Source organism: Paraburkholderia sp. BGA-UO-ETr-F12 (assembly GCF_059567945.1).
On the sequence record NZ_JCAQOZ010000057.1, the window covers coordinates 1 to 230686 of the forward strand.

Annotated in this window: 195 protein-coding genes and 1 pseudogene (1 of these 196 cut by a window edge); 101 read left to right on the top strand and 95 right to left on the bottom strand. The window is 62.6% G+C overall.

All coding sequences use genetic code 11. From position 1 onward, the window contains the following. Positions 1-352 precede the first annotated feature (352 nt). Complete coding sequence (locus tag AC57B6_RS26775; protein ID WP_046570927.1) at positions 353-1354, bottom strand: LysR family transcriptional regulator; 1002 nt, start codon at positions 1352-1354, stop codon at positions 353-355. A gap of 200 nt (positions 1355-1554) precedes the next feature. On the opposite strand from AC57B6_RS26775, the gene AC57B6_RS26780 reads away from it, so the two are divergent. The 3 genes from AC57B6_RS26780 to scpC all read left to right on the top strand — a co-directional run bounded on the left by AC57B6_RS26780 (position 1555) and on the right by scpC (position 5821). Beyond that, on the top strand, positions 1555-3720 hold the full coding sequence (locus AC57B6_RS26780; RefSeq protein ID WP_496422453.1) for an FUSC family protein: 2166 nt from the start codon (positions 1555-1557) through the stop codon (positions 3718-3720). Positions 3721-3898: 178 nt separating this feature from the next. Continuing rightward, a complete protein-coding gene (locus AC57B6_RS26785) occupies positions 3899-4114 on the top strand; it encodes a hypothetical protein (protein WP_030100892.1) in 216 nt (71 codons plus the stop codon). 192 nt (positions 4115-4306) lie between these two features. Further along, positions 4307-5821 (top strand): succinyl-CoA:acetate CoA-transferase ScpC, encoded by a 1515-nt coding sequence (scpC, locus tag AC57B6_RS26790; RefSeq protein ID WP_106353331.1) that lies wholly within the window; start codon positions 4307-4309, stop codon positions 5819-5821. Between the two features lie 62 nt (positions 5822-5883). Here scpC and AC57B6_RS26795 read toward each other — a convergent pair whose 3' ends face one another. Both AC57B6_RS26795 and AC57B6_RS26800 read right to left on the bottom strand, forming a co-directional pair. Beyond that, complete coding sequence (locus AC57B6_RS26795; RefSeq protein WP_028197420.1) at positions 5884-6138, bottom strand: GlsB/YeaQ/YmgE family stress response membrane protein; 255 nt, start codon at positions 6136-6138, stop codon at positions 5884-5886. A 162-nt stretch (positions 6139-6300) separates the two neighbouring features. Continuing rightward, on the bottom strand, positions 6301-7008 hold the full coding sequence (locus AC57B6_RS26800; protein WP_028197419.1) for an MgtC/SapB family protein: 708 nt from the start codon (positions 7006-7008) through the stop codon (positions 6301-6303). Between the two features lie 653 nt (positions 7009-7661). On the opposite strand from AC57B6_RS26800, the gene AC57B6_RS26805 reads away from it, so the two are divergent. Continuing rightward, positions 7662-8186 (top strand): hypothetical protein, encoded by a 525-nt coding sequence (locus AC57B6_RS26805; RefSeq protein ID WP_030100889.1) that lies wholly within the window; start codon positions 7662-7664, stop codon positions 8184-8186. Positions 8187-8322: 136 nt separating this feature from the next. Here AC57B6_RS26805 and AC57B6_RS26810 read toward each other — a convergent pair whose 3' ends face one another. Next, positions 8323-9486: a metallophosphoesterase gene (locus tag AC57B6_RS26810; protein WP_496422454.1), complete on the bottom strand. Its 1164-nt coding sequence runs from the start codon at positions 9484-9486 to the stop codon at positions 8323-8325. A gap of 386 nt (positions 9487-9872) precedes the next feature. Here AC57B6_RS26810 and AC57B6_RS26815 point away from each other — a divergent pair, with 386 nt between their 5' ends. Further along, positions 9873-10202 carry a hypothetical protein gene (locus AC57B6_RS26815; protein ID WP_028197416.1) on the top strand — a complete coding sequence of 110 codons (330 nt, stop codon included), beginning with the start codon at positions 9873-9875 and terminating at the stop codon, positions 10200-10202. 52 nt (positions 10203-10254) lie between these two features. On the opposite strand, the gene AC57B6_RS26820 is transcribed toward AC57B6_RS26815, so the two are convergent. Then, positions 10255-10839 (bottom strand): malonic semialdehyde reductase, encoded by a 585-nt coding sequence (locus AC57B6_RS26820; RefSeq protein ID WP_028197415.1) that lies wholly within the window; start codon positions 10837-10839, stop codon positions 10255-10257. A gap of 157 nt (positions 10840-10996) precedes the next feature. Between AC57B6_RS26820 and AC57B6_RS26825 the strand changes: the two genes are divergently transcribed. The 5 genes from AC57B6_RS26825 (at position 10997) to yjfF (ending at position 16901) form a co-directional block, all read left to right on the top strand. Continuing rightward, the gene (locus AC57B6_RS26825) at positions 10997-11596 is read left to right on the top strand and encodes an alpha-ketoglutarate-dependent dioxygenase AlkB (protein WP_491564658.1); all 600 of its coding nucleotides are present in this window, start codon (positions 10997-10999) and stop codon (positions 11594-11596) included. Between the two features lie 336 nt (positions 11597-11932). Further along, positions 11933-12919: an ABC transporter substrate-binding protein gene (locus AC57B6_RS26830; RefSeq protein WP_030100885.1), complete on the top strand. Its 987-nt coding sequence runs from the start codon at positions 11933-11935 to the stop codon at positions 12917-12919. Between the two features lie 225 nt (positions 12920-13144). Then, positions 13145-14770, top strand: coding sequence for a sugar ABC transporter ATP-binding protein (locus AC57B6_RS26835; RefSeq protein ID WP_496422455.1), 1626 nt, complete (start codon positions 13145-13147; stop codon positions 14768-14770). Continuing rightward, positions 14767-15798, top strand: coding sequence for an ABC transporter permease (locus AC57B6_RS26840; protein WP_496422456.1), 1032 nt, complete (start codon positions 14767-14769; stop codon positions 15796-15798). The genes AC57B6_RS26835 and AC57B6_RS26840 overlap by 4 nt, the downstream gene beginning before the upstream one ends. After that, on the top strand, positions 15798-16901 hold the full coding sequence (gene yjfF / locus AC57B6_RS26845) for a galactofuranose ABC transporter, permease protein YjfF (RefSeq protein ID WP_496422531.1): 1104 nt from the start codon (positions 15798-15800) through the stop codon (positions 16899-16901). The genes AC57B6_RS26840 and yjfF overlap by 1 nt, the downstream gene beginning before the upstream one ends. 22 nt (positions 16902-16923) lie before the next feature. On the opposite strand, the gene AC57B6_RS26850 is transcribed toward yjfF, so the two are convergent. Both AC57B6_RS26850 and AC57B6_RS26855 read right to left on the bottom strand, forming a co-directional pair. Continuing rightward, positions 16924-18228 carry an MFS transporter gene (locus AC57B6_RS26850; RefSeq protein ID WP_216751669.1) on the bottom strand — a complete coding sequence of 435 codons (1305 nt, stop codon included), beginning with the start codon at positions 18226-18228 and terminating at the stop codon, positions 16924-16926. Positions 18229-18305: 77 nt separating this feature from the next. Next, positions 18306-19085 (bottom strand): putative hydro-lyase, encoded by a 780-nt coding sequence (locus tag AC57B6_RS26855; protein WP_028197408.1) that lies wholly within the window; start codon positions 19083-19085, stop codon positions 18306-18308. Between the two features lie 173 nt (positions 19086-19258). Here AC57B6_RS26855 and AC57B6_RS26860 point away from each other — a divergent pair, with 173 nt between their 5' ends. Next, a complete protein-coding gene (locus tag AC57B6_RS26860) occupies positions 19259-20197 on the top strand; it encodes a LysR family transcriptional regulator (protein WP_496422457.1) in 939 nt (312 codons plus the stop codon). Between the two features lie 79 nt (positions 20198-20276). Here the strand turns inward: AC57B6_RS26860 and mdcH are convergent, their stop codons facing one another. The 8 genes from mdcH to AC57B6_RS26900 are packed head-to-tail and all read right to left on the bottom strand — an operon-like array spanning position 20277 to position 27352. Beyond that, entirely contained in the window at positions 20277-21206 is a 930-nt protein-coding gene (gene mdcH, locus AC57B6_RS26865) for a malonate decarboxylase subunit epsilon (protein ID WP_496422532.1), read from the bottom strand. Then, on the bottom strand, positions 21206-21907 hold the full coding sequence (locus tag AC57B6_RS26870) for a malonate decarboxylase holo-ACP synthase (RefSeq protein WP_496422533.1): 702 nt from the start codon (positions 21905-21907) through the stop codon (positions 21206-21208). Before AC57B6_RS26870 ends, mdcH begins: the two co-directional genes overlap by 1 nt. Next, positions 21907-22722, bottom strand: coding sequence for a biotin-independent malonate decarboxylase subunit gamma (gene mdcE / locus AC57B6_RS26875; RefSeq protein WP_106353322.1), 816 nt, complete (start codon positions 22720-22722; stop codon positions 21907-21909). Before mdcE ends, AC57B6_RS26870 begins: the two co-directional genes overlap by 1 nt. Beyond that, complete coding sequence (locus tag AC57B6_RS26880) at positions 22719-23606, bottom strand: biotin-independent malonate decarboxylase subunit beta (protein WP_252890064.1); 888 nt, start codon at positions 23604-23606, stop codon at positions 22719-22721. Before AC57B6_RS26880 ends, mdcE begins: the two co-directional genes overlap by 4 nt. Further along, positions 23603-23917, bottom strand: coding sequence for a malonate decarboxylase subunit delta (locus AC57B6_RS26885; RefSeq protein WP_028197402.1), 315 nt, complete (start codon positions 23915-23917; stop codon positions 23603-23605). Before AC57B6_RS26885 ends, AC57B6_RS26880 begins: the two co-directional genes overlap by 4 nt. Beyond that, complete coding sequence (locus AC57B6_RS26890) at positions 23905-24897, bottom strand: triphosphoribosyl-dephospho-CoA synthase (RefSeq protein WP_496422458.1); 993 nt, start codon at positions 24895-24897, stop codon at positions 23905-23907. The genes AC57B6_RS26885 and AC57B6_RS26890 overlap by 13 nt, the downstream gene beginning before the upstream one ends. A 2-nt stretch (positions 24898-24899) precedes the next feature. Further along, positions 24900-26570, bottom strand: a complete 1671-nt coding sequence (gene mdcA / locus AC57B6_RS26895) for a malonate decarboxylase subunit alpha (protein ID WP_491564667.1) — start codon at positions 26568-26570, stop codon at positions 24900-24902. 8 nt (positions 26571-26578) lie between these two features. Then, positions 26579-27352, bottom strand: coding sequence for a GntR family transcriptional regulator (locus tag AC57B6_RS26900; RefSeq protein WP_106353317.1), 774 nt, complete (start codon positions 27350-27352; stop codon positions 26579-26581). Positions 27353-27553: 201 nt separating this feature from the next. On the opposite strand from AC57B6_RS26900, the gene AC57B6_RS26905 reads away from it, so the two are divergent. Beyond that, positions 27554-28852, top strand: a complete 1299-nt coding sequence (locus AC57B6_RS26905) for an MFS transporter (protein ID WP_028197398.1) — start codon at positions 27554-27556, stop codon at positions 28850-28852. A gap of 66 nt (positions 28853-28918) precedes the next feature. Here the strand turns inward: AC57B6_RS26905 and AC57B6_RS26910 are convergent, their stop codons facing one another. Continuing rightward, positions 28919-31057 carry a TonB-dependent receptor gene (locus tag AC57B6_RS26910; protein ID WP_030100874.1) on the bottom strand — a complete coding sequence of 713 codons (2139 nt, stop codon included), beginning with the start codon at positions 31055-31057 and terminating at the stop codon, positions 28919-28921. Positions 31058-31558: 501 nt separating this feature from the next. Beyond that, on the bottom strand, positions 31559-32479 hold the full coding sequence (locus tag AC57B6_RS26915) for a DMT family transporter (protein WP_178370145.1): 921 nt from the start codon (positions 32477-32479) through the stop codon (positions 31559-31561). 127 nt (positions 32480-32606) lie between these two features. Here AC57B6_RS26915 and AC57B6_RS26920 point away from each other — a divergent pair, with 127 nt between their 5' ends. Next, positions 32607-33494 carry a LysR family transcriptional regulator gene (locus tag AC57B6_RS26920; protein WP_496422459.1) on the top strand — a complete coding sequence of 296 codons (888 nt, stop codon included), beginning with the start codon at positions 32607-32609 and terminating at the stop codon, positions 33492-33494. Positions 33495-33516: 22 nt separating this feature from the next. On the opposite strand, the gene AC57B6_RS26925 is transcribed toward AC57B6_RS26920, so the two are convergent. The 6 genes from AC57B6_RS26925 to AC57B6_RS26950 all read right to left on the bottom strand — a co-directional run bounded on the left by AC57B6_RS26925 (position 33517) and on the right by AC57B6_RS26950 (position 41601). Then, positions 33517-34575: an ABC transporter ATP-binding protein gene (locus AC57B6_RS26925; RefSeq protein WP_496422460.1), complete on the bottom strand. Its 1059-nt coding sequence runs from the start codon at positions 34573-34575 to the stop codon at positions 33517-33519. A 39-nt stretch (positions 34576-34614) separates the two neighbouring features. After that, positions 34615-36219, bottom strand: coding sequence for an ABC transporter permease (locus AC57B6_RS26930; protein WP_496422461.1), 1605 nt, complete (start codon positions 36217-36219; stop codon positions 34615-34617). Next, positions 36220-37251 (bottom strand): iron ABC transporter substrate-binding protein, encoded by a 1032-nt coding sequence (locus AC57B6_RS26935; protein ID WP_028197392.1) that lies wholly within the window; start codon positions 37249-37251, stop codon positions 36220-36222. A gap of 82 nt (positions 37252-37333) precedes the next feature. Further along, entirely contained in the window at positions 37334-38746 is a 1413-nt protein-coding gene (locus tag AC57B6_RS26940; protein ID WP_496422462.1) for a Dyp-type peroxidase, read from the bottom strand. Positions 38747-38825: 79 nt separating this feature from the next. Next, entirely contained in the window at positions 38826-39977 is a 1152-nt protein-coding gene (locus AC57B6_RS26945) for an NHL repeat-containing protein (protein WP_030100868.1), read from the bottom strand. A gap of 112 nt (positions 39978-40089) precedes the next feature. Beyond that, positions 40090-41601: a carbohydrate porin gene (locus AC57B6_RS26950; RefSeq protein WP_028197389.1), complete on the bottom strand. Its 1512-nt coding sequence runs from the start codon at positions 41599-41601 to the stop codon at positions 40090-40092. A gap of 494 nt (positions 41602-42095) precedes the next feature. On the opposite strand from AC57B6_RS26950, the gene AC57B6_RS26955 reads away from it, so the two are divergent. The 8 genes from AC57B6_RS26955 (at position 42096) to hutC (AC57B6_RS26990) (ending at position 50013) form a co-directional block, all read left to right on the top strand. Then, positions 42096-42857 carry an arylamine N-acetyltransferase family protein gene (locus AC57B6_RS26955; RefSeq protein ID WP_496422463.1) on the top strand — a complete coding sequence of 254 codons (762 nt, stop codon included), beginning with the start codon at positions 42096-42098 and terminating at the stop codon, positions 42855-42857. Positions 42858-43011: 154 nt separating this feature from the next. Beyond that, positions 43012-43692, top strand: a complete 681-nt coding sequence (locus AC57B6_RS26960; protein ID WP_474632922.1) for a methyltransferase family protein — start codon at positions 43012-43014, stop codon at positions 43690-43692. A gap of 326 nt (positions 43693-44018) precedes the next feature. Further along, on the top strand, positions 44019-44843 hold the full coding sequence (locus AC57B6_RS26965; protein ID WP_221306593.1) for a transporter substrate-binding domain-containing protein: 825 nt from the start codon (positions 44019-44021) through the stop codon (positions 44841-44843). 107 nt (positions 44844-44950) lie between these two features. Next, positions 44951-45673, top strand: a complete 723-nt coding sequence (locus tag AC57B6_RS26970; protein WP_028197385.1) for an ABC transporter permease — start codon at positions 44951-44953, stop codon at positions 45671-45673. A 15-nt stretch (positions 45674-45688) separates the two neighbouring features. Continuing rightward, a complete protein-coding gene (locus AC57B6_RS26975; protein WP_028197384.1) occupies positions 45689-46444 on the top strand; it encodes an ABC transporter permease in 756 nt (251 codons plus the stop codon). A 34-nt stretch (positions 46445-46478) separates the two neighbouring features. Then, entirely contained in the window at positions 46479-47270 is a 792-nt protein-coding gene (locus tag AC57B6_RS26980) for an ABC transporter ATP-binding protein (protein WP_030100864.1), read from the top strand. A 64-nt stretch (positions 47271-47334) separates the two neighbouring features. After that, positions 47335-48978, top strand: coding sequence for an HAL/PAL/TAL family ammonia-lyase (locus AC57B6_RS26985; protein WP_496422464.1), 1644 nt, complete (start codon positions 47335-47337; stop codon positions 48976-48978). Positions 48979-49329: 351 nt separating this feature from the next. Next, positions 49330-50013, top strand: a complete 684-nt coding sequence (gene hutC, locus AC57B6_RS26990) for a histidine utilization transcriptional repressor HutC (protein ID WP_496422534.1) — start codon at positions 49330-49332, stop codon at positions 50011-50013. Between the two features lie 87 nt (positions 50014-50100). Here hutC (AC57B6_RS26990) and hutC (AC57B6_RS26995) read toward each other — a convergent pair whose 3' ends face one another. Genes hutC (AC57B6_RS26995) through AC57B6_RS27015 form a run of 5 tightly spaced genes read right to left on the bottom strand, consistent with a single transcriptional unit; the run spans position 50101 to position 53932 of the window. Continuing rightward, complete coding sequence (hutC, locus tag AC57B6_RS26995) at positions 50101-50850, bottom strand: histidine utilization transcriptional repressor HutC (protein WP_028197380.1); 750 nt, start codon at positions 50848-50850, stop codon at positions 50101-50103. Beyond that, positions 50847-51716 carry an ATP-binding cassette domain-containing protein gene (locus AC57B6_RS27000; protein WP_491565541.1) on the bottom strand — a complete coding sequence of 290 codons (870 nt, stop codon included), beginning with the start codon at positions 51714-51716 and terminating at the stop codon, positions 50847-50849. Before AC57B6_RS27000 ends, hutC (AC57B6_RS26995) begins: the two co-directional genes overlap by 4 nt. 19 nt (positions 51717-51735) lie before the next feature. Further along, the gene (locus AC57B6_RS27005) at positions 51736-52398 is read right to left on the bottom strand and encodes an amino acid ABC transporter permease (protein WP_496422465.1); all 663 of its coding nucleotides are present in this window, start codon (positions 52396-52398) and stop codon (positions 51736-51738) included. Between the two features lie 29 nt (positions 52399-52427). Further along, positions 52428-53078: an amino acid ABC transporter permease gene (locus AC57B6_RS27010; protein WP_046570866.1), complete on the bottom strand. Its 651-nt coding sequence runs from the start codon at positions 53076-53078 to the stop codon at positions 52428-52430. Positions 53079-53104: 26 nt separating this feature from the next. Further along, positions 53105-53932 (bottom strand): transporter substrate-binding domain-containing protein, encoded by an 828-nt coding sequence (locus tag AC57B6_RS27015; RefSeq protein WP_028197376.1) that lies wholly within the window; start codon positions 53930-53932, stop codon positions 53105-53107. Between the two features lie 355 nt (positions 53933-54287). Between AC57B6_RS27015 and AC57B6_RS27020 the strand changes: the two genes are divergently transcribed. Together AC57B6_RS27020 and AC57B6_RS27025 are read left to right on the top strand one after the other, a co-directional pair. Then, entirely contained in the window at positions 54288-55286 is a 999-nt protein-coding gene (locus AC57B6_RS27020) for an isopenicillin N synthase family dioxygenase (RefSeq protein ID WP_496422466.1), read from the top strand. Then, positions 55283-56719, top strand: a complete 1437-nt coding sequence (locus AC57B6_RS27025; RefSeq protein WP_496422467.1) for an FAD-binding oxidoreductase — start codon at positions 55283-55285, stop codon at positions 56717-56719. The genes AC57B6_RS27020 and AC57B6_RS27025 overlap by 4 nt, the downstream gene beginning before the upstream one ends. 20 nt (positions 56720-56739) lie before the next feature. Here AC57B6_RS27025 and AC57B6_RS27030 read toward each other — a convergent pair whose 3' ends face one another. The 4 genes from AC57B6_RS27030 to AC57B6_RS27045 form a co-directional block, all read right to left on the bottom strand. Next, positions 56740-57516: a hypothetical protein gene (locus AC57B6_RS27030; RefSeq protein WP_106353308.1), complete on the bottom strand. Its 777-nt coding sequence runs from the start codon at positions 57514-57516 to the stop codon at positions 56740-56742. Positions 57517-57651: 135 nt separating this feature from the next. Continuing rightward, positions 57652-58434, bottom strand: a complete 783-nt coding sequence (locus AC57B6_RS27035; protein ID WP_496422468.1) for a substrate-binding domain-containing protein — start codon at positions 58432-58434, stop codon at positions 57652-57654. Positions 58435-58630: 196 nt separating this feature from the next. Beyond that, positions 58631-62041: an alpha/beta fold hydrolase gene (locus AC57B6_RS27040; RefSeq protein ID WP_496422469.1), complete on the bottom strand. Its 3411-nt coding sequence runs from the start codon at positions 62039-62041 to the stop codon at positions 58631-58633. A 207-nt stretch (positions 62042-62248) separates the two neighbouring features. Next, a complete protein-coding gene (locus tag AC57B6_RS27045) occupies positions 62249-63040 on the bottom strand; it encodes a hypothetical protein (protein WP_028197370.1) in 792 nt (263 codons plus the stop codon). Positions 63041-63408: 368 nt separating this feature from the next. On the opposite strand from AC57B6_RS27045, the gene AC57B6_RS27050 reads away from it, so the two are divergent. Continuing rightward, on the top strand, positions 63409-65190 hold the full coding sequence (locus AC57B6_RS27050) for an ATP-binding response regulator (protein ID WP_028197369.1): 1782 nt from the start codon (positions 63409-63411) through the stop codon (positions 65188-65190). 68 nt (positions 65191-65258) lie between these two features. On the opposite strand, the gene AC57B6_RS27055 is transcribed toward AC57B6_RS27050, so the two are convergent. From AC57B6_RS27055 to AC57B6_RS27070, 4 genes are all read right to left on the bottom strand, one after another. Further along, positions 65259-66017, bottom strand: coding sequence for a response regulator transcription factor (locus AC57B6_RS27055; RefSeq protein WP_496422470.1), 759 nt, complete (start codon positions 66015-66017; stop codon positions 65259-65261). A gap of 341 nt (positions 66018-66358) precedes the next feature. Continuing rightward, a complete protein-coding gene (locus AC57B6_RS27060; protein ID WP_030100851.1) occupies positions 66359-66553 on the bottom strand; it encodes a hypothetical protein in 195 nt (64 codons plus the stop codon). Continuing rightward, positions 66528-67532, bottom strand: coding sequence for a cytochrome d ubiquinol oxidase subunit II (gene cydB, locus AC57B6_RS27065; RefSeq protein ID WP_178370133.1), 1005 nt, complete (start codon positions 67530-67532; stop codon positions 66528-66530). The genes AC57B6_RS27060 and cydB overlap by 26 nt, the downstream gene beginning before the upstream one ends. Before the next feature lie 26 nt (positions 67533-67558). After that, the gene (locus AC57B6_RS27070; RefSeq protein ID WP_496422471.1) at positions 67559-68971 is read right to left on the bottom strand and encodes a cytochrome ubiquinol oxidase subunit I; all 1413 of its coding nucleotides are present in this window, start codon (positions 68969-68971) and stop codon (positions 67559-67561) included. Between the two features lie 422 nt (positions 68972-69393). Between AC57B6_RS27070 and AC57B6_RS27075 the strand changes: the two genes are divergently transcribed. The 4 genes from AC57B6_RS27075 to AC57B6_RS27090 all read left to right on the top strand — a co-directional run bounded on the left by AC57B6_RS27075 (position 69394) and on the right by AC57B6_RS27090 (position 74052). Continuing rightward, complete coding sequence (locus tag AC57B6_RS27075) at positions 69394-70539, top strand: CaiB/BaiF CoA transferase family protein (RefSeq protein WP_496422472.1); 1146 nt, start codon at positions 69394-69396, stop codon at positions 70537-70539. A 178-nt stretch (positions 70540-70717) separates the two neighbouring features. Then, on the top strand, positions 70718-72019 hold the full coding sequence (locus tag AC57B6_RS27080; RefSeq protein WP_028197363.1) for a CitMHS family transporter: 1302 nt from the start codon (positions 70718-70720) through the stop codon (positions 72017-72019). Between the two features lie 86 nt (positions 72020-72105). Then, positions 72106-73272 (top strand): acyl-CoA dehydrogenase family protein, encoded by a 1167-nt coding sequence (locus AC57B6_RS27085; RefSeq protein ID WP_030100847.1) that lies wholly within the window; start codon positions 72106-72108, stop codon positions 73270-73272. An 18-nt stretch (positions 73273-73290) separates the two neighbouring features. Further along, positions 73291-74052: an IclR family transcriptional regulator gene (locus tag AC57B6_RS27090; RefSeq protein WP_028197361.1), complete on the top strand. Its 762-nt coding sequence runs from the start codon at positions 73291-73293 to the stop codon at positions 74050-74052. Between the two features lie 8 nt (positions 74053-74060). Here AC57B6_RS27090 and AC57B6_RS27095 read toward each other — a convergent pair whose 3' ends face one another. Beyond that, the gene (locus tag AC57B6_RS27095; protein ID WP_496422473.1) at positions 74061-74732 is read right to left on the bottom strand and encodes a DUF2867 domain-containing protein; all 672 of its coding nucleotides are present in this window, start codon (positions 74730-74732) and stop codon (positions 74061-74063) included. Between the two features lie 284 nt (positions 74733-75016). On the opposite strand from AC57B6_RS27095, the gene AC57B6_RS27100 reads away from it, so the two are divergent. Beyond that, positions 75017-75835: an NAD-dependent epimerase/dehydratase family protein gene (locus tag AC57B6_RS27100; protein WP_496422474.1), complete on the top strand. Its 819-nt coding sequence runs from the start codon at positions 75017-75019 to the stop codon at positions 75833-75835. Positions 75836-75864: 29 nt separating this feature from the next. Then, positions 75865-77157: an MFS transporter gene (locus AC57B6_RS27105; protein ID WP_496422475.1), complete on the top strand. Its 1293-nt coding sequence runs from the start codon at positions 75865-75867 to the stop codon at positions 77155-77157. 105 nt (positions 77158-77262) lie between these two features. On the opposite strand, the pseudogene AC57B6_RS27110 reads toward AC57B6_RS27105, so the two are convergent. From AC57B6_RS27110 to garL, 3 genes and pseudogenes are all read right to left on the bottom strand, one after another. Further along, positions 77263-77628: pseudogene (locus tag AC57B6_RS27110) on the bottom strand (endopolygalacturonase); the annotation flags it as partial. Positions 77629-77700: 72 nt separating this feature from the next. Next, positions 77701-78615 carry a 2-hydroxy-3-oxopropionate reductase gene (locus AC57B6_RS27115; RefSeq protein ID WP_281665201.1) on the bottom strand — a complete coding sequence of 305 codons (915 nt, stop codon included), beginning with the start codon at positions 78613-78615 and terminating at the stop codon, positions 77701-77703. Positions 78616-78626: 11 nt separating this feature from the next. Next, positions 78627-79427, bottom strand: a complete 801-nt coding sequence (gene garL / locus AC57B6_RS27120; RefSeq protein WP_030100842.1) for a 2-dehydro-3-deoxyglucarate aldolase — start codon at positions 79425-79427, stop codon at positions 78627-78629. A gap of 227 nt (positions 79428-79654) precedes the next feature. Between garL and AC57B6_RS27125 the strand changes: the two genes are divergently transcribed. Beyond that, a complete protein-coding gene (locus AC57B6_RS27125; RefSeq protein ID WP_496422476.1) occupies positions 79655-81238 on the top strand; it encodes an aldehyde dehydrogenase (NADP(+)) in 1584 nt (527 codons plus the stop codon). Between the two features lie 112 nt (positions 81239-81350). Here AC57B6_RS27125 and AC57B6_RS27130 read toward each other — a convergent pair whose 3' ends face one another. The 3 genes from AC57B6_RS27130 to kdgD form a co-directional block, all read right to left on the bottom strand. Beyond that, positions 81351-82094, bottom strand: a complete 744-nt coding sequence (locus AC57B6_RS27130; RefSeq protein WP_028197353.1) for a FadR/GntR family transcriptional regulator — start codon at positions 82092-82094, stop codon at positions 81351-81353. 198 nt (positions 82095-82292) lie between these two features. Continuing rightward, positions 82293-83645 (bottom strand): MFS transporter, encoded by a 1353-nt coding sequence (locus AC57B6_RS27135; protein ID WP_496422477.1) that lies wholly within the window; start codon positions 83643-83645, stop codon positions 82293-82295. 214 nt (positions 83646-83859) lie between these two features. Continuing rightward, the gene (gene kdgD / locus AC57B6_RS27140; RefSeq protein WP_030100840.1) at positions 83860-84777 is read right to left on the bottom strand and encodes a 5-dehydro-4-deoxyglucarate dehydratase; all 918 of its coding nucleotides are present in this window, start codon (positions 84775-84777) and stop codon (positions 83860-83862) included. A 237-nt stretch (positions 84778-85014) separates the two neighbouring features. On the opposite strand from kdgD, the gene garD reads away from it, so the two are divergent. The 7 genes from garD (at position 85015) to AC57B6_RS27175 (ending at position 93316) form a co-directional block, all read left to right on the top strand. Then, positions 85015-86604: a galactarate dehydratase gene (garD, locus tag AC57B6_RS27145; protein WP_496422478.1), complete on the top strand. Its 1590-nt coding sequence runs from the start codon at positions 85015-85017 to the stop codon at positions 86602-86604. Positions 86605-86656: 52 nt separating this feature from the next. After that, positions 86657-87499: an NAD-dependent epimerase/dehydratase family protein gene (locus AC57B6_RS27150; RefSeq protein ID WP_028197349.1), complete on the top strand. Its 843-nt coding sequence runs from the start codon at positions 86657-86659 to the stop codon at positions 87497-87499. Further along, on the top strand, positions 87496-88425 hold the full coding sequence (locus tag AC57B6_RS27155) for an SMP-30/gluconolactonase/LRE family protein (RefSeq protein WP_046570835.1): 930 nt from the start codon (positions 87496-87498) through the stop codon (positions 88423-88425). Before AC57B6_RS27150 ends, AC57B6_RS27155 begins: the two co-directional genes overlap by 4 nt. Positions 88426-89055: 630 nt before the next feature. Beyond that, positions 89056-90048 carry a TRAP transporter substrate-binding protein gene (locus tag AC57B6_RS27160; RefSeq protein ID WP_028197347.1) on the top strand — a complete coding sequence of 331 codons (993 nt, stop codon included), beginning with the start codon at positions 89056-89058 and terminating at the stop codon, positions 90046-90048. Between the two features lie 143 nt (positions 90049-90191). After that, a complete protein-coding gene (locus AC57B6_RS27165; protein ID WP_030100837.1) occupies positions 90192-90671 on the top strand; it encodes a TRAP transporter small permease in 480 nt (159 codons plus the stop codon). A 7-nt stretch (positions 90672-90678) separates the two neighbouring features. Continuing rightward, on the top strand, positions 90679-92031 hold the full coding sequence (locus AC57B6_RS27170; protein ID WP_496422479.1) for a TRAP transporter large permease: 1353 nt from the start codon (positions 90679-90681) through the stop codon (positions 92029-92031). 73 nt (positions 92032-92104) lie between these two features. Further along, the gene (locus tag AC57B6_RS27175) at positions 92105-93316 is read left to right on the top strand and encodes a porin (protein WP_028197344.1); all 1212 of its coding nucleotides are present in this window, start codon (positions 92105-92107) and stop codon (positions 93314-93316) included. 112 nt (positions 93317-93428) lie between these two features. On the opposite strand, the gene AC57B6_RS27180 is transcribed toward AC57B6_RS27175, so the two are convergent. Genes AC57B6_RS27180 through AC57B6_RS27190 form a run of 3 tightly spaced genes read right to left on the bottom strand, consistent with a single transcriptional unit; the run spans position 93429 to position 95450 of the window. Next, positions 93429-93662, bottom strand: a complete 234-nt coding sequence (locus AC57B6_RS27180) for a 4-oxalocrotonate tautomerase (RefSeq protein ID WP_255246789.1) — start codon at positions 93660-93662, stop codon at positions 93429-93431. Beyond that, the gene (locus AC57B6_RS27185; RefSeq protein ID WP_496422480.1) at positions 93663-94439 is read right to left on the bottom strand and encodes a class II aldolase/adducin family protein; all 777 of its coding nucleotides are present in this window, start codon (positions 94437-94439) and stop codon (positions 93663-93665) included. Positions 94440-94484: 45 nt separating this feature from the next. Further along, the gene (locus AC57B6_RS27190; RefSeq protein ID WP_496422481.1) at positions 94485-95450 is read right to left on the bottom strand and encodes an urea transporter; all 966 of its coding nucleotides are present in this window, start codon (positions 95448-95450) and stop codon (positions 94485-94487) included. Between the two features lie 277 nt (positions 95451-95727). On the opposite strand from AC57B6_RS27190, the gene AC57B6_RS27195 reads away from it, so the two are divergent. Beyond that, on the top strand, positions 95728-96282 hold the full coding sequence (locus tag AC57B6_RS27195; protein ID WP_178370123.1) for a putative glycolipid-binding domain-containing protein: 555 nt from the start codon (positions 95728-95730) through the stop codon (positions 96280-96282). On the opposite strand, the gene AC57B6_RS27200 is transcribed toward AC57B6_RS27195, so the two are convergent. The 12 genes from AC57B6_RS27200 to AC57B6_RS27255 form a co-directional block, all read right to left on the bottom strand. After that, the gene (locus AC57B6_RS27200) at positions 96257-97240 is read right to left on the bottom strand and encodes an alpha/beta fold hydrolase (RefSeq protein ID WP_106353290.1); all 984 of its coding nucleotides are present in this window, start codon (positions 97238-97240) and stop codon (positions 96257-96259) included. The two genes, AC57B6_RS27195 and AC57B6_RS27200, sit on opposite strands and share 26 nt — an antisense overlap. Further along, complete coding sequence (locus tag AC57B6_RS27205; RefSeq protein ID WP_028197339.1) at positions 97237-98118, bottom strand: metal-dependent hydrolase; 882 nt, start codon at positions 98116-98118, stop codon at positions 97237-97239. The genes AC57B6_RS27200 and AC57B6_RS27205 overlap by 4 nt, the downstream gene beginning before the upstream one ends. An 82-nt stretch (positions 98119-98200) precedes the next feature. Next, a complete protein-coding gene (locus tag AC57B6_RS27210) occupies positions 98201-99109 on the bottom strand; it encodes an SDR family NAD(P)-dependent oxidoreductase (RefSeq protein ID WP_496422482.1) in 909 nt (302 codons plus the stop codon). A gap of 48 nt (positions 99110-99157) precedes the next feature. Further along, the gene (locus AC57B6_RS27215; RefSeq protein WP_496422483.1) at positions 99158-100762 is read right to left on the bottom strand and encodes a flavin-containing monooxygenase; all 1605 of its coding nucleotides are present in this window, start codon (positions 100760-100762) and stop codon (positions 99158-99160) included. 165 nt (positions 100763-100927) lie between these two features. Then, positions 100928-101926 carry a sulfonate ABC transporter substrate-binding protein gene (locus AC57B6_RS27220; RefSeq protein ID WP_046570824.1) on the bottom strand — a complete coding sequence of 333 codons (999 nt, stop codon included), beginning with the start codon at positions 101924-101926 and terminating at the stop codon, positions 100928-100930. A 110-nt stretch (positions 101927-102036) separates the two neighbouring features. Beyond that, on the bottom strand, positions 102037-102888 hold the full coding sequence (locus AC57B6_RS27225; protein ID WP_028197335.1) for a MerR family transcriptional regulator: 852 nt from the start codon (positions 102886-102888) through the stop codon (positions 102037-102039). Positions 102889-103139: 251 nt separating this feature from the next. After that, entirely contained in the window at positions 103140-103718 is a 579-nt protein-coding gene (locus AC57B6_RS27230; protein WP_144193721.1) for a GNAT family N-acetyltransferase, read from the bottom strand. A 246-nt stretch (positions 103719-103964) separates the two neighbouring features. Beyond that, positions 103965-104270, bottom strand: coding sequence for a hypothetical protein (locus AC57B6_RS27235; RefSeq protein WP_144193722.1), 306 nt, complete (start codon positions 104268-104270; stop codon positions 103965-103967). Between the two features lie 112 nt (positions 104271-104382). Further along, entirely contained in the window at positions 104383-104997 is a 615-nt protein-coding gene (locus AC57B6_RS27240; RefSeq protein WP_496422484.1) for a peroxidase-related enzyme, read from the bottom strand. Beyond that, entirely contained in the window at positions 104994-105554 is a 561-nt protein-coding gene (locus tag AC57B6_RS27245) for a CMD domain protein (RefSeq protein WP_496422485.1), read from the bottom strand. Before AC57B6_RS27245 ends, AC57B6_RS27240 begins: the two co-directional genes overlap by 4 nt. Positions 105555-105569: 15 nt before the next feature. Further along, a complete protein-coding gene (locus AC57B6_RS27250; RefSeq protein ID WP_496422486.1) occupies positions 105570-107069 on the bottom strand; it encodes an NAD(P)-binding domain-containing protein in 1500 nt (499 codons plus the stop codon). Next, complete coding sequence (locus AC57B6_RS27255; RefSeq protein ID WP_046570817.1) at positions 107066-108052, bottom strand: LysR family transcriptional regulator; 987 nt, start codon at positions 108050-108052, stop codon at positions 107066-107068. The genes AC57B6_RS27250 and AC57B6_RS27255 overlap by 4 nt, the downstream gene beginning before the upstream one ends. Positions 108053-108402: 350 nt before the next feature. Here AC57B6_RS27255 and AC57B6_RS27260 point away from each other — a divergent pair, with 350 nt between their 5' ends. The 4 genes from AC57B6_RS27260 to AC57B6_RS27275 all read left to right on the top strand — a co-directional run bounded on the left by AC57B6_RS27260 (position 108403) and on the right by AC57B6_RS27275 (position 113141). Continuing rightward, complete coding sequence (locus AC57B6_RS27260; protein ID WP_496422487.1) at positions 108403-109599, top strand: ABC transporter substrate-binding protein; 1197 nt, start codon at positions 108403-108405, stop codon at positions 109597-109599. Between the two features lie 103 nt (positions 109600-109702). After that, positions 109703-111526, top strand: coding sequence for an ABC transporter permease (locus AC57B6_RS27265; RefSeq protein WP_028197328.1), 1824 nt, complete (start codon positions 109703-109705; stop codon positions 111524-111526). Positions 111527-111536: 10 nt separating this feature from the next. Then, positions 111537-112379 (top strand): ABC transporter ATP-binding protein, encoded by an 843-nt coding sequence (locus AC57B6_RS27270; protein WP_183800209.1) that lies wholly within the window; start codon positions 111537-111539, stop codon positions 112377-112379. A 21-nt stretch (positions 112380-112400) separates the two neighbouring features. Next, complete coding sequence (locus tag AC57B6_RS27275) at positions 112401-113141, top strand: ABC transporter ATP-binding protein (protein WP_028197326.1); 741 nt, start codon at positions 112401-112403, stop codon at positions 113139-113141. 18 nt (positions 113142-113159) lie between these two features. On the opposite strand, the gene sapR is transcribed toward AC57B6_RS27275, so the two are convergent. Both sapR and AC57B6_RS27285 read right to left on the bottom strand, forming a co-directional pair. After that, positions 113160-114065, bottom strand: coding sequence for a sap1 transcriptional regulator SapR (gene sapR / locus AC57B6_RS27280; protein ID WP_028197325.1), 906 nt, complete (start codon positions 114063-114065; stop codon positions 113160-113162). 137 nt (positions 114066-114202) lie between these two features. Next, the gene (locus AC57B6_RS27285; protein ID WP_030100821.1) at positions 114203-115090 is read right to left on the bottom strand and encodes a DMT family transporter; all 888 of its coding nucleotides are present in this window, start codon (positions 115088-115090) and stop codon (positions 114203-114205) included. Between the two features lie 116 nt (positions 115091-115206). Here AC57B6_RS27285 and AC57B6_RS27290 point away from each other — a divergent pair, with 116 nt between their 5' ends. Next, complete coding sequence (locus AC57B6_RS27290) at positions 115207-116646, top strand: aminotransferase-like domain-containing protein (RefSeq protein WP_496422488.1); 1440 nt, start codon at positions 115207-115209, stop codon at positions 116644-116646. 30 nt (positions 116647-116676) lie between these two features. Here AC57B6_RS27290 and AC57B6_RS27295 read toward each other — a convergent pair whose 3' ends face one another. The 3 genes from AC57B6_RS27295 to AC57B6_RS27305 all read right to left on the bottom strand — a co-directional run bounded on the left by AC57B6_RS27295 (position 116677) and on the right by AC57B6_RS27305 (position 120994). Then, positions 116677-117750, bottom strand: a complete 1074-nt coding sequence (locus AC57B6_RS27295) for a TAXI family TRAP transporter solute-binding subunit (RefSeq protein ID WP_030100819.1) — start codon at positions 117748-117750, stop codon at positions 116677-116679. Positions 117751-117933: 183 nt separating this feature from the next. Further along, entirely contained in the window at positions 117934-119019 is a 1086-nt protein-coding gene (locus AC57B6_RS27300) for a hypothetical protein (protein WP_496422489.1), read from the bottom strand. A 427-nt stretch (positions 119020-119446) separates the two neighbouring features. Further along, positions 119447-120994 carry an MDR family MFS transporter gene (locus AC57B6_RS27305; RefSeq protein ID WP_178370110.1) on the bottom strand — a complete coding sequence of 516 codons (1548 nt, stop codon included), beginning with the start codon at positions 120992-120994 and terminating at the stop codon, positions 119447-119449. A 75-nt stretch (positions 120995-121069) separates the two neighbouring features. Between AC57B6_RS27305 and AC57B6_RS27310 the strand changes: the two genes are divergently transcribed. Then, positions 121070-121849, top strand: coding sequence for a TetR/AcrR family transcriptional regulator (locus tag AC57B6_RS27310; RefSeq protein WP_178370109.1), 780 nt, complete (start codon positions 121070-121072; stop codon positions 121847-121849). Between the two features lie 440 nt (positions 121850-122289). Then, a complete protein-coding gene (locus AC57B6_RS27315) occupies positions 122290-122802 on the top strand; it encodes a response regulator (RefSeq protein WP_030100815.1) in 513 nt (170 codons plus the stop codon). Between the two features lie 96 nt (positions 122803-122898). On the opposite strand, the gene AC57B6_RS27320 is transcribed toward AC57B6_RS27315, so the two are convergent. From AC57B6_RS27320 to AC57B6_RS27330, 3 genes are all read right to left on the bottom strand, one after another. Further along, positions 122899-123477, bottom strand: coding sequence for a Fur family transcriptional regulator (locus tag AC57B6_RS27320; protein ID WP_030100814.1), 579 nt, complete (start codon positions 123475-123477; stop codon positions 122899-122901). Positions 123478-123609: 132 nt separating this feature from the next. Continuing rightward, a complete protein-coding gene (locus AC57B6_RS27325) occupies positions 123610-124236 on the bottom strand; it encodes a glutathione S-transferase family protein (protein WP_106353278.1) in 627 nt (208 codons plus the stop codon). Positions 124237-124258: 22 nt separating this feature from the next. Further along, entirely contained in the window at positions 124259-124885 is a 627-nt protein-coding gene (locus tag AC57B6_RS27330) for a glutathione S-transferase family protein (RefSeq protein ID WP_030100812.1), read from the bottom strand. A 151-nt stretch (positions 124886-125036) separates the two neighbouring features. Between AC57B6_RS27330 and AC57B6_RS27335 the strand changes: the two genes are divergently transcribed. Next, complete coding sequence (locus AC57B6_RS27335) at positions 125037-126722, top strand: ATP-binding domain-containing protein (protein WP_496422490.1); 1686 nt, start codon at positions 125037-125039, stop codon at positions 126720-126722. Between the two features lie 17 nt (positions 126723-126739). Here the strand turns inward: AC57B6_RS27335 and AC57B6_RS27340 are convergent, their stop codons facing one another. Further along, positions 126740-127687, bottom strand: a complete 948-nt coding sequence (locus tag AC57B6_RS27340) for a phosphoribosyltransferase (RefSeq protein WP_030100810.1) — start codon at positions 127685-127687, stop codon at positions 126740-126742. Positions 127688-127886: 199 nt separating this feature from the next. Here AC57B6_RS27340 and AC57B6_RS27345 point away from each other — a divergent pair, with 199 nt between their 5' ends. Beyond that, the gene (locus AC57B6_RS27345; protein WP_030100809.1) at positions 127887-128423 is read left to right on the top strand and encodes a putative pterin-binding protein; all 537 of its coding nucleotides are present in this window, start codon (positions 127887-127889) and stop codon (positions 128421-128423) included. Beyond that, entirely contained in the window at positions 128393-130279 is a 1887-nt protein-coding gene (locus tag AC57B6_RS27350) for an ATP-binding response regulator (RefSeq protein WP_028197312.1), read from the top strand. The genes AC57B6_RS27345 and AC57B6_RS27350 overlap by 31 nt, the downstream gene beginning before the upstream one ends. 94 nt (positions 130280-130373) lie before the next feature. Here AC57B6_RS27350 and AC57B6_RS27355 read toward each other — a convergent pair whose 3' ends face one another. From AC57B6_RS27355 to AC57B6_RS27365, 3 genes are all read right to left on the bottom strand, one after another. Then, positions 130374-131228 carry a helix-turn-helix domain-containing protein gene (locus tag AC57B6_RS27355; RefSeq protein ID WP_028197311.1) on the bottom strand — a complete coding sequence of 285 codons (855 nt, stop codon included), beginning with the start codon at positions 131226-131228 and terminating at the stop codon, positions 130374-130376. 364 nt (positions 131229-131592) lie between these two features. Beyond that, positions 131593-132933: a type II toxin-antitoxin system HipA family toxin gene (locus AC57B6_RS27360; RefSeq protein ID WP_046570792.1), complete on the bottom strand. Its 1341-nt coding sequence runs from the start codon at positions 132931-132933 to the stop codon at positions 131593-131595. Between the two features lie 2 nt (positions 132934-132935). Beyond that, positions 132936-133190: a helix-turn-helix domain-containing protein gene (locus AC57B6_RS27365; RefSeq protein ID WP_496422491.1), complete on the bottom strand. Its 255-nt coding sequence runs from the start codon at positions 133188-133190 to the stop codon at positions 132936-132938. A 205-nt stretch (positions 133191-133395) separates the two neighbouring features. On the opposite strand from AC57B6_RS27365, the gene AC57B6_RS27370 reads away from it, so the two are divergent. The 6 genes from AC57B6_RS27370 (at position 133396) to zwf (ending at position 139574) form a co-directional block, all read left to right on the top strand. Further along, entirely contained in the window at positions 133396-134082 is a 687-nt protein-coding gene (locus AC57B6_RS27370; protein WP_454807556.1) for a cysteine peptidase family C39 domain-containing protein, read from the top strand. A 58-nt stretch (positions 134083-134140) separates the two neighbouring features. Beyond that, on the top strand, positions 134141-134398 hold the full coding sequence (locus tag AC57B6_RS27375; protein WP_028197308.1) for a hypothetical protein: 258 nt from the start codon (positions 134141-134143) through the stop codon (positions 134396-134398). Between the two features lie 172 nt (positions 134399-134570). Then, complete coding sequence (locus AC57B6_RS27380) at positions 134571-135677, top strand: potassium channel family protein (protein ID WP_046570786.1); 1107 nt, start codon at positions 134571-134573, stop codon at positions 135675-135677. Between the two features lie 204 nt (positions 135678-135881). Then, positions 135882-136889, top strand: a complete 1008-nt coding sequence (gene lhpH / locus AC57B6_RS27385) for a trans-3-hydroxy-L-proline dehydratase (protein WP_496422492.1) — start codon at positions 135882-135884, stop codon at positions 136887-136889. Positions 136890-136929: 40 nt separating this feature from the next. After that, the gene (gene lhpI, locus AC57B6_RS27390; RefSeq protein WP_496422493.1) at positions 136930-137883 is read left to right on the top strand and encodes a bifunctional Delta(1)-pyrroline-2-carboxylate/Delta(1)-piperideine-2-carboxylate reductase; all 954 of its coding nucleotides are present in this window, start codon (positions 136930-136932) and stop codon (positions 137881-137883) included. A 203-nt stretch (positions 137884-138086) separates the two neighbouring features. Continuing rightward, a complete protein-coding gene (gene zwf / locus AC57B6_RS27395; protein WP_028197304.1) occupies positions 138087-139574 on the top strand; it encodes a glucose-6-phosphate dehydrogenase in 1488 nt (495 codons plus the stop codon). A gap of 25 nt (positions 139575-139599) precedes the next feature. Here the strand turns inward: zwf and AC57B6_RS27400 are convergent, their stop codons facing one another. Both AC57B6_RS27400 and AC57B6_RS27405 read right to left on the bottom strand, forming a co-directional pair. Further along, on the bottom strand, positions 139600-140655 hold the full coding sequence (locus tag AC57B6_RS27400; RefSeq protein WP_028197303.1) for a response regulator transcription factor: 1056 nt from the start codon (positions 140653-140655) through the stop codon (positions 139600-139602). After that, entirely contained in the window at positions 140648-144109 is a 3462-nt protein-coding gene (locus AC57B6_RS27405; RefSeq protein ID WP_496422494.1) for a hybrid sensor histidine kinase/response regulator, read from the bottom strand. Before AC57B6_RS27405 ends, AC57B6_RS27400 begins: the two co-directional genes overlap by 8 nt. Positions 144110-144382: 273 nt before the next feature. On the opposite strand from AC57B6_RS27405, the gene urtA reads away from it, so the two are divergent. The 7 genes from urtA to AC57B6_RS27440 all read left to right on the top strand — a co-directional run bounded on the left by urtA (position 144383) and on the right by AC57B6_RS27440 (position 151094). After that, positions 144383-145648, top strand: coding sequence for an urea ABC transporter substrate-binding protein (gene urtA, locus AC57B6_RS27410; protein WP_496422495.1), 1266 nt, complete (start codon positions 144383-144385; stop codon positions 145646-145648). 69 nt (positions 145649-145717) lie between these two features. Next, positions 145718-146635 (top strand): urea ABC transporter permease subunit UrtB, encoded by a 918-nt coding sequence (urtB, locus tag AC57B6_RS27415; RefSeq protein WP_030100800.1) that lies wholly within the window; start codon positions 145718-145720, stop codon positions 146633-146635. 96 nt (positions 146636-146731) lie between these two features. Further along, the gene (gene urtC / locus AC57B6_RS27420; RefSeq protein ID WP_030100799.1) at positions 146732-147895 is read left to right on the top strand and encodes an urea ABC transporter permease subunit UrtC; all 1164 of its coding nucleotides are present in this window, start codon (positions 146732-146734) and stop codon (positions 147893-147895) included. After that, positions 147892-148635 carry an urea ABC transporter ATP-binding protein UrtD gene (gene urtD / locus AC57B6_RS27425; protein WP_028197298.1) on the top strand — a complete coding sequence of 248 codons (744 nt, stop codon included), beginning with the start codon at positions 147892-147894 and terminating at the stop codon, positions 148633-148635. The genes urtC and urtD overlap by 4 nt, the downstream gene beginning before the upstream one ends. A gap of 22 nt (positions 148636-148657) precedes the next feature. Further along, positions 148658-149347, top strand: a complete 690-nt coding sequence (gene urtE / locus AC57B6_RS27430) for an urea ABC transporter ATP-binding subunit UrtE (RefSeq protein WP_028197297.1) — start codon at positions 148658-148660, stop codon at positions 149345-149347. A gap of 36 nt (positions 149348-149383) precedes the next feature. Then, a complete protein-coding gene (fmdA, locus tag AC57B6_RS27435; RefSeq protein WP_496422496.1) occupies positions 149384-150616 on the top strand; it encodes a formamidase in 1233 nt (410 codons plus the stop codon). Positions 150617-150764: 148 nt separating this feature from the next. Continuing rightward, complete coding sequence (locus AC57B6_RS27440) at positions 150765-151094, top strand: FmdB family zinc ribbon protein (protein WP_496422497.1); 330 nt, start codon at positions 150765-150767, stop codon at positions 151092-151094. Positions 151095-151179: 85 nt separating this feature from the next. On the opposite strand, the gene icmH is transcribed toward AC57B6_RS27440, so the two are convergent. The 3 genes from icmH to tssJ form a co-directional block, all read right to left on the bottom strand. Then, positions 151180-151959, bottom strand: a complete 780-nt coding sequence (icmH, locus tag AC57B6_RS27445; protein WP_028197294.1) for a type IVB secretion system protein IcmH/DotU — start codon at positions 151957-151959, stop codon at positions 151180-151182. Further along, complete coding sequence (gene tssK, locus AC57B6_RS27450) at positions 151956-153302, bottom strand: type VI secretion system baseplate subunit TssK (protein WP_252890111.1); 1347 nt, start codon at positions 153300-153302, stop codon at positions 151956-151958. Before tssK ends, icmH begins: the two co-directional genes overlap by 4 nt. 108 nt (positions 153303-153410) lie before the next feature. Further along, positions 153411-154037, bottom strand: coding sequence for a type VI secretion system lipoprotein TssJ (gene tssJ / locus AC57B6_RS27455; protein ID WP_444514934.1), 627 nt, complete (start codon positions 154035-154037; stop codon positions 153411-153413). Positions 154038-154399: 362 nt separating this feature from the next. Between tssJ and AC57B6_RS27460 the strand changes: the two genes are divergently transcribed. The 9 genes from AC57B6_RS27460 (at position 154400) to tssA (ending at position 165242) form a co-directional block, all read left to right on the top strand. After that, on the top strand, positions 154400-155086 hold the full coding sequence (locus AC57B6_RS27460) for a tetratricopeptide repeat protein (RefSeq protein WP_028197291.1): 687 nt from the start codon (positions 154400-154402) through the stop codon (positions 155084-155086). A 37-nt stretch (positions 155087-155123) separates the two neighbouring features. Further along, positions 155124-155672 carry a type VI secretion system contractile sheath small subunit gene (tssB, locus tag AC57B6_RS27465; RefSeq protein ID WP_028197290.1) on the top strand — a complete coding sequence of 183 codons (549 nt, stop codon included), beginning with the start codon at positions 155124-155126 and terminating at the stop codon, positions 155670-155672. 18 nt (positions 155673-155690) lie between these two features. Further along, positions 155691-157181 carry a type VI secretion system contractile sheath large subunit gene (tssC, locus tag AC57B6_RS27470; RefSeq protein ID WP_028197289.1) on the top strand — a complete coding sequence of 497 codons (1491 nt, stop codon included), beginning with the start codon at positions 155691-155693 and terminating at the stop codon, positions 157179-157181. Between the two features lie 72 nt (positions 157182-157253). Continuing rightward, positions 157254-157757: an Hcp family type VI secretion system effector gene (locus AC57B6_RS27475; protein ID WP_020070381.1), complete on the top strand. Its 504-nt coding sequence runs from the start codon at positions 157254-157256 to the stop codon at positions 157755-157757. 83 nt (positions 157758-157840) lie between these two features. Beyond that, entirely contained in the window at positions 157841-158320 is a 480-nt protein-coding gene (gene tssE / locus AC57B6_RS27480) for a type VI secretion system baseplate subunit TssE (protein ID WP_028197288.1), read from the top strand. A gap of 126 nt (positions 158321-158446) precedes the next feature. Continuing rightward, positions 158447-160285, top strand: coding sequence for a type VI secretion system baseplate subunit TssF (tssF, locus tag AC57B6_RS27485; RefSeq protein WP_030100793.1), 1839 nt, complete (start codon positions 158447-158449; stop codon positions 160283-160285). Then, positions 160249-161343: a type VI secretion system baseplate subunit TssG gene (tssG, locus tag AC57B6_RS27490; protein WP_028197286.1), complete on the top strand. Its 1095-nt coding sequence runs from the start codon at positions 160249-160251 to the stop codon at positions 161341-161343. Before tssF ends, tssG begins: the two co-directional genes overlap by 37 nt. Positions 161344-161378: 35 nt before the next feature. After that, entirely contained in the window at positions 161379-164054 is a 2676-nt protein-coding gene (gene tssH, locus AC57B6_RS27495; protein WP_491563910.1) for a type VI secretion system ATPase TssH, read from the top strand. 66 nt (positions 164055-164120) lie between these two features. Next, a complete protein-coding gene (tssA, locus tag AC57B6_RS27500) occupies positions 164121-165242 on the top strand; it encodes a type VI secretion system protein TssA (protein ID WP_496422498.1) in 1122 nt (373 codons plus the stop codon). Positions 165243-165336: 94 nt separating this feature from the next. Here the strand turns inward: tssA and AC57B6_RS27505 are convergent, their stop codons facing one another. The 4 genes from AC57B6_RS27505 to AC57B6_RS27520 all read right to left on the bottom strand — a co-directional run bounded on the left by AC57B6_RS27505 (position 165337) and on the right by AC57B6_RS27520 (position 172290). Next, on the bottom strand, positions 165337-166293 hold the full coding sequence (locus tag AC57B6_RS27505) for an OmpA family protein (RefSeq protein ID WP_030100789.1): 957 nt from the start codon (positions 166291-166293) through the stop codon (positions 165337-165339). A gap of 4 nt (positions 166294-166297) precedes the next feature. Further along, the gene (gene tagF, locus AC57B6_RS27510) at positions 166298-167290 is read right to left on the bottom strand and encodes a type VI secretion system-associated protein TagF (protein ID WP_030100788.1); all 993 of its coding nucleotides are present in this window, start codon (positions 167288-167290) and stop codon (positions 166298-166300) included. Further along, the gene (tssM, locus tag AC57B6_RS27515; protein ID WP_144195586.1) at positions 167287-171177 is read right to left on the bottom strand and encodes a type VI secretion system membrane subunit TssM; all 3891 of its coding nucleotides are present in this window, start codon (positions 171175-171177) and stop codon (positions 167287-167289) included. The genes tagF and tssM overlap by 4 nt, the downstream gene beginning before the upstream one ends. Positions 171178-171444: 267 nt before the next feature. Beyond that, on the bottom strand, positions 171445-172290 hold the full coding sequence (locus AC57B6_RS27520) for a M15 family metallopeptidase (RefSeq protein ID WP_046570760.1): 846 nt from the start codon (positions 172288-172290) through the stop codon (positions 171445-171447). Positions 172291-172415: 125 nt separating this feature from the next. Here AC57B6_RS27520 and AC57B6_RS27525 point away from each other — a divergent pair, with 125 nt between their 5' ends. The 9 genes from AC57B6_RS27525 (at position 172416) to narI (ending at position 185854) form a co-directional block, all read left to right on the top strand. Further along, positions 172416-173360: a hypothetical protein gene (locus AC57B6_RS27525; RefSeq protein ID WP_496422499.1), complete on the top strand. Its 945-nt coding sequence runs from the start codon at positions 172416-172418 to the stop codon at positions 173358-173360. 110 nt (positions 173361-173470) lie between these two features. Further along, positions 173471-175387, top strand: coding sequence for a type IV pili methyl-accepting chemotaxis transducer N-terminal domain-containing protein (locus tag AC57B6_RS27530; RefSeq protein ID WP_496422500.1), 1917 nt, complete (start codon positions 173471-173473; stop codon positions 175385-175387). 25 nt (positions 175388-175412) lie between these two features. Continuing rightward, positions 175413-176138 (top strand): response regulator, encoded by a 726-nt coding sequence (locus tag AC57B6_RS27535; protein WP_028197278.1) that lies wholly within the window; start codon positions 175413-175415, stop codon positions 176136-176138. Between the two features lie 140 nt (positions 176139-176278). Then, positions 176279-177631, top strand: a complete 1353-nt coding sequence (locus AC57B6_RS27540; RefSeq protein WP_081833100.1) for an MFS transporter — start codon at positions 176279-176281, stop codon at positions 177629-177631. Continuing rightward, positions 177628-179061 carry a NarK family nitrate/nitrite MFS transporter gene (locus AC57B6_RS27545; RefSeq protein ID WP_496422501.1) on the top strand — a complete coding sequence of 478 codons (1434 nt, stop codon included), beginning with the start codon at positions 177628-177630 and terminating at the stop codon, positions 179059-179061. The genes AC57B6_RS27540 and AC57B6_RS27545 overlap by 4 nt, the downstream gene beginning before the upstream one ends. 37 nt (positions 179062-179098) lie before the next feature. Beyond that, positions 179099-182881, top strand: a complete 3783-nt coding sequence (locus tag AC57B6_RS27550) for a nitrate reductase subunit alpha (protein WP_496422502.1) — start codon at positions 179099-179101, stop codon at positions 182879-182881. Continuing rightward, on the top strand, positions 182878-184401 hold the full coding sequence (gene narH, locus AC57B6_RS27555) for a nitrate reductase subunit beta (protein WP_496422503.1): 1524 nt from the start codon (positions 182878-182880) through the stop codon (positions 184399-184401). Before AC57B6_RS27550 ends, narH begins: the two co-directional genes overlap by 4 nt. Positions 184402-184412: 11 nt before the next feature. Next, positions 184413-185132 (top strand): nitrate reductase molybdenum cofactor assembly chaperone, encoded by a 720-nt coding sequence (gene narJ / locus AC57B6_RS27560; protein ID WP_496422535.1) that lies wholly within the window; start codon positions 184413-184415, stop codon positions 185130-185132. Continuing rightward, positions 185129-185854 (top strand): respiratory nitrate reductase subunit gamma, encoded by a 726-nt coding sequence (gene narI, locus AC57B6_RS27565; protein WP_496422504.1) that lies wholly within the window; start codon positions 185129-185131, stop codon positions 185852-185854. The genes narJ and narI overlap by 4 nt, the downstream gene beginning before the upstream one ends. 30 nt (positions 185855-185884) lie before the next feature. Here narI and AC57B6_RS27570 read toward each other — a convergent pair whose 3' ends face one another. Then, on the bottom strand, positions 185885-186793 hold the full coding sequence (locus AC57B6_RS27570; protein WP_030100776.1) for a LysR family transcriptional regulator: 909 nt from the start codon (positions 186791-186793) through the stop codon (positions 185885-185887). A gap of 123 nt (positions 186794-186916) precedes the next feature. On the opposite strand from AC57B6_RS27570, the gene AC57B6_RS27575 reads away from it, so the two are divergent. Both AC57B6_RS27575 and AC57B6_RS27580 read left to right on the top strand, forming a co-directional pair. Then, a complete protein-coding gene (locus tag AC57B6_RS27575) occupies positions 186917-187975 on the top strand; it encodes an SDR family oxidoreductase (RefSeq protein WP_496422505.1) in 1059 nt (352 codons plus the stop codon). A 97-nt stretch (positions 187976-188072) separates the two neighbouring features. Continuing rightward, on the top strand, positions 188073-189218 hold the full coding sequence (locus AC57B6_RS27580; protein ID WP_183800114.1) for a nucleoside hydrolase: 1146 nt from the start codon (positions 188073-188075) through the stop codon (positions 189216-189218). 37 nt (positions 189219-189255) lie between these two features. Here AC57B6_RS27580 and AC57B6_RS27585 read toward each other — a convergent pair whose 3' ends face one another. Both AC57B6_RS27585 and AC57B6_RS27590 read right to left on the bottom strand, forming a co-directional pair. After that, a complete protein-coding gene (locus tag AC57B6_RS27585; RefSeq protein WP_030100773.1) occupies positions 189256-190212 on the bottom strand; it encodes a LysR family transcriptional regulator in 957 nt (318 codons plus the stop codon). A 916-nt stretch (positions 190213-191128) separates the two neighbouring features. Further along, positions 191129-192181 (bottom strand): NAD(P)-dependent alcohol dehydrogenase, encoded by a 1053-nt coding sequence (locus tag AC57B6_RS27590; protein WP_216751602.1) that lies wholly within the window; start codon positions 192179-192181, stop codon positions 191129-191131. A 320-nt stretch (positions 192182-192501) separates the two neighbouring features. Here AC57B6_RS27590 and AC57B6_RS27595 point away from each other — a divergent pair, with 320 nt between their 5' ends. Then, positions 192502-193500: an AraC family transcriptional regulator gene (locus AC57B6_RS27595; RefSeq protein WP_496422506.1), complete on the top strand. Its 999-nt coding sequence runs from the start codon at positions 192502-192504 to the stop codon at positions 193498-193500. Positions 193501-193520: 20 nt separating this feature from the next. On the opposite strand, the gene AC57B6_RS27600 is transcribed toward AC57B6_RS27595, so the two are convergent. From AC57B6_RS27600 to AC57B6_RS27610, 3 genes are all read right to left on the bottom strand, one after another. Beyond that, the gene (locus AC57B6_RS27600) at positions 193521-194294 is read right to left on the bottom strand and encodes a molybdopterin-dependent oxidoreductase (RefSeq protein ID WP_144194412.1); all 774 of its coding nucleotides are present in this window, start codon (positions 194292-194294) and stop codon (positions 193521-193523) included. Further along, the gene (locus tag AC57B6_RS27605) at positions 194291-194923 is read right to left on the bottom strand and encodes a cytochrome b/b6 domain-containing protein (protein ID WP_183800091.1); all 633 of its coding nucleotides are present in this window, start codon (positions 194921-194923) and stop codon (positions 194291-194293) included. The genes AC57B6_RS27600 and AC57B6_RS27605 overlap by 4 nt, the downstream gene beginning before the upstream one ends. Positions 194924-195032: 109 nt before the next feature. After that, a complete protein-coding gene (locus AC57B6_RS27610; RefSeq protein ID WP_028197264.1) occupies positions 195033-195665 on the bottom strand; it encodes a hypothetical protein in 633 nt (210 codons plus the stop codon). Positions 195666-195847: 182 nt separating this feature from the next. On the opposite strand from AC57B6_RS27610, the gene AC57B6_RS27615 reads away from it, so the two are divergent. Both AC57B6_RS27615 and AC57B6_RS27620 read left to right on the top strand, forming a co-directional pair. Beyond that, entirely contained in the window at positions 195848-196519 is a 672-nt protein-coding gene (locus tag AC57B6_RS27615) for a heavy metal response regulator transcription factor (RefSeq protein ID WP_028197263.1), read from the top strand. Continuing rightward, on the top strand, positions 196516-197916 hold the full coding sequence (locus AC57B6_RS27620; RefSeq protein ID WP_496422507.1) for a heavy metal sensor histidine kinase: 1401 nt from the start codon (positions 196516-196518) through the stop codon (positions 197914-197916). The genes AC57B6_RS27615 and AC57B6_RS27620 overlap by 4 nt, the downstream gene beginning before the upstream one ends. On the opposite strand, the gene AC57B6_RS27625 is transcribed toward AC57B6_RS27620, so the two are convergent. Beyond that, positions 197913-198332, bottom strand: a complete 420-nt coding sequence (locus AC57B6_RS27625; protein WP_406868568.1) for a VOC family protein — start codon at positions 198330-198332, stop codon at positions 197913-197915. The two genes, AC57B6_RS27620 and AC57B6_RS27625, sit on opposite strands and share 4 nt — an antisense overlap. 217 nt (positions 198333-198549) lie before the next feature. Here AC57B6_RS27625 and AC57B6_RS27630 point away from each other — a divergent pair, with 217 nt between their 5' ends. After that, on the top strand, positions 198550-198873 hold the full coding sequence (locus AC57B6_RS27630; protein WP_028197260.1) for a VOC family protein: 324 nt from the start codon (positions 198550-198552) through the stop codon (positions 198871-198873). 121 nt (positions 198874-198994) lie between these two features. On the opposite strand, the gene AC57B6_RS27635 is transcribed toward AC57B6_RS27630, so the two are convergent. Continuing rightward, complete coding sequence (locus AC57B6_RS27635) at positions 198995-200527, bottom strand: sensor domain-containing diguanylate cyclase (RefSeq protein WP_028197259.1); 1533 nt, start codon at positions 200525-200527, stop codon at positions 198995-198997. 325 nt (positions 200528-200852) lie between these two features. Here AC57B6_RS27635 and AC57B6_RS27640 point away from each other — a divergent pair, with 325 nt between their 5' ends. The 4 genes from AC57B6_RS27640 to AC57B6_RS27655 all read left to right on the top strand — a co-directional run bounded on the left by AC57B6_RS27640 (position 200853) and on the right by AC57B6_RS27655 (position 206649). Then, positions 200853-201785 carry a 2-hydroxyacid dehydrogenase gene (locus AC57B6_RS27640; protein ID WP_474634170.1) on the top strand — a complete coding sequence of 311 codons (933 nt, stop codon included), beginning with the start codon at positions 200853-200855 and terminating at the stop codon, positions 201783-201785. A 175-nt stretch (positions 201786-201960) separates the two neighbouring features. Further along, positions 201961-204882, top strand: a complete 2922-nt coding sequence (locus AC57B6_RS27645; protein WP_496422508.1) for a molybdopterin-dependent oxidoreductase — start codon at positions 201961-201963, stop codon at positions 204880-204882. A 49-nt stretch (positions 204883-204931) separates the two neighbouring features. Continuing rightward, a complete protein-coding gene (locus AC57B6_RS27650; protein ID WP_496422509.1) occupies positions 204932-205687 on the top strand; it encodes a 4Fe-4S dicluster domain-containing protein in 756 nt (251 codons plus the stop codon). 11 nt (positions 205688-205698) lie between these two features. Next, complete coding sequence (locus AC57B6_RS27655; RefSeq protein ID WP_144194408.1) at positions 205699-206649, top strand: dimethyl sulfoxide reductase anchor subunit family protein; 951 nt, start codon at positions 205699-205701, stop codon at positions 206647-206649. Between the two features lie 89 nt (positions 206650-206738). Here AC57B6_RS27655 and AC57B6_RS27660 read toward each other — a convergent pair whose 3' ends face one another. Then, positions 206739-209303 (bottom strand): adenosylcobalamin-dependent ribonucleoside-diphosphate reductase, encoded by a 2565-nt coding sequence (locus AC57B6_RS27660; protein ID WP_496422510.1) that lies wholly within the window; start codon positions 209301-209303, stop codon positions 206739-206741. Between the two features lie 384 nt (positions 209304-209687). After that, a complete protein-coding gene (locus AC57B6_RS27665) occupies positions 209688-209972 on the bottom strand; it encodes a DUF3331 domain-containing protein (protein WP_028197253.1) in 285 nt (94 codons plus the stop codon). Between the two features lie 345 nt (positions 209973-210317). Here AC57B6_RS27665 and AC57B6_RS27670 point away from each other — a divergent pair, with 345 nt between their 5' ends. Continuing rightward, the gene (locus AC57B6_RS27670; protein ID WP_106353244.1) at positions 210318-211388 is read left to right on the top strand and encodes an AI-2E family transporter; all 1071 of its coding nucleotides are present in this window, start codon (positions 210318-210320) and stop codon (positions 211386-211388) included. A 59-nt stretch (positions 211389-211447) separates the two neighbouring features. Here the strand turns inward: AC57B6_RS27670 and AC57B6_RS27675 are convergent, their stop codons facing one another. Together AC57B6_RS27675 and AC57B6_RS27680 are read right to left on the bottom strand one after the other, a co-directional pair. Then, on the bottom strand, positions 211448-212308 hold the full coding sequence (locus AC57B6_RS27675; RefSeq protein WP_144194407.1) for an alpha/beta hydrolase: 861 nt from the start codon (positions 212306-212308) through the stop codon (positions 211448-211450). A gap of 103 nt (positions 212309-212411) precedes the next feature. After that, positions 212412-213521: an OpgC domain-containing protein gene (locus tag AC57B6_RS27680; protein ID WP_030100761.1), complete on the bottom strand. Its 1110-nt coding sequence runs from the start codon at positions 213519-213521 to the stop codon at positions 212412-212414. A gap of 534 nt (positions 213522-214055) precedes the next feature. On the opposite strand from AC57B6_RS27680, the gene AC57B6_RS27685 reads away from it, so the two are divergent. After that, complete coding sequence (locus tag AC57B6_RS27685; RefSeq protein ID WP_496422511.1) at positions 214056-215228, top strand: porin; 1173 nt, start codon at positions 214056-214058, stop codon at positions 215226-215228. 106 nt (positions 215229-215334) lie between these two features. Here AC57B6_RS27685 and AC57B6_RS27690 read toward each other — a convergent pair whose 3' ends face one another. Together AC57B6_RS27690 and AC57B6_RS27695 are read right to left on the bottom strand one after the other, a co-directional pair. Next, complete coding sequence (locus tag AC57B6_RS27690; RefSeq protein WP_235430071.1) at positions 215335-215634, bottom strand: hypothetical protein; 300 nt, start codon at positions 215632-215634, stop codon at positions 215335-215337. 364 nt (positions 215635-215998) lie between these two features. Then, positions 215999-216586 (bottom strand): NUDIX domain-containing protein, encoded by a 588-nt coding sequence (locus tag AC57B6_RS27695; protein WP_028197246.1) that lies wholly within the window; start codon positions 216584-216586, stop codon positions 215999-216001. A gap of 133 nt (positions 216587-216719) precedes the next feature. Here AC57B6_RS27695 and AC57B6_RS27700 point away from each other — a divergent pair, with 133 nt between their 5' ends. From AC57B6_RS27700 to AC57B6_RS27725, 6 genes are all read left to right on the top strand, one after another. Next, positions 216720-217475: a DeoR/GlpR family DNA-binding transcription regulator gene (locus AC57B6_RS27700; protein WP_046570708.1), complete on the top strand. Its 756-nt coding sequence runs from the start codon at positions 216720-216722 to the stop codon at positions 217473-217475. Positions 217476-217855: 380 nt separating this feature from the next. After that, positions 217856-220684: a xanthine dehydrogenase family protein molybdopterin-binding subunit gene (locus AC57B6_RS27705; RefSeq protein WP_496422512.1), complete on the top strand. Its 2829-nt coding sequence runs from the start codon at positions 217856-217858 to the stop codon at positions 220682-220684. Then, positions 220681-221454 (top strand): (2Fe-2S)-binding protein, encoded by a 774-nt coding sequence (locus AC57B6_RS27710; protein ID WP_081922969.1) that lies wholly within the window; start codon positions 220681-220683, stop codon positions 221452-221454. The genes AC57B6_RS27705 and AC57B6_RS27710 overlap by 4 nt, the downstream gene beginning before the upstream one ends. After that, positions 221451-222713 (top strand): c-type cytochrome, encoded by a 1263-nt coding sequence (locus AC57B6_RS27715; RefSeq protein ID WP_028197242.1) that lies wholly within the window; start codon positions 221451-221453, stop codon positions 222711-222713. The genes AC57B6_RS27710 and AC57B6_RS27715 overlap by 4 nt, the downstream gene beginning before the upstream one ends. A gap of 168 nt (positions 222714-222881) precedes the next feature. Beyond that, a complete protein-coding gene (locus AC57B6_RS27720) occupies positions 222882-223295 on the top strand; it encodes a hypothetical protein (RefSeq protein WP_028197241.1) in 414 nt (137 codons plus the stop codon). 543 nt (positions 223296-223838) lie between these two features. After that, positions 223839-224801: a peptidoglycan DD-metalloendopeptidase family protein gene (locus AC57B6_RS27725; protein WP_030100753.1), complete on the top strand. Its 963-nt coding sequence runs from the start codon at positions 223839-223841 to the stop codon at positions 224799-224801. Between the two features lie 13 nt (positions 224802-224814). Here the strand turns inward: AC57B6_RS27725 and AC57B6_RS27730 are convergent, their stop codons facing one another. Together AC57B6_RS27730 and AC57B6_RS27735 are read right to left on the bottom strand one after the other, a co-directional pair. Continuing rightward, positions 224815-225633: an alpha/beta fold hydrolase gene (locus AC57B6_RS27730; protein WP_496422513.1), complete on the bottom strand. Its 819-nt coding sequence runs from the start codon at positions 225631-225633 to the stop codon at positions 224815-224817. Between the two features lie 460 nt (positions 225634-226093). Beyond that, the gene (locus AC57B6_RS27735; RefSeq protein ID WP_028197238.1) at positions 226094-226492 is read right to left on the bottom strand and encodes a hypothetical protein; all 399 of its coding nucleotides are present in this window, start codon (positions 226490-226492) and stop codon (positions 226094-226096) included. A gap of 399 nt (positions 226493-226891) precedes the next feature. On the opposite strand from AC57B6_RS27735, the gene AC57B6_RS27740 reads away from it, so the two are divergent. The 3 genes in view from AC57B6_RS27740 to AC57B6_RS27750 are tightly spaced (at most 16 nt apart) and all read left to right on the top strand, a layout consistent with a single transcriptional unit that may run on beyond the window. After that, complete coding sequence (locus tag AC57B6_RS27740; RefSeq protein ID WP_028197237.1) at positions 226892-227347, top strand: (2Fe-2S)-binding protein; 456 nt, start codon at positions 226892-226894, stop codon at positions 227345-227347. 1 nt (position 227348) lies between these two features. Continuing rightward, the gene (locus AC57B6_RS27745; RefSeq protein WP_028197236.1) at positions 227349-229592 is read left to right on the top strand and encodes a xanthine dehydrogenase family protein molybdopterin-binding subunit; all 2244 of its coding nucleotides are present in this window, start codon (positions 227349-227351) and stop codon (positions 229590-229592) included. 16 nt (positions 229593-229608) lie between these two features. Next, a protein-coding gene (locus AC57B6_RS27750) for a c-type cytochrome (protein WP_046570696.1) crosses the window boundary here: on the top strand, positions 229609-230686 show its 5' portion. The gene runs 203 nt beyond the window's last position; the window shows 1078 of its 1281 coding nt (coding positions 1-1078); it begins with the start codon at positions 229609-229611; the stop codon falls past the right edge of the window.

A 230686-nucleotide genomic window follows, 5' to 3' on the forward strand; every position in this document is an offset into this window, starting at 1 on the left:
CCGTGAAACGACTCCACGCCGATGATAGTGCGGATTCCCGTGTGAAAGTAGGTAATCGTCAGGCTCCCCTGCAGCATCAGAAACCCCACCCCGAAAAGGTGGGGTTTCTGCGTTTACGCACACCGGAAACACAGTACAAGATTCTGTGTCGTCGCGACCGCAAGGGGGCGCTTGACTCCCGTTCCCAGCCTCCGCGTGACAACGCGCCTCCATGCCGGGAGGCGCGTCGTGAAAACGAAGCTATCCGGCAGGCCATGTACTTCATCACAAATGGTCCGCCACTTCGTTATCCCCGCTACTGCCTTGCTCAGATGCGGCAGTTTCTCAGCCAAAAATCAGCCGAAAATCAGCATCAGTGTGCCGCGGCGTCTCCGTCCCCAATGCTGGCCGTTCTCGCAGGTACCCCGCCATCAACTGCATCCATCTGGCCGATTTCTGCAAGCAATGCCTCGTCGCGTGCAATTACCTTCGGCAGATGCGCGCGTAAGAACTCAACCCAAGTCCGCGTCTTCGCATCGATGAACTTGCGTGACGGGTACAGCGCATAAACGTTCATCTTCTGCAGCGTATATTCCGGCAATACGCGGACTAGCGTCCCGTCACGCAAGCCCGTGATCGCTGCATAAAGGGGCACCATACCAATGCCCATTCCCTCGTGAATCGCAACGATCAGCGATTCCGCGATATTCACCTGCACGGGTCCGTTTACTTCCATCGTCTCGCTGCCGTTGGGGCCGTCGAGCACCCATTCGTGGGGTGGAAATGCGGGCGTGTGCAAAATCAGGCACTCATGGTGCGCCAGGTCACCCGGCTGCTGCGGTGCGCCATGAGCGCGCACGTAAGCAGGCGATGCGCACAGGATGCTGAAAGTTGTACCCAGCGGGAGTGACACGAGGTCAGAATTCGGCAGCGTCGAGGCACCGACCACAGCGACGTCGGCGCTACCTTCGAACAGATCGGGCATGCGCTGCGATAACGTCAGCTCGACGGTCACTTCGGGATAGAGCGCGCGATAGCGCGAGATGGCCGGCAACACATAATGCTGGCCGATGCTGGCAAAGCTGTGCATGCGCAACGCGCCGCTCGGGCGTTCGTGCGCGCAACTTGCTTCTTCTTCCGCCGTATCGACATCTGCAAGGATCTGTTGAGACCGCTTCAGGTAACGCTCGCCCGCCGTGGTGAGCGCGAGTCGCCGCGTCGACCGGTTCAGCAGGCGTGTACGCAGATGCGCTTCGAGTTCCGAGACGGCGCGGGACATCGCGCCGGTCGTTGAATTGAGTGACTGCGCGGCGGCGGTAAAACTACCGGCTTCGACCACGCGCACGAACACTCGCATATTTTGTAACGTATCCATCGATCCTTCTATTTCACGGCAGAAGCCGTATTGTCCCCCTGTCCTGCAAGTCCATTGTTGTTCGTTCTGGAAGGGAGGTTCCGCGCCCGTCCCATTAATACGCGCAGCACATGCTCCTACAATCGGCGCCTTGCCTGGCCGGTGCACGCAGCGTTCACCGGCGCCTCTTCCAGTGACAAACCGGGACGCGTTGCTCTCTGATGAAACGCCAACATGCGATCAAACCGACGGTGGACGCCCGCCGCCAGTGGAGCGTCATGTTGCCAGCGCTCAGTCCAGCCATTCGAGACTGGGCGAATAGCGACGGTTTGATCTGGCTGCATCTGGTGAAAACGGTCACCGCAGGTTTGCTGGCGCTCGGCATTGCCATGCTGCTGGATCTCCAGCAGCCGCGGATCGCGATGACGACGGTGTTTGTGCTGATGCAGCCGTTTAGCGGCATGGTGCTCGCCAAGAGTTTCTATCGGATTCTCGGCACCGCGGTGGGAACGATCGCCGCGTTGGTGCTCGGCGCGCTGTTCGTCCAGCAGCCCGAACTGTACATGTTCGGCATGATCGGCTGGGTGAGCGCGTGTATCGCGGCGGCGGTCCGGTATCGGCATTTCAGATGGTACGGCTTTGTGCTGGCTGGTTACACGGCCGCTCTGATCGGCATTCCGAATGTCACCATGCCTCACGAGCTCTTTCTGGCGGCGCTCACGCGAGCGGCCGAGGTGGCGGTCGGGATCGTGTGTTCGAGCGCGGTGAGCGCGCTGATCGTGCCGCAGCGCTCCAGCCTTGCCTTGCGGCATGCGCTCCAGATTCGATACACGAATTTTACTGCGTTCGCGGCCGACGTGCTGAGTCGTGGAATCGAGCGCGGCCAGTTTGAACGGCGCTTTGCGGATCTCGTCGACGAGATCGTCGGATTCGAGGCGACGCGCACGTTTGCCGCCTTCGAGGACCCTGCGATGCGCTCACGCAACCAGCATCTCGGCCGTTTGAACGGCGAGTTCATGGACGCATGCGCGCGGCTGCACGCGCTGCGCCAGTTGCTCAAACGCCTGCGCGACGGCGGCCCGAGCCGGATCGTCGACGCCATCACGCCATATTTCCACGAGCTCTCGATACTGCTGGCGTCCACCCGCGACGCGGACGTCGATGCATCGAGCCTCGCTGCCCGTATGCGGCTTTTCCAGGCGAGCTTGCCAAGGCGCGTACGCGAAACGAGGCGGCCGCTGGAAGCCAGCCCCGCTGAATCGCTGGCGGACTTCGATACGGCCGCGGAATTGCTATATCGGTTCGTCGACGAATGGATCCGTTACTCCGAGACTTACGCGTCGTTGGCGCGGCGCAAGTCGGCAGCAGGGCAGCGCACCGCCGGCCGCTACGTGAGTAAAACCAACGGCTATGTGGTCGCGTTTACCTTTGCGAGATCGGCCGCGGTCATGGCGATTGCCGGCTGGTTCTGGATCGCCACCGACTGGCCGAGCGGCGGTCTTGCCGTGATCGGCGCGGCGCTGGTCTGTGCATTGACGTCGACCGCGCCGAACGCATCGAAAATGGCCGTGCAGATGGCCATTGGTGCTGTGCTGGCGACCATGACGGGCTATCTTTTCATGTGCCACGTGTATCCCCGCATCGACGGTTTTCCGTTGCTTTGTGCGACGCTTGCGCCGGTGCTGGCACTCGGCGCATTCATCGCGTCGCGTAAGCTCGCGGCAGGCTATGGCATCGGTTTTTCGGTGTTCTTCTGCCTGCTCGCCGGCCCGGACAACGTCGTCACCTATGCTCCCGATCTGCTGATCAATAACGGCATGGCGATCACCGTGTCGCTATTGCTTGCCGCGATCGTTTTTGCCGTGGTGTTTCCCGCGGATATGCCGTGGCTCACCGAGAGAATCAAGGGCGACTTGCGCACCCAGGTGGTGTCCGCTTGCAAGGACGAATTACCCGGACTCAATCAACGTTTTCAGTCGAGCACGCACGATCTGACGTCGCAGCTACGCATGCTGCTGACACGCCGCTCGCGCCGCCGCCGAGACGCGCTGCGATGGATGCTCGTCACGCTCGAAGTAGGGCATGCCGTGATCGATCTGCGTAACGAAGCGGCGCATGCCAGCTATTTGCAAGGACTTCATCCGCGCTGGCGTGACAGTCTCGAGCGTACTTGTGACGACCTTGCACGGCTCTTCGCGCGACCTGATGCGCCTGCACTCGCACAGTCGCTCGTCTCCGTGCGCTCGGCCACATGGATCGCGCAGGACGTACTGGAAACCGTTCATGCCGATCGCGACAAGCGGCACGACCTGCAGCGCATTCTGAGTTGTCTGCATTTCATCCGCACAGCGTTGCTCGACAAAGATGCACCGTTTCATGCGCGTTGAGCCCGGTATTCATGTACGCCGGACCGGGTGCACGCTGCGATCCTTCTGCCAGATGGAAAGATCACTTCCGCTTAGCCCCGTTTATCCGCGTAGGTACCGGCCATATAGTTTCACCACTGCTTTGCAGTCCCCACAAGGGACGTCCTACTGGCGGTAACCGTAAGTACTGGAGAACGAAATGAATGTGTTGAAGATTGCCCTGATTGCCTGCTCTTTGTCCGCTGTTGTCGCCCATGCGCAAACGGCGCCGGCCGCTCCGGAACAACAGGTTGCGCAAGCGAATGCGCCGCGCGCCAACAGCGTTGCCGCGCAAGGCCGCGCCGTTGCACCGGCGGCTAAAGTGGACGAGTGTGTCGGGCCTGTGAGCTTCTGCAATATCTACTTCGGCAGCTAGGCAACGCCACGAGTAACACCTGCGGTACCCGCTGGACCTGTCGCGGAAGTGCTGCATGCGATGAAATGCCTGGTCGCGACGCCGTCTCATCAAGACGCCGCGGCCGGTGCGGCAATCTGGCTACTGAGCGAAGCACACCGCAGACGTGCGCACCGGTAGACTGGACGGTTGACTATGGAGAGACCCAGTTTCATGTATCAAGACCGGATTCGTTGCTCCGCACTGCGCGGAAAAATCACGTCGGCCGCTGAGGCGGCGCTTCTCATTCAGGATGGCATGCGTGTCGGCGCCAGCGGTTTTACGCGCGCGGGCGATGCCAAAGCGGTTCCCGTCGCGCTCGCCGAGCGGGTCTGTCAGGAAGGCAAGCCGCTGCAAATTACGTTGATGACCGGCGCATCGCTTGGTCATGACGTAGATCGCATGCTTACCGAGGCGCATGTGTTAGCGCGCCGCTTGCCGTTTCAGGTCGACAAGACTCTGCGCGACGCGATCAATCGCGGCGAAGTGATGTTCGTCGATCAGCACCTGTCCGAAACAGTCGAGATGCTGCGCGCAAATCAGCTCGGCAAACTCGATATTGCGATTATCGAAGCCGTTGCGATCACCGAAACCGGCGGTATTGTGCCGACCACGTCGGTGGGCAACTCGGCCAGCTTCGCGATTCTCGCCGACAAGGTGATCGTCGAAATCAATCTTGCTCAGCCCCTCGCCCTCGAAGGGCTGCACGACATCTGGATTCCGGGCCGCAGACCGAATCGCGAACCGCTGCCGATCGTGCGTCCGCAAGACCGGGTCGGCACGCGGGCCATTGAAATCCCGCCGGAAAAAATCGCGGCAATCGTGATCACCGATAAGGCGGACAGCCCGTCAACGGTGCTGCCCGCCGATGTGGAGACCGAACTGATTGCCGGCCATCTGATCGAGTTCTTCCGGCACGAGGTTTCGCATGGGCGCATGCCGCGGAACTTGCCGCCTTTGCAGGCGGGCATCGGCACGATTGCCAATGCGGTGCTGGCCGGTTTTGTCGATTCGCCCTTCGAAGCTTTCGAAATTTACTCGGAAGTTCTGCAGGACTCGACCTTCGATCTGATGGACGCCGGCAAGGTGACGTTCGCCTCGGGAGCGTCCATCACGCTGTCGTCCGCGCGCCAGGCGCAGGTGTTCGGCGAACTCGAGCGCTATCGCGATCGTCTGGTGCTGCGCCCGCAGGAGGTCAGCAACCATCCTGAAGTGATTCGCAGGCTCGGTTTGATCGCATTGAATACTGCGTTGGAATTCGACATCTACGGCAATGTGAACTCCACGCACGTCGGCGGTACGCACATGATGAACGGCATTGGCGGTTCGGGAGATTTCGCGCGCAATGCGTCGTGCGCGATCTTTGCGACGAAGTCGATGGCGAAGGCAGGGCGGATTTCGAGCGTCGTGCCGATGGTGCCGCACTGCGATCACAACGAACACGATGTGGACGTGGTCGTGACGGAGCAGGGCTTGGCCGACCTACGCGGACTGGCGCCGCGCGAACGCGCTACGCTAATCATCGAGAACTGTGCGCATCCGCTCTATCGCGATCTGCTGCGCGACTACTATCGGGACGCCTTGCAATGGGGTGGGCAAACGCCGCATCAGTTGGATCAGGCTTTCGCGTGGCATACGCGCCTGCGTGACACCGGCTCGATGTTGCCGGCAGTGGAGGCCGTGCTCTAATTAAGTGAAAGCGGCGTCAGGGGGCATTCGCCCCCAACGCCGTAAGACATCAGGTGCTACGCTCAGGTGCCGCGCCGGACAAGCCGGATAAGAAACAGCAGAATGACGGCGCCAATCACAGCGGTAATGATCGAACCGATCCAGCCGCCGCCCAGTGAAATGTGCAGCACACCGGCAAGCCAGCCGCCGATGAACGCGCCGACAATCCCGACGATGATGTCGACGATCAGGCCGAAGCCGCCGCCCTTGACGAGCACGCCAGCCAGCCAGCCGGCGATTGCGCCGATGATGAGCCATGCAATGATGCCGTGTTCCATAATCGAGACTCCATGGTTGAGTGTGAAAAATTCACGGTGACAGAGCTTAGTCGAAGGTTATGGGACAGTCCATATTCAGGACGCGGAATTAACATTGTCTAAATCTATTGCAAGCTAAGTGTAGACGATGCGCGCGAATATGGGGAGCTTACACGTGGCGACTCATTCCGGCGTCGGTTCCGCTTCTTTCGCGATCCAGCTAACGCTCGAGACGCTCTTTTCCATGCTGATGCGGCTCGCCATCTGTTCGAGCTTCGATTGATCTTTCGGATGCAGCTTCAAGGTTGCCGTAACGCGAATGCGTCCCGACTCGTCTTCGATGTCTTCGCTCGTCAGGCTCTGGAAAGACAGCGGCGACGAATACATCGAGTTGGATACCGCGGTACGAATGTGAATCTCGTCGGCCTCCCGGCAAACGATCGTCAGCACATACTCGCGCACGAGATCGGCGTCTGAAACGGGCGCTGCGTTGATGGCACGGCTGACTTCACGCAGCACGGTATTGGTCAACAGCACGACTGCGGTGCCGGCGAGCGCCGGACCGTAATGCCCCGCACCGCACAATACGCCGACCGCCGCCGAACACCATAGTGTGGCGGCCGTATTGATCCCCTGAATGGAACCCTTGTCGCGCATGATCACACCGCCGCCAAGAAAGCCGACGCCCGATACCACATACGCGGCAATCTGCGTGATGCCGGCGGTCCCGTTGCCCGTCAGCACGCCCAGCGTGACGAACAGGCACGCGCCGCTCGCCACCAGCGTGATGGTGCGCAGGCCGGCGTTGCGCTGGCGCATCTGCCGTTCGAGGCCGATCGCAACGCCACAGCTGAAGGCGGCAAGGAGCCGCAAGACGAATTCAATTGTCATCGATCAGAAAGGTTGAGATGCGTTGTTCGCACAGTGTGAATCTTGCACGTGACAACAGCACGTAAGCACGCGGCTGCGGTTAGGCGTGACGACGCCAGCGAGCCAACACTGGCGCGCAAAAAAATCATGGAGCGTCGGCCGGGCGTTGAGCCATGCGGCGCTTCACTGGCAGTGCGAGGGGATATACGACGTGCACCGTCGGCCCGAAGGCAAGACGGCGACAGATAAAGGCTGGCGCGGAAATCTTGCCGATCAGGCGATCGGGCGAATCGAAGCTCGACTGGTACTACTGCTACTGTCCAAGATCGTGATTCCGGTTAAATGAACTGGCCGAATTTTAGGCAGCTCTGCAAAGTTAAGTCAAGCTGGGATGAGGCGGGTGGCGCAATAAGTTGTCGGGTGTCCGCGGACTCTTCCACGACGAGCGCAGAATTTTCCGTGCATAAATACGGACTCCGAATATTGACGACGTCCATCCCGGAAAACACACTGTTTGCACACTTCGAAACATGTCGTGCGGTTCTGGTGCCCAATCCGCGTTTCACTTCTCTCGGTTTTGCCCAGACATCTTTCGGTCGCCCTGGTGTCATGCCAGACGTATCCGATCCGCACAACGTCGCCCCTGTTCGCTGTTTACCCAATTTGAGGAATGTATGAAAGATAAAGCTCTTGGCATCATCGCCGGTGCATTGATTGCCGCTGCTCCGCTCGTGTCGTTTGCCGCCGGTTTGCCCGCGCCGTTTGAAGGCAGCAGTACGCTGCAGGCAGATGGTGTGGTTAAGTCGGTCGATCAGGCTAAACATTCGGTGACCGTGCTCGACGCGCAGGGCGCCGAAGCGTCGTTCACCATCACCGATACGAGCAACCTGGCGCAGATCAAACAGGGCGGCAAGATCCATATCCGTATGATGCGTAACGCCACGGTCAGCGTTACGCACGGTGCCGGCGGCCATGGTTCGGCGGCTCAACCGGCGCCGCAAAACACGGCCCAGAACGTAAGCGCTGAAGTTCAGGCCATCGATCACGCCACCGGCATCATGGCGCTCAAGAGCCCGAATGGCGAGGTGTTTCATATTCAGGGGCGCGAACCGGCAAAGCTCGCTGGCGTGACGCCGGGCATGCAAGTGTTGGTGGCGTATGCACCGCAAGTTAGCGTGGCCGTGGCGCCCGCGCAGTAACTCGTAGTAACAGGCATTAGCTGAGGGGCGCATTAGCGCTGGAGCGCGGACGGTCTTTGCAGACATCCGCGCTTTTTTGTGCCACCTAATCCCGTATGACTTCGGCGCGGGGATGTTGGACGGCTGGTCCGGCGCTTCAGTCGGGCTCGCCAGGCACGAGGCGCAATCGCGTAATCTCCGAGGGAGCTCCCAGGCGCTTCGGCGGCCCCCAGTAGCCGGTGCCGCGACTCGTGTAGACCCACAGGCCATTCAGTCGCGCGAGACCGGCCGTGAACGGCTGCTGAAAACGCACGAAGAAGTTCCACGGGAAGAACTGGCCGCCGTGCGTATGGCCGGACAGTTGCAGCGTAAAGCCTGCTGCCGCGGCTGCTTCCGCGGAGCGCGGCTGGTGCGCGAGCAGTACTTTGATCAGCACGTCGCCTGGCGCGCCGGCGAGGGCCGCAACCGGGTCGCTGCGATGCAACGGGTCATGATGACCCGCCGAGTAATCCGTCACCCCGGCAATCACGGCCCGCGCGCCGTCGTGTTCCACGATCACATGCTCGTTAAGCAGAACGTTTAGCCCCAGGCGCCGGAATTCGTCGATCCAGGCGTTCGCGCCGGCGTAATACTCGTGGTTGCCGGTCACGAGAAACGCGCCGTGACGCGCGCTGAGTCGCGACAGAGGCTGCGTGTGTTTCGTCAGTTGCGGCACGCTGCCGTCCACCACGTCGCCAGTGACGGCAATCAGATCCGGCTTCAGGCGATTCACCGTGTCGACGATCGCATCCACGTAGCGGCCTTTAATGGTCGGGCCGACATGGATATCGCTGATCTGCACGATCGTGAAACCGTCGAGTGCTGCCGGTAAATCGTCGATCGGCACCTCGATCGTCACTACTCTTGCGCGGCGCCGTGCATTGAACAGGCCGACGAGTGTTGACAGCAATGCAAGCAACGGTACCGCCGCCGCCGAACCGATGCGCCAGTGCGCGATCGTCAACGAGTTCGGCCAGATTGCATCGACGGTGAGCAGCGAGGCGAGCGCCAGGTCGCGCACGAACGTCAGCACCAGCAGCGACGAGAAGAAGCCCATTGCCAGCAAGCCGACCCATGCGAGGCGGTCGCTGAGCGGTTGCTGTTGGATGGTGCGCGCCAGCATGCCGAGCGGTATCAGAAAGATCGACAGCACCAGCCACAGCGCGCACAGCCAGCGGCCGACGGCACTCACTGGCATGTCCGGAATCAGACGAAGGCCGACGTAGATATGTAGCAGGATGCCAATCAGGATGATGCGAACAAGAAACGATGAGCGGCGCATAGAGAGGATAGAGGCGGGAAGGGGCCGACGCGCGGAGCAGCGGCAGCGGCTCGCCAGGCGCGATCGTGAAATGGCGGGCGAGCCGGATCATTCTACCGAGATGTGCCGCCCCTTGCCGACGGCGCCAGATTTGCCTCCAGCCGCTGCCGAGCAGGTCCGTGCCGGACGCCGCAACGGGTATCGCATTGCAGCAATTCCGCTTGCCGCATCCGGGCCGGCTGGATCGGCGAAACACTCCGGACACTCTAATTAAATGGGCTTTGAATTGCCTGTCGCGTGGAGTATTCTCAAATACAAGCAGCTTGCAGAAGCGGCAGCCTCAGGCCATCGCGGCCGAGGGGCGGTTGGTTCGGTTGTCAGTTGAGGGCGAGGCAGGAGGGCGCATCATGAAACTGCTTGGATCAGGTAGTCACGTACGCCACGTACTTCACGGGCATCACGTCGGACGAGAGGGCAGTCACGTCATGCTGCCGCTGGTGGGTATATGCCTGATGGCGCTCGCCTTGTACTTCGGCGTGCGCGGCATCGACTTCTCCGAATTGGGCAAAAGCGCGTTATTCGACGTCGTGATGGTATGCGTTGCGCTTGGCATCGCAGGGCTGTTCGGCGTCGTCGGCGCGTGGTTGCGCTCCAGTGGCGACGACGCCGACGAAGGCTTCTGCTTCGTCGGCGCGGTGATCGGCGCGGTGGTGTTCTACGTGGCGCTGTTCGGATAAATACACCGGCGGCACGTTAGCATCGGCGGCGGCATAGGCGGCCGACAGCCTGTCAGACGATCCGGGCGGCTTCGTCGAAGGCGAAGCGCGGGCTGCGCGGGAACAGCTTCGACGGGTCGCCATAGCCCAGGTTGATCAGAAAGTTCGACTTGACGGTCGTGCCGGAGAAGAAGGCTTGGTCGACCTTGGCGGCGTCGAATCCCGACATCGCGCCCGTGTCCAGACCGAGCGCGCGGGCGGCGAGAATCAGATAGCCGCCTTGCAGCGTCGAATTCCGAAAGGCCGTATCCGCGATCGCCTTATCGTTGCCTGCGAACCAGCTGCGTGCGTCGGCGTGCGGAAACAGCTTCGGCAGATGCTCGTAAAACGCCATATCCATCCCTACGATCACCGTGACCGGTGCTGCCATCGTCTTCTCGAGATTGCCCGGCGACAAGGCCGGACGCAGCTTTTCCTTGCCTTCGGGCGTTTTCACGTAGACGAAGCGGCCGGGGCTCGAATTGGCCGAGGTCGGCCCGAGCAATACGAGCTCGGTAAGTTGCCTGAGCACGGCGTCGTCGACCGGTTTGTCCTGCCAGCCGTTGTGCGTGCGCGCCTCGCGAAAGAGTTGGTCGAGAGCCTGATCGGAGAGAATCATGATGGAAGTCCGTCGAAGTAAAAGAACGAGAGAAATGAATGATTGTGGCGAATGACAGCGCAAGCCGCGGGCGTGAGAGTCGTCGCCGTTGCCGCCATAATAGCCAGGGTTTCTAGTCGCGCACGAATCGCGTGCGCAATCGCATTCAGGTAATCTCATGGCGGACCTTTTCGATAACTTCCCAACGCCCGACGTGGACTGGTTCCCGGAGTGGCTCACGCCCGAGGCCGCGGCGCACGCGCTAACCCAACTCATCGACGAAGTGGAGTGGCGTCAGGACATGATGGGCACACCGGCCGGCCGTGTGCCGCTGCCGCGGCTGACTGCCTGGCAGGGCGAGCCGGACGCGGTCTACGTCTACTCCGGGATTCGCAACGTACCGCAACCGTGGACGCCGGCCGTCGCCGAACTGAGGATCGCGGCGCAAGCAAGCTGCCAGGCGCGCTTTAACAGCGTGCTGATCAACCGTTATCGCACTGGTACCGACAGCATGGGGTGGCACGCGGACCGCGAGCCGGAACTCGGCGTGCAGCCGGTGATTGCGTCGATCAGCCTCGGCGTGGCGCGCACCTTCGACCTGCGGCATAACAAGACCGGCGTCGTGCAGTCGTTCTCGCTGAAGGGCGGTAGCTTGCTGGTGATGAAAGGCAACACGCAGGCCGAATGGCGGCATCGTGTGCCGAAGGAGCCGCGTGTGGCCGGCGAGCGCATCAATCTGACGTTTCGCTGGGTGACGCCGCGTGGAGCGGCCCGTTAGATCGAGGGCCGGCCGCCAGTCGTCCAATCCGGCGCCCACCCGGCACTGGCCAATGGCCGGAGACCCTGAGGTCGGGCACTTAAACGTATAAAAGAGCATCGCCCAAGTCCCCGTTCCGTCCGCGCGAGCGAGCGTCATCCCCGCGGAACCGTCCCGTCCCACGTCATGACTGAACCCGCCCGTCATACCAAAATTGATATCGCCGACGCGAATCATATGATTGGACGGTTAACGCCCCAGACACTACGCTACATCACGATCCACACACCCTGAGGGCCGCAAACGCTGGGCGGGTTCGTTATGGATCGCTGACACAACAACGAACAGGAGACAGTCATGGCGAATACACGACGCGCCGCATGTCGTGCGTTGGGCGCGCTCGCGCTTTGCTCGAGCATCGGCGCGCTGGCGCTGGCAACACCGGGCGCTTACGCGCAGGACAAACAGATCACGCTCGGTTTCGCGCAGGTCGGCGCCGAAAGCGCATGGCGAACCGCCAACACCGAGTCGGTGAAGTCCGCGGCGGCGGATGCGAAGATCAAGCTCAAGTTCTCCGACGCCCAGCAAAAGCAGGAAAACCAGATCAAGGCGATCCGCTCCTACATTGCGCAGAAAGTCGACGTGATCGCGTTTTCGCCCGTCGTCGAATCGGGCTGGGAACCGGTGCTACGCGAAGCTAAAGCCGCAAACATTCCGGTGATCCTGACCGACCGCAACATCGACGTGAAGGACACATCTTTGTACGTGACGATGATCGGCTCGGACTTCCTGGAAGAAGGACGGCGTGGCGGTCATTGGCTCGAGGATCACTATAAAAACGATCAAGGCCCCATCAACATCGCCGAGTTGCAAGGAACGGTTGGCTCAGCTCCCGCGAACGACCGGCATGCCGGCTTGATCGAAGTGATCAAGAGCGATCCAAAATTTAAGATCATCGCGTCGCAAAGCGGCGACTTCACGCTTGCTGGCGGCAAGCAGGTGATGGAAGCATTTATAAAAACTTATGGAAATAAAATAAATGTAGTTTATGCGCATAACGACGATATGGCGCTCGGCGCGATCCAGGCGATGGAAGAGGCCGGCATGCATCCGGGCAAGGACATCACCGTCGTTTCATTCGATGCGACCAAGGGCGGCTTCCAGGCGATGGCCGCGGGCAAGATGAACGTCGATGTGGAATGCAGCCCGTTGCTGGGCCCGCAACTGATGTCAGCGGTCAAGGACGTGGTGGCCGGCAAGCCACTGCCCAAGCGGATCCTGACGCAGGAGACGGTCTTCCCGATGAGCGTCGCGGCGCAGACTTTGCCGACACGCAAGTACTGACACGAACGGTATGGGGCAGGGTATGGCGGCCAACTGGTTAGCTATCCATACGATAGGTGCAGGATAAAAAACGAACTGAAGACAGATCATCAGAGTTTCTCCAGCGGTGCCTGACCGCCCGGCTGCTTTTGGCATCGGGCGGTCTCTTTTCCGCCGGATCAGCTTGTGCCCGACTCGATCTGCCTGAGCCCACCCGAGCAACGCAACGCCCATCGAGCGAGGTCTATGACGCATCCCGCATCGGAACCCAATCCGCCAGCCACTCAGGCCACCCCGGCCAGACCAGGGCACGCCCGCGCAAGCGCGGCCTCGCATCCACTCGAGCCGATTCTTGCGACGGCCGGTGTCAGCAAGACTTTCCCGGGCGTGAAAGCGCTGCAGCGAGTCGATTTTCGCCTGTTTCCCGGTGAGATTCATACGTTGATGGGGCAGAACGGCGCCGGCAAGTCCACCCTGATCAACGTCCTGACCGGCGTACTCGCGCCTGATGCCGGCACGATCCGCCTCGGCGGCGAAGTCGTGGCGTTTGCTTCGCCGCAGGAGGCCGAGGCCGCCGGCGTGCGCACGCTGTATCAGGAAGTGAACCTGTGCCCGAACCTGTCAGTGGCGGAGAACATCTTTGCGGGCCGGCAGCCGAAGCGGTTCGGCGCGATCGACTGGCCCGACATCAAGCGCCGTGCGCAGGCCGCGCTCGCACGTCTTGACGTCACGCTCGACGTCACCCGGTCGCTGGATGCTTATCCGATCGCCGTGCAGCAGATGGTGGCGATCGCCAGAGCGTTATCGGTCGATGCACGCGTGCTGATCCTCGACGAGCCGACCTCCAGCCTCGACGACGGCGAAGTCACGCAGCTTTTCAAAATACTTCGGCATCTCAAGCAATCGGGAATCGCCATCCTGTTCGTCACGCATTTCATCGAGCAGACCTATGCCGTCTCCGATCGCATCACGGTGATGCGCAACGGCGAACGCGAAGGCGAATATCTGGCGCGCGACCTGCCCGCCGACCTACTGGTCGCGAAGATGGTCGGTCACGAGCGCATGAGCGCGCGCTTGCGCGAAGCGGCGCAGTTCGGCCATGCTGCCCATGAAGGGGAAGGGCCGCAGGGCAACGCGGCGCTTCAGCCATTCGTCGAACTGCGCGGCGTTGGACGGCGCGGCACCTTGCAGCCGCTCGACCTCGACGTGCAACCGGGTCAGATACTCGGGCTGGCCGGCCTGCTCGGTTCGGGCCGCACGGAAACCGCGCGGCTATTGTTCGGGGCGGACCGCGCCGACAGCGGCACGATTCTGATCGAAGGCCGTCCGGTGCGGCTGCGTTCGCCCCACGACGCCGTGCGGCACGGCATCGGCTACTGCGCGGAAGACCGCAAGAAAGAGGGCATCGTCGCCGAACTGTCGATCCGCGAGAACATTCTGCTGGCGTTGCAGGCGCGACGCGGCTGGTGGCGCAAGATCAAACGGCAGCGCGCCCATGAAATTGCCGACATGTGGATCGAGCGTCTCGGCATCAAGGCGACGGATGCCGAACAGCCGATCGGGTTGCTCTCCGGCGGCAACCAGCAGAAAGCACTGCTTGCGCGCTGGCTGGCTACCGATCCCAAGCTGCTGATTCTCGACGAACCCACTCGCGGCATCGACGTCGCCGCGAAGTTCGACATCATGGACCGCTTGCTGGCGCTATGCGCGAACGGTCTGAGCATCCTGTTCATTTCATCGGAGATCAGCGAGGTGCTGCGCGTGAGCCATCGTGTGGCGGTGCTGCGCGACCGCCGCAAGATCGCTGAAGTGGCCGGCAACGCGTCGAACGAAGACAACATCTATCGACTCATCGCGGGGAGCGGCGAATGAAGCTATCGAACTGGTTCATGCGCGATGGTGCGGAGCGGCCGTTGATCTGGCCTTGCGTCACGCTGGTGCTGTTGTGCGCGCTGAATCTGTGGGTGAATCCGCATTTTCTGTCGCTACGGATCCTCGACGGCCACCTGTTCGGCGCGCCGATCGACGTCCTGAATCGCGCGGCGCCGCTGGTGCTGGTCGCCACCGGCATGACGCTCGTGATCGCCACGCGTGGCATCGATATTTCAGTCGGCGCGGTCGTGGCGATTGCCGGCGCCGCTGCGGCCACGATACTCGCGACGCAGCCCGAGCCGAGTGGCGGATTGATCGCCCAAGCGTTAATCGCAGCGCTGATCGTCGGCGTATTGAGCGGCATGTGGAACGGACTGCTGGTGTCGTTCGTCGGCATGCAGCCGATCATCGCCACGTTGATCCTGATGGTGGCCGGGCGTGGCATCGCCCAGTTGCTGACGGCGGGGCAGATCATACCGATCGGCGCACCCGGCTATCTGCTGGTCGGCGGCGGGTACTGGCTTGGCGTGCCGTGCTCGGTGTGGATCGCAAGCGCGGCTGTGCTGGCCACCGCAGCGCTCGTTGAAGGCACGGCGCTCGGGCTTTTCATTCGCGCGATCGGCGTCAATCCGGTGGCGACGCGCCTCGTCGGCTTGCGCTCGAAAGCGCTGGTATTCGTGGTGTACGGTTTCTCGGGCTTGACCGCCGCGATGGCGGGCATCCTCATCAGTTCGAACGTGCGCAGCGCCGATGGCAATAACGCGGGCCTGCTGCTCGAACTCGACGCGATTCTGGCGGTGACGCTCGGCGGCACCTCGCTGCTCGGGGGCCGCTTCAGTTTGACGGGCACGGTGCTGGGCGCACTGATTATCCAGACGCTCACTTACACGACCTACTCGATCGGCGTGCCGCCGGAGGCGACGCTCGTCGTCAAGGCGGCCGTGGTGCTCGCGGTGAGCGTGATCCAGTCGCCCTCGGCGCGCGCGCTTGCCATGTCGCTCTTCACGCAGCGCGGGGTGGCGCGATGATGAAACGACTTTTCGACGTCTGGGCCCATATCGTCGATCCGCGCACGCTGCCGATCGCCGTGACCATCCTGCTGTTCTGCGCGCTGTTCGGTTTCGGCTCCGTGATGTACACCGGCTTTCTCTCGTGGCAGGTGCTGCTGGACCTGCTGGTCGATAACGCCTTCCTGCTGATTGTCGCAATCGGCATGACATTCGTGATCGTGTCCGGTGGGATCGATCTGTCGGTGGGCTCGGTGGTGGCGCTGACCACCATCGTCGAAGCGGTACTTTCCGAACACATGTATTGGCCGGTCTGGCTGATCGTGCCGATCGTACTGCTGATGGGCACGGTGTTCGGCGCGGTGCAGGGCGCACTCATTCACTTTTTCCGCTTGCAGGCGTTCATTGTCACGTTGGCCGGCATGTTCTTCGCGCGTGGCTTGTGCTTCCTGATCACGACGCAGTCGATCACCATCAACGATCCGACGTTCCAGAAAATTTCCGCGTTTCGCCTCAATATCGGTGTCGGTTCGGTTTCAGCCAATGTGTTGATCGCGCTTGTCACGCTGGCCGCTGCGATCTACGTCGCGCATTTCACGCGCTTGGGCCGCAACGTGTATGCGGTGGGCGGCAATCCGCGCTCGGCCTTGCTGATGGGCTTGCCGGTCGCGCGTACGCGGATCGGCGTGTACGCGCTGAGCGGGTTCTGCTCGGCGCTCGGCGGCGCGGTATTCACGTTCTATGTGCTGTCGGGCTATGGGCTGCAGGGGCAGGGCATGGAACTCGATGCGATCGCGGCGACGGTGATCGGCGGCACCTTGTTGACGGGCGGGGTCGGCTATGTGATCGGCTCGCTATTCGGCGTCGGCATTCTGGGCACGATCCAGACGCTGATTACCTTCGACGGCACCCTCAGTTCGTGGTGGACCCGCATCGTGATCGGCGCGTTGCTATGCGCGTTCTGTCTGCTGCAGCGATTGATCGAGCGGCACGCAAAGTCGACGCGGCGTCCCGGTGGCACCGGTGCGGTCGCAACCCCCGGCCGCGAGCATGAGCGGGGGCCGGGCGGCACCACGGCGCCCGATTCGCACGTGATCGGACGCGCGCCGGAGCAGGCGCTATAGCAGGAATGCTCAGCGGCCTGCCTCAGGAGGCGTCGAGCTCACGTCCTTTGGTTTCAGGCAACGTCAACGCGGCGAGAATCACGACGCCATATGCCGCGGCGGCGAATACGCCGATCGCATGGCCGAGCGGCATGGTCTGCGAAACGTAGCCGATCAGGAAAGGAAATGTTGCGCCGACCGCCCGCCCGAAGTTGTAGCAGAACCCCTGACCGGAGCCGCGAATCCGGGTCGGGAACAGTTCGGTGAGGAACGCGCCCATGCCCGAAAAAATGCCGGACGCGCAGAAGCCGAGCGGGAAGCCAAGCACGAGCATGGTGAGGTTATCGAGCGGCAGTTGCGTATAGACCAGCGCGATCGCACACGAAGCCAGCGCGAATGCGATGAACGCGCGCTTGCGGCCGATTTTGTCGCTGACGTAAGCGCCCGTCAGATAGCCGCAGTACGAACCGACGATGACCACGCCCAGATAGCTGCCGGTGCCGATTACGCTCAGATGCCGCTCGGTTTTCAGATACGTCGGCAACCATGTGGTGACGGCGTAATAGCCGCCTTGCACGCCGGTCGCGAGAATGGATGCGCGCAAGGTCGTCCAGACGATATCGCCGCGGAAGATGTCGATCAGCGAAGGGCGCGTCTGTGCGGCGGCTTGCGCTTCTTTCTGCTGCCGATGCACCTCCGGCTCGTCGACGAAGCGGCGGATCCAGATCACGAACGGCGCCGGGGCGATGCCGATCGCGAACAGCACGCGCCAAGCGTATTCGGCCGGTATCCATGAAAACACCGCCATAAACAGCAGCGTCGACAAGCCCCAGCCGATCGCCCAGCCTGCCTGTACCAGGCCGACCGCCTTGCCGCGGTCACGCGGACGGATCACTTCGCCGATCAGTACCGCGCCCGCCGTCCATTCACCGCCGAAGCCGAGCCCCATCAATCCGCGCGCCCATAGCAACTGCGAGAAGTTCTGCGCCAGCGCGCACGCCAGCGTGAACACCGCGAACCAGAGAATCGTGATCTGCAAGGTTTTCACCCGGCCGATGCGATCGGACAGCACGCCGGCCGCCCAGCCGCCGACGGCCGAACTCAACAGCGTGACCGTTCCGATGAGCCCGGCATCGCCGCGTGTGATGCCCCACGTCGCAATCAGCGTCGGGATCACGAAGCTCAGGAATTGCGTGTCCATGGCGTCGAGCACGTAGCCGATCTTGCAGCTCCAGAACGCACGCTTTTCGCCGGCGGAAATCTGCCGATACCATGCGAACGGTCCTTTCCCTGTACCGGGCGCGTCGTAGCGTTCGGCGTCTGCGGTCAATTGCGCTTCGGTTTTCATGCTGGGACTCCGGTCGTGGTCGGTGGCCGCGTCTTGCCGTGCAGCTTGTGGTTAGGACAACTCGAATAACGCCGCGGTTAAAGTATCGCCAGCGTGGTGTTGGGAATGTCGGTGACGAGCATGTGTCCCGGTTTGTGCGCGATCGCAAACGGCAAACGCGCACTTTCTATTGCGGCTTGCGGCGTGACGCCACAGGCCCAGAACACGGGTAGCTCGTCGCTGCGCACTTCGACTGCGTCGCCGAAATCGGGCCGCGCGATGTCACGAATACCGAGCAGCGCAGGATCGCCGATATGCACCGGCGCGCCATGTACCGCGGGAAAGCGGCTGGTGATCTGAATGGCGCGGATCGCGTCGGCGGCTTTCATCGGCCGCATCGAAACCACGCGGTTACCGCCGAACACGCCCGCGGCCACGTTGCGCTCGCGGGTTCGATACATCGGCACATTCACCTGCTGTTCGATATGGCGCAGCGGAATGCCTTCGCGCCGCAGCATTTCCTCGAACGAAAACGAACAGCCGATCGCGAACACCACCAGGTCGTCCCGCCAAAGCTCGTCGAGGCTATGCACTTCCTCGCTGCGCTCGCCGTGGCGATACACATAAAACGCGGGGACGTCGTTGCGTATGTCGAGATCGTCGCCTAGCGACGGTACGCGCCATTGGCCCGGTTCACCGATGCCGAGCAATGGGCAGGCTTTGGGATTGAGCGTGCAGAAGCGCAGGAAATCGTCGGCGTATTGCCTCGGCAGGATGGCGAGGTTGGCTTGTGCATAGTCGCCACAGTAGCCCGCAGTCGGGCCGGACAGGCGGCGATTGCGAATCTGTTGACGAAACTCGGAAGGCGTGTAGGACATGAAAGGCTCGACTCCAGCTAGGTCCGGTTGACTTATGGAATCCAGATTAGTAACGCCAAAAATATCCATCCAGCGAGTTATTCTTGTGTTTTGTTAAATTAAACTTAACAGCACAGGCAGGATTCAGCCGCGATGATCGCGTGCATCAGATCGCTGTTGGGAGAGCTAATGCAATGAATACGCGCTTTGTCGAAACGTTTTTGACGCTCGCCCGTCTAGGCAGCTTTCGCGCGACCGCGGCTGCAATGCATGCGACGCCCGCTGCAATTTCGCTGCGTATCAAAACGCTTGAAGCCGAGTTGGGCGTGGAGCTGATCGAACGCGACGCTGCGGAGTTTCAACTCACGGCGCATGGCGAGCGGTTGCTCGCGCATGCGCGCTCGGTCGTGCAGGCCACGCGTTCGCTGCAACTGGCTGCGCAGGACGAGACCCAGGTGACAAAGCGGCTGCGGCTCGGCGTGGTCGAAACGGTGGTGCACAGCTGGCTGCCGGACTACATCCGGATGCTGAGTGTCGAGTACAACCGCATCGTCGTCGACCTGAGTGTCGACACGAGCGCCGTGCTTGGACCCCGGTTGCGCGCGGGTGAACTGGATCTCGTCATTCAGGTGGAGGAAACCGGTGTGCAGGAAGCGTCGATTGTCTCGACCTTGCTGGCGAGCTATCCCGTGCGCTGGATCGCGCGCAACGATCTGATTCCGGCGAGCCGCGCGAAACATGTGCAGACGATCTTGCAGAAACCCGTACTGACGTTCGGCCGGGGCACCGCGCCGCAAATCGCCGTGGAGGCGATCGTCGAGATGCTGGCGAAGCGCGCCGGCGTGCCGGCAGCGGATACGCAGGTGACCTGCATGCCGTCGGTTGCGGTGATCGTGAAACTGTTGCGCGACGGCTATGGAATCGCGGCGGTGCCGGCTCTGTTTGTCGAGCCTTTCCTGGGCAGCGGCGAACTGGGGCAACTACAGGTGCGTCCGTTGCCGCCGCCGATCGACATTGCGATGTACTACCGCGACGACGCCGACGTCGGTGTGCTGGCGGCGTCGCGTGTTGCGCGCAGCGCATGTGATCAGTATGCGAAGGCGATGGGACGGCAGTTGATCGAGCGGCGGTAATGTGCCGCGAGGCCGAGGCCTGTTCCGCCATGGAAGGTGGCGCTCAAAGCGCGGCGGTGAGGCCGCGTCCTGACGCCGGTTATTGCGCGAGGCGCCGACGCGCCGTAGCGACCAGATTGTCGAACGTGAAGCTGTTCGCGGCAAGCGCGGCGGCGTCGAGAAAATTCTCACGCGTAATGTCCGTCAATACCTGACCCGGCGGCGCTTCGATCAGCACGCGGGCACCCATTTCCTGCATGACGGTGAGCGCGTCGAACCAGCGGACGGTATGGCGCATATTGGTCGCAAGATCGTCGCGAATGGCCTCTGCCGTGTACAGCGGGCGGCCACCGCGATTGCCGATATAGATGCTTTGTGGCGTGTGGAAAGGGACATGTTGTGCGTATGCGACCAGCTCGTCCGTCGCATGCGCGAGCAGTTCGCAATGCGACGGTACGCTTACCGCAAGACGGACGGCTTTGCGAGCGCCCGCGCATAGCGCGCGTTCGATGAAGGCGTCCAGCGCGGCATTCGCGCCGGCCATGACGATCTGACGCGGCGCATTCACGTTGCCGATATAGACCCGTTGATAGCCCGCGTCCACGTGTTGCACGGCGAGTGTTTCGAGTTGGTGCTCGGTCAGACCCGACACCGCTGCGAGGCCGTAGCCGGTCGGGTACGCCGTCTCCATCAATTCGGCGCGTTTTCGTACCATGCGTAACGCGTCATCGAAGCGAATCGCGCCGCAACTGACCGCCGCTGCATAGGCACCCACCGACAAACCGGCGCTGATCTCCGGCGTGAGTTGTGCATCGGCTAGTGCACGCGTGATCGCCACGCCCGCAACGGTCAAGCCGATCTGAACGGCTACGGTTGAGCGCAGTGCGTCCGGTGTGTCGAGAGTGAGTACGTCGGTACCGAGCACCTGCGACGCTTCATCGAGCGTATCGGTCACGGCGTGGTGCTGCGGCAGACGATGCAGAAATCCGTCCGCTTGCGCCCCCTGGCCGGGAAACAGAAGGGCGAGCATCACGCGGCGACGTGAGCGGGCGCCCACGGATCGCTAACCAGTTGAGGGCCGCGCGCATGGCGTGCCATCACACGAGCTTTGCCCGCTGCCCACTCTGTCAGGGCAACGCCGCCCGCGGGCGTTTCAAGTTGCGCGTCCACGCGAATGCCGGCGCATTGTGCGATGGCTTGCAACTGATGCAGCAACTGAATAGCCATGTCGTGCGAGAGTTTCTCCGGCGTGCGGATCAGCAGATCGAGATCGCTCGATAACGTAACGGTGGGTATCTGGGTGGCCAGTTCGAAGCCCGTGCTGCCGGTTGGTCCCCAGACGAATTCAGACAATGCGCCACCGGCCGCCTCGCGTTGCACGACGGCAAGGGCAAGGGCCGTAAAAGCGGGCAACGCATTGCGCGCCGCAAGAGGATTGCGCACGGCTAACGCCTCTGGCACTACGACAGTTTCGATATCGTCCAGATGCACCCACGTGCCGTAACGCTGCGAGCGCTCCATACCGCGCATGCCGATCGCCACGAAGCCGTCCGCGGCCAGCGCGCGTCTCACGACCGCATACGGCGCGCGCTCGAAAGACTCGCGCACCCATGCCGGTTCGTTATCGAAGCGCGGTAAGCGGTGCAGGCGCAGCAGATCATGCGGCCGCCAACGCGCATCGCACGACAGCGCGTCAGCGACTGCAAACGGTGGCCCGGCACAGGCCTGCATTACACAGCGTCCCATTGTTCGGCGAGACGCCGTCGCACTTCGATCGACGCCGCGCGGTTCTTGCGCGCCGCTGCCGATTCGAGCCGGTGCGAAAGATCGCGCTGCCCTTCGCGGGCGCTGCGAATCTGCCCGACGAGCACCTGACGCACCCGTTCGATCTGCGCGGCATCCGGTGCATCGGCGTCGACGTTTTCGATCAGTTGATCGAGCAGGCCAAGTTTGGCAAACGACGTCATCGAGTACGACATCGGCACAATCGTTTCGCCGAGCGCGTCGAGGGCTTCGACGGTGCGCCGCGTGACCCGGGCGGCGGCTTCCTTGCCCATCGCATGGACCATCGTGCCCGGCGCGTCGAGCGCGACGATCCGGTTGGCCTGATAGCCGTGCGCGAGGAACGCGCCGGACATGGCGGGCCCGACGATTAGCGCGATCACCGGATGCCCGGCATCGCGCGCCGTCGCGTACGCATCGACCGCGGCCGCGCATGCGAGGTGAATGCCGAGCATCTCTTCGCGGTAGCCATACGCCTGACTTTTGACATCGACGATCGCGACGATCGGGCGGCGCGTGCCGCTCGTTTCGTCCAGCGCGATGGCCTCGCGTACCGCGCGCGCGAGCTGCCAGCCTTGTTCGAGACCGACGACGTTGTCGGTGGCGCGCGCAAAGCGATTGTCGGGATCGGGAACCACCGCAATGAAGCGCGCGGTCTCGCCGCCGAGCGATGCATCGCTGCTCCATACGGGCGCCTTGCTGGACGGTTCGCCGGCCAGCGCATGGAACCAGCGCGCGCCGCGGCTGAGGGAGGTATCGCTCATGCCTGCTCCTTGCGCGCGTTGTGTTGCGCGGAAGATGGGTTGTACACGTCACGCATCGTTTCGGGTGTCACGCTGGCCGGGTCGGTCCGCGCTAGGCGTTCGAGGAAAATGTCGACCTGTTCGCTGCGGTGCGCGGCTGGCAGGCCGAGCTTGAACGCGGCGTGAACGGCTGCGCGCACGGCGTCAGTAGCGTCGTCGACCAGTTGATCGGCGAGCGCGGTCGCGGCCCTTTGTTCGCCGCCGATCAATTGCCACACGCGGCGCCGGTCGCTCGAGTCGAGTTCTTCGATACCGGCTTCCTGTTCGATGACTTCGGGGCCGTTCATGCCGAGCCGTCCTTGCTTCGTCACGACCAGATACGAGCACAAGGCCGCTGCCAGCGACATGCCGCCAAAGCAACCGACCATCCCCGCGATCACACCGACGACCGGCACATGCCGGCGCAACGCGACGATCGCGGCCTGAATCTCGGCGATTACCGCGAGGCCGAGATTGGCTTCCTGAAGCCGCACACCACCGGTCTCGAACAGCACGACGGGGCGGACGATCTTGCCGCGTTCGCAGTCGCGCAAGGCCATGGTGAGCGCAGCGGCGATCTTGCTGCCTGAGACTTCGCCGATACTGCCGCCCTGGAACGCGGACTCGATCGCGGCGACCACGGCCGGCTCGCCGTCGATGGTGCCGCGCGCAATCACGCAGCCGTCATCCGCCTGGCAGACGACACCTTGCAGCGGCAGCCACGGCGATTCGATCTTGTCGAACGGTCCGAGCAGTTCGCGGAACGTGCCCGCGTCGAGCAGCGCGCGAGCCCGTTCGCGCGCGGGCAGCTCAATGAAGCTGTCGAGCAGCATGGGTGCGGAACGCGCGGTGGCGATTGTGTTCATGCGCCGTCCCCCTGTTCCGCCGCTTCGATGGCTTCGGCGAGCCGCAGTGCTACCACGCCGGGCGTCGCGCCGAAGTCGTTGATTTCGATTTGCGCGGCGCCGTCGTAACGGCTGAAGAAGCGGTCGAGCACGCTCTTCCAGATGTGGCTGTAACCGTCGACGCTGGTGCGCACGACCACATGCGCGCTCAGGGCGGCACCGGTTTCGGCGGGCGACAGCAGGACTTCCAGATCGCCCGAGCCGACTACGCCGACATGCGCGCGGGTCGTGACGGCGCGTTGCGCCGGATAGTCGAAGGTTAGATGTTCCATGCGGTTGAGCTCCCAGCGGCGTCGTGATGCGCCAGCATGTCGAGAAAGAGGGTGGCGGCGAGCAGATCGGCTGCGCCGCCAGGGGACGCGTTGAGCGACAGTAATGCGTGTTCCAACGCCACGAAGGCGGCCTGGCCGTGCGGCGTCGAACTTCCGCCGGCCTCCAGCACACGGTGAGCGCCGTGCTGCGCGGCGTGCAAACCAGGCAAACCCGCGCGATGCAGCAGGCAGGTATCGTCGAGTGAGGCCATGATCGAGAGCAGGGCGTCAATGCGCGCGCCGTTTTCGTCGACACCGTTGGCTCGCGCCGTGTGCAACGCGGGCAAGCCGATCTCGATGACGTGCGGGAAACCGTCTTGTGCCTCGCGGCGCGCACCGCCCACCTGATAGCGCTGCCGCGCCCGTTCGCCGTGACTATCGGTGGGGGCGGCGAAGCGGTCCGGGAAGCACGCAATCTGCGCGGCGAGCGTGCAGATCTTGGGAGCACTCACACGCGTGGCAGTGCTTGACATCGATGCGCCCGCCACCAGCAAGCCGACTATCCAGATTGCGCCGCGATGGGCATTGCTGCCGCGAGTGGCGTCCAACATGTCCCGCTCGCCGGCGCGGCCGATTTGCGCGAGTTCGGCGCGCAACAGCGCCGAAGGTTCGCCCCGCTGGCGAGCTGTGCGTGCCAGCGCCGCGAATGTCGGTTCGAGCGTACGGGCCGAGCGCAGCATGGTAGGCAGATCGAGGTCGCGATGCGCGCCGCTGCCGCGCCGGTCGACCAGTGCGGGCTTCGGCGTAAGCTGCGCTTCTTCGATCAGCGCGGTGACGGCGTAGTGCGCAAGTTGCGTATCGAGTTGGGTATCGGAGCGTGCCGTGCGTGTCTTGACGCCACCGGTCTGTCGGTCAGTCAATGCAGCAGAAAGAGGCATGCATTCAGCTTGCGCTGCCGGCATCGCGCCGGCCTCGCGTTCGAGCAAAGCGGCAGGCGCCATGGTTACCAGCTCCTGAAGCGGGCCGGCGGCGCGTACAGGCCACCCGACCACGTCACCAGATCGTCGATGCTGCGTGCCGCCAGCAGCGAACGCTTCGCTTCGCCGCGCCGAATGCCGAGGTCCTCCGGATACGCGACGATGCCGCGCCGCCGCAACTCCGCCGTTTTTTCCGGTTTCGCGCGCAACCCGATCGGCGTCACACCGGCCACCGCGGCCAGCGCCGCACGCCGCTCGTCGATGCCTTCGGCCTTGTGCAGATACGCGATGCCTTCCTCCGTGACGACATGGCTCACGTCGTCGCCGTAGATCATCACGGGTGCAATCGGCATGCCGCTTTTCGCGCCGACAGCGACCGCGTCGAGTTCATCGACGAAAGTCGGCTCGCCGCCTTTCTTGTACGTTTCGGCCATCTGCACGACCAGCTTCTGCCCGCGCGAGACCGGACCCTGGTTCTTCAGCAGCTTGAGCCAGGCTTCACTCGAATGACGCCGGCCGCGCGGATCGTGGCCCATGTTCGGCGCACCGCCGAAACCGGCAAGACGTCCGCGCGTGACTGTCGATGAATTCGCGTCCGCGTCGATCTGCAAGGTCGAGCCGATAAACAGATCGACGCCGTATTGGCCGGCCAGTTGGCACAGCACGCGGTTCGAGCGCAGGCTGCCGTCGTTGCCCGTGAAAAATACGTCGGGACGCGCCTCGATATACGCCTCCATGCCGACTTCGCTGCCGAAGCAATGAATGCTGTCGACCCAGCCCGATTCGATCGCGGGGATCATGGTGGGATGCGGATTAAGGGTCCAGTTGCGGCAGATTTTGCCCTTCAGACCGAGCGATTCGCCATACGTGGGCAGCAACAGTTCGATCGCCGCGGTATCGAAGCCGATGCCGTGATTCAACGAGCTCACACCGTACGGTTCGTAGATGCCGCGAATCACCATCATCGCGGTGAGCACCTGCAGATCGCCGATATGTCGCGGGTCGCGCGTGAACAGCGGCTCGACCGCGAAGGGCCGATCCGCCTGCACAACCACATCGACCCACGAACCCGGAATATCGACGCGCGGCAGTTCGTCGACGATCTCATTGACCTGCACGATCACGATGCCATGCCGGAACGCGGCGGCTTCGGCAATGGTCGGCGTGTCTTCGGTGTTCGGACCGGTGTACAGGTTGCCGTGACGGTCGGCCTTCTCTGCGCACAGCAAGGCGACGTGCGGCGTGAGGTCGACGAACATGCGTGCGTACAACTCGACGTACGTATAGATCGCGCCGATTTCCAGTTGGCCGTCTTCGAGCAACTGCGCGACGCGCAAACTCTGCGGCCCGGCAAACGAGAAATCGACCTTGTGCGTGATACCGCGTTCGAACAGTGTCAGATGCTCAGGACGACTGATGCTCGAAATCAGCAGATGCACGTCGTGGATCTTTTGCGGATCGACCTTGGCAAACGAGCGGGACAGGAAGTCGGCCTGTTTCTGGTTGTCGCCTTCGAGTGCGACGCGGTCGCCAGGTTGAATCAGTGTTTCGAGTGCATCGACGATGCGGTTGGTCGGCAAGATGCCGTCTTCCAGCCACGGTGCAATGGCCGCGAGGCGACGGTTCTTTTCGTCGCGGCGGGTCGTCCAGGAGCGCGCGGCGACGGACGCTTCAGTGGCTTCGGCGGGGTGGTTCATCGGCGGATTCAGCTCCCGGTGACGGTGCGCGTGCGTCTGGCGCGCGGCTTGGGTTGATTCGCAAGCGCGGCTTCCGCTTGCGCGCGTTCGGTCAGAAAACGATGGAGCAGCTCGCCGGTGCCTAGCAGATGCGCGACAACCAGCGACTGTGCTGCAGGGATATCGCGGCGCTGAACCGCATCGAGCAGGGCGGCGTGTTCATGGTCCGATTCGCCCTTGTACGACGGCAAGCCGAACTTCAGGCGCAAATACCTTTCGCCGCGCCGATGCAGGGTGCCGATCATATCCTCGAGTTGCGGACGGGTGGCGGGCGCATACAGGCTCATATGAAAGGCCACATTACGCGCGACATACAGCGACGGGTCCGGCTCGCGCTCAGCGGCGCGGCACAGCGTGGCGGATTCGCGCAGCGTGGCGGCGGTGTGATTCGGAATCGCGAGACCAATCGCGAGGCTCTCCAGCGCGGAACGGATCTCATAGATTTCGCGTGCTTCGTCCGCCGATAAAGGGGCGACGCTCGCGCCTTTGTGCACCGCGGTTCTCGCCCAGCCTTCGCTTTCGAGCTGGCGCAGGGCTTCGCGCACGGGAATTGCGCTGACTGAGAAGTGCCGGGCGATGGCGTCCTGGCGCAATGGCGCACCAGGCGCCAGTGTGCCGTCGACAATCGCCGCGCGCAGCGCCTCCGCGATCACGTGGGACATGCTCTCGCGGGGCGCCGCCACAGGCAGAAGCGGGCTGCGCGCCGGGCCGTCCAGGGGAAAACCATCTGTTGCGTCGTTCATGATATCAAATATTATATATGAAATTGAGCTTGTAACAGGTGGGCAAACCCGGAAAGTTTTTGAGCGCCAAAGGACTGCGATGCGCTTCGCGCGTTGTGCCTCTCAACGTTATACGAGGCGCATCGAGTGACCGGCAAGCATGCCATCCGTCGTTTCCTTTATGTCAGACACGTACGTCAACCGCAGGGCTGGAGGAGCATGATGAATTCACTCACCGACCGCACGTCGGTCGCGCGGCGCCGTACGCCGCTCAATCGTTCGCAGATCGCGGGGTTTTGGGGGGCGTGGGCCGGCTGGACGCTCGACGGGATGGATTCGTTCATCTACGCACTTGTGTTGACGCCGGCGCTGACCGAACTGCTGCCGCGCTCGGGCTATGCGGCAACGCCCGCGAATGTCGGCCTCGCCGGTTCGATTCTGTTCGCGCTGTTTCTGGTCGGCTGGGGGCTGTCTTTTATCTGGGGGCCGCTGGCGGACCGCTTCGGCCGGACCAAGGTGCTGGCGGCCACCATCTTCACCTTCGCCATTTTCACGGGTCTTGCCGCGACGTCGCACAACGTCTGGGAACTCGCCATCTATCGCTTCATTGCCGGAGTCGGGATCGGCGGCGAGTGGGCGCTGGCCGGTACGTATGTGGCCGAGGCGTGGCCGGAAGATCGCCGCAAGATGGGCGCCGGGTATCTGCAAACGGGCTACTACGCGGGGTTCTTTCTGGCGGCTGCGCTCAACTACACGATCGGCGTGCATTTCGGCTGGCGCGCGATGTTCCTGACCGGCGCGGTGCCGGTCGTGGTCGCGATTCTGGTGCTGCTGCGGGTGAAGGAATCGGAGAAGTGGCAGAAGGCCGAGGAGCGCGTCGTGCGTGCCAAGCCGCTGCGCGAAATCCTCGGGCCGACGTATCGGCGCCGCACTTGGGTTGCATGCATTCTGTTGACGATCGCGATCGTCGGTTTGTGGGCGGGTGCGGTCTACGAGCCATCGGCCGTGATTCAACTGGCCACCAAGGCCGGTATGACGAAGAACGATGCAATCAGGACAGCCTCGCTGGCAACCGGCTTGTTGTCGATTGCGACGATTCTCGGTTGTCTCGCGTTGCCGCCGCTCGCGGAACGGATTGGGCGCAAGAAGACGCTGGCGGTTTACTTCGCCGGCATGGCGGTGGCGATTGCCGGCAGTTTCGGCTGGGCATTCTATCTGCCGAATGGACTTGCGCCGTTTATCGCGTGGCTCTTTGTACTGGGCTTCTTCGGCGGCAATTTTGCGCTGTTCAGCCTGTGGTTGCCGGAGCAGTTCGAGACCCGCGTCCGGGCCACCGCGTTCGCGTTCTGCACTTCGTTCGGCCGGTTTATCGGGGCGGGCGTCAACTTTCTGCTCGGCGCAGCGGTGCTGCACATGCATACGCTCGGTGTGCCGGTCGCGCTCACGGCGCTGGCGTTTATTGCTGGTCTGTTCGTGATTCCGTTTGCGCCGGAGACTAAAGGCGAGGTACTGCCGCAGTGATGCTGGACGAAAAAAACCGGGCGCGCTGCCCGGTTTTTCGTTTAACCCATCAGCGCATCGCAGCGCTCACATATGCCACCTTGCCGACACCGTCAGCGTGCGCGGCGCACCCGGCATGTTGTACATATCCGCGTTACCGTGCGCCGCGATGAAGTACTTGCGGTCGAACAGGTTATCCAGCGTCAACGCCACGTCGACGTTCTTGCCGTGATATCCCGCGCCGAGATCGAAGGTCACGAAAGAAGGCAACGTGACAGCGTCGCTGGCCGACGTATAGCGCGCCGACTGGAATTGCGCACCGCCGGCCGCGTAGAACCCGTACTTCAGATCGCGCTTGATCCACACGCTCGCGCTATGACGCGGCATCAGGCCCGGCGTATTGTTGTGCAGCACCAGCCCGGCTGAACTCGCTTGCGGCGAGCCGTCGACGTTGCCGTTCAGATACGCATAGCCCGCGTACACCGACCACTTCGGCGCGATCTCACCGGTGGTGGACAGTTCCAGTCCGCGCACGTGTTGCGTGCCGATCGGCAGAGCGTAAGTCGGGTTGGACGGATCGGCGATCTGCTGATTGGTCTGCTTCATATCGAACAGCGCGATGCTCGCGCTCGCGCGGCCCAGATCGAACTTCGAGCCGACTTCGAAGCTGGTGGTCTTCTGCGGCGCCAGCGCGGAGCCGTTCGCGAACGCGCCGCTGCTGATCAACGTATCGGCAAGCGGAGAGAACGACTGACTATACGACGCGTACAGCGACACCCAATCGAGCGGCTCGTAAATCAGACCGACACGCGGGCTCCACGCCCGATCCGTGCGATCCAGATTCACGTGCGCCGACGTGTAGTCGTTGCGGGTTTGCGTCAGATAGTCGAAGCGCAGGCCGGCAAGAATCTTCCAATGCTCCGTCAGCGAGATCAGATCTTGCGCGTAGACGCCGGCGAGTCCCAGCACGGTGGCCGCATTCGTCTTTGCCGCCGTGCCCGGCTTAACGCCCGGCAAGTCGATGAGTTGCGGATCGTACAGGTTGTAGGTGGCGACCTTATTGGTCGAGTAGATGGTGTCGAATTTTTGCTGTTGCGACAGCTCGACGCCGTACAGCAGTTCGTGTTTCATGCCGAACAGCGTGGTTTTTTGCGTCAACTCGAAGAGTCCGTCCACGCCATGGTCCTGGCGAAAGCGGGTACTTTGATCGAGTGTGACGACCGGGTTCTGCGCAGTCTTGATCGGCTCATACGTCACGTAGTTTTTGCGTTCGAGCGAGAAGTCGTACGCGCGCACGGCCGTGTGCAGCGACAGCGAATCGTTGAAGCGGTGATCGAGCGACACGGTCGCGCTCTTCGCATCCACGTCGTTATAAGACGTGTTCGCCGCGTTGGCCGAGCCGTAGTACGTGTTGATCGGCACATTGACCGGGCGGCCGAGATAGGCGGGCAGACCTTGATCCGAAGTGCGGCGGTCGTGCAGATAATCGGCTTCGATATTGACGATAGTGTCCTTATCGATGCGCAATTGCGCGGACGGCGCCACCGCCTGGCGATTCAACTGGAACTGGTCGCGAAAGCTATTCGAGTTTTCGGCGGCGCCGGTAATGCGAAAACGCGCGGCGTCGTTCGCATTCCAGCCGAGATCGAATTCGCCGCGCCGTTCGCCTTCGGTGCCGAGCGTTACGCCTACCGCCTGCTGGGGATTGGCCGTCGGTTTTTTCAGCACGCGGTTGATCAGGCCGCCGGCCGAGCCGCGTCCATAGAGCACGGCTGCGGGACCCTTCAGCACGTCGACCCGTTCGACGTTCGACAGATCGCGATAGTAGAGCGCGTCGTCGCGAATACCGTCGACGTACTGATCGGTGATGTTGTTGAAGCCGCGCAAGGTAACCTGGTCGCGCTGACCGTCGCCGACCGAAAAGCCGATGCCCGGCACGTTGCGCAACGCGTCCTGCAGCGAAGTCGCGTTCTGTTCGTCGAGCAGCGCGCGCGGCACGACGTTGACCGTTTGCGGCACGTCCATCAGCGACATGTTCATCTTCGTCGCGGTGTTCGAGGTGCTCGAGTCGTAAGAGCGATCGGCCGCGGCCTGGACGGCGATGGCGGGCAGCGTGTTGTCGGGCGCGCCGGTGCCGGGTGTGGCTTGCTGCGCCAGCAAAGGTTTGGCGCTGGCGAGAGAAGTGGCGAGCAGTAGTGCGCGATACGTATTCTTTTTGACGTTCATGGCAACGTTGTTCGAGCGTGGATCGGTGGTGTTATTGGTTTTCGGGTGCAGCAAAAGCGGTCATGCAAAAGCGCCAGGCGGGTGCGAGGAGGATGCAAGCTGGCGCGCACGATCAGGCAGAAATTGTGTGGTCGGTCAGGCGGGACGAAGTGATGAATTCCCCTGTTGGCTTCGAACGAGTCCGAAATTGAAACGGCCGGGGCGCCGTGCGTCAGTGCGCGAAATGCACGGACGTGACATCGGCTGCCTCGGAATGGCATGTCGATGTGGGGAACGGGAGGTACAGCGAAAACCGGATCAATGCCCGGCCTGTAATATTCAGAAATTATAAACGAGAACTATTCGCGATTGTGCGAATTGAATGGAGAATGCGGGTTTTTTGCAGGGATCTTTTCGACGAAATGAAAGCTGAGGTGATGCGCGAGCCGCCGCCGTGGCGGCGAGGCGGCAAGCGGCGGGCGACTACTCAGTAAGCACCGTCCGCCGCTCAACGATCCACCGTCAATCCGCGTGATGCCGCATACGTCCGCCGGGCCGCAGCATCGACAGCAGCGGCCAGCCCAGATTCACGCCGAGGCTGGCGATCACGATCAAGGCCATGCCCGCGAGTTGCGGCAGCGAGAGCGCCCGCCCATACACAACGGCATCGACCACGATCGCGGTCAGTGGATAGACGAACAGCAGCACGGCGATGATGGGCGTGGTCAGCTTCGGCAGCGCGCCGTAGATCAGCACGTACGAGAGCCCCGTATGCAGCACGCCCATGCCGACCAGCCAGAACCATTGCATCGGCCCGATATGCACGGCAGTGAGGGGCGCAATGAACGGCAGGCACACCACGCCCACCGCGCATTGCGCGAGCGTCAGCAGATGCGGGCGCAGATTGCCGAGCCCTTTGGCGATCAGCGTGACGCTCGCGTACAGCACCGAGCCCACCAATGCCTCGCCGATGCCGATCAGATAGCTGGCGTGTCCCTGCAGATTCCCGCTCGCCGCAACGCCCGAGGCCAGCACTAGCCCGACGAAGGCCGTCGCGATCCAGCCGAGCCGGTCGGCGCCGAGGCGTTCATGGAACAGTGCCGCGCCCATCAACACGACCCAGAACGGCTGCACGTGAAACACCACCGTCGCCACCGCAATGCCGGTGCGATGAATCGCGTCGAAGAAACCGACCCATTGCGTGACCATCAGGACGCCGGAGATCAGTGCGAGCGCGACGGTGCGCCGGGTGAAATGCGCACGCGTGAAGAAGCCTTTCCACGCGCAATACGCGGCGAGCGAGAGGAAGCCGAACAGGCAGCGAAAGAACACCAGCGTCAGCGCGCCGAGCCGCGCTTCCTCGACGAAAATGCCGAGCGTGCCCATCAGAAGGCCGCCACTGGCCAGCGTAATGGCGCCTTGCTGACGTTGGGTGAGGGACATGCGAAACCGCTCCTTAAGGTGGGGTCGCGTAGGTGGAGTCACATAAGGGAGTCCAAGTATTGCGCGGCTTGCCTTGCGTCGACAAACGAATTAAATTGAGAAATTCCATAAGCTGGATTGATAAATCATGCACCCCGAATTCGACGTCGATTTGCTGCGCACCTTCGTCGCGGTGGTGGAAACGGGCAGCTTCACGAAGGCATCGACCACCGTGCACCGTTCGCAGGCGGCGGTCAGTATGCAGATCAAGCGGCTCGAAACCATGCTGGGCACCACGCTGTTCGCCCGCAACACGCGCAATCTCTCACTCACCCGGCCGGGCAATACCTTGCTCGAATACGCCCGGCGTGTGCTGGCGTTGCACGAGGAGGCGTGGTCGGCAATCGTGCGGCCCGAAGTGACCGGGCGCGTGGTGCTCGGCGCGCCGGACGATTACGTGTCGTCACTGCTCTCGCCGGTGTTGCGGCGCTTTTCGAATCTGTATCCGCATGTGGAGATCGAGATCGTCTGCGCGCAGAGCACATCGCTCGCGCCGATGCTGGCCGATAACAAGATCGATCTCGCGTTCGTCACGCGCGACCGCAAACTGCGCGGCGAATTCGTGCGCAGCGAGCCGATGGTATGGGTGGGGGCGTCGCTCGATACGCCGGTGCTGGCGGCGTCGCCGTTGCCGGTCGGGCTTTATGAGCCGGGCTGTGTGGCGCGCCAGCATACGCTGGCGGCGCTCGACGGTGCGCGGATCCGCTATCGGGCGGCGTTTAGCAGTGCAAGCTTGATGGGTTTGGTGGCGACCGTGGATGCGGGGCTGTCGGTGATCGCGCTTACGCGTTGCAGCGTGCCGTCGCGGCTCGCGATACTCGGTGAAGCGCAAGGCTTGCCGAAGATTGCGCCGCTGGAAATCGTGGTGGCGCGCAGCGCCAAATCGGATCGGCCGACGTGCGATTATCTGGCCGCGCAGATGGTGCAGGATTTGTCGCTGCGTCCGCAAGCGGCAATGCGGGGAGCGGCTGCATGAGCGACTGACCCGCTCGCGCCGCTCAAACCCGCGGATAAGCGGTCACCGCGCCATCCACGGCAAGCCGCACGTTTTCGCCTGGCTGCGGCGACAGATACCCCGGCACACGAGCGCGCACCATCGTCTGCGCGCCGGACCGCAATTGCAGCGCGACGCCCGCGTCCTGCCCCTGAAAAATCACCTCGCGCACCACGGCGGCATACGACGGCGCGCCATCCGGCATGGTTTCTTCGGCACGCAACAGACGAATCTGTTCAGGCCGGACCATGACGTCGACCGCGCCGTTGCCCATCGGCTCGCACAACGGCAAATCGCCAAGTTCGCAGTTGACGCGATCCTGCCTGACCGTGCCCGGCAACAGCACCGCTTCACCGACGAAGGAAGCAAGCTCGCGCGTCACCGGCCTGCGGTACAGCGTCTCCGGCGTCGCGGTCTGGATCAGCCGGCCGTTCCACAGCACCGCGACCTCGTGGCCGAGCGACAACGCCTCCGATTGATCGTGCGTGACGAGCACGGCGGTCGCACCGGCTGCGGCCAACGCGCTGGCCACCGCCTGGCGCGTTTCGAGCCGCAAAGCCGCATCGAGCGATGAAAATGGCTCGTCGAGCATCACCAGGGTCGGCGACGGCGCCAGCGCGCGGGCCAGCGCGACACGCTGTTGCTGGCCGCCTGACAACTGCTGCGGCGCGCGTTCGGCGAAGTTCGCCGGCAAGCCGACCAGTTCCAGCAACTCGGCCACACGATGCCGCGCGCGGCGCTGCGTGCGCGGCAGGCCGAAGACGATGTTGTCCGCTACGGAAAGATGCGGAAACAGCGCGCCCTCCTGCGGCACATAGCCGATGCGGCGCTGTTCGGAAGGCACATGCAGGTTGTCGCCGACGACGCGGCGGCCGTCGATTTCGACGCTGCCGCCATCCGCGCGTTCGAAGCCGCACAGAAGGCGCAGCAAGGTGGTCTTGCCGCTGCCGGACGGTCCGAGCAGCGCGAGCAGCGTGCCGCGCTCGACGGAGAGATCGATGCCGTGCAGCACCGCATGGCCGTCGAACGATTTTTGCAGTCCGCGGATACGAAGTTCGCTCATGAAAATCCGATGGAAAAAGCGGGCGAGAGCGCGCGAAGTTTAGCTACGTTCGCCGAGCAGCGCCGATTTGCCGAGCAACGCGAACAGGAGGCCGGAGGCGAACAGCGAAATGCCGGTGAGCAGCGCCGCATAGGGCGCCGCGGCGGCGAACGCCATGGTCGAGGTGTCGGCCCAGACCTGAGTCGCGAGGGTTTGCGTGTCGATCGGCGAGAGCAGCAGGGTGGCATTCAATTCGGTGACGACGGAGATGAACACCATTGCCGCTGCCGCGCCGAGTCCGGGACCCGCCAGCGGCAACACCACGCGCAACAGCGTCTGCGTCCAGCTCAAGCCGAGCGCGCGAGCGGTTTCCTCAAGGCGCGGCTGCGCCTGCATGAAGGCGGCCCGCACGCTCACCAGCGCGATCGGCATGAACAGCATCGCGTAGGCGATCACCAGCAGCGTCGCGCTTTGATAAAGCGGTTGCAGCGCATGCACCGCGAGCGACACGATCGCCAGTGCGATCACCAGTCCCGGGATGCCTTGCGCGAGAAACACGGTGCGTTCGAACAGCGTCGCGAAGCGGGTCGGATAACGCACCAGCAGGAAGGCGAGCGGCACGACCAGCAGCGTGGTCAGCAGGGCGGCAGCGAGTCCGAAGCCGAGCGAGGAGATCGTTGCGTTGAATAGCAGTTCGGGCGACACGTCGGCCGGTGTGACGGCAGCCGCGCCTGGTTGCGTGAGCCAGTAACCGATCATGCCGAGCGGCACGCCGAGCGTGGTGATCGCCAGCGCGGCGAAGCCGGCGACGACGATCCAGCGCCATGCGCCGAGGTCGTAGCGCAAGACCGCGCGACGTGTACCGCGATCGACGCGTTCATAACGCGCCGCGCCGCGTACCCGAAACTCGAATGCCAGCACGACGAGGCAGATCACGATCAGCAGGCACGCGAGCAGCGAAGCGCCGCCGCCGTCGAAACTGGTGCGGAATTCCGCGTAGATTTGCGTCGTGAAAGTGTGAAAGCGCAGCAGCGTGAACGCACCGAATTCAGACAGCACGCCGAGCGCGACCAGCAGCATGCCGCCGAGCAGCGCCGGACGCAGTTGCGGCAGCACGACGCGCAGGAATGTGGTCCAGCGATTGCAGCCGAGCGCTCGCGCACTTTCTTCCAGCGCTGGATCCATGCTGCGCAACGCGGCGGCCACGGGCAGGTAGACGAGCGGGAAATAGGCCGAGCTCAGCACCAGCAGCGCGCCGTTGAAGTCCTGCAAATCCTGACTCAGCGACACCCATGCATAGCTCGAAATGAAGGCGGGCATGGCGAGCGGCGCGGCGGCGAGCACGGCCCAGATGCGCCGCCCCGGCAGATGCGTGCGTTCGACAAACCACGCGGCCGCCGTGCCGACGACGGCGCAGACGAGTGTGGCCGACACGGTGATCAGCAGTGTGTTGATCAGCAGTTCGCCGACCAGCGGCCGGAAGATCAGATCGACCGCTTCAGCGAGACCGAAGCTCGCCGCGCGCCAGAAGGTAAACGCAATCGGCAGCAGCACCAGCAAAGCGCTGAGTGCCGCCGCCGCGAACAACCCGCGCGGCGCGCGCAAACGGGCGCGCGCCGGGGCGGGGGTGACAGCCGGAGGGCCGGCTGATACGGCATCGCTCATTTACAGCAAACCTGCCTGGCGCAGCAGCTTGCCGGCCTGGCTGTCGTCGCCGAGTTGCTGGATGGTCAGCGCCGGCGGGTTCAGTTCAGCGAACGGCTTGAGGATCGGGTCCGACGCCACGCCTGCGCGCAGCGGATACTCGAACATGACGTGGCTGTTCGCCATCAACTGCTGGGCGCGCTCGCTAACCAGGTAGGCCAGAAACTTCTGTGCGCCGTCGGCGTTGTGAGCCGACTTCAGTACCGCCGCGCCCGACACGTTCACCGTCGCGCCGGCATCGCCGTTGCCGAAGTGATAGATCGCGCTGCGGGTCTTCGCATCGCCGATTTCGGCGTGCAGACGCGCCCAGTAGTAGTTGTTGATCAGACCGGTTGCAACGCCGCCGCGATTGACGGCGGCCACCACGCCTTCGTCGTCGTCGAAAATCTGCGCGTTGGCTTTCAGACCCTTCAGCCATGCGACGGTTTGCGCTTCGCCCTTCAGGGCAAGTACCGCGCTCACCAGCGGCAGGAAGTCGCCGTCGCTAGGCGCAATGCCGACTTTGCCTTTCCATTCCGGCTTGGCCAGATCGAACAGCGACTGCGGCAGTTGCGACGGTTGCAGCTTGGTGGTGTTGTAGGCCAGCACGTTTTCGCGCGCGGTCACGCCCACCCATGCACCGGTCGGCGAGCTGAAGCGCGCCGGCACGGTGGCGAGCGTCGAGCTGTCCACCTTGCTCAGCAGGCCTTTCTCTTCGAGCAGCATCAACTCGGGCGAGTTTTCCGTGAAATACACGTCGGCGGGCGTCGCTGCGCCTTCCGCGACGATTTGCGCCGCCATTGCGGGGCCTTCGCCATTACGGATCTTCACCGAAATGCCGGACTGCTTTTCGAAGTCCTTGGCGAGCAGATTGACGACCTGTTCGTGCTGCGCGTTGTACAGCGTGATCGACGCGGCGTGGGCCGCCGAGGGTACGGTTGCGAACGCGGCCAGCGTGAGGGCGGCAGCGCTGCTGAGGAGGCGCAGGCGGGTGCCAAACCAGGAATGAGCCATGATCCTAAAATCCGTTAGTGATGTTGTTGGTCTTCAAAGTGCCGCCATGCCTCATGGCCGGCGGCTTGCTGCTCAGCTTGCATTACGTCTCGAACAGCCCCGCGCCGATATACGAACCTGGTTTCGCGCCCGGCGGCACCGCGAATATCGCGCTGCCTACGTGCGTCGTGAACTGGTTCATCATGTCGAACTTCGAGAGCTTTTCGTTGATCGGAATGAAGCCGGTACGCGGGTCGCTCTGGTGAGCGAGGAAAATCAGTCCCGCGTCGTACTCGGTTTCCTGACGCCATGGCGGCCAGCGCTCGATATAGAAGTTCGTGCTGTCGTTGTACGAATAGGAACGGCGCAGAATCTGCGCGCCGTTGTTGCTGGCCTGATTCGACAGACGCACGTGCGAGTTCTCCGGGATCACCGGATTACCGTCCTTGTCTTCTTCCTTCAGGTCGACCGGGTCGAACTCGTTCTTCTTGCCGATCGGCGCGCCGCTGTATTTGTGACGGCCGAACACCTGTTCCTGGAAGTCGACTTCGGTGTTGTCCCAATGCTCGAGCGTGATGCGGATGCGGCGCACCACGGTGTAGGTACCGCCTTCCATCCACGGTGCGTCGGCCGTGGCGCCGGCCCACACGAACTCGTTCATCAACTGCGGCTTCGCGGTCGACGGATTGTTGGTGCCGTCCTTGAAACCCATCAGATTACGCGGCGTCTGACCGCGCGGACCGGACAGGAAACCGGATTGGCCCCAGCGCATCGCGGCGGTGCCGTAAGCGAGGCGCGCCAATTGCCGGACCGCGTGAAACGCCACCTGCTGGTCGTTCGCGCAGGCCTGGATGAACAGGTCGCCGCCGGTCTTCTGCTCGATCAGCTGATCGCCGTTGAAACGTGGCAGATCGACGAGCGCGGCGGGGCGGCGCGCGGCGAGGCCGTAGCGGTCCTTGCCGTCCTTTGTGAACAGACCGGGGCCGAAACCGAACGTGATCGTCAGGCCGCACGGGCCGAGACCGAGCACGTCGCCGGAATCGGGCGCGGCTTTGGCTTTGGTCGGGCTGTAGGCCGCGTTGTTGGCGGTCGTGTGGGCGGCGCTACCGGTTTGCGCGTCGACCTTCGTGCTGACCGGCGTATCGGCCCTGGTGTCGGTCAGCTCGGTTCTGGCCGCGGCGCCGGTCGGCAGCGGCGCGGCCGTGTGGCCTTGCGTCAAGCGCGCGGCGGCGTCGGTCCACGCACGCAGCAGCGCGATCACGTCGGCGCGGTTCGCGGTTGTCAGATCGAGCGCGGCGACATACGTGTGGCTCTGCTGCGGCGTGACAATGCCGCCTTGATGCAAACCGTAGAACGGCTCGACTGCCTGGGTCGGATCGGCGGCGTGTGCCGGCGTCTTGCCAAGCGCGGCCTGGGCGACGCCGGTCGCACCGAGGCTCGCGCCTGCTGCGACCGCCGCACTGCCGGCCTTCAGAAAACCGCGCCGTGAGGGCCGCGGGGGTTGATCGTTTGCCATGGTTACTTCGCCTTCAGTTGGCGGTGGGGGTGTGCCGCAAGCGCGTCTGGCTCGCCGGCCGGATTCGCGCCTGGCTGGTTTACTTCGCGAGGACCAGCGCGTTCACGTCGTCCTGCACGTAATAGAAACCGTCGCCTTCGGGCGTCAGGGCGAGACCGAACAGGTCGCCGTTGCCGGGGGGCGACTGGGCCTTGTCAGTGTCGATCCAGCGCGCGTAGAGCTGTTTGCCGCTGGCCGGGTCGATTTCGACGATCTGCCCGTTCAACGCGTTGGTGACGAGCAGGTGACCGTTCGGCGCGGTGACCATGGCAAGCGGGCGATGCAGCAGACCGTCGGCGGTCAGTTGGCGACCCACGCCGGCGCTGGTGTCGCGCGTCATCGGTTCGTCGATTTCGGTGATGCGGTTGCCGATTGCATCGGAGACGTACAGCAGTTTCTGATCGCCCGACAGCGCGAGGCCGGTCGGACCGACGAGGAACACGCCCTTGTCCGCCTGCGCGCCGAAGCCGCTGCCGATCACGGTTTCCTTCTTCACGACCGGCGCCTTGCCGGCCGGCACGTCGAGGTCCAGACGCAGGATGGTGGCCTGCTTGAACACCGGCGGATTGCCTTGCGCTCCGCCCACGCCGAAGCCGGCATTGCTGACGAACAGCGTCGCGCTCGTGCCGTTGTCGACGACCGCCATGTTGCCCCACGGATCGTTGATGTTCGGGCTGGTGATGGTCGATGCGACCTTGCCGTTCGGATCGATCACGATCAGGCAGCCGGCGCCCTTGGTGCCGGTGGTGCCGTCATTGCTCGGCGTGCTGCCAACGATCACGTAGCCCGATTTGAGCATCGTCATCGCGGTCGACAGACCGATGCCGCCCGGACATTCCTTGAGATCGCGCGGCACTGTTGCGAACACCGTCATCTGTTTGGTGTCCGGATGATAGTTGACGATCGTGCTGCCGGTGCCTTGCAGATTGGTCGAGTTATTGAAGTTCCCGACCAGCACGTCGCCTTGCTTGACGGTGCCTGCCGTGACCGGCGCGACCACGACCGCATACGGATTCTGGTCGCCGTTCTCCGGCACCGTGTTGATCAGCGTGGAGTGGTGCTTGATGGTTTCGAGGAACCCTTGCGGCTCGGCCTGGGCAACGCCGGCCGTCACGAATGCAGCGGCGCTGACGGTTGCGGCAATCAGGGCCCGCGCGGTGCGCGGCAAAAATTTGCGCGTGGGATGGTTCATGAGTGTGCCTCCGTGCCTGAGCACAAAGCGGTAGTTACGGTCATGATCGACAGCATGGCGTTCGATTTAATCGGGTTATGCGAATCTGCGTGGGTAGTCATGGCGAACGGCATCAGAACGTGATGTTGGTCCGCAGACCGACGACGAACGTATTGCGCAGCGGTTGCGTCGGCGCGCTCGGGTTCTGGCCGGCGCCGGCATTGAACGTGTATTGCGCATCGGCTTGCAATTGCCACCACGGGGTGACCTGGTACTGGTAGGTCGCTTCAAGCGTGGTTTCGCTGGTGCGTACGCCATAGGGTCCGCCGCTGAATACCTGGTTATCCTGATCGAGGCCGTTCGCGTGGTTGCCGACCTTGATATAGGTGAGCGCAATACCGGCGCTGTCGTTGTCGCGGCCGGCGAACGGCGCTTTCAGCACTATGCCGAGGTTGGCGGACAGACTCACCAGATTGCGGTCGCCCGGTGCGCCCATCACCCGCCCGAAAACGCTGAGGCTGCGCGGCTCGTCCGGATCGGGGCGCCAGATCATCTGGTCGGCTACCGCGTAGATGCTGTAGTCGCCATGATGGTTCTGCGCGACGCCGGTGCTCGCCGGGTTCGCAAGCGAAAGACCGGTGTTGTCGAAGCGCTGATCGGCGAAGCTGCCGTTGTTGTACCAGAGGCCGAGCTTGTAGGTGCCCGGCAGACCGCCGCCGCCCGTGCCGACCATTTCACCGTCGGCCGGTTGATTGATCGCGTACTGCAACTCGCCGATGTACAACGCGCCGTTATGCAGGTTGAAGTTGGTGCCGCTCTTGTTGTTCGGATTGTTGCCGAGCGGATCGCCGTCAAACACGCCGACGAGCGCTGTCAACGAAGGGGTGATCTGGCCGCGCACGCGCACGCCGAGATCGGCCAGCGGATAGGCGGGACCGCCGGAAGGCATGTCGTACGAGGGCAGCGCGGGCCAGCCGAACATCGTGTTGACGAACAGTGCCGCGTTCGAACTGGTGATGAACTCCTGATCGATACTCTGCTGACCGATCTTGATGTCGACACGCTTGTTCAGGAACGACTGCTGATACCACAATTCCCACAGGCGGGTAGCGTCATCGGCTTCGATACCGCTTGCCGTGTTCAGCGTACCCAGCTTGTTGGCGCTGAGGTTGGCGCCGTGGATCTGCAACGCGCTGACGTTGAACAGGCCGCCCGGCAAACCGAACGCCTTTTGCGTATCCATCTGCAAGGTCGCGGTCGTGAGGCCGTCGTAATCCGCGCCGCGCGCAAGGCCGCCGCGCAGGTTGTCGAGCACTTCACTGGTTTCGGTGAGCGCGAACGTCACGCCATATTTGCCGAGCCAAGGGCGCAGGCCGCCGATGTCGCCGAGCAACGTCGCGCGATTCCACACGCCGGTCCATTGATTCGTTTGAGTCGCCTTGATGTTCAGGTCGGCTTCGGGCGCTTCCGGTGCGGCATCGGGATTGGCGTCGGCCATGGCTACGCCGGCGGTCAACGAGGCCCAGGCGAAAGCGGTGCAGAGCGCAAGGCGCCGCATCGAAGGCAAACGCGAACGGCGCGCGGTGCCGGCGTCGCGAAGCCAACGCGCCAGGCCGGCGCGTTCAGTTGATTGGGCGAACTTCATCGAAATCCTTATTTGTGTTGTATCGACTGATCTAACCATCGCGGCATTACGTTGCCGTAAAGCGTGCGAGTTGCCGCATCGGTTCGCGACGCCTCATGCAGCAGATGGCGAGATCGTACGCATGCGGAATAAGTGCGTCAACACAAATGAGAACGATTCGCATCAATATTACTGGTGTGTAATTTTGAGCTTTACGGACTGCTACTAAAGGCTGTTTGTGCGTAAGTCAAAGTGAATAAATATGTAATGTTTTGGTATGAATCTGGCCATGTCGAATCGCTGCCGGGCGGAGCGGGGGCGAAAAGCGGGCGTAACTCGAAAGCTCAATGTCAGGAGCCGGATATGAGCAGGCAGGCGGCGAGTCGTGGATTCGTGTTCCGTCGAGCGGGTAACAAAAGAAGCTATGATCATCTTCCGATGCCGCGCGATGGCGCGAAGCACTTCTCAAGCGCATACCAGGCGCACAATTTCCAAACCCTACCGGGACGACACCGATGTCACATACCGTGAATCTGGAAAATTACTTCACCCGCATAGGCTACCAGGGGCCTCGCGCGGCGACGTTGGAAGTGCTTCAGGAACTCCATAAGCTGCACCCCAGATCGATTCCTTTCGAGAATCTGAACCCGCTCACGCATCGCGCGGTGAAACTCGATCTCGAAACAATCGAACACAAGCTGATTACGCAAAAACGCGGCGGCTATTGCTTCGAGCAGAACGCATTGTTCGCGAATGTCCTGATGCAGTTGGGCTTCGACGTAACGCCTTTACTCGGCCGGGTTCTTTGGGGCCGCGAATCCGGCACGATTCCGCCGCGCACGCACATGGTCCTGCGGGTCGACATCGGGAACGAAGCGTGGATCGCCGACGTCGGTTTCGGCAGCGTGACGCTGACCGCTCCGCTGCGGCTCGTCGCCGGCAGCGCGCAGCCTACCGAGCTAGGCACGTTCCGTCTGGCCGATGCGGCGCGCGGTGCGCTCTATCTCGAAGTGCAGTCTCGCGATGAATCCTGGGCTCGCGTCTACCGTTTCGACCTGCACCCGGTCGAATGGATCGACTACGAGACATCGAACTGGTACACCTCGACCGCGCCGGAATCCGTGTTCCTGAACCACCTGATCGTTTGCCTCGTCCTGCCGGAATCGCGCCTGACCTTGCTCGACAACCAGTTGAACGAACGCGCGGCGGATGGCCAGATCATCAGCGAGCGGCAATTGAAGAGTGCGGACGAACTTGCGGCTTGCCTGCACGATTAATTCGGCCTGAACACGGGGGACATCGACATGGCGGACGTGTTCGGGCGCGTCAGTTCGGCTCCGGCTCTGGCCTGAGGCAGGGCATCGCGGGCATAACGAGCGCCCAGGCGGCGCTCCTTCGCCCATAACCACTCACAAGCGCCACGACCCAGCCATGATCACGCGCCTTATCCTCCAAACGTCGCTCTGGCTGGCATGCATGGGCGCGCTGCTGTTTGGCGCCGCGGGCACGTTCGCCTGGCCTGCGGGGTGGTGGTATCTGATCGAGACAGGCGGCCTGAGTCTGTGGGTCGGTTTGTGGCTGGCGCGCCACGACCCTGGTCTGCTTGCCGAGCGTCTCGCGCCGATCGTGCAGGCGCAACAAAGCCGCTGGGACCGAATTTTCATGGTGGCGGTGACGGTGGTCTGGAGCGCCTGGCTCGTCCTGATGGGACTCGACGCCGTACGTTATCGCTGGTCGGCGCCGTTTCCGGTTTGGCTGGTGAGTGTCGGCTCGCTGTGCATTCTCGTTTGCCTGCTCCTGTGCATGATCGTTTTCCGGGCCAATAGCTATGCCGCGCCGGTTGTGAAGATTCAGACAGGCCGCGGCCATAAAGTCATCGACACCGGCCCGTATGCCCATGTCCGTCATCCCATGTACTCGGCCGCGCTGTTGCTGTTCATCGGCACGCCGTTGCTGCTGGGTTCATGGTGGGGGCTTGCCTACGTGCCGGTGATGGTGATCGGTATCGGCTGGCGCGCGGTACGCGAGGAGCGCGTACTGGCAGAACAACTCGACGGTTATACCGGCTACGTCTCACGCGTGCGTTACCGCTTCGTACCGTTCATCTGGTAGGGCGCGCAGCGCGCCGATTCGAACTGCGCCAGCATTCAGACACCAACCTGTCTAGACAAAAGAAATCGAACTGGTGCATCCGGCTTCGCTCGGTGCGCCATGTTCGTGCGTTCGAAGCTCCCTTTAGAGCCTTGTCACACGGCATCTTATAGGGGCTTACCCGATGATCTGCGTGATTTCAAACAAATCCTCTTGCGATGGCTTTTTGACTCATGCAGACTTGTCTATACAAATTAAGGCGCAGTTAAAAAGTCCAGTTCGGCGGTTTCCCCAATCCAAGGAGTTTCGACGTGAAAGTGAAGCGCACGACGTTAGCAAAAGCATTGATGGGTGCCATTCTCGGCGCCGCGACGATTTTCGCGGCACCCGTGCAGGCCAAAGACTGGAAGACGGTGACGATCGCCCTCGAAGGCGGTTACGCACCATGGAACCTGACGTTGCCGGGTGGCAAGCTGGGCGGCTTCGAACCCGAACTGGTCGCCAATCTGTGCGAGCGCATCAAGCTGCAGTGCAACCTCGTGGCGCAAGACTGGGACGGCATGATTCCCGGTCTGCAGGCGGGCAAATTCGACGTATTGATGGACGCGATTTCGATCACGCCGGAACGTGAAAAGATCATCGCGTTCTCGAGGCCTTACGCCGCTACGCCGGCCACGTTCGCCGTGACCGACGCGAAGGTGTTGCCCAAGGCGGCGCCTGGCGCGCCGGTCGTCAAGCTGTCGGGCGATCCGAAGACCGATCAGCCCACCGTCGACGCTTTGCGCAAGCAGCTGAAGGGCAAGACCATCGGCATTCAGTCGGGCACGGTCTACACCAAATTCATCAACGACGGCTTCAAGGACGTGTCCACGATCCGTGTCTACAAGACCTCGCCTGAGCGCGACCTCGATCTGGCCAATGGCCGTATCGACGCCTCGTTCGACGACGTGACCTACTACGCCGCCAACATGGACAAGAAGGACAACGCGTCGATCATCATGGCCGGCCCGAAGATCGGCGGCCCGATCTGGGGTCCGGGTGAAGGCCTCGCGTTCCGCAAGCAGGATGCCGACCTGAAAGCGAAGTTCGACACCGCGATTAGCGCCGCGCTCGCAGACGGCACCGTCAAGAAACTATCCACCAAGTGGTTCAAGACCGACGTCACGCCTTGATTCGCTGCCTGATCTGCTTGAGGGTTTGGAAGTAACGGCCTGCGCGGTGTGAAGAAAACCGGGCAGGCCCACGGGTTCGATCCGTCGCAATGGATGAGGGGTAGGGAATGGCTCTGATAGGGATGCTCGGCTTCGGGCCGGAGGGCTGGGGCGGCGTGTTGCTGCTCGCGGCATTGATGACGGTCGCGCTCACGCTGGCAGCGCTCGCGGTCGGCGCGGTGTTCGGCGCGCTGGTCGCGGCAGCCAAGCTGTCGCGGTTTCGCACGCTGCGCGTGATTGGCGATACGTACACCACGGTGTTTCGTGGCGTCCCTGAATTGCTCGTCATCTATCTGTTCTATTTCGGCGGCTCGACGCTCGTCACCACGGTGGGTCAATGGTTCGGCGCGGACGGCTTTGTCGGGGTGCCGCCGTTCGTGGTCGGCGCGCTCGCTGTCGGCATGATTTCCGGCGCGTATCAGGCCGAGGTGTACCGCTCGGCGGTGCTCGCGGTATCGCGCGGCGAGCTCGAAGCAGCGCGTTCGATCGGCATGCCCACCATGACCATGGCGCGCCGCATTCTGATTCCGCAAGTGCTGCGTTTCGCGTTGCCGGGCATCGGCAATGTCTGGCAATTGAGCCTGAAAGACTCGGCGCTGATTTCCGTCACGGGGCTCGCCGAACTGCTGCGCGTGAGCCAGGTGGCGGCGGGTTCGACACACCAGTACTTCACGTTCTTCGTGGTGGGCGGCGCGTTGTATCTGCTGATGACCAGCATCTCGAACCGGATCTTCAACCGCGCGGAAGCGCGCGTGGGCCGATCCTTCAAGCGCAACTTCGCGCGCAACTGACGAGGACCGGACATCATGCACTTCGACTTCGATTTCCTGCTCGATACGCTGCGGCAACTGATCGCGGCCGTGCCGACCACGCTCGGGCTATTCTTCTGCTCGCTGATTCTGGGTGGCTTGCTTTCGCTCGTGATCGTCACGATGCGCGTGTCGCCGCACTGGCTGCCGAACCGCTTCGCGCGTGCTTATATTCTTGTGTTCCGCGGCTCGCCGCTGCTGATCCAGATGTTCCTGGTGTACTACGGCATGGGCCAGTTCGGCGTGATTCGCGAGAGCTTTCTGTGGCCGGTGTTACGCGAGCCGTACATGTGCGCGGTTTTGTCGTTGGCGCTGTGCACCGCTGGATATACCGCCGAGATTATTCGCGGTGGTTTGATGGCCGTGCCGGTCGGCCAGATCGAAGCGGGTTATTCGATCGGCTTGTCGGGTTTCGCGCTGCTGCGCCGTGTGATCGGTCCGATTGCGTTGCGTCAGTGTCTGCCCGCGTACTCCACCGAGGCCGTGCTGCTCGTCAAATCCACCGCGCTCGCAAGTCTCGTCACCGTGTGGGAAGTGACCGGTGTCGCGCAGCAGATCATTCAGCAAACATACCGCACGACGGAAGTATTCATCTGCGCCGCGTTGATCTATCTGTTCCTGAATTTCGTCATTGTGCGGTTGCTCGGTTTGCTCGAGACGCGCCTGTCGCGCCATCTGCGTGCGGCGCCCGCGCAAAGCGCGCCGAACCGGCCCGTTTCGACCACGACCGAAGCACGCCGCGCTACGCCCTGAACGATCGCACTTCTTGCAGAATCTGGAGAACCCTATGAACGCTACGGCACCTGTTGCACTGTCGGTCAAGAACATCCATAAGTCGTTCGGCGACCACCATGTGCTCAAAGGCATTTCGCTGGACGCCCATCAAGGCGACGTGATTTCGATTCTCGGCGCGAGCGGTTCCGGCAAGAGCACCTTCCTGCGCTGCCTGAATCTGCTCGAAACGCCGGATGACGGCTCGGTCGCGCTCGGCGGCGAAGAGCTGAAAATGAAGCGGCGCGGCGACGGCAAGCTGCAGCCGAGCGACCGCCGTCAGGTGGACCGGGTGCGCTCGCAACTCGGCATGGTGTTTCAGAACTTCAATCTGTGGTCGCATATGACCGTGCTGGAGAACCTGATCGAAGGGCCGATGCGCGTACAGAAGCGCAGCCGCGCCGAATCGGTTGAGGAGGCGGAAGCGTTGCTCGCGAAAGTCGGCCTTGCGGAAAAGCGCGGCCACTATCCGGCGCATCTGTCCGGCGGTCAGCAGCAACGGGTGGCGATTGCGCGTGCTTTGGCGATGCATCCGAAGGTGATGCTGTTCGATGAACCGACCTCGGCGCTCGACCCCGAACTGGTCGGTGAAGTACTGCGCGTGATGCGCTCGCTCGCCGAAGAAGGCCGCACCATGCTGGTCGTCACGCACGAGATGGGCTTCGCGCGGCACGTGTCGAATCGCGTGATGTTCCTGCATCAAGGTCAGGTCGAAGCCGATGGTACGCCGGACGAAGTGTTCGTCGAGTGCAAGTCGGAGCGGTTCCGCCAGTTCGTGTCGAGTCACCAGGATCGCACGACTAACTGATTCATCGGCATTCGCGGGTTATCCCGTCGTCATTTCACTTCACTTCACTGCACCGGGCACTACCATGGCCGTGATCCGTTCCGATCGTCCTCTCGACTGGGTTCAGGTGGCGGCGATCGCCGCCGGCGAACCGCTCGAACTTTCCGCTGAAGCCCGTTCGCGTATCGCGGCGGCGCGCGTGCTTGTTGAACAGATCGTCGAGCGCGGGATTCGCGCGTATGGCGTGAATACCGGCGTCGGCGCGTTGTGCGATGTGATCGTGTCGCCGTCCGAACAACGCACGCTGTCGCGCAACATTCTGATGAGCCACGCGGTAGGCGTGGGCGCGCCACTCGGTGTCGCAGAAACGCGCGCGATCATGGCGGCCGCCGTCAACAACTTTGCGCATGGGCATTCGGGGATTCGCCTCGAAGTTGCGGATCGACTGGTCGCATTGCTCAATGCCGATTGCCTGCCGGAAGTGCCGGCGTTCGGCTCGGTCGGTTATCTGAGCCATATGGCGCACATCGCGCTGGTGTGCATTGGCGAGGGCCATGTGCGCTATCGCGGCGAACGCCTCAAAGGGCGTGATGCGTTGCAACTGCTCGGCCTCGAACCGCTGGTGCTCGACGCGAAGGAGGGGCTATGCCTCGTCAACGGCACGCCGTGCGTGACGGGCCTCGCCGCGTTGGCGCTGGCGCGTGCCGCGCGCCTGCTCGACTGGACCGATGTGGTCGCCGCGATGAGCTTCGAGAACCTGCGTGGCCAGATCGCGGCTTTCGATGAAGACTCGTTGGCGTTGCGCATTTCGCCGGGCCTGAACCTGGTTGGAGAGCGGATGCGCACCGCGCTGGCGGACAGCGGCATTCTCGCCGCGGTGATCGGCCAGCGCACGCAAGACCCGTTGAGCATGCGGACCATTCCGCATGTGCATGGCGCCGCGCGCGACGTGCTCGCCGCGACCGCCGACGTGGTCAATCGCGAACTCGCATCGATTACCGATAACCCGATCGTCGCCGGCACGCCGGAAGCGCCACGCGTCTATTCGCAGGCGCACGCGGTAGGGGCGTCGATCGCACTGGCGATGGACAGCCTTGCCACCGCGATCGCGCAAGTCGCGGCGATGGCCGAGCGGCGCCTCGATCGCCTCGTCAATCCGCTCGTGAGCGGCTTGCCGGCGTTTCTTGCGGAGCCGGGCGGCACCTGTTCCGGCTTCATGATCGCGCAGTACACGGCGGCTTCGCTGGTGGCGCAGAACCGGCGCCTCGCGATGCCGGCGAGTCTCGACGGTGGTATCACGTCCGGTTTGCAGGAGGACCACCTGTGCCATGCCACGCCTGCCGCGCTCAAGGCGCTGGAGATTCTCGACAATGCCGGACGCATTGTCGCTATCGAGTTGCTGGCGGCGGCACAAGCTTACGATCTGCAGAGCGTCGACGCATCGCGCGCGCCGCACACGGACGCGCTCTGGCATCGCGTGCGCGGCGTCGTACCGACTTACCGCGACGACCGGCCGCTCGCGGACGACATGGCGATTGCGTTTCGCATGATCGCCGACGGAATGCCACCGTCGCTGCCAAACCCGGGTAACATTCGCCCCGGGTCGGGTGCTTTGAGCGGCGGCGCGAGTCTTGCTGCGTTGGCGAGCGTGACGAGTGTGGCCGCCGCGAACAGGCTCGGCGCCGATCCGGCGGCCAATGACGGCAACGCGGCCGCCTATGCAGGTTGAAGGGCCGCTTGCCGGGCCCGGGTCGTTGGGCCTGCGATTGACAGACCCGACTGGCAGACCTGATTGACGGATTGCATGAACGGATTGCATGAACGGATTGCATGAACGGATTGCATGAACGGATTGCATGAACGGATTGCATGAACGGATTGCATGAACGGATTGCATGAACGGATTGCATGAACGGAGACAAAGCCGGTGAGCGGGCTACCCGCCGGTGAGCCGGCCAAAAATGTGTACCACCCGCGTACCACCCACGAGGTCGACGTGAACACTATTACAAACACACACCCGCAAGCCGCAGAGACGCAGGACCCGCCTGGCCGCACCCAGGAGATACCCGCGAGAGCGATGCCCGCCTACGAGCAGATCAAACGCTATGTACTCAGGCGCATTAGCGAAGGGGACTGGAAGCCGGGCGGCTTGATCCCATCCGAAACGGAACTGGTCAAGGAATTCGGTGTCGCGCGCATGACCGTGTCGCGCGCTTTGCGCGAGCTCACCACCGAACGGGTGCTGACGCGCGTGCAAGGTTCCGGCACGTTCGTCGCGCCGCAGCGTTACGAATCGACGGTACTGGAAATCCGCAATATTGCCGACGAAATCGCCGCGCGCGGTCATCGTCATTCAGCGCGCGTGCTGATGCTCGAACCCAGCGACGATCCACACGCGCTCGAAGCGCTCGGCCTCGCCAGCGGCCCTGCGTTTCACTCGTGCATCGTGCATAGCGAGGAGGGCGAACCGATTCAGTACGAAGATCGCTACGTCAATCCGAAGGTGTTTCCCGACTACCTGCGACAGGACTTCACCGTCGAGACGCCGAATCATTACATGGTGCGGCTCGCGCCGATCCAGCGCGCGGAGTTTCGCATCTATGCGCAGAAGCCCGACGCGTATGTGCGGCGACATCTGATGATGGATATCGGCGAGCCTTGCTTGCAGCTATGGCGCCGCACCTGGGTCGGCGAGGATGTGGCGACGTCGGTGCAGTTGTGGCATCCGGCATCGCGTTTTCATCTGGCGGGCAACGTATAAGCAGCCAGCAGGCAATCTTCAGGCGGCGTCCTCGCGAGGCGGGCGAGGGCCACAGGGCGAGGGCGACGGTGCGCGGCGTGGGCGCCGCTAGCCCTGGCGCTGCGACAGGTCCGGCGTAAACCGGCAACCCAGCCGGTAGCGCGAACCCGGATGCACGAAGCGTGCGAACGTGACCGCAACGCCGCTCGTCCAGGTGCGGCGCATCAGCGTCAGGCACGGTTCGTCGGCGTGAATTTCCAGCAATTCGGCCTCGGTGCGCGTCGGCAGGCCCGCGTCGACGACATGCTCGACGTCGTGCGCCGGCACCGTCAGGAACAGATACTCGGACGGCCTCGTCGTGGCAAAGTCCTGCTTCAGGAAGTCGGGCGCGGTTACCGGATTGACGTAACGGTCTTCGAGCTGCACCGGCAAGCCGTTCTCGCGATGCACGCAAATCACATGAAACACGGACGCTCCGGGTGCCAGCCCCAGCGCGTTCGACACGGTCACCGGCGCGGTTTCGCGTTGCGCGAGAACCGTGTCGTAGCTGTACTCGTGACCCCGCGAGCGGATTTCGTCGCCGATATGGGCGATCATCAGCAGCGTGGATTGCGGCTTGGTTTGCGCGACGAAGGTGCCGACGCCGGACACGCGGGTGACGAGACCTTCATCGGCGAGTTCGCGCAGCGCGCGATTCGCCGTCATGCGCGACACGCCGAGTGTCGTGACCAGCTCCTGCTCGGACGGCAGCCGTTCGCCCGCTTGCCGGCCGCCCGATTCGATGATCTGGCGGATATGGTTCTTGACCTGTTCGTAGCGGGCGGCGGGCGGCTCAATCGCCGCGTGCGTGGTTTTCATTGCGCTTCCACGTCATCAGGGCCGCGCGTCCAGAACGCATTACGGTCGAAATAGTTTTGCAGGAACTGCCGCAAACGCGGCTGCCCCGCATCGTGAAAGACTTCGCGCGGCTTGCCTTGCACGGCGATACGTCCCTGGTCGATGAACATGACCTTATCGGCCACCTGCGCGGCAAACCCCATTTCGTGCGTGACCACGGCCATCGTCATGCCGTCGCGCGCAAGCTGCTTCATCACCTGCAACACTTCGCCGACCAGCTCGGGATCGAGCGCCGAGGTCGGTTCGTCGAACAGCATGATGTGCGGCTCCATCGCCAGCGCGCGTGCAATCGCAACGCGTTGCTGCTGGCCGCCCGAGAGTTTCGCGGGATAGGCGTCGCCCTTATGCGCGAGGCCGACGGTTTCCAGCATCGCATTGGCGCGGCGGCGCGCTTCGTCATGCGACAGATGGCGCACGCGCAGCAAGGCTTCCATCACATTGCCGAGCGCTGTCATGTGCGGCCACAGATTGAATTGCTGAAACACCATGCCGACGTTGCGCCGCACGCGATTGATCTCGTTCTGCGACGCTCGCACGCGTTTTCCATTGCGCTCGCTATAGCCCAGTAGCTCGCCTTCAATGCGCACGTCGCCCTGATCGTAGGTTTCGAGCGCGGCCAGGCAACGCAGCAGTGTGCTTTTACCCGAACCGGACGGCCCGATGATGCAGACCACTTCGGAACGGGCGATCTCGAGGTCGACGCCGCGTAGCACCTCGACTTCGCCGAAGCGTTTTTTCAGGTCGCGCACTTCGATGAGCGGCGCGCCTGGCGGCGTATCGAAGGCGGCGTTAGACGCGGAGGAGGGCATGTCGGCGATGGCGTTCATAGGGAGGTCCGGATTGCGTTCATGCCATGAAGCGCGCGATGCGGGTTTCTGCCCACATACCCACGCGCGAGGTCAATTCAACCAGCGCGAGATAGCACACGCATAGCACCAGCAGCGTCTCGACGAAAGCGAAGGTGGCCGAGCCGATGCCGGTCAGCACGAAGGTGAGTTCGGGGACGGTGACGATCGACAGCACGGCGGTTTCCTTGCTCAGCACAATGATCAGGTTGGTGAGCGCGGGCACGATCAGCACCAGCATTTGCGGCACCTGAATACGCAGGACGGCTTGCCAGCGAGTGAGCCCGAGACAGGAGGCTGCTTCGAGATGGCCCGGTGGCACCGATTGAAAGCCGGAGCGAAACGCCTCGGCGAAATACGCGCTGCCGTAGAGACCCAGGCCGAGTACGCCGGCTGTCATCGGTTCGAGCGTGAGGCCGAAGGAAGGGCCGCCGTAGTACAGCAAAAACAGTTGCACCAGGAATGGCGTGCCGCGGAATAGCTCGATATAGAAGCGCAACAGGGCGCGCACCCAGCGTCCGCAAAAGAGTTGCAGCACGGCGATCAGAAAGCCGATCAGGATGCCGATCGCCACGCCGGCAGCCCAGGTGCCGAGCGTGGTGGCGAGGCCGGCGGCAATCGGCTGCAGATTGTGCGTGATGACGGTGGGGTCGAGCGTTTGCATGACTTATCCGATCTCGGGCTCAGGGGCGTTCAGGCATGCTGCAAACGGTATTCGGCGGCGTGCGCAACGAGAGCGAGGCTGCCGCAGATCACGAAGTAAATCAGCCCGGCGGCGACGTAGGCTTCGAGCGGCCGATAGGTGCTGGCCGCAATGTTCTGCGCGGTGCGCGTCAGTTCGGCCACGCCGACCACCGAGATCAGCGACGAAGCCTTGATCAGCAGCACCATTTCATTGACAAGCGAGGGCAGCGTCAGGCGAAACGCCTGCGGTACGAGAATGCGCCGCAGCATATCGAACGGTGAAAGACCGAGCATGCGCGCGGCCTCAAGATGACCCGGCGGAATACTCAGAAAACCGCCGCGCAGAATTTCGGCGATATATGAAGCGGAGCATAACGACACGGCGCTGATCGCCGCGACGATGGGCGAGACATTGATCCCGGCGAACGGCAGCAGGTAGTACACCAGCAGCAGTTGCACCAGCATCGGCACGCCGCGGAAGAAAAACACATAAGCGCCGCCGAACATGCGCGCGGCGCGCCTCGCCGAGAGGCGCGCGGCACATACGCCGATCGCGACGAAAAAGCCGATCAGCAGACCTGTCAGCGAAATGCCGATGGTGGCGAGTGCCGCATGCAATAGCAGCGGCAAACCCTGGAGGAAGACGGTCGTGCTGAACATAAGCGGTCCCTCCAAACATCAAACCGTCAATAGTTCGGCGCCGGCATCGTGGTCGGCGCGTCCATCGCGACACCGAACCACTTCTTCTGCAGGGCCGCGAGGCGTCCGTCGTTGTGCATCTTCACGAGCGCCGCGTTGAAGGCGTCGGCGAGCGGCTTGCTATCCGCGTCTTTACGCAGGCAATAGGCGAAGTACACTTTCGCGCCGAACGGCGGCTGTACCACGGCGAAGGTCTCGGGACGCTGTTTGGCGACATACGCGATATTGGTCATCGAGTTCGCGACCGCCGCGATGCGGCCGGCGGCGAGGTCGGCGTAGGCCTGATTGTTGTCGACGTATTCGCGGATTTCAGGCGGCTTCGGCAAGGTGGCGACGTAGGCCTTCAACTGGTCGAGCTGGGCCGAGCCTTTGCCCGCGCCGACAGTCTTGCCGGCAATATCCGACGACTGCTTGAGCGCGCTGTCGTTGGCGCGCTTGAGCAGCGCGTCGGTGGCGTCCGCGATCGGCAGCGTGTACGTGTAGCGTTCCATGCGCGCCTTGGTGACCGTCAGCGGCCCGCCCACCATGTCGAACTTGCCGGCTTCGAGACCCGGCAGCACGCTCGGCCAAGGCAAATCGATGAAGCGTACCTTTACGCCCAGTTCCTTGCCCACTTCGGCGAACAGATCCTTGTTGAAACCCGCCTGCTGGCCGTTTTCGAGGAAGTCGAAAGGCGCGAACTGCATTTCGGTGCCGACCACCAGCTCGCCGGCTTTTTTCACTTTGGCGAGTTGATCGTCTGCGTGGGCGGTGATGCTTGCCGCGCACAACGCCAGCATGACCAAACGACACTTCCATCCTGCAAGGATGCTCATGGGATTCTCCGGTTGGCAAAATCGCGTCGCGCGAAAGCGGTTCGTCAGCAGACTCTGCGCGAATCATTCGAGGCAGTATATACCGCAGTTTTGGCGCGAAATAAATAAACGCGCGAGTAGAGAAAAGCCCTTATGTGAAGCTGCGCGAAGCAACTTGCGGGTGCGCTTTTGGCGGTATATACAACGAAGAAGCAACGAAGAAGCAACGAGCCGGCAACGCACACACAACGAACAGGCACGCGGACGCGCGAAGCGCGCCTGCGTGTCGCGAGGTGTCGCGAGTGGCGCGATTCGCAAGCCGACTCACACGTCTCTTTTATCAGTTGAATCGACCGGCCTTCCAGGGAGCAGCGCAATGCCCGTGACCCGTATTCCGATCATCGATCTTGCCGGCGTGCGCGCGGGCGACCCGCAGGCCTTGACCCGCGTGGCGCATGAAATCCGCGAAGCGTGCACCACGATCGGCTTCTTCTATATCGTCAATCACGGCGTGCCGCAAACGGCAATCGATGCAGCCGCCCAGGCGGCACGTACGTTCTTTGCGTTTCCTGTCGAGACGAAGCGGCGCGTGGCGGTCAATCAACGGCATCGAGGTTTCAACGCGCTCGGCGACGCTACCATGTATCAGGCGAAGCGCCCCGACTACAAGGAGTTCTTCAGCATCGGCCTCGAATTGCCGGAGGACGATCCCGATGTGCGCGCGGGTCAGGCTTTGCGGGGGCCGAACAACTGGCCGGATTTCATGCCTGAGTTGCAACCCGCGCTTTATGGTTATTACGAAGCGGTGGCCGCGTGCGGCGCCGATCTGCTGCGGGCGGTGGCGGTGAGCCTCGGCGTCGACGAGCATTTCTTCACGCCGCGCTATACGAAGCGGATGCAGCGCACGCAGATGGTCTACTATCCGCCGCAGCCGCCCCAATCGGACGCGGATCAGTTCGGCGTCGCACCGCATACCGACTACGGCTGCATTACCCTGCTGTGGCAGGACCAGGTAGGGGGCTTGCAGGTGCGCGAGATCGCCAACGACACGTGGGTCGACGCGCCGCCGATCGCGGGCAGCTTCGTGGTGAATGTTGGCGATCTGCTGGCGCGCTGGACCAACGATCGCTTCCGCTCCACCTTGCATCGTGTGATCAATGCATCGGGGCGCGAGCGCTATTCGATCGCGACGTTTTATGATCCTACTTACGGTGCGACGGTCGATCCGCGTGAACTCGGCACGAGCGACGCCGACCTCAAGTATCAGCCGGTCGCCGCGGGCGATTACATTCTCGGGCGGATCAACGATTCGATGGGTTATCGGAAGAAAGCGGCCGCTCAAGGAACGCAAGGAACGCAAGGAACCACTGCATGACAGATACGAGTTTGGCAAACGGCGCAGCGGGCAGCGCAACCCATAGCGTCGCACCGCTTTCGGCGACGCTCGACGCGCTACGTGCCGCGCTCGGCGCCGACGCGGTGCGCACCGGCGAGCAGATCGGCGAACATGCACTGACCGACTGGACACGTCACGATCCAACGCGTCCCGCCGCGCTGCTTTTGCCTCGCAGCACGGAAGAAGTCTCGCGTGCGCTGGCAATCTGTCATGCTGCACATCAACCCGTGGTGCCGCAGGGCGGCATGACCGGCCTCGCGGGCGGCGCGATTGCCCGCGCGACCGATATTGCGTTGTCGCTCGAGCGGCTCACCGGGGTCGAAGAAATCGATGCCGCCTCGGCCACGCTCACCGTGCGCGCCGGCACGACCTTGCAAACCGCACAGGAAGCCGCCGCCGAAGCCGGCTTTGAACTTGCCCTCGATCTGGGCGCACGCGGCTCGTGCCAGATCGGCGGCAACCTCGCGACCAACGCGGGCGGCAATCGCGTGATCCAGTCAGGCACCGCGCGCGACCAGGTGCTCGGCCTCGAAGTGGTGCTCGCCAACGGCGACGTGCTGACGTCGCTCGGCAAGATGGTCAAGAACAATACCGGCTACGACCTGAAACACTGGTTCATCGGTTCGGAAGGCACGCTCGGCGTGATTACGCGCGCGGTGCTGCGGCTTCATCCGCCGCGCGCGGCGCGTCACACGGCGCTCGTCGCACTCGACGGTTACGACGCGGCCGTCAGCCTGCTGCGCCGACTGTCGACGCGTTTTGGCAACGACATTGGCGCGTTCGAGATCATGTGGCCGGATTTTTACGATTTCGGCGTGAAACTGACGGGCACGCGTTCGCCGTTCGCCGACCCGCACCCGCTTTACGCACTGATCGAACACGCGAGCTTCGACGCGGGCGACGACGGCGAACGCTTCTCCGCCGCGCTCACTGAAGCGCTCGACGCCGAAGCGATCCGCGACGCGGTAATTGCCCAATCGGTGGCCGACGTGCGCGCGTTATGGGCAATTCGCGAATGCACCGCCGAGTTTCCGGTGCGGCTCGATGCGATCAACTTCGACGTGAGCTTGCCGATCGGCGAGATCGGCGCTTTCGTCGACCGGTGCCGCGCGGCGCTCGATCAACGCTGGCCGGGCAACGCGTCGTATTTCTTCGGCCATATCGGCGATTCGAATCTGCATGTCACCGTGGACGGCCATTCGATCCCCGGTGTCGATCACCGTACGATGTATGCCTTCGTCTATGAGATGCTGGGGCCGCTGCACGGCTCGGTGTCGGCGGAACACGGGATCGGCTTGCTCAAGCGCGAGTTCTTGCCGATCTCGCGCTCGCCGGCTGAATTGGCCGCAATGGCCGCGATCAAACACGCTTTGGACCCGCATGGGATTCTGAATCCCGGCAAGCTGTTCTGAGTTACGGCGTACCGCGCGATTTAGCGCGGTGCGGCTTCGGCGTGCGTCAGCAGTTCGTTGGCGTAGCGGCGGTACAGCCATGAAAGCGAGGCTGCGGCGAACACGACGAAAACAGCATTGAGCAGCGCCTGAATAATCGCGAAGACGGCGAGGCCCTGGGTCTGGTGCGCGGCCATCATCTTCGGGCCGACCAGCATGAATATCAGGGCGGTGACCACAAAGAGCGGCACATAAGTCACGAAGCCCACGCCGATGATGCTCCATACGTGTCCACGGCTGTCCCGCCACGCTGCCCGCAGCGCAACCCGGCTGCCGAGCGCGATGGACGGATAAAGCAGGCTCAGACGGATAAGCACGAACAGATAGATGAGCAGCAGCGGCACATAGATCAGGAACCCCATCTTCAGCGCGCGCATGGCGAAAAAGGTGAATCCTGTAATCGCCAGCGCGATCAGCATGATGGCGAGCCATACCAGCGCATAGCGCAAGAGCGGCTTGCCGTTGAGCGGCACGAGCGGCTGCGTGCCTTCGCCAAGCAGCACGAAACGATGGACCTTGATGGTCAGCGTGCCGGATACCGCCAGTTGCAGAAAGAACCAGACCAGCGAGAGCAGGCCGTGGCCCGCACGCGTCGTCGCATCCATCGTGTCAGTGACGGCGGGGCGTTCTTCTGTCAGTAGCGAGGTGCAAGCCAAGACGATGCAGACGCCGAGGAACAACCAGGGCATCTGTGTGACGGCTTGCCACGAACTGATCCAGCCTTTTTTGACGCAAGCCCCGAAGGTCAACTGTTCCATGGTTTTCTTTGAAATGTTCTGAAGTGTGAAGGCTACAGCCCGGCTTCCATCGACCGTGAGGGGCTGCTTATGTCCGGCCATGCAAAGTAGACGGGCGGGCCGGACACGTTTGCCGGCCAGCCCGAGGCCGCTGCGTCAATGCGTTGCGACAGAATCCAGGCCGGTCGACGTTACCACGGGCTGTACAGCGGGCGAGGCGAGGTAGTCGAGCAACGCCTTTGCTTCCTGCGGATGTTCGGCGCCCACCGGGATGCCGGCGGCATAGCGCGTAACCGATTGCACCGACTCCGGAATCTTTCCGACGAAGCTGGCGCCCGGCACCGGCAGCAACTCGCTGACCTGCTGGAATCCCAGTTCGTAATCGCCGTTGGCAACCACCGATGCGACCGGAATCTTCGGAATCATCTTCGCCTTGTTCTTCACCTGAGCTTCGATGCCAAGCTTGCTGAAGAGCTCGCGCTCGATATAGACACCGCTCGCGCTGTCCGAGTAGGCGATCGATCTGGCATGGAGCAAGGTCTCCTTTAGCGCATCGACCGAGCTGATATCCGGTTTCGGCGCGCCGTTGCGCACCACCATGCCAATGCGGGAATCGGCAAGCTCGACGCGCGATCCGGGAATCACCTTGCCTTGCTTGATCAGATCGTCGAGCGCGTAGCCGACCATGATGACCACGTCCGCGTGTTCACCCCGCTCGAGCCGGTTCGGAATGGCTTCCGGCGATTTACCCATCGACGGCCCGAGGATCGTGTCGAGCGTGTTGCCGGTTGCGGCCGTGAACTTGGGGCCGAGCAGTTTATAGGCGGCGGTGAAGCCGCCCGAGGTCATCACGTGGAGCTCGGCGGCCTGTACGTTTGCTGTCGCAACGGTGCTGGCCAGCAGTCCTGCGGCCAACGTAGTCAGAAAAAAGGTTTTCATCCGGATAAGCGTGGCAGTTTGATGTGGATAAGCGCGTGACGGACTCACCGCGCCAGGTGCGCTGGCCGCAATCGCGGCGACCCGCCCCTTATACATACCATACCTGAACAGCAGCCCGAACGGCGCGCGGCTTGCGACCCGGGTACGCTGCCGCCGGACTCCCCGATCCTGTAGCGGCGCCGCGTTCCGGCCTTCGTCAATGCGCGTTCAGATACCGTGCAATCACCGGATACACGTCCACGGCCGCGTTCTTGCCGAAGATACAGTCGATATGCCCGTAGCCGGGAATCAGATGGCGCTCATATGGCTGCTCGGGGAAGTGCCTGACCAGCAGGTCGAACGTGAGCTCGGTACTCTGCGGCAGATAGGTTTCATTCTTTTCGCCGTGGATGAAGCCGATCGGCAGACGCATGCCCTCCAGACCTTTCATGCCGCCCGTCCCGGTGAGGTAAACGTCTTTGCCGGCCGCATCGACAACCTTGCCCGCTCGCACCATGGCGGCCAGATGCCTGAATACCTCGATGTCGTGCACGCCGAACAATTCCTGCAGGTTCGAGTGAAGCGTCTCGCTCAATTTTTCATGCTCATAGAGCAGGCCGTAAAGGAAGGTGGCCCGGTGGCAGATCGCGCTGCCGCAGCCCTGCTTGTGATTGAGCGGGTAAAGCCGCAACGCTTCATCGAGCAGATTTTGAGGCCATGTCCCGCGTTCCGTGAAGGCCGTCAGGTCGTGCACGCCGAGATGCGCCATGATGTCCGGGATATGCAACCCGCACTTGATCTTTTCCAAGGTGCCCGGCACCGGATGCGCCGAGACCTGAGAGATGACCGCCGAGCGCACGCCCGCGAGGCCACTTAGCAGCGACATGGTCAACGCCATGCCGCCCATGCAGTGGCCCAGCACCTGAATCTCCGGCAGGCCGGTCAACGCGCGCACTTTGGCGACCGCGGCCGGAATGTCCTCGCGAGCGACCTTGTCGACATTGGTCGGCGCGAGCACGCTCGGCATTTCGATGCTGACGCGCAGATCGACGAGCCACACATCGTAGCCCGCCGCGCAGAGATATTCGACCAGATTGGTGCCTGTCAGATCGGTGGAAAAGATCCGGCTCGACACGCCCGAACCGTGAATCAGCAGCACGGGACGCAGAGGAGCATTGGCCGGCCCGGCGTAGCGCGTGAGCCGCAGTGTGGTGCCGTCGGGCGTGTCGAAAAAGACCACTTGCGGCACGGGTGCGCGCAGCGCGCGCTTCAGGCGCGGCGACGCTTGCGGATCATAAAACTGCAAGGGCGCGGCCACGCCGCCATATTCGGTGAACAGCACGCCCGCGAAAAACTTGCCGAACTTCAGGGTCCATTCAAGCCGCGTTTCCAGATCGGGTGCGTTGGTGACTTCGAGCGTGCGTTGCTGCTTGAGGAAATTCTCGGGTGTGATGATCAGCGTTGCCGTACCGATCGGCGGTGCGTCCGCTTGCGCCGACTCGCGGATTTCCGCGTAGAGCGTGTTGGTTTGTTCCCACAGATTGATCGGCGAGGTCCGGGTGATGATCTTCTGTCCGCTCAGGTAGTACGTCTTGCCTTCAGTGGCGTTGAGCGTCATGTGGTAATTCATGTTGCGCTCGTCTACATCCGATTGATTGACCACGAACAGGTTGAAGGTGCCGTCGGCGATCGTCGTGGGTTGCGCGCTGAGCGCGGGGCAAGTCAGCGTGCCGGTGGTGTGGGCGAGATGCTGTGGATTGCTCAGCATATCGGCCAGATTGTCCGATTCGACCGTCAGCGTGAATTCGATCGGACTGGCGGTGGCATCGCCCACGACAGTCGGCGTGTAGGTGCCGATCATCGTTTCGGTGAAGCGCAGGCCAATCTGCTGAGGCGCCGGGGCGGGGGCCGCACCCTTGGCCTCGTAGTCGATGTTCCAGCCTCGCGCACGGGCGAGCAGCGCGCAATTGCGTTCCGCCAGCGCTGAAATCGTCAGCAGCGGATTGACGCCGAGCGACATCGGCATCACAGCGCCATCCATTACATACAGGCCATCGTGCACCGCATTGCCTGCGGTGCCGCTGAAAACCCGGCCCTGGTGGTCGACGACACCGCGCGTTGCGTCCTCACCCATCCCGCAGCCGCCGAGCGGATGCACGGTGACGGTGCGGTTATCGAGCAGGCTGGTGGAGATCGGGTTGCGCAGGTATTTACCGCCGAGCGGTGCCTGGGCTTTCTTGAGAGCTTCTTCGACGGTCTGGAAGATCGGCTGCTTGCCGGCGTTCGGCCAGTCGATGCGCGGCCTGCCTTTATCGTCTACGGTAATCTGGCCGCTTTCGTCGTCATGCGCCATCACCAGGTAGGTTTGCGTGTGGTTGAGCGCGCCGTGATAGGGACCGCGCAGAACGCTCTCGATCACGCGCGCATCGTAGCCGAGCGGCTCGCCAGCGGCGCGCGGCGCGGGAATGTCGACGCCTTCGAGCGGCGCGGCGCCGCCGAGCAAGGCGACCATCGCGGCGCCGACCGCCCCGGCGAGCGAGCCTTCTTCGATCACGAAGCCGTCTTTCACGTCAGGCGTATTGCGGTGGTCGATGATGCCGGTAATGGTTGGTCCGACCGCAGGAATCTCGCCTTGCTCGTGCGCGCCCCAGCCGATGCCGTTGATCGCTTCCTCGGTGTTGTACGCGAAGGCGAGGACGTCGCCGTTGCCGGTGAAGTGCTGGCCGAGCCTGCCCGAAACGCTCAGACCCGCCTCGCGCGAGCGCAGCAGCAGGGCGGTCGAACCGAGCGTGCCGGCCGATACGATGACGATATCGGCACTCACGAACAGATCGGGCGCGTCATAGCTCTCGCGGCCCAGCGAGACCTCCTGAAAGCGCACGGTCCACTTTTGCGTAGCGGTGTCGCGCAGCACCGAATGCACCGCCGTGCCCGTGAAAATATGGGCGCCGTGCGCGACCGCATCGGGCAGATAGTTCATGTGCGTGGAATTCTTCGCGTCGTAATTGCAACCCGAGTTGCAATCGCCGCAACCGACGCAGGCCTTCTGTTCGACGCCCGCCGCGTTCACGCGGTCCTCGAAGGTGACGGTGATCTCCGGCGGGTAAAAGCGATCTGCCATGCCGAGCGCCTGCGCGGACAGTTTGAGCGCCTGCAGTTTCGGCAACTGCAAAAAATCGCCGGACACCGCCGACGGCTGCAACATCGCGTGGGCGAGTTCGTAGCCTTTGTCGCGTCCCGCCTGGTCGGCGCGCAGCGCCTCGGGCCAGCGTTCGTCATCCCATAGGCGCGGGTCGGCTTTGAGCGCGACGTTCGCATTGATCAGCGAGGTGCCGCCCAAGCCGCAGCCGACCACCGCATTCACGTCGTCATTCACGTGGACTTCGAGCAGCGCGAGCGGCGAGCCGATTTGCGCGAGGGCGGTGTTGTATTGAATCTGCGCGGCGCCTTCGATCGGCGTGCGCGGATACTCGCCGGCCATGAATTCGCGCCCGCGCTCCAGTACGCACACGCTTCTGCCGGCGCGCGCCATACGGCTCGCGGCGATCGCACCGCCATAACCCGAACCCACCACCACGACATCGTAATGCGGCTGCATGGCTGTCAGGACGCTCGATAAGCGGTTCATCAGGACCACCTCGTCAGGAAGGAGATGCCGGGTAGGGGAACCCGGACTTCGGAAGGAAGACGGCATGCGGCAGCGGCTTTTTTATCGCAGGCGGTGCGCGATGTCAAAAAAAGGCGCATCGTACGGGGCGCGTACGTGGAGCCGGTCGCGATTTCCACAAGGAAGAAGAAACCCGCTGCCGCTCCACGCCGGTCCTTGAAGAGGCTATTAGGCGGCTACTTCATTCATTTCGCTGTCGCTCGATTCGGCGGCGAGCAGGTTCAGGGCGAGCAGAATCACGGCGCGATTGTCGACGTCGATTTCGATGCCGAGCGCGTCGGTCAGCCAGCGGCCGATCTTGGTGTTGGAAAATTCGGCGGCGCCGGCCGTCTTTTTCATGGTGACGCCAAGTTTGACGGCGCGATAGTGATATGAGGGCACCCGATGCTGAGCTGCGACTGCCGACAAGCCACCTTTGCCTTCCGAGCACCAGCCGAGACTGCCGGCCAGCACGATGCGCTCCGGCTCGTCGAGGCTGTCGATGAAGGCGCGCGCCGCGAGCCGCACGCCGGCTTCGTCGAGACCGTATTGCAGCAATACGCTTTCGACCGGGTCTTCCAGTGCCTGCGCGTGCAGATCGATTTCCTGCGCCATGCCTTCGTTTTCCATCGACACATTGCGTTGATGGCCGGCGCTGCGCAGGCAGTCGATCAGGTAGCGGCGAAAATACGCGCACAGTGCGTAGCCGTTGGACGGCGCGCTGTCGGCGCAGGCGTTGGTCTCCGTGTGGCCGGGTGCGAGGCGCAGTACTTTCGCGTAGATGAACTGTGCGACCAGTTCTTCCTTGTCCTCGCCGAGGGCCTGGAGTTCAAGCGGGTGATAGGTACGCAGCGCCCGCTTGACCAGATCGACCATCGACACCATTTCGTCGCCGGACAACTGGGTGCGGCGGCGCCACAGGTCGGGCAGGATCGCATCGTCGAGATTGCGGACGAACGCGTGGCTCGGAACTGCGCCCATGAAAACCTCCATAAGGGGAAAGACAGGGAGCGCGGGGAGCCTCGACTGCAGGCAAGGAAGGCAAGCTGGAATTGTTAAACCGCGCTTGAAAGTGACGTCAGTATGGTTTCCGGCGGCGGCTTCGCCTATATGGATTAAGTGGTAGCTGATGGGTAAACTGTCGGGTAAACCATTCGTGCGTCCGGCTGGTTTTCCCTGTTTGCCTTCTGAAAGCCGTGGGTTGCACCGCAAGGCCGCAACGGCGCGGTCGAGTACCGCAATACCTGATGCCGTACCTCCCGCGCGCCGGGCCTGCACGATGTCCGCGTCGCTGAACCTCCGTCCAACGCCATCGAATCTGCCGTGCCCGACCAAGAGGAGACCGCATGATGCGGGCCGCACCCATCCAGCGTGCAATCGACGAAGACCTGGTGCGCGTGCTTTACGCGCAAGATCCGATCGCTTTCTTTTCCCACTGGTTCTCGATCGCGGTGCTGGTGGCGATCTACTGGCCGAATATTCCGTCGCCGCGGCTGTTCGTGGCGTGCTTCGGGTTTTATGCGGTGGCCAATTGCGCCGGACTCGCGTTGTGGATCTGTCATCGCCGCTACCCGCAGCTCGTCACACCGCGCGGCTGGATCAACCTGCATGCGGTGCGCGGTGTGTTGCTGTATAGCGGGCCGGGGCTCGCGGTGTGGTTCGCGTTCCAGAGCCCGCAAACCGACTTGCCGCTGCTTCATACGGTGATGCTCGTCACGCTGGCCGCCGGCGTGTTCATGTCGAACGGCTTCGATCTCCTGAACTTTTCGACCTCGATTCCGTTCCTGCTGCTGCCGTCGATCGTGCTGCACTTCGGCACGCATACGTTCGACCGCACGATTCTCGCCATCGTCCTCGCGTTCTTCTTTTGCGCGATCAACGTCTACGCGCTGAGCTATCGCAAGCTGTTCCACCAGGTGGTGCAGGCGCGTGTCGATCAGCAATATCTGGCCGAGTCGCTGGCGGCGCAAAAGCGTGTCGCCGAAGAGGCGAGTCTTGCCAAAACGCGATTTTTTGCGGCCGCGAGCCATGATTTGCGGCAGCCGCTGCATGCGATCGGCCTGCTGGCGGCTTCGCTCAACGACACGGCGGCGACGCCTGTGCAGCATGCGAAGACGGCCCAGCACATCGTCTACAACGTCGAAGCGTTGAACCAGTTGTTCAACCAGGTGCTCGATCTTGCCAGGCTCGAAAGCGGCGTGACCCAGGTGATCCGTTTGCATTTCCGGCTTGCGGAACTGTTCGAACGGGTTGGCAGCCAGTACCGCCCGCAGGCCGCGGCCAAGGGCCTCGCGTTGCGGATCGCGCCAACCTCGATGGTCCTGCACGACGATCCGGTGCTGATCGAACGCGTGCTGAGCAATCTGCTCTCGAACGCGGTGCGCTATACCGACGAAGGCGCGATCTGGGTGGGGTTCCGCCGCGCCGGGCGGCCTACGGGCGGCTATATCGAGGTGCGCGACTCCGGCGTCGGCATTCCGGCCGAGGAACACGAACGCATCTTCGAGGAGTTCTACCAGGTCGCCAATCCGCAGCGCGACGCGCGCCAGGGGCACGGTTTGGGTTTGCCGACGGTGAAGCGCCTGGTCGAGATGCTCGAAGGCGAGTTGCAGTTCCGCTCGGCGCCGGGGCGTGGTTCGACATTCCGCTTTCCGGTACGCACGGGCGACGCCAGGGCGATTATCGCGAGCCTGAACGAGACCGTGGGGAGCGGGCCGTCGGCGCAAGGGCGGCGCGTGCTATGTATCGACGACGAACCGTCGATACTCGAAGGTCTCGCGAGTCTGCTGGGGCGCTGGGGGTGTATCGTGCGTGGCGCACGCGACGAGGTCGACGCGCTGGTCGCGCTCGAGGACGGTTTCGTGCCGGATGCCGTGCTATGCGACTACCAGCTGGCCAATCACCGAACCGGCGCGCAAGCGCTCGCGGCCGTGCGCAATGTACTCGCACGGGCGGGGCATGAGGGCGTGGTGACCCTGCTGATCACGGGCGACATGGCGTCGGCGGAACTGGCGGCGCTGGCCTTGCAGGGCATTCCGGTACTGCACAAACCGGTCACGCCGGCGCGCCTGCGGCGCACGCTGGAAATGCTGTGGCAGCAGGCGGAACTGGACAAGGGGCGAGCGGCTTAAGGTGCGGCATGCAAGGCGGCACGAGCGCCGCCCGTCGAGCCGCGCTTACACGGTTGCAGGTCGCAGGATTACAGGGTTTTCCCAGCCTCGAGCCAGCCGTTGATCACGGCGATCGCCATGGACCGGTTGTGCACGCCGAGCGCCCGGAAGATGACCGACAGGTGGACTTTGACTGTCCCCTCCGCCACGCCCAGTTCGCGTGCAATCATCTTGTTGGTCCAGCCGCGGTGCACGAGCCGCATGATGTCCTGTTGCCTGGGCGACAGGTTCTCCAGCAAATGTTGCTGGTGCGGTTGCAGCGCCTGGAGTTGCGCGATCGGTTCGGTGACTGTGGCGCCGCCTTGCGCCGGGGCAGGGGCGGCTCCCGGAGCGGCCAGCTCGGCCGCCGCGTCGGCATGCACCGGGGCGGCTTGCGTCTCGCGCGAGCCCAGCAGGCTGAGCGCTTCCATCGGCACATAGGCGCCGCCTGACAGAACCAGTTCGATCGCCTTGAGCATGACGCTGGCGGGTTGCCGCTTGGGCACGAAACCGAGCGCGCCGGCGGCCAGCACCGCGCGCATTTCGTCGGGCGATTCTTCAGCGGAGAGGACCACGACCGGCAGCGCGGGGTTCGCCTTCAACAGCATCTCCAGTGACGAAGCGCCGCCCATGCCGGGCATGTGCAGATCGACGATGGCGAGGTCGTGGTCGGCGTCGGGCCGCGCGGCGGCGGCAAGGGTTTCCCAGCTGTCGGCTTCGTCGAATTGCGCGTCGGGATCGAGACCGCGCAACAATCCTTTGACGCCTTGCCGGATCAGTTCATGGTCGTCGGCCACAAGAAACTTCATAATGTCTCCGCGAGTCGGACCTGCGCGTTGTGGACTACCACCGCCGTGCTTCTGGCTGCTCTTGCCGTTTTACTTCTATTTTCGTCTGGCGTCATTGCCCGTTACCCCGCGATCATATGCCGATCGATGGCGCGGCGGGCATTGCGGCCCGCCGCATAATTTGACAGTCTATTTATATGATCGCCGGCTGGTTCGATGCACCAGCTTATTGTGTAAGGCAGGTCTCCCGCGCATAGGTTCCGGCTTGGTAGGAAGACGAGCCGAATGACACAATTTTGAAGCGTTCTACGCGGGAAGCCGCAGGTTATGCGCGCCGGATTGGATCACGCCAATACATCATTTCATTTGACCGCGAATAACGTCGCGTTCATCAGCAGCTTGAACGCGAAACCGAGCGACACCGCCGAACCCACGCCGAAGCACCACAGCGCGATGAACCAGAGCCAGCCGGGCAGCCGGCGCGCGGGCGGGTGAGGCGCGTTGTTGCGGGCGGCGTCGGCGCCCGTGTCCTTAGTGATAGTGATGTTGGTCGCCATGACGCACCTTGCCACGAAATACCCAATAACCCATCGTCGTATAAGCGATGATGATCGGCAGAATGACCGCCGCGCCGACTAGTGTGAACATCTGGCTCGAGCGTGGCGCGGCGGCTTCCCAGAGCGTCATGCTCGATGGGATCGCATACGGCCACAAGCTCACCAGCAGCCCGGCATAACCGAGCAGCACCAGCATGAGCGCCAGCACGAACGGCGTGTTGTGATGCCGTGCACGTACCGCGCGATGCATGAAGAACGCGCAGATCGCGACAAGGAACGGCACCGGCAGCAGACGGTAGAACAGATTGTCGTGGAACCAGCGTTGCGCGATATTCGGATCTTGCAGCGGTGTCCACAGGCTGACCATCGCGATGAACCCCAGCAGCACGAGCGTCAGCGGCCACACCACGCGATGCAGGCGGCGTTGCAGATCGCCTTCGGTTTTCGCAACCAGCCAGCAGCAACCGAGCAAGGCGTAGGTGATCACCAGACCGAGGCCCGTCAGCAGACTGAACGGCGTGAGCCAGCCGAAGGCGTCGCCCGCGTAGCCGCCGTCGATCACCGGAATGCCCTGCAAAAATGCGCCCAGCACGATGCCCTGAAAGAAGGTGGCGCCCGCTGACCCGCCAATGAAGGCCAGGTCCCACAGATGTTTCGTGCGCTTGGCCTTGGCGCGAATCTCGAACGACACGCCGCGGAAAATCAGGCACACCAGCATGAAAATCAGCGGCAGATACAGCGCGGACAGCACGGTCGAGTAGACCACCGGAAACACCGCGAACAACGCCGCGCCACCGAGCACCAGCCAGGTTTCGTTGCCGTCCCACACCGGGGCGACGGTGTTCATCATCAGGTCGCGTTCCTTCTCATCGGGGAAGAACGGGAAGACGATGCCGATGCCCAGATCGAAGCCGTCGAGCACCACGTACATGAATAGGCCCAGTGCGATGATCGCGGCCCACGCTACGGTTACGTCCATTTTCTTTCTCTTTCCGGCAAGTGAAGTCAGGTGGCGTCGATCATCTGATCGGCGGCGGACAGCGGGCGGCGCGCGGTCTGATCCGGCGCGTGTTCAGGTACGCCGTGCGGGGTGTGTCCCGGCAGTGCAGGACCCGCGCGCATCAGCTTGAGCATGTAGTAGATGCCGGTGCCGAACACGAGGAAATAGACCACCACGAACGCCATCAGCGAGATACCGACCTGCTGCGTGGTGAGCGGCGACACCGCCTGCGAGGTGCGCATCACGCCGTACACCACCCACGGCTGACGGCCTGCTTCAGTGGTGACCCAACCCGCCAGCAACGTGATGAAACCGCTCGGGCCCATTACGACGGCCACGCGCTGGAACCATTTCGCTTCGAACAGGCGTTGGCGGCGGCGCAGCACCCATGCGGCCACCGACATCACGATCATCAGCACGCCGAGACCGGCCATGATGCGGAAGCTCCAGAACACCACCGTCGAGTTCGGCCGGTCTTCCGGCGGGAATTCCTTCAGACCGCGAATCTCGCCGTCCCAGCTGTGCGTGAGGATCAGGCTGCCCAGGTGCGGGATCGACACGGCATAACGCGTGGTCTCCGCCTGCATGTCAGGAATGCCGAACAGATTCAGCGGCGTGCCGCCTTTCTCGGTTTCCCACAGACCTTCGATCGCGGCGATCTTGGCCGGCTGATACTTGCGCGTGTTCAGACCATGCTGATCGCCCACGAAGGCCTGAATCGGCGTGAGGATCAGGAGCAGCCAGAGCGCCATCGAGAACATCTTCCTGACGGCCGGATCGCGCCGGCCGCGCAGCAGATGCCACGCGCCGACCGCGGCCACCACCAGCGCCGCGACGATGAACGCCGCCAGCGCCATATGGGCGAGACGGTACGGGAACGACGGATTGAAAATGATCTTGAACCAGTCGAGCGGCACCACATGGCCGTTCACGACTTCAAAACCTTGCGGCGTTTGCATCCAGCTATTGGACGCGAGAATCCAGAAGGTCGAGATCAGGGTGCCGATCGCTACCATCAAGGTGGCGCCGAAGTGGGCGCGTGGACTCACGCGCTGCCAGCCGAACAGCATGATGCCGAGGAAACCCGCTTCGAGGAAGAACGCGGTCATCACTTCGTACGTCAGCAGCGGTCCGGTGACAGGTCCGGCGAAACTGGAAAAGCCCGACCAGTTGGTGCCGAACTGATAGCTCATCACGACGCCGGAGACGACGCCCATACCGAAGGCGACTGCGAAGATCTTCGACCAGAACAGGCAAAGATCTTTGTAGTACGCCTTGCCGGTTTTCAGCCAGCGCCATTCAAGGACGGCGATGAAGCTGGCGAGGCCGATGCTGAGCGCTGGAAAAACAATGTGGAACGAAACGGTGAACGCAAACTGAATGCGGGCGAGATCGAATGCCGAGATTGCGGAGTTCATGAGCGTGAAGTGGCTTAGGTGCGTCGTGCCCGAAGGCGGACTACGCGCGTCGACCGTTGTCGGTGCGCACTGCGCTGGGCAGATGGCGCAAGAGTAGGGGAAGGCGAAGTTTTTTGCTGCGACGCGACGTGCGTCAAAAAACCACGTTGTTTCACGCGAATTTTCGATTTTGAGACGGCAAATCATTGATAGGTATCAAGTTTTCCTAATCGCGTGCTTGGTCACTTTTTGCTGGGGCGTCACGAGACTGCGGCAATAGACCGCGCTGCAACAATGGGCGCGGCGTCTTCCTGATCGGTCGCAGCGACATGGTCTGTCGAGCAAGCCGCTTGACTTCAATATTTTCTGAGCATAAAGTTTTATTCATGCACAGGAATAAACGGCCGGAGCATATCCGCCTTCGGCCACTCAGGAGACAAGCCTTGCTCAATCTCACACCCGGTTCGCTCGCGGGGCTCCGCATCGTCGATCTGTCACGCGTGCTGGGTGGTCCTTACTGCACGCAAATCCTCGCCGATCACGGCGCCGAAGTCGTCAAGGTCGAACCGCCTAACGGCGACGAAACCCGCACCTGGGGGCCGCCGTTCGACGGCGATACGGCCTCGTATTTCGTCGGCGTGAATCGCAACAAGCTCGGCGTCGCGCTCGATCTGACGCAGGAGCCGGAGCGTCGGAAACTGCTCACGCTGCTCGAGACGGCCGACGTGCTCGTCGAAAACTTCAAGATCGGCACCCTGGAACGCTGGGGGCTTGGCTATGACACGTTGCAGACGCGTTTTCCGCGGCTCGTGCATTGCCGCGTGTCCGGCTTCGGCGCGGATGGCCCGCTCGGCGCGTTGCCGGGCTACGACGCCGCGGTCCAGGCGCTCACCGGCTTGATGAGCGTGAACGGCGAGGCGGGCGGCGCGCCGTTGCGCGTCGGCGTGCCGATCGTCGATCTGGTCACCGGACTGAACGCGGCGCTCGGCATCCTGATGGCGCTGCGCGAACGCGAGACGAGCGGGCGCGGTCAGTTCGTCGAGTCGACCTTGTTCGACAGTGCGCTGTCGATTCTGCATCCGCATACGCCGAACTGGTTTTACTCCGGCAAAGAGCCGCAACGCAGTGGCAACGCGCATCCCAACATCACGCCGTACGACATGTTTCATACCGGCAGCGTCGATATTTTTCTCGCCGTGGGCAACAACGCGCAGTTCGCGGGACTGTGCGCCGTGATCGGTGCGCAGGCGCTCGTCGACGATCCGCGTTTTGCCAGCAACAAGGAGCGCAGCGCGCATCGCCGTGAATTGCGCGCGGAGCTTGAGAAACACTTTGCGTCATGGGAAGGCGAATTGCTCGCAGACACGCTGATTCGCCGTGGCGTGCCGTGCGCGCCGGTGCTCGGATTGGGTGCGGCGCTGGAGCATCCGCATACGGCGCATCGCGGCATGCGCGTGGAGATGGGCACGTACAGAGGCATCGCGTCGCCGATCAAGCTGAGCCGCACGCCGGCCAGTTACCGCAGCACGCCTCCGGCGCTCAATGAGCACGCCGAGCAGGTCTTCGGCAAGCCGGGTGCGAACGACTGACGTTTTCGCAGCACCTCGCTCAATCTGGATTCACCCCGTCGATACAACAAAGAGCGGCCGCGTGCCGCCAAGGAGACAGTATGTGCATTGATCGCGCAGGACGACGCTCGCCGTCGGGTTTTACGTCGGATTTCATCGCGCCCGTTGAGTGGACGCACAGCACGCAAGGAGCCACGCAATGCTCGCGCTGATCGGCACGGTTGCCATAGTCGCGTTGTTCGGGCTGATCATCACGAAGCGCCTTTCGCCGCTGGTCGCACTGATCGTCGTGCCGATCGTGGCGGCGCTCGTCGCCGGCTTTGGGCTGTCCACAGGCAAGTACATCGTGCACGGCGTGCAGAACATCGGGCCGGTAGCGGGTATGTTCGTGTTTGCGATTTTATTCTTCGGCATCCTGACAGATGCGGGCATGCTCGATCCGATCATCAACGGCGTACTCCGCGTGGTCGGCTGCCATCCGACGCGCATTGTGATGGGTTCGGCTTTGCTCGCGCTGCTGATTCACCTGGACGGTTCCGGTGCGGTGACGTTCCTTGTCACGCTGCCCGCGATGCTGCCTTTGTACACACGGCTCGGCATCGACAAGCGGATTCTCGCGTGTGTGGCCTCGATGGCGGCGGGTGTCAATTTTCTGCCGTGGGTCGGGCCGATGCTGCGCGCCTCGGCCGCCTTGCATATTCCCGGCACGGTGATTTTCTATCCGATGATTCCGGTGCAGATCGTCGGCCTGATTTTCGTGTTCGGCACTGCCTATGTGCTCGGCAAACGCGAAGAGAAGCGTCTCGGTCTCGATCGTGCGAGTGCGGCAACGGTTTCGGTCACGCCTCGCGAACTCTCGCCTGAGGAACTGGCGTTGCGCCGCCCCGGCCGCTTCTGGATCAACCTTGCGTTGACGCTGATCGTGCTGGTCACGCTGGTGTCGGGCATTGTCGACCCGATGGTGATGTTCATGCTGGGCACGGTTGCCGCGTTGATCGTCAACTATCCGGACGTCAGGCAGCAGCGCGAGCGTATCGACGCGCACGCCAAAGCCGCGCTGATGATGGCGAGCGTTCTGCTCGCGGCGGGCGCGTTCACCGGCATCATGTCCGGCACCGGTATGCTCACGGCGATGGCGCAGGTCGTGGTGCAGCACGTGCCGGTCGACCATGCGCGCCATATGCCGTTCGTGCTCGGGCTCGTCTCGATGCCGTTGAGTCTGTTGTTCGATCCGGATTCGTTTTACTTCGGCATTCTGCCGGTGCTGGCGGAGAGCGCAAAGATACTCGGTGTGCCGCCGGTGCAGATGGCGCAGGCCGCCCTGCTTGGTCAGATGACGACCGGTTTCCCGGTTAGCCCGTTGACGCCCGCGACGTTTCTGATCGTCGGTCTGACCGGCGTCGAACTCGCCGAGCACCAGAAATTCACGATTCCCTTTCTGTTCGCCGCCACCCTCATCATGGTGTTGACCGCGGTGCTGGTTGGCGTGTTTCCGCTTTGAATGGCTTTGAGCGCGTCGCGCAGATGGTGGGCGAGGCGCAGGTACTGAACAGTTTTGATCCAGCAGTAACGACCCAGGACGTAGATATGAATTTCGACCTCACCGAAGACCAGCAATCGATCCAGGCCGCGATCGAAAAGATCTGCGAAAAATACGACGACGAGTACTGGCTCGCCCGCGATCGCGACGGCGGTTTCCCGCATGACTTTCATCGCACGCTGGCCGATGCCGGCTGGCTCGGGATCGCAATGTCGCCGGAATATGGCGGCTCCGGTCTCGGCATGACCGAGGCCGCGCTGATGATGCGCACGATCAGTGGCTCGGGCGCGGGCTTGTCGGGAGCCTCGGCGGTGCATATGAATATTTTCGGGCTGAATCCGGTGCAGGTGTTCGGCAACGACGAGCAAAAGCGCCGTTTCTTGCCGCCGCTGATCGAGGGCCGGGACAAAGCGTGCTTCGCGGTAACCGAACCGGACGCCGGGCTCGATACCACGCATCTGAAAACCCAGGCTGTGCGCGACGGCGACCACTATGTGCTGACCGGCCGCAAGATCTGGATCTCCACGGCGCAGGTTGCGAGCAAGATGCTGATCATCGCGCGGACCACGCCGCTCGAGCAGGCCGCCAAGCCGACCGACGGCCTCACCCTGTTCTATACCGACCTCGACCGTGAGCACGTGGAGGTGCGCGAGATCGAGAAGATGGGCCGCAAGGCAGTCGATTCGAACATGCTGTTCATCGACAACCTGCGCGTGCCGGTGCAGGATCGTATCGGCGACGAGGGCGCGGGTTTCCGCTATCTGCTGCACGGGCTGAACCCCGAGCGCATCCTGATTGCCGCCGAGGCCATCGGTCTCGGCCAGGCGGCTTTGAGGCGCGCGACGCAGTACGCGAAGGAGCGGGTGGTATTCGGCAGGCCCATCGGCCAGAACCAGGCTATTCAGCATCCACTGGCTCAAGCCTGGATGCAACTCGAAGCGGCCAACCTGATGGTGTTCAAAGCCGCTTCGCTGTACGACGCCGGCCAGCCCTGCGGCGCCGAAGCCAACGCCGCCAAGTACCTCGCCGCGGAAGCCGCCTTCCAGTCATGCCAGACGGCGATCGCCACGCTTGGCGGGATGGGCTACGCGAAGGAATATCACGTCGAACGTTATCTGCGGGAGTGTATGATTCCGAGGCTCGCGCCCGTGAGCCCGCAGATGATCATGTGTTTCATCGCGGAGAAAGTGCTGGGCCTGCCGAAGTCGTACTGAGCATTTCACCTCGCCGCCATGGATGTCAAACTCGTTGCCCGCACCTTAGACCTGTTCGAACTGTTCGCCGCCGAACAACGGCCGCTGCCGCTCACCGAACTCGCGCGTTTGCTGAACGTGCCGGTGTCGAGTTGTCTCGCGCTCGCCCGCACGCTGGTGAGCCGCGGTTATCTGTACGAGGTCAGAAAACGCGGCGGCTACTATCCGACGCGTCGCTTGCAGTTGCTCGCAAGCGCGATCAATGCGGTCGATCCGATTGTCGAGATGGTGCATCCGCGTCTCGTCGAATTGCGCGACGTGAGCGGCGAGACCGCGGTGCTCGGCAAGATTCACGGTACCGCCGTGGTGTATCTCGATGTGGTCGAGTCGACCAAGGCGATTCGCTATACGCGCGCGCCGGGCGAGTTGCGTCCGTTGCATGCGAACTCGATCGGCAAGGCGATTTTTGGTGAACTCGATGCCGCCGCGCAGCAGTCACTCGGCACTCAACTGTCGTTCGAACGCTTCACGGCGGCGACCGTTGCCGATCTGCCCGCGCTGGTCGCGCAAGCGGCGGCGGCAAAGGCGCTAGGCTGGTGCGCCAATCTCGGCGAGAGCGCGCCGGAGTTGTCGGCGATCGCGGTTGCCGTGACGATAGGGGGAGAGCTGTACGGCCTTTCGGTGGTGGGCCCAACCGAGCGCATCCAGAAAGATCAGCAAGCCCATGCGGCCGAATTGCTGCGCGTGAAGCGGGCGATCGAGCTTCAGGAGCAGCACGAGCCGCAGCAGCCGCACGAATAAGACGCCGCTCAGGCCGTCGGCCAGCCGATGCGCGCCGCGCGGCGCAACGATGCGCGAACCACCAGGCGGTGGAACGGGGCGATGGCGATGATATAGAAACGACCGAGCCCGTTGTGGCAATGCACGACGGTAGACAGGATCAGATAGCGCGTGCTGCCCTCGTGCGTATCGCGCGTTTGCTGCAACAGCGAAAGCCGGAAGTCGAGATGGCTGTCGTTCTCGCCGAGGATGATCTCGCGCGCGCTACGCGTGTAGATTCTGAAGATGTCGACGCGTTCTCTCGTGCTGGGCGAACCAGCCGCGCGCAGCTCCTTTGCCGTCTTGATTCCGAAACGGGCGACCAGCGCATCGCGCAGGCTCAGGAGTTTCGCCACCCATCGCGGCTGGTGCGCAAACAGAAAACGCGCGAGTAATTCCGGGTCGTCAATGGTGTCGTCCGGCAGGTGGACGGCGTACGCATCCGCGAGGTCCGGGGCATCGTAAAGGCGGGCGACGCCGGATTCGGCCGGCACAGCGACGCAAAGCACGGAACGGCTGGTATCTGGCATGGGAAGCGGCGGAGCTGAAGATAGGTCGTGGTGAAAGGGGCGGCGTCGCTGCGGGCTCGCCACGCTTCGATCGCGCGAATACGCGTCAAGTCTACGCGCGTCGGCCGGCGCGCGCTCGAGCACCGCTGTCATTCAACCTACCGGGCGTGTTGACCAGGTGGTGTATGAGTTGCGTCAGTTCACGTGCAATGTTATATGACGTCATATAAATATAACGAGCATCATGCCTTTGATTGCTAAGAACAATTTGCCCAACAGTGCGAATTACTAGGGGTAAATGCCTGGTTGAAATCCATCTGCAGATCGTAAATAGTACGTTATCGTACAACCAAGGGGCCAATCCGGTCCCGTGCCGCCGCGGCTCCTCTGCATGCCGTCACCCGGCTCGATCGCGCCCAGCGCTGTAAAGGAAACTTATGAAGAAAATTGCCCTGAGTGGCGCCGGCGGCCAACTCGGCTCCGTAGTGCGCGCGGCATTGATCGCACGCGGGATCCCCTTGCGTTCGGCCGCGGGTTCAAAGGCTTTAGTGCCATTGGTGGAAGGCGAGGACGTCATGCATGGCGACCTGCGCGATCCCGCCGTCGTCGATCGCCTGCTGGCCGGCGTCGATGTGCTGATTCATTTCGCGGGTACGAGCGTGGAGCGCCCGCTCCCGGAAATCATCGACAACAATCTGCGCGCGCTGGTCGAAGTGTACGAAGGCGCGCGCCGGCAGGGCGTTCGCCGTGTGGTGTTCGCCAGCTCGAATCACGCGATCGGCATGTATCCGGTCACCGAACATCTCAGTCTCGACTGCGCGCTGCGCCCGGACGGTTTCTACGGTCTGAGCAAGGTGTGGGGCGAAGCGCTTGCGCGCATGTATTGGGACAAGCACGGCATCGAGAGTATTTGCGTGCGCATCGGTAGTTGTCTCGAACGGCCGACCGAGCCGCGGCATCTGAGCACCTGGTTCGGTCATGACGACCTGCTGCATTTTCTCGACCGCTGTGTCGAAGCAGAGGACGTCGGTTTCATCACCGTATGGGGTGTGTCAGCCAACCAGCGTAGCTGGTGGGACAACAGCGGCGCCGAGCGTTTGGGTTATCGGCCGACGCAGGACGCCGAGGTCTACGCCGAGGCAATCCTGGCGCAGCCGAACCCGCTCGATGCATTGGGTCAGCGTTACCAGGGCGGCAGCTTCGTCGGCATCGATTACTCGCGCGACGACGCCGTCGCCGCGGGCCGGCCGTCCTGATTGGTTAGGCAATACGAGGAGACGCAGTCATGAAAATCAAGGGCATTCGCTGGTGGATGGTCAGCCTGGTCGCGGCCGGCCTGATCATCAATTACCTCGCGCGCAATACGTTGTCGGTGGCCGCGCCGACGTTGATGAAGGACCTCAACATCACGACCGCGCAGTATTCGCACGTGGTGGTGGCGTGGCAGCTTTGCTATGCATTCATGCAGCCGGTCGCGGGCTATGTGCTCGACACGGTCGGCACCAAGCTCGGCTTTGCGGCGTTCGCGCTGGCGTGGTCGCTCGCCTGCGCGGCGGCCGCCTGGTCGACGGGCTGGCGCAGCCTGGCGTTCTTTCGCGGCGTGCTTGGCATCGCCGAAGCGGCCGGTATCCCGGCCGGCGTCAAGGCGACGAGCGAGTGGTTCCCGGCGAAGGAGCGCTCCGTCGCGATCGGCTGGTTCAATATCGGCTCGTCCGTGGGGGCGCTGCTGGCGCCGCCGCTGGTTGTCTGGGCGTTGCTGCACGGCCAATGGCAATGGGCGTTTCTGATCGTCGGCGTGGCGGGGATTGTCTGGAGCGCGCTGTGGATGCTGCTGTACAGGCATCCGCAGAAACAGAAGCTGTTGAGCGACGCCGAGCGCGAATACATCCTCAGCGGGCAGGAGGCGAAGCACAGCGAACTCGGCTCGGTCAAACGCAGTTGGACTGCCATGCTCGGCAGCCGCGATTTCTGGGCAATCGGTATTCCGCGGATTCTTTCCGAGCCGGCGTGGCAAACCTTCAACGCGTGGATTCCGCTCTACATGATGACCGAGCGGCACATGAACCTGAAGGAAGTCGCGCTGTACGCGTGGATGCCTTTTCTGGCGGCGGATATCGGCTGCGTACTCGGCGGCTACCTGAGCCCGCTGTTTCATAAGTATGCGAAGGTCTCGCTGTTCACGTCGCGCAAGCTGGTTTTCGTGGTTGGCGCGCTCTGCATGATCGGGCCGGCCTGCGTCGGGGTGGTGGCGAGTCCTTATGCTGCCGTTGCGTTGCTGTGTGTCGGCGGCTTTGCTCACCAGACCCTGTCGGGTGCGCTGTACGCGATCACCTCCGACATGTTCGGCAAGAACGAAGTCGCTACCGCCACCGGCATGGGCGGCATGGCGGGTTACCTGGGCGCGGCGGCATTCACGGCGCTGTTCGGCGTGCTGGTCACGCAGATCGGCTACAGCCCGTTGTTTGTGGTGCTGGCGGTGTTCGACATCATCGCGGCGGGTGTGGTGTGTCTGTTGGCCCGAAGCAGCGACAAGACACCCGAGCCGCGCTGGACGGCAGTGAGTGCGGTGGCCAAGTGAGTGGCAAAGTGAATAACGTTTAACGCCGGCTCGCGAAGCACTCCGGATAATGAAAAATGGCGGCGCCCGAGGGCGCCGCCATTTGTTTTGCCTCCCGCTTATCCGTCAGCCCACCAGCGAACTGTTATACGTGATGCCGCCAATCACCACGTTGCTGAGCGTGATGGCTTTTACGTTGTTCACGAAGACCGGTCCGGGCGTGGTCGTGGTTGCCGGTCCCGTGCAGATCGGCGTCCCCAGGTTGCAGTTCGAGATCGTCACGCCGGTGATCGGCTGGATCGCCGGCACCGGCAGCGGGCCGTTGTAGTCCGCTGCCACGGGACCCTGCGCGACGATCGCCTGGAAGCATGAAGCCGACGTCGCGGAGAAGCCCGCGGGCATCGCGTAGCTCACCGAACCCGAGGTGTTGGTCGCGTTCACATTCGAAATGTTCACGTTGTTGATCGTTGCCGGGAACCGAGCCCGGAACGCTCGCGCCTAGCACCGCGCCCACTTTCTATTTGCATGGAAAGTGGGGCGGCGCTGGGAGCCGGGCTGGCGGCTTCAGGCGGTTTGCTGGCCGATTTCGTGATTGGCGAGTATTTCGAGCGCGCGAACCATGGCCGAGTGATCCCATGCTTTGCCGCCATGCGCCACGCAGGCGTTGAAGAGCGCCTGGCAGGTGGCCGTATTCGGCAAGGAGACGCCAAGTGCCTGAGCGGTCGAGAGCGCGAGATTCAGGTCCTTCTGGTGAAGCTCGATGCGAAAGCCCGGGTCGAAGGTGCGCTTTGTCATCCGTTCGCCGTGTACTTCGAGAATGCGCGAGGACGCAAAGCCGCCCATCAACGCTTCGCGCACGCGCGCTGGATCGACGCCGGCCTTGGAGGCGAGCAGCAACGCTTCGCCGACGGCTTCGATCGTCGCGGCGACGATCACCTGATTGGCCACCTTGCACACCTGGCCCGCGCCGACGCCGCCGATCAGCGTGACATTCTTGCCCATCATGTCGAAGAGCGGCTTGACGCTCTCGAAGGTGGCGGTTTCGCCGCCTACCATAATGGTCAGCGAGCCGGCCTTGGCACCGACCTCGCCACCGGAAACCGGTGCGTCGAGATAGTCCGCGCCGCGCTCACGCACGCGGGCCGCGAAGTCGCGCGTGGCCATCGGCGAAATCGAGCTCATGTCGACCACGATCTGTCCGGGGCGCAACGCATCCGCGAGTCCCTGTTCGCCAAACAGCACGCGTTCGACGTCCGGCGTGTCCGGCACCATGACGAAGATCACGTCGGCATGAGCAGCCACGGCGGCCGGGCTGTCGCATGCGGTAGCGCCGGTCTGGGTGAGTTCATCGGGCACGCCGCTGCGCGTGAACGCGGCAAGGGCGACGCCGTTCTTGAGAAGGTTGGCAGCCATGGGCTTGCCCATGATGCCGAGTCCAATAAAGCCTGCTTTTTGCATGGAATGCTCCGTGGATGTCATGGCGGCCGTGGTTACTTCCGGTCCGCCTGTTTCTGCATGAAGTGTTGTTGAACCGTCTGTGCGGCGGTTTTCAGCAGTCCCATATCCGCACAGACCGCGACGACGCGGCAACCCATCGAAAGATAGCGCTCCGCATCGGCCTGCACGGGGGCGAGGATGCCGCTCGGCTTGCCGGCCGCCTCAGCGCGTTCGAAGACTTGCGCGATCGCCTGCTGCACGTCGGGGTGGTTCGGGTTGCCGATATGGCCGTAGGCGACCGCGAGATCCGATGGTCCGACGAAAACGGCATCGACGCCGTCCACGGCGAGAATCTCGTCAATGTTGTCGATGGCTTTGCGGCTTTCGATCTGAACGATCACGCAGACGTTGTCGTTGGCGACGTCGAAGTAGTTGGCGACCGTTCCATAGCGGTTGCCGCGGTGACTCACCGAGACGCCGCGGATACCTTGAGGCGGGTAACGCGTTGCGGCGACGGCGCGTTGTGCGTCTTCGGCGCTGTCGACGAACGGCACCAGAAAATTCGAAAAGCCGCTATCCAGCAGCCGTTTGATGAATACGCTGTCGTTGGCGGGCGGGCGTACCACCGGTGCGCTCGGGCTGTCCTTGAGCGCCATTAGCTGAGGAATCAAAGTGAGAACGTCGTTCGGCGCGTGTTCCGCATCGAGCAGCATCCAGTCGAAGCCGATCACGCCGAGCAATTCCGTGACAATCGGGCTGGCAAGCGAGGCCCAGCAGCCGATCAGGGTTTCGCCGCCGCGCACGGCGTGGCGAAAGCTATTGGGTAAGGGCTGATAAGGCGTGGCGGCTGTCATGGGGATGATGTCTCCTTGAACTGCGAGTAAGCGGGGCAAGCACCGGCCGTTGCTGAAGCGGATGTTATAAGTTGTCGTACGTCTTGGCAAAGATTAGCATTGGCCTGTGGGCTTGTAACTGCCACGTAAACCCGAATTCCGCATTCGACAAGGGTTTCCGGTTGCGCGAGGGGTGTCCGATGTTGTAGGATGACCTATATCTGAGACGTCCATCCAAGGAAAGCGAAATGTCTATTACCGGCGAAATGCTGATAGGCCGCAAAGCAGTGCGCGGCGAGGAAAAACCCTTGCGCGCGTTCAATCCCGCCACGGGCGCCGAGATCGCCGAGCCGGTTTTCGGCAGCGGCTCGGTCGCGAATGTCGAACTCGCCTGCGAACTCGCGCAGCAAGCGTTCGACGCCTACCGGCATCTGCCGCTCACGGTGCGTGCCGAGTTTCTCGAGCGTATCGCGGATGGCATCACGGCGCTCGGCGACGCGCTGATCCAGCGCGCGCACGAAGAGTCGGGCCTGCCGAAAGCGCGTCTTGAAGGCGAGCGTGGCCGCACGACGGGCCAGCTCAAACTGTTCGCGCAAGTCGTGCGCGCCGGCCAATGGCTTGCAGCCACACTCGATTCGCCATTGCCCGAGCGCAAGCCTTTGCCGCGCTCCGATCTGCGGATGCAGAAGATTCCGCTGGGTCCGGTCGCAGTGTTCGGCGCCAGCAACTTCCCACTCGCGTTTTCGGTGGCGGGCGGCGATACCGCAGCGGCGCTCGCGGCGGGTTGTCCGGTGGTGGTGAAGGCGCACCGTGCGCACCTCGGCACTTCGGAGATGGTCGGCCGAGTGATTCAACAGGTCGCGATGGATATGGACTTGCCGGAAGGCGTGTTCTCGCTGATCGTCGGCGCGGGCAATTCGGTGGGCGAAGCGCTGGTCGCGCATCCGGCCATCAAGGCGGTGGGCTTCACGGGTTCGCGCGCGGGCGGTACGTCGCTGATGCGCGTCGCGGCGGCCAGAGCCGAGCCGATTCCGGTTTACGCGGAAATGAGCAGCATCAACCCGGTGTTTCTTCTTTCGAATGCATTGTCGCAACGCGGCGATGCCATCGCGCGTGGCTTTGTCGATTCGCTGGTGTTGGGCGCAGGGCAGTTCTGTACCAACCCGGGGCTCGCGATTGCCGTGGATAGCGACGCACTCAAAGGCTTCATTGCCACGGCGTCCGAAGCACTGAGCGGCAAGCCGGCGCAGACCATGCTCACGGCCGGCATTCACGCCGCCTATGAAGAGGGCGAGGGCAAACTGGCGGCAACCCGCGGTGTCGAAACGGTTGCGCAAGGCGTCGATGCAACGGGTCCCACGCAGGCGCGCGCGGCGTTGTTCGTGACCGATGCGCTGACGTTCCTCTCTACACCGGCGCTGGAGGACGAGGTTTTCGGACCGGCGTCGACCATCGTGCGTTGCAAGGACGAGCAGGAATTGCTCGCGGTGGCCGAGCATTTTGCCGGTCAGTTGACCGCCACGGTGCAGATGGATAGCGCGGATCTGCCGGCGGCGAAGAAGCTGGTGCCGATTCTCGAGCGCAAGGCGGGCCGGATTCTGGTCAATGGTTTCCCGACCGGCGTCGAGGTTTCGCACGCGATGGTGCACGGCGGGCCGTTCCCGGCCACCTCCGATAGCCGTGCGACGTCGGTGGGGACGACCTCGATCGAGCGCTTCCTGCGGCCGGTGTGCTATCAGGATTTCCCGGCCGATCTGTTGCCGGTGGCGCTCGCCGACAGCAATCCGCTGGATTTGTGGCGCCGTCGCGATGGCGAGATTACGCGCAGTTAAGTGGCATAGCTAAGTGATGTGTGAGCGGTGCCTGAGCAGTGGGCGCCGCCGCGCAAGATAAAAAAATGGACGGGATATCCCGTCCATTTTCTTTTACGTGCAGCGCGACGTTTCAGCTATTTGCTTCCGCGTTTTCATTGGCGCGCCGCAGCCGCTCGCGGCTATTGGACAGATGCATGCGCATCGCGGCACGCGCGCCTTCGGCGTCATGGCGCGTGATCGCTTCGAGAATGCTCTCGTGCTCCAGATTGACGAGCGACAGATACGCATCGGGTTCGGCCCGCGCGATTCCCGCCGAATCGAGCCGGTTGCGCGGGATCAGCGCGCTGCCCATTTGCGTGAGGATGTCGACGAAATACCGGTTGCCGGTGGCGCGCGCCACGGAGATATGGAACTGCAGGTCGGCGTCGACGCTATCCAGCCCGTTGTGGCGGGTGGCTTCGATCGCGTCGAGCGCGGTACGCATGCGCGCGAGGTCGTCCGGCTTGGCGCGTTGGGCGGCAAGGCCGGCGCATTCCGTTTCGAGGCTGATGCGCAGTTCCAGGATCGACAGCACGTCGCGCAAGGTGGTGGCCGGCACCATGTCGATGCCCAGCTTTTCGCGCTGCGGCTCCAGCACGAAACTGCCGATGCCGTGACGCGTCTCAATGATCTTGCCCGCCTGCAGGCGTGAAATTGCCTCGCGGATGACGGTGCGGCTCACGCTCAGCGTGACCATCAGTTGCGACTCGGTCGGCAGCTTGTCGCCGGGCTTCAAGGCGTTGGACGCGATTTGCTCGGTGACGTAGCTGACGACAAACTCGGCAAGATTGCGCGCGCGTCGTGGCGGTGCCGCGGATGCCAGTGGTGTAGCCATCGAAAACGCCCCTCGAATCAGATAGTTGCAGATACTTCCTGCGATTCATTATACCGTCGTCTGACGACTGATTATATAAATGCCGGATCATTTTCGGCGTCGGCGTCAGACGCGTTGCCGATGCCCGGTTTCAGACGCCAGGCGGCCAAGCCGATTTGTTCGGGCGGCGGGCCGGGAAGTACGATAACAGCCTGAGCGCTAGCTCAGGCGGAGTTCGACCCGTTTGATGTCTTTCACGATCACGAGGTAGCTGAACACCGTCAGCAACGCATTTAGGCCGACGAAAACCAGCGCGCCGTTGAACGAGCCGGTCTTCGCGACGAGGTAGCCGATCACGATCGGCGTCACGATGCCGGCGACGTTGCCGAACATATTGAAGATGGCGCCCGACAGACCGAGCGCTTCCTTCGGTGAGGTATCCGCCACGACGGCCCAGCCGAGCGCGCCGATGCCCTTGCCGAAAAACGCCAGCGACATGAGCGCGACGACGATCCAGTCGGTCGACACGTAGTTGCAGCCGATCATGCACACCGACAGCAGCATGCCGCCGACAATCGGCACCTTGCGTGCGACGGTGAGCGAGTGCCCGCGCCGGATCAGCCCGTCGGACAGGATGCCGCCGAGCACGCCGCCGGAGAATCCGCAGATCGCGGGCAGCGACGCGACGAGACCCGCTTGCAGAATCGTCATGCCGCGCGCCTGAACGAGGTAGATCGGAAACCACGTCAGGAAAAAGTAGGTCAGCACGTTGATGCAGTACTGCGCGAGATAGACCCCGAGCAGCATGCGGTTGCCCAGCAGTTGACGCACCAGCGACCAGCCGCCGGCGCCGGCGATGTCCTCGGTCTGAACTGCTTTTTTGTGCCCGTTCACCACGCCGCCGCCCTGTTCGATGTAGTCGAGTTCGGCGCGTGACACGCGTGGGTGGTCGGCGGGGTTCTTCATCACCTTCAGCCAGGCGAGGGCGAGCAACAGGCCGGCCGCGCCCATCACGAGATAGACCGTATGCCAGCCGAACGCGTGGGTCAGCCATGCCATCAGCGGCGTGAAGATAACCGCCGCGAAGTATTGCGCCGAATTGAAAATGGCCGAGGCGGTGCCGCGTTCGTTGGTCGGAAACCAGCTCGCCACGACCTTGGCATTGGCCGGGAAGGCCGGCGATTCAGCGGCTCCCATTGCGAAGCGCAGCACGAACAGCGCGATGATGGCCGCCGCCGCGCTGCCCAGCAAACCGATCGAGCCTTGCAGCAGCGTAAACAGCGACCACAGGAAAATGCTCGCCGCGTAGACGCGCCGTGCGCCGAAGCGGTCGAGCAGCCAGCCTGCCGGCAGTTGCGACAGCACGTAGGCCCAGCTGAATGCGGAGAAGATGTAGCCCATCCGGATCGCGTCGAGCCCAAACTCGGCGCGCATCGCGGACCCGGTGACCGAGAGCGTGGCGCGGTCCGCGTAATTGAATGTCGTGATCAGAAAGATCAGCAGCAGAATCGCGTAGCGGACTTTGGTGCGCTTTGCGACGTGCGCAGCGCTCGCGGTGCGGCTTATTTCCATCGCCATCTCCAGAATTTTTATCAGTGAAAAAGCGCCCGGCGACGTTGCCGTCCCGGGCGCTCTTTGCGGTGCCTTGTGCGCGATCCGGCTTCACAATGCCGGGCGCCTTGGTGCGTCATTGCCTTGCGCTGCTGCATGCCTTACTGCATGCGTGGCTTCACGTGCGAGCTCATATGCGCCCCATCATTTGCAAGGCCACGCGCAGCTTCACACGTTATTGCGCGCCGAGCTTCCTGATCAGCACGTCGAGTTGCGCCATTTCTTCTTCGGTCAGATCGGTCAGCGGCGCACGCACCGGACCCGCGCTGTGACCGACGAGTTTCGCGCCGGCCTTTACGATGCTGACCGCGTAGCCCTGGCGGCGGTTGCGGATCTTCAGATACGGCAGGAAGAATTCGTCGATCAGCTTGCCGACGGTAGCGTGGTCGTCCGCGGCGATCGCGCGGTAGAAGTCCATCGCGGTCTTCGGGATGAAGTTGAACACGGCCGACGAGTACACCGGCACGCCCAGCGCCTTGTAGGCCGCAGCGTAGACTTCAGCGGTCGGCAGGCCGCCGAGGTACGAGAAACGGTCGCCGAGGCGGCGGCGGATCGACACCATGTTCTCGATCTCGCCCACGCCGTCCTTGAAGCCGATCAGGTTGGGGCAGCGCTCGGCCAACCCTTCGAGCATGTCGGCGTTAAGCTTGGAGTTGGCGCGGTTGTAGATGATCACGCCCATGTTCGGCACCGACTTGCAGACTTCTTCCGCGTGCGCCGCGATGCCTTCCTGGCAAGCTTCGGTCAGGTAGTGCGGCATCAGCAGAATGCCGTTTGCACCGTGGCGTTCCGCTTCCTGGGCGTAGGCGATCGCCACACGGGTCGGGCCGCCGGCGCCGGCGAGAATCGGCACCTTGCCTTTGCAGACTTCAGTGGCAGTGCGCACGACGTTCGAGTAGTCGTTATGCGTGAGCGAGAAGAATTCACCCGTGCCGCCGGCAACGAACAGTGCCGAAGCGCCGTACGGTGCGAGCCATTCGAGGCGCTCGGCATAGGTGTCGGCGCGAAAATCGCCTTGTTCGTCGAAGTCGGTAACGGGGAAGGACAGAAGGCCTTCGGAAACGATCTGCTTGAGTTCCTGCGGTGTCGTCATGATGAATATCCAGGGCGTCGAATAGGGGCCGTGAGCGAGGGCCGTAAAAGGTTGTATTTGGAAATCGAGAATTCTTATACGTCATCGTACAACAACGAATCGACTAACTCAACGGTGTTTTCGCGGCATAATGCTCGTCATAGGGTAAATACGGAACTCTGGGTAATCTTTCATGTTGTAGGATGACGTATGAATGATTGCCGTAGCAGGCGTGAAATCGCCACAAGGATCGATGTAATGGAACAAACCCCGCTCTACATTCGCGTTCACCCCAATGACAATGTCGCGATCGTCGTCAACGACGGCGGTCTGGGAGAGGGCGCCGTGTTTCGCGATGGCCTCGCACTGCGCGAGCGTGTTCCGCAAGGGCACAAAGTCGCGCTGGCCGATCTCGCGGAAGGCGACGAGGTCATCCGCTATAACGTGGTGATCGGTTACGCGCTGAAGGCGCTGCCGAAGGGCAGCTGGATCAACGAACACGTGATCCGTATGCCGAGTCCGCCCGGGCTGGAAGATCTGCCGATCGCCACCATCAAGGCGCCGGACATGCCGCCGCTGGAAGGCTTCACCTTCGAGGGTTATCGCAATGCCGACGGCTCGGTCGGGTCGCGCAACATTCTGGCGATCACGACCACGGTGCAATGCGTGGCCGACGTGGTTCAGCATGCGGTCACGCGTATCAAGGCCGAACTGCTGCCGCTCTATCCGAATGTCGACGATGTCGTGAGCCTCGGGCACACCTATGGCTGCGGCGTCGCGATCGACGCGCCGGACGCGATGGTGCCGATCCGTACCGTGCGCAACATCAGCCTGAATCCGAACTTTGGCGGCGAGGTGATGATGGTCAGCCTCGGTTGCGAGAAGCTGCAGCCCGAACGCCTGATGCCGCCGGGTACGATTCCGATTGCCGCGGCGGCGAATGTCGCCGAAGTGGCCGACATCGGCGACGTCGAGGCCGATCTGAACGGCGGCGTGGTCGTGCTTCAGGACGACGCGCACGTCGGCTTCCAGTCGATGATCGAGTCGATCATGAGAATGGCCGACGGCCATCTGAAGCGGCTCAACAATCGCCGCCGCGAAACCTGCCCGGCCGCCGATCTGGTGGTTGGCGTGCAATGTGGCGGCAGCGACGCATTTTCCGGGCTGACCGCGAATCCCGCGGTGGGTTTCGCCACCGATCTGCTGGTACGCGCCGGCGCCACGGTGATGTTCTCCGAAGTGACCGAAGTGCGCGACGGGGTCGATCAACTGACGGCGCGCGCGGCCAACCCGGAGGTGGCTGCCGCGATCATCCGCGAGATGCAGTGGTACGACGATTATCTGAAGCGCGGCGGCGCGGACCGCAGCGCCAACACCACGCCGGGCAACAAGAAGGGTGGGTTGTCGAACATCGTCGAAAAGGCGATGGGCTCGATCATCAAGTCGGGCAACTCGGCCATTTCCGGCGTGTTGTCGCCCGGTGAAAAGGTCCGGCAGAAGGGCCTGATTTATGCCGCCACGCCGGCTAGCGATTTCATCTGCGGCACGCTGCAGGTCGCCGCGGGCATCAACCTGCATGTGTTCACGACTGGCCGCGGCACGCCGTACAGCCTCGCGGAAGTGCCCGTCATCAAGGTCGCGACGCGCTCCGATCTCGCGCGCCGCTGGCACGATCTGATGGATATCAACGCCGGTACCATTGCAACCGGCGCAGCGACAATTGAGGACGTGGGTTGGGAGTTGTTCCGCCTGATGCTCGACGTCGCAAGCGGACGTAAAGAGACCTGCGCGGAGAAGCTCAAGCTCCACAATGCGTTGACGCTGTTCAATCCGGCGCCGGTGACCTGACAGCTCCGCCAGAGCTCATCGTACTGCTGGCAATCACGACAAAGACTGAGATATGACTGACTCGAACCCTGACCGCACGGCGGCGCAAAAGCCTTTCCGCCGTCTTCTGCTCACCGGCGCTGCTGGCAATCTCGGCCAGCAAGTGCGCGGCGCGCTCGCCGCGTGGGCCGATATCGTGCGCGTTACCGATATCGCGCCGCTGGGAGACGTGGCGGCGCATGAAGAAGCCTCGATTGTCGACCTCGCCGATGAAGCCGCGGTTCACGCGCTGCTCGAAGGTGTGGACGCAGTCGTTCATCTCGGCGGCATTTCCGTCGAGGCGCCGTTCGAAGACCTGCTCGAAGCGAATATCCGCGGCCTGTACAACCTCTATTCGGCCGCGCAGAAGCAGGGCGTGAAGCGCATCGTGTATGCGAGCTCGAATCATGCGGTGGGGTTTCATCCCACCACGTCGGTACTCGATATCGATGCGCCGCTGCGTCCCGACAGCCTGTATGGCGTGACGAAGTGCTTCGGCGAGTCGTTGTCGCGCTATTACTTCGACCGCTTCGGTCTCGAGACAGTGTGCTTGCGGATCGGCTCGTCGTTCGAGCAGCCAAAAAATCCGCGCATGCTCGTCACCTATCTGAGCTTTCGCGACCTTATCGAACTGGTGCGTTGCTCACTGTTTACCAACCGGGTCGGGCACGCAATCGTTTATGGCGTTTCCGACAACCGGACCAAATGGGTCGACAACACCAAGGCGGCGTTTCTCGGTTTTCGCCCGCAGGACAGTTCGATCGAATTTGAGCATCTCTTCCCGGTCGCGGCGCCCACCGCCGAGCTCGACGATCCGACCCAGCGTTTCCAGGGCGGCCCGTTTGTGCTGGCGGGTCCGATGGAGCCGAAGCGATGAGCGGCGCGGCAAACCCGCGTGTGGAGCGTGTCGAAGCGGTAAACCAGGCGCCCGCGTCGGTCGGCGAGAGTCCGGTGTGGCGTGCGGCGGAGCAGGCGCTCTACTGGGTGGATATTCCGGCGCAGAAGATTGTGCGGCTGCGGCCCGATTCGGCGGAGCGCTCCGAATGGCAATTGCCGGAGAAGGTGGCCTGTCTGGCGTTCGATCGCCACGGCACGGTGCTGGCGGGCTGCGAGACGGCGCTGTTCTCGGTCACGCTGACCAAGGGTACGTCCGGTACCGAACCGCTGGCCGTGACGCCACGGAGGCTTGCCGCACCGGTCTTCCCGTTCGCCGATATGCGTTTCAACGACGGCCGGTGTGATCGGCAAGGGCGCTTCTGGTCCGGCACGATGGTTCAGGACATGGCAGCGGCAAATCCCGCCGGCGCGCTTTATCGCTTCGATGAGCGCGGCGTGTTGTCGGAGCCTGTTGTCGACGCCTTGATCACGCAAAACGGTCTGGCGTGGTCGCCCGATGGGGCCACGATGTATCTGTCGGATTCGCATCCCCTGCGCCGGCAGATCTGGGCATTCGACTACGACGTCGAGACGGGCGAGCCGCGCAACCGGCGCGTATTCGCCGACCTGCACGATTACGCCGGACGTCCCGACGGCGCGGCGGTGGACGCGGATGGCTGCTACTGGATCTGCGCGAACGACGCGGGTCTGCTGCTTCGCTTTACCCCGCAAGGCAAGCTCGATCGGCAGATTGCCGTGCCGGCCATCAAGCCGTCGATGTGCGCATTCGGCGGCAACAACCTCGATACGTTGTTCGTGACGTCGATTCGCCCCGCCACCGGCGCGAGCGAACACGACGGCCATCTGTTCGCCGTCCGCCCCGGTGTGACGGGGTTACCCGAGCCTGAGTACGCAGGCGAACTGTGAAGAAATGACGTCCATGTGACTGGGCGCCGGGGTATTAGCACGTCGGCGCCCAACAGTAGTCGTCATTTATTCATCGCTCGTCGTACAACATAGTGGCGAAAATGCCACTTTCAGGTCATCTTCCTCTCTACGAAAAATATAAACCCACAAGATAGGGACTCGACGAATAGCCTTGTATATATTGGCTTTTATCCGAATTTAAACTCGGAAACTCTTACGTTCAACTTGCCTTCGTGCGGGTAAATACCGGCTGTACAACTTAGCTTACGTTTTATAGACTTCATATGTCGTCGTACAACATGTGAGACCAAACAGATTTATTTCGAGACACGTTTGGCCGCTGCACAAGGAGAGCGGCGTTCTCCGCGCGCGATCGACGCGCGCGAGGTTCAGCCGATGCAGTTGAAGCAAGGAAGTCTGATTGTCAGAGAGGAGTGCTGAGCATCTGTGCCGGGGAAAAAACGCACAGATCCGCACGTTATCACTCTCTCCCCGAAAGTGGGGTGATCGTACGGCAGAGAAAAAGCGCGGCATTTTTTGAAGCCGGGAGACGCATTAAAACCATGTCGCAACATCCGCACGCGGCCCGCCGCAATCGATTGGATGATCTATTTTTCAAGGAATGTCACGATGAACAAGAAGTTTGCCTCTTCCCGTGTCTCGATGATTGTCGCGGCCTCCGTGCTGGCGTTCAGCACCGTGTCGGCACACGCTCGCGTGTTCCGCGTGTCGGACGTGCATGGCGACACCTATCCGACCAATATGGCCGTGAAGTACATGGGCGAAGAAATCAGCAAGGCAACCGGTGGCAAGGATTCCGTGAAGGTCTTCGGCAACAGCGCGCTGGGCTCCGAAAACGACACGATCGATCAGGTGCGTATTGGCGCACTGGATATGGCGCGCGCCAACGGCGCGGCATTCAACGAGATCGTGCCTGAATCAATGATCCCGTCGCTGCCGTTCCTGTTTCGCGACATCGACCATTTCCGCAAAGTGATGTACGGCCCGGAAGGCCAGAAGATTCTCGACGCCTTCTCGGCGAAGGGCATGATCGCGCTGACGTTCTATGAGAGCGGCGCGCGCTCGATGTACGCGAAGAAGGCGATCCATTCGCCTGCCGACATGAAGGGCCTCAAGGTGCGCGTGCAGCCTTCGGACCTGATGGTCGACGAAATCAAGGCGATGGGCGGCACGCCGACACCGATGCCGTTCGCCGAAGTCTATACCGGCCTGAAGACGGGTCTCGTGGATGGCGCTGAGAACAACCTGCCGTCGTACGAAGAAACCAAGCACTTCGAGGTCGCGCAGGTCTATTCCGAAACCCAGCATTCGATGACCCCGGAAGTTCTGGTGTTCTCCAAGAAGGTATGGGACACGCTGACGCCGCAGGAGCAGGCCATCATCAAGAAGGCAGCGGCCGACTCGGTGCCGTACTACGAGAAGCTGTGGACTGCGCGCGAAGCTGACGCGGCCAAGACAGTCGCCAAGGGCGGCGCGACGCTCATCCCCGCGTCGCAGATCGACCGTCCGGCTTTCGTGAAGGCGATGCAGCCGGTCTGGGCGAAGTATGAAAAGACTCCGCAAATGAAGCAGCTCGTCGACGAAATCCAGGCAATCAAATAAGTTCGGAAGTAACTCGGTGGAGAAAGACCTGGCGGCACCTGCTGCGGGTCTTTCGTGCCGTGCGGGTTCCTGATCTGTCCGGTGACGGGCGGCAGGATTCCTGAATATTAAAACCAGGTCCGATGTAGGCAAGGATGGGGTCAATGAGTTTCATGAAGCGCCCAAATGATGTTCTCTTTCGCGTGCTGGTTGTCGTGGCGTCGGCGAGTCTCGCCACGCTGTGCCTGCTGGTGATCTATAGCGTGGTGATGCGCTATGTTTTCAGCGATGCACCGGATTTCGTCGAACCCATTGCGCTGCTGCTGGTGATCGTGATCGCCATGTTCGGCGCCGCGCTCAAGGTTCGCGAAGGCGGTCATATCGGGCTTGACTCGCTAGTCAAGAAATTGCCGCCGAAAGGCCAGGTGGTCGCGCATGCGTTCCAGCATCTTTGTCTGATCGTGCTGGCCGTGGCGATTTTCTTCGGCTGCCTGCAGATGGCCGAGACGACGATGGACGACAAGATTCCAATTCTCGGTCTTCCGGAAGCGCTTCGTTATGTGATCCCGGTTATCGCCAGCGCCTGCATCGCTCTGTTCTCGCTAGAGAATCTGCTGGGGCTTTTCGCACAGAAACACAAATAGAAGAATCATGGAACTTGCCATCCTCTCAGTTAGTTTCCTCGTTTTCCTCGTATTCGGGGTTCCTGTTTCGTTTGCGCTGGGACTTTCGTGCGTCCTGACTTATCTGTATGAAGGCTTGCCGGCGGCCACCGCCATGCAGTCGATGATTTCGGGGATGAATGCGTTTTCGTTTCTCGCCGTCCCATTCTTCATTTTCTCGGGCGAGTTGATGTTGCACGGCGGTATCGCCGACCGCATCCTGCGTTTCGCGCAGGCCACCGTGGGCCATTTCCGCGGCGGCCTAGGCATGGCGAACGTGGTTGCGTGCACGTTGTTCGGCGGCGTGTCCGGCTCGCCGACGGCAGACACGTCCGCGATGGGCGGCGTGGTCATTCCGCTGATGAAGCGTGAAGGCTACAGCGCGGCCTACGCGGTCAACGTGACGACCCATTCGTCGCTCGCAGGCGCGTTGATGCCCACCTCGACGAACATGATCATTTACGCGTTCGCGGCTCAAGGCATTACTGGCACGTTGAACGGTCAGCGGCTGAGCGGCGTGTCGATCGGCGATCTGTTGTTCTCCGGTCTGTTGCCGGTGCTGTGGGTGATGGGTTTCGTGCTTATCGCCGCGTACTGGCAGGCGGTCAAGTTCGGCTATCCGCGCCGTCCTGACGGCTCGACCGAATTGCAGCGTTTTCCCGGCTGGTTCGCGGTGGCCCGCACGTTTCTGGGCGCGCTGCCGGGCTTGATGGTGATCGCGATCATTCTGTTCTGCGTGGCAAGAGGGATTGCCACCGCGACGGAAGCGGCAGCCATTGCCGTGGCTTACTCACTCGTGTTGACCATCGTCGTGTATCGCACGATGACGAGGCAGAAGCTCTTTCATGCGCTGTCCAAGGCGGCTAAAACCACCGGCGTGGTGCTGCTGCTGATCGGCGTGTCGAACATGCTGCGCTACCAGATGGCCTATCTGGAGATTCCCGACGCAATCGAACACATGCTCGACGGCGCAACGAGCCACGCATGGCTGATGCTGCTTTACATCAACATCATCCAGATCTTCCTCGGCACCTTCGTCGACATGGCGGCGCACATCCTGATCACGACCCCGTTGTTCCTGCCGATGGCGATGCACGCCGGCGTGGGCCCAGTGCAGTTCGGGATCATGATCCTGCTGAACTGTGCGTTGGGGCTCGTGCATCCGCCGATCGGCTCGGTGCAGTTCATCGGTTGCGCGATCGGTAACGTGTCGATCGGTGAGACGACCAAGGTGGCGTGGCCTTACTACCTGGCGATCTTCAGCGCGATCAACATTGTGACGTATGTACCGTTGTTTTCGACGTGGTTGCCTAGCCTGATCAATGGCCACCCGGTGTTTTAACGCTTGATCAGGAGTCGGCGCCTGTAGAGGACTGCCAGACACGAAGAATAAGTTTTTTTACAGAGGAGCAGAAATGAAAAAGGCAATCGCAACCTCGGCCCTTGGGTTGGTCGCCCTCGGCGCGCACGCTCAGAGCAGCGTGACGTTGTACGGTATCGTCGATACGGGGATCGGCTATCAGAGCAGCCAGACGTCACTTGGTTCGACGTCGGGCGGCCGCTCGGTGATCAAGATGGTGAACGGCATCTGGGCGGGCAGCCGCTTCGGCCTGAAGGGCGGCGAAGATCTGGGTGGTGGCACGAAGGCGATCTTCCAGTTGGAAGAAGGCTTTAACAGTGCAACCGGCGCGCAGTCCGTTTCCGGCCTGGCGTTCAACCGTCAGGCGTATGTCGGCGTGACCAATGCCAGCTACGGTACGCTGACGGCAGGCCGCCAGTACACCTCGTACTACACGTTGCTGTCGCCGTATAGCCCGACCACGTGGCTGACGGGCGCTTACGGCGCACACCCGGGCGATATCGATTCGCTGGATACGCTGTACCGCGCGAATAACTCGCTGGTGTACACCTCGCCGAGCATGCATGGCCTGACGGTGAGCGGTTCGTATTCGCTGGGCGGCGTGGCAGGCAGGACCAATGCCGGCTCGACGATCAGCGCGGCGGTTCAGTACCTGAACGGTCCGTTCGGGATCGCGGCGGGCTATCAGCGCATCAACAACTCGACGCTGGGCGGCGGCGCGTGGGGGGCTGATTCCACGACCTCGAATGCCGGCGCGCAGACGGCTGTGTCGGGTATCAACAACGGCTACCAGACGGCGCAGGCGCAGCAGCGCGTGGCGGTGACGGGCGGCTATGCGTTCAGCTCGCAATGGGACATCTCGTTCTCGTACTCGAACGTGCAATACGTCCCGGGCGTGAACTCGGCGTTCCACAACGAGGCGATCTTCAATACGGCTGGCGCTGTGCTGCACTACAAGCCGCTGACGGCGCTGGACCTGGCCGCCGGCTATAGCTACACGCGCGCAACGCAGGCGAATGGCATTACGAGCGCGGCGAGCTATCAGCAGTTCAATCTCTCGCAGTACTACAGCCTCTCCAAGCGGACCGGCCTGTACGCGCTGGAAGCTTACCAACGTGCGGGTGGCCAGACTCTGGCTCCGAACAAGGCCGGTACGTCCACGAGCATCATCAACGCAACGGCCGACATCGGCGACGGTCAGAACGGCGCACCGTCCTCGTCGCGCAGCCAGTTTGCGGCAGGCGTGGGCATCATCCACCGGTTCTGATCGGTCTGGTGGCGTGGCGGCGTCTGCTGATGCCGCCACAGCGACGCGAGTCGAATACGCGTCGCCGAAAAGACCTGCTGCGCGTGCAATACGCGCAGCATTTTCACTTACCTCATGCGTCCGCTTCGGACCACAAACGCCCACCTGTTGCCCAGTTTTCGCGCTTGACGTCGGTCAGAATGATATCCACTGAGTTCGGCTCGACGCCGAGCGATTCGCAAGTCGCTTTGGTAATGGCCTCGACGAACTGACGTTTCTGTTCCAGCGAGCGGCCTTCGAAGAGTTCGATATGAAACGTGGGCATTGCGTGACTCCGTGGTGAATAGCGTAGCGTTGAAAAATGAATCTAGTCCCGGTACGTACGATCGAGCCGGTCGAGCTTGCGTAGCAAGGCGGGCCATTCCAGCGCGCCTTCGATTGCACCGCCGTCAAACAGTTGCTCGGCTGTGCGAGCGGCTACGGCATCGCTCGGCACGACGAGTTCGCTGCCGCACGCCTGCGCCTGCAACTGGATTTCGCAAGCCTTGATCAGCGTCGCCATCAACACATAAGCTTCGGCAATCGTGCGGCCGGCGGTGAGGGTGCCGTGATTGCGCAACAGCATGGCAGGTTTGTCGGCGAGATGCGCGACGAGCCGTTCGCCCTCGGCCGGCGTAAAGGCGAGGCCTTCGTAATCGTGATACGCGAGGTGGCCGTAAAAGCGCAGTGCGTGCTGCGACGCCGGCAGCAATCCGGCCGGTTGAGCGGAAACCGCCACGCCCGCGGTATTGTGCAAGTGCATCACGCAGAACGCGTCGGCGCGGGCCGCATGCACGGCGGCGTGCAGCGCAAAACCGGTGGCGTTGACCGGATGTTCGCTCGCGCCCACGACGTTGCCTTCGATATCGATCTTCACCAGGTTTGACGCGCACACTTCGTCGAACGCGAGACCGAACGGATTGATCAGGAAGTGGCCCGGTTCGCCGGGAATGCTGGCCGAGATATGCGTGTAGACCAGATCGTCCCAGCCGTTGAGCGCCGCGAGGCGGTAGGCGGCGGCCAGGTCGACGCGGGTCTGCTGTTCGGCTTCGGACCTCGGCCCTGCCTCGGTGACACGGCCGGTGGGCGTATGGGTGAACGACATGTGTGTCTCCTGAGATTGCCTGGTGGGTTCGGGCTGCGGTTGCGCCTAACCCGCGCGTCTGACCGATGCAGACGACGTTCCGGCCGAAGCCGGCGACGTGACACGCCGTCCGGTTCCGCCATGCGCGGCCGGTTCGGACACTGCCGCGGCATGCGCGAATCGGCCAGCGAGCCACTGCATGCTCCACGTCGCGAGTACGAACGGCGCAGTCATGGCCGGCAACGCATAGTAGGTGGCAGTCATTTGCAGCGCCACGGAAAGCATCACGCCCCCAAGCGTCGCCGCGATGCCGGAATCGGCCAGCGCGATCGCCGTCAGCACGCCATTGAATCCTAACAGGCCGGCGTCGAACGAGCCCGGGCTCGCGCCGAGCAACAGATGCGCGGCGCTTGCCAGGGCCGCGCCGGCCAGCGCCCACAACGCATGCCGTCTTGAAGCAGCCGCAATGCCGATCAACACGAGCAAGCCCGGCAGCGCGCCAGACGCAAAACCGGTTTGCGCGAATCCGGCGAGTACGCCGCTGCTCAATTGCGCCGCCCGAGGCGCGTGCTCTGTGAGGGAGAGTGTTTGCTGCGTGACGCGTGTCGCGAGCGGCAGCCAGAGCCACGTGACAATCAAACAGGGACTAGAGAAATAGCCGAGCCCACGCGCACGCAGCCAGCGCGACCACGGTTCCAGCAGCCACGCAGTCCCTGTCGCGGCCAGAATCGCCACAGCGGCGGCGGTCGCATTGTCGGCGATGAAACTGAATGCGGCGAGACCGGCCAGCGCACCATTAAAGCCGTGCAGGCCGGCCTGCGTGTCGTCTTCCGGAGATCCGGCCAACACCGCGCTGACGTTGGCCGCGACTGCGCCCATCAACGCCGCGCAGGCGAGGCGCGGATCGCATAGCAGCCATGCGGCGAGCAGACACGCGCCGGTGAACGCGTTCGGCTGCAGCACGATCTGGCCGAAACTGCGCAACAGGGTGCGCATGGCGGCGGATTGTGCTTCGGTTGCAGGGGCGAGCATGATCAGGGGCGGCGAATTCGAGGCGGCGTGACGCTGCCGCGTGCGGTTCAGACGCGCGCGGCGGGCCAGGTTGACGGTGAACCGCGAGCATAGGCCACTTGCCTCACGTCAGGCATCGTCAGATGTTGATAGTGGCTATTTGCGACACGTATGCTGGATGGCGCCATGAGCTGGAAAATCGCGCGTTCGGCGAATCGAAAGCTTTCGCGCTAGGATAAGAATCCGGCGCGCATGCCGTTCCGGTTCATTCCATTCCATTCCAGAAGGAGACTGACTGATGCGTGAACTACGGTGGGCATCGGAAGAGGGCGACGGTTTCGAACATCTTGCGTTCGAGGCGCGCGCGGACGGCTTCGCGGTGGAAAGCGTCCTGGTCGGGCAGCGCTACGGCAAAGCGTACGGCCTGCACTACAAGGTACGCAGCGACGAGCAATGGCGGACGATCTATGCGTGGCTGAAGATCGTCGGCGGCGCCGAGCTGGAATTGCACGGCGACGGTGCCGGCCATTGGCGCGATGGAGATGGCCACGTGCTGAAGGCGATTGAAGGGTGCCTCGATATCGATATCGCCGCCACGCCCTATACGAACACCTTGCCGATCCGCCGTCTGCAACTGGCCGAAGGCGAGCGCAAGCCGATTTCCGTCGCCTATATCTCGACGCCGGATTTGCAGGTCACGCGTGCCGAACAGGCGTATTCGTGCATCGAGTTGAATCGGGTGTATCGCTACGAAGGCATCTTCCGCAATTTCACCGCGGACCTGACGGTGGATGAAGACGGCCTCGTGATCGACTATCCGACGCTATTTACACGCCTGCCGCGCGAGCGTTGACCTGCGTCGAGGTGTCGGGACCGCCGCCTTCCGATGGACGCTGGACCTGGTGCAGTTCCACGAAGCGCTCGATGCCTGCCGCGATGCGTTCGGGCTCGCGCAGTACCACCCAATGACCGGCATCGATTTCGGTGCGGCCGTATGCACCGAGCCAGCCTTCGAGCCCCACGGAGAGCTCGGGCCCGACGTAGCGATCGCGCAGCGGCACGATGAATTGCACGGGCGCATGTGCATGGCGTGCACGTGGATGCAGCAGCCTGTCGATGAAATTGGCGCGGTAGAGATTCAGGCCGTTGATCGCGTTGCGCATTTGCGCGGGGTCCCGCTCGGGGCGCACCCGTTCCGTCAGGCGCAGCCATAACGGCCACATGCGTGCGCCGCCCGTACGCCATACCAACTCCGGCAGCAGCGGCAGGTGAAAGAAAAAGATGTACCAGGACTTGAGCGTTTGCCGAAGACTGCTGCCAAATGGGCGCTTTGTTGTCTGATGGACTCCGGGCTGTTCCGCACGCTCAACGCCGGCGGCTGAACTCGCGCCGCGCAAGCCGAACGACGCATGGTCGAGGCACGGTCCGGAGATCGACGTATACGACGCAATACGGCCTTTGAAGGCCGGGTCGGTGACGGCTTCCCAGCTTTGAATCGACCCCCAGTCGTGACCGACCAGGTGAAACGGCCGTGTGCCGCAGGTTGCATCGGCCACAGCCGCGAGATCGGCGGCGAGCCGCTCGAGCCGGTAAGCCGCGCGCGCTTCTGGCGCACCGGAAGCGCCGGCCCCGCGCACGTCGTAGCTGATGACACGGTAGCGCGCGTCGAGTTGCGCGCGCACCGGTTCCCACACCGCGGCCGAATCCGGATAACCGTGCACCAGCACGAGCGGCGGTGCGTCGCGCGGTCCGCTCACGTACACCGCGAGCCGCACGTCGCCGGCTTCGACCGACAGCGTGTCGCGTATCATGCGGCCGCCTGCACGCCGCGCCGGGCGGCTTTGCGGGCGCTTGGCGTGGCCGCGTTGGTGGCGTCAACCGCGGCCACGAGGCCGTCGATGCGCGATAGCTGCGCACGATTGTCGTGATCCCACGGATGGAAGCCTGGCCGGAAAAAGCTCAGCCACTCCCCGGCAATACGCGGAAACACGCCGTGGCGCGGACCGTACAGATACTTCACGACGCGCCACATGCCGCGGATATGGCCGCCGCGTTTGCGATCGGCGATCAGCAGGCGCACGTGGTAGTCGAACACGATCAGCCAGAAGGTCAGCGTGGTGGCGAGCATCGTGCCGGTGCGCAGCAGGTAGCGTCCGAGGCCGGGCTTCAGCACCGTATTCCACACGTCGTAGGAAACCGACTTGTGTTCGGTTTCTTCGAGCGCATGCCACGTCCACATCTGCGTATAGCCTTCGACCGACCCGCCGATACGCGATGCGTCCTCCAGCAGCAGGCCCGCCAGCATCGCGGTGTAGTGTTCGAGGCAGACCGTGACCGCGAGTTGATACGAATGCGGCAGGATCTTGCGGCCGAAGTTGAGAATCGCCCACAGGCGCTTGTCGAGCTTATGCGCCGGTAAGCCGGCTTCCTGCAGCAGATCGTTGTATTCGATGTGTTCGCGCGTATGCATCGCTTCCTGACCGATGAAGCCGAGCACCTGCTTCTTCAGCACGGGGTCGTCGATCTGGTCGCGGTAGTTGCGCACGCTGTCCATGAAAAAGCGCTCACCGGCCGGGAACAGCAGTGAAAGCGCGTTGAAGAAGTGGGTTACGTGCGAGCCCTGCACGTGCCAATCGCAGGCACGTTCCTGCGGTAAATTGAAACGGAGGTCGCGGCGAACCGGCATCATGGCCTTTCTCCTTGTGATCCTTTATATGCTGCTGAATGTGCTGATCGGACGGTCTGCATGGTGTGAGATGACGGTCTGCGCATCAGGCACGCCGCCCGTCCACTTGCGCGGCGCGGCGCGCGCGCTTTTCCGCAATGCGCTTCATGCGGCGCGTCTGCATCACGACCAGCGCCTGGTAGGCCGCCGGCAACGTACGAGCGAGCCAGTCGGCGGCGCGGGCGTCGCGGCCGATCAGCACGCGCCGCTTGTTCTTGCGCACGCCGTCGAGAATCACGCGTGCGGCTTCGTCGGCGGTGGTGATGAAAAACTTCTCGAAGTCGTCCTTGCCTTGCTGTTCGTTTTCCAGCATGAAGCCGACCATGTTCGATGAGATCCGGCTCGACTGCGCGATGCTCGTGCGAATGCCGCCCGGGTGCACGCAGGTCGCCGATACGCCGCACTTCATCAGATCGAGTTCCTGGCGCAATGCTTCCGTAAAGCCGCGCACGGCGAATTTGGTCGCGTTGTAGCCGCTCATGCCGGGTTGCGAGAACAGGCCGAATACGCTCGACGTATTGACGATGTGCCCCGCACCCGACGCCTTGATATACGGCAGAAACGCTTTCGTGCCGTGCACCACGCCCCAGAAATTGATGCCGACGATCCACTCCAGGTCGGCGTACTCCATGCCTTCGATGGTGCTCGACAGCGCGACGCCCGCGTTATTGAACACGAGGTTCACACGCTGATGCTGCGCGGCTGTTTCGGCGGCCCAGTCGAACATCGCGGCGCGGTCCGACACGTCGAGCACGCGCGTGGTGATGCACAGCGGCGAGCCGACCACATGCGGTGCGGCAGCCTGCGCGAGTTGCGCGGTTTCGGCGAGGCTCGTGGCATTGCGGTCGGCCAGCGCGAGGTGGCAGCCTTCGCGCGCCAACTGAATCGCGAGCGAACGGCCCATACCCGAGCCCGCGCCGGTGATGGCGGCTACTCTGTCGGTGAAGTTCTTCATTGGCTTATCTCCTGTCCTCTCTGAACGGTGCCTTGTCGTTATCGTTTTTCAGGTTGCTTCCGCCGACGTCGTCGTTGCATTGCCGTGCGCATGCACGGGCTGCGACTGCGAGCCCGGGTGTGCGCCCAGCGGCTGCGCCGCGGGCGAATACGCGAGGTAGTCGTCCATGCTGAAAGTGCGGGTTGCCTGGCGGAATTTGTAGGCGAATCCTGGCCACAGCGTGGTGTTCTTGCCGGTCTTCGGATCGAGATACCAGCTCTTGCAACCGCCCGTCGACCAGATCGCGCGGCCGAGTTTCTGCTGGATCTGTTCGTTGTAGGCGCGCTCGACGTGGGGGCGCACTTCGATCGCAGCGGCGCGCTCTGCGTTCATCGTCTTCAGCGCGCGCAGCACGTATTCGACTTGCGACTCGATCATGAACACCATCGAGTTGTGACCGAGGCCGGTGTTCGGGCCGACGATCATGAAGAAGTTCGGATAACCAGGCAGCGTCGTACCGAGATACGCATGTGCGCCATCGCGCCATGTGTCGACGATATCGATGCCGCCACGGCCACGCACCACGCCCGCCGGGAACGGATCGGCCACCTGAAAGCCGGTGCCGAAGATCAGGCAGTCGGCCGGATGGCGCGCGCCGTCGGTCGTGATCACCGCGTCTTCTTCTATGCGGGCAATGCCGGTGGTTGTCACGGACACGTTCTGGCGCGACAGCGCGGGGAAGTAGTCGTTCGAGATCAGGATGCGCTTGCAGCCCATCGTGTAGTTCGGTGTGAGCGTGGCGCGCAGTTGCGGATCGGGCACCTGGCGGCGCAAGTGCCGCTCAGCGACTTTCTGCGCGGTCTTCATCAGCGAAGGATGAATCGCGAAGCCGAAAGCGCGCGATTCGAGCATGCAGTAGAGCGCCGAACGCATGATCTTCTGCGTGAACGGTAGATGCCTGAACAGCCACTGCTCGAACGGCTTCACCGCGCGGTCGGCCTTCGGCATGATCCACGGTGGCGTGCGCTGGAACAGGTTCAGATGCGAGACGCGCGGCGCGATCTGCGGCACGAACTGGATCGCGCTCGCGCCGGTGCCGATCACCGCGACGCGTTTGCCTTCGAGCGGATACGTATGGTCCCAGTGCTGGGAATGGAACGCTTTACCCTTGAATGTCTCGATGCCCGGAATGTTCGGAATGGCCGCGCGCGAGAGTCCGCCCATTCCCGAAATCAGCACGCGGGCGGACCAGCGCTGGCCGTTTGCGAACGTCAGTTGCCAGCGGTGGCGGGTTTCGTCGTAGATCGCGGAGGCAAGTTCATGCCCGAAGCGCAGATGACGCTGAATGCCGAACCGTTGCGTGCACGCTTCCAGATACGCGCGAATTTCCGGCTGGCGCGCGAACATGCGGGTCCAGCGCGGATTCGGGGCGAAGGAGAACGAATAGACGTGGGATTGCACGTCGCAAGCGCAACCGGGGTAGTGGTTGTCACGCCAGGTGCCGCCCACCGAGTCGGCCTTTTCCGCGACGATGAAATCGGTCATGCCGGCCTGGCGCAACCGGATCGCCATGCCCAGGCCGGCGAAGCCCGAGCCGATGATGGCGATATCGGTTTCGATGGGCGCGGATGCAGTGGGCGCCGCGTCGTCGAGGGGCATCATGCGTGCGTTCATCCGATCCGTCTCCTTTTATTCGCTCTTAACTGTTACATTGGTTGATGTAACAATAGAGGCTGTCAACGGATGACGCAAGCAACGGGTTAGACGGGAAACTCTATGGAGCGGAGAAGGCCGTGGCGTAAGGCTCGAGCGCCCTTTGTCCTTTCAGACCGCCAGTGCCTACTTGCCCGCCAGACTGGCTGCCACCTCGCGGTTTTGCCAGACATTGTCCTTCACGGTGATTTTTTGCGGAATCAGATGCGCGCCGTAGAACGCGTCGGCGACGATCTGCTGCGAGCGCACGATTTCGTCGGTCACGGCGGTGGTGCCGTACGGATAGCGGCGCACCCAGGTTTCGACCAGCTTCTGATCCAGACCGACCTTCGGTGCGATCAGCGCGGCGGTTTCCACTGGATGGTCGTTGACCCACAGGCCGGTGACGCGAAGTTGGCCGAGAATCGCGCGGATTACGTCGGGATGCTGCTGGGCGAACTCGCTCGTGGCTTCATAGAAGTTATAGGGACTATTGAGCTCCGAGTAATCGACCAGCGCGCGTGCCTTCAGCGTCTGTTGTGCGGAGGCGTAATAAGGGTCCCAGATCGCCCATGCGTCGACCGTGCCGCTTTCGAAGGCGGCGCGCGCGTCGGCGGGGGCGAGGTAGACCGGGCGAACGTCTTCGTAACGCAGGCCGGCTTTCTTCAGTGCCTCGAGTAGCAGATAGTTCGAACTCGAACCCTTCTGCAACGCGACACGCTTGCCCTTCAGTTCCGCCACGCTGTGCAGCGTCGAATCGCCTCGGACCAGAATCGCTTCGGCATGACGCCCCGAGGGCTCCGCGCCGACATACACGAAGCGCACGCCGCCGGCCTGCGCGAACACGGGCGGCGGCGCGCCGGTATAGCCGAAGTCGAGGCTGTTCGCGTTCAGCGCTTCGAGCAATTGCGGGCCGGCCGGAAATTCGAACCACTTGATGCTGTAGCCGAGCGGTTTGAGCTTTTCGTCGAGTGAGCCTTGTGCCTTGAGGATCGCGAGCAGGCCCGACTTCTGATAACCAATGCGCAGCACGTTGGCCGGCTCGTTAGCCTTGCCGTTGCTGCTCTGGGCGTTCGCGCTCAAGGTGGCGAGCGCCGCCAGCAAGGTGGCGGCGATGTGAAGCGAAATACGGGTATGACGGGCCATCCTGCGAATCTCCATTGCGTTCGATCGATCGAAGATCGTCGCACGGACATCCCGCCGATCAAACGAAGCAATGCAGATTTGAATATGACGCGCGCGCGAACGCGGAGTGACTATTTTCTGGATTTATCTTTCTTCGCCGCGGTGGCTTCGGCCGGATGACCGAGCTTCTTTTCCATGATCGCCGCGACGCGGTCGCCGAGGTAATCGCCGGAAGCCTCTTCCAGCGCGCGGTTCATTTCGCTTTCGACCAGTACCATCGCCAGCGGCCGCACCCGCCAGATTGCGTCGACGAGCGCGGGCACGTCGGCAGGCGGCGGCAGCGCGTCGGCGTCGTAGCGGTCCAACTGGCGGACCACCAGGTCGACCAGTGCCTTGGCGACCGCCTGAAAATGCGGCCGGGCGACGCCCACGGCGTCGAGCAGGTCGGCGAGCGGAATGCCTTCCTTGGCCATGGTCGCGCCGGCGGCCAGCGCGGTGGGGTTGCCGGACACGAAGGAGAGGCCGTCGCGCTCCAGCAAACCGAGATCGACCGCTTTGCCAAGCGCGCTCGGCGAGGCTTTGTCGCCGAACATCTGCAGCAGTTCGAGCAGCGAGTATTTCTTTGGCCGTTCGCGCGACCAGCGTCCGCCGATCGCGGTTTCAAGGCCGAGGATCGAACGCAGATCGTGGCCTTCGTCCACCGCCATGATCAGATCCTGAATGTTCGCGAGCGTGTAGCCGCGCGTGAGCAGATGGTTGATCAGCTTCAGACGCGACACATGCGTGTCGTCATATACGCCGACGCGGCCGCGCTTTTCCGGTGGCGCAAGCAGGCCGCGGTCCTGATAGGCGCGCACGTTGCGCACCGTGGTGTCGGTGACGCGCGCGAGTTCGTCGACCGTGTATTCGTTGCGCGGCGCGGCGCCTGGCGGGACGCTCGAGGCGTCGGGCAAGGGCGGAAAGGGGGGCGGCGTATTGGGCATGGAGGGATTTTAACGCGGTGGCCAACCCGGCGGCGAGTTTGGCGGCGAGTCCGGCTGGCAACGCGATGATTTGCATGGCTCCCGGCGCGGTGCGTCGCGATATGAATCTTCATCGGCATTCAGGACACTGACGGAACGTGAAATGCCGGAATGCCTGGGCGTGCCGTTGGACGACGGGCCGGTGACTTACACCGCGGTGCTGCGCAAGCGGCCCTGACCTTGAGGGACGAATTGAAACCAGCGGCCGGGCTTCAGCCGCGTTCCTGCGCGATGTCGTCCGGCGCGGTCGAATCGCCGGCCCCCAAGGTCCGTTGCATCAGCGTGGTGTCGAGCCAGCGGCCATGCTTGAAGCCCACCGCCTTTAATGTGCCGGTCAATTCGAAACCCAGTTGCGCATGCAGGGACAGCGAGCCGCCGCTGCCGCCGTCGGCGATCACGGCGATCATCTGGCGCCACGGTCCGGTTTCGCAGCGTTCGATCAGCGCCTGCAATAACACGCGTCCCAGTCCTCGTCCGCGATACGCGTCGTTCACGTAGATCGAATCCTCGATCGTGTTCCGATACGCGGCGCGCGGCCGGTATGGCGTCGCGTAGCAATAGCCGGCGACTTCGCCGTCGATCTCGGCCACCATGTACGGCAACCCATGACTGTGCACCGAAGCGAGCCGCGTACGCAGATCGTCGACGGAAGGCGGGATTTCTTCAAACGAAGCGACGCCGGTCAACACGTGGTGGGCGTAGATCGCCTGGATCGCGGGCAGGTCGGCTTCGGTGGCGTCGCGGATCAGCGGGGCGGGCAGTGGCGTCGGGGCGGGGCGGGTGGTGCTCATACGTGTTCCTGTCATGGCCGCTGAATCTGTGAATACGTTTTACTATGCCCGCCGCGCCCGCGAATTTGAAGCGCGTCAAAAATCGCCACGATCTAGAGGCAGTATGGGCGCATGCATAAGTGAGCGGCACGGTCCGCGCCCCGCGTGGCGTGCCCGGCCACACGTCGCGGCCGGGCATTACGGATTCTCGTCGCGCAGCAGCCGGCGCGTGGCGGCCGGCGTGTGATGTGTGGTGCGTTGCGCCGGTCAGTTGTGCGAGTAGGTATCCGGTTGTTTCACATGCCCGCGGTAATGCCGGTGGCGCTTTGCCTTGTGCTTTGGCTTGGCCTTGGGGCCGCTTTTGGCTGGGGCATGGTCAGCGGGCTGCGGTTGCTGCTGGGCTTGCATCGGTTGCGGCTGTTGGGTCTGCGTGCCCGGCGTGGGTGCCGGATGGGCATTGCCGGACGGCAGCGTGCTCTGGCCTTCGCCGAAGCGAAAGGTTTGCGAGGTTTGCGCGTACGCGGTAGCGGACAGCGTCAGGGCGGCGAGTGCCACGCAAATCGAAAACTTCATGAATCCATCCTCCTTCTGAACGAGCCGCTGAGGATACCGCAATGCGGCCTTTGGCTTTTTCGGCGCGTGCAGGCGGTCGCGCCTGGACGGCGTGGGCCGCTGCGCCCGCACCTCACGCGCCCGCTTGCGGAAACACCGGTTCGCCAAGCGTGAGCATCAACCGGTTGGCCCACGCAAAGATCGCGATCGCGTGAGTCAGGTCGAGAATCTCCGCCTGCGTCAGGCCATTCGCTTCGAGGCGCCTGATAGCGTCTGCGTCGACATTTTCAGGGTGATCGGTCAGTTCGATCGCGTACTGAATGATCGCTCGCTCGCGCGCCGTGGTGCCGGCGCTCGACGGGTCTTCGAAAACCTCTTCGATTGCGTCGGTCCGTTTCGCGAGCTGGCCGAATCGTTGTGCATGCACCGAAGCGCAATACACGCAGCCGTTCACGCGCGAGACCACGGTGCTGGCGAGTTCGCGCTCGGCGCGCGGCAAGCCGCCTGGTGCATACATGATCGCGTTGAAAACGCCGGAGCGTTGCCGCAGGATTTCCGCCTGCTGGACCAGCAGGAGATAGTAGTCGGAGGTCTTCGCGTGCGGATGGCTTTCATCGAGCACGGCCAGCTGCTCGGGCATGGCGTTCTCGAGGCTGACCGTGTCGAGCCATGCGCGCCAGCCAAGCGTATCGAAGGTAAAGCCGTTGAACCGGTCAGCCGGCGATGCACTGGTGTTCACCTGGTTCATGCTGCCTCCTGGGCGGCGCGCAATGCCTTCAGGCCCGCTACCACGCGCAATTGATAAGTGACGAATGCAATCAGTTGGGACAGCGCGACGATGCCGCGTGTCGTGATCCCGGTTTGTTGCAGCGTCCGCAGATGCTCGGGGCGTGCTTCGACCGGCCTGAGCACCAATAGCTTGACGTGAGAAAGGATGGCGATCAGGCGCGCGTCGGCGGTGGGGTCGAGCGTACCCGCTTCGATTGCATCGAGCGTGACCCGCTGTGCGCCGGCGGCGATCAGCTTCGCCGTGTAGGCGTCGGCGAGATCGTCGGCCAGTGAGAGACGGGCGGCATGCCATGCGGCAAACAAACGCTCGTGCAGCGACAGATCGGGCAACGCCGGATCGAACAGCGCGTCTTCGCTGCGTTGCGTGTGCAGCGCGACCTTGTCGCGGGCATGGCGCAGCGCGGCGAGCGGGCTGCCCGCTTGCAGGCCGGCGAGGGTGTCGATGGTATCGACAGTGGCGGTGCCGGCGACGTCTGAAAGTGCGGACGATTGGGTCTGTGACGCGAGGTCGGTCATATCTGCTCCGGCGGGTTAATCAGTGTTTTCGGCGGGATCGTTAGCGGCATGCTCTGCTTGCAGATGAGCGCGCGCAGTGCCGGACGATGCATCCGCATCCGTCCATTCATCCCCTTGTAACTCCGCTTTATCGAAGGCGACCAGCGCCTCGTAGTGGCGCTCGCGATCCGCGTCGAACAGGCGGCTCGCGATGCCGCGTGCGAGGCGCTGCGCGCCTTCGCTGATCGCGGGGATGTCGCCGGACAGCTTTCCATGGCTAAGGCTCGCCGCATGATTGAAGCAATGAATCTGCGTCAGCGCCGCACAGGTGCCGGGTTTGCGCTCCTGAAATGCGAACGCGTCGCCGAGGTCCGGCGACTCCGCCAGTTCGTGCGAAGGCAGCGACGGATCCGCGCGATAGCGGTCTTTCCAGCGCCGTACAAAACCGGCGAACGGCGCAAACTCGGTACGCGTGGCGATATCGGAGTGAAAGCCGGTCGCGAAGATCAGAAAGTCCACCACGTAATGGCCTTTGGGTGTTGTTACCGCGAGCGCGCCGTCGAGTTCGTCGAGCGCCGCCACCGGACTGCCGACATGAAAGCGGGCATTGGCATGGCGTGAAACCCGCAGCACGCTGTCTCGCGGCGGTGGCGTCTGCTCGGTCTGTGCATAGTGCAGAAAGCGCCACTTCGATGCGTCGTCGAGATCGGCGAAACCATGCACAAGCCCCGGACTGCCGATGCCGGTCAGCTTGTTCACGCGTGGAATGTCGTCGCGGCGGATAAACAGATCGACGCCGGCCGCCCCCGCTTCGAGCGCGGTCGCGGCGTTGTCGAAGGCGGACGCCCCCGCGCCGACGACACCGACACGTTTGCCGGCGAGCGCGGCGAAGTCGATTGCCTCCGCCGAATGCGCCCAGTAGCGGCGCGCAACCGTATTGGCGATCACCGGTACGAATGGGCCGCCCAATCCGTCACGGCCGGTGGCGAGCACGACATGCCGCGCGAGCAGCGTGCGCCGCGCGCCTGCTTTCCTGAGATCGTGCAGATCGAGTTCAAGCAGACCGTCGTCGCGCGGACGCAGCGAGGTGAGCGCGGTGTCGTTCTGCACCGGCAGATCGAGCACTTCGCGATACCAGCGCAGATAGTCCATCCATTGGGTGCGCGGAATCTTGTAGAGTGCCTCCCACGCGGGTTCGCCGAATTGCGCTTCGTACCACGCGCGAAATGTGAGAGCCGGCATGCGCAGCGCGGGACCCGTGAGCTGCTTGGGCGAGCGCAGCGTTTCCATGCGCGCGAACGATACCCACGGACCTTCGCGTCCCGGTGCTGCGCGATCGAATACCCGCAGATTGTCGACGCCCAGCCAGCGCAATTCCGCCGCCGCGGCGAGCCCCGCCATGCCGCCGCCGATCACCGCGACATCGAGTACGCGTTCGGCACCGGCGAAACGTGGCGGGACCCAGGAGGGCGCGGGTAATTCCAGCCAGCGCAGATCTTCACGCAAGCGGGCTTCGAGATCGGCAAGGCGATTCATGCTGTGTGTTCCGGATGTTTGGTGCGCGTACGAGCGGCACGCGTTTCGCGTTGCAGCAGTGCGTCGTGTTGCTGGGGCGGATGCAGGACCACGCCGTCGAGCAGTTCGCGGGTCGCATGTTCGATGGCTTGCAGCAACGCGTCGACGGCGGCGCGGCGCGGTTTGCCCGCCGGCGTGACGGCGCCGAAGAAGAAAGGAATCGCGCAATCGAGCGGCCGCGCCGTGACGCCTTCGATGGGCAGGCCGAGTCCGGTGGCGGGGTCGACGATTGCGACGCAGGCGCCCGCGCGAGCGGCCATCACCGCGTTCAGCGATGCATTGGTTTCGAGAAACACGTCGGCGGCGATGTGCGCGGCCGCGAACGCTGCGTCGATCCGATGCCGTAGCCGGAAACGGTTCGCCACGGTGACGATGCGCCGTTTCGCGAGATCGCGCAGCGTGATATGCGGCAGCGTGGCGAGCGGGTCGCCGCTCTGCATCAGTGCCACGCAAGGCGCCTCGGCGATCCAGTGGATGTCGAGTCCCGCATGCCCGATCGGCAATGTGACCAGACCGATATCCGCGGTGCGGGTCAGCACTTCATGCACGACGTGTTCAGCCGACAGGCTGCGCAACTGGAATTGCGGTGCGTGCCCGAGCGGCGGCAGCATCGCGATGGCAGGCGGCACGATCGACGCGGCCAGCGCGGGCGTGGCCGCTACACGCAGCGGTTCGGCTTCGCCGAGACCGATGGCGCGCGCCCGCTGCTCGATGGTCTTCAACCCGACCAGCGAACGCTCGACTTCTTCGTAAAGCAGAAACGCACGATGCGTCGGCGTGACACGCGGCCCATTGCGATTGAACAGCGCATAGCCGAGATCCGCTTCGAGCTCCTGAATCTGGCGTGTGACGGCCGGCTGCGAGCGTTCAAGCAAACGTCCCGCACCGGTGATGCTGCCGGCGGACATGACCGCCGAAAAGGCTTCGAGTTGATGCAGCTCCATGACGCGCCCTGGCAATTCGATCTGCGCATTGTAGGGTCGTCTGAATGCGCGATTTATATAATGAATTTCGATATCGACAGCGGAAAAAATGCGAAGGGAATCGGTGTGCGAGCGCGTGGCGCCTCGAGTTTTCTTCCCTACGGCGTCTGTCAAAAAGAAGAAAAATCAATTGCGTCAATGAGATGCCCGCGCGACTCGGCGAGTGACAGTGAATGCTCGTCTGCCGGGTTGCCTTGCGCGAGCGGAGGCATGCTCGTCGACGTGATAACCATATTCCCAAAACTTCGTTGGGCTGCCGGAATTCACCGTGGTTACATGGCCTCACTTTGAAGATGACAGTCGGGGCAAACATGAAACACGTATCCAAATCGTCGCGAACCAACTGGTCGCGCTGGCTGAAAACGCTGCCGGTGCTCGCCGCAGTAATGGGACTCACCGCAAGCTTGCCGGCTCATGCCGGCGCCGCGGCGGGCGAGCCGTATCTGATCGGTGTGAGTGGGCCGCTCACCGGACAGGACGCGCAATACGGCACGCAGTGGAAGCGCGGCTTCGATCTTGCGCTTGAGCAGATCAACAGCCAGGGCGGCATCAAGGGCCGGCCGCTCGCTTACGACTTCGAGGACAGCCGTGGCGACCCGCGCCAGGCGGTCTCGATCGCACAGAAGTTTGTCGGCGACCCGCGCATTCTGCTGGAGTTAGGCGATCTCTCAAGCACGACTTCGATGGCGGCCTCGCCGATTTATCAGCGCGGACAACTCGTGCAATTCGGCTTCACCAATTCGCACCCGGACTTCACGAAGGGTGGCGACTACATGTGGAGCACCGCGCTCAGCCAGGCTGAGGAGCAACCGCTGCTCGCGCACTACGCAACGAAGGAACTCGGCTTCAGGCGCATCGCGGTGCTCTATCTGAATACCGACTGGGGCCGCACCAGCAAGGACATTTTCGCGAAGGCCGCGGTGCAGGACGGCGCACAGGTCGTCGCGGCAGAAGGCTATCAGCCCACTGAGAAAGACTTTCGCGCGACGCTGGTGCGGGTGAACGAAGCGAAACCCGATTCGCTTGTGCTGATCTCGTACTACGCGGACGGTGCGCAGATCGTGCGTCAGGCGCGTTCGTCGGGTTTGACGCAGCCGATCGCGGCCGTGGGCTCGGTCTATTCGCCGAAATTTCTCGAACTCGGCGGCGAGGCCGTAAACGGTGTGTTCACCGAATCGAATTTCTTCCCCGGCGACAAGCGGCCTGAGGTACAGGATTTCGTGCAGCGTTATCGCGCGAAGTACAACGGTGAGCCCGATACGTTCGCCGCGCGTGCGTACGACGCGATGATCGTCTCGGCGGAAGTCATGCGCCGCTACGGCGTGACCCGTCAGGCGGTGCACGACGGTCTGAAGCAGATCAGGGATGTGCCGAGCCTGATCTTCGGCAAGGTGCAGTTCGATCCGCAGACACGCCGCGTGGCCGGCGCGCGCAGCGTGTATCTGGTCGTCAAGGACAACCAGTTCACGCAATGGGACGGTGCGAAGCCACTGGTCGCTTCGAAATAACACTTCGGCAATGCACAGGAAACGCACAGGCAACGCCTGAGCGACGCTTACGTGTCGGCTTGTGTGTCCGCCTGTTTGTCTGTTTTCACCGGATCTGAATGCTATGGCCTCATGGCTCGACTACACGATCAATGGACTGATCGTCGGCAATATCTACGCATTGCTGGCGGTCGGGCTCGCGCTGATCTTCGGCGTGTCGCATCTGATCAACTTCGCACACGGCTCGGTGTACATGATCGGCAGCTTCATCGGCTGGCTGTGTCTGACGCGGCTCGGGTTGCCGTTGCCGCTCGCCTTGCTGGCGGTGGTGCTCGGCTGCGGGCTGCTGGGCATCACGATCGAGCGGATCGGCTTGCGGCCGCTGCAGGGCGCCGCGCGCATCGCTCCGTTACTCGCCACGATCGGCATCAGCTTCGTGCTCGATCAGTGCGCGCAGTTGCTGTTCGGCGCCGATCCCCGGCCGGTGCCGAGCACGCTGCCCGATTGGCATTTTCGGCTTGGCGGTGCGACGATCGGCTCGCTTGATTTGCTGATCGCCGGCATCGGCGTGACGGCGGCAGCCGTGCTCTATGTGTTTCTGCGTTTCACCCGGTTGGGCTGGGCCGTACGCGCAACGGCGCAGGACCGCGACGCGGCGCAACAGATGGGCGTCAACGTCAATGGCGTCAATCAGGCGGTATTCGCGATCGCCTGCGCGCTCGGTGGCGTGAGCGGCCTGCTGGTCGGCATGTACTACAACAGCATCGATCCGGCGATGGGCTTCCAGGCCACCCTCAAGGGCGTGGTCGCGTTGCTGATCGGCGGTCTGGGCAATGTGCCGGGCGCGATTGTCGGCAGCCTGCTGCTGGGCCTGGTCGAGAGCTATGGCGTAGCGATCTTCGGCACCAGTTACCGCGATCTGTTCGCGTTCGTTCTGCTCCTGATGTTTCTGGTGTGGCGTCCCAATGGACTCTTTAGCGGCAGCCGCCGTTTGCCGCCGGAGCCGATGACCGGCACCTTCCTGTCCGCAGGCAAAGCGGTAAAAGTACCGCGCGCCGTGGTGATCGTTCTCGCGCTGGCCGCGCTCGCGTTGCCGTTCGTCGCCACGTCGTCCTATCTCCTGCAAACGCTCACCAATGCCTGGCTGTACGGAATGTTGGCGTTGAGCCTGACGCTGGTGGCGGGCACGGTCGGACAGATTTCGCTTGGCCATGCCGCATTGCTGGTGATTGGTGCGTACGCGTCGGCGTTGCTGTCGATGAACCTCGGCTGGTCGCCGGTCGTGACGATTTTTTGCGCCGGGTTGATCACCGCCGCACTCGGCACGCTGCTGGTCTATCCGGCGTTCCGTTTGCGCGGCCACTACGTGTCGATCGCGACGCTGGGCATTGGCGAAGTCGTGAGCCTCGTGATCCTCAACTGGGACAGCCTGACGCGTGGTCCGCTCGGCATCGCGGGCATTGCGCCGCTGTCGGTGTTCGGCTGGACGCCGGATAGCGCCCGCGCGATTTACTGGTTCGCGCTAGGCGTGCTGATCGTGCTGGCACTGCTGCAAACGCGGCTGTTGAGCTCGCACCTGGGCCGCACGCTGCGTGCGATTCGCGAAGACGAAGTGGCGGCGCGTTCGCACGGAATTCGCCCGAACCGCTACAAGGCGATCGCGTTTGCGTTCGGCGGTCTGGCCGCCGGGATCAGCGGCGGGATCGCAGCGCATCTGTATAGCTACATCAACAACCAGACCTTCGACTCGCAAGTGTCGATCCTCGCCTTGACCATGGTGATTCTCGGCGGGCTCGGCAACGTGCTGGGCGGCATTGTCGGCGCGGTGGCGCTGATCGGGTTGCCGGAGATTTTCCGCTGGGCCGCCGACTACCGGATGCTGATCTACGGGCTGGTATTGCTGCTGCTCGTGCGGTTCAGGCCGCAGGGTTTGCTGGGAACGGTATGACGGAGCGCACATGACACAGACTCTTCTCGACGTGCGCGGCGTGACGCGGCGCTTTGGCGGACTGACCGCGGTGAACGGAGTCGATCTATCGATTTCGGAAGGTGAACTGATCAGCGTGATCGGACCGAACGGCGCGGGCAAATCGACGCTGTTCAATCTGATCACCGGGCTCGATACGCCGGACGCGGGCAGCGTGCGTTTCGACGGTCGCGACATTACCGGCATGCGGCCGGAAAAGCTGGCCGCACTCGGACTGGCGAGGACGTTTCAGCATGGCCGGGTATTCGGCAATCTGAGCGTGCTCGATAACGTGTTGATCGGCGCGCATGCGCGTTTGCGTGTCACCCGCACGGGTTGGCCGATCGTGGGCGCCATTGCCGAAGTCGCGCGCGCGCTCGTCGGGCCGGCTGCGGTTCGCCGTGAAGATGCGGCGCTGCGCGATGAAGTGCGCGAGATCATTGCCGGGTTCGGTGAACGCCTGACGCCGCGCATCGATCATCCGGCTCATAGCCTGTCATATGCGAACCGGCGGCGGGTCGAGATTGCCCGCGCGCTCGCGTTGCATCCGCGCATTCTGCTGCTCGACGAGCCGACGGCCGGCATGAACGAGTCCGAAACCGCCGAAATGCTGGTGCTGATTCAGCAACTGAAAGCGCGCGGGCTGACGATCCTGCTGATCGAACACAAGCTCGACATGGTGATGCGGCTGTCGGATCACGTGATCGTGCTCGACAACGGCGGGAAAATCGCCGAAGGCTTGCCACGCGAGGTGCGCAACGATCCGCGTGTGATCGAGGCCTATCTCGGCCATCGCAATGTCGGCGGCGCGGCGACCGTGCGCGTGGCCGCCTGAACTTTTGCTGGAATATCGACGATGAGCGATGCTTTACTGAAACTCGAACATATCGAAACGTTCTACGGCCCCGTGCAGGTACATTTCGACGTCAATTTTCAAGTGCGGCGCGGGCAGATCGTGAGTCTGCTCGGCGGCAACGCGAGCGGCAAGTCGACCACGATGAAGCTGATTCTCGGTCTGCACAAGCCGCGTGCCGGCAGCATCACGTTCGAAGGCGAGGCGATCGGCGGCCTCAGCACGCCGCAGATCGTGAGGCGCGGTGTCGGCTCGGTGCCGGAAGCGCGGCGGCTGTTCGGCGACATGACGGTGCGTGAAAATCTGCTGATGGGCGCTTATACGCGGCGCGACCGCGCGGCGATCGACGAAGACTATGAGCGCGTGCTGGGTCTTTTCCCGCGCGTGAAAGAGCGTCTGACGCAAAAGGCCGGCACGCTCTCAGGCGGCGAACAGCAGATGCTGGCCATGGCGCGCGCGCTGATGAGCCGGCCGAAGCTGATCTGCATGGACGAACCCACCATGGGTTTGTCGCCGCTCTACGTCGACAAGGTGCTGGAGCTGATCGATACGATCAACCGGCAGGGCGTGACCTTTTTCATGGTCGAGCAGAACGCCAGCCTCGCACTGGAGATCGCGCATTACGGCTATGTGTTGCAGACCGGCCGCGTCGTACTCGAAGGCACGGCCGAATCGCTGCTCGGCGACGAGCGGATTCGCGACGCGTATCTCGGCGGTGAAGCGGCGGCCACGACGGCATCCTGACGGCGATAGTCAGCCGCTTCAAAGATCGAACTGATCGAATTCGCTTTGCAGTTCGCGATTGCGTGCAACGCGTTCGTCGATACCCGGCCCGAGCCGTTCGACAATCGCCGAGATCAGCAGATTGAACAGGCAGGTGAGCGGCGCCAGCGAATCCCAGAACTGGCCGACATCGGTCTTCACCTGCAAAAGATCGCCGTCGAACTCGCGAGCCCACGGGCAGTAGATATCGGTGACGAGCGCGAAGGGCAGGCCGCGGCGCGTGGCGGCTTCGCAATAACGGCGCGCGATCATCGAGTAGGCGCGCGTATCGGTGACGATCAGATAGGGCGACTTGAACTCGGAGTTCAGCGAATCGACATACGAACCCGACATGCCGTCGGAATAGAACACGCGCGGGCGGATGTACTCGAGGTAGCTGTAGAACGCGTTGCTGATGCCGCGCGTGGACTGAATGCCGAGAATATAGACGGCGTCCGCATTCGAAATGCGTTCGGCCACGCGGGCAAACACCGGCGACTGCGCGAGCTGATAGACATGCTGGATCGCGCCGATTTCAAGCTCGAGCGAGTGGGCGAGAGCCGGGTTCGGGGCAGCGTGGGCGACGTCAGGGCCGTTTGCCGCGGGTGGCGTTACGCCGTGCTGGCCGGCGGTGCGGCGAAACGCGTCGAGCCGGTCGGTGATCAGCCACGGGCGCTCCTGGGCGCCACGCAGTTCGCGCTTCAGATCGTCGAGATTCTGGTAGCCGATGCTGCGCAGGAACCGGCCCACCGAAATGCCACTGGTGCCGGCTTGCTGGGCGATCTGGTCGGCGGTTTCGAGGCCGAGCCGTTCGAGATTCGCCAGCATGTAACTGGCGACACGCTTGGAGGTCGGTGTGAGTTCGGCAAAGCGGGCTTCGACGGTTTGTGCAAAAGCGGTCGGCATCGTAGTCGCGGTGCGGGTAGTGGATCGATCATCGGGATGATGACATATTCAACCCGCATTCAACGAATAGTCAGGCCTTTGCGCCGTCCTGAAAATGAGGATGCGCACGCGTGGACGAGCCAACGGCGAGGCTCCGCTCAGACGGCCGGCCGCACCGGCGTGGCCCGCGAGAAGCGCCGGGCGCCCGCCACGCACGCCACCACCACGACGGTCACCAGAATCATCGCGGGCGGTATCTGTTCGTGCAGCAGCAGACCGGCGAGCAGCAGGCCGAAGAACGGCTGCAGCAACTGCAACTGCCCGACCCCCGCGATACCGCCGAGCGCGAGCCCGCGATACCAGAACACGAAGCCGATCAGCATGCTGAAGAGCGACACATAGGCAAGCCCCCACAACGCGGCGTGGCTTACTCCTTCAAACGATGCCGGGCGCGTCCACCAGGCGAGCGGCAGCATCAACGGCAGCGACAGCACCAGCGCCCACGAAATGACCTGCCAGCCGCCGAGATGGCGCGACAGCCGAGCGCCTTCTGCGTAACCGAGGCCGCAGACGATGATTGCCGCCAGCATCAGCGCGTCGCCGAGCGGCGACGCGTCGAGGCCGTGGCGCAACGCGAACGCGACCACCGCGCCGCTGCCGAGCGCCGAGAACAGCCAGAACGCCGGCTGCGGGCGTTCGCCGCCGCGCAGCACGCCGAAGATCGCGGTGGACAGCGGCAGGAGCCCGACGAACACCACGGCGTGCGCGGCATTCACGTGGCGCAGCGCGAGGGCGGTGAGGAGCGGAAAGCCGACCACCACGCCGAGGGCGACGACCACCAGCGGAATCAGATCGCGCTTCGCGGGCCGGGCCTCGCGGAATGCCAGCAGCAGCAACAGACCCAGCGTGCCCGCGATGGTCGCGCGGGCGACCGTCAGAAACACCGGATCGAGGCCTTGCACGGCGATGCGGGTGGCGGGCAGCGAGCCACTGAAAATCAGTACGCCCACCATGCCGCTCACCCAGCCGTTGGTTGTCTTGTCCATTGGAAGAGTCCATGCGGATTGCAAATAATACGCCTAGCATCCGCTTCTGGACGATAAAGGGTAAGCTACGGATCAGTACAATTCGTACAAACTGTACCGAACATGGAGCAGTACAGATGGCGGAAAGTGATAGCAGCCGGACGAGCCCGGGCGCACCGGCCGGCACGCGGGTCGGCGCGGTGATGGACAGCCTGCGCGAGCGTATTGCCGGCCGTTCGTTGATGCCGGGCGCGCGCGTGCCGTCGATCCGCGCGATGACGGAAACACTCGGTGTGTCGAAGTCGACCGTGGTGGAAGCGTACGACCGGCTGGTCGCGGAAGGGGTGATCGTGGCGCGGCGCGGTTCCGGGTTTTTCGTATCCGGCCATGCGCCGCCGCTCGCGCTGTCCGATCTCGGGCCGCGGCTGGATCGCGAGGTCGATCCGTTGTGGCTTACGCGGCAGTCGCTGGAGGCCGGTGCAAAGGTGTTCAAACCCGGCTGCGGCTGGATGCCGCCGTCATGGCTGCCGGAAGACGGGGTGCGCCGCGCTTTGCGTGCCCTGGCGCGCGATCCGCAGGCGCCGCTGGCCGACTATGCGAGCCCGCTCGGCCTGCCCGCACTGCGCCAGCAACTCGCCTGGCGGCTCGCGCAGCATGGCGTGGAAGCGCCGCCAGAGCAGATCGTGCTGACCGACGGCGGCACGCACGCGCTCGATCTCGTCTGCCGCTTTCTGCTGGAACCCGGCGACACGGTCCTGATCGACGATCCGTGCTACTTCAACTTTCAGGCGCTGCTGCGCGCGCATCGCGCCCGCATCGTCGGTGTGCCTTATACGCCGAACGGGCCGGATCTGGCGGCATTCGAGCGGGCGCTGATCGAGCATCGGCCGCGGCTCTACGTGACCAATTCCGCGATCCACAATCCGACCGGCGCGACGCTGGCGCCGGCTATCGCGCACCGCTTGCTGAAACTGGCGGGCGAGCACGATCTGCTGATCGTCGAGGACGATATCTTCGCCGACTTCGAGGACGAACCGGCACCGCGCCTCGCAGCGTTCGACGGGCTCGCGCGGGTGGTCTCGATCGGCAGTTTTTCGAAGACCTTGTCCGCGGCCGTGCGCTGCGGCTACATCGCGGCGCGCAGCGAGTGGGTCGAACCGCTGGTCGATCTGAAACTGGCCACCTCGTTCGGCAATGGCCAACTGGCGGCGAGCGTGGTGCATCGTCTGCTGGTGGACGGCACGTACCGGCGGCATCTGGAATCGATGCGCGCGAAACTCGCGGACGCCATGGGCGAAACAATCAGGCGGCTGGGCTATGCAGGTCTTGAAGTGTGGACGCGGCCACGGGCCGGTATTTTCGTTTGGGCGTGCCTGCCGGATGCGCTCGACGCCGCCGACGTCGCGCGTCACGCGTTAGCCGAGAGCGTGGTGTTCGCACCGGGTAATGTGTTCAGCGCATCGCAATCGGCGGCCGGCTTCCTGCGCTTTAACGTGTCGCAATGCAACCGGCCCAAGGTGTACGAGGCGCTGCAACGGGCGATGGAGGTGTCGGCTATGTCGAAGGCGCATGCCTGAACGCACAGTTCTCGCCACCAGCAAGCGGCCTTACTTGCACAGTAGAAGCAGGCGCTCCTGCTCCGTGCAGGCTGAACGCGGTTTTTGCGCAGCTTGCGCCGCGGTCGCGCTGATCGCCGCGCTCCGGTTCGCAAGGCACGCGCGCAAATGTTTTTCCACGGGACCGTAGTATTTCCATCCCCGCACGAGCGTGGGCAATTCGAGTTTGACCTGCTTCCACTTGGGATGCCCGTGCTCCTGAAGATTGTCGAAGTTGGCGCACAGCGAGTCGGCAAAATGATTCAGATTGCCGACGGTGTCGCGCAGACCGTAGTCGTAGGTGACGAGAAAGGCCTTCACCGTCAACGTCGGGACGTCTTCCTTCAGCCAGTTCGGATAGCTGGTGGCGCGGATTGTGGCGGGAAAATAGGTCTGTTTGGCGCGGGCGGTTTCGGGGGCGGCAGGATCGGCCTTCAACAAGCGGATCTGTTGCAGCAATTCAGGGTTCATTTCGTTGAACAGGTTGGCCGGCTGTCCGACCACGATGATCGCCACATCCACTTTCCTGACGATCAGCGCGGCCAGGGCGTCTTCGTTGCTCAGGTGCTGGATGTTCTGCTCGGGAATGGTCTGTCCAAACATCAGGTGATAGAGGGTCGTGGCCGATTGAGCGGTGCCGCTGCCGATCAGGCCCACGCTGATGCTCTTGTCCTTGATGTCGGCGAGGGTTTTCATTGGCGAGTCGGCACGGACCACGACGTTAATTTCCTCGTCGTACAGCGGCATGATCAGCCGCAGCGGCCGGATGGCCGTGCCGGCGTCGGGATTGCCCGCGTTGGCCATATCGATGTAAGCCTGATACACGTCGGACTGCACCAGCGCGAGCTTCACGCCCGGCTCGAAGCGCATGCGCTGCACGTTTTCGGCCGAGCCTTTAGAGGCCAGCACCTCCAGGTCGATGCCGGCCGGCTGCGCCACCCATTTCGACAGGTCCTGGCCGATCTGAATATACGTGCCCCGTTCCGGGCCGGTGACGATCTTGTAGTGCGCCGGCTCGGCGCTTGCCAACGATGACATGACCGTCAGCAACAGCCCAAGGCATCCCGCCAAAAATGTCTTCAGCATGGTCTATCTACCTGTCGGTCAAGGTTGAACTGCCTCGCGCGCCGGCACCTGTGCGACACCGGTGAACCCGCCTGCCATCACATGTTTATGCGCTGTGCGTGCCGTGTCCGTCTGTTGCCGCTCAGAGGCCGCGCGATCGCCGGGGCAATCGGTCTGGCGATGCTTCGGCGGTTTCGCAAACGGCTACGTAATTCGGTATCCAAACGATTGATCGCCGGCCGGGCTGTCTATCGCAGCGTGCGGCTTGAGCGGAGCCCATCCCGTCTCGCGAATCACGCGTGCGAGGATCGTCTTCGCGGTGTCGTTGCCGGTGTCGATAGAGAGTGCCTCATTGGCGTGCTGACGTGCGCAGTTCCACGACTGCTGCGCCGCACATGCTTGCGCTGCCTGCAACGCGGCGTCGCGACGCGCGGCGAGGGGTTTCAATTCCAGCGCCAGATCTTGCGCGTCGGCGTCGCCGGGTTGCAATGTTTGCACTGCGCCGAGCGCCGCTTGTGCCGCGGACAGATCGTTGGCGCGGAGCGCCAGACGTGCTGCCTGTAGCGCTTGCGCGGCATCGCGGAACTGCGGCGTCAGCGGTTTGGCGGGCACGGCCATCGGCGGCGCGATCGGCGTGACTGGAATCGCCGGTGCGATCTTCGCGGGATTGGCAGGATTCGCGGGATTCGCGAGCGCAGTGGGCTTGCTCGCGGTAGTCGGGTTCGTCGACGGCGCCGGTGTGGCCGGTGTGTATAGAGCAATCGTGCCGGTCGCCGTTCTGGCGTCCTGGGGATTGTCTGCCGTTTGCTCGGTGTTGCCGTTCTGCGATTCGTGGTCGCCGCTGAATAGCGCATAAGCGACATACGCTAGCCCGATTGCGCCAACGACCGCGATCGCGATCAGTACCCGGCGCATCGGGAACACGCTGCGGCCGTCAGCATGCGGCGGCTCGGCGAACGGCGGGTCGGCGCGCGCAGGCAGCGTCGCCAGTACCGGCGCTTGCATTGGCGCTTGCATTGGCGGCTCGCCAGGAGCGGCTTCGTCGGTGAGCGCGGTCTGCGCAGCGAGTCCGGTTCCGCTTGGCCTGGTTGGATCGAAGCTGCTTTTTTGCGCGCTTCTGTTCATCGCGCTGGCGCGGCTGCCGGGTATCACAGTGCGTTTGTGCGGATCTGCGTCGAGCGGATGCACCGCGCCGCAATACGGACAATAGTCGACCTGCCGGTACAGGGCGCCGCCACAGCGTCTGCAGGGCATCGGGAAATCCTGGCCGAGTGTTGTCTGGGTGGACATGCTGTGGACCCACCTGTGGGAAACAACGTCGTTACGGCATGCTTCAGATCGGTTTGAGGCAGGCGTGACACCTGCGAAAATCACGATCCACATGCACTGGAGAACCTTGGGGCGCAAGTCCTCGCTTGCGATTCCGCTGCTTGCAATATGTGGCGTTTCGCGGAGAACGTCAATCGACGTTCTCACCTACTTCGGACGTCGGCGCGCTCATTTGTAGGTACGACGAAACACTTCATATGTCGGCAGAACGAATGGGCAGTGTGTTTTTTCATACGCGCTCGCAAGTTCGCGGTGCGCAGGCAATGACGCGAGGGCGCGATCGGCAAAAACGGCAGGGGAGATGAAACAGAACGAGATCGAAGCCCACGGCGTTCGACCTCGTCATCAAGCGCTTGCAGAAAACACGCGCGGCAGACGTGATACGGGGTCAGTGCTTGCGCAGCGGATGATCCTTCAGGAGCCACGCGAGCACGAAGGCCAGTACTACCACGCAGGCCGCCGACAGATAAAGTGTATGCAACGCGCCGGCAAACGCCTGCAGATAATCGTCGCGCAACGCTTCAGGCAACTGATGGATGGCGGCCGGCCCGAGCGCGTGCGGCAATTCGGTATTGGGCGGAATCAGCGTTGCCAGGCGCGCGGCCAGGCCGTTCGAAAACACCGCACCAAAACTGGCGACGCCGATCGAGCCGCCGATCGACCGGAACAGCGTTGCGCCCGACGTGGCGACACCCATATGCCTGAACTCGACCGTGTTCTGCACGGCGAGAATCAGCACTTGCATCACCATGCCGAGGCCGCAGCCGAGTATGCCCATGTCGACATACATCACATGAATCGGCGTGCCGATCTGCAGGCGTGCGAGCAGCAGCATCGCCACAGCCACGAGGAACGTGCCGGCGATCGGGAACATGCGGTACTTGCCGATTCTGCTGATCAAACGGCCGGTTACCATCGACATCACGAACAGGCCACCCATCATCGGCAGCATTTGCATGCCGGCCTGGGACGGCGTCGAACCTTTGACCACCTGCAAGTACAGCGGCAGAAAAGTGACCGAACCGAACAGCGATACGCCGATGATGAAACCGATCAGACTGCTCAACAAAAACGTGCGCTGTTTGAAGAGTTCAAGCGGCATGATCGGTTCGGCGGCGGTGCGCTCTTCGTGGATGAAACCCCAGATTGCCACGAGCCCCATTCCGAGCGTGAACCACAACTGCGGCGACGACCACGGCAGGATCGTGCCGCCCTGGCTCGTGAACAGGATGATGCACGTGAGCGCGCCGGCGAGAAACGCGGCGCCCATGTAATCGATGGTGTGCTTCACGTGCCGTACGTGCGGTTTGAAGACCGCGCCGATCACCGCCAGCGAAATGACGCCGAGCGGCAGGTTGATGTAGAAAATCCAGCGCCATGACAGGTGCTCGACAAGAAAGCCGCCAAGCAGCGGTCCGATCACCGTTGCGAGACCAAATACGCCGCCGAATACGCCCTGATAACGGCCGCGTTCGGCCGGTGGAATCACGTCCCCGATCGCCGCCATCGTGACGACCAGCAGACCTCCGCCGCCGAGCCCTTGCAGCGCGCGCAGCAGAATTAGCTGGGTCATGTTCTGGGCGACGCCGCACAGCGCCGAACCGACGAGGAACACCACGATCGCGGTCTGCAGCACGATCTTGCGGCCGAACAGATCGCCGAACTTGCCGTACAGCGGCACGACGATGGTGGAGGTGAGCAGGTAGGCGGTCACCACCCATGACAGGTTGTTGAGCCCGCCGAGTTCTCCGACGATGGTCGGCAGAGCGGTCGAGACGATCGTCTGATCGAGCGCGGCGAGCAGCATGACCAGCAGTAACGCCGGAAACAGCAGGCGGATCGGCGGATGGTCGGCGGGCTGAGGGCCAGACTGCACGTCCGGTTGTGCACCGGGCTGCACGAGCACGGCGGGTTGAGTCGTTGTCGATTGGTTCATGGCACCACGGCGTTGAAATTAATTAATTTAGAGATTAATATATGCGACATTGAGTCAATCGTCAAACTGAATGCAATGGCAAGGATTTCGTCAGATGAACCACAAGTGAAGCGAGCGCTGCGCAACACGGCTGCCGCGAAGGCGCGCAAGCTTGCGGAGTCGGCCGCATCAACCGCATCAACTGCTGTGGGCGAACCGGAGAAGGCCGCGCCGGCGCGGCGCCCGGGCCGGCCTTCGGGCGCGGCGCGTGGCCCGGAGCAGCGCAAGCGCCTGCTGGATGCCGCGCTCGCCTTGTTCGCGCGGCAGGGCATCGTCGATACGACGCTTGGGGAGATTGCCCGCGAGGCGGGTTTCACGCCGGCGATGATGCATTACTACTTCAAGACGCGCGAGCAGTTGCTCGACGTGCTGATCGACGAGCGTTTCGCGCCGCTACGCGCAACATTCGGCGTGCCGTTTCAGGAAAATCCCGACGATCCGGTGGCGGCCATCACGCAGCTCACGCGGCGTTTGATGCAGGTGGCGCACGAGCACCCGTGGTTTCCGTCGCTGTGGGTACGCGAAGTGATCAGCGACGGCGGCCTGCTTCGCCAACGCATGCATGAACGGTTCGGCGACGCGAACCAGAAGGCGTCGCTGTCGGCCATCGCGCGCTGGCAGAAGGAAGGGCGCCTGAATGCGGGGCTTGAACCTTCGCTGGTATTTGTCACCCTGCTAGGTCTGACGATTCTGCCGCTGGCCGCCTCGAAGCTTTGGCGTAACGATCCGGTGCGGCGCAACATCGGCGGCGAGGAAATCACCCGGCATGTGGTGGCCTTGCTGATGCATGGCATCGGTCCCGGCAAAGCGGACTGACACGCGAGCCAGCTCACTCAGATGACGTTTGTTGCAGTGGCTGAACGCAGTCGCTGCGATTTCGCGCGCATGGTGCGGGCGCCGTGCGTGAACGACAGAACTGATGGACGCAAAGAGAGCGCTGAGGCACGCCACGTGCTACCTAAGCGGTGGATGCAAACGCCGTGCGGAAATCACAACAGGACCGCAACAGAACCGGCGTCGCAAGGAACACGGATATCAGGAAAGACGCCGGATGGGCAACGCGATGCACATGGGTTTGCAGCGGTGGCTACGGCGGATCGGGTGTCGGCATCTATCTGCCGGAGCAGGGGTGTCGAAGGTGGTTTTTTCATCGGCGTGCAATTTTGGCGCGTTACCGTGCGCACGCATTGTGCTCGGGTCACGTTTTACAATCGAGGGCCTGCATGCAACTCGACGCACGAATTCGAGTCGGAACCATGGACAGCAATACCGTAGCCGCAAAAATCGGCGGCATACAGCAGGACGATACGTTGGCCGCGTCTAACGGCCTAACCGGTTTTATTGAGCAACAACAGAACATGAACGGAGTATTGAGACTCGATCAGGCCACGATCGTGCTCGTTGAAGACGACCCGGACAGCCGGGAATCGCTGACCTTGTTACTCGAGTCGGAAGGCGCGCATGTCGTCGCGGTGGCTGATGCGGAAGCGGGCGTCGAAGCGGCGCTGCGGTTGTTGCCCGATGCCGTCGTGTGTGATCTGGAATTACCGGCGATGGACGGTTTTTACCTGATCCAGCGGCTGCGCGATCACGAGATTCGTGGCGATCACGCGCCTTCGGTGGCCGTGGCGCTCACGGGCCATACCGACGACGCTTACCGCTTGCGCAGCATCGGCGAAGGCTTCCAGCATTTCATGACCAAGCCGGCGTTGCCGGAAGACCTTGTGACCCTGTTGCACGACGCGATCGACGCTCGCGCGGCGGGCTGATCGACGTCTGGGAAGCGGGCGCGGTTGTCTGCCGCCGGATCTTCCGGATCTTCGGCGGCAGGTTTTCGCGCGGTGATAACCTGCTTGCAGCGCCTGCTATTTGACGGCAACAACCGGTGCTGCGGCGTCGGCGCTGGCGGCCTCCGCGGCCTGACAGGCAGAACACAATCCCTTCAATTCGATCTCGTCGCTGGCAAGGCGGTAGCCCGCGTCTTCGATTTGCGCGACGAGTGCCTGGCGCAGTTTGGGCTGATGCAGTTCGGTGACGTTGCCGCATTGCTGGCAGACCACCAGAATGCCGTGCTGGCATTGCGTGAGGTCGTGGCAAACGGTGAACGCATTAATCGATTCGATGCGGTGGACGAGTCCGGCCGAGAGCAGAAAATCGAGCGCCCGGTAAACCGTGGGCGGCGCCGAACCGGGATGAATCTGGCGCATGTCGTCGAGCAACGAATACGCCTTGGTGGCGCGCCCGGAATTTAGCAGCAATTCGAGCACTTTGCGGCGGATTGGCGTGAGTTTCTCGCCGCGTTCGCGGCAATATTCTTCCGCGAGGGTAAGGGCGGCTTCCTGCGATGCACCGTGGCCACCATGCGCGTGCCCCGGCTCATGACGATGAGCGGAGGTGGCAAGGGTGGCTTTTTCAGCGGTCGCGGCGGGCTTGGCGGTCTTCATGGGTCGATTATAAAGGCCATCGTGCTTTGCTGTGCCCGGTGCCGTGCCGGTGTGCGGTGCGCTTGGCCGGTCGAGGCAACGCGCCGCCGCCATGCATGAGGCCGCCGGACTCAAGCCGGACTCAAGCCGGACTCAATCGAGCTTCACGGCGAAGCCGCGCTGCACGCCGGGCCGTGCGAACAGCGTTTCGTACCAGCGTTGCACGTTCGGATAGGTGGCGAGGTCCACTTTGTGCCGTTCGTGACGCCACGCCCAGCCGAGAATCGCGAAATCCGCCACCGACAATTCTCCCGCCACGAACTCCGTTTGTGCGAGGCGCCGGTCGAGCACGCCATATAAACGGTTGGTTTCGTCCAGATAGCGCTTGAGACCATAGGCGCGCTCGGTGACGGACTCGAGCGCGGCGAAATGGTGCACCTGACCCGGTATTGGCCCGAAACCGCCCATTTGCCACATCAGCCATTCGAGCACCGGGACACGTTCGCGCAGCGTATTCGGCAGGAATTTACCGGTTTTTTCGGCGAGATACAGCAGCACCGCACCTGATTCGAACACGCTGATCGGCTGGCCGTCCGGCCCGTCCGTATCGACGATGGCGGGAATCTTGTTGTTTGGGCTGATCTGCAGAAAGTCAGGCTGGAACTGCTCGCCACGGCCGATGTTAACCGGCTGCACCGTGTACGGCAGTTCCATTTCCTCGAGCGCGACGCTGACCTTGCGGCCATTCGGCGTGCCCCATGCGTAGAGCTTGATCGTCATTTTCGGGTCGTAGCCGGATGGGTCAGGTCAGTGCGAAATCGACGTATTTCTTGAAGCCCGCGCGCGTCGCAATCCGCGAATACCAGCGCTCCAGATTCGGCAGCGGCGGCCGTTCGACGCCTTCCAGGCCGAACCAGCGTTTCGCATACGCGCCGATCACGATATCGGCGAGTGTGAACTGCTCGCCTTCAAGGAAGAAACGGCCTTGCAGATGATTGTCCAGCAAGCGCCAGAGCAGCGTGACCGCGGCAACGTCGGTGGCGAGCCTGGTGGCGTCGCGCTCGGCGGCGGGCGTACGCACGATAGCCCAGAACACGGGTTTTTCCGCGGGTTGCAGCGTGGTGAGCGACCAGTCGAGCCAGCGGTCGATGCTTGAGCGCAGTCTGGGCTCGGACGGATAGAGGAGGCTCGATTCCCCGTATTGCAGCACCAGATAGCGCAGGATCGAGTTCGATTCCCACAGTACGAAGTCGTCGTCGACCAGCGTCGGAATCTTGCCGGTCGGGTTCATGGCCAGATAGTCGGGCTCATTGTTGCGGCCGAATTGCAGCCCTGCGTCGATGCGTTCGTACGGCAGCACCAGTTCGTCGCAACACCACAAGACTTTCTGCACGTTGACCGAGTTGGCGCGTCCCCAGATTGTAATCATCCGGTAAATCCTTTTTAACATTGACAGGTGGCAAGCCGCGCGCGACGCGCGGCGTTCAGCCAGTAACGATACACGATGCGAGTGGGTTTGAGCGCCGGCAACGCGTGGCCGTTGCGTACAATGGGCGCACCCGAATACGACGAGGCACCGCATGGCCCGCATTGTCCCCGACGACTGGAAGAGCCTCGCCGCTACCGGCGCGGCGGCCCGCGAGCGCGAAACCCTCGCACTACTGGAAGAAGCGCTGCCTGACGGCTACACCGTCTATCACGGCGTGCACTGGACCCGCCTGAACCAGAACTTTTCGGTGTTCGGCGAGGCCGATTTCGTGATCGTCAGCCCGGCCGGACGCGTGATGATCGTCGAACAGAAAACCGGTTTCCTGCGCGAAACGCCGAAGGGTCTCGTCAAGGTCTATCTACAGACGGAGCGCAACGTGGCGATCGCGCTGGCGCATACCGTCGAAACGCTGCACCGGCGCTTTACCGCTGCGTTCGGCGCGGGCACTTATTTGATCGAAGAACTGCTGTATTGCCCGGACCACATCGTCAAGGACACGGCCATTGCCGGCGTCAATCCCGCGCGGATCGTCGACGCAACGCGTAAAGACCGGCTGGCCGCGATCATTCGCGAAGCGTTGCCGGCCGACGAAGCGCGTCTTGCCTGCGCACCGAAGATCCACCACTTTTTCGCCGATGAACTGGCGCTCGCACCCGACGCCAGCGCGCTGGTCGGCCAGGCCGGCACGCTCGTGACGCGGCTGGCGGGCGGCCTCGCTACCTGGGCGCGGCGGCTCGAGTTTTCGCCGTTCCGGCTGCGCGTGATCGGCACGGCCGGCTCCGGTAAAACGCAACTGGCGGTGCAGGTGATGAACGACGCGGTGGCGCGCGGGCAGCGGCCTTTGTACGTGTGTTTCAACCGGCCGCTCGCGGATCACATCGCGCGGGTCGCGCCGCCCGAGGCGAAGGTGGCGAACTATCACCAGCTATGCGACTGGGTCGCGCGCGACGCGGGCCGCGAGCCGGATTTTCAGTCCGGCGACGTGTTCAATCAGCTTGAAACGATTTTTGCCGAAACGCCGATCGACGCGCGCTGGCAATTCGACGTGCTGATCGTCGACGAAGGGCAGGATTTCCAGCAGCCCTGGGTGGCTGCCCTCGAGCGGCTGTTGCGGCCGGACGCCGCGTGGTGGTGGCTCGAAGATCCGCTGCAGAATCTCTATATGCGTGAGCCGGTCGAACTGCCCGGCTGGACCACGTTGAAGGAAACCACCAACTACCGCAGTCCGCGCGACATTCTCGACTACCTGCGCGACGTGGTCGGCACGTCGGTACCGGTTGCGGCGGCACTGGCGTCGGGCAGTCCGTTCGACGGCTCCGATATTTCGCTTTCCGTCTACGACGAAGCGAATGCTACCGAAAGCAGTATCGATGCGACCAAGCGGGCGATTACGCAGGCGTTGTCGCTCGGCTTTCGCAAACAGGACATCGCGGTGCTGTCGTTTCGCGGCCGCGAAGGCTCCGCGATGACCGGGCAGGACCATCTCGGTCCGCATCGGCTGCGCAGTTTCACGGGCAAATACGATCTGTTCGGCAACCCGGCCTACCGCGAAGGGGATGTGCTGTTCGAGTCGATCTATCGCTTCAAGGGGCAGGCGGCGCCGTGCGTGATTCTGACCGAAGTCGATTTCGAATCATTCGACGAGCGTATCGCTCGCAAGCTGTTCGTCGGCGCCACGCGTGCGACCATGAAGCTGATTATCGTCGCCTCGCAGCGGGCCGCGCGGCATCTGAATCTGCGGGAAGGAAAGGAAATCAGAGAAGCAAAAGAAGTGTGAAGAAGCCCGGCGCGCCATCAGGTCCACGCACGCGCGCCGACCAGCATTCCCGTTTGCGTCGCTGCGTTCCACCAGATCACGCGCAGCAGCGGCGCCTGTTGCGCGATCAGCAATGCCTGCACCGGATCGCTTTCGACAAAATGCGTGACGCCGCCGCGCAATGCCGCCGCGGCCTTGTGAGCGGCCGCACCGGCGGCGCTTTCATCGTGCGTGCCGGGCGCGCGCATCACCAGTTGCATATGACCGAAGCCGTGCCGCGCGAGCCACGCTTCGGTGCGCGCGCGATCCGCTTCCGGCCGGCCGGTGATGATCGTACGCACGCGTTGCAGATCGATACCCGGCAGCACTTCGAACGGCAGCAACGCGTCGCGCTCGGCGAGCGCGGCGGCCAGATCCTCGTCGTAGCGCGCGAGCGGCACGTCGGGCAGCAGAATGCCGTCGAGGTCGATCGCGTAGGTGGCGTATTCGTGATCGTCTGCCATGGCGGGTGCAAAGCCCGCTTCAACGCGCTCCCAGTCCGCGCGATAACGCTCGGTGTAGGCCTGACGCTCCCATGGAAACAGCGCGAAGTAGCCGCGCGCGTCGATTGCGTAATCGGGTTGCGTACGGCTCAGATCGTCGACCGCGGCGGTTAGTGTCCGGACCTCGAGTCCCTGTTGCTGAAGGAAGGCGATGCAATCGGTCAGCGTAAAGCCGCGTCCCGCGATGTCTTCGCACAGCAGCACTTTCGAACCCGCGGGCGGAATCGGCAGTGTCGAATCCCAGGCGACCGTGCGCGAGCGGCGCTCGTAACGCAGAAACGCGACCGGTGTGCCCACCGCATGCGAAACCATCAGCGCAAGCGGCGCGCCGCCGCGCAGAATGCCGATCGCCAGCGTGAACTGCTCCGCCAGCAAGGCGGGTTGCAGCGACTCGATCCAGTGATCGAGTTGTTCGTACGTCAGGGGTAAAACCGGCTTGTTCATGACTCTCGGGGGCGCCGCATTGCGCGCGTAGGACAGCTGTCGCGTGGACGGAGAACGGCGCGCGGCGCGGCGCGGCGGCAGGTCCCCGTTTTTGAGACAAAGAATTTTGGCGATATTATGCATGCGGATCGAAGATCGCGCGTCGGGGTGATGCGCGTCGCCGTCCGAAAAAATAACAAACGATGGAATAACCAGGCAGATGACCAAGCTGAGCGGCAGCAAAGACGGGAACAGGAGTGCATGGTGGGGGCTGGGTCTGCTCCTCGCATGCGTTGTGTGGAGCATGCAGGCACGGGCACAGGCGGAGCTGTTGCCGTTATCGCTCGACGTGACGGGCAAGATCGGCAGGACCAACGATGCCGCGCACAAGTCGTATCACTTCACCGAGGCGCAATTGCTGGCGCTGCCGGCCCATTCGATTACGACCGCCACGACCTGGACGCCGCGCTCCACCTTCACAGGACCGCTGCTGGCGGATATCCTGAAGATAGTCGGCGCATCCGGCAGCGCGGTCGAGATCCATACGCTCGACGACTATACGTACACCATTCCGGTGTCGGACTGCGCTCGCTACGGCGTGGTCGTTGCATACAGCATGAACGGCCAGCGCCTGAAGATCAGCGACTTCGGGCCGCTGTTTCTTATCTATCCGCGCGACGCATTCCCCGATGAACTCATGGGCGCGGCGGGCGACTCGAAATTCGTATGGCAGATCAAGGCACTCATCGTCAAATAACACGCCGCCCCTGGCGTCGTGTCCTCTATGTGCTGATCTGGCTGACCGCGCTCGCGGCGCCGGCCGGCGCAATCGGCTATCTGTTGTACGCGAACCTGCTCAATCCGCGCGTGACCGAGCCGCTGACCGGTCAGTACGACGGTTTCTATTGGGACGCCGCGCAATTGCAGATCGCCTATGCCCGTTTCGAGAACCAGTTGCTGCTGTATCAATCGGGCGTCGACGACGACTATCCGCGGCTCATGCTGCGCTACCAATTGCTGCAATCGAAGCTGCATGTGATGGCCGGTTCGACACGCAGGCTGACCACGCAGCTCGCACTGCTGCAACGGCAAATGGACGAGATCCACTCGATCGATCATTTGCTGGACGGAATCCAGCCTGAAGTCGACGCTTTGCCGAAGGACCGCAGCCGCGCCGGTCAGATCGTCGAGGAGTTGCGCCAGCATTGGAATGAGGTCAACGATCTTGCGTTGAGCCGCCGTTTCGCCGACGTGGCCGACCGTGAGGCGATGAACCGCGATTTCATCGAGAAGCGCCGCATGCTGTTTGCGGGCGGCCTGTTGCTGCTGCTGCTCTCGGCAGCCGCGACCACACTGCTGGTGCTCAACGGCCGGCGCCGTACGCGTCTGATGCGTCAGCAGCATGCCGCACTCGAAGCGGAGCATCAGGCGAGCCGCGCGGCGCGCGAGGCGAGTCTCGCGAAGGACGCGTTTCTCGGCATGATCAGCCACGAACTGCGCACGCCCTTGCACGCGATCGTGTCGTCGATCGAGTTGCTCGGCTTCAACTATCACTCCGAGGCCGATCGCAAGGTGATCCAGCGGCTCGAAACCGCGGCGCGGCATCTGGAAGCCCAGATGAAAGACCTGACCGACTACGCGCGTCTTGGCGCCGGCAAGCTCGAACTGCGTTACGAGCATTTCGAGCCGCGCGAGCTGCTGGCCTCGATCGTCGACGAACACGCGATGTCGGCCGCCGCACGCGGCCTCGAGCTGGAAAGTGAGGCTAGCGGCATGAGCGGCCTCGTCGATTCCGATCCGCACCGTATTCGCCAGATCGTCAACAACCTGGTCACCAACGCGATCCGTTACACCGAAACCGGCACGGTGCGCGTACAACTGAGGCAGCGGCCGGCGCTGCTGATTTTCATTGTCAGCGATACGGGGCCGGGCGTGCCGCATGCGCAGATTCCGCTGATCTTCCAGGAGTTCACGCAACTGGACGCGTCGCGCACGCGCCGCTTCGAGGGCGCGGGGATGGGGCTCACGATCGTGCAGGGACTCGTCAGGCTGTTCGGCGGCACGGTCGACGTGGCGAGCACCGTAGGCAAGGGCACCACCTTCACGGTGACGATTCCGGTCTCCTCCGTCGCGGCCGCCACGCCGTCCGGCGTGGCGGCGCACGCCGAACCGGTGGGCGCGCGCCCGTGCGTGCTGATCGTCGACGACAACCGGCTGATTCGCGAGTCGCTCAGCGAAATGATCGCGCACATGGATTTCGACACGCATGCGGTCTCCAGTGCCGATGAGGCGCTGGCGTGGCTCGATGCGCATCGTTGCGACGTGGTGCTGCTCGATCTGCATATGCCGGATCGCGACGGTTATACCTTCCTTGCGGATTTCGCGGCGCGTGGCGGGCCGTCGGCGGGTGCGCCGGTGATCGTGGTGAGCGCCTATGCGCCGGAGGCAGCGGGTGCGGCTAGTCCAGCCGATGCGGGGAGTGCGGGCAGTGTGGCAGGAGAAGCGGGAGAAGCCCGTGCGCAGCCGTTTTTCGACGCGTTATTAAAGCCGGTACATTATGAGGAACTGCGCAACGCGTTGCAGCGCGCTTTGGTTTCCCGGCATACGGTGTGACGCAATATCCAGGAACAAGCGAGGAAGAACGCTGGAAGAAGCAGATGGAGGAGGGCTCAACCTGAGCACACACCTTCAGCCGCTTGCCGGCAAGTCAGGGCCGGTTGAGACGTTTGGACAGATCGGCGACCAGGATCGCCATACGCGCGGGTTTTTCATAACACGCGACATCGTAATTGCGGATGACCTGGCTGATCTCCGATTCGCTGGCCTTGCCGGTCAGCAATTCGCCGGTCAGCACGAAAATCGGTGCATCCGGATTTTCCGACGCCCGCACCGCGCGAATCGCCTCGGCCGAGGTCTGCGCGCCGAATAACCAGTCGATCACGATGCCGTCGAAAACCTGCGTTTGCAGTTGCTCGGCAAATGCCGCGAGGCCGTAGATCGCCACCGCCGCGAAACCGCTGCGTTCGAGATAGTCGCGCAGGTTGTCGGCGGAGGCCCGATCGTCGTCGACCACCGCGATGGTCGGCTTGTCGGTTTCGACGCGGCGCGGATAGATCTCGATCTTGTGGACTTCGTAGGCGCTTTGGTAAAGCGTGCCATCGTGGCGCGCCACGCGCCATTGGCCGAGTTTCGAGTACGCCACGAATTCAGGGCGGCTGCCCGGTTCGAGCGCGGCGCCGATCCATGCGGTGCAGGCCAGCTCGATCGCGCCGATGCAGAACACCGCTTCCTGGGCGATGGCGCCGACCATGCCCGGATCGAGCGACTGTGCACCGAATAGCTGGGCCGCGGGTTCGCCGAACACCTCGGCGACCTTCTTGATCTGCGAGAGTGTCCATGGGCTGTTGCCGCGCAGCTTGCGGTGTCCCTGCGAAAAACTCAGATCGAGGATGCGGCATAGCTCGGTGGTTTGCTGGCGCTTGCCGATCCCATGCCGGCTCATCAACTCGCGCACGCGCTCGGCAACCGCGATGGCGTCAGGTGAGTGTGTCTCGTTGGTCATGCTGCGTGAGAAGCTGCCTTATTGAAAGGTGACTGTGGGACGTGCGATACGTGCGGTACATGCGATACCTGCGGTAGGTTCGATACGGCACGAATAGCGCGGCGATGCAAGTTGGATGCATTGGACGCGGCGGCGCAGGGGACAGCAATGTACCGTAAAAAATATCGCGGTCTGTTTTTGTATGACCGTTGCCGAATTCGCCAGTGCGAGGTACGAACGGAAAATCCGGCAGTCTGTTTTATGCTTTTAGCATTAAGTCAGTCTATTTTACCGACGAAACTGCACGCTATCTGTAAAGAAATATCACCAGGCGGGGTATTCCAGCGTATTTCAGGAAGATTCTGGTGGATTACTCGATGTGAGCCTAGGCTGACGGCATGGCGTCGAGCCTGGCCGCCGAGCTTGTCAGGCCTTTGAAAATCCGCTCGGCGACCTTGCCCGGAAACCGCTCGGGTAAGCCGGCCGAGACCCGCGCGATAACCTCTGGTGTCTGTTCGATCAGCCGCTGGATCAACGGTTCGGCGTTCGCGCCGTACGAGCACCGCAGCGCCATGGCGTTGAAATGGCGCCGCTGTACATCGCGGAAGGCGTCGTGTTTGCTGCGCGACCACATTGCCATGGCGAGTTTGGCCTTGAACCACGACCATTGATTCGGGCCGTTGCCTTCCACCGGCCAGATCGACATCACGTCGTAAAGCGGCGTCAGACGATACTGACCGCCCGCCAGCAGGCGAATGCTGAAGTTCTTCGCGTGGCCATCCGGCGCCGCTAGCATCCAGAACAGAATCTGGCTTGCGAGCAGCGTTTCGATGTCCTGCCGCGCCGACACCGACTGCTGAAGAATCCGCGCGAGATCGAGCACGCCCGGACCGCCTTCGTTTTCGTACTTGCGATGCGAGGGTACGCCGTACACCTGGCAGAAGTCCTCCTGCGGCAGGCGCAGCAGCCATTGCCCGCCCGAATGCAATTGCCGGTCGAAGCGTTCGACGCTCAGTACCCGCTGCTTGCCGAAAGTCATGATCTCGGTGTTGGCCACCGGCAGGCCGTACGCGCGCAAAATTTGCAGACACAGCCACTCGTTTTCAACCGAGGTGCTGAGGTCGGCGAGCTTGTTGCCGACCAGTCCGAGCGGCAGCTTGAAGATATGCGTGGTGGGCGTGGCGCCATGCGGACGTTGCCACTTGCCGTCGTGCCAGAGCAGCGCGGTTTTCTCCTGCGCGCCGGCGAGCGAGATGCGGAAATCGTCTGCTTCGTCGCGCGTGCCGAGCGTGGGGCTGCTGACGGTGCGCGTCAGCATGGCCTCGATCTCGCCGTCGGAGAGCGGCGTGCCTTCAATGCGTTCGACGCCGGCCGGCGCGTCGTCTTCGGCCAGCAACTGGACCGCGCCCACGCAATCGCGGCCGATGGCTTGCAGCAGGTCGAACGCCTCGAGCGTATCGGTCTGGTAGCGTTGGGCGATGCGCTTTCTGATTGCCTCGCTGTCGGGCAGCAGATTGTCGAAATAGTTGAGCACCCGTGGCCCTTTGTTCGCCGCGTTGTTCGGCGCGAACGGCAGCGAGAGCGAAAGCGGCCGGCCGGCGGGCGAGGCGATCCATGCCGGGTCGTAAGCGAACTCCATGGGGCCGCGGGTGGGCAGGCGCCAGACGCCGACACGCTCGCCGTTGGCCCATACCGAAAGCGCCCGCGAATGCGTTTGCCGGCCCATGCTTACCACTCGACCAGAGGCGCCGGTTCAGGCACCGGCTGGTTCTTGTCGCGCACTTGCAATTGCAGGCCGTAGGCGCCGCACAGCGCCAGCAATTGTGCGAGAGTGAGGGCGCTGGCATCGGTTTCGAGCGCCGAGATGCGGCTCTGGCTGGTGCCGATGCGCGCGGCGGCTTCGGCTTGGGTAAAGCCGGCCTGGCGCCGCCCGGCGCTCAATAGTTGGGCCATCTGGTCCGGCGTGGCGACGAGGTGGATCATGGTAAATTATCCGCGAGACGAATAAATGCATTTTATGTGTCACGCAGATATTTGTCAAATATTCGTGTGACGCATATTCGACCAATATCTGTCTGGCGAATAAATGGCCAATATCTGTGTCGCGAATAAATCTTTTCTACCTGCCTCTCACGGGATGGCCGCGTAGCATGCGGTCAAAACCTCTTCTACCGACCGCGCGAGATTCATGAACTCACCGACGCTACGCCACACCGACGTGCCGTACTACACGCAATGGGGCAGCCCCGACTGGGTGCGCCACATCGTCGAACATCAGGCGGACCCGTGCGACGACCCACACTGGCAGCGCAGCGGTTTCGCCGACCCGGAGCGTTACCGTTTCTGGGCCAAACGCCTGTGCGGTCTGACCTGCCTTGAATCCGTGCTCGATTACTGGGGCATCGAGCACGCCCCGCGCGCCGCACTGCTCGATGAAGCGTTGCGTCACGGCGTGTACCGGCTGCGCGATGACGGCGGCGTCGACGGCCTGATCTACCGGCCGTTCGCCGATTGGGTCGGCGAGGCATTCGGCATTCGGGTCGAGGTGCTGCCGCGGGCGCCGCTCGAAGAGATCGCCGTGCGCATCGACGGCGACACGTTGGCGATGGCTTCCGTGAGCCCCGAAATCCGCTATCCGGAGCGGCCGAATCAGCACCAGGGCGGCCATCTGATCCTGCTGCACGGACGCGATCGCGATGGCGCATGGTTTCATAACCCGTCGGGCATAGCGCCTCACCAGGCGGATGTGTATCTGCCGTTCGCAACGATGACGCGTTTCTACGCAGGGCGTGGCATGACGCTCACTCGATCCGTGCGTGAGGCAAGGCGGCAGGCAAGCGACACGCCCGCTACGCTCGCCACGCCGGCGAACTGATCGGGCCCGTTTTCTGCTGGGGAGCATGGCACCGACCTTAGCGATACTGGAACGAGTCATGAAACGAACCTTCGCCTTGCTCGCCGCGAGCCTTGCCGTGTTCAGCGCTGTCAACGCGGCGAGCGCCGCCACCGAGGACGAACAGGCCAAAGCCTGTCGCGGCGACGCGATGCATTTTTGCGCCGCCGAAATTCCGAACAAGGAAAAAATCACCGCCTGTATGAAGCAGCATGTCGACGAACTCAGCCCGGCCTGCCGGGCGATGTTCAAGGGCGGCAAGAAAGACGGCGCCAAGGCCAACCCCGCCTCCCAGTGAATCCGGCGGCGGTGCGCTGCCGCTTGCCGACGAATCGTCGCTAAGCTTTGCGCCGCGGTCGCGGTCGCGGTCGCGATCCCGATCCCGATCCCGATCCCGCATTCCCGCGATCCGGCCCCACGGTGCGCCGGGCGTCGTAGAATCGCTTGTTCCCGATTCCCGGAGTAGCCGCGTGTCTGATCAGCCACACCCGCAGCCACCCCCGCAGCCACGCCCACCGCGCTTCCGTCTGCCGCGCCGCGCCCGCTCCCCGTGGCAGCCGCCGCGCGCCCGCACGCTGTTCACGCGTCCTGCGGCGTCGCCGCAGCGCGTGCTGCTGCAGCGCGTCTACCTTGTGCTTGGCCTGTGCGTACTCGCCTTTGCCGTGCTCTATCTCGACCGCGACGGCTTGCGCGACGCCAACCGCAAGGTGCTCGGCATCGTCGATCTGATGTACTTCACGATGGTCACCGTCGCCACGGTCGGCTATGGCGATATCGTGCCGGTCACCGCCCGCGCGCGGCTCATCGATGCCTTCTTCATCGTGCCGATCCGTATCGTTATCTGGTTCGTGTTTCTGGGCACCGCTTATCAGTTCGTCATTCAACGCGTCATCGAGGAATTCCGCATGAAACGCCTGCAAAAACAACTGCGCGATCACGTCGTGGTGTGCGGCTACGGACTGAGCGGTTCGGTCGCGGTGCGCGAGTTGCTGGAAAGCGGCTTTGCGGCGGACGCGATCGTTGTCATCGATCCCCAGCAGGACGCGCTCGAAGCGGCCACGGCGCTGGGCGTGGCGGGCCTGCTCGGCGATCCGTCGCGTGAAGACCTGTTGCAGCAGGCGCAGGTGCGCATCGCCAAGGCGGTGATCATCGCCGTCAGCGACGACGCCATTGCGATCCTGCTCACGCTGACTGTGCGCAGCGTTGCGCCGGAAACGAAGATCGTCGTGCGGATTCAGGAGCAAACCTACCAGCGCCAGTTGCGCCAGGCCGGCGCCGACGTGATCGTGTCGTCGACCAAGATCGGCGGCCTGTTGCTCGCCGACGCGGTGGACAGCAATTACATCGTGCCCTTCATCAACGATCTGCTGTCGGCGCGCGGCCGGGTCAATCTGGTGGAGCGTCCGGCCACCGCGCTGGAAGTCGGCCGCTGGAGCAATGCGTTGCCGGGCGCGGTGGTGGTCGGCCTGATCCGGGCGGGGCGCATGCTGTCGTTCTATGAAGACGAGCCGTGTCCGATCGAACCGGGCGATCTGCTGATGGTGATCCAGTCGGCGCGCCATGTGGACGAAACGTGAGCCGGTCACGAGGCGAATTTGGGTCGAAGTTGGGCCGCATCCGGGCCGCATCTCGGCCGCATTTGAGCTGGATGTGAACTGGAGACGAGCTGGCTCCAAGTCGGACATGAACGAACTACCCGGCGGTGAGCGCATGCTGCCAGAAGCACGGCGGGGCCCATTCGCTGAAGTTTTCCCTTTTCCACACGCAGCAAGGTTGTGAACATGAATCTGAACCGCATGATCAGCACGGTCGAAGTGCACACCGCGGGCGAGCCGTTTCGCATTGTCACGAGCGGCTTGCCGAAGTTTCCGGGCAAGACCATCGTCGAGCGGCGCGCGTGGCTCAAGGAGCACGCCGATCACCTGCGCCGCGCGCTGATGTTCGAGCCGCGCGGCCACGCCGATATGTACGGCGGTTATCTGACGGAACCGGTAAGCGAAAGCGCCGACTTCGGCGTGATCTTCGTGCACAACGAAGGCTACAGCGATCATTGCGGCCACGGCGTGATCGCGCTTGCGACCGCGGCTGTCGCGCTTGGCTGGATCGAGCGCAGCGAGCCGGAAACCCGTGTCGGCATCGACGCGCCGTGCGGCTTCATCGAAGCGTTCGTGGAATGGGACGGCGAGCAGGCGGGGCGCGTGCGCTTCGTCAACGTGCCATCGTTCATCTGGCAGCGCGACGTGACGGTGCACACGCCCAGTTTCGGCGAGGTGCGCGGCGATATTGCGTTCGGCGGCGCGTTCTATTTCTACACGTCGGGCGAGCCCTTCGATCTGAAGATACGCGAGACGGAAATCGAACGGTTGATCCAGTTCGGCGACGAAGTCAAACGCGCGGCGAACGCGGCCTTCAAGGTCGAGCATCCGCTGATTCCGGAAATCAACCACATCTACGGCACGATCATCGACAACGCGCCGCGTCACGCCGGCTCGACGCAGGCCAATTGCTGCGTATTCGCCGACCGGGAAGTGGACCGCTCGCCGACCGGTTCCGGCACCGCCGGCCGCGTCGCGCAGCTTTATCTGCGCGGCGAGTTGCGCCGCGACGAGACGTTGGTCAACGAATCCGTGATCGGCACGATTTTTCGCGGCCGCGTGTTGTCCGAGACGAAACTCGGGCGCTTCGACGCGGTGATCCCGGAGATAGAAGGCGACGCGCATGTACTTGGCTTCGCCAACTGGATCATCGACGAACGCGATCCGCTGACTTATGGTTTTCTGGTGCGCTGAATCGACCATCCCCACGTGCCTCGACAGGAAAAGCCCGCTTATGACCCGCCCGACCATGCAGATCTTCGACGCCGCCGCCACGGCGCGGCTGATTCCCTACGCGGCGCTCGTCGACGCGTTGAAGCGCGCGACCATTGACTACGCGCAGCAACGCATCGTGAGTCCCGAGCGGCTCGTCGTGCCGCTCAACGAGGGCGGCATCATGCTGTCGATGCCGGCGACCGCGCCCGATCTCGCGATCCACAAGCTGGTGAACGTGTGTGCGAGCAATGGGCCGCGCGGCATCCCGACCATCCATGGCCAGGTGATGGCCTTCGACGCCGATACCGGCGAGACGCTTTTCATCCTCGACGGCCCCACGGTGACCGGGCGTCGCACCGCGGCGATGTCCATGCTCGGCATACTCACTTTCGCGCCCGCGCGGCCACGTGAGTTTCTGCTGATCGGCACCGGCACGCAGGCAGCAAATCATCTGGAAGCGATCGGCGAACTGTTTCCCGACGCGCGGGTATGGGTGAAGGGCAGTGCGCCCGCGCGGGCCGCGGCATTCTGCGCGGCCCATCGAGCGCAGGGAGCGGCGGGTGGCAAGGTCCGCGACCTGCAGCCGCTCGCCGACCCCGACGCCGCCATCCCCGCCTCGATCGACGTGGTGATCGCGCTCACCACCAGCAAGCAGGCCGTCTACGACGAAGCGGCGCGCCCGAACCGGCTCCTGATCGGCGTCGGCGCATTCACGCCGGCCATGGTCGAGATCGGCGCGCGCACGATCGAGGGCAGCGCGCTATTCGTCGACGACGAAGCCGGCGCGAGGCACGAAGCCGGTGACTTCATCCAGGCCGGCGTCGACTGGGCGCGGGTCGGTGGAATTGCAGCCGTGGTCGCGAACGCCGCGTTATTGCCGGCGGAGCAGGCGATTGTTTTTAAAAGTGTCGGCTGCGCGGCGTGGGATCTGGCGGCCTGCCGGGTGGCGCGCGAAGCCTTGTCGGGCGGCTGATCGCAGGCCGTTTGCCGCGCCGGCGGATGATGGCAAGCGTGGCCGGGTTGGCATCTTGCGCCAACCTGCGGCACATGTTGCCGTGCAAACAATCTCAAAACGTTGCACCATAGGCGTTTGCCGGAAAAAAGGCGCCGCTTCGCCGGCACCTTTTGCTCCTTTGTCCTTTGACTTGACGCCTATCACGACGCTGCGACCGCGCTATGACGACCCAATCCGCTTCCGCTACTCCCGACCTGCCGCTCGACATGATCATCTTCGGCGGCACCGGCGACCTGTCGTTTCGCAAGCTGCTGCCCGCGCTCTACATGGCGCATCTGCACTGCAATCTGCCGCCGGATACCCGCATTCTCACGATCGGCCGCAAGCCGTGGTCGCGTGAGGAGTACATCACCGAATTCATGGAGGCGAAGGCGAAGCCCTTCATCGAAAAGAAGGCGTTCGATGCCGCCGCCTGGGACAAATTCCTCGCGCTGTTCGAGTATGTGCGCATGGACGTCGACTCGGTCGAGGACTACCAGCGCCTGAAAGAGACATCGCGCGAAGGCGTGCGGCGGGTGTTTTATCTCGCGACTTCGCCGGATCTGTTCACGAATATTTGCGACAACCTTTCGGCGGCCGGACTGATCGACGGCAATTCGCGGGTCGTCCTCGAGAAACCGCTGGGCCACGATCTGGCGTCCGCGCAGGAGATCAACACGGCGGTCGGCAAGCATTTCAGCGAAGCGCAGATCTACCGGATCGACCACTACCTGGGCAAGGAAACCGTTCAGAACCTGATGGTGCTGCGTTTCGGCAATCCGATTTTCGGCCCGCTGTGGCAGGCGCCGTATATCAAGAGCGTGCAGATCACGGTGGCGGAAACCGTCGGCGTAGGCAGCCGCGCGGGCTTCTACGACAAAACTGGCGCTTTGCGCGACATGGTGCAGAACCACTTGCTGCAATTGCTGTGCATCGTTGCCATGGAACCGCCGGTGTCGCTCGACCCGGATGCGGTGCGCGACGAAAAACTCAAGGTGCTGCGTTCGCTGCGGCCTATGACGCCCGAGGACATCGCGCGCGATACCGTGCGCGGCCAGTACACCGCGGGCGCCGTGGACGGCGAGGCGGTGAAGGGCTACCTGGAAGAAGACAATGTGCCGGCCGGCAGCCGCGCCGAGACTTTCGTCGCATTGCGCGCGCATATCAACAACTGGCGCTGGGCCCATGTGCCGTTTTTCCTGCGCACCGGCAAGCGGATGCAGAAGAAGGTGTCGGAGATCGTCATCGAGTTTTCCGAGCTGCCTTTCTCGATCATCCCGAACGGCAATAGCGGGCGCAATTACGGCAACCGGCTGGTGATCCAGTTACAGCCCGAAGAGTCGATCCAGTTGCAGGTACTCGCGAAAGAACCGGGCAGCGGCATGCACATGCTGCCGGTGAACCTGAATCTCGACTTGCAGCAGGCTTTCACCGAGCGCCGCGCGGAAGCGTACGAGCGTTTGCTGATCGACGTGATTCGCGGACGCCTCACGCACTTCATGCGCCGTGACGAACTCGAAGCCGCATGGGCGTGGGCCGAGCCGATTCTGGAAGGCTGGGCCAAGTCGGGCGACAAGCCGCGTGCCTATACGGCCGGCACGTTTGGACCGGCCGCATCGACGGCGCTGATGGCGCGTGAAAATGCGGTGTGGGCGGAAGAATCGCAGTAAGCGGGTCGACGCAGGGCGGCGAGGGTCAATACCGCGTACTTGCCTTCGCGGCGATCGCCGCCGCCGCCGCACGGGTTTCCACATGCAGTTTGCCGAACACATGTTCCAGGTGCTTGTTGACCGTGCGCGGCGCCATGCCGAGAATGTCGCCGATATCGCGATTGGTCTTGCCGCGCGACAGCCATAGCAGGACTTCCGCCTCGCGGGCCGTCAGGTTGAATTGTGCGGCGAGCGCGCTGGTGTGCTCGGCATCGTTGAACTCCTCAAGCAGGATCACCCAGTCTCCACGCGTCGCGCGGCCGAGTACCCGCGCGACGCGGCGCACGCCGTCCGCAGCCGTTTCGAAGCCGGCTTGCAGATCGCAGCCCGTTTCGATCCAGCGCGCCAGCCATTGATTCAGCATCGGCGGCAGACGCGGCACGGTATCGGGGAGAGGGGGGAGAGGGGGGAGAAGCCGCGTGCCGTCGTTCGTTAGATGGTGTTTCGCGTTGCCCCCAGTCTCTCCATTCCTCTCGTCGGTTGTCGCATCGCCCGGCCCGTAGCGCGCAAGACGCTGCCGTGCAAGGTCGCTTTGCCATTTGATTTCTCCGCTCGCGGCCGCAATCAGCGCCGCGCGCATACCGATCTCGAGCACCGTATCCGCCTGGCGCTGCTGGCGCGAGCGCTGTACATGGGCGGCAATGCGCGCGCTGACCTCGCTCGGCTTGACGGGCTTGGTGACATAGTCGATACCTCCGACCCGAAAGCCTTGCACAACGTGTTCGCTGTCGGTCAGCGCGGTCATGAAGATCACCGGCAGATGCCGGTTTCGGGGATCGGCCTTGATCTGCCGGCAGGTTTCGAAGCCATCCATGCCGGGCATCAGCGCGTCGAGCAGCACGGCATCCGGCGTGATGCGCGCGAGGCGTTGCAACGCGGACTGCCCGTCGAGTGCAACCAGAACGGCGTAGCCGGATGCCCGCAGCGTATCGGACAGCAGCGCTAGGTTGTCGGGCGTGTCGTCGACGATCAGCACGACCGGCTTGTCGTCGGGCAGTTCCGGTTGCGTGTCCGGGGGCAGGAGCAGCGATTCGTCATGCATCGGGATTGACCTGCTGGGTAGGCGCGAGCAACTGCGCGAGTTCGGTCAGCCGGAAGCGCCGCGCGAGGATGCGCAACGGTTCGAGCACGGTGGCCAGTTCAGGCGCGTTGATCTGCGCCGCGTCGAGTTGTTCGATGAAGCCCTGCACGTAACCCATTTCAAGTTGCGTATGCAGTTTTTCACGCAAGGTGGCGGGCAAGCTTGCCGGCGCGTCAGCCGAACCGGCGCATGCGGGCGTTACCGTGCCGGGTGTTTCAACGATCCACTGCAGTTGCAGCAGCGCCGCCAGTTTGTCGAGCAGAAGCGGAATGTGCAGCGGTTTGGCGAGATAGTCGTCACAACCGGCGGCGGTGCCTTTGTCGCGATCGTCGGCGAAAGCGTTGGCCGACAGGATCAGGATCGGCGCCGCCGATAACCGGTTGTCGCGAATCAGGCGGCTCGCCTCGAAGCCGTCCATGTCCGGCATCGAGACATCCATCACGATGAGGTCGGCCGCCCCTGTGCCGAGCCATTGGAGCGCCTCAGGTCCGCTGGCGGCTTCCACGACCAGGAAGCCAAGCGGCGCGAGCGTATGCGTGACGATGCGGCGCTGCTCGGCGAGATCGTCGACCACCAGCACCGTGCGGCGCGGCCCGTCGTACCCCTTGATGTTGAGCGGACCGTTCGCCAGCCGCTGGGGCTCACGCACTTCCGGCGCGAACAGCTTGACGATAAAGCGGGTCCCACTGCCCACCTCGCTTTGCACTTGCAGGTTGCCGCCCATCAGCTCCGTGAGCAGGCGGCAGATCGTCAGGCCGAGGCCGGCGCCGTGGTCGTGTTCGCGCGCCGCCGCGCCGCGCTCGAACGGCAGGAACAGACGCTCCAGTTCGGCGGCCGGCATGCCGGGGCCGGTGTCGGTGATCTCGAAGGTGAGGGTTTCCCACGCATAGCCCGCGCGCACCTTCACCGTACCGCTCGAGGTGAAGCGGATCGCATTACCGATCAGATTGATGAGAATCTGCCGTACCCGTTTTTCGTCGATGCGTACCACTTCTGGAATGCGGCCGGTCGTCTGGAAATCGAACTGCAGTCCTTTGTCGGTAGCCTGCGGTTCGAGCATTGCCGAGAGCTGTGTGACGAAGTCCGGCAGTGCGATCTCCGTCACGTTAAGCTGCAGTTTGCCCGCCTCGATGCGCGCGACGTCGAGCAGGCCGTCGACGAGCGCCAGCAAGTGTTCGCCGCTGCGATAGATGGTCGCCACGGCGTCGCGGCGGCCCGCCGGCAGTTCGTCCGTGCCTTGCAGCAGCAGTTGCGCGTAGCCGAGAATGCTGTTGAGCGGCGTGCGCAACTCGTGGCTGAGACCCGTCACGTAGCGGCTCTTCGCGCGGTTGGCCGATTCGGCGGCGGCGCTCGCCTGCTGGAGTGCCGCATCGGTTTTGCGGTGCGCCTCGATTTCCTGCATCAGCAGTTCGGCTTGCCGCTGCGACTCCTCTTGTGTGACCTTGCGGTTTTCGTTGGCGAGCACCAACCACCACGCAGCGATGCAGCCGATCAGCGCAAGTGCGAAAAAAGCCTTCAGATACCCTTGTAGCAGCACGTCGTGAACCGTGGCGTCGAGATCGGGCAGGGTCCGCATGCTCTGATTCCACTGCACGGCAAGCACGCCGCCGAGCAGCGCGAGCACGACGATCAGCAGACCGGAGTACTGCGCGAGGCGCAAACCTGCCGCGCCCAGGCGCAGCCGCGGGAACAGAGCGTGGATCGATTTGCCGAACTGGGCAGGCAATCGCGCATGAGGTTTGCAGGAGTCGTTGCAGCGCGAGTCGAGTGAGCAGCACAACGAGCAGATCGAGCCGGCATAGGCCGGGCAGTGCGCCATGTCTTCACGCTCGAAGCTGTTTTCGCAGATCACGCAACGCAGCACCGCGCCCGCTTCGAGGTCGTGGCTGTCGCGCGCCAGATAGAAGCGCCCGCGCGTGGCGATCGCCAGCAATGGCGAGCAGACGAAGGCGACCAGCAGCGCGATGAAGGACGCCAATGCTTCCGCGGTCGCGCCGAACACGCCGCCATGCGAGAGCGCGGCCATCAGCGAGGCGATCACCATGGCACCCACCCCGACGGGGTTGATGTCGTACAGGTGCGCGCGCTTGAACTCGATATCGCGAGGGCTATAACCGAGCGGCTTGCTGATCACGAGGTCGCCGACCACCGCGCCAATCCAGGCGATCGCCACGTTCGCATAGAGTGCGAGCACCTTGCTGATGGCTTCGAAAACCCCCATCTCGACGAGCAGCAGGGCGATCAACACATTGAACACCAGCCATACCACGCGCCCCGGGTGGCTGTGTGTGAGCCGCGCGAAGAAGTTCGACCACGCGAGCGAACCGGCGTAGGCGTTGGTGACGTTGATTTTCAGTTGCGAGACGATCACCAGCAGCGTCATCGCGGCGAGTGCGCCTTCGGGCGAATGGAACACGTAGTGATACGCGACCAGATACATCTGGGTCGGTTCGACGGCTTTCACGGGGTCGATCTCGTGCTGGATCGCGAGGAAGGCAAGCAACGCCCCGCCCAGCATCTTCAATGCGCCAGGCACGATCCAGCCCGGCCCGGCCGAAATCAGCGCGACCCACCAGCGAACGCGATTTGCACGCGTGCGCGGCGGCAGGAAGCGCAGGTAGTCGACCTGTTCGCCGATCTGCACGATCAGAGAAAACACCACGGTGCAGCCGGCACCGAAGGAAGCCAGCCTGAACTCGCGGCCGTCCCCCGACAGGCCGACGAACGTGACCCATTCAGCGAGCACGTGCGGCTCGCGCCACAGCACCACGGCGTAGGGCACGACAAGCAGCACGAGCCACAAAGGCTGGGTCCAGCCTTGCAGGCGGTTGATGAACGTGATACCGAAGGTCACCACCGGAATAATGACGAGCGCGCTGATCACGTAGGCGAGCGATAGCGGAATCTTCAGATAAAGCTCGAGCGCGAGCGACATGATGGCCGCTTCGAGCGCGAAAAATACAAAGGTGAAGATCGCGTAGATCAGCGACGTCAGCGTGGAGCCCAGATAGCCGAAACCGGCGCCGCGCGTGAGCAGGTCCATGTCGACGCCGTTGCGCGCGGCGTAGTAGCTGATCGGTATGCCGGTCAGAAAGATCAGCACGGAGACGGCGAGAATCGCGTAGACCGCGTTCGCGAAGCCGTAGTTCACCACCAGCGCGCCGCCAATTGCTTCTAGCGCGAGGAACGACACCGCGCCGATCGCCGTATTGGCGACCCGGAACTCCGACCAGCGCCGGAATGTACGCGGCGTGAAGCGCAGCGCGTAATCCTCGAGCGTTTCGTCGCCGACCCATGCGTTGTAGTCGCGGCGAATCTTGACGATGCGCTGCGTACCGCCGGACGGAGGGCGCGATGCCCCAGCCTGGGTAGCCGGGCCGGCGGGGCGCGAGGGCTGTGATTCTGTTTGGTGCATCGAGGCTCGTCGTCGATGGGTTCCGGGGCTGACGGCGCGTTTATGCAAGTTGCGTTCCATTTGGGGCCGCAGCGGCACCGTGATGCGATGGACGGCCGCGCGCGGCACGGCCCGCGCACCATGCCGGCGCGATTATAGGCAGCGCAATTGCGTCGCGCCCTACGTCAACTGACGTATTGGGCCGCGCAAATTGGCTACCTACTTTTCGTTACGTCGACACCGCCAGCCGCTGCACAGCGCGGGTCGCCCGACCACGACTACAAGGAGAACCCGATGTCACACGACGATCAGAACGAGCCTGGCATGCCTTCGGCGCTGCGCCGAAAACTCTTGATGGGTCTTGCCGCCGCGCCCGCGCTCGCCATCTCCGGCATCGCGCGGGCCCAGCAGTATCCGACCGCCAAGGTCAACACCACCCACCTCGCGGTGACCGATACGGAGGTGACAGTCGGCCAGCTGCACTCGGCAACCGGCACCATGGCGATCTCCGAAACCGGCTCGATTCAGGCGGAGCGTCTCGCGATCGAACAGATCAACGCGGCGGGCGGCATTCTCGGCCGTCAGATCAAGATCATTCAGGAAGACGGCGCATCCGACTGGCCGACCTTCGCGGAGAAGTCCAAGAAACTGCTCGAAAACGATCATGTGGCGGCCGTATTCGGCTGCTGGACCTCGGCGTCGCGCAAGGCCGTGCTGCCGATCTTCGAGCGCGATAACGGCCTCCTGTACTACCCGACGTTCTACGAAGGGCTCGAGCAATCGAAGAACGTGTTCTACACGGGGCAAGAAGCGACCCAGCAGATTCTCTGGGGGCTGAACTGGGCGAACCAGACGAAGAAGGCGAAGAGCTTCTTCCTGATCGGTTCCGACTACATCTGGCCGCGCACGTCGAACAAGATTGCACGCAAGCATATCGAGCAGCATCTGAGCGGCTGCAAGGTGGTCGGCGAGGAGTATTACCCGCTCGGCACAACTAACTTCAACTCGCTGATCAACAAGATCAAGATCGCCAAACCGGATTGCATCTACGCGATCATCGTCGGCGGCTCCAACGTGGCTTTCTACAAGCAGCTTAAAGCGGCGGGCATTACCGCGGACAAGCAGTTCCTTCTGACCATCTCGGTGACCGAGGACGAAGTGCTCGGAATCGGCGGCGAAAACGTCGCGGGTTTCTACTCGGCGATGAAGTATTTCGAATCGCTCGACAACGACAACAACAAGAAATTCGTCGCGGCGTTCAAGGCCAAATACGGACCCAAATCGGTGATCGGGGACGTCACCCAGGCCGCCTATCTCGGTCCGTGGCTGTGGAAAGCGGCGGTGGAAAAAGCAGGCAGCTTCGACGTCGACAAGGTTGTCGCCGCATCGCCTGGCATCGAATTGAAGAGCGCGCCGGAAGGCTACGTGAAGATCCACGCGAATCATCACTTGTGGAGCCGCACGCGCATCGGTCAGGCGCAGACGGATGGCCAGTTCAAGGTGGTGGCCGAATCGCCCGATCTGATCGAGCCGAATCCGTTCCCCAAGGGCTATCAGTAAAACGCGAAGCAGCGCGAGTCAAACGCGCTGCCGTCACGCGAGCGCGCGGATCATTTCGAGGAGAGACGCATGTCGGCTTCAGACATTCTTAACGTCACGCTGATGCAAGGTTTTGCCGGCCTGAGCCTGTTCAGCGTGCTGCTGCTGATGGGGCTGGGGCTGGCGGTGATCTTCGGCCAGATGGGCGTGATCAACATGGCGCACGGCGAGTTCATGACGATCGGGGCTTACACGATCTATTTGTTCTCGCAACTGGCCGATAACTATTGGCACGGGTACGCGCCGGTGTACTTCCCGGTCGCGATCTGCGCTGCCTTCGTGCTGGCGTTCGCGGCTGGCTGGCTGGCGGAGTGGGCGCTGATCCGCCATCTGTACCGACGTCCGCTCGACACCCTGCTCGCCACCTGGGGCCTGAGCCTCGGGATGCAGCAGGTGTTTCGCTCGGTGTTCGGCCCGAAGGAGGTGAGTCCCACGCTGCCGGACTGGCTGATGGGGTCGTGGTCGCCGAAGCCCGGTCTGGACATCCCGATCAACGGACTGTTCGTGATGAGCCTCGCGGTGCTGATGACAGGCGGGGTGCTGCTGGCGCTGTACCGCTCGCGCTGGGGACTGCGGGTGCGCGCCACGGTCGCGAACCGGCAGATGGCGAACGCGGCCGGCATCGATACCCGCAAGACCGACCGGCTGACCTTCGCGATCGGCTGCGGGATCGCGGGCGTGGCGGGCGCCGCGTTCACGGCGATCGGCTCGACGGGGCCGACCAGCGGCTCGCTCTATATCGTCGATTCGTTCCTGGTGGTGACGTTCGGCGGCGCGGCAAGTCTGCTCGGCACGGTGGCGTCCGCGTTCGGGATCGCGCAGATGCAGTCGATCAGCGAGTTTTTCATGACCGGCTCATCGGCACGCGTGGTGACGCTGCTCACCATCGTCATTGTGCTGATGTTGCGGCCGCAAGGGCTCTTTGCTTCAAAGGTGCGCCGTGCCTGAGCACTCATCGACTGTGTCGCCGCTTGTGTCACCGCTTGTGTCGCCGCTTGTGTCACCAGTCAGCCCTTTCAATCGCTTCAGCCCGGAGAAACGAATATGGACCAGCTGAACCCTTCCGCCGGCACGTCCGTCGCGCCGGACCGCGCCGTGGGCCAAGCCGGCTTGCGCCACACGCTCAAGCGCTGGCTGACGGGCGACGGCTACGGCAGCATCGTCGTGCTGGCACTGCTGATTCTCGTGGTGTTTCCACTCGCACTCGATGTGTTCCGCCTGAATCTGATGGGCAAGTATCTGACCTACGCGTTCGTCGCCGTTGGGCTCGTGATGGCGTGGGGCTACGGCGGTGTGCTGAGCCTCGGGCAGGGCGTGTTCTTCGGCCTCGGCGGTTATTGCATGGCGATGTTCCTGAAGCTCGAAGCGTCGGACCCGATCAGCACGAAGATCCAGTCGACGCCGGGCATTCCCGACTTCATGGACTGGAATCAGCTGACCGCCTTGCCGTTCTGGTGGAAGCCGTTTCATTCGCTGCCGTTTGCGCTGGCGGCGGTGCTGGCCGTGCCCTGCGCGCTCGCGTTCGTGGTCGGCTTCGCGATGTTCAAGCGACGCGTGGGCGGCGTCTACTTCGCGATCATCACGCAGGCGGTGGCGCTGATCCTGTCGGTGCTGATCATCGGCCAACAGGGCTATACCGGTGGTGTGAACGGCATCACCGATCTGCGCACGCTGCTTGGCTGGGATATTCGCGGCGATGGCGCAAAGCTGATCCTGTACTTCATCAATGCAGTGCTGCTGCTCACGGCCATTGTTTGCTGCCGGCAGATCCAGCGCAGCAAGCTTGGCACCTTGCTGCTCGCGATGCGCGACAAGGAGGACCGGGTGCGCTTTTCCGGCTACGACGTGGCCATGTTCAAGGTGTTCGCGTTTTGCATCGCCGCTGTGCTCGCGGCGATCGGCGGGGCGATGTTCACGCTGCAGGTCGGTTTCATGTCGCCCTCGTTCGTGGGCATCGTGCCGTCGATCGAGATGGTGATCTACGCCGCGGTGGGCGGGCGCATGTCGCTGGTGGGCGCGGTCTATGGCGCGGTGCTCGTCAATCTCGGCAAGACATGGTTCTCCGAGAGTTTCCCGAACCTGTGGCTGTTCCTCATGGCCGCGCTCTTCATCGGCGTCGTGATGGCGTTTCCAAACGGGCTGGCGGGTCTTTACGACAGCCACGTCAAGCCATGGCTCGCGCGCCTCGGCGCAAGGAGCGCCTCATGAGCAATACGGATTTCGTGCTGGCTGTGGAAGGCCTGAGCGTGTCGTTCGATGGTTTTAAGGCCATCGATTCGTTGAACCTGTACGTCGATCGCGGTGAGTTGCGCGTGGTGATCGGACCGAACGGCGCGGGCAAGACGACGCTGCTGGATCTGATCTGCGGCAAGACGCGGGCGAGCGAAGGCAGCATCAAGTTTCGCAACGAAGAGATGACGCGGCTGCCGGAGTTTCGCCGCGTACGCAAAGGGATTGGCCGCAAGTTCCAGACGCCGTCGATCTACGAAAACCTCTCCGTGTTCCAGAACCTCGAAGTGTCGTTTCCGCGCGGGCGGGGCGTGTTCGGTGCGTTGACGTTCCGGCGCACCGGCGACGTGCTCGACCGCGTGCGCAGCGTGGCCGGTGAAATCGGCCTTGAAAACCAGCTCGATCTCGAAGCCGGGCTGCTGTCGCACGGACAGAAGCAGTGGCTGGAAATCGGCATGTTGCTGATGCAGGACCCGGAACTGCTGATGCTCGACGAACCGATTGCCGGCATGAGCGTGCGCGAGCGCGAGATCACGGCCGAGCTGCTCAAGCGGATCTGCCAGAACCGCTCGATGATCGTGATCGAGCATGACATGGCATTCGTCGCGCAGATCGCTCACAAGGTCACCGTGATGCACCAGGGAAAGGTGCTCGCCGAAGGGGCGATGGAACAGGTGCAGGCGGACCCGCGCGTCATCGATGTTTATCTTGGCCACTGAGTGGTCCACGGAGGAGCACAGCATGTTGAATGTCGACGACCTGTTCGTCAGCTATGGCCAGAGTGAAGCGTTGCATGGCATCAGCTTCAACGCCGCCCATAACGAAACCGTGGCGATCATGGGACGCAACGGCATGGGTAAGACCACGTTGTTCAAGTCGTTGATCGGCATTTTGCCGCTCAAGTCAGGCTCGGTGCGGGTGGACGGCGAGGAGGTGTCGCGCGACGAGAGTTTCCGGCGGGTCGCCAAAGGCATCGCCTACGTGCCGCAAGGTCGCCAGATTTTCGCGACGCTGAGTGTCGAGGAGAACATCCAGACCGGTCTCGAGAATGCACCGACCAAGACGGTTCCGGAGGAGATCTACGCCCTGTTCCCGGTGCTTTACGAGATGCGCGCCCGCAAGGGCGGCAACCTGTCCGGCGGCCAGCAGCAGCAATTGGCGATTGCCCGCGCGCTCGTCACGCAGCCCAAGGTGCTGTTGCTTGACGAGCCGACCGAGGGCATTCAGCCGTCGATCATCAAGGACATTGCCCGGGCATTGAACGAGATCCGCAAGCTGCGCGATATCACGATCGTCGTGTCGGAGCAGGTGCTGAGCTTTGCGCTCGACGTCGCGGATCGCCTGTTCGTCATCGAAGGCGGCCGGCTCGTGCACGAGAGTCCGCGCAGCGCCGTCGACACCGCGAAGATTCGTGAATACCTGTCGGTGTGAGCCGACTGTCCATCATTTTCTGGAGGAGGGTTTGCAATGGCTGAAACGCTAATCAAGGTCGACCTGAAACAATCGGCCTACGACAACGAGAACGTCCACAACCGCTGGCATCCGGACATCCCAATGGCCTGCTGGGTCAATCCCGGCGACGATTTCATTCTTGAAACCTACGATTGGACCGGCGGGTTCATCAAGAACAACGACAGCGCGGACGACGTGCGCGATATCGATCTGTCGATCGTGCACTTTCTGTCGGGACCGGTCGGCGTGAAAGGCGCGGAGCCCGGCGACCTGCTGGTGGTGGATCTGCTCGATATCGGCGCAAAACAGGAAAGCCAGTGGGGCTTCAACGGTTTTTTCTCGAAGAAGAACGGCGGTGGCTTCCTGACCGACCATTTTCCGCAGGCGCAAAAGTCGATCTGGGATTTTCATGGTCTCTACACCAGTTCGCGGCATATTCCCGGTGTGAACTTCGCGGGGCTGATTCACCCGGGGCTGATCGGGTGCCTGCCCGACCCGAAGATGCTGGCGACATGGAATGAACGCGAGGCGGCGTTGATCGCTACAGACCCGCAACGCGTGCCCGGCCTTGCCAATCCGCCGTTCGCGGCGACGGCGCACATGGGACGGCTCGCCGACGACGATCACGCCAAAGCCGCCGCCGAAGGGGCGCGCACCGTGCCGCCGCGTGAGCATGGCGGCAATTGCGACATCAAGGATCTGTCGCGGGGCTCGAAGGTTTACTTCCCGGTGTATGTCGACGGTGCAGGGCTATCGGTTGGCGACCTGCACTTCAGCCAGGGCGATGGCGAAATCACTTTCTGCGGCGCGATCGAAATGGCCGGCTGGGTGCATATGAGGGTCGAGCTGATCAAGGGCGGGATGGCGAAGTACGGCATCAAAAATCCGATCTTCAAGCCGAGTCCGATCACGCCGAACTACAACGACTACCTGATTTTCGAGGGCATTTCGGTCGATGAACAGGGCAAGCAGCACTATCTGGACGTGCATATCGCATACCGGCAGGCCTGCCTGAACGCGATCGAGTATCTGACGAAGTTCGGCTACTCGCGCGCCCAGGCCTATTCGATTCTTGGCACGGCGCCTGTGCAGGGACATATCAGCGGCGTGGTCGATGTGCCGAACGCTTGCGCCACGCTGTGGCTGCCCACGCAGATCTTCGACTTCGATATCCGGCCGAATTCGGCCGGACCGGTCAGGCATGTCACGTCCGGGGTGGATTTGCCGCTGTCGCCTGATCTGGTCTGACGCGTTTCTTGTCGAGCAGGCGCGAGAGCGTTTGCCGAGGGCCGCCGTTCAATCGATGCGTGGAGTGTGTGAAGTGCGTCGAGTGCGGCGGCCGACTGACAGCCGGGCAATACCCATACCGATCCACCGATCTTCAGAGGGCAGCACCATGCCGACTTACGAGTACCGCTGCGATAACTGCGGCCCCTTCGCCGCGATACGCCGTGTCGCCGAGCGCGATACGGTCTGTGCGTGTCCCGCTTGCACCGCGCCGGCGCAACGCATTCTTAGCCTGCCGGCGTTGTCATTGATGCCAACGGCCGCCCGTGCCGGGCACCAGATTAACGAGCGCGCGGCGCATGCGCCGCAGCGTTCGGGAGAATACACGCACCGTCATGGGCCGGGATGTGGGTGCGGGTCGAAGGCGTCCGCGGTCGCGACGACGCCAGGCGGCCTCAAGACCAACGCTGGCGGCCGACCGTGGATGATTAGCCACTGACTCGCTGCGCGGGGCCGTGAGCCGTGCGGCGCTGTGTTGACGACAACGTGCCGCCGCGCCCGGACACAAGACCCGTTGACGTTTGTTACGGCAACGAGATCGTCAACGTGGCCGATTGCGGTCCGAGTTTGACCACCTGCGAATACGGCGCGAGTGTGCGCAACGTCTGATCGCGCAGATAGGTGTTCAGCCCGAGATAAGCGAGCAGGCCGACCAGTGCGAACACCGCGCCGATCGACCACAACGGCACCTCGCGCTTGAGACGGTGAGCGACCTGATCCGGCAGCGGCCAGTGCGGCGCGAACGGCGCGCGCTTGCCCTTCATATGCGCGATTTCATCGCCGATGCGCGCGGTCAGATAGGCGAGCTTCTCCGGCCCTTCGAGCAGATACTTGCCCTGGAAGCCGAGCAGCAGGCACATGTGGAACACTTCGAGCGACTGCAAACGCGCGGCGCCCTGTGCGCGGCATTCCTCCAGATACTGGAAGAATTTTTCGCCCGCCAGTTGCTCGCCGAACAGCACCAGTTGCAACGGCCGGCGTTCCCATTCCGTGCGGATCTTGAAGGTCGACGACAACACTGATTCGTCGATGGCCGCGCAGAACGCAAACTTGGATGCGTAGACGTCTTCCGCCGACGCATTGAGCTTTTTCGCGCCGCGCTCGAAGTCGCCGAGAAACTGCTGGATACGCTGGCTGAATTCGTGCGCGTCGCCGGGCTCGCGGCCGTTCTTCAACAAAAACAGCATGAAGAAGCCGTCGTATAGCAGATCGAGCAGCGAGCGGACCTGGTAGCTCGGCTCGGTCATGGGGGCGGGCGTCGCGGCAGGCGTGCTGCCGCCAAACAGGGAAGGCGCGTAGCTCATGATGTGACGGCGATCAGTTCGAGTTGAAGATCGTTGATGCCCGACGGCGCGTAGATCATCGCCGATTGGGCCTGCAACATACGGTCATACAATGCGCCGCGCGATTCGCACGAGAAGTAGCACGCGCCCGGGCGCACCGGAATCGCGGGCGGCACTTGCGGGGTGTAGACGAGACGCACGCCGGGCATGGCCGAGAGCACCAGCTTGTCGACGTCGTCCGGCGCGCCGACCTTGAAGCGGGCCGGTACGGCTTCGACGAGTTCGGCGGTCGGCATGTCCGCGGAGACCGCGATATAGAACTGCGTCTTGTCGTCGATCTTGCCCGAGTCGAGGCGACCCGCATGGAACGACGGACGCACCTCTTCGAGCGCGATCGCGAAGTAGCGCGTGGAGATCACGGTTTCGAGCAGATCGCGCAGGATCGTGTCGAGGCGCGCAAAACCGGGACCCGGGTCGTCATGCCGGTAAGCCGGCAGGTCGGACAAGGCGTAGCCCTTCGAAAACGTCATGAGCTGGCCGGCCAGACGCAGCAATTCCTGAAACAGGCGTTCCGGATGCAGCGCCGAATGCTGGTACAGATGCGCAAGCGAAGCAAACGCGGCGCTCGCGGTGTGCAGCAGCCAGAACGAAGCGATGTCGCCCGAACGGAACTCGATGATGTTCTTGGTCGGCTCGCGGTGAAAACCGTACAGCGCGTTGACCTTGGCCTGCAGCGCGTCGATCAGTTGACGCAGCCGTTGATGCAGGATCGGCGACGCGTCGATCGCGAGGCAGGGCGGCACGAACGTGTCGTCGATTTCAAAACCGGACGTGGCGGTGCGGCGCACGCGCACGAGCGGCACCGACAGCAACTGGTCGCGCGGCTCGCTATGCGCAATGAGTTTGACGCTGGTCTTCAGGAAGGTGATGTCGGCTTCGGCGGCGTCAGTGAAATGATCGGTCACCGGCGTCTGCTCGCTCACGTAGCGCGACACGAAGCCCGCGTTGCTGTCTTGCGAATAGTTCGCGCCGGTTTCTCGCAACGGATGCAGCGCCAGATAAAACGTGAATTCATTGATGCCGTCGGGCAACGTGTCGAGCGCGATTGGCGGCGGCAGGTCGTCGGCTTGCGGCGCGGAGTAGAGCGCCCCGTCAGGAAACACCAGTGAGAGTTCGCTCACGCGCAGCACGTTGCTGCCGAGCGCGTCGCGGTCGAAACGCGCCGAACGCACGCCCCAGTTGTACGGCTGGATCGCCTGGATCGACTCGAACAGGCGCGCCTCGTGATAGGCGTCCTGACGCTGAAAATGCTGCGGCCTTAGAAACAGGCCTTCCCCCCAAAGCACTTTTGCGGAATAACTCATGTCAAACCTGTTATATGCGTTCAGCGTGCGGCGCGCCCGGAGATAACCGATTCGAGCGCCGAATTGTTAATTCTCTAAAAACTGTTAAATCGTATATGCGCGGCATCTTTAACCGCAACTTACCGAAGAAAGCATATTCAGCGGTTGGGGCGGCAATCCCTGTTCAGGCGGGATCACAGTGCCGTTAGTCACCGTCATTGCACAGTTATGCAGGCCGATCATTATGCCGGATTTCTCCGACTTCGCCGGGTCGAAGGCGAATTTCCAACGCTGCATGGCCGGATCGCGGAATAGCGCGACGATACCGAATGCCTGCGCTTCGCGTGAGACTTTTTCGGTGACGGTGTAACGTTGACCGGGGATCAACGTCACTTCTCGTACGCCCAGCAGATCGCCGCCAAGCGTTGTCTTTTCCTTGGCCGGATCGGTAAAGGTGTCGAATGGCGCCTGCTGGAATGAGGTGGGGTCTTTCAACACATAAAGCCGCACGATCAGCGCCAATGGGCGGTTGTCATTGGCGGCATTCAGATTCTGCGCCGCGTATAACGTCAGGCCGACATTGCGGGGCGGTTTCTGGGCGTCCGGCAGATCGGGTTTGCCGAGGCCGCTCGCCTGCAAAACCGCGTTGGCCGCGGCTCCCAGCGCCGGCACGGCGGCCGCGCAGCCGCCCAGCAGCGCGCACGCCGCGAGGCTGGCAATCAATAGCGATGCATGGCGAACAAGACGCGAATTCATATACATCGACCGGCTCGGCGCCGTCCCCCGTCAAAACATCAATAACGAAATCAATCCGGTAATTTTGCAGTCACGCTATTGCGCTAAAGCCGGTTTATGCAAAGCGCATTGCGCCCCGGCACTTACGCGTTCGCATGCGTTGCGCACGGAAATTTTTTCCGCTTCTCTCATTTCCACTATTGCACCAGGAAACAATTTCTGCATGTTTCGTTTAAATCATCCACATGCATTTTTTTTGTGCAATGCTTCTTCACACGAAAGTTGAATTATCGAAAATTGGCCTGTACTATACCCGCGCAGTTGAAGCAAAGCAAAACCCGGTTTCTCCTTGAATTAAAAAAATCGCACGTCGGTGAAAAACGATGAATCAGCGTCTGTTAGTAAAACTATCTGGGGTAGTGTTGGCATGCGGCGTGATTGCCGGTTGTGCAACACAGGGCAACAACGTGGCGACCACACCGGAGGCTTTTAATAAGCAACTCGCGGACGCGGACACCGTCGCGAAGGGTGGCGACCAGGACCGCGCCATCTCGCTTTATCAGCAATTAGCCAAATCCGATCCAACGCGTGAGGAACCGTGGTCGCGCATTGCGCAGATCCAGTTCACGCAGGGTCATTACGGCCAGGCGATTGTCGCCGCACAAGAAGCGCTGCAGCGCGACCAGACCGATCGTCAGGCCAAGAGCGTGCTGGCTGTCGCCGGCCTGCGCGTGGCTACGCAGTCGCTTGGCGAACTGCGTCAGGATGCGTCGCTCGCGGGTGATGCGAAGTCGGACGCGCAAGCGCTCGCCAAGCAGTTGCGCGACACACTCGGCGAAGCCACGTTGTTCCCGCCTGACCCGAACGACAAGCCTGTCGTCAAGAAGAAGCGCATTATTCGCCACGTCGCCAAGGGCAAGACCACGGAGACGCCGGAAGCAACCCCCGGCGCCGCGGCTCCGGCCGCCACGGCGGCAGCTCCCGCCGCGCCGGCACCGGCCGCGCCCGCCGCGCCTGCGAAAGCAGCGCAAAGCGGCGGCGCGTCCGATCCGTTCAGCGCGCTGCGCTGATCCACACGCCTGATCTATCTGCATCCGGGAGCCGACGATGGCGAAGAAAGAAAGTATTCAAAAACGTTTGCAAAAAGTGCGGCCGCCGCGCGTTCAACTCACGTATGAAGTTGAGCGTGGCGATGCGATCGAGGTGAAAGAACTGCCGTTCGTCGTCGGTGTGGTTGCCGATCTGGCCGGACAGTCCGAAGTCGAGCAGCCGAAGCTGCGCGATCGCAAGTTCGTCAACATCGACCGCGACAATTTTGACGACGTGATGAAGGCGATCGAGCCGCGTGCCGCATTTCAGGTGGAAAACCGCCTGAGCGAAGCGGGTGGCAAATTTGCTGTCGACCTGCGGTTCAAGTCGATGGCCGATTTCAACCCGGATGAGGTGGTCGCGCAGATCGAGCCGTTGCGCCGTCTGCTCGAAGCGCGTTCGAAGCTGGCCGATCTGCGCAACAAGCTGGCCGGCAACGACAAACTCGAAGACCTGCTGAGCGAAGTGCTCAACAACACGCAGCAGTTGCAAACGCTGGCGAAAGACCAGGACAACGCAGCGGACCAGCACGCCGGCGCGCCGGACCACGACAAGCAGGGCGAATAAGTACGCACGGGGTGTGAGATGAATCAGCAAACGGCAGCAGCCCAACTCGCCGCCGCGCAGAGCGGCACGGAATCCACGCTGCTCGACGAGATCGTCGAGAAAAGCCGCGTGGCCAAGTCCGAGTCCGAACACGCGCGCGCAAAAGACCTGATCGGCGAACTCGTGCACCAGGTGCTCGACGGCACGGTGGTGGTGTCCGACAACCTGTCGGCCACGATCGACGCGCGCGTCGCGGAACTCGACCGCCTGATTTCCGCGCAATTGAGCGCGGTGATGCATGCGCCGGAATTTCAGCGCATGGAAAGCACGTGGCGCGGTCTGGACTATCTGTGCAAGGAAAGCAATACCGGCTCGACAGTCAAGATCAAGGCGCTGCACGCGCCGAAGCGCGATCTCGTGCGCGACTTCAAGAACGCGATTGAATTCGATCAGAGCGCGCTCTTCAAGAAGGTTTATGAGGAAGAGTTCGGTACGTTCGGTGGTGCGCCGTTCGGCACGATCATCGGCGACTTCGAGGTGACGCGTCAGCCTGAAGACGTGTATTTCATCGAACAGATGGCGCATGTCGCGGCTGCGGCGCATGCCCCTTTCATCGCTTCCGCGTCGCCTGAACTGATGGGCCTCGAAACGTTCGCCGACCTCGGCAAGCCGCGCGATCTCGGCAAGGTGTTCGACACCGTCGAATACGCGAAGTGGAAGTCGTTCCGCGATTCCGAAGACTCGCGTTATGTCGGTTTGACCTTGCCGCGTTTTCTCGGTCGCCTGCCTTTCAATCCGAAAGACGGCGCCACCGCGGAAGGTTTCAACTTCGTTGAAGACGTGGACGGCACGGATCACAGCAAATACCTGTGGTGTAACGCAGCGTGGGCATTTGCCGCCCGCCTGACTGCCGCCTTCGACGACTTTGGCTGGTGCGCGGCGATTCGCGGCGTGGAAGGCGGCGGTCTGGTAGAAGACCTGCCCACCCACACGTTCAAGACCGACGACGGCGAGGTCGCGCTGAAATGCCCGACGGAAATCGCGATTACCGATCGCCGTGAAAAGGAACTGAGCGACCTCGGTTTCATTCCGCTCGTGCACTGCAAGAACTCGGATTACGCCGCGTTTTTCGCTGCGCAATCGGTGCAAAAACCCAAGAAATACAGCACCGATAGCGCGAATGCGAACGCCGTGCTGTCCGCGCAGTTGCAGTACATCTTCTCGGTATCGCGCGTGGCGCACTACCTGAAGGCGATGATGCGCGACAAGATCGGCAGCTTCGCATCGGCACAGAACGTCGAAGTTTTCCTGAATCGTTGGATCTCGCAGTACGTGCTGCTGGACGACAACGCGACCCAGGAGCAGAAAGCGCAGTTCCCGCTGCGCGAGGCATCGATCCAGGTCTCGGAAATTCCGGGCAAGCCTGGCTCGTATCGTTCGGTCGCTTTCCTGCGGCCGCACTTCCAGCTAGACGAGTTGTCGATCTCGTTGCGGCTTGTTGCTGACCTGCCGAAACCGGCAAATTCATAAACGAAGTCAGAGAACCCGTGCGGGCCGCACGGGTTAGCTGTTAAAACCACCTCTTTGGGGAGTCGATGAGTTATGAAGGACATCTATTTAAAATTCGGCAATCCGGCGATCAAAGGCGAGTCTGCCGATAAGGATCATGCTGGCTGGATCGAAATCGATTCATGGAGCCACTCGATTACGCAACCGCGTTCGGCAACGGCTTCGACGGCGGGCGGTCACACGTCCGAGCGTTGCGAGCACGCCGACATGCAGTTCACGAAAGATATCGACGTGGTCAGCCCGCTGATCTATCAACACGCATCGGGCGGCACGACGTTCGACGAGGTGACGATCGACTTCATGCGTTCGGACGGCGAAGGCAACCGCATCAAGTACCTGGAAGTAAAGCTCAAGTACGTGATCATCTCGAGCGTTACGCCGAGCGTGGTGGGCGAAGGCCTGCCGACCGAACAGTTCTCGCTGAAGTACGCTGCTGTGCAGTGGAAGTACACGCAGCAGAAGATCGGCGGCAACCAGGGCGGCAACGCGCAAGGCGCGTGGAGCCTGACGAAGAACGACAAGACGTACGCGGTTTAATGCCGGGGTGCACGCGGCGTGCGGCTTGCAAAGGCTGGCGCACGCCGTGTGCACTTCGCGTCTAACCGGTTTTCCGGACGCTGATGAAACGCTTCGAACCCAGCTTTCTCGACAAGCTGTTCGACGACGAACCGCATCTGCCGGCTTCCCCGGCAATGCGGCAATTGTCGTTGGACGAACTGAAGGCCACCGTCGCGCGCGACGTCGAGGCGATCCTGAACACCCGGATAGCCCTGACCGAACACGAGCTGGCGACGCTGCCGGAGTGTCAGCGCTCGCTGTTGACGTACGGCCTGAACGATTTCGCGGGCTTAAGCCTCGCGAGTCACTACGACCGTACGTTTATCTGCAAGTCGATTCAACAGGCAATCGCACGGCATGAGCCACGCTTGCAGCAAGTAGCGGTTACGCTCGAATTGAACGAACAGTCCACCAACGCGCTGAACTTTGCGATTCAGGCGTTGCTGGTCGTGCATCCGGCGGAAGAACCGGTGAGTTTCGATGCAATGCTGCAGCCATCCACGCTGCAATACTCGGTGACGCGCGCACGCGCGAAGCTTTAGTCCCCGATTCTGGTGGCTGGGTTGCAGTACCTGTGTTTTAGTATCTTGAGTACCGCTTTTGCCACCGCTTACGCGCAACGGTGGCGATGAATCAAGCGGAGAGGGTTCAGGTCCGGGGATAGATCGATGGAAGAGTTGCTGCCGTATTACGAGCGCGAATTATCATTTCTGCGGCGCTATTCACGCGATTTCGCTGAACGCTACCCGAAAATCGCGGCGCGCCTGGCGATGTCCGGCGAGCACTGCGAAGATCCGCACGTCGAGCGGATGATCGAATCGTTCGCGCTATTGGGCGCGCGCATCAACAAAAAGCTCGACGACGATTACCCCGAATTCACCGAAGCGCTGCTGGAAGTGCTGTATCCGCACTACTTGCGGCCATTCCCGTCGTGCTCCATCGCCCAACTGGGCACGTCGGCCGCGCTCAGTCATCTGACCGAGCCGGTTCTGGTCGAGCGCGGCACCGAACTCAAGTCGCGCCCGATTCGCGGCGTGCAATGCCGTTTCCGAACCGCTTACGATGTGACGCTGGCGCCGATCCGTATTTCGGAGGCGAAGTACACGTCGGTCGCGATGGCGCCGAGCGCAACCGTTCTGCCCGGCAACGCCACGGCGATCGTGTCGATCACGTTCGAATCGACCGCCGCGCAACTCGATCTTTCCGCACTGAAGGTCGGTACGTTGCGCGCGCACCTGCACGGCGAGCAATCGTTTATCGCGGCGCTGGCGGACTGCCTGTTCGTCAACGCGATGGCGACTTATGTCGAAGCCGACCGCCGCGGCGTGTGGAAGCAACTGCGTGAGCCCGCGGCCGTACAAGCCGGGTTCGACGAAGACGATGCGCTGATCGACTATCCGGCCAAATCGCATCCGGCGTACCGCTTGCTGACCGAATACTTCGCGTTCCCGGAAAAATTCAATTTCGCGGATTTCGATCTGACGGCAATGACGCGCGCGAGCGGACGCTGCCAGCGTCTGACCTTGCACGTCGTGCTCAAGGAAGTGCGTAGCGATTCGCACATCGCGCGCCTGCTGGATTCGTTGTCCGCGCATCATTTCCGTCTGTTCTGCACGCCGGTCGTGAATCTGTTCGAGCAGCACGGCGAGCCGATCCGGATCAGCCATCAGGCGGTTTCGTATCCGGTGATCGCCGAAGCGCGCCGCGCATTCGCATACGAGGTTTATTCGATCGACTCGGTGAAACTCGTCCGGCAGCAGGCGCACGAAGAATCGGTGATCGAGTTCCGCCCGTTTTATTCGCTGCATCACGGCGAAGCGGCACGTGCGGGGCACTACTGGTTCGCGCGGCGCAACGATTGGGTTGCGCAGAAAAGCCCCGGTTACGAGACCGAGATATCGATTGTCGATATCGATTTCGAGCCGGCCGCGCCGCAAACCGATACGCTGAGTCTCGATCTGACGTGTACCAATCGGGACCTGCCCGCCGGCCTCGCGGTAGGCCTCGAAGGCGGCGATCTGTTTCTGGAGGGCGGCTCGCTGACCGGCAGCATCACCATGCTGCGACGGCCGACGCCCAGCGTGCGTTTCGAGCGTGGGCGCGCTTCACACTGGCGGCTGATTTCGCATCTGGCGTTGAATCATGTGTCGCTCGCCAGCAGCGGCCTGTCGGCACTCAAGGAAATGCTGGTGCTTTACGACTTGCGGCGCACGGCAGTGTCGGCACGGCATATCGACGGCCTCGTGGGCATCGAGCAGCGCGCCGCGGTGCAATGGCTGCCGGGCAAGCCGTTCGCGACTTTCGTGCGCGGTATCGAGATTCGTTTGACGATCGACGAGGAGCATTTCGTCGGCACGAGTCTCGCGTCGTTCGTGCGTGTGATCGATACGTTTTTCGGGCTGTACGTGCATCTGAACAGCTTTGTGCAACTGGTCGTCGTGTCGAAGCGCACTGGCGAGGAGATTTTGCGATGCAAACCGCGCAGCGGCGAATCGATCCTGGCGTAGTCGAGCAACTTCTCGACGAACCGCATCGCTTCGAATTTTTTCAGGCGGTGCGGATTCTCGAGAAGTGGTTCGCGCAGCAGGCACCCTCGAGTAACGGGCGTCCCGGCGAAATCGTCGCGCAGCGGCTTGCTTTTCGCAATTCGCTGTCGATGTCGTTTCCGCCCAGCGAAATTCATAGCGCGCAGTCCTACGACGACGAAGGCGCGGCGCTGAAAGAGAAGCCGCAACGCACCGCCGCGCTCGCAGCCGGTTCGCTGCACAAGGTCGATATCACACCGGCGTTTTTCGGTTTGCTCGGCGGGCAGGGCGCTTTGCCGCTGCATTACACCGAGCAGATCATTGCGCGCGAGCAGATCAAGCGCGACCGCGCGGCACGCGAATTCTTCGACGTGTTTTCGAATCGCGCGACAGCGCTTTTCTACGCGGCGTGGAAGAAGTACCGGCTGCCGTTCCATTACGAACTGGATCGCGACGAACGCTATCTGCCGCTATTGCTCGCGCTGGCAGGCGTTGCCGACGACGACACGCGCAACAGTCTGCAAAGCGGCGACGGCGCGCTGTTCGACGAAGCGATTGCCGGCTACGCATTGGCCGCGCGGCACCGGCCGGTTTCCGCGGCCTATCTGCAACGCACGCTCTCCGAATACTTCAAGGTGCGGGTGCGCGTCGAACAGTTCGTCGGCAAATGGTACGACGTGCCGCGCGATCAACTGACCGTGCTCGGCGGCGTCAATGCCACGCTCGGCGCCACGGCGCTGGCGGGCGAGCGGGTCTGGCAGCGCGACATGCGTGCGCGGCTCGTGATCGGACCGCTCGACAAGGCTGACTATGAAGCGTTTTTACCGGGCGCCGACCGTGCTGTGGCGCTCGAACGCATGCTGACGCTGCTTGCCGGCGTGACACTCGAATATGAGGTCTCGCTGGTGCTGCGCCGCAAGGAAGTGGGGCCAAGCACGCTGAGCGGCGGCGCACGCCTCGGTTGGGACGCATTTCTGTGCACGAGAGAAGCCGACCATGATCGCGCTGATGCGCGCTATGAATTGCACGTGATTCACTGACCATAACGATAGAACCAGGACCCGGATCGCACGACATGAGCACGTCCCTCAATACCCTGATCGCCAAACTGAATCCGACCTGCCGTCAGGCGGCTTTGCTCGCGGCCAACAACTGTCTCGCGCGCGGTCACTATGAGGTCGACCTCGAGCATCTGTTGCTCGCGCTGCTGGAAGAACCGGCGAGCGACGTCACGCTGGTGCTGCGCGCAAGCAGGGTCGATGCGCATGCGTTGCGCGCGGATGTCGAGCGCGAATTGCAGCGCCTGAAGACCGGCAATACGCGTACGCCGGTGTTCTCGAAGCACCTGATCGATTTGCTCGAGCAGGCATGGCTGATCGCGTCGCTCGATTCGCGGATTGGCCGGATTCGCTCCGGGCATCTGCTGCTCGCGTTGTTGACGGCGCCGGATCTCGCCCAGTTTGCCGAGCGTATGTCGCCACTGCTGCGTGAGGTGAGGGTGACGGATCTGAAGCACAAGTTCGACGAATTGACCGCGGGGTCGCGAGAAGTCGAGCGGAGTAACGACGCGGAGAACGAAGCTGAAGGCGCGAGCGATGCAGCCGCTGCCGACCCGGCACCCGGCGCGCCCTCGAAAACGCCCGCGCTCGATACCTACACCAGCAATCTCACGCAGCGCGCGCGTGAAGGCAAGATCGATCCGGTGATCGGCCGCGAAGGCGAGATTCGCCAGACGATCGACATCCTGATGCGCCGCCGGCAGAACAATCCCATCATGACGGGCGAGGCGGGCGTCGGCAAAACGGCGGTGGTCGAAGGCCTCGCGTTGCGCATTGCGGCTGACGACGTGCCCGCGCCGCTGAAGGGTGTCGCACTGCATGTACTCGACATGGGGCTGCTGCAAGCCGGCGCGAGCGTCAAGGGCGAGTTCGAGAATCGCCTGAAAAACGTGATCGACGAGGTGAAGAAGAGCCCGCATCCGATCATTCTGTTTATCGACGAGGCGCATACGATCATCGGCGCCGGTGGCCAGGCCGGCCAGAACGACGCGGCGAATCTGCTGAAGCCGGCGCTGGCGCGCGGCGAATTGCGCACCATCGCGGCGACCACGTGGAGCGAATACAAAAAGTACTTCGAGAAAGATGCGGCGCTGGCACGGCGTTTCCAGGTCGTGAAGATCGAAGAGCCGAGCGAGACGCTCGCCGCGGCAATGTTGCGCGGCATGGCAGCGTTGATGGAAAAGCATTTCAACGTCCGGGTGCTGGACGACGCGATCACTGAGGCGGTCCGTCTGTCGCATCGTTATATCAGCGGCCGTCAACTGCCGGACAAGGCGATCAGCGTGCTCGACACCGCCTGCGCAAAAGTCGCGCTCGCGCATAGCTCGACCCCCGCCGCGATCGACGACACCAGGAAGCGACTCGAGCGTATCGACGCCGAAATTGCCGCATTGGAGCGCGAAGTGGCGAGCGGCGCTCTGCACGACGAACGGCTCGCGGCGCTGCGCGACTTGCGTGAAGAAGATGTGAAAGACCTCGCGGAAGATGAAGCGCGCTACGACAAGGAGCGCGCGCTCGTCACGGAGATCGTCGGCCTGCGCGCTGAAATCGACGCCGCGCGCGTGGGCAGCGCGGATGCCGCGCAAGCCGACAAGGCGCAGCAGGCACGCGACACGCTGGCCACGCGTGTGGCGGAGTTGCACGCCTTGCAGGGCGGCCAGCCGATGGTCCCGTTGCAGGTCGACGGCCACGTGGTTGCCGAAATCGTCGCTTCATGGACCGGCATTCCGCTCGGCCGCATGATCAAGGACGAAATCCAGACCGTGCTGAATCTGCAGCCGTTGCTGGCCGCCCGCGTGATCGGGCAGGACCACGCACTCGATGCGATCGCGCAACGCGTGCGTACCGCCAGCGCGAATCTCGAGGATCCGAACAAGCCGCGCGGCGTGTTCATGTTCGTCGGACCGTCGGGCGTCGGCAAGACCGAAACCGCGCTGGCGCTCGCCGACGTGCTGTACGGCGGTGAACGCAAGATGGTCACGATCAACATGAGCGAGTACCAGGAAGCGCACAGCGTGTCGGGCCTGAAGGGTTCGCCGCCGGGCTACGTCGGTTACGGCGAAGGCGGGGTGCTGACCGAAGCCGTGCGTCGCAATCCGTATTCGGTGGTGCTGCTCGACGAGGTGGAAAAGGCACACCCCGACGTGCTGGAAATGTTCTTCCAGGTGTTCGACAAGGGCACGATGGACGACGCGGAAGGGCGCGAGATCGATTTTCGCAACACGCTGATCATTCTGACCTCGAACGTCGGCTCGCAGGCGGTGATGCAGGCATGCCTGAACAAGAGCGCGGAAGAGCTGCCGGATGCGGATGAACTCGCGGAGACGCTGCGGCCACAGTTGTACAAGGCGTTCAAACCAGCGTTCCTCGGGCGCATGAAAGTGGTGCCGTACTACCCGATCACCGACGACGTGCTCGCCGAAATCATCGACTTGAAGCTGGAGCGGATTCGCCGCCGTATCGAATCGAATCACAAGGCGGTATTCGAGTGGGACGAATCGCTCGTCGACGCTGTGCTGGCGCGTTGCACCGAAGTGGATTCCGGTGCGCGCAATGTCGACCACATTCTGAACGGCACGCTCCTGCCCGAAGTTGCGCAGCAGGTGCTCGAGCGCATTGCCAATGGTACCGAGATCGAACGCATCACGGTGCGCGCGAGCGAAGCGGGCGAGTTCGAATACAACGTTGTGTGAAGAGGCATGCCCCAGTTGCTTCACGATCTGTTTTAATGCCGTACCGGAACCTTATTGCTTTCTGTCATGCCGACTAATCTGAACACGCTGCTGGCGCCGATCAGCGAAACCTCGCCGTGCGGCGAAGACCTGCTGTTTTCAGCGGATTTTGACGCGATCCAGCACGCGCGCCGTTTTGAAGACCCGTCACTGGATCAGGGCGAATGGGTCACGGATATCAAGGAAGCCGACTGGCCGTTCGTGGTCGAACGCTCGAGCAGCCTGCTGCAGACGCAGACGAAGGATTTGCGTCTCGCGGTCTGGCTCACCGAGGCGCTTGCCATCGAGGAAGGCGTAACCGGTCTCACGCAAGGTTATGCGCTGCTCACGGGGCTGTGCGAAACGTACTGGGATCACGTTCATCCGTTGCCCGAGGGTGACGATACCGAGTACCGGCTCGGCAACGTCGCGTGGCTGGTCGGACGCACCGGCGATCTGCTGCGGGCCACGCCGCTCACGTCGTCGCAAGGCAGGTCGTACAGCACGATCGACTGGGACGTCGCCACGCATGTCGCGCAAGCGGTCAAGCGCGATCCGGATCACGCCGACGATATCGCGCGCGGCAAACCTTCCATTGAGCAGATCGAAGCATCGAAGCGCGCCACCCCGGTCGCGTTCTATTCGACGTTGCTGGCCGACCTGAAAGCATTCGAAGCGGCGATGCTCGCGCTCGAACAGGCACTGGACCGACGCGCGGCCGATTCGGCACCGAGCTTCCGGCAGGCGAAAGATGCGTATGAGAGCGTCTACCGGCTGGCGGAACGCTTTGCCCGCGAACTGGGCGTCAGCGCTGATGCGCCGGCGGCGAAAGCGCCGAAGCCGGAAGAACACGAGCGTGCCGAGCCTACTTTCAAGACTTCACCGCAACGCGAGGAACCCGTGTTGACGACCAGCCCGACTAGCCCGACCGTCCAGACCAGTTCGATTGCTGGCATCCAGAGCCGCGCGCAAGCCGTCGCGCAGTTGCGCGCGGTGGCCAGATTTTTTCGCAGCACCGAGCCGCATAATCCGGCTGCTTACTTCGCCGACAAAGCGGCAGAATGCGCGGATATGCCTTTGCATCAGTGGCTTTCATCGGTCGTGAAGGACGATGGTTCGCTCGCGCATATTCGCGAACTGCTGGGCGTGAAGCCCGAGGAAAACAGCTAGAACATCTATCGCGCAAGTAAAAAAGCCTGGCATCGATTTTCGATGCCAGGCTTTTTTTAATCACACGCTCAAGCTCAAACTCAAGCGCGGCAACTCAGGATCCCGCGCGGAACTCGATGCGCCGGTTACGCGCGCGTCCGTCGTTCGTATCGTTGGTCGCAATCGGTTGATCCGGACCGACCCCTGTAGTCGTCATCTGTTCGGGCGGGATGCCCTTGGCGACCAGATAACCCTTCACCGCATCCGCGCGCGCCTGGCTCAGGGCGATATTCGAGGTGCGATTGCCCGAGTTGTCGGTATGGCCGATGATCGCCACCGTCCTTGTCTGCATCTTCGAGAGGACCGCGGCCATCTGATCGAGAATCGCGCGGCCTTGCGGCGTAAGCGTCGCGCTGCCCGTCTCGAACTCGATCGTGCGATTCGCCAGGGTCTGATCGAGCAGGCCCTGTTCCGACGCGCTCACCCGCAAGCCGTTCTTGATCGTGTAGGTCGGATTCAGTGCATTCGCCATATCGCTCGCGAGCTGCTGGCGCTGCGATTCGTTGCGGACTTCGCCTTTTACGTCGATCTGCGTGCCGTCGATTTTCAACTGACCTTTGCTGATCTGCTTCAACTGCGGGCCGATCAGTTTTTGCACGTTGGCGGACCAGTTCGGCGGCGTTGCGACGTCGGCGACTTCGATCTGATCGACCACGTTGGCCGCGCCGTAGGTGTCGCGCAGCCGTGCGAGCACCGCGGCCTTGGTCGCTTCATCCGGCACTTTACCGCCGACCACGACCTGGCCCGGCGTTGCATTGGCGGGCGGCGGCGACGCGCTGATCGCACCGGTACCGGCGCCCGTGGTGCCGCTGGCGAGTCCGGCTGTATTGACCGCCGGTCCGGCATTGCCCGGTTGCGCTGACGCAGGCGCGGGCAAAACCGTCGTCCGAATCGCAATGCCGCTATTGTCGACCGGTGTGACGCGTGCCGGGCCGTCGTTGTCGGCATGGGCAAGCGCACTGATCAGAAGGCCGGCCACAAGTGACGCAATGCGGATAGATTGGCTCAGCATCGTGTCACGCTCCCGTGAATGCTTCGCGGAACGTGTCGATGCTGACACGCAACGACAGTTGCGGTTGGTCGAGATAGCTGACGAGCTTGCTGATGCCATGATCGTTTTGTGCGTGTTCGTCGATCCATTCGGGATCGTCGATATCGATGTTATGCGCCGCGTACGCCTGCGGATCGACCACGCTATGCAGCGTTTTGGCCGAGGCGCCGTTAAAGCCGATGATGAGCCGTTCGCGTTCGGCAATCGTGCCGATAAAAATCGCCAGCTCGAAATCGGCCTGCGAGACGAATGGCGCGATCAGTTCGAGCCAGAATGCCGCGACGAGCGAGCGATAGAACGGATCGTTCGGCAGCGGCAGGGTCAGCCCGCGTTCGAGATGCGATGAACCGCTTTGCATCACAGGACGCAGCAGCGAACCGAGCGCCAGCATAGCCCCGCGCAGGCGCACCGGATGGCCGCTCGCCAGGAGCATCTGTTCGAGGCCGGAGAGTGTCTGGTGCTCGACGAAGTCGTTGAAAGTGCCGTCGTGCGGATTGCCCGGGCCGCCGCCGATCTCGATCGGCACTTGCGTTTCGCCGAGCGCCTGCAGCGCGCCGGCCGGCTCGCTCGCGCCGAGCAGCGGCTTCATCTGCGAGGCGATGCGTGACCACAGGCGCGCGAAGGCCAGCGGACTGTGGGCCAGAAACGTCAGCGGTTTTTCGACTTCCAGCGCGGTCGCGGCAAGAAACGGAAAGCGCCGCGACGATTGATCCTGGCTGGCCACCATGTGCCCGGCAATGGCCAGCTTGCTGCGCGAACCGAGGAACGCGAAATGCATCGGCTTGGCGTTCTCGTAGACGATTTTCCAGCGCGGATCGTCGGTGAGCAATTCCATGGCCTCGGCGATCCAGCGGTCGAGCGTGGCCAGCAACTGCGGGTTATGCGCGCTTTTGACGAAGTCGCCACGCGACGGGATTTTGCCGAAATAGGCGATTTGCGCCTGCACGGTTTGCGTCATTGCGCACCCCCTGTGTTCGAAACCGCGGCGGCGGCCGTCGCCGGCCGTGCCACTGGTGATGCCGGTGCGGCGCCCGTTGTTCCTGTTGGTGCCGGGCCGCCCGCGGCCGTCGCGTTGACGGAATTCGCCGCCGCGCTCACGTCCGCCACCGAGGACGGCAGCCGCAAACCGCGCAGGCTTTGCTGTTGCGGCGCGTCGCTGCTGCCGCCGCCCGAGGCTTGCGAGGTGCTGATGATGCGCATGCTGACCGCCACGGTGATATTGCCTTGGGTCCACGACAGATCGAAAGTGCCATCCGGACGGCGCTTGCGTTGCGCCGAGTTGATCAGCTTCTCCAGACCGTAGCGGCCCGGTTCGTTGACCAGTTGCAGCGTGCGGCCATCGAAGGTCGTGGCACTCAGCGTCGCGCCCGGCGAGCCCGACGGATTCGGCCACACGAAGTTGGTCCACTGCGGCGGCGTATTGCGGTAACGCATCTGCTGGCCGTCGATCGCGAGCGTGTATTCCGTGGTGCCGCTGCTAGGCTGCGGCAGGATCTGGAACACGGTCTGCGGTTCGGCCGAGCTTTGACCCGACGAGCTTGCCGCGCCGCCGGCAAGCGGCGCCACCCAGCGCGCGAAACCGCTGGTGAAGTCAGGCGTCAGCGCGAGACCCATATCGCCCCACGTGCGCGAGGTCAGCGTGTCGCCGCGGCGCACCGCGAGCGGCCCGAGCGTGGTGCCGACGAACTTGGCGATCGCGCCATCCGGCCCGAACACCTGGGCGATTTCGCCGGCGCCGGCTTCGACCTTCGCGTCGCTGGCAAACGGATACTTGTTGGCGAGCGAGCTCTGGAAGGTCTGATAGACCTGCGCGTTCCACACCTTGTTGACTTCGACGCTGGCCGGCTGGATCACCACGGCATACGCCGCCATCAGCGGACGCACCAGCAGCGGACGCAGTGCCTTGCGTTGCGAATCGGTGAGGCCCGTCAGCATCTGCTCGTCGACGTACTTCAGCGAATCGGCCAGCTCGGAGCCGCTGCCGTCGAGCGTCTGCTGCATCAGCTGACGCGCGCCCGGTCCCGGATCGCCCTGGTTCTTGATCACGTTAAAGCGTGTACGAACCTTCGAGAGCGTGTCCATGTAGCCCTTCAGCATCGAGCCGTTGTCGCCGGAGACGACGATGCGGCCCAGCGCCGAGAACTCCTGGCCGATCGGCCCCATCGGCACTTCGACCGGATTGCCGTTGATGTCGATGTTGGCGTTCAACTGGCCGGTCGGCGCACGCGAGAACCAGTTCTTGAACCAGCTGGTCACGCCGGTTTGCGCGCGTTTCAGGTTTGCGTTGAAGAGGGACGGGTTGTCCCACGAAGTCTGGTCGTACGCGGTTTCGAGGATCTTGCGGATCGGCGAATCCTGCGGATCGCCCAGACGGTTCATCGCATCCACGGCCTGGCTGAAACTGCCGAAGTTCTGCACGGCAATGCCTTGCATGAACTTCTGCCAGTGCATCGCGTACTCCGTCTTGTACATCGCGACGAGCGCCTTCTGGATCTGCTCGGGGCTGCCTTCCAGCGTCAGGTCGTCGTGCGCGGAGGTGTTGAGCACCCAGTCCTTGGCCTGCAATTCCTTGGTGGCGGCATCGCGGATCGCCGGCTGCACGTACTGGAACCACGCTTCACGCGTGAAGGTGCCGGGGATCGCGTAGCTGCCGGCCACCAGCGCCGTATTGCTGTCGCCGACAATGCGCGCGATCGTCATCGGCGCGAAACGGGTCGACGCACGCGCCTTGATTTCTTCGTAGACACGCTGACGGGCCGGCATGCCGCGCACCACGCGGCGCAGATTTTCACGGGTCTGGTCGACGAGGCCGAGGTTCTGGTCGATCATCGGCCAGTCGTTGTCGGATACGCGCGACAGATAGAAGGTGATCATGCGCTCGGCGCTGCGGATCATCTCGTCGCGAGGCATGTTGCCGCGATTCGTCTCGAGCCAGCCGCGCCAGAAGCGGGCCACCTGGTCGGTCAGGTGAGCGGTTTCCACGTGACGCTTGTCGCTCAGCATCAGGTAGGTCTTGAGCGCGTTGTACGCGTCTTCGACGTTGGTCGGCGATGCGTCGCTATACAAGCCGCCCTGGCTGTTCGCCGCCATTGCCGTATGCGCGGACACTGGAATCGCTGCGGCGTCCGGCGTGCGGTTCAGCGGAGCGAGCTGGTCGGGATGCGCGTTGACGTCTTTCAGGAACGACGCGAGATTCTGCGAGACAGGGTCGAGCAGGATCTGACGTACGCCGTTGTAGTACTCGGTCAGCAAGTGCTGTTCGAGACGGTCGCCCTGATACAGCCCGAGCGACACCGCCAACGGCTTGTCGCGGCGGAACTGCTCGAGCTGGTCGATGCGGTCTTCCAGAATGTCCATGGCCTGCAAGCGCGATTGCAGGTCGTTGCGGTTCTGCTGCAGGCGCACCACGTTATCGAGGTCGGCCTTGACGTTGTCGGCGAGTTGCTGATTGCCGATCGTCGACCACGTCCAGCCGCCGAGCGCCAGCGCGAGCACCGCGACAAAGCCGAAGAACGTGGCATAGCGCATGCGCGTCTTGGCCGGACTCGCGAACTGCTTGACGGTCTGCCGGTCGGCGAAAATCACCTTGGAGAACAGATCGCGCAGGAAGAAGCCGTTCTTCGAGAATGCACTGTGCGGCTTGGGCAGGCTCTCCGCGGAGAGGCCGAAACGGTTGGCGATGCGGGTGGCGGCGGCGCTGTTGGTTTCGCCTTCCTGCAACGCGCTCGTGAAGTAGAAGCCGCGGAAAATCGGCTTGTGCTGGAACGGGTTGGTTTCAAACAGCGTGGCGAGGAACGCGCGCAAGGCGGGCTTGATCGTCGAGAATTCGAGCGGGAAGCTCAACTGACCCGGCGAGAGCTTGTTGCCGCGGTTGATCGACATCTGCGCGACGCTGATTTCTTTCAGGCCGTCATAGAGCTCTTCAAAATGCTCGTCGAACAGGCCGACCACGTCGCGTTTTTCGTCCGGCTCGTAGGGCAGGGTGGCGCCCCATACACGGTCGTATTCATGGCGGTCGCTGCCGCTGAAAAATTCGGTGAAGCCCGTGATCAGGTCGGCCTTGGTGAACATCACATACACCGGCGCGAAGACTTCGAGCTTCTCGGTCAATTCCTGCACGCGCTGGCGTAGATTCTTCGCGAGATTGATCGCGAACTCGGGCTTGCTGCTGGTCAATTCGGCAATGCTGGCCGTGACGATGATGCCGTTGATCGGCGCCTTCGGCCGGAAACGCTTGAGCAGGCCAAGAAAGCCGAGCCATTCGGTGCGGTCTTCTTCGTGTACGGAATAGCGGCCGGCGGTGTCGAGCAGAATGCCTTCGGTCGTGAAGAACCAGTCGCAATTCCGTGTGCCGCCAATGCCGTGAATCACCGCGTTGTTCTTGTCGGCGAAAGGAAACTGCAGGCCCGAATTCAGCACGGCGCTGCTTTTGCCCGCAGCCGGGTTGCCGATCACGATGTACCAGGGCAATTCATACAGCGCCGAGCCGCCGGACATCTGACCGATCTTCGAGGTCTTGATCGTTTTCACCGCATCCACGAGGCGCGTGCGCAGTACGTCGAGTTCGGCCTGGCGCGCGGGCGTGGGCGCGGGGCCGGTTTCGGTCTGCTTCTCTGCCTGCTGCTCGAGCATTTCACCGAGCTTGTCATTCGCGCGCCGCGCGCGCAGGCGCCGCACCACCCAGACCAGCAGCCACAGCGCGATCACCGCGCCGAGGACAATGGCGGGCCACATCAGGTCGATCTGCAAGGTGTCGGCGCCGATGAATAAAACAGCAGCGAGCGCTAGCAAGCCGATGATCGAGAGCGTGCGTGTGTGGGTCAACACGTTAAGAATGCGTCGCATAAGCCGTTCAGGTCTTGGTGATGTGTGTTGTGGCGCGGGTGTGGCAAACAACATGACGCGAGCGCGGGCAAAGTCTGCCCGCGCCGCGTTTGAAACAAAACGAAAGCATATTCAGACGAAAATGAATATGGCCGGATTGTTAAATCCGCCATGGAGTGTTCCGCCGATGGCGCCTGGACGAATACCGTTATGCATTCGGCATTGCCGATTCTTGCCGGAAAAATTGATTGAACGCCCCATTGCAACCTCTTTATTACCTGCTTCGCCTTAATGACCGCGCCCCAGGACGAAGCCGGGTTTGTGATATTCAACGTGCCCGAGATCCATCATTTTCCAACGGCCACCCCACGTCAGGCCGACCTGTTCAGCCGTCTGCCCATATAACTGATAGCCTCGCATGGCCCAGGGATCTTTTTCTGAAATGACGAGCTTGCCGTCGCGCAAAAAAGCATTGTCCGCGGCAAGACCGTATTGGTGATAGCTCTGAAATGCTGCGGCATTCGTGACGTTGCCCCCCATTTGCGCCAGGCGGTTTTGCCGCTCCGGACTGCGATAACCTTCCAGCAATGCCATTTCATACCCGTACTGCTCGTGCATGATTTTGTAGACGAGCAATAAACGCGTTCTGAAATCGGCGTCGAGCAAATTCCAGTCGCGGCTCGCGTCTTTCAGCGCAGGCCGAATCTGCTCCACTTCCTGCGTTGCAAATACTTCTGGCGGCAGCGGCGGCGGGGGCACAAGCTGTTCGCCATTCAATAACGCGGCAATTTTCTCATCCGGTACTCGTGCAGTGTCATCGAATTGGAATAATTGCCGGCCGCGTAAAGCCAATGCCACCAATGGCGGCGTCGCAAGAATACCTGTGGTGGTAAAAATCAGCAAGCGCCGCTTTGCCAGTAACTTTTGCATATCGACTGCAGTCGATTGCGAAATTTTTGCCGAACGTGCTAATTGGCTTCGAGCACGTGATGCGCCTTGCGATGCCCGACGCATCACGCGGCCATGAATGGCGAGCGCGGCGCCTAATAAAGAGGCGCGTACCGCTGGCAATAGCAGCATTGCAGCGATCACAACGGCGATGGCGAAATAGGCGAGAAGTACTACGGCAATCAAAGTCGACCCCGGAAATTGGAAACAATTGTATTTTGTAATGCTTGCTCTTAGAATCAGGCCTGCTCGGAGAGGAGCCGGAACGGTATTATCACGGCGAAATAATCCAGGATTCAATGAGACAGTGAATGAGTGCGCCGGAAAGTTCGAATTCCAAAGCCCCACCTAGCCTTTTATCCGATAAGGCTAAGGGTGCCGATGGCAATGGTTCGCGAATTCTTGCGAACCTGGAAGGCCGCGTCGCGCCGCCTACCGAAAAACCACGCCGGTCGAAAACGCCGCTCGTGCTGGTTGCCTTGCTCGTGATCGCGGCGGGCGGTTGGGGCGCGTGGCATATGCAGCAACGTGTGCAGTCGGAGTCTTTGGCATCCGCCACGCCCGCCAACGCCGAGAAAGCCGCCGTGCCGGCGTCCGCCGCCAGCGGCGCGCCTCAGGTCGCGGCAAAAGCGGAAGCGCCGGCTGCGGCGTCCTCGCAGGCGGCCACGATCGTTGCTGACGATAGCGACAGCAATACACCGGCGGCATCCGCGAGTGCGTCCGCGAGCGGTGACGGGAGCCGCTTGTCGCGCGCGCTCGCCGATGGTGCCGAGCCCAGTAACGCATCCGCACCGGTTGCATCCGCAACGGCTGCGTCGGCGGTCACGGTGCCGGCTGCAAAGCATGGCAAGAGCGCCACGGCTGTGGCCGGCAATGAGAAACGCGAGTTGACGGCGCACGGCAAGAAGGAGAGCACGAGCGCGAGCAATCGTCACGCGCGCGCGCCTGCCACAGTCGCTCAAACGAAGAAATCGCGTGCGGCCGGCAATGCTTCGAAAGATGATTCGGATGCCGATCTATTGGCCGCGCTCGTGGCGCGCACCAAGCCGGCCGATCCGAAAGCGACCGACGATAAAACGGCCACCAAGGTTAGCGCATCGGCTACGCCTGGCAACATCAAGCTGGCAGAACGCGTTAAAGAATGCGGACAGCGTGGTTTCTTTGAAGACCAACTGTGCCGTTGGCGCGTCTGCGACGGGCATTGGGGTAAGGACCCCGCCTGTCCGGGGGCGGCGCCGCAGGCACGCCAGCCATAAGTCAAAAATGTGCGTCCTGGTGACGCACAATCCCATCAAGCACGACGCCAGGTTGATATGAGTCAATCCTGCGTCGTGTCTTATCTTGCTGTGGCGCATAGAATCCTTGAATGCGCTCCATCTCCTCCTGGCCCCTCGCTACCAAACTCGCTGCTCTTGTCGCCACGTTGCTTGCGTTGGCGCTCGCATCGATTGGTTTGACGCTCTGGATTACCTGGCAACTCGACGGCGGTGCGGCCGCGATCAACGAGGCCGGGCGCATGCGGATGCAAACCTACCGCGTCGCGCTGCTGCTGCGCGATTCCCCGTCTCAGGTCGGCGCGCTCGCACACCAGTTCGACGAAAGTCTCACGTTGCTTGAGAAGGGCGATCCAGTACGTCCGTTGTTCGTGCCGTGGAACGCCGAGGCGCGCGCGCGTTTTGCTCAGGTGCAAGCGCAATGGCAGGTGTTGCGCCCAGTTTGGAGCGGGCCAAATCCACCCGCAGCTGCTGAGGTGGAACGGCAAGCCAGGCAATTTGTTTTACTGATCGATTCGTTCGACAGTTCGATCGAAGCGCAGCTTGCGCGCTGGACTTCGATCCTCAATGCCGTGCAACTGGCGCTACTGGTGCTGGCGATCGGCAGTGCGCTGGCGTTGCTATATGTGGGGCATTTGAGCGTACTTGCTCCGGTTCTCAGACTAACCGGTGGTCTGGCGCGAGTCGAGCGCGGAGACTTCGGTACGCGTGTCGAGGTTGTGACGCAAGATGAATTCGGCGAGTTGTCCACGGGTTTCAACCGGATGGCGCAGAACCTGCAACAGCTTTATGCCGGTCTCGAGCAGAAGGTCAGCGAGAAAACCGCCAGCCTCGAGACGGAGCGCTCGCGTCTTGCCGCGCTCTATGAAGTGAGCGCGTTTCTCGCGAACGCGAGTACGCTGGATGCCCTTGCGCAGGGCTTCGCGCAACGCGTTCGCCGGATCGCCGCTGCGGATTCGGTGGCAATCCGCTGGTCGGGCGAGGCCAACGAACGTTACCTGCTACTGGCGGGCGACAGCCTGCCGCGTTTCATGGCTGAAGACGAGCAATGCCTTACATCGCGCAGTTGCCTGTGTGGTCATCCACAGAGCGTGCCTGGCGCGCGAGTGATCCCTGTGCTGGCCGCAGGACCCGGCGCGGCGACACTCGGTCATTGCGCGCGCGCGGGCTATGCCACGCTAGTGTCAGTGCCTGTGATTCTGCATCAGCGCACGCTTGGCGAGATCGACCTGTTCTTTAGCGAGGCGATTCACCTGTCCGCCCAGGACCGCGATCTGCTCGACACGCTGGCGAGCCATCTGGCAGGCGCGATGGAGAATTTGCGCGTGAGTGCGCTGGAACGGGAAACCGCGGTATCCGATGAACGCGCGTTGCTCGCGAGCGAACTGCACGATTCGATTGCGCAGTCGCTGGCGTTTCTGAAAATACAGGTGCAGTTGCTGCGTGATGCATTGCCGGCCCCTGCCGATTCATCCGTCGCGCGTATCGTCGACGAACTGAACGCGGGTGTGCGCGAAAGCACCGGTGACGTGCGCGAGTTGCTGATGCATTTCCGCACGCGCGGCAACACCGAGGATATCGAACCTGCGTTGCGTACCACGCTGCGCAAGTTCGAACACCAGACGGGGCTGCCCACGAATCTCCTGATCGAAGGCCATGGCCTGCCGCTCGACGCGGACGTGCAGGTGCAGGTGTTGCATGTCTTGCAGGAGGCCTTGTCGAACGTACGCAAACATGCGCGGGCGCGTGAGGTCTGGCTGGAGGTGCAGCAGAGTCCGGTATGGAGTTTTGAAGTTCGCGACGACGGCGAGGGCTTCGACGCAGAGCAACACTCGCCCGGCGAGACACACGTGGGAATGCGCATCATGCGCGAGCGCGCGGCTCGTATTGGCGCGGCAGTGGTGGTCGACTCGGTGCCTGGCGCCGGAACGTGCGTCACGTTGACGTTGGCGCCGTCCCAGCGCGGTGGTTCGGACGCGTTTCATGAAGATCAGGTCGAAGCCGCCTAGGCATCGGCCGTAAAGGGGAGCTTAGATGACGATTCCAATTCGTTTGCTGGTGGTCGACGATCACACGTTGTTCCGGCGCGGGCTGATCTCCCTGCTGCACGAAGACGCACGATTCCAGGTAGTCGGCGAAGCGGCCGATGCCGGCGAGGCGCAACGGCGGGCCGGTGAACTACAGCCCGATCTGATCCTGCTGGATAACCATCTGCCGGGCGTAAGCGGGATCGACGCACTCAAGGATCTACGTGAGGCCGCGCCACAGGCCCGGGTGTTGATGCTGACCGTAAGCGAAGACGAACGCGATTTGGGTGCCGCGCTGCGCTGCGGCGCGCAGGGGTACCTGCTGAAAACCGTCGATGCCAACACGCTCGCCGAGTCGATCGTGCGAACCATGCGGGACGAGGCGGTAGTGAGTCCCGAGATGACGGGCAAGCTGGTGTCGGCGTATCGGGCCGCGGCGGCGAACGACACGTCGGCGGGCGTGAGAGCCGCGCCTGAGGTCATGGCGATGCCACCGGCCGTTGTCGACGCAGCGCAGGCACAGCTTGCACCGGGTATTGTGCTATCGGCCCGGGAGCAGGAAATCCTTGCGCATATCGCTTTGGGCGCGAGCAACAAAGAGATCGCTCGCGCGCTGGCAATTGCGGAGACCACGGTCAAGATTCATGTACAGCATATTTTGCGCAAGCTGAAGTTGGGCTCGAGGGTGCAAGCTGCTGTGTATGCGACGGTGAATTCGATCGTTATCGATTAGCAGCCGATTAGCAATACTCCGAAAGAACTACCCCTAGGAATCTTCCTACTCCTTCTGCACCCAATCAAACTTCCTTCGGAAGGATACCGAATCCGCATCTAAGACGGCAAAGTCAGAGTCATGGAAAAGGAGTAATTCCCATGACAAAGACCGCTGTCGGCAACAGCGCCGCAACCCCACCGAAAGCATGGTCGGTTCTGATCGCGAGCACCTTCGCGTTCACCGTGTGTTTTATGGTGTGGATGATGTTCGGCGTGATCGGCATCCCGATCCGTCAATCCCTTCATCTGAACGAAACCGAGTTTGGCATGCTGGCCGCGCTACCGGTCCTGACCGGCTCGCTCGTGCGCGTGCCGCTCGGCATCTGGACCGATCGCTATGGCGGTCGCGTCGTCATGGCCGCTCTGATGCTCGCCACCGTGCCGGCAATCTGGTTGATGAGCTATGCGACCAGCTATTGGCAGTTTCTCGTCATCGGTCTGTTCGTCGGGCTGGCAGGAGGATCGTTCTCGGTTGGCACGCCGTATGTGGCCCGCTGGTTTCCGCAGGAGCGCCGTGGTTTTGCCATGGGCATCTTCGGTGCGGGCAATTCAGGTGCGGCCGTCAACAAGTTCGTCGCGCCCGCTATCCTCGTTGCCTTCGGTTGGGGCATGGTCGCGAAAACCTACGCGGTTGCCATGCTTGCCGCCGTGGTTCTGTTCTGGCTTTTTACCGCAAGCGATCCTTCGCATCGCGTGCCGAACAACCAGCGTTTCGTCGATCAACTGCGGGCACTCAAGGACCCACGCGTTCTCAAGTATTGCCAGTACTACAGCATCGTGTTTGGCGGCTACGTCGGGCTCTCGTTGTGGATGGTGCAGTACTACGTCGGTGAGTATGGGCTCGACATTCGTGTCGCTGCTTTGCTTGCGGCGTGCTTCTCGCTGCCCGGCGGTGTCCTGCGTGCGATGGGTGGCTGGCTCTCGGATCGCTATGGCGCGCATCGCGTGACGTGGTGGGTGATGTGGGTGAGCTGGATTTGCCTGTTCCTGCTCAGCTATCCACAAACCGTTTTCACGATTGCGACCGTCGACGGTCCCAAGGTCTTCCATCTCGGTCTCAACGTCGTCTGGTTCACGGTGCTGATGTTCGTGCTCGGTATTGCTTTCGCGTTCGGCAAGGCCAGCACCTTCAAGTATATCGGCGATGAGTTTCCGGACAACATTGGAGCGATCTCCGGCATCGTTGGCTTGGCCGGCGGTCTGGGCGGCTTCGCGTTGCCGATTCTGTTCGGCGTACTGGTCGATCTCACAGGCATCCGTTCGAGCGCCTTCATGCTGCTTTACGGCGTTGTGTGGGTGTCGCTGATCTGGATGTATCTCACCGAAGTCCGCCGCACCGATGTGATGACCGCAGGCGCAAGCCCCGCCGATGTCACGCGCAATCAGGTTTCGACTCAGGCCTCGACCCAGGCTTCGACTCAAGTTTCTTCTCAAGCAGGAACCCCATCATGAATATCTCGACAGCACGCGCGAGAGCCGGCCGTACGCTGACTCTCTGGAAGCCCGAAGACAAGGCTTTCTGGAAGCAGGAGGGCGAGTCCGTCGCCAAACTCAATCTATGGATCTCGGTGCCTGCACTGTTTCTGGCATTCGCGATCTGGCAGGTGTGGAGTGTCGTGGCGGTCACCTTGCCGTCACTCGGTTTTCGCTATTCGACCAATCAGTTGTTCTGGCTCGCCGCGGCGCCGGCGCTCTCCGGCGCAACGCTGCGCATTTTCTACTCGTTCATGGTGCCGATTTTCGGCGGACGTCGCTGGACGGCGCTCTCCACTGCGTCCTTGCTGATTCCGGCAGTCGGAATCGGCTTCGCGGTGCAGGACAACACCACGAGTTATCCGACCATGTTGCTGCTCGCGCTGTTGTGCGGCTTCGGCGGCGGCAATTTCAGCTCCAGCATGGCCAACATCAGCTTCTTCTTTCCGAAGGAGCGTAAAGGTTCGGCGCTCGGCGTGAACGGCGGATTCGGCAACCTCGGTGTATCCGCGGTGCAGTTTCTGTCACCACTGGTCATTACGGCCGGCGTGTTCGGCATTTTCGGCGGCGAGCCGCAACTGATGACGAAGGCAGGTCATGTATCTCAGGTGTGGATGCAGAACGCCGCGTTCATCTGGGTGCCATGGATCGCCATCTCCGCAGTCGCCGCATGGTTCGGCATGAACGATCTGGCCGACGCCAAGGCGTCTTTCGCCGCGCAAGCGAGCATCTTCCGCAGCCGTCACAACTGGCTGATGTGCACGTTGTATCTCGGCACGTTCGGTTCGTTTATCGGTTACTCCGCCGGTTTTCCGTTGCTCATCAAGAGCCAGTTCCCGGACGTCAATCCGTTGACTTACGCATGGGTCGGACCGTTCGTCGGCGCGGCGATCCGTCCGGTAGGCGGTTGGCTTGCCGACAAGCTGGGTGGCGCGCGTGTCACGTTCTGGAATTTCGTCGTGATGGTGCTCGCGGTTGTGGGGGTTTTGTACTTCCTGCCGAAAACCGGCAGCGCCGCGTTCCCGTGGGGGCCGCATGCAGGAGCGTTCGGCGGCTTCTTCGCGATGTTCATGCTGCTTTTCCTGACTACCGGCATTGGCAACGGCTCCACGTTCCGGATGATTCCGGTGATTTTCCTGAACCTGCGGCTGCGCGGCGTACCGCCCAACGACCAGGAAGCACTCGCCCACGCAAATCGCGAAGGCAATACAGAGGGCGCGGCCGCGATCGGGTTTGCCGGCGCGATCGGCGCATACGGCGGCTTCTTCATTCCGAAAAGCTACGGCAGCTCGATTCTCGCCAGCGGCGGCCCCGAACTGGCGTTGTACGGGTTCATCGCCTTTTACGTGCTGTGTGTCGCACTGACCTGGTGGTTTTACGCGCGGCGCAATGCCGGAATGCCGTGTTGAGCGCGGCGTTGAAAAGCATTAGACAAGGATTGAAATCATGAGTCACTTTCTGGACAGACTGAAATACTTCGCGCAGCCGCGCGAGCGTTTCGCCAAAGGTCACGGCGTAACCACAGGGGAGGACCGCACGTGGGAGGACGCGTACCGTGCGCGCTGGCAGCACGACAAGATCGTACGTTCGACGCATGGGGTGAATTGCACGGGCTCGTGCTCGTGGAAGATTCATGTGAAGGGGGGCATTGTCACCTGGGAAACGCAGCAGACCGACTACCCGCGTACGCGTGCCGACCTGCCGAACCATGAGCCGCGCGGCTGTGCACGTGGTGCGAGCTATAGCTGGTATCTGTACAGCGCCAATCGCGTCAAGTATCCGCTGGTGCGCGCACGCCTGCTCAAGCATTGGCGTGCAGCGCGCGCGGTGGCCGCGAGCCCCGTCGACGCATGGGCCAGCGTCGTGGAGAACGACACGCAACGCCGCGACTACCAAAATCAGCGCGGTTTGGGTGGTTTCGTGCGGGCCGACTGGAACGAGGTCAACGAGATTGTCGCCGCGGCCAACGTTTATACGATCAGGAAGCATGGACCTGACCGCGTCGTCGGTTTCTCGCCCATTCCGGCGATGTCCATGGTCAGCTACGCCGCAGGGAGCCGGTATCTGAGTCTGATCGGCGGCGTCTGCATGAGTTTTTACGACTGGTACTGCGATTTGCCGCCATCGAGCCCGCAGGTATGGGGCGAGCAAACGGACGTGCCGGAATCGGCGGACTGGTACAACTCGAGCTACATCATCGCGTGGGGCTCGAATGTGCCGCAAACGCGCACGCCCGACGCGCATTTCTTCACCGAGGTGCGTTATCGCGGCACCAAGACGGTTGCGGTGACGCCTGACTATTCAGAAGTCGCCAAGCTCGCCGATCTGTGGATGCACCCGCGCCAGGGCACCGACGCGGCACTGGCAATGGCAATGGGCCACGTGATCCTGCGCGAGTTCTACTTCAACAAACGCAGCGCGTATTTCGACGACTACGCACGCCGCTACACCGATCTGCCGCTGCTCGTGCAATTGAAGCCGCATACGCTGCCGGATGGCCGCGAGGTGCTGGTGCCGGACCGCTATGTCCGTGCTGACGACTTCAACGGCAAACTCGGGCAGGACAACAATCCCGACTGGAAAACAGTGGCGTTTGACGAGCACGGCAAGGTTGTTCTACCGCAGGGCTCGATCGGCTTCCGCTGGGGGCCGGACGGGCGCGCCGATGCCGGCCGCTGGAACCTCGAAGCGAAAGAAGGACGCCATGGCGACGCCGTGAAGCTCAAGCTTTCGGTGCTGGAAGATGGCGCGCAGCAACATGAGGTCGTGACGGTCGGTTTCCCTTACTTCGGCGGCATCGACACGCCGCATTTCACGGCCAGCAAGCAGAACGATGTGCTGGCGCGCCCGGTGCCCGCGGTACGCATCCCGTTGGGCAAGGCCGGTGAAGAGCGCGAGGTGCTGGTCGCCACGGTATTCGATCTGCTGGCTGCGAACTATGGCGTGGATCGCGGTTTCGGCGGCGCCACGGACTATCACGACGACGTGCCGTACACCCCTGCATGGCAGGAAAAGATCACGGGCGTTTCGCGTGACCAGGTGATTACCGTCGCGCGGGAATTCGCGGAGAACGCGGACAAGACGCACGGAAAGTCGATGGTGATTATCGGCGCGGCGATGAACCATTGGTTTCATGCCGACATGAACTACCGTGGCGTGATCAATATGCTGATGCTGTGCGGTTGCATCGGCCAAAGCGGCGGCGGCTGGGCGCACTACGTGGGCCAGGAGAAGCTGCGGCCGCAAACCGGCTGGACCGCGCTTGCATTTGCGCTCGACTGGATCCGGCCGCCGCGGCAGATGAACTCCACCAGCTTCTTCTACGCACACACCGATCAGTGGCGCTACGAAAAGCTGGGCGTCGACGAAATTCTGTCGCCGCTCGCGGATAAACAGCAATACAGCGGGTCGTTGATCGATTACAACGTGCGTGCCGAGCGCATGGGATGGCTGCCTTCCGCACCTCAGTTGCAAACCAATCCCTTGCAGGTAGCCGCCGACGCACAAGCCGCCGGACTCGACGCGAAGGACTACGTGGCGCGCACGCTGAAAGACGGCTCCCTGAAGATGAGTTGCGAGGATCCCGATCATCCGGACAACTGGCCGCGCAACATGTTCGTGTGGCGTTCGAATCTGCTGGGCTCGTCGGGCAAGGGTCACGAGTACTTCCTCAAGCATCTGCTCGGTACCAGCCACGGCGTGCAAGGCCGCGATCTCGGCGACGACGATGCGAGGCCGCATGAGGTCACCTGGCATGACAAGGCGCCCGAAGGCAAACTCGATTTGCTGGTGACGCTCGACTTCCGCATGAGCACCACGTGTCTGTACTCCGACATCGTATTGCCGACAGCGACCTGGTACGAAAAAAACGATCTGAACACGAGCGATATGCATCCGTTCATCCACCCGCTTTCGAGCGCGGTCGATCCGGCATGGCAGGCGCGCAGCGATTGGGAAATCTACAAAGGCTTCGCGCAGAAGTTTAGCGAAGTCTGCGTTGGTCATCTGGGTGTCGAGAAAGAGGTGGTGCTGACACCGCTGATGCATGACACCCCTGCTGAACTTGCGCAGCCCTACGACGTGCGCGACTGGAAGCGTGGCGAATGCGAACTGATTCCAGGCAAGACCGCACCGCAAGTCAATGTGGTGGAGCGCGATTATCCGAATGTGTACCGGCGCTTCACGGCCCTGGGGCCATTGATGGACAAAGTCGGCAACGGCGGCAAGGGTATCGCATGGAACACCCGGACGGAAGTCGGGCAACTGGCCGAACTGAACGGCACGGTGCGCGAAGCCGGCGCGACTCAGGGCATGGTGAAGATCGACAGCGACATCGACGCATGCGAAGTGCTGTTGATGCTCGCGCCTGAAACCAATGGCCACGTCGCGGTGAAAGCATGGGACGCCCTGTCGAAAATCACCGGTCGCGAGCATACCCATCTGGCGATGCATCGCGAGGACGAGAAGATCCGCTATCGCGACGTGCAGGCGCAACCGCGCAAGATCATTTCGTCGCCTACATGGAGCGGTCTTGAAAGCGAGAAGGTGTCGTACAACGCCGGCTATACCAACGTGCACGAGCTGATTCCATGGCGCACGCTGACGGGCCGCCAGCAGTTCTATCAGGACCACCCGTGGATGCGCGATTTCGGCGAAGGTTTCGTCAGCTATCGGCCGCCGGTCGATCTGAAGGCTGCTTCGCCGATGCATGGCCGCAAGCCGAATGGACACAAGGAAATCGCGCTCAACTTCATTACACCACACCAGAAATGGGGCATTCACAGCACGTACACCGATAACCTGATCATGCTCACGCTCAACCGCGGCGGTCCGGTGATCTGGCTGAGCGAAGACGATGCGAAAGAGGCGGGTATCGAAGACAACGACTGGGTCGAACTCTTCAACATCAACGGTGCGATCGCGGCGCGCGCGGTGGTCAGCCAGCGCGTCAATCCGGGCATGGTGATGATGTATCACGCACAGGAAAAGATTGTGAACGTGCCGGGCTCGGAAATCACCGGCACGCGCGGCGGCATTCATAACTCGGTGACGCGCATCGTGCTCAAACCCACGCACATGATCGGCGGCTATGCACAGCTTAGCTACGGTTTTAACTACTACGGAACCATCGGCACCAATCGCGACGAATTCGTCCTCGTGCGCAAGATGGCGAAGGTGGACTGGCTCGACGACGAGCCGGTGCTCGCAGCAAACGGAGGTCGGCAATGAAAATTCGCGCACAGATCGGCATGGTGCTCAATCTGGACAAGTGCATCGGCTGTCACACCTGTTCGGTGACGTGCAAGAACGTTTGGACCAATCGCGAAGGCGTTGAGTACGCGTGGTTCAACAACGTCGAGACGAAACCCGGCATCGGCTATCCGAAGCAGTGGGAGAACCAGGACAAATGGAACGGCGGCTGGAAGCGGAACGCGGACGGCTCGATCGAGCCGCGCCAGGGCAGCCGGATGAAGGTGCTCTCGCGCATCTTTGCGAACCCGAATCTGCCGCAGATCGACGATTACTACAAGCCGTTCACGTTCGACTATGAGCATCTGCAGGCCGCGCCGGAAAGCAAGGCGCCCCCCGTCGCACGGCCGCGCAGCCTGCTGACCGGCAAGCGGATGGAGAAGATCGAATGGGGGCCGAACTGGGAAGAGATTCTTGGCGGCGAGTTCGAGAAGCGCAGCAAGGACAAGAATTTCGACGATGTGCAGAAGGACATCTACGGTCAGTTCGAAAACACCTTCATGATGTATTTGCCGCGGCTTTGCGAGCACTGCCTGAATCCGGCCTGCGTTGCGAGTTGCCCGTCGGGCTCGATCTACAAGCGCGAGGAAGATGGCATCGTGCTGATCGATCAGGACAAGTGCCGCGGCTGGCGCATGTGCGTTTCCGGCTGTCCGTACAAGAAGATTTACTACAACTGGCAGTCCGGCAAGGCCGAGAAGTGCATTTTCTGCTACCCGCGTATCGAAAGCGGTCAGCCGACCGTGTGTTCGGAAACCTGTGTGGGCCGGATTCGCTACCTCGGCGTGTTGCTGTACGACGCGGATCGTATTGAGGAAGCAGCATCTGTCGAACGCGAAACCGATCTGTATCAGGCGCAGCTCGATGTATTCCTGGATCCGAACGACCCGAAGGTGATCGAGCAGGCGCGGGCTGACGGTGTGCCGCAGGCATGGCTCGATGCGGCAAAAAATAGCCCCGTCTACAAGATGGCGATGGAATGGCGCGTTGCCTTGCCGCTGCATCCGGAGTACCGCACGCTGCCGATGGTGTGGTACGTGCCGCCGCTTTCACCGATCACCACGGCGGCGAGCGAAGGGCACATGAGCCTGAACGGCGAAATTCCGGACGTCACGCAGTTGCGTATCCCCGTCAAGTATCTGGCGAATCTGCTGACTGCCGGTGACGAGGCGCCCGTGATCAGCGCGCTCGAGCGGATGCTTGCAATGCGCACCTATCAACGTGAGAAACATGTGGACGGTCGGGAAAACGCGGCGGTGCTCGCACAAGTGGGCATGACCCAGCCGGAAGTGGAGGACATGTATCGCGTGATGGCGCTCGCGAACTACGAGGACCGCTTCGTGGTGCCGAGCACGCACCGCGAATATGCGGAGAACCTGTACGACCTGAAGGGCGGTTGCGGCTTTTCGTTCGGCAACGGTTGCTCGGATGGCGCGAGCGAAACGAGTCTGTTCGGTGGGAAGAAGCGCCGCACGATTCCGATCAAGGCAAAGGTGTGAGAGGTGGAATGATGAACAACGAGCCCATTTATGAACCCCACAGCACGGCGGCACGCGTACTTGCCGCGTTGCTGAGCTACCCGGATGCCCAGTTGCGTGCATTACTGCCGGAACTGGCAATTACCTTGCTTGGCGACACGGCGCTGTCGGCTGAGCGTCGCGCAGGGGTCTTTGCGCTGACGGCCGATTTGCAGCACAGCGATCCGCTCGAAGCGGAAGCTCGCTATGTCGATACGTTCGACCGCAGCCGCCGCACGTCGCTTCATTTGTTCGAGCATGTGCATGGCGATTCGCGTGAGCGCGGCCCGGCAATGATCGATCTTCAGCAAACCTACGAGCAGCAAGGATTGTTGCTCGCACCCGGCGAGTTGCCGGATTACCTGCCCGTGGTGCTGGAGTTTGCGTCCACGCAGCCTCACGAAGTCGCGCGCGAATTCCTGGCCGAGATGGCGCATCTGCTGCAATCGATTCATGCCGCGCTGGCGCGCCAGGATAGCCCTTATGCGGCAGCCGTGGCTGCCGCGCTCGATCTCGCGGGCGAACCGGTGCAAGCGCCCGAGACCGTACCGGAGGCGCCACCCGAGGCTCCGCTCGACGAGCAGTGGGCCGAGCCTGTGGTGTTCGACGGCTGCTCCGTGGCAGGCCAGAACACCGCGCCTGCTGTGCAGCCCATCCAGATCGTTCGGCGCGACGCTGCATCGCCACGCCGATCCAAGGAGGTCACGGTATGAACTACCTCGATACGTTCTTATTCGGCATCTACCCGTACCTATGTCTGGTGGTGTTCCTGGTCGGCAGTCTGTTGCGTTACGACCGCGATCAGTACACCTGGAAAAGCGATTCGTCGCAGATGCTGCGCACCGGTACTTTACGTTGGGGCAGCAATCTGTTTCACGTCGGTGTGCTGTTCCTGATGTTCGGCCATTTCTTCGGCATGCTGACGCCGCACGTGCTCTACGAATCGTTCATCAGCGCTGGCGTGAAGCAGGTCGTGGCGATGGTGTCGGGCGGTGTGGCGGGCACGCTCGCGTTTGTCGGCGTAACCATGCTGCTGGTCCGTCGGCTCGGCGACGCGCGCATCCGTGCCAATTCGAAAACCAGCGACATCGTGCTGCTGGTGTTGTTGTGGGTGCAACTGGTTCTCGGTCTCGGCACGATCCCGATGTCAGCGCAGCATCTGGACGGCAGCATGATGATGAAACTCGCCGGCTGGGCACAGCACATCGTCACCTTCCAGGGCGGCGCTGCTGCGCTCATCGCTGAAGCGAGCTGGGTGTTCAAGGCCCACATGTTCCTCGGCATGACGCTGTTTCTGGTGTTTCCGTTCACGCGCCTCGTGCATGTCTGGAGCGGTTTTGCATCGTTGGCGTATCTGGTGCGGCCGTGGCAGGTGGTGCGCGATCGGCGTTTGAACCTGCCGGCGGGACAGAATACGCCGCCGCGGCGCTCGTGACTTTGCCGTGCGGGTTGCGGGCGATGCGCGTCAATCGACGCGCATCCGTTCCACCAGAAAGTCGAGCAACGCGCGCACGCGGGCGGGCAGGTGGCCGCCCTGGCCCAGATAAAGCGCGCTGACCGGTTCGGTCTCACCGGAATCGAATGCTTCGAGTAGCACGGTGAGGCGGCCGGCGGCCACGTCGTCGCGCACCTGAAAAGCGGCAAGCCGCGCCAACCCCACGCCGGCGAGCGTGAGTTGGCGCAGCGTTTCCCCGTCGCTGACCTGCGCATTGCCTTCTACGGGCACGTCGATCCGGCGTCGCGCTTCATCGAGCAGCGGCCAGCCGCTCGCCGCCCGTGCAAAGCCAAATCCCAGCCGGTTGTGCGTTGCCAGATCAGCCGGTGTTTGGGGCGTGCCGTGGCGGGCCAGATAGGCCGGTGCCGCGACAATCACCATCTTCGCGTCACCTAGCCTGCGCGCCACCAGTTGCGAATCCTTGAGCGGACCGCTGCGCAGCGCGACATCGGTGCGTTGTTCGAGCAGGTCGATCACCTGATCGGTCAACACGATATCGAGTGTAACGTCGGGATGAGCGGCGAGAAATTCAGGCACGAGCGGCAGCAGATAGTGCCGCCCGAGCGGCACATTCGCATGCACACGCAGGCGGCCGCGGGGCGTTGAGCCCGTGGCCGCGCCGCGTTCGGTTTCGTCGAGCTCGGCGAGCACGCGCACACCGCGTTCGTAGAACACGCAGCCTTCCGGCGTGAGTTGCAGATTGCGCGTCGAGCGGTTCACCAGCCGCGCGCCCAGCCGGGCCTCGAGACGCGACACCAGCTTGCTGACAGCCGACGGTGTCATCCCCAGCGCACGCGCCGCTGCCGAAAACCCGCCTAGCTCGACCGCGCGGACGAACACTTCGAGTTCGCCGGAGCGGTTCACATCCAAACGTGCCATCGTGAGTTCAGTTCACAGGTGATATGCCATCCGGCAGTCTACCGAAAGCACTGTCGCGCCGATATCTTTCAGTTACCGGACGGCGTGGGCCGTCGCAACGAAATGAGTGATGGGAGCATGGTTATGAACGCAGTAAAGAAGGTGGCCCTGGTGGTCGGCGCACAGGGTGTGATCGGCCGCAATCTGGTCGATCATCTCGCCACGCTTGACGATTGGACGGTCATCGGCCTCGCGCGCCGTGGCGGCGAAGCCAGCGAGCGGGTGCAATACATCGCGGCCGACCTGCTGGATCAGGCCGACACCCGCTCGAAACTGGGTGCTTTGAATCACGTCACGCACGTGTTCTATGCCGCGTATCAGGATCGTCCGACCTGGGCCGAACTGGTGCCCCCGAATCTGGCGATGCTGGTCAACGTGCTCGACGCCATCGAGCCGGTCGCGGCGGGCTTGCAGCATGTGAGCCTGATGCAGGGCTACAAGGTCTACGGCGGCCATCTCGGGCCGTTCAAGACCCCCGCGCGCGAAGATGACGCGCACTTCATGCCGCCCGAGTTCATGTTCGACCAGCAGACGCTCCTGAGTTCGCGCCAGCAGGGCAAGCGCTGGACCTGGTCGGCGATCCGCCCTGCCGTGGTGGGCGGCTTCGCATTGGGTAATCCGATGAACCTGGCGGTGGCGATCGCCGTGTATGCATCGATGTCGAAAGAACTCGGCTTGCCTTTGCGCTTTCCCGGCAAACCCGGTGCTTACGACAAACTGCTGGAAATGACCGATGCCGGTTTGCTTGCGCGCGCAACGGTGTGGGCCGCGACGGAGCCGCGCGCCGCGAATCAGGCGTTCAACATCAGCAACGGCGACCTGTTCCGCTGGAACGACATGTGGCCGAAGATAGCCCGCTACTTCGCGCTGGATGTGGCGCCGCCGCTGCCCATGTCGCTCAATACGATCATGGCCGACAAGGCGTCGTTGTGGACGGGGATGGTGACCCGGCACGGCTTGCACCCGGTTCCCTATCAGGACGTTTCCGCGTGGCGTTTTGCGGATTTCGTTTTTTCGTGGGATTACGACATGTTCGGCGACGGCTCGAAAGCACGACGTTTCGGTTTTCACGAATTTGTCGATACCGAGGCGATGTTTATCGCCATTTTCGATGACTTAAGAAGCAGAAAGCTGATTCCATGAATTACGCATTAAATCTGACGATTTTATTTCATTAGTTTTACGTTTATGATGAGTCTCCTTATCCGGGCAATACGATTGCATATAAAAGGAGACATCGGTGAAGAGGCTCTTCGTGGCATTAGCATGCGTGGCAAGTGTGGCGGTCGTCTCGGTACTTTCGGCGTGTGGCGGCAGCGATCTCAATGCGCAGACCAGTCCGCCCAAGGTGATTATCGACAGCGACTACAACACGCTGAGCGACGACGGCCAGTTAGGCGTAATGGCTGCGCAATTGCAGGCGCAAGGCTCGTTGAAAGTATTGGGCATTACGGTGGTGTCCGGTAATCAATGGTTGAAGCAGGGCGTATCGGACGCATTGAAATCGGTCGAGCGCCTTGGCGTTGAAAATCAGATTGGCGTCTATGCAGGCGCCAATTACGCGTTATCGCACGATTTCGCCACGATTGAAGCCGAGCAGAAGCAATTCCCCGGCGGCGACGGCTATCTCGGCGCGTGGAATACGCCCGAACCGAAGTCGGACAGCGATCTGATCGCGCCGCCGGACGGCTTCGCCACGCATACGAAAGTGCAGAGCCGGAGCGCGGTGGATTTCATCGTCGATTCGGTGAAGCAGTATCCGGGCGAGGTGACGATTCTGGCGATCGGCCCGCTGACGAACATTGCGCTCGCCACGCGTCAGCATCCCGAGATCGTTCCGTTGATCAAGCAGATCATTTACATGGGCGGTGCGATCGATGTGCCTGGCAACACCACGCCGACAGCCGAATTCAACTGGTGGTTCGATCCGGAGGCGGCGAAGACCGTGCTGCGTCTGCCGATCAAACAGGTAGTGATTCCGCTCGACGTGACCGATACCGTGAAGATGGACAAGGCGTTGTACGACCGCGTCGCGCACGATCCGACGAAGCAGACCATCATTACGCAATTGTTCAAGACGCTGAACGGCTATGGCTTCGACGGCAAGAACGGTTTCGAAACGAATCCGAACTACACCACGAACATCTGGGATACGTTGACGCTCGCGTATCTGATGCATCCGTCGTTTGCCACGCAGACGGTGGACGAATGGGTGGATGTGGATACGAGCTTCGGCGCCAATGACGGCAAGTCGACGGGTTACACCAGTTCACCGCCGGCGGGTTTGCAGAAGATGACGATCGTCAAACGCTTCGACAACCCGAGTTTTTTCAATTTTTACGTTGATCTATTGACGCGTCCGGTGCCGGTCACGCTGCCGAACTAACGCTTGCTGTGTGTTGCGCGTCTGCATGAAACCCGCCTCAGGCGGGGTGCAGGCCGCGCAACAGTTGACGAACGCGCGACAGGTCCTGATCGACGTGTTCGGTTTGCTCGAACAGCTCCGCGAGCCAGTCGACGAAGGCTCGCACGCGGGGCGACACCCGGCGATTCTTCACATACGCGACCGAGACCGGCATCGGCACGGGTTTCCATTGCGGCAGCACTTCGCGCAGCAGTCCCGAGTCGAGGTAGGGTTGCGCGGCGATTCGCGCGGGCTGGATCAGGCCGAGTCCTTGCAATCCGCAGGTGAGGTACGCCTGCTCGTCGCTCACTTTGACGAAGCCTCTAACCTTGACGCTTTGCGCTTCGCCGTCCACTTCGAAATCGAAGTCGACTTCGCGGCCGTTGTGCGGCGACATGCAGTTGACGGCAGCGTGTCCGCGCAAGTCATCCAGGTCGAAAGGCGTGCCGTGACGGGCCAGGTATGCCGGGCTGGCGCATGTCACGTGCTCGAGCGTGCCTAATTGCCGCGCGACCAGGTTTGAGTCCGGCAATTCGCCTAGCTGGATGCTGCAGTCGATGGCTTCCGAGATCAGGTCGACTGTCCGGTTGCTGATGCCGATCGCCAGGTCGAGATTCGGGTAGCGGGCGTGGAAGTCGTCCAGTGCCGGCAGGACGATGGTGCTCGCTACCGCGCCGGGCATTTCAATGCGCAGGCGGCCGGTCAGGTTATCCGTCGAGTGACGGAGGCTGGCTTCCATTTCGTCGATATCGGCGAGGATTTGCGCACAGCGTTCGTAGTAGGCTGCGCCTTCTGGCGTGATGCTCAGACGGCGTGTTGTGCGTGTTAATAGGGCGGTGCCCAGTAAGGCCTCCAGGTTCTGGACGATCGTTGTCGCCGTCGCGCGGGGGATGTTGAGGGATTCCGCTGCGCGGGTGAAGCTGTTTGTGTCCACGATTCGGATGAATGTCCGCATTGCAGTTATTCTGTCGATCACGGTTTGGACTCCACGTTGGGGTTGGGTTTTTTTTTGCCTCGCTGGCGGGTTTGTTGTTGATTCGGGTTTTTTGGCCTTTCCTTGTTTTGTTAGTGGTCTATTAGTGTTGCCCCTGTGCGGGGCGGCACCTACTTTTCTTTGCCGGCCGCAAAGAAAAGTAGGCAAAAGAAAGCGGCTCAAACCGCTAATTCTTAAGCGGGTCCCCCGCACAGTAACGGTAGTGGTGCATCTGGAATCTGTGTTCCCGCACACTCCGCGTTAGTGACAAGGCCGTCATACCTCCGGCGGCGCTGCGCGCGCCGACGCCTGGTTCATAAGGCGTCCGATGGTTTTGTGTCCAGGTACTTCGTAACGTGGGGGCAAGTCATACTGCGGTACTTCATGAACTGCATGTCGTACTCAATGTTGCGGCAGTTCTCCGAACTGCCTGCGGTATCTGATTTTCAAGGGCGTCAAAGGGCTGATTGCCGTTTTCAGCGCCGGTCGCGCTTATCGCGTCACTAGCTAGTAGTTATATTTCGCCTCGCAGGTGCTTCGAAGCGCTGGCTCTGCCGGCACTCGCGGAGGCGAGACCAGCGCCTCCCACCGCGCCGGGCGAACACCCGCGGGTTTGCAGATGATCCCTTCCGGCGAGCACGTAGTGCGAGGCGGGAGGTATGACTGCCTTGTCGCTAACGCGGAATGTGCGGGAACACAGATTCCAGATGCACCACTACCGTTACTGTGCGGGGGACCCGCTTAAGAATTAGCGGTTTGAGCCGCTTTCTTTTGCCTACTTTTCTTTGCGGCAGGCAAAGAAAAGTAGGTGCCGCCCCGCACAGGGGCAACGCTAATAGACCACTAACAAATCAAGGAAAGGCCAAAAAAAACCCAGATCAACAAAAAAAACGCCAACCAGGCAAAAACCAAAAGAAAATCACTTCCGTAAGGAATCCAGATCAACCACAAACCGATACTTAACATCACTCTTAAGCATCCGTTCATAAGCCTCATTAATCCCCTGCATAGGAATCACCTCAATATCCGAAGTAATCCCATGCTCACCACAGAAATCCAGCATTTCCTGCGTCTCCGCAATCCCGCCAATCAGCGAACCAGCCAGCCGGCGACGCTTGAAAATCAGATTGAACACCTGCGGCGACGGATGATCGTGCTCGGGCGCCCCGACCAGCGTCATCGTCCCATCGCGCTTGAGCAGATTCAAGAACGGATTCAAATCATGCTGCGCAGCAACCGTATTCAGGATGAAATCGAAGCTATTGGCATGTGCCCCCATCTCGTCAGCATTCTTCGAAATGACAACCTCATGCGCACCAAGCCGCCTGGCATCTTCGATCTTCGACGGCGAGGTCGTAAACAGCACCACGTGCGCGCCCATCGCACGGGCCAACTTCACGCCCATGTGACCCAGACCGCCAAGGCCGACGATCCCGACCTTCTTGCCGGGACCGGCACCCCACGTGCGCAGCGGCGAATAGGTCGTGATACCCGCGCACAACAAAGGCGCCACGCCCGCCGGGTCGAGATTCTCCGGCACTCGTAGCGTGAATGCCTCATCCACCACCAGTTGTGTCGAATAACCGCCGTAGGTAATCTGACCGTCAACCCGGTCCACGCCGTTATACGTGCCGACAAAACCGTTTTCGCAATACTGTTCGAGATTTTCCTCGCAACTCGCGCAAGTGCGGCACGAATCGACCAGGCAGCCCACGCCCACCAGATCGCCCGCCTTGTATTTGGTCACGTCCGGCCCCACCGCCGTCACGCGGCCGACGATCTCATGGCCCGGTACCACCGGGAACACCGTGTTCTTCCATTCGTTGCGTGCCTGATGCAAGTCGGAATGGCACACACCGCAAAACAGGACTTCCATCTGCACGTCATGGGCGCGCAGTGCGCGGCGCTGGATTTCGAACGGAACGAGCGGCGCGTTAGCGTCGGTCGCTGCATAGGCATAAGTCGTGCTCATGGGTAACTCCAGCAAAGAGGGTGATGTCGCAAGGCGCCGGCGATGGGCGACGCGCGTCGCCGATGCGGCCAAACCTTGTAATGAACCGGGATCACGGCGCAGGCGATGACTGACATATTCACGAAAGCAGTGAACGGACAACCGCGCCCGGCGCAGCGCGGAAATAGATGATCCGGTAGGGTTCCCATAGTAGAAGCCGGGAGCGAGTCGGGGAATACCTGAATATCTTGAAGGTTTGCCTAAAACTCCTGATGACGAGCGCAGTAGGTCGTTTGATGCTAAATTTCAAGCATTATTCTCTTGCTCGTCACTATATCGTCATGTCACCTCGTTTCGTCGAACCCGCACCGGCCGATCACCGCCCAGCCCTCGATGGCCCCGGCGATCCCGCGCAGCAACGCCTCGTCGAACTGTTCGACAAGCTCGCACCCAACCCGGGCATCACGCGCTCGAGCTTCGAAGGGGTCAATCTGATGCGCGCCAACAGCCCGATGCCGCGTATGCCGGTGATGTACGAACCGAGCATCGTAATCGTCTGCCAGGGGCGCAAGCGCGGTTATCTCGGCGATCAGGTATTCCAGTACGACGCGCAGCAGTACCTGGTACTGTCGGTACCGCTGCCGTTCGAATGTGAAACCGAGGCGAGCCCGGACAAGCCGTTTCTCGGCATCTCGGTGCGCGTCGATCTGAGCATGGTGGCTGAGCTGCTGATGGCGTTGAATGAAACGCAGGGCACCGCGCAGAACGAGCCGCTCGGCATCTATTCGACGCCGCTCGATCCGGCTTTGAGCAACGCCGTGCAGCGTTTGATGGACGCGTTGGCCTCGCCGCTCGACGCGCGCATTCTCGCGCCAGGGGTGGTCCGCGAAATTTGCTATCGCGTGTTGACAGGCGAGCAGGGCGACGCGATTCGTGCGGCCCTCACGCATCAGAATCATTTCGGCCGTATTGCCAAGGCGTTAAGGCGCATTCATGCCGACTATCACGGGCAACTCGACGTCGACACGCTCGCCTCGGAGGCGGGGATGAGTCTCGCCGTTTTTCATGCGCAATTCAAGGCGGTGACCGCGACTTCGCCGATGCAGTACGTGAAGACCACGCGTTTGCATCACGCGCGCTTGCTGATGGTGCAGGACGGCTTGAATGCTGGCGCGGCCGCAGCGCGCGTCGGGTACGAAAGCGCGTCGCAGTTCAGCCGCGAGTTCAAGCGTCTGTTCGGCCTGAGCCCGGTCGATGAAGTCAAACGTATGCGCACCGTCTACGATGCGCCGCCGCCCCGTGTGGTCAAACCAGCCGCGCGCTACGTGACCGCGGTATAGACGCGCTCCAGCCGCGAGCGCTATAGCCCGCTAAACCAGTTGTACCCCTGGTCTTCCCAATAGCCGCCGGGGTTCGTGTTGGTCACGAAGATCGCCGCGATGTGCTTCGGATTCTTGAAGCCCAGTTTGGTCGGTACGCGCAGTTTCAGCGGGTAGCCGTATTTGGCCGGCAGCGGCGTGTCACGGAAATCGAGCGTCAGTTGGGTTTGCGGATGCAAGGCCGTGGCCATGTCGAGGCTCGAGTAATAACGGTCCGCGCATTTGAAGCCGACATAGCGTGCGCTCAGATCGGCGCCGATGCGCTCCAGGAACGTGCGAAACGGCACGCCGCGCCATTGCCCGATCGCGCTCCATCCTTCAATGCAGATGTGCCGCGTAATCTGCGAAGCCTGCGGTAAGGCGCGCAACTGGTCGAGCGTCCACGTGCGCTTGTCCGATACGAGGCCCGACACTTCCAGTTGGAACGTCGAACCGTCGATATCCGGTGCATCGAACTCCGGATAGAACGCGTTGAACGGGAACGGATCGGTGATCTGGCTCGCCGAATAGGTGGGCGCGAGTTTGTTGCGATCGAATAACCACGCTTGCACGCGATCGTTCCAGCGCGACATGGCCCACAACACCTTGTCGACGGAATCGCCGTCCTGCATGTTGCAGCCGGAAAGCATCGCCAGCGCGCCGATCGAAAGCGACGAGCGCAGAAAGAGGCGCCGTTGCAGACGTTCGATTTGCGGTTTGTGGTCGGCGAGAACGATATCCGTGCTGCGCGAGTCCCGGCGCTTTGCTTCGCTCATGCCTCGCTCCTTTCGTGTGTGGTGATTCGGGTGCGACCGGTTAGCATCGGCGCTAGCGTGCGCGGCACCAGCAGCACCAGCGCCAGATGCACTACGACAAAACCGACCACCCCCGCCATCGCGACAAAATGCACGCGACGCGCGAAATCGAAGCCGCCGAAGAGCGCGGTTAGCCACGAGAATTGCACCGGCTTCCAGATCGAGAGCCCCGAGGCGACCAGCAATACCCCAAGAAACAACACGAAAAGATAGAGCGCGCGCTGCACCGCGTTGTATTTTCCGGTATCGTGCGGCAGTTTGAATTGCATCGCGAGCGCTGCATCGTGAATGACGTCGCGCGGATAGACGGGCAGCAGCTTGCGCCGGAAATGTCCGCGTCCGATCCCATACGCCAGATATAGCAGGCCGTTCGCGCACAACAGCCACATCGCCGCGAAATGCCAGGCAATCGAGCCGCCCAGCCAGCCGCCGACGGTCGCCCACACCGGAAATCTGAACGGAAAGAAGGGCGACGCGTTATAGATCGCCCAGCCGCTCATCACCATGCACACCATCGCGAAGGCGTTGATCCAGTGCGTAATGCGTACGACGAGCGGGTGGACGATAAAGCGTGCTGGCGGTTTAGGCATGGTGAGCGGCGATGAAACAGGCGGAAATCTGCAAGCCGCGTCGTTGAGGCACGCGGCTGCCCTGACAACAGGGACAGCGCGCGTTTGCAACGCGCCGTCTTGCATCGGTTCACATCGGCGGCGTGACACCGTGTTCGCCGGCGGAGATGAAATTCGCCGCCATCGAACCATCGGCTTCCTTATGCGCGAATAGCACGACTTTCGCTCCCGGCACCAGCAGCGAGCGGTCACCCGGCTCGAGCGCGACGATAGGCACGTCTTGCGGAATCACGATTTTCTTTTCGCCGTCCTTGTACTTGACCGTGATGGTGCGGCCGTTGCTGACCACGAGCGAGCCCACCGTGCCGTTGGTCATCGTGCTGTTCGAGCCGAGGTCCCATGGGCGATAGCCTTCGCCGGCGCCGCGCATGCTGGCCGGAAAGACGTGCACTTCGAGCGCTTTCAACGTGCCGTCGGGCTGCGGAATCGCGGCGGTGCCGACATAGCTGTCCGGCTTGATGTCGTTCACATTGGCGAGCGCAACGCCACGAATCGGCGTGTCCTTCGCAAGCTTCACGTCGACATCCTTGCCGTCGCGCGTGTGGACCTTGAGCAGGTCGCCCGAAAGCGCGGTCACGGTGCCGCGTACGCCGGTGGGCATGGAGCTTTGAGCTTGCGCGGCGGATCCAGCGGCCAACAGCGACACTGCAACGAGCGCGGGGGCGACGACGGCACGAACGGCATTAGCGGAAACGATCTTCATGAGTCTGCTCTGGGTGGTGAAGGATGGGGGCAGATTAAGCGCGCGATTGGCTCCGGCGAGTGACAGACGGATGACAAAAACGTAATGAACGGCACGGCGCGGCCACGTAGAATGGCCTCCATACCCACGTCCATATTCACGACTCGCGCCCACGGCGGCGCTCGGGTCGGAAACCAGGCACCATGAGCATCCTCGTCATCGAAGACGATCCGAAAACCGGCGACTACCTGAAGAAAGGGCTGCGTGAAAGCGGCTACGCGGTCGACCTCGCGCGCACCGGCACCGATGGCCTGCACATGGCGCTTGAACATGCGTACGACCTGGTGGTGCTGGACGTGATGCTGCCCGGCATCGACGGCTGGGAGATCATGCGTGCGCTGCGTGCGCGGCGCGATCTGCCGGTCATTTTCCTGACCGCGCGCGATCATGTCAGCGACCGCATCCGCGGTCTCGAACTCGGCGCCGACGATTACCTCGTCAAACCTTTCTCCTTCACCGAACTGGTGTTGCGCATCCGCACGCTGCTGCGCCGTGGCGTGATCCGCGAGCACGACGTGTTCGAGATCGCCGACCTCAAACTCGACGTACTGCGCCGCAAGGTCACGCGCGAAGGCGTGGAGATTCCACTGACCAACAAGGAATTCATGCTGTTGCATCTGCTGGTGCGCCGGCAGGGCGAAGCGTTATCGCGAACGCAGATCGCCTCGGAAGTGTGGGACATGAACTTTGACAGCGACACCAACGTGGTCGACGTCGCGATCAAACGGCTGCGCGCGAAGGTCGATCATCCGTTCGAAAAGAAGCTGATTCATACGGTGCGCAGCATCGGCTACACCTTCGGCGACGGCTCATGACACTGTGGACCGACCGTTCGTTGACCGCGCGCACCACGGTGCTGTTCGCCGCGATCGCATGCGTGGTGATCGGCACGCTGGGCGCGTATTTCTATCACTCCGCGCAGGTGTCGCTGGAGCGGCGTGCCGATGTGGTGCTCACGGCCCGGGTCGAGCATTTCAGCCGCATCGTGCGCGATCTTTACTCGGTCAGCGACCTGAAGAGCCGGCCTGTGCTGTTCGAGAGCATGCTCGGCGCGGAAGAAGACGTGCTGTTGTTTCGCCGCCCAGGCGAAGCACCGTTTATCGACGTGAACCCTGCCGGCATTGCCGTGCCGGCCCTCCATGCCGATGTCCAGAATCGCTTGCCGACGCTCCCGGACATCCGCCAGACCCTGTTGCCCGACGGCGTTCCGGTCCATTGGGCGATTGCCGCGGTCAAGGCGCGCGAGGACGGCAGCGAGGTCGAAGTGATCGCCGCGCATCCCATGACCCAGGAAATGCGGATGCTGGCCGCGTACCGCAATCGCATCGTGCTGGCCACGCTGACCGGCATGCTGGCCGCGACGCTGCTCGCGTACTACGTGCTGCGCCGCACCTTCCGGCCGGTGCGCGAGATCGCCACGCGGGCCGCGCAGATCAGTCCGGCGAGTTTGTCGGTGCGGCTCGACAGCGAGGCTGCGCCGCTCGAACTCCGCCAGCTCACGCATGCCTTCAACGCGATGCTTGACCGTCTTGCCGACGGCTTTCAGCGCCTCTCGCAGTTTTCCGCCGACCTGGCGCATGAAATTCGCACACCGGTGGGCGCTTTGATCGGCCAGACCCAGGTGACGCTCGCCAAAACGCGCGATGCCGATGAATATCAGCAAGTGCTTGAATCGAATCTCGAAGAGCTGAACCGTTTGAGCCACATCGCGGAAAACATTCTGTTTCTTGCGCATGCGGACCACGCTGCGTTGTCCATTGAGCGTGAGCCGGTCGATCTGCGCGATGAACTCGTCAGGATTGCGGACTATTTTGAAGGCCCCGCCGACGAACGCGGGATGCGCTTTACCGTGGAGGCAATGGGCATCGCGTCGGCCAATCCGATGCTGTGCCGGCGCGCGATCAACAATCTCGTCGTCAACGCGGTGCGATACGGCGCGAACGATACGGTGGTGCGTTTGAGCGGTACGCAGGACGAGCAGGGCGCGACCGTAGTGGTGGAAAACGACGGTGCGCCGATTCCTGACGAGCAGTTGAACCGTCTGTTCGACCGCTTCTATCGCGCGGATGCGGCACGCAGCGCTTTTACCGAATCGAGCGGATTGGGGCTCGCAATCGTCAGGGCGATCATGCATCTGCACGGCGGCACGGCACGTGTGGTGTGCCCGGTGCCGGGCGTGGTGCGCTTCGAATTGCGTTTTCCGGGCGTCTAGCGGGCGGCCTGCGGGGTCGTGCCCGGGTCCGGCTCATGGCAACACACACAGAGCTTGTTGCCGTCGGGATCGCGAAAGTACGCGCCGTAATAGTCCGGGTGATACTGAGGGCGCAAACCCGGCGGCCCTTCACAGGCGCCGCCGTGAGCGAGCGCCGCGGCATGTGCCCGATCGACCGTGGCGCGGTCTTCAGCGAGGAGCGCCAACATCTGGCCGTTGCCCACGGTGGCGGGCTGACCGTCGTAAGGCCTGCCAATGACGAACAGGGGCCGTGGCGCGCCGGCTGCCATCCAGCCGGCCCAGCACGTATCGTTGTCGCGGAACTTGAGCCGCAACTCCAACGTGTCCATCAGCACGCTATAGAAGCTGAATGCGCGCTCGAAATCCGAAATACCGACGAATACGTGGGAAAGCATCAGAATCGCTCCTTGTTTTTATTGCAGCGTCGCCCGGGCCGATGAGTATAGCGAAGCCTGACCTGGCCTGGTCCGGCCGCATTCATCCTGTGCGCGGGAAGCTGTGCCGGCGCAAACCGGTAATGGCGATACCGGGATGATTGCGCAACTGGTTGCGGCGGCGCTTCGCCGATACGATGAAAACCCCATCCTAATCCTGACTGTCAGGACAACCACCATGAAACGCTTCCATATTGCTTTGGCCGTCGCTAACCTCGACGCGTCCGTCGAAGATTACACCCGCCGTCTCGAGCAGCCGCCCACGGCGGTGGTGCCTGGCCGTTACGCGATGTGGCGCACGGATCTGCTCAACTTCTCGATCAACGAGATGCCGGAGAAAGCGGGACAACTTCGGCACGTCGGCTTTGAGGACGATGCGGTAGAAGGGTATTCGAGCAGCAAGGACGTGAACGGGCTCGAGTGGGAGCTGTTTTCGGTCGAGGAGCAGGATCGCCGGATCGTCAGCACCTACGGCGAGGCAGTGCGCACCGATAAAGGCTGAGCCGGGCTGATCGGCTGATCGAGCTTATAACCACGCGTCTGGCGTAGCGTCGAATCCGCTGCCACAGCGCGGCCCTTTCACAATCGAAACACGCAGCGCCAACGTGTGGCGCGCCGCAGTGTCAGTCGCCCGGCGGGTTCGCGGGCGGAAGGTTCGCATAGTGCGCGCGCTTTTCCTCATACATCAGCAGATCGGCGCGTTGTACACCGGCTTCGAGCCGGTCTCCGCGCCGACAGGTCGCCGCGCCCATCGAAAAGCTCAGCAGCGAACCCGGATAGAACTGGTTGTTCAGTTCGACCAGCTGGCGAATCGCATCGATCATCGCGGCGCCGCCGCGCTCGTCGGTGTCGGGCATAAGGATCGCAAACTCGTCTCCGCCGATGCGCGCCGCATGATAGGGCGCGTCCATCGCCTTGGCGAGGACTTCGCCGGCGCGCCGTAGCAATGCGTCGCCGGCCGCATGGCCAAGCTGGTCGTTTACGCGTTTGAGGCCGTTCAGATCGGCCATGATGATCGTCACCGGCCATGGACCCTTGCGTTCCAGCCGGTTCAGTTCGTCCACGTAGAACGAGCGGTTGCGCAGCTTGGTTAGTACGTCATGTTTGCCGAGGAACTCCAGGTACGCTTCGGCCTTCTTGCGCGCCGTGATGTCGGTGAGGGCCACCAGCACCAGGTCCCAGTTATGCTCGTGGCCCGGCAGAACGGAAAACTGCAGGTGCACATGCACCTCGTTGCCGTCGAGCGAGTAATTGAGCACTTCGCGTTGCTGAAACAGCTTGCCGTCCCACAGATCGAGCAACTGTTCGCGGAAATGCGCTCGCATGTCGTCGCGGAACACGTCTGCCAGGTGAGCCAGCAGTGTTGCTTTGTCTTTTGCCCCGAACATGTCGAGGGTGTGCTGGTTCACGTCGAGCACGTGAATTTCCTGCATGCAGCGTTCGACAAACTCGGGATGCACGTCAGTGAACACCCGGAAATCGCTGATGCCGGCCGAGCGCGCACCGTCGAGCAGACGCTTGATCGCGCTGAAATCTTCCACCCACAGCGAGACCGGCGAATATTCGAACAGGCCGCGTGCGTATTGTTCGGCAAGGGTCACACGATGCCGCGCGCCTTCTAGTTCGGTAATGTCTTCGACCGAAACGAGCACGCGATCCCAGCGCTCTTCGTGGTTAGGCAGTACGGCGCCCTTGAGCAGCACATCCAGGCGCCGGCCGCCGAGCGTGTAGTTGACCGTCTGGCTCGTGAACTGGGTTTGTCCGGCCCATAACTGACACAGCTCCTCAAGATGAGTCTTGAGCATGTCGTCGCGGAACACGGCGGCAAGATTGTTGGTGAGCGCGTCGAAATCCGCGGCCTCGAATTGCGTCAGCGTTTTCTGGTTGACCTTGATGACGCGGATGCTGTGCGCGCATTCTGCGACCAGCGCCGGATGCTCGGCAAAATGAGCGCGCAGGTCAGTCACGCCTTGCGCGCGCCATCTGTCGAATAGCGTGCGCACGCCGCTGAAGTCCTCGAGCCATAGCGATACGGGCGCAAGTTCGAACATCTGGGAATCGTCCCCGGATCCCTCAAGGGGACTTCCTTCGGGGCGAGAGACTTCCTGCGGGGCGTCGTTAGCGGGCGCTGGGCCGCGCGGGGGGGTGTCCAGCATGGGATTTCCGTGGTCGGCGTTCAGGCTATTCTAAAGCGGCTTGGATCGGGCTCAAAAGAAAGACGCATGGCCCATGGTATTTGCGTCAGTCCATTCACGAAGATAACGGCGTGGCCCCGGGTGGACTTTAGGCCCGGCGGCAGCAGGTTCGCAACAGGACTTTTTGCTCACGGCTGTTTTTTCGTCCGCTTTTCGTCCGCCTTTCGTCCATTCCCGACGGCGCTCACGATCGCTTGCGATTGCCCGCCGGCAGGGCTGCACGTGGCTTGCTACACTCACTCGTCGTGTCGTTCGCCCATCACCGCCTGAAGAAAAAACGCCCGTCATGAAGCCTTCCCTGCTGGTTTTGATTCCTTTGAAAGATGCAAGCCGTGCGAGTGTCGAGGCCGCCTTCGACGTCGTCCATGCGCCCGATGCCACGGCGCGGGCCGCCGCGATCGCGGAGCATGGCGACACGATCCGCGCCGTGCTGACCAATGGCACAACCGGGCTGACGGCCGCTGAAATCGACCGGCTGCCGAAACTGGAGTTCGTCAGCGTGCTGGGTGCGGGCTACGAGAACCTTGCCGTCGACCACGCCCGCTCGCGCGGCATTGTGCTCGCCAGTGGCGCCGGCACCAACGACCATTGCGTGGCCGATCATGCGTTCGCGTTACTCCTCGCCGTGGTGCGCGACGTGCCGCAACTCGATCAGGCTACCCGCAAAGGCGCCTGGCGCGACACCTTGCCGATGCGCCCGAACGTGTCCGGCAAGCGGCTCGGCATCGTCGGGCTCGGCCATATCGGTGAGAAGATCGCAAGGCGCGGCGCCGGATTCGAGATGGAAATCGGCTACCACAACCGCAAACCACGCGACGGCTCTGCGCTGCGCTACTTCGACAGCGTGCACGAGCTCGCCCAATGGTGCGATTTTCTAATGGTAGCGACGCCCGGCGGCGCCGCTACGCGTCATCTGATCGACAAAGCGGTGCTGGACGCACTTGGGCCGAACGGCTTCGTGGTCAATGTGTCTCGCGGTAGCGTGGTGGATACCGCCGCGCTGGCCGATGCACTCACGATCGGCGCGATCGCCGGCGCGGCGCTGGACGTTTACGAGGGTGAGCCGCATCCGCCCGAAGCCTTGCTGGCATTGCACAACGTCGTCCTGACGCCGCATGTGGGCGGGCGCTCGCCGGAGGCGATCACCGCTTCGGTCGACAATTTCCTCGCGAACGCCTCGCGCCATTTCGCAGGCGAGGCGGTGTTGACGCCGATCTGAGCACGGAAGACAAGCAAAGCCAACTGAATAGCACTGAAGGCAAACTGAAACTATCGGCGCAGCGGATAGTTTCAGTCATAAATCGCGATTTCCCTTGTGGGCCGCCGACGAATAGGATGATCGGTATCGAACCCACATCGCTTCGACATAGCCGGAGCCGCGACGGAGATCCCGTATGGAACACCACGCCCGCACGCAGGACGAACGGCTCGAAATCAAGACGACCACCTGCTATATGTGTGCCTGCCGCTGCGGTATTCGCGTGCATTTGCGCGAAGGCGAGGTGCGCTATATCGACGGCAACCCCGAGCATCCGCTGAATCAGGGCGTGATCTGCGCCAAGGGCGCCTCGGGGATCATGAAGCAGTACTCGCCTGCGCGTCTGACCCAGCCGTTGATGCGCAAAGCCGGCGCGGAACGGGGCAGCGCGCAGTTCGAGCCGGTATCGTGGGAGGTCGCGTTCGACGTGCTCGAGAAGCGTCTCGCGACGATTCGCGCCACGGACCCAAAGAAATTTGCGCTGTTCACCGGCCGCGACCAGATGCAGGCGCTCACCGGCCTGTTCGCCAAGCAGTTCGGTACGCCGAATTACGCGGCCCACGGCGGCTTCTGTTCGGCGAACATGGCGGCCGGCATGATCTATACGATCGGCGGCTCATTCTGGGAGTTCGGCGGCCCCGATCTCGACAGCGCCAAACTCTTCTTCATGATCGGCACGGCGGAGGATCACCATTCGAACCCGCTCAAGATCGCTATTTCGAAGTTCAAGCGCGCGGGTGGCCGCTTCATCGCGATCAATCCGATTCGCACCGGCTATGCCGCGATCGCCGACGAATGGGTGCCCATCAAGCCCGGCACCGATGGCGCGTTGTTCATGGCGTTCCTGCATGAACTGATCGCCGCCGACGCCTGGGATCACGAGTTCGTGCAGCGCTATACCAATGCGGCGGAACTCGTGAGCCTCGACGAAGCGAGCGAAAATTTCGGCCTCTTCGTGCGCGACCCGGATCGGTCGGTGGGCAATCCGCTGTTTCCGCAAAATCATCTCTGGTGGGATGCCGCGACCGCGCGCGCCGTGCCGCACCATGCCGCTGGCGTGACCCCGGCACTCGAGGGCCGCTATACGCTTGACGACGGCACGCCGGTCACGCCGTCGTTCGCCTTGCTGCGCGAACGCGTGGCCGATTGCACGCCCGAATGGGCTGCTGAAATCACCGGCATTGAAGCCGACACGATTCGCCGCCTCGCCGCGGAAATGATCCAGACGAGTCGCGACCACCGGATCACGCTGCCGATCCCCTGGACCGACGCATGGGGCGAGAAGCACGAGACCGTCACCGGCAACCCGGTTGCCTTTCACGCGATGCGCGGGCTGGCCGCGCATTCCAACGGCTTCCAGTCGATCCGCGCGCTCGCGGTGCTGATGTCGATGCTCGGCACGATCGACCGCCCGGGCGGTTTCCGTCATAAATCGCCGTTCCCCCGCGCGGTGCCGCCGTCGGCCAAACCACCGAACAGTCCCGACGCCGTCAAGCCGAACACGCCGCTCGCCACCGGGCCGCTCGGCTGGCCCGCCGCGCCGGAGGATCTGTTCATCGACGAAAACGGCGGCCCGGTGCGGATCGACAAGGCGTTCTCCTGGGAATATCCGCTCGCGGTTCACGGCCTGATGCATAGCGTGATCACCAATGCGTGGCGCGGCGATCCGTATCCGATCGACACCTTGCTGATTTTCATGGCCAATATGGCCTGGAATTCGTCGATGAACACGGTGAAGGTGCGCGAGATGCTCGCCGACAAGCACGCGAACGGCGAGTACAAGATTCCGTTTCTGGTGGTGTGCGATGCGTTCCAGTCGGAGATGACGGCGTTCGCCGACCTGATCCTGCCGGACACCACCTATCTCGAGCGGCACGACGCGATGTCGATGCTCGACCGGCCGATCTCGGAGTTCGATGGCCCAGTGGATTCCGTGCGCGTCCCGGTCGTGCCGCCGACGGGCGAATGCAAGCCGTTCCAGGAGGTGCTGATCGAACTCGCTTCGCGCCTCAAGTTTCCGGCCTTTACCACGGCCGAGGGCACGCGGCGCTTTCGCGATTACCCGGACTTCATCATCAATCACACGACGACGCCTGATTCCGGCGTGGGCTTTCTGATCGGCTGGCGTGGCAAGGACGGCGACAAGGCGCTGGTGGGCGAGCCGAATCCGCAGCAGTGGGAACAATACGCAAAGAACAACTGCGTGTTTCATTACCGCTTGCCGGAGACGCTCCAGTACATGCGCAATTGCAACGGCCCTTATCTCGACTGGGCGGTAAAAAACGGCTTCCGCAAATTCAGCGAACCGATCCTGATCCAGTTGTACTCCGACGTCATGCAGAAGTTCAGGCTCGCCGCACAAGGCCGCACGAGCGGCAGGCAACCGCCGGATCATCTGCGTGCACGGGTCGAGAAGTATTTCGATCCGCTGCCGTTCTGGTATGCGCCGCTCGAAAGCGACTCCACCGATCTCGCGCGTTTTCCGCTTGCCGCGGTGACGCAGCGGCCGATGGCGATGTATCACTCGTGGGATTCGCAGAACGCGTGGTTGCGGCAGATTCACGGCGAGAACTATCTCTACATGAATCCGCTGATGGCGGCGGAAAACGGCATCGCCGACGGCAGCTGGATCTACGCCGAATCGCAATGGGGGCGCGTGCGCTGCATGGCGCGCTTTAGCGAGACTGTCGAGCCGGGCACGGTGTGGACCTGGAATGCGATTGGCAAGGCATCCGGTGCGTGGAATCTCGGCGCCGACGCGAACGAATCGCAGCGCGGCTTCCTGCTCAACCACCTGATCACCGACGAGTTACCCGGCAGCGACGAAGCGGCCGCGCGGCTCTCGAACTCGGATCCGGTGACGGGCCAGGCCGCGTGGTACGACGTGCGCGTGCGCCTCTATCCGGCGGAAGCGGACGCGAACCATACGCTGCCGCAGTTCAATGCGATGCCCGCGTTGCCGGGCTCGAACGGCGTGGTCTCGCGGATCGTGCAGACCTACTTCGCGGGGCGCGGTGAATTCGCGGCGCGCTTACGTGGCGCGGCGAAGCGAAAGTGACACACGGCGAAGCATGCGAATAACGCAATAAAGCGGTAAGGAGCCTTTGATGACTCAGATGGCATTGGTAATCGACCTGAACGTCTGCGTAGGGTGCCAGGCTTGCGTGACGAGTTGCAAGGAATGGAACACGTCGGGCGAATCGGGCAGTCTCGCCGACCTGAATCCCTACGACGCGGACCCGTCCGGCACATTCTTCAACCGTGTCCAGAGTTTCGAAGCCGGCAGCTTTCCGAACGCGGACACGATCCACTTTCCGAAGTCGTGCCTGCACTGCGAAGACCCGCCGTGCGTGCCGGTGTGTCCCACCGGCGCGAGCTACAAGCGCAAAGAAGACGGCCTCGTGCTGGTCGATTTCGACAAATGCATTGGCTGCAAGTACTGCGCGTGGGCGTGCCCTTACGGCGCCCGCGAACTCGACGAAGCGCGCAAGGAGATGACGAAATGCACGTTGTGCGTCGACCGTATTCATGACGAGAACCTCTCCGAGCGCGATCGCCAGCCGGCATGCGTGCTCGCATGCCCGACTTCCGCGCGGCTGTTTGGCGATATCCACGATCCGGAATCGGTGGTGTCGAAGGCGATCGAGGAGCGTGGCGGTTATCAACTGATGCCCGAATGGAACACGCGGCCGGCGAACCACTATCTGCCGCGCATCACGACGCCGGCCTCGGGTTGCGGCAGCGGTTCCTGCTCGTGCAAGGACACGGGTGCAGCCCTGGAGGCACCCGAATCGCACGAATCGCACGAATCGCGGCTCGAGCGCGGCGAACTGCATCTTGCGTCGATGGCGACGCGCATCTAAAGGACCTCGCGATGAATCCGGCATTTTCGGTGGTTTTTCTCACGACCTTGAGCGGCGCGGCGCAGGGCCTGCTGATCGCGCTCGTCGGCGTGGAGACGGCGGCGTATCTTGGACTTGTCACGGCGCCGGCGGATGCGTTCTATATGATCGGCGCGGGCGTGTCGGTCGTGCTGGGCCTGCTGGGGCTGATCGCCTCGTTCTTCCATCTTGGGCATCCGGAACGAGCGTGGCGCGCGATTGCAATGTGGCGGACCTCGTGGCTGTCGCGCGAGTGCCTGTGCCTGCCGGCGTTTCTCGCCTGCGCGTTTTTCTATGGCGTCGCGCACGGCTTCGGCTCGCCGTGGTCGCTTGCGATCGGATGGCTTGGTGTACTGGCAAGCGCGACGCTGTTCGTCTGCACGGCGATGATCTACGCGTGCCTGCGTTTTCTTCAGGAATGGGCCACGCCGCTCACGCTGGTCAACTTTGTGCTGCTGGGCTGCGCGTCCGGTTTCACGCTGGCGACGGCGCTAACCGCGTGGTTCGCGCCGGGGTTGACCGCGCAGCTTGCCGTCTGTGCTTGCGTACTGACGCTCGCCGGTTGTGCAAGCCGCTGCGCGTCGCTGATGCGTAACGCGCGGTTGCGGCCGAAGTCCACTGTGCAGAGCGCTACCGGCATCAACAACCCCAAGCTCGTGCAGGTTTCGCGCGGTTTCACCGCGGGGGCATTCAATCTGCGCGAGTTCTTTCACGGTAAATCGGCGGGGACGCTACGCGGCATCAAGTGGGCCTTCCTTGTGGCCGCGTTTGCCGTGCCGGTTGTGCTGATCGCGCTGGGCGCGGGCTTGCATCCGATTGGCGCGTCGCTCGGCTTGCTGGCGGCCGCCTGTCTTGTACAGTACGCCGGCCTTGTGGCGGAACGCTGGTTCTTCTTCGCCGAAGCGAAGCACCCGCAGAATCTGTATTACGCGAGAGTCGGTTGAGGGGCGCTCTGCGTTGCCGATACGGGTAGATCCTGCAACCGCGCAGGATCTACCGGAATGCAGCCTCTCCAGTGGCGGCGTCTAGCCGCTCATCCGCACGCGCCGACTTCGCCGCACGCGGTACAGAAGTCGCACCCATCCTTGCGAATCACCGCATTCGCTCCGCACGAGCCGCACTTGCGTCCGAGCATGGTGTGCAAGCCTTGCATACCGCCTGGCTGCGTCAGGCCGGTGTCGTCAGCGTCGCCAGGCGGCGGACGGATGCCGAAATCCGCCGGCAACGCGGTTTCGGCCTTCATCTGCCCGCGCGGCAAACGCGCCAGCAGGCGCGACGGCACCTGGTTGCCTTCGGCGTCGAGAAAGCCGCGCCGATGCAGAATCTGCTGGATCGCAAAGGCGAGCGCCGCCACTTCGGAGTCGTGCCAGCGCGGCGTGCGATGACCGTCGAGGCGCAGCACCTCGCCGAGCCGCACTTGCCCGCGGTCCCACGAGACCTTGCGCATATCCTGCAAGTTGCGCGCGACAAACCCGCCGCGTGCCGCCAGTGACAGCGAACGCATGGTCGCCGTGATCCATTGCTGCGACTCGTCACGCTGACCGGTCGGAATGAAAAACTCGATGGGGCGCTCGATCGTGACGTCTTCGCCGCCGAGTCGTCCGGTCACTTCGATGAACGACACCGCCACGTAAAGCGACTTCTTGCCCGCTTGCGTCAGGTACTCGACCTTCTCGATGATCGCCGGCAATTCACCCTTGGGCCGATGGTCGATTGCGATCCGCAGGGGATCCTGATCGGTTTCGGCCAGCGTATCGTCCGCTTGCGGCGGCGGACTCACGCTCAGCACCGCGCCGAGCGTTTCATTGGGACGGTAGGTGGCGAGACCTTTAAGACCGTTTTTCCACGCGTCGAAGTAAAGGCTTTCGAATGCCTCGAACGGATAGTCGGCCGGCACGTTCACCGTCTTCGAGATCGACGTGTCCACGTATGGCTGCACGGCGGCCATCATGTCGAGGTGATCGCGCGCCGACATCTCGAGCGCGCTGACGAAGTAGTCCGGCAGCTTGTTCACATCGCCGCCGAGCTCGCGATAAAGACGGTACGCGTAGTCTTCGACATCGAACGATTCGCGACCGCCGTCGGCCATCACCTTCATGCGGGTGTAGGTCCATGAGAAGGCCGGCTCGATGCCGTTCGACGCGTTGTCGGCGAATGCGAGGCTGACCGTGCCGGTCGGCGCGATCGACAGCAAATGGCTGTTGCGGATGCCGTCGCGGCGGATCGCCTCCTTGATGTCGTCGGGCAGGCGCGAGGCGAACGTGCCCGCTTCCAGATAACGGGCGGCGTCGAACAACTCGAACGCGCCGCGCTCGCGAGCCAGTTCCACCGACGCCCGATAGGCTTCGTCTCGCATCAGCCGCGCGATGCGCACGGCGAAGTCGCGGCCTTCCTGCGAGTTGTAGCGCAGGCCGAGCATTACCAGCGTGTCGCCAAGGCCGGTGAAGCCGACGCCGATGCGCCGCTTGGCGCGCGATTCGTCGTATTGCTGCGGCAGCGGCCATAGTGTGACGTCGAGCACGTCGTCGAGAAAACGGACCTGAATGCGGGTGCGTTTGGCGAGCGCGTCCCAGTCGAACGAAGGCTTGCCGCCCTTCATTTGCGCGAATGGATCGAGCACGAAGCGCGTGAGGTTCAACGGCCCGAGGTTGCAGCAGCCGTAGGCCGGCAGCGGTTGTTCGCCACACGGATTGGTGGCGCGGATGGTTTCGACGGCGCGCAGATTGTTGTCCTCGTTCATGCGGGAAATGAACACGATGCCGGGTTCGGCGACGTCGTAAGTGGAGCGCATGATGCGCTCCCAGATCTCGCGCGCGGACCTTTCGCTGTAGACCCACAGACCGTCTTCGCGTTGCCGCACGTCGCCCGCCGCGCGCAGCGCCGGCGACGGTTCGGCGCGGTGCACGAGCGGCCAGGGCTGATCTTCTTCGACTGCGCGCATGAATTCGTCGGTGACGCCGACCGATACGTTGAAGTTGTTCCAGCGACCTTTCGAATGTTTCGCCTCGATGAACTCGATCAGATCGGGGTGACTGCAGTCGAGCACGGCCATTTGCGCGCCGCGCCGCGAACCGGCGCTTTCCACGGTCCGGCATGACGCGTCGAATACGTCCATATAGCTGCACGGGCCGGACGCCGCCGAACTGGTGGTGTGAACGCGCGCGCCCTTGGGCCGGATCGCGGAGAAGTTATAGCCGACGCCACCGCCGCGGCGCATGGTTTCGGCGGCTTGCAGCAGCGCAACGTAGATGCCGGGCAGGCCTTCTTCGTCGACACCCTGAATCGCATCGCCGACCGGCTGCACAAAGCAGTTGATCAGCGTGGCGGCGATGCCCGTGCCCGCCGCGCTCATGATGCGGCCGGCGCCGAGTGCGCCATGCCGCAGATTGTCGACAAAGAGCGCTTCCACCGACTCGCGCAGGGCCTCTGGTTCCGCCTGAGCGACGCCGTGGGCGACGCGTTTGAACACCTCGTCCGCCGATTGCTCGCCGCCTTTCGCATATTTCTCGAGTAGAACGTCCAGCGAGAATTGTTGCGGTGCAACTAATTGATCCGGAGGAGCTGCTGTGACGCGAGTGCCGGGGGTGTCTTCTGCCATGGTGTCGCCTCTCGTTTGCCGCCAGACGGGCTGCGGCGGGTTCGATGGGAATTGAGGGCATTCATTTAAGCGTGCGCGTTTGGCAGGTGCGGTGACCTGGCGCAACGAGGATCACCTTAGCGCACGTGGCGAAGGGCCGCAATCAGGCTTTTGAGGACCGCGCCGCCGACTGAAGGCACGCGCCGCCGCGGCCTTTTGCAGCGGCCTGTATCAGGCAGAAAGGCGGCGGGCGGTGCAGGGCGCGGGTGGGTAGCGACGGGGAAGAAGGGAGGCCGCAGAGAGCCGGGGCGAGCAAATCGCGAGGGGACAAACGCCCATAAACGACGGCGAACGTTTCCGGCGTATTCCAGGCATACGTCAGCAACGTGCCGTCAAGGCAAAAGCTCAGGCTTCAACCAGTTCGCCCAACACCTCGGCACAGATCATTGCGGAAGCGTTCGAGGGCGCCGGCCGTTCAGCTGGTTTGAACACCGCATCGCCGCGGCGAATCTTGCGGCGCGTCACCGCGCAGGTGCCCGACGTATGCGCCGAGCGTCGCCGCCACCGTTGCTCGCCATAATGGCAACGCCCCGGTTCGACCCAGCGGATCACCAGCGTCGTGTCGGAGCGCTCGAGAATTTCGATGCGTACGCCATTGGTTCCGTCAAGGGGGATGGACTCTAAGGTCATCATCGTCGGCTCCGTATTGTGGTGTGCCGAATGTAGTCCTGCGAGCGCTCGATAGCCATTGTGCCGCAGTTGAAACACTGTTCTCCAAATAGCAACAATGAAACTTGACATTCACGATGGCACGAAACGACGGGGCTTTGCGGGCGATATGCGCCGTGCATTTGCGATAGCGCGGATTTTTGCAACGCAGTGTTGTACGCAGTGAGACAAGCATGCCGCGTGCGAAGGGCGCCGGTGCTTCCTTTAAGATGTGGTTATCGATGAGCGACCGTGCAGCGTAAGTGTAGCGGGTTTGCATTTTTCTGGACGGCTCGCGCGCACATCCACAAGATACTAAGAGCCTTCATGATTTCACGCCCACCCGAATCGCCGAGCGCGCCTGATTGCCCCAAAAAGCAGAAAGCGGCATCGCTCGTCCTGTACATCGTGCTTGTGCTGCTGGCGCTGTGGGTCGTACGCGACTTCATTGCGGCGATAGCCTGGGCCGGCGTCGTTGCCATCGCCCTGTGGCCGCTTTTGCAAAAGGTGGAGGGCAGCCGCTGGTTATCGGGCCGCACCACGCTGATCGCCGTGGTGCTGACATGCGCGGTTGCGTTGCTGGTAGTGCTGCCGTTCGGGATCGGCATTTCGCAGGCGCTGCACGAAGCCCATGACATGAACGAATGGTTCAAAACCGTGCAGGAAAACGGCATTCCAATGCCAGGCTTGATCGAGCGGTTGCCGTTCGGCGCGCAACAGATTTCGGCCTGGTGGCAGGCCAATCTCGCTCAGCCGCTACGCGACTCGGCGGCAATGAAGGGGCTGCACAGCACCACCGTGATGACGCTCGGCCGCCACTTCGGCGCGCGCGCGGCGCACGGTTTGATGGTGTTCGCCTTCATGCTGGTCACGCTGTTCGTGATCTTTCAGGCAGGGCCGCGTCTGTCCGGTTCGCTGATGAAAGGCGTGCGGCGCGGCTTCGGCAACGACGGCGCGCGGTTGCTCGAGCGCATGGCCACGGCTGTGCGCGGCACCGTGTCGGGGCTGGTGGTGGTCGGGCTCGGCGAGGGCGTGTTGATGGGCGTGGCCTATTTCGTGACCGGCTTGCCGCACGTCGCGCTGCTCGCGTTCATCACGGCGATCGCGGCGATGCTGCCGTTTTGCGCACCGATCACATTCGGCCTCGCGGCCTTGTGGCTGTTCTCGCAAGGCTCGGTGGCCGGGGCCATTGGGCTGGCGGTGTTCGGTTCAATTGTGGTGTTCGTCGCTGAACATTTCGTGCGGCCGGTGCTGATCGGCAACTCCACACGATTGCCTTTCCTGCTGGTGTTATTCGGAATTCTCGGCGGGGCGGAGACGTTCGGTTTGCTCGGCCTCTTCATTGGACCCGCGCTCATGACTGTGCTGGTCGTACTGTGGACTGACCTCGTGCAATAGTTGCACGCCATGTGCCGGCGCAATCAGGACTGCTGATTCGCTGGCCCATTCGTTCTGATTCACTTGTCCTGATCGTGCGCCGTCTGTTTGACGCAGCCCAGCGTATATTTCAGCGCCGCGGGCAGCAGCGCGCTCCAGACGTCCCAGGTGTGGCCGCCGTCGATGATGCGCAGCGCCGCCGGATTCCCCGCCAGCCGAAGATGCGTATAAAGCGAAGACGCATCGGCCTGGATCGTGAGGTCGTCGTCGCCGGCAGCGATGAACATCGGCAGACGATACGGCCGGCTCATGTAACGCTCCCATTGCGCCGGATAGTTGAGCGCATGCCAGACGTGCGGATCGAACTGCCGGTCGCCGAACACACCCACGCGACGTGCCGCCGAACCGGGCGGCGGCTCATTCGCATAGACCGCGGGACTCAACAGGAGCGCGCCGCAAAAAAGCTCGGATTGCGTCATCGCATAGCGTAGCGCGCCGAAACCGCCCATCGAAACGCCGCCGATCATCCGTCCGCCACGCTGTGTGGCGACCGCATAGTGCGTTTCGATTTCGGGCAGCAGGTCGGCGAAAAACGCGGTCTCCATCTTCTCCTTACGATCGACATACCAGTCGGTACCGCCTTGCGGCATCACGATTGCGACCGGTGGTATCTCCTTGTGCTCGATCAGCGTGTCGGCGGCGGCTTGCAGGTGGCCTTGCGTGAGCCAGTCATTGGCGTCGCCGTTGTTGCCGTGCAGGAGGTAGAGCACGGGAATGCGAGGAGCATCGTGGCGATAGCCGGTGGGCAGATAGATCGTGTAGGACCAGTCGCGGCCGAGTGCTTCGGAATGGAAGCTTCGGCTGATGACAGTGCTGGCGCTAGCCGTCGCGCCGACAGCAGCGCACAGCGCAAGGAGTGCGGAATGTGGGAATAGACGCATGTCAAAGTAAGAGACCGCCGCGCAGGTCGCGCGCGGCCGTCATGCTATCAGGATCGGCAGCGGAAATCGGCAGGTACCGCGCGTGCATCCGCGCGCCGCTTCCTCAAGGCGACGTTCTGAGGCGCAAGCTCCAGATACGCGTGGTGAAGCGCTTGAGCGGCTCGCAGGCTCTCGCGACCGCGAACAGTGCGCCGACTGCACAGGCATCCGCCACCAGCCCGAGGGGATAGTTCAGATAGCCGTCGGTCGCTGCATACAGCACCGAATCGACGACCAGCGAGATCACCGCGCCCGCGATAAAACACAATAACCCTTGGCGGCCGATCATGCCGACCCACGGCAACCCTTGCGCGAGTTTTTTTGCCCAGCCGAGCTGGATCAGGTTCGCGACGAGCCAGGCAATGGCCAGAAAATTGACCGCGCGCAGGTAAGAGAGGTTTTGCTTGAGGCTGCCATCGAGCGGCTCGCGTTCAATAAACAGCTTGTAGTAGGCCGCGGCGGCAACGACGGCGAACGCCAGCACGCTGATCAGCCAGCCGAGACGGTGAGCACTGATCCGCTGATAAACCGGCTGGCAACGCGCCAGCACGCCGAGCACGAACAGCAACTGCCAGGCAAACGGGTTGAAATCCCAGTGCATGTCCGGCGCGGCGGGCAGATAGGCGTCGATTGCCGGCGCGGCCGCCCACAACGCGACGCTGCCGGCCAGCAGCAGCCATGGCTTGCGGCGTGCGAGCGGCAAGATCATGGGTACCAGCAGGGCGAAGAACGTGTACATCGGCAGCACGGACGCGAGATACGGCTGACGGCGGAATAACAGGATGTCGCGCAGGGCGGCCACGGGGGTCGCGATCAGGTCGTCGAGGTCGGTGGTGGCGAGATTCGGGCCGTCGATACTGAACGCGCTCAGCACGGCGCTGACCAGCAGCATCAAAGCAGCCGTGATGAGGAACGCGCGATAGATTTCGAGCGAGCGCCGCAGGAAGCGGCTGCGCGCGGTCGCTTCGTTACGCCGTTCGGCGAGCGCCGCGTACGCCGTTGCGGTGGCGAAGCCGCCGAGGAACACGAAGACTTCAGCCGCATCGCATAGCGCATACGCATGCAGCGTGACGCGCGAGAGAATGCTGCCGCCGATATGGTCGACGACGATGATCAGAAGGACCAGCCCACGAAAAAAATCGAGTTCAATCAAGCGGGATTGCGACTTTTGCATTGTGCGGTGTCAAAAGCAGCCCCGTGCGACGGCGCGCTAGTCCAGCGCGGCGGTGTCTCACAAAGCTATTGAAATTGGATTGGGTGCGGCGGCGGCCGGCTGCCCCAGCAGGGCACCGGCCGTGGATCGCAGCGTGAACCAGCCATGCGAGGCTCGGTTGTAGAGGCCAGTAAAAATGACCCGTGCGACGGCGCGGAGTTCCGCTGCGGCGCCGCAAAAGCTTTCAATTATATTTCTTTTTATGACAAAGACGCCACGGGACGGGCAGGGTCGCCGTGGCCGATGCGACAGCCGGCCGGGGGCCGGGCGCCGCTGCGCCGCTTACCTGAAACGGCGCAGCGAAAAAAGGGGCTGCCTCCCGCAGTGGAGATTTCGCAACGTTTTGAGATATGGGCGTGACACCTGATGGACGGCGACGTAACGGCGTGTGAGGATTTCTTCAAAGCGCGTCAGGGTCGATAAACCCCTTGAGAAGCGCCAAGAAGAAAGCGGTCGGATCGAGTTGTCCCATTACTCGAGCTCAGGGAGATCTTCATGAACAAGCAAGTGTTCGCGCTGGCTGTCTCCACCGTTTTGTCCGCCACATCGCTAACCATTTTTTCCCCACCCGCTTGTGCCCAGACGAGTGTCACGCTGTATGGCGTACTCGATGAAGGCATCAACTACACCAACAATGTCGGCCGTGGCCATGTCTATGAACTCGCAAGCGGCGATGCGCAAGGCAGCCGCTGGGGCCTGAAAGGCGACGAGGATCTGGGCGGCGGCCTGAAGGCGATTTTCCAGTTGGAAAACGGTTTCGACGTGAGTTCCGGGCGGCTTAATCAGGGCGGCCGGATGTTCGGCCGTCAGGCGTTCGTCGGCTTGAGTTCGGCGCCATTCGGCACATTGACGTTCGGCCGCCAGTACGATTCGGTGGTCGACTATCTGGCGCAGACCACGGCCAACGGCAACTGGGCCGGCGCGCTGTTCTCGCATCCTTACGATAACGACAACACCGACAACTCGTTCCGTCTCGACAACAGCGTCAAGTACACCAGTCCGTCGATCTCGGGCTTCCAGTTCGGCGGTGTCTACAGTTTCAGCAACGATACGAATTTCGCCAACAATCGCGCCTACAGTTTCGGCGGCCAGTACGCCTATGGCGGACTGCTGGTGGCCGCGGCGTATCTGCGGGCCGACAACCCTGGCAACGGCTCAAACGGCGCGATCACCGCGAACGACGCCAGCTTTATCGCCGCCCGCATGCGCGTGTTCGGCGGCGGCATCACCTATACCTTCGGTCCGGCCACGGCCGGCTTCGTGTACACCAATTCGAACTACCTGGACCCCACCGGCAATGGCTATCTCGGCGTGACGCCGCTTGTGCCGCCCGGCATGTTGCTGAACTCGCTCAAGTATCAGAACTTCGAGGTGAACGGCAAGTATCAGATTTCGCCGATGCTGTTCGTCGGCGCGCAGTACGTCTACACCATGGAGAGCTACGATGCCTCGAACGGAGGGGTGAAACCGAAGATTCATTCGTTCGGTTTGATGGCGGACTACAACCTGTCCAAGCGCACCGACGTGTACATACAAGGCGAATACCAGCAGGTGAGCGGCGACTCAACCGATACGATTCTGGACTACGCCTTCACGCCCGGCACCCAGTCGCCGTCATCGACATCGAAGCAGGTCGTGGTGCGAGCGGCGATACGGCATAAGTTCTGAATACGCCGCGCCGAAATTGCGCGGTTGTGCCGGGGCGCCGCGAGTGGCAAGAAATAATCGCTGCGCCGCTGAGTATCGTGAGTTGTGAACTCACCGTGGTTCGCTGTCAATTCATCACGTAGTTCTGAATCAGTATTCCGACTATCACGCCTGCCGGAATGCCACACGTTCTGCCGCGAATAGTCGCGGTCAGATCTTCATCGAGTACGAAGCTGCAGCGGCGTTCACGCCAGACGGTTTTATAAGCCAACGGTTTTGCATCGACGATTACAAGGGCAATGAGCGCGCTCAGAACGACCTGCTCCAAAGCATGCAGCTTTGCGACAAACGGTGAGAATTCACCGGCATTGCACAGCAAAACCATCACGACTGCAGCGACCAGGGCGCCGAAAAAGAAACCACCCATGAACCTGTTCGCTGAATTAAGAGAATCCACTTAAACCTCAAATCATTCGCCGGCTTTGTCGTGCCGACGAAATAAAAAAATACACTGACGGAAATGGCTTTCCTCTTTAAAGACCCGCCTTACTTTGGCTGCCAGGAAAACAGTCTTCAAAAGGACCCATAAGGATATTTTTTTGACCTTCTTCAACCTATCGTCTTTTTCCTAATGTGGCGGGGGATCAGTCAGAAATGGCTGGCAGATGACGAATCCGCCGACAGAATCGCTGTCGCGGCGCGGCCATAGCAGCGCGGGGGTGCCTGCCGCATCTGGCGTGCGCCCATGCCTGCACCAATCGATCTCGCCGAACAGCTTGCGAAGCTGCCGCTTACGCGCCGAACAGATTCAGCCTGGCGTACTGCAGCAACATGATCGTCTTCCCGTCGACGATCTCGCCGCGCTCGATCATCGCCAGTGCTTCGTCCACCGGCAGTTCCAGCACCTCGATATCTTCGCCTTCGTCGGCAATGCCGCCGCCCGCGCCGACCTTAGCCACCGCATCGTATTCGGCGACGAAAAAATGCAGCTTTTCCGTGACGGAGCCCGGACTCATGAAGGCTTCAAATACCTTGCGCACGTCATGCACGCGGTAGCCGGTCTCCTCTTCGACTTCGGCGCGGATGCGTTGCTCGGGTGAAGCCGCCTCCAGCAGGCCTGCCGGTGCCTCGATCAGCATGCCGTGATGACCGTTGACGAACGCCGGCAGGCGGAATTGCCGCGTCAGCACGACCGTACGGCGGCGCGCGTCGTACAGCAGCAGCGTCGCGCCATTGCCGCGATCATAGGTTTCGCGGCTCTGACGTTGCCAACTGCCGTCCGCCCGTTGGTAGTCGAAGGTGGTCTTCTTCAGCACGTACCAGTCGTCCGATAACACTTTCACGTCGACGATCCGCACCCGTTCGGCGATTTCGTTCATGATTCGCATCCTCTTTTTGTTGGGAGCCGCGGCCTGTACCGCATGCGATCCATGGTATCGTGCAGTCTCGTGCAAAAACAAGAAATTTCGTGCAATCACCCAAATCGGGTAGAACCCTGACAGGATCGGCGTCGTGCTGACATCGCAGAGAAAACAATTGATTCTTGAGGCGCTCGAGCGTGACGGGCAGGTCATTGCCAAGACCTTGAGCCTGACGTTCGACGTCTCGGAGGACACCATCCGGCGCGACCTGCGCGAACTTGCCGCCGAAGGGCTGCTTCAGCGCGTGCATGGCGGCGCGTTGCCGGCGTCGCCGGCGGCGGTGGATTTTGCTGGGCGCGAACAGATTGAATCGGCGTCGAAGGCGGCGATCGGCCGGGCAGCGGCAGGGCTGATCGGGCGCGGCCAGATTGCCTTCATCGACGGCGGCACCACCGCCGTGCAACTGGCGCGTCACCTGCCGCGCGACTTGCAGGCGACGATCGTCACGCACAGTCCGAGCATTGCCGTCGAACTGGCGGAGCACGCGGCGCTCGAGGTCATCATGATCGGTGGACGCCTGTTCCGGCATTCGATGGTCAACGTGGGCGCGGCCGCGATTGAAGCGCTCAGCCACATTCGCGCCGACCTCTATTTCATGGGCGTCACCGGTGTGCATCCGCAAGCAGGTCTGAGCACCGGCGATATGGAGGAGGCTTACGTGAAGCGCGCACTCGTGGAGCATGCGGCGGAAACGGTGGTGCTGGCGTCGGCGGAAAAACTCAATGCGGCGTCGGCGTACAGGATTGCGGACGTGTCGGCGGCCAGCACGATCGTCGTCGAGAAGAACACGCCCGCGGTGCTCACTGCGCCGTTCGACGCACTGGGCATCACGATCCTGTGGGCGTGACAAAGCGCTATAAATCGCTCGCTTAACGACCTATACGCAATTCGTTATTTTCGAGATAGAGAACAAAAATTGACGCACCCTATTGCGATTCAGCGCGATAATCCCTCGCCTTTGCTCTATGTAGGGCAGGAAGAAGGCAACTCACGGTAGTTCAAGGTAAATCAGATCGACTGCGGCATGGACGAAGTGATGGCCGCCGCACGTCGCCGGTACACCCGGGCGCATGCAAGCGCCCGCGGTTCGAACACCTCCCTCGTGGTTTACAGTCGTTGAACGCAGGTCCGCCATGTATAAGCTGATAGGCAGGCATGCCGCGCCGGCCTGTGTTCCGCGTTCGTTCTGCCAATGGGTTGCCGCCGTGTTCACTAAAGGAGAAGTCCATGGGGAAACTCGACCTTTCGCGTCGTAGTTTTCTGAAGGCCAGCGTATTGGCGGGTGTGTCGGTGTATATCGCGCCGATGGGCAGCCGCGCATTCGCTGCGTTGTTCGAAGAAAAAATTCTGACGCCGGTTCAGTGGGATGCCGCACGCGGCCAGGCGAAATTCCGTATCGACGGGATTGCCAAAGTGACCGGCTCGAAAGTGTTCGCGCGCGACGTCCGCGCCACCGACATGCCGCACTGGCCGCAGCAGCAATCGCACGCCTTCATCCTGCGCACGACGCAAGCCGATCGCAGCTACGAAGGTTTCGACCTGAGCTTGCTCGGCGACGAACTGAAGCCTGACCGCGTGGTCACGGCGGCGGACCTGACGCGCGACGGCCTGATCTTCCCGGCCTTCTATGGCGACGACATGTTGTTGCCGCAGGGCAAGACGCCCGCGTATCTCGGCCAGGCGGTTGCGATCCTGATCTATCACGACTTCGCGCGCTTTCGCTTCGCGAAAGACAAACTGAAGTTCCAGGATCAGATCATCCGTTACGGTGCGCAAACCGGGCCGCTCGAACGCGACCCGTGGGGCACGTTCCGTTTCGTGCGCGTCGGCGGCAAGACGCCGTACGACGACGATATCTTCTCCAGCCTGAAAGACGCACCGGTGTTTCCGAGCATGATGCGCAAGCACCAGCCGGTATGGCCGGACGGCGTCGAACACGGCAAGCTCGACGAGCAGGGCATGTATCACGCCGGCGAGATCCAGCAGGAACTCGATCATCCGTCGGCGGACTGGCTTGTGATGCAGCGCGAATACAACACGCAGTCGATCGACACGGCCGCGCTCGAACCCGACAACGCGAACTGCTGGTACGACGCGGCGACTCAATCGCTGCACATGGTCGTGCCGACCCAGGCGCCGTCGGAAGTCGCCGACAGCGCCGCCGGCATGGTCGCGAAGTGCGCATTTCCGGTGAAGAACCTGTTCATTCACCCGTGCTATACGGTCGGCTATGGTTCGAAGGACCACTTCAACGTGCCGTTCTACGGCCTCGTCTGCGCGATGTATGCGGACGGCCGCCCGGTGCGTCTTGCCAACGACCGCTACGAGCAGTTCCAGACCTCCTTGAAACGCCATGCGTTCAAGATGAATTACCGGATCGCCGTCGATAAGAACACCGGTTTGATGCAATCGTTCAAGGCCGAGATGGAAGCGAACGGTGGCGGGCGCTGCAACTTTTCGCCGTCGGTGGCGATGGTGGGCGCGACGGCCGCGCAATCGATCTATTACTTCCCGAAGAACGATCTGTCCGCGGTGGCGATTGCCTCGCGCGCGATCGACGCCGGTTCGGCGCGCGGCTACGGCACGCTGCAAAGCATGGCCGCGACCGAGATGATGGTCGACGAAATCGCCGCGCAACTGAATCTCGATCCGATCGACTTCCGCCTGAAAAACGCGCTGCGCTCGGGCATGAAGAACACCCAGGGCGCGGTGCCCGCCGGCGCGATTCGCGTCGACGACGTGCTGCAGAAGGCGAAGGTTCATCCGCTATGGGTGAATCGCGCGAAGCGTAAGGCCGAGTTCGAAGCTGCGCATCCGGGCACGCGTTATGGCGTTGGTTTTGCATGTGTGCAGAAGGACTTCGGCACGGGCGCGGAGACCTCGTTCGCGAAGGTCGAGTTCAGCGCCGACGGCAAGATCGGCCTGCAACACACGGCGGCCGAAATCGGCACCGGCATGTCGACCTCGCAGGCGGTCGCGGTAGCGAAGTGGCTCGGCATGCCGGCCACCGACGTGCATGTCGCGATCACCGATTGGCCCGATCTGCCGGTCATCACGAGCGGCGATCCGTACATGATGTCGCAAGCGGACCAGGACAAGCTGGCCGCGAATCCGCGCTGGTCGCCGGGTTATGCGTCGCCGTCGAGCGCGACGAATTCGGCGTTCTACTTTACGCACAGCACGCGTGAAGCGGCCCGCGTCGTCTTCGCGCACGGCTTGTGGCCGGCGGCGATGGCGATCTGGAGCCAGGGGCTGGGCGGCGGTCAGGCCGCGCCTCTGGTGGTGCGCATGGAGGACGCGCGTTGGGTCGACGGCAAGCTGTCCGCGGCCGGGCTCGAAGCACTGCCGTTCGAACAGCTCGCGAAGAAGGCGCACGAGCTGGGTCTGGTCACGGGCGCGACCGTGCACGTGTTCAATCGCTGGCAATGGACCGAATCGGACTTCGAGATCGACGGCAGCGTCGAGCGTCTGCCGCTCGACGGCCTCGCGATTCGATATGGCGACAACGCTTCGGCCGATAAGAAGAAACTGCAAACCACGGCGAACCATTATCGCGTGCTCGATCGTCAGCGCGTGTTCTATCCGCCGGTTCAGCGTAACAACGCGGCGGTCACGTACTACAGCGCGGTCGGCACCCTGGTCGAACTATCGGTGCATGAAGCGAGCGGCAAGGTGAACCTGCTCGCGCATCACTCGATCATGGAGTGCGGCAATCAGCTTTCGCCGCAACTCGTGTCGGGTCAGTTGCAAGGCGGTCTGGCAATGGGTATCGGCCATGCGCTGCACGAGTATTTGCCGCTTTACGAGGACGGCCCGGGCAACGGCACGTGGAACTTCAATCGCTACCACTTGCCGCGCGCGACGGACGTCGCCGTCTGGACCCAGACCGGCGAAGTGCTGCCGCCGCTGACCGAGACCGACCCGCCGAAGGGTATCGCTGAAGTGGTGATGATTCCGGTGGTCGGCGCCATCGTGAACGGTATCGCGCACGCGATCGGCCATCGCTTTACCGACCTGCCGGTTACTCCGCAACATATTCAGAAGGTGCTCGCATGACGGCCCCCACTCAAACTTCCGCTAATGCCGCAAGCGGTGCGGCGAGCACTGCCGTTGCTTCAGGCAAAATCTCCGGCGCCTCTGCCGCAGCGGCATCCGCTACTGCTGGTGCTTCGGGCGCAGCCGCCGCTAACCCGGCTTCCGCGGCCTCCGGCGCGACAGCAGCCGCCGGCGTTCCGGCCAGCGCGCCGGCTGCACCGGCGGTCGAGCGTCCATTGACGCATTTCCGCACGCTGCCGGTTTCGGTCAAGGTGAACGGCGAGATCGTCGGTCCGACCGACGTGCCCGCCGGTCTGATGATGATCGATTATCTGCACGAATACCTGCATCTGACCGGCTCGCGGCTCGGCTGCGGGCAGGGCATCTGCCACGCGTGCGTCGTGATCGTCGACAAGCCGGACGGCACCAGCGAAGAAGTGCGCACCTGCATCACGGGCGCGAACTTCTTCAACGGCAAAACCATCCGTACGATCGAAGGGCACGCGAAACGCAACGAAGCAGGCGAGGTCGTCGAACTGTCGCCGATCCAGCAGAAGTTTCTCGAGCACTTCAGTTTTCAGTGCGGCTACTGCACGCCCGGTTTCGTCAATGCGGCGACCGTGTTGATCGAGCGGCTGAAGCGCCAGCCGGTTGCGAAGAATCAGGTCGAGCAAACCATCACCGATGCGTTGAACGACCATATCTGCCGCTGCACGGGCTACGTGCGCTACTACGAGGCCGTGAAGGAGGTCGTGATGACCACGCCGGGTCTCGTAAAGGACGCCGCATGATGAGCGCTTCCATGAATGTGCGCCGCGCGTTGCTGTTGCTCGGCACGGCGGCTTTGCTCAGCGCGTGCGGCAAGCAGGACGACTCCGCTGCTGCGATGCAGGCTGCCGCCGCACAGGGCCCGCAATCTACCCCCGCCGATCCGCTCGCGCGTGGCCGTTACCTCGTCAAGGCCGCCGACTGCGCCGCCTGCCACACCACGGCGGATGGCGCGCCGTTCGCCGGCGGCGTGAAGCTGGCTTCGCCGTTCGGCACCTTCTACGGCACCAACATCACGCCAGACAAGGACCACGGTATCGGCAACTGGAGCGCGGACGATCTCTACAAGGCGCTGCACGACGGCGTCGCGCCGGACAAGCAACTGTATCCGGCCATGCCGTACACGTCGTACCGCCAGTTGTCGCGCGCGGATAGCGACGCGATCTACGCGTACCTGATGGCGCAGAAGCCGGCCGCCGTGGCGAACCGCGAACCGGAGCTGTCGTTCCCGTTCAACATGCGTTTTGGCGTGCGCTTCTGGGACTGGGTGTTCCTGAAGGACACGTTGCCGGATGCGTCGAAGGGACAATCGGCTGACTGGAATCGCGGACGCTATCTGGCGAGCGCGCTCGGCCATTGCGCCGAATGCCACACGCCACGCGGCACCTTCGGCCAGCTCGACGGCGCGAAGCCGCTGACCGGCGCGGCGCTCGGCCGGATCGCCGCACCCGACATCACGCCGCATGGTTTGGCGGCGCGTGGCTGGACCGCCGCGGACCTGCAGACGTTCTTCGCCACCGGCATCGCGCCGCAAGGCTCGGCGTTCGGCGAAATGTATCCGGTTGTGCATCTGAGCAGCCAGTACATGACGCACGACGACCTGCGTGCGATGTCGACCTATCTGCTCGGCGACGCGGCCCCGGCGCCGCAACCCTTGCAGTCGGTCTCGGCCGATGCGGCGCAACTCGAGGCCGGGCGCAATGTGTATCTCGCGGTGTGTGCCGGCTGTCACGGCCTTGGCGGTGAGGGCAAGCCGCACGTCGCGGTACCGATGCATGGCAACTCGACCGTACGTCAGAGCGACGCGCATAACCTGATCGTGGCGATGCTCGACGGCATCGGCGCACAGGATTTCCCGGGCCTCGAGCGGATGCAGGAGATGCCGGGCTTCGCCACGCAACTCAGCGACACGGAACTCGCCCAACTGGCGAATTATCTGCGCGCGACGTACGGCGGCCAGGCTGCCGACGTGACGGCCGATGCGGTGAAAGCGCTGCGATAAACCTGCCCTGCGCCGGGGCGCTGGCAGTCCGGCGCCCCGTCTCTCCAGTGAATGGCGCGTAATGAACTCGCGCGTGATGGCTGGCTCAAATGGGTTCGCGCCGTTGCCCCTTGGCGGCGCGCGCTACGTTTCGCCGTAGACCCATCTGACTGTCTTCCCGGAGATTTCATGAGTAATCGCGCGACGCAAACCGTTCCCCAATCTCCTGCCGCGCGGTCGCAAAGCGCGCCGCTCGCTTGCGTGCAAGGCACGATCAGCAAGGTGTTCCTCAACCCGGAGTTCCACAACAACGCCAATCATCAGCACTTCGTCATCCGGATCGACAAGGTGCTGAAGTTCGAAGGAACGCAGAACCTGGTCGGCGCGGAAGTATTCGTCGCTGTGCGTTTCGGCGACAGCGAGGGGTTGGCGCATGAAATTCCCGGCTTGCAGGCCGGCCAGCCAATCGAGGCTCAAGGCGAATATATCTCCGACGCCAGTGCTTATCCGACCCAGGACAACTCCAACCCCGTCCTGCCGGTACTGCACTTCACGCATCATCCGGTCGGCTACGTGAAGTATCAAGGCCAGACCTACAGCTAGCCGTCACTCAGTCTTATCGAACGGATGGGCATGACGCCTGTCCGCTTGCCTACGCGTTTTTCTCCCACGCTCGCCGTCGCGGCGAGCGCTCATTCAAGTTTTGACCACGCTTTGCCGTTAAAGAAAACGTTTCCAGCCGATTGTGCGGCGGCGTAGCCGTCGGCGGACTTTCGCGGGTCTTTGCGATCGTGCGTGTAGCGGCCTCAGGCCAACACCACACATGAGGCGCGACCCGGGTCTGCATCACCGTGCGTAATGTTTGTATCAGAGTGTGTGATGCGGAGCGTTTTTTGCAAAACGCACTTTACAATTCTGCGTGAATTTTGATCGGCAATCTGGCCCTTTTCGCGGAAGATCGCCTGTTTATCGGGCGTCCGGGCGTCCGGCAGCGCGCAAGGGATTGGGTTGAACGGCAGGGCCTGGGTGAGCGCCGCACGAGGCGGCCTTGCTGTGTCGCGAGAGAAGGCAGCGCTTCGTCAGAATGCGCGCATCGCACGCGACAGGGCAGCACTCGGCCTGCCAATAAAAAAGCAGGAGTCGAACATGTTGGGAAAGCGTTTCGACCGGACACTGATGGCCAGTCTGGCTGGCGTGTCGGTTGCGCTGGTGGTCAGCGGCTGTGCGAATGTGGGGCAGCAGGGCGGGCAAACTGGCGCGGCAGCGGCGACGCCGGCTGCGTCCGGTGTGCCGGCAGCGGCTGCAGCGCCGGCCTCCAGCGCGCTCGCAGCCCCGGCGGTCAAGCTAGCCGCGGACAACGGCACGCCGCTTAAGAACGCCCCGCCTCTGGTGTATCGCGTCAGGCGTGGCGATACGCTGGCGCGCATCGCCCAGCGTCATCACTGCAGTGTCAGGCAGTTACAGGCGTGGAATGGCCTCAAGTCTTCCTCGCGGTTGAAGCAGGGGCAGGTGCTGCACGTCGCTTCGCCGGAAACGGTGCGCGCGGTTAATCAGGCCAACGCGGCGGCTGCTGCGGCGAAGGCTGCGGCAGCCGCCGCGCCGGTTGTTCCGCTCGCCGCGCAGCAGGCGCAGGCGGCGGCCGATGCGCAGGTGAGCGCGCAGGCAAATGCGCAATCGCCCGCGCCCAGCGCGGCCGAGGTGCGTGAAGTCGCGCATGAGACTTCGCGACATGCGAACGGTGTATCGCTGGTATGGCCTGCGGGTGGCCGTGTCGTCGAGGCGTTCCAGCCGGGCGAAACACGCGGCATCGAAATCGGCGGCAAACCCGGCGATCCGGTGCGGGCCGCGGCCGACGGCAAGGTAATGTACGCCGGCACGGGTCTGAACAGCTACGGCAGTCTGATCATCGTCCAGCACAACAAGGACTTTCTGACTGCCTACTCCCATAACCGCAAGCTGTTGGTGAAAATCGGCGACATCGTGCGGCAGGGGCAGCAGATTGCCGAAATGGGCGACGAAAATAACTCGCGCGTCTCCGTAGGCTTCGAGTTGCGCCGCGACGGCAAGCCGGTCGATCCGATGCCGTATCTGCCGCAAGGCCGCGGCTAGATAACGCGCGTCTTCAGTCGAGCCAACGCAGCGCTGCCGCGACGATCGCTTCAGGCGCGTCTTCCTGCATCAGATGACCGGCCTTCGGCACCGGCTGAAAGCGTGCCTCGGGGATGACGGCCGCCAGTTGCCGGCCGCGTTCGAGCGGAATCCACTGGTCGTGTTCGCCCCACAGAATCTGCGTGGGACAGCGCATCTGCGCATAACGCGCTTCGACCTCGTCGGTGTAGCGCTGGTCCATCTGGGCGATCTGCCGATAGAACGCGGCTTGTCCGGTTGAGCCGAGCCATGGCGTCACATAAGGCGCGAGTTCCTCGTCCGCAATGTCGCGGGCAATCGCGCCGCGCACGTAGGCCTTTACCACCGCTTCGTGAATATACGGCGGCAGGCCGGCGAAGGCCGCGCCATGTTCGCGCACGTGCCGCACGAACGGCGAACCCCATGGCGCGACGGCGACCGGATCGATCAGCGTCAGACTGCGATAGTCGCATCCCTCGATCAGATGCGCGCGCAAGGCGGTTGCACCGCCGAAATCGTGTGCGATGACGTCCGGGCTCTTCAGTTGCCAATGCGCGAGCAATTCCGCCAGCAGCACGTTCTGCACGCCAAGTGAAACGTCCTGAGCATCGCGTTGCTCGGACTGGCCGTAGCCAAGTAGATCGTAGTAATAGACGGTGCGAATCTGCGCGAGATGCGGAGCAATGCGATGCCACACATAGGACGAAAACGGCGTGCCGTGAACCAGCACTAGTGGCGGACCGTTGCCCGTCACGCGAAAGCGCACGGTTTGATCACGGAACGTATAGCTTTCCGGAAGCGGCCAGTTTTGCATAGCGAAAGGGCGTTGTGAGTAAGTCTGCTTACCTTAGCAGGGCGCGCTAAAGTGTGCTGTCCGGCTTCTCGTGGCATCCTCCGAATGCCTCCCGCAAAAGCTCACCTTTATTTTATTCAGCAAAGCCAGGCAAATTCAAACGATCGCGACTCGTGGCGCTGCCGGATTGAGCGGCGAGTAGCGCGCACATCGCGCACTGTTGCGAAACGTGCATAAATCACCTTGAAATAAGGTGTCGTTGTGTCGGCTGGATTCGGAAAGCCTGGTAATCGCAGCGGTGCCGCAGGGGGGCGCCAATTCCGTATTCAACGACTACGACGTGTGAATGACAGAAATTCACGGTTGGCCATGGTGAGGGAATTCGGGAGCCGAAGGCACAGTACTCACCGGACGCCGCGCTTAACCTCAGCGACGCCGTCCGGCTAACATCAACGAAGTCTGCGCGCTAATGCGCCGCCAGCTACTTCGACTCGATACCGCGCAGCAGTTGGGAAACCTGGCCGTGGTGGTGCAGGATCGCCGGGTCGGCTTGCAGAAGCGGCAAGTAGCGCGGCAGAAACGCATTGCCGGGTTGGTCGGAAGAAAACAGGCCGGTGATGGCTTCGGTCGCGCCAAGCCGATCGGCGGCGTCCGCTTCCTTGTCGTCGAGAATTTCGTCGACGTTCGCGATCACGGTGGAGAGCGGCGTGAGCCAGCGGAACGCCGAGCCGTTGATGAGCACTTGCAGGAAGGCCGCCGGCGTGACGGGGCCGAATTCCTTTTCGTACGACGCGCGCTCGTGATCGAGTATCGACTTATGCAGCGCCAACAGCGGCTTGCGAATGTCCGAAAGGAATTGAATGCATTGCTGGTCGTTCATCTTGCCGCTCCTTCGGGTGGTCATGCTGGATCAAGCCAACGCGGCAATGGTAGCGCATCGGTTTGACTCCCGTTTCACTTTTGCGGCGGCCGCCGCGGCCAGGTGGTTCCCGCCGCGCGGAGACGCTGCGGACATGCCCGCTTGGTCTGCGGACTTCTTTATGCAAGACTACAATTGCCCCGTCCCTTCCGGCGCGCTCGCGCTGCGCACTGCCTGCTGCACCCATTGAATCGTAGCCGCATCGCGTATTAGCACGGCTCGTCGAATAAACACTGCAAGTTTTTGTGTTTTGGTTTGACGGCTCAGTCCAAACAGTCTGGCTGAGCAGCCTGATAAGCACTTTGACAAGCAGCTTGAACAAGCATCCCGACAAACAATAAACCCCACTCGGATCCGCCTATGACAACGTTCAACATCAACGGCCAGACTCATACTGTCGACGCACCCCCCGATATGCCTCTGTTGTGGGTATTGCGCGATCTCGTCGGCTTGACCGGCACCAAGTTCGGTTGCGGCATCGCTCAATGCGGCGCATGCACCGTGCATCTCGACGGCGTCGCGGTGCGCTCATGCGTACTGCCGGCGGCGGCTGTCGGCGACAAGAAAATCACCACCATCGAAGCGGTCGGCGACACACCCGCCGGGCAAAAGATCCAGCAGGCATGGCGCCAACTGGACGTTGTGCAGTGCGGCTACTGCCAGTCGGGGCAGGTCATGTCGGCAGCTTCGCTGATCGCGAGCAATCCCAATCCGACCGACGCGGACATCGACGCCGCCATGGCCGGTAACATCTGCCGCTGTGGGACGTATAACCGCATCCGCGCGGCGATCAAGCAAGCCGCGAAGGGGGCCTGACATGTCCCAGGGATTGCTCGATGCACAAAACGGCGCGCAGCCTTCGAAGCGCGGCAAGAGCGGCATCACACGCCGCACGTTCCTGAAGTTCGGCGTCACGGTGGGGGCGGCAAGCGGCGGCGGCTTGCTGCTCGGTTTCAGCATGCCGGCAGCCAGTCAGGATCAGAAGACCGGTAAATCGGTAATCGGCGGCGATGGAGATGAAGCACCGCAGAACGGCGTGTTCGCGCCGAACGCCTTCATTCAGATCGACACGGCCGGCAAGGTCACGCTGGTGATTCCGAAAGTCGAAATGGGGCAAGGCGTCTACACGTCGATCCCCATGCTGATCGCGGAAGAGCTCGAAGTGCCGCTCGACTCGGTCACGCTCGACCACGCGCCGCCAAACGAAAAGCTCTTCATGGACCCGCTGCTCGGCGGGCAACTCACCGGCGGTTCGACGTCGATCCGCTATGCGTGGGAGCCGATGCGCCGGGCCGGCGCGGCCGCGCGCACGCTGCTGATCAGCGCCGCCGCGCAGCAATGGCAGGTCGATCCGGCAAGCTGCCATGCGCAGGCCGGTCAGGTGATTCATGCGGCGAGCAATCGCAGCATCGGTTACGGACAGTTGGCGAGCGCCGCGGCGAAGCTGCCCGCGCCGCAGAACGTGCCGTTGAAAGATCCGAAAGATTTCAAGGTGATCGGCACTTCGGTTAAGCGTCTCGATTCGCCCGAGAAGGTCGACGGCACGGCCATGTTCGGACTGGACGTGCGGGTGCCCGATATGGTCTACGCGGCCATTGCGAACTGCCCGGTATTCGGCGGCACGCTCGCCAGCGTCGACGATACCAACGCGAAGAAGATTCCCGGCGTGCGCCAGATCGTCAAGCTCGACAACGCGGTCGCCGTGATCGGCGACCATACGTGGGCCGCCAAACGCGGTTTGCAGGCGCTGGATATCAAATGGAACGAAGGCGCGGGCGCGCAGATCGGCATGAAACAGATCGTCGACGATCTCGCCAACGCTTCGCAACGCAACGGCGCGGTGGCGCGTAAAGAAGGCGACGTGAGCAACGCGTTTTCAAATGCGAAGACGCGGGTCGACGCCGTGTATCAGCAACCGTTCCTCGCGCATGCGACGATGGAGCCGATCAACTGCACGGTGCATGTGCGGCCCGACGGCTGCGATATCTGGCTCGGCTCGCAAGTGCCGACGCGGGTGGTGGATGCCGCAGTTGCCGTAACCGGTTTGCCCGCGGACAAGATCGTCGTGCATAACCATCTGATCGGCGGCGGCTTTGGCCGGCGGCTCGAATTCGACATGGTCACGCAGTCGGTCAAGATCGGCAAACAGGTGTCGACGCCGGTAAAGGTGCTGTGGACACGTGAAGAGGATATCCAGCACGACATGTACCGGCCGTACTACTACGACAGGATTTCCGCCGGACTCGACGCGAACGGCAAACCGGTCGCCTGGCAGCACCGGATTGTCGGCTCGTCGATCATGGCGCGCTTTGCGCCGCCCGCGTTCCAGCATGGGCTCGATCCCGATGCGGTGGAAGTCGCCGCTGATCTGCCCTATGACCTGCCGAACCAGTTGGTCGACTATGTCCGTCAGGAACCGCATGCCATTCCCACCGCATTCTGGCGCGGTGTGGGACCGACACGCGGCACCTTCGTGGTCGAGAGTTTTATCGACGAACTTGCCGCGCAGGCGAAAGTCGATCCGGTCAAATACCGCCAGGATCTGCTGGGCAAGACACCCCGCGCGCTGAACGTGCTCAACACTGCCGTGCAGGCGGCCGGCTGGGGCAGCGCGGTGCCGAAGGGGCAAGGGCGCGGGGTGTCGGTGATGCATGCATTCGGCAGCTTCTTCTCGATGGTCGTCGACGTTGCCGTCGATCAGGGCGAGGTATCCGTCAAGCGCGTGGTCTGCGCGGTCGATTGCGGGATGGTGGTGAATCCGAACACGATCGAAGCCCAGGTGCAAGGCGGCATCATCTTCGGCATCACGGCCGCGCTCTATAGCCAGATCACGATCAAGGACGGCCGCGTGGAGCAGAACAACTTCACCGACTACCGGATGCTGCGGATCGATCAGGCGCCGCCGATCGAGGTGCATATCGTGAAGAGCAGCGAGGCGCCCGGCGGAATCGGCGAGCCCGGCACGGCAGCGCTCGCGCCGGCGCTGACGAACGCGATTTACGCGGCCACCGGCAAGCGGCTGCGCCAGTTGCCGGTCGGCAGCCAACTGCAAACCGCCTGACTGACAGGAGCCCAACATGAAAAACACACTCAAGGGTTTCGGCGCGGCGCTTTGCGTGGCTTTGCCGTTCCTGACGCAGACCCACGCGCAAGCCGCGGATCAGGCCCAGGTGCAGCGCGGCGCCTATCTGGCGAAGGTCGGCGATTGCGTTGCTTGCCATACGGCGCCGAAGGGCAAGCCGTTCGCGGGCGGCCTGCCGATGACCACGCCGATGGGCCGCATCTACACGACCAACATCACGCCGGATCAGCAAACCGGCATCGGCAATTACACGGAAGAGGATTTTGCGAGAGCGATGCGCGAAGGCGTCGCGAAAGACGGTCACAACCTGTACCCGGCGATGCCGTACCCGTCCTATGCGAAGGTCAACGACGACGACATGAAAGCGCTGTACGCGTACTTCATGAGCGGCGTCGCGCCGGTGCAGCAGGCGAACCGCGAACCGGACATCAAATGGCCGTTGAATATGCGCTGGCCGTTGAAGTTCTGGAATATGGTGTTCCTGGAGAAGGGCGTCTATCAGGACAAGGCGGGCAAGGATGTGGCGTGGAATCGTGGCGCGTATCTCATCCAGGGCCTCGGGCACTGCGGCTCGTGTCATACGCCACGCGGCATTGCGTTCCAGGAAAAGGCGCTGGATGAAAGCGGCAGCGCGTTCCTGACCGGCGGTCTGCTCGACGGCTGGTTCGCGGCCAACCTGACGGGCGAGCACAACGTCGGCCTGGGTCGCTGGAACGATCAGGACTTGCAGGCGTTCCTGAAAACCGGCGCCAATCGCCATGCATCGGCGTTCGGTTCGATGACCAGTGTGATCAACAACAGCACGCAGGGCATGAACGACACCGACATCGCCGCGATGTCCGCCTACCTGAAGTCGCTGCCGCCGGCGGGTGGCAGTGGCGCGCCGCCTTACTCGTACGATCCACAGGCGACGAAAGTGTCGTTGAACCGTCCCGCGAACGATGCCGGTGCGCGCGTTTATACGGCGTATTGCATGCACTGCCATGGTGTCGACGGACGCGGTTTCGCGCCGATGCTTGCGCCGCTGGCCGGCAATCCGAACGTGCTGGAAAAGGATCCGTCCTCGCTGATCA

Excerpts from the sequence above, each read along its gene's own strand:
- AC57B6_RS26775 (WP_046570927.1), bottom strand. The coding sequence starts at position 1,354 with ATGGATACGTTACAAAATATGCGAGTGTTCGTGCGCGTGGTCGAAGCC.
- AC57B6_RS26780 (WP_496422453.1), top strand. The coding sequence starts at position 1,555 with ATGAAACGCCAACATGCGATCAAACCGACGGTGGACGCCCGCCGCCAG.
- AC57B6_RS26785 (WP_030100892.1), top strand. The coding sequence starts at position 3,899 with ATGAATGTGTTGAAGATTGCCCTGATTGCCTGCTCTTTGTCCGCTGTT.
- scpC (WP_106353331.1), top strand. The coding sequence starts at position 4,307 with ATGTATCAAGACCGGATTCGTTGCTCCGCACTGCGCGGAAAAATCACG.
- AC57B6_RS26795 (WP_028197420.1), bottom strand. The coding sequence starts at position 6,138 with ATGGAACACGGCATCATTGCATGGCTCATCATCGGCGCAATCGCCGGC.
- AC57B6_RS26800 (WP_028197419.1), bottom strand. The coding sequence starts at position 7,008 with ATGACAATTGAATTCGTCTTGCGGCTCCTTGCCGCCTTCAGCTGTGGC.
- AC57B6_RS26805 (WP_030100889.1), top strand. The coding sequence starts at position 7,662 with ATGAAAGATAAAGCTCTTGGCATCATCGCCGGTGCATTGATTGCCGCT.
- AC57B6_RS26810 (WP_496422454.1), bottom strand. The coding sequence starts at position 9,486 with ATGCGCCGCTCATCGTTTCTTGTTCGCATCATCCTGATTGGCATCCTG.
- AC57B6_RS26815 (WP_028197416.1), top strand. The coding sequence starts at position 9,873 with ATGAAACTGCTTGGATCAGGTAGTCACGTACGCCACGTACTTCACGGG.
- AC57B6_RS26820 (WP_028197415.1), bottom strand. The coding sequence starts at position 10,839 with ATGATTCTCTCCGATCAGGCTCTCGACCAACTCTTTCGCGAGGCGCGC.
- AC57B6_RS26825 (WP_491564658.1), top strand. The coding sequence starts at position 10,997 with ATGGCGGACCTTTTCGATAACTTCCCAACGCCCGACGTGGACTGGTTC.
- AC57B6_RS26830 (WP_030100885.1), top strand. The coding sequence starts at position 11,933 with ATGGCGAATACACGACGCGCCGCATGTCGTGCGTTGGGCGCGCTCGCG.
- AC57B6_RS26835 (WP_496422455.1), top strand. The coding sequence starts at position 13,145 with ATGACGCATCCCGCATCGGAACCCAATCCGCCAGCCACTCAGGCCACC.
- AC57B6_RS26840 (WP_496422456.1), top strand. The coding sequence starts at position 14,767 with ATGAAGCTATCGAACTGGTTCATGCGCGATGGTGCGGAGCGGCCGTTG.
- yjfF (WP_496422531.1), top strand. The coding sequence starts at position 15,798 with ATGAAACGACTTTTCGACGTCTGGGCCCATATCGTCGATCCGCGCACG.
- AC57B6_RS26850 (WP_216751669.1), bottom strand. The coding sequence starts at position 18,228 with ATGAAAACCGAAGCGCAATTGACCGCAGACGCCGAACGCTACGACGCG.
- AC57B6_RS26855 (WP_028197408.1), bottom strand. The coding sequence starts at position 19,085 with ATGTCCTACACGCCTTCCGAGTTTCGTCAACAGATTCGCAATCGCCGC.
- AC57B6_RS26860 (WP_496422457.1), top strand. The coding sequence starts at position 19,259 with ATGAATACGCGCTTTGTCGAAACGTTTTTGACGCTCGCCCGTCTAGGC.
- mdcH (WP_496422532.1), bottom strand. The coding sequence starts at position 21,206 with ATGCTCGCCCTTCTGTTTCCCGGCCAGGGGGCGCAAGCGGACGGATTT.
- AC57B6_RS26870 (WP_496422533.1), bottom strand. The coding sequence starts at position 21,907 with ATGCAGGCCTGTGCCGGGCCACCGTTTGCAGTCGCTGACGCGCTGTCG.
- mdcE (WP_106353322.1), bottom strand. The coding sequence starts at position 22,722 with ATGAGCGATACCTCCCTCAGCCGCGGCGCGCGCTGGTTCCATGCGCTG.
- AC57B6_RS26880 (WP_252890064.1), bottom strand. The coding sequence starts at position 23,606 with ATGAACACAATCGCCACCGCGCGTTCCGCACCCATGCTGCTCGACAGC.
- AC57B6_RS26885 (WP_028197402.1), bottom strand. The coding sequence starts at position 23,917 with ATGGAACATCTAACCTTCGACTATCCGGCGCAACGCGCCGTCACGACC.
- AC57B6_RS26890 (WP_496422458.1), bottom strand. The coding sequence starts at position 24,897 with ATGGCGCCTGCCGCTTTGCTCGAACGCGAGGCCGGCGCGATGCCGGCA.
- mdcA (WP_491564667.1), bottom strand. The coding sequence starts at position 26,570 with ATGAACCACCCCGCCGAAGCCACTGAAGCGTCCGTCGCCGCGCGCTCC.
- AC57B6_RS26900 (WP_106353317.1), bottom strand. The coding sequence starts at position 27,352 with ATGAACGACGCAACAGATGGTTTTCCCCTGGACGGCCCGGCGCGCAGC.
- AC57B6_RS26905 (WP_028197398.1), top strand. The coding sequence starts at position 27,554 with ATGAATTCACTCACCGACCGCACGTCGGTCGCGCGGCGCCGTACGCCG.
- AC57B6_RS26910 (WP_030100874.1), bottom strand. The coding sequence starts at position 31,057 with ATGAACGTCAAAAAGAATACGTATCGCGCACTACTGCTCGCCACTTCT.
- AC57B6_RS26915 (WP_178370145.1), bottom strand. The coding sequence starts at position 32,479 with ATGTCCCTCACCCAACGTCAGCAAGGCGCCATTACGCTGGCCAGTGGC.
- AC57B6_RS26920 (WP_496422459.1), top strand. The coding sequence starts at position 32,607 with ATGCACCCCGAATTCGACGTCGATTTGCTGCGCACCTTCGTCGCGGTG.
- AC57B6_RS26925 (WP_496422460.1), bottom strand. The coding sequence starts at position 34,575 with ATGAGCGAACTTCGTATCCGCGGACTGCAAAAATCGTTCGACGGCCAT.
- AC57B6_RS26930 (WP_496422461.1), bottom strand. The coding sequence starts at position 36,219 with ATGAGCGATGCCGTATCAGCCGGCCCTCCGGCTGTCACCCCCGCCCCG.
- AC57B6_RS26935 (WP_028197392.1), bottom strand. The coding sequence starts at position 37,251 with ATGGCTCATTCCTGGTTTGGCACCCGCCTGCGCCTCCTCAGCAGCGCT.
- AC57B6_RS26940 (WP_496422462.1), bottom strand. The coding sequence starts at position 38,746 with ATGGCAAACGATCAACCCCCGCGGCCCTCACGGCGCGGTTTTCTGAAG.
- AC57B6_RS26945 (WP_030100868.1), bottom strand. The coding sequence starts at position 39,977 with ATGAACCATCCCACGCGCAAATTTTTGCCGCGCACCGCGCGGGCCCTG.
- AC57B6_RS26950 (WP_028197389.1), bottom strand. The coding sequence starts at position 41,601 with ATGAAGTTCGCCCAATCAACTGAACGCGCCGGCCTGGCGCGTTGGCTT.
- AC57B6_RS26955 (WP_496422463.1), top strand. The coding sequence starts at position 42,096 with ATGTCACATACCGTGAATCTGGAAAATTACTTCACCCGCATAGGCTAC.
- AC57B6_RS26960 (WP_474632922.1), top strand. The coding sequence starts at position 43,012 with ATGATCACGCGCCTTATCCTCCAAACGTCGCTCTGGCTGGCATGCATG.
- AC57B6_RS26965 (WP_221306593.1), top strand. The coding sequence starts at position 44,019 with ATGGGTGCCATTCTCGGCGCCGCGACGATTTTCGCGGCACCCGTGCAG.
- AC57B6_RS26970 (WP_028197385.1), top strand. The coding sequence starts at position 44,951 with ATGGCTCTGATAGGGATGCTCGGCTTCGGGCCGGAGGGCTGGGGCGGC.
- AC57B6_RS26975 (WP_028197384.1), top strand. The coding sequence starts at position 45,689 with ATGCACTTCGACTTCGATTTCCTGCTCGATACGCTGCGGCAACTGATC.
- AC57B6_RS26980 (WP_030100864.1), top strand. The coding sequence starts at position 46,479 with ATGAACGCTACGGCACCTGTTGCACTGTCGGTCAAGAACATCCATAAG.
- AC57B6_RS26985 (WP_496422464.1), top strand. The coding sequence starts at position 47,335 with ATGGCCGTGATCCGTTCCGATCGTCCTCTCGACTGGGTTCAGGTGGCG.
- hutC (WP_496422534.1), top strand. The coding sequence starts at position 49,330 with ATGCCCGCCTACGAGCAGATCAAACGCTATGTACTCAGGCGCATTAGC.
- hutC (WP_028197380.1), bottom strand. The coding sequence starts at position 50,850 with ATGAAAACCACGCACGCGGCGATTGAGCCGCCCGCCGCCCGCTACGAA.
- AC57B6_RS27000 (WP_491565541.1), bottom strand. The coding sequence starts at position 51,716 with ATGAACGCCATCGCCGACATGCCCTCCTCCGCGTCTAACGCCGCCTTC.
- AC57B6_RS27005 (WP_496422465.1), bottom strand. The coding sequence starts at position 52,398 with ATGCAAACGCTCGACCCCACCGTCATCACGCACAATCTGCAGCCGATT.
- AC57B6_RS27010 (WP_046570866.1), bottom strand. The coding sequence starts at position 53,078 with ATGTTCAGCACGACCGTCTTCCTCCAGGGTTTGCCGCTGCTATTGCAT.
- AC57B6_RS27015 (WP_028197376.1), bottom strand. The coding sequence starts at position 53,932 with ATGAGCATCCTTGCAGGATGGAAGTGTCGTTTGGTCATGCTGGCGTTG.
- AC57B6_RS27020 (WP_496422466.1), top strand. The coding sequence starts at position 54,288 with ATGCCCGTGACCCGTATTCCGATCATCGATCTTGCCGGCGTGCGCGCG.
- AC57B6_RS27025 (WP_496422467.1), top strand. The coding sequence starts at position 55,283 with ATGACAGATACGAGTTTGGCAAACGGCGCAGCGGGCAGCGCAACCCAT.
- AC57B6_RS27030 (WP_106353308.1), bottom strand. The coding sequence starts at position 57,516 with ATGGAACAGTTGACCTTCGGGGCTTGCGTCAAAAAAGGCTGGATCAGT.
- AC57B6_RS27035 (WP_496422468.1), bottom strand. The coding sequence starts at position 58,434 with ATGAAAACCTTTTTTCTGACTACGTTGGCCGCAGGACTGCTGGCCAGC.
- AC57B6_RS27040 (WP_496422469.1), bottom strand. The coding sequence starts at position 62,041 with ATGAACCGCTTATCGAGCGTCCTGACAGCCATGCAGCCGCATTACGAT.
- AC57B6_RS27045 (WP_028197370.1), bottom strand. The coding sequence starts at position 63,040 with ATGGGCGCAGTTCCGAGCCACGCGTTCGTCCGCAATCTCGACGATGCG.
- AC57B6_RS27050 (WP_028197369.1), top strand. The coding sequence starts at position 63,409 with ATGCGGGCCGCACCCATCCAGCGTGCAATCGACGAAGACCTGGTGCGC.
- AC57B6_RS27055 (WP_496422470.1), bottom strand. The coding sequence starts at position 66,017 with ATGAAGTTTCTTGTGGCCGACGACCATGAACTGATCCGGCAAGGCGTC.
- AC57B6_RS27060 (WP_030100851.1), bottom strand. The coding sequence starts at position 66,553 with ATGGCGACCAACATCACTATCACTAAGGACACGGGCGCCGACGCCGCC.
- cydB (WP_178370133.1), bottom strand. The coding sequence starts at position 67,532 with ATGGACGTAACCGTAGCGTGGGCCGCGATCATCGCACTGGGCCTATTC.
- AC57B6_RS27070 (WP_496422471.1), bottom strand. The coding sequence starts at position 68,971 with ATGAACTCCGCAATCTCGGCATTCGATCTCGCCCGCATTCAGTTTGCG.
- AC57B6_RS27080 (WP_028197363.1), top strand. The coding sequence starts at position 70,718 with ATGCTCGCGCTGATCGGCACGGTTGCCATAGTCGCGTTGTTCGGGCTG.
- AC57B6_RS27085 (WP_030100847.1), top strand. The coding sequence starts at position 72,106 with ATGAATTTCGACCTCACCGAAGACCAGCAATCGATCCAGGCCGCGATC.
- AC57B6_RS27090 (WP_028197361.1), top strand. The coding sequence starts at position 73,291 with ATGGATGTCAAACTCGTTGCCCGCACCTTAGACCTGTTCGAACTGTTC.
- AC57B6_RS27095 (WP_496422473.1), bottom strand. The coding sequence starts at position 74,732 with ATGACAGCGGTGCTCGAGCGCGCGCCGGCCGACGCGCGTAGACTTGAC.
- AC57B6_RS27100 (WP_496422474.1), top strand. The coding sequence starts at position 75,017 with ATGAAGAAAATTGCCCTGAGTGGCGCCGGCGGCCAACTCGGCTCCGTA.
- AC57B6_RS27105 (WP_496422475.1), top strand. The coding sequence starts at position 75,865 with ATGAAAATCAAGGGCATTCGCTGGTGGATGGTCAGCCTGGTCGCGGCC.
- AC57B6_RS27115 (WP_281665201.1), bottom strand. The coding sequence starts at position 78,615 with ATGACATCCACGGAGCATTCCATGCAAAAAGCAGGCTTTATTGGACTC.
- garL (WP_030100842.1), bottom strand. The coding sequence starts at position 79,427 with ATGACAGCCGCCACGCCTTATCAGCCCTTACCCAATAGCTTTCGCCAC.
- AC57B6_RS27125 (WP_496422476.1), top strand. The coding sequence starts at position 79,655 with ATGTCTATTACCGGCGAAATGCTGATAGGCCGCAAAGCAGTGCGCGGC.
- AC57B6_RS27130 (WP_028197353.1), bottom strand. The coding sequence starts at position 82,094 with ATGGCTACACCACTGGCATCCGCGGCACCGCCACGACGCGCGCGCAAT.
- AC57B6_RS27135 (WP_496422477.1), bottom strand. The coding sequence starts at position 83,645 with ATGGAAATAAGCCGCACCGCGAGCGCTGCGCACGTCGCAAAGCGCACC.
- kdgD (WP_030100840.1), bottom strand. The coding sequence starts at position 84,777 with ATGACGACACCGCAGGAACTCAAGCAGATCGTTTCCGAAGGCCTTCTG.
- garD (WP_496422478.1), top strand. The coding sequence starts at position 85,015 with ATGGAACAAACCCCGCTCTACATTCGCGTTCACCCCAATGACAATGTC.
- AC57B6_RS27150 (WP_028197349.1), top strand. The coding sequence starts at position 86,657 with ATGACTGACTCGAACCCTGACCGCACGGCGGCGCAAAAGCCTTTCCGC.
- AC57B6_RS27155 (WP_046570835.1), top strand. The coding sequence starts at position 87,496 with ATGAGCGGCGCGGCAAACCCGCGTGTGGAGCGTGTCGAAGCGGTAAAC.
- AC57B6_RS27160 (WP_028197347.1), top strand. The coding sequence starts at position 89,056 with ATGAACAAGAAGTTTGCCTCTTCCCGTGTCTCGATGATTGTCGCGGCC.
- AC57B6_RS27165 (WP_030100837.1), top strand. The coding sequence starts at position 90,192 with ATGAGTTTCATGAAGCGCCCAAATGATGTTCTCTTTCGCGTGCTGGTT.
- AC57B6_RS27170 (WP_496422479.1), top strand. The coding sequence starts at position 90,679 with ATGGAACTTGCCATCCTCTCAGTTAGTTTCCTCGTTTTCCTCGTATTC.
- AC57B6_RS27175 (WP_028197344.1), top strand. The coding sequence starts at position 92,105 with ATGAAAAAGGCAATCGCAACCTCGGCCCTTGGGTTGGTCGCCCTCGGC.
- AC57B6_RS27185 (WP_496422480.1), bottom strand. The coding sequence starts at position 94,439 with ATGTCGTTCACCCATACGCCCACCGGCCGTGTCACCGAGGCAGGGCCG.
- AC57B6_RS27190 (WP_496422481.1), bottom strand. The coding sequence starts at position 95,450 with ATGCTCGCCCCTGCAACCGAAGCACAATCCGCCGCCATGCGCACCCTG.
- AC57B6_RS27195 (WP_178370123.1), top strand. The coding sequence starts at position 95,728 with ATGCGTGAACTACGGTGGGCATCGGAAGAGGGCGACGGTTTCGAACAT.
- AC57B6_RS27200 (WP_106353290.1), bottom strand. The coding sequence starts at position 97,240 with ATGATACGCGACACGCTGTCGGTCGAAGCCGGCGACGTGCGGCTCGCG.
- AC57B6_RS27205 (WP_028197339.1), bottom strand. The coding sequence starts at position 98,118 with ATGATGCCGGTTCGCCGCGACCTCCGTTTCAATTTACCGCAGGAACGT.
- AC57B6_RS27210 (WP_496422482.1), bottom strand. The coding sequence starts at position 99,109 with ATGAAGAACTTCACCGACAGAGTAGCCGCCATCACCGGCGCGGGCTCG.
- AC57B6_RS27215 (WP_496422483.1), bottom strand. The coding sequence starts at position 100,762 with ATGAACGCACGCATGATGCCCCTCGACGACGCGGCGCCCACTGCATCC.
- AC57B6_RS27220 (WP_046570824.1), bottom strand. The coding sequence starts at position 101,926 with ATGGCCCGTCATACCCGTATTTCGCTTCACATCGCCGCCACCTTGCTG.
- AC57B6_RS27225 (WP_028197335.1), bottom strand. The coding sequence starts at position 102,888 with ATGCCCAATACGCCGCCCCCCTTTCCGCCCTTGCCCGACGCCTCGAGC.
- AC57B6_RS27230 (WP_144193721.1), bottom strand. The coding sequence starts at position 103,718 with ATGAGCACCACCCGCCCCGCCCCGACGCCACTGCCCGCCCCGCTGATC.
- AC57B6_RS27235 (WP_144193722.1), bottom strand. The coding sequence starts at position 104,270 with ATGAAGTTTTCGATTTGCGTGGCACTCGCCGCCCTGACGCTGTCCGCT.
- AC57B6_RS27240 (WP_496422484.1), bottom strand. The coding sequence starts at position 104,997 with ATGAACCAGGTGAACACCAGTGCATCGCCGGCTGACCGGTTCAACGGC.
- AC57B6_RS27245 (WP_496422485.1), bottom strand. The coding sequence starts at position 105,554 with ATGACCGACCTCGCGTCACAGACCCAATCGTCCGCACTTTCAGACGTC.
- AC57B6_RS27250 (WP_496422486.1), bottom strand. The coding sequence starts at position 107,069 with ATGAATCGCCTTGCCGATCTCGAAGCCCGCTTGCGTGAAGATCTGCGC.
- AC57B6_RS27255 (WP_046570817.1), bottom strand. The coding sequence starts at position 108,052 with ATGGAGCTGCATCAACTCGAAGCCTTTTCGGCGGTCATGTCCGCCGGC.
- AC57B6_RS27260 (WP_496422487.1), top strand. The coding sequence starts at position 108,403 with ATGAAACACGTATCCAAATCGTCGCGAACCAACTGGTCGCGCTGGCTG.
- AC57B6_RS27265 (WP_028197328.1), top strand. The coding sequence starts at position 109,703 with ATGGCCTCATGGCTCGACTACACGATCAATGGACTGATCGTCGGCAAT.
- AC57B6_RS27270 (WP_183800209.1), top strand. The coding sequence starts at position 111,537 with ATGACACAGACTCTTCTCGACGTGCGCGGCGTGACGCGGCGCTTTGGC.
- AC57B6_RS27275 (WP_028197326.1), top strand. The coding sequence starts at position 112,401 with ATGAGCGATGCTTTACTGAAACTCGAACATATCGAAACGTTCTACGGC.
- sapR (WP_028197325.1), bottom strand. The coding sequence starts at position 114,065 with ATGCCGACCGCTTTTGCACAAACCGTCGAAGCCCGCTTTGCCGAACTC.
- AC57B6_RS27285 (WP_030100821.1), bottom strand. The coding sequence starts at position 115,090 with ATGGACAAGACAACCAACGGCTGGGTGAGCGGCATGGTGGGCGTACTG.
- AC57B6_RS27290 (WP_496422488.1), top strand. The coding sequence starts at position 115,207 with ATGGCGGAAAGTGATAGCAGCCGGACGAGCCCGGGCGCACCGGCCGGC.
- AC57B6_RS27295 (WP_030100819.1), bottom strand. The coding sequence starts at position 117,750 with ATGCTGAAGACATTTTTGGCGGGATGCCTTGGGCTGTTGCTGACGGTC.
- AC57B6_RS27300 (WP_496422489.1), bottom strand. The coding sequence starts at position 119,019 with ATGTCCACCCAGACAACACTCGGCCAGGATTTCCCGATGCCCTGCAGA.
- AC57B6_RS27305 (WP_178370110.1), bottom strand. The coding sequence starts at position 120,994 with ATGAACCAATCGACAACGACTCAACCCGCCGTGCTCGTGCAGCCCGGT.
- AC57B6_RS27310 (WP_178370109.1), top strand. The coding sequence starts at position 121,070 with ATGGCAAGGATTTCGTCAGATGAACCACAAGTGAAGCGAGCGCTGCGC.
- AC57B6_RS27315 (WP_030100815.1), top strand. The coding sequence starts at position 122,290 with ATGGACAGCAATACCGTAGCCGCAAAAATCGGCGGCATACAGCAGGAC.
- AC57B6_RS27320 (WP_030100814.1), bottom strand. The coding sequence starts at position 123,477 with ATGAAGACCGCCAAGCCCGCCGCGACCGCTGAAAAAGCCACCCTTGCC.
- AC57B6_RS27325 (WP_106353278.1), bottom strand. The coding sequence starts at position 124,236 with ATGACGATCAAGCTCTACGCATGGGGCACGCCGAATGGCCGCAAGGTC.
- AC57B6_RS27330 (WP_030100812.1), bottom strand. The coding sequence starts at position 124,885 with ATGATTACAATCTGGGGACGCGCCAACTCGGTCAACGTGCAGAAAGTC.
- AC57B6_RS27335 (WP_496422490.1), top strand. The coding sequence starts at position 125,037 with ATGGCCCGCATTGTCCCCGACGACTGGAAGAGCCTCGCCGCTACCGGC.
- AC57B6_RS27340 (WP_030100810.1), bottom strand. The coding sequence starts at position 127,687 with ATGAACAAGCCGGTTTTACCCCTGACGTACGAACAACTCGATCACTGG.
- AC57B6_RS27345 (WP_030100809.1), top strand. The coding sequence starts at position 127,887 with ATGACCAAGCTGAGCGGCAGCAAAGACGGGAACAGGAGTGCATGGTGG.
- AC57B6_RS27350 (WP_028197312.1), top strand. The coding sequence starts at position 128,393 with ATGGCAGATCAAGGCACTCATCGTCAAATAACACGCCGCCCCTGGCGT.
- AC57B6_RS27355 (WP_028197311.1), bottom strand. The coding sequence starts at position 131,228 with ATGACCAACGAGACACACTCACCTGACGCCATCGCGGTTGCCGAGCGC.
- AC57B6_RS27360 (WP_046570792.1), bottom strand. The coding sequence starts at position 132,933 with ATGGGCCGGCAAACGCATTCGCGGGCGCTTTCGGTATGGGCCAACGGC.
- AC57B6_RS27365 (WP_496422491.1), bottom strand. The coding sequence starts at position 133,190 with ATGATCCACCTCGTCGCCACGCCGGACCAGATGGCCCAACTATTGAGC.
- AC57B6_RS27370 (WP_454807556.1), top strand. The coding sequence starts at position 133,396 with ATGAACTCACCGACGCTACGCCACACCGACGTGCCGTACTACACGCAA.
- AC57B6_RS27375 (WP_028197308.1), top strand. The coding sequence starts at position 134,141 with ATGAAACGAACCTTCGCCTTGCTCGCCGCGAGCCTTGCCGTGTTCAGC.
- lhpH (WP_496422492.1), top strand. The coding sequence starts at position 135,882 with ATGAATCTGAACCGCATGATCAGCACGGTCGAAGTGCACACCGCGGGC.
- lhpI (WP_496422493.1), top strand. The coding sequence starts at position 136,930 with ATGACCCGCCCGACCATGCAGATCTTCGACGCCGCCGCCACGGCGCGG.
- zwf (WP_028197304.1), top strand. The coding sequence starts at position 138,087 with ATGACGACCCAATCCGCTTCCGCTACTCCCGACCTGCCGCTCGACATG.
- AC57B6_RS27400 (WP_028197303.1), bottom strand. The coding sequence starts at position 140,655 with ATGCATGACGAATCGCTGCTCCTGCCCCCGGACACGCAACCGGAACTG.
- AC57B6_RS27405 (WP_496422494.1), bottom strand. The coding sequence starts at position 144,109 with ATGCACCAAACAGAATCACAGCCCTCGCGCCCCGCCGGCCCGGCTACC.
- urtA (WP_496422495.1), top strand. The coding sequence starts at position 144,383 with ATGTCACACGACGATCAGAACGAGCCTGGCATGCCTTCGGCGCTGCGC.
- urtB (WP_030100800.1), top strand. The coding sequence starts at position 145,718 with ATGTCGGCTTCAGACATTCTTAACGTCACGCTGATGCAAGGTTTTGCC.
- urtC (WP_030100799.1), top strand. The coding sequence starts at position 146,732 with ATGGACCAGCTGAACCCTTCCGCCGGCACGTCCGTCGCGCCGGACCGC.
- urtD (WP_028197298.1), top strand. The coding sequence starts at position 147,892 with ATGAGCAATACGGATTTCGTGCTGGCTGTGGAAGGCCTGAGCGTGTCG.
- urtE (WP_028197297.1), top strand. The coding sequence starts at position 148,658 with ATGTTGAATGTCGACGACCTGTTCGTCAGCTATGGCCAGAGTGAAGCG.
- fmdA (WP_496422496.1), top strand. The coding sequence starts at position 149,384 with ATGGCTGAAACGCTAATCAAGGTCGACCTGAAACAATCGGCCTACGAC.
- AC57B6_RS27440 (WP_496422497.1), top strand. The coding sequence starts at position 150,765 with ATGCCGACTTACGAGTACCGCTGCGATAACTGCGGCCCCTTCGCCGCG.
- icmH (WP_028197294.1), bottom strand. The coding sequence starts at position 151,959 with ATGAGCTACGCGCCTTCCCTGTTTGGCGGCAGCACGCCTGCCGCGACG.
- tssK (WP_252890111.1), bottom strand. The coding sequence starts at position 153,302 with ATGAGTTATTCCGCAAAAGTGCTTTGGGGGGAAGGCCTGTTTCTAAGG.
- tssJ (WP_444514934.1), bottom strand. The coding sequence starts at position 154,037 with ATGAATTCGCGTCTTGTTCGCCATGCATCGCTATTGATTGCCAGCCTC.
- AC57B6_RS27460 (WP_028197291.1), top strand. The coding sequence starts at position 154,400 with ATGAATCAGCGTCTGTTAGTAAAACTATCTGGGGTAGTGTTGGCATGC.
- tssB (WP_028197290.1), top strand. The coding sequence starts at position 155,124 with ATGGCGAAGAAAGAAAGTATTCAAAAACGTTTGCAAAAAGTGCGGCCG.
- tssC (WP_028197289.1), top strand. The coding sequence starts at position 155,691 with ATGAATCAGCAAACGGCAGCAGCCCAACTCGCCGCCGCGCAGAGCGGC.
- AC57B6_RS27475 (WP_020070381.1), top strand. The coding sequence starts at position 157,254 with ATGAAGGACATCTATTTAAAATTCGGCAATCCGGCGATCAAAGGCGAG.
- tssE (WP_028197288.1), top strand. The coding sequence starts at position 157,841 with ATGAAACGCTTCGAACCCAGCTTTCTCGACAAGCTGTTCGACGACGAA.
- tssF (WP_030100793.1), top strand. The coding sequence starts at position 158,447 with ATGGAAGAGTTGCTGCCGTATTACGAGCGCGAATTATCATTTCTGCGG.
- tssG (WP_028197286.1), top strand. The coding sequence starts at position 160,249 with ATGCAAACCGCGCAGCGGCGAATCGATCCTGGCGTAGTCGAGCAACTT.
- tssH (WP_491563910.1), top strand. The coding sequence starts at position 161,379 with ATGAGCACGTCCCTCAATACCCTGATCGCCAAACTGAATCCGACCTGC.
- tssA (WP_496422498.1), top strand. The coding sequence starts at position 164,121 with ATGCCGACTAATCTGAACACGCTGCTGGCGCCGATCAGCGAAACCTCG.
- AC57B6_RS27505 (WP_030100789.1), bottom strand. The coding sequence starts at position 166,293 with ATGCTGAGCCAATCTATCCGCATTGCGTCACTTGTGGCCGGCCTTCTG.
- tagF (WP_030100788.1), bottom strand. The coding sequence starts at position 167,290 with ATGACGCAAACCGTGCAGGCGCAAATCGCCTATTTCGGCAAAATCCCG.
- tssM (WP_144195586.1), bottom strand. The coding sequence starts at position 171,177 with ATGCGACGCATTCTTAACGTGTTGACCCACACACGCACGCTCTCGATC.
- AC57B6_RS27525 (WP_496422499.1), top strand. The coding sequence starts at position 172,416 with ATGAGTGCGCCGGAAAGTTCGAATTCCAAAGCCCCACCTAGCCTTTTA.
- AC57B6_RS27530 (WP_496422500.1), top strand. The coding sequence starts at position 173,471 with ATGCGCTCCATCTCCTCCTGGCCCCTCGCTACCAAACTCGCTGCTCTT.
- AC57B6_RS27535 (WP_028197278.1), top strand. The coding sequence starts at position 175,413 with ATGACGATTCCAATTCGTTTGCTGGTGGTCGACGATCACACGTTGTTC.
- AC57B6_RS27540 (WP_081833100.1), top strand. The coding sequence starts at position 176,279 with ATGACAAAGACCGCTGTCGGCAACAGCGCCGCAACCCCACCGAAAGCA.
- AC57B6_RS27545 (WP_496422501.1), top strand. The coding sequence starts at position 177,628 with ATGAATATCTCGACAGCACGCGCGAGAGCCGGCCGTACGCTGACTCTC.
- AC57B6_RS27550 (WP_496422502.1), top strand. The coding sequence starts at position 179,099 with ATGAGTCACTTTCTGGACAGACTGAAATACTTCGCGCAGCCGCGCGAG.
- narH (WP_496422503.1), top strand. The coding sequence starts at position 182,878 with ATGAAAATTCGCGCACAGATCGGCATGGTGCTCAATCTGGACAAGTGC.
- narJ (WP_496422535.1), top strand. The coding sequence starts at position 184,413 with ATGAACAACGAGCCCATTTATGAACCCCACAGCACGGCGGCACGCGTA.
- narI (WP_496422504.1), top strand. The coding sequence starts at position 185,129 with ATGAACTACCTCGATACGTTCTTATTCGGCATCTACCCGTACCTATGT.
- AC57B6_RS27570 (WP_030100776.1), bottom strand. The coding sequence starts at position 186,793 with ATGGCACGTTTGGATGTGAACCGCTCCGGCGAACTCGAAGTGTTCGTC.
- AC57B6_RS27575 (WP_496422505.1), top strand. The coding sequence starts at position 186,917 with ATGAACGCAGTAAAGAAGGTGGCCCTGGTGGTCGGCGCACAGGGTGTG.
- AC57B6_RS27590 (WP_216751602.1), bottom strand. The coding sequence starts at position 192,181 with ATGAGCACGACTTATGCCTATGCAGCGACCGACGCTAACGCGCCGCTC.
- AC57B6_RS27595 (WP_496422506.1), top strand. The coding sequence starts at position 192,502 with ATGTCACCTCGTTTCGTCGAACCCGCACCGGCCGATCACCGCCCAGCC.
- AC57B6_RS27600 (WP_144194412.1), bottom strand. The coding sequence starts at position 194,294 with ATGAGCGAAGCAAAGCGCCGGGACTCGCGCAGCACGGATATCGTTCTC.
- AC57B6_RS27605 (WP_183800091.1), bottom strand. The coding sequence starts at position 194,923 with ATGCCTAAACCGCCAGCACGCTTTATCGTCCACCCGCTCGTCGTACGC.
- AC57B6_RS27610 (WP_028197264.1), bottom strand. The coding sequence starts at position 195,665 with ATGAAGATCGTTTCCGCTAATGCCGTTCGTGCCGTCGTCGCCCCCGCG.
- AC57B6_RS27615 (WP_028197263.1), top strand. The coding sequence starts at position 195,848 with ATGAGCATCCTCGTCATCGAAGACGATCCGAAAACCGGCGACTACCTG.
- AC57B6_RS27620 (WP_496422507.1), top strand. The coding sequence starts at position 196,516 with ATGACACTGTGGACCGACCGTTCGTTGACCGCGCGCACCACGGTGCTG.
- AC57B6_RS27625 (WP_406868568.1), bottom strand. The coding sequence starts at position 198,332 with ATGCTTTCCCACGTATTCGTCGGTATTTCGGATTTCGAGCGCGCATTC.
- AC57B6_RS27630 (WP_028197260.1), top strand. The coding sequence starts at position 198,550 with ATGAAACGCTTCCATATTGCTTTGGCCGTCGCTAACCTCGACGCGTCC.
- AC57B6_RS27635 (WP_028197259.1), bottom strand. The coding sequence starts at position 200,527 with ATGCTGGACACCCCCCCGCGCGGCCCAGCGCCCGCTAACGACGCCCCG.
- AC57B6_RS27640 (WP_474634170.1), top strand. The coding sequence starts at position 200,853 with ATGAAGCCTTCCCTGCTGGTTTTGATTCCTTTGAAAGATGCAAGCCGT.
- AC57B6_RS27645 (WP_496422508.1), top strand. The coding sequence starts at position 201,961 with ATGGAACACCACGCCCGCACGCAGGACGAACGGCTCGAAATCAAGACG.
- AC57B6_RS27650 (WP_496422509.1), top strand. The coding sequence starts at position 204,932 with ATGACTCAGATGGCATTGGTAATCGACCTGAACGTCTGCGTAGGGTGC.
- AC57B6_RS27655 (WP_144194408.1), top strand. The coding sequence starts at position 205,699 with ATGAATCCGGCATTTTCGGTGGTTTTTCTCACGACCTTGAGCGGCGCG.
- AC57B6_RS27660 (WP_496422510.1), bottom strand. The coding sequence starts at position 209,303 with ATGGCAGAAGACACCCCCGGCACTCGCGTCACAGCAGCTCCTCCGGAT.
- AC57B6_RS27665 (WP_028197253.1), bottom strand. The coding sequence starts at position 209,972 with ATGACCTTAGAGTCCATCCCCCTTGACGGAACCAATGGCGTACGCATC.
- AC57B6_RS27670 (WP_106353244.1), top strand. The coding sequence starts at position 210,318 with ATGATTTCACGCCCACCCGAATCGCCGAGCGCGCCTGATTGCCCCAAA.
- AC57B6_RS27675 (WP_144194407.1), bottom strand. The coding sequence starts at position 212,308 with ATGCGTCTATTCCCACATTCCGCACTCCTTGCGCTGTGCGCTGCTGTC.
- AC57B6_RS27680 (WP_030100761.1), bottom strand. The coding sequence starts at position 213,521 with ATGCAAAAGTCGCAATCCCGCTTGATTGAACTCGATTTTTTTCGTGGG.
- AC57B6_RS27685 (WP_496422511.1), top strand. The coding sequence starts at position 214,056 with ATGAACAAGCAAGTGTTCGCGCTGGCTGTCTCCACCGTTTTGTCCGCC.
- AC57B6_RS27690 (WP_235430071.1), bottom strand. The coding sequence starts at position 215,634 with ATGGGTGGTTTCTTTTTCGGCGCCCTGGTCGCTGCAGTCGTGATGGTT.
- AC57B6_RS27695 (WP_028197246.1), bottom strand. The coding sequence starts at position 216,586 with ATGAACGAAATCGCCGAACGGGTGCGGATCGTCGACGTGAAAGTGTTA.
- AC57B6_RS27705 (WP_496422512.1), top strand. The coding sequence starts at position 217,856 with ATGGGGAAACTCGACCTTTCGCGTCGTAGTTTTCTGAAGGCCAGCGTA.
- AC57B6_RS27710 (WP_081922969.1), top strand. The coding sequence starts at position 220,681 with ATGACGGCCCCCACTCAAACTTCCGCTAATGCCGCAAGCGGTGCGGCG.
- AC57B6_RS27715 (WP_028197242.1), top strand. The coding sequence starts at position 221,451 with ATGATGAGCGCTTCCATGAATGTGCGCCGCGCGTTGCTGTTGCTCGGC.
- AC57B6_RS27720 (WP_028197241.1), top strand. The coding sequence starts at position 222,882 with ATGAGTAATCGCGCGACGCAAACCGTTCCCCAATCTCCTGCCGCGCGG.
- AC57B6_RS27725 (WP_030100753.1), top strand. The coding sequence starts at position 223,839 with ATGTTGGGAAAGCGTTTCGACCGGACACTGATGGCCAGTCTGGCTGGC.
- AC57B6_RS27730 (WP_496422513.1), bottom strand. The coding sequence starts at position 225,633 with ATGCAAAACTGGCCGCTTCCGGAAAGCTATACGTTCCGTGATCAAACC.
- AC57B6_RS27735 (WP_028197238.1), bottom strand. The coding sequence starts at position 226,492 with ATGAACGACCAGCAATGCATTCAATTCCTTTCGGACATTCGCAAGCCG.
- AC57B6_RS27740 (WP_028197237.1), top strand. The coding sequence starts at position 226,892 with ATGACAACGTTCAACATCAACGGCCAGACTCATACTGTCGACGCACCC.
- AC57B6_RS27745 (WP_028197236.1), top strand. The coding sequence starts at position 227,349 with ATGTCCCAGGGATTGCTCGATGCACAAAACGGCGCGCAGCCTTCGAAG.